General features: G+C 67.7%; 201 protein-coding genes, 3 tRNA genes, 3 rRNA genes and 1 pseudogene (2 of these 208 only partly in view). 107 read left to right on the top strand and 101 right to left on the bottom strand.

Features of this window, described 5'->3' with window-relative positions; all coding sequences use genetic code 11:
* Positions 1-802 carry the 3' portion of an inner membrane protein YhjD gene (gene yhjD, locus ACWZHB_RS33505; RefSeq protein WP_427905681.1) on the top strand. Its footprint begins 221 nt before the window's first position, so only the last 802 of its 1,023 coding nucleotides appear in the window; its start codon lies beyond the left edge, outside the window; its stop codon occupies positions 800-802.
* 2 nt (positions 803-804) lie between these two features.
* Here yhjD and ACWZHB_RS33510 read toward each other — a convergent pair whose 3' ends face one another.
* Genes ACWZHB_RS33510 through ACWZHB_RS33535 form a run of 6 tightly spaced genes read right to left on the bottom strand, consistent with a single transcriptional unit; the run spans position 805 to position 5,834 of the window.
* Positions 805-1,461, bottom strand: coding sequence for a 4Fe-4S single cluster domain-containing protein (locus tag ACWZHB_RS33510; RefSeq protein WP_427905682.1), 657 nt, complete (start codon positions 1,459-1,461; stop codon positions 805-807).
* A complete protein-coding gene (locus ACWZHB_RS33515; RefSeq protein ID WP_427905683.1) occupies positions 1,458-2,249 on the bottom strand; it encodes a ComEA family DNA-binding protein in 792 nt (263 codons plus the stop codon). Before ACWZHB_RS33515 ends, ACWZHB_RS33510 begins: the two co-directional genes overlap by 4 nt.
* Positions 2,246-2,482 (bottom strand): DUF2997 domain-containing protein, encoded by a 237-nt coding sequence (locus ACWZHB_RS33520; protein WP_427905684.1) that lies wholly within the window; start codon positions 2,480-2,482, stop codon positions 2,246-2,248. The genes ACWZHB_RS33515 and ACWZHB_RS33520 overlap by 4 nt, the downstream gene beginning before the upstream one ends.
* Positions 2,479-2,919, bottom strand: a complete 441-nt coding sequence (locus ACWZHB_RS33525) for a hypothetical protein (protein ID WP_427905685.1) — start codon at positions 2,917-2,919, stop codon at positions 2,479-2,481. Before ACWZHB_RS33525 ends, ACWZHB_RS33520 begins: the two co-directional genes overlap by 4 nt.
* Before the next feature lie 34 nt (positions 2,920-2,953).
* The gene (locus ACWZHB_RS33530; RefSeq protein WP_427905686.1) at positions 2,954-4,501 is read right to left on the bottom strand and encodes an AAA family ATPase; all 1,548 of its coding nucleotides are present in this window, start codon (positions 4,499-4,501) and stop codon (positions 2,954-2,956) included.
* Between the two features lie 25 nt (positions 4,502-4,526).
* On the bottom strand, positions 4,527-5,834 hold the full coding sequence (locus ACWZHB_RS33535; RefSeq protein ID WP_427905687.1) for a D-alanyl-D-alanine carboxypeptidase family protein: 1,308 nt from the start codon (positions 5,832-5,834) through the stop codon (positions 4,527-4,529).
* A gap of 176 nt (positions 5,835-6,010) precedes the next feature.
* Between ACWZHB_RS33535 and ACWZHB_RS33540 the strand changes: the two genes are divergently transcribed.
* Both ACWZHB_RS33540 and ACWZHB_RS33545 read left to right on the top strand, forming a co-directional pair.
* Complete coding sequence (locus ACWZHB_RS33540; protein ID WP_427905688.1) at positions 6,011-7,522, top strand: MFS transporter; 1,512 nt, start codon at positions 6,011-6,013, stop codon at positions 7,520-7,522.
* On the top strand, positions 7,512-8,096 hold the full coding sequence (locus ACWZHB_RS33545; protein ID WP_427905689.1) for a TetR family transcriptional regulator: 585 nt from the start codon (positions 7,512-7,514) through the stop codon (positions 8,094-8,096). The genes ACWZHB_RS33540 and ACWZHB_RS33545 overlap by 11 nt, the downstream gene beginning before the upstream one ends.
* On the opposite strand, the gene ACWZHB_RS33550 is transcribed toward ACWZHB_RS33545, so the two are convergent.
* Positions 8,097-8,780 (bottom strand): SnoaL-like polyketide cyclase, encoded by a 684-nt coding sequence (locus ACWZHB_RS33550; RefSeq protein WP_427905690.1) that lies wholly within the window; start codon positions 8,778-8,780, stop codon positions 8,097-8,099.
* Between the two features lie 153 nt (positions 8,781-8,933).
* Entirely contained in the window at positions 8,934-9,830 is an 897-nt protein-coding gene (locus ACWZHB_RS33555; protein ID WP_427905691.1) for a phenylalanine 4-monooxygenase, read from the bottom strand.
* A 246-nt stretch (positions 9,831-10,076) separates the two neighbouring features.
* On the opposite strand from ACWZHB_RS33555, the gene ACWZHB_RS33560 reads away from it, so the two are divergent.
* The gene (locus ACWZHB_RS33560) at positions 10,077-10,331 is read left to right on the top strand and encodes a type II toxin-antitoxin system VapB family antitoxin (protein ID WP_427905692.1); all 255 of its coding nucleotides are present in this window, start codon (positions 10,077-10,079) and stop codon (positions 10,329-10,331) included.
* Positions 10,332-10,445: 114 nt separating this feature from the next.
* A complete protein-coding gene (locus ACWZHB_RS33565) occupies positions 10,446-11,117 on the top strand; it encodes a JAB domain-containing protein (RefSeq protein ID WP_427905693.1) in 672 nt (223 codons plus the stop codon).
* A 37-nt stretch (positions 11,118-11,154) separates the two neighbouring features.
* Here the strand turns inward: ACWZHB_RS33565 and ACWZHB_RS33570 are convergent, their stop codons facing one another.
* Together ACWZHB_RS33570 and ACWZHB_RS33575 are read right to left on the bottom strand one after the other, a co-directional pair.
* Positions 11,155-11,871, bottom strand: coding sequence for a TetR/AcrR family transcriptional regulator (locus ACWZHB_RS33570; protein WP_427905694.1), 717 nt, complete (start codon positions 11,869-11,871; stop codon positions 11,155-11,157).
* Between the two features lie 28 nt (positions 11,872-11,899).
* Positions 11,900-13,129, bottom strand: a complete 1,230-nt coding sequence (locus tag ACWZHB_RS33575; protein ID WP_427905695.1) for a cytochrome P450 — start codon at positions 13,127-13,129, stop codon at positions 11,900-11,902.
* A gap of 219 nt (positions 13,130-13,348) precedes the next feature.
* On the opposite strand from ACWZHB_RS33575, the gene ACWZHB_RS33580 reads away from it, so the two are divergent.
* A complete protein-coding gene (locus ACWZHB_RS33580; RefSeq protein ID WP_427905696.1) occupies positions 13,349-14,239 on the top strand; it encodes a fructosamine kinase family protein in 891 nt (296 codons plus the stop codon).
* A gap of 22 nt (positions 14,240-14,261) precedes the next feature.
* Here ACWZHB_RS33580 and ACWZHB_RS33585 read toward each other — a convergent pair whose 3' ends face one another.
* The 7 genes from ACWZHB_RS33585 to sdhC all read right to left on the bottom strand — a co-directional run bounded on the left by ACWZHB_RS33585 (position 14,262) and on the right by sdhC (position 19,433).
* On the bottom strand, positions 14,262-14,747 hold the full coding sequence (locus tag ACWZHB_RS33585) for a hypothetical protein (RefSeq protein WP_427905697.1): 486 nt from the start codon (positions 14,745-14,747) through the stop codon (positions 14,262-14,264).
* 70 nt (positions 14,748-14,817) lie between these two features.
* Positions 14,818-15,327, bottom strand: a complete 510-nt coding sequence (locus ACWZHB_RS33590; protein WP_427905698.1) for a DoxX family protein — start codon at positions 15,325-15,327, stop codon at positions 14,818-14,820.
* 138 nt (positions 15,328-15,465) lie between these two features.
* The gene (locus ACWZHB_RS33595) at positions 15,466-15,954 is read right to left on the bottom strand and encodes a hypothetical protein (protein WP_427905699.1); all 489 of its coding nucleotides are present in this window, start codon (positions 15,952-15,954) and stop codon (positions 15,466-15,468) included.
* 82 nt (positions 15,955-16,036) lie between these two features.
* Positions 16,037-16,807 carry a succinate dehydrogenase iron-sulfur subunit gene (locus ACWZHB_RS33600; RefSeq protein WP_378635503.1) on the bottom strand — a complete coding sequence of 257 codons (771 nt, stop codon included), beginning with the start codon at positions 16,805-16,807 and terminating at the stop codon, positions 16,037-16,039.
* Entirely contained in the window at positions 16,807-18,558 is a 1,752-nt protein-coding gene (sdhA, locus tag ACWZHB_RS33605; protein ID WP_427909381.1) for a succinate dehydrogenase flavoprotein subunit, read from the bottom strand. The genes ACWZHB_RS33600 and sdhA overlap by 1 nt, the downstream gene beginning before the upstream one ends.
* Positions 18,559-18,592: 34 nt before the next feature.
* Positions 18,593-19,027 (bottom strand): succinate dehydrogenase hydrophobic membrane anchor subunit, encoded by a 435-nt coding sequence (locus ACWZHB_RS33610; protein ID WP_427905700.1) that lies wholly within the window; start codon positions 19,025-19,027, stop codon positions 18,593-18,595.
* 1 nt (position 19,028) lies between these two features.
* Positions 19,029-19,433: a succinate dehydrogenase, cytochrome b556 subunit gene (sdhC, locus tag ACWZHB_RS33615; RefSeq protein WP_427905701.1), complete on the bottom strand. Its 405-nt coding sequence runs from the start codon at positions 19,431-19,433 to the stop codon at positions 19,029-19,031.
* Positions 19,434-19,723: 290 nt separating this feature from the next.
* Here sdhC and ACWZHB_RS33620 point away from each other — a divergent pair, with 290 nt between their 5' ends.
* The 4 genes from ACWZHB_RS33620 (at position 19,724) to ACWZHB_RS33635 (ending at position 23,959) form a co-directional block, all read left to right on the top strand.
* Positions 19,724-20,125, top strand: a complete 402-nt coding sequence (locus ACWZHB_RS33620; RefSeq protein WP_427905702.1) for a cytidine deaminase — start codon at positions 19,724-19,726, stop codon at positions 20,123-20,125.
* Positions 20,126-20,151: 26 nt separating this feature from the next.
* Complete coding sequence (locus tag ACWZHB_RS33625; protein WP_427905703.1) at positions 20,152-21,438, top strand: thymidine phosphorylase; 1,287 nt, start codon at positions 20,152-20,154, stop codon at positions 21,436-21,438.
* Between the two features lie 339 nt (positions 21,439-21,777).
* Positions 21,778-22,770, top strand: coding sequence for an IS481 family transposase (locus ACWZHB_RS33630; RefSeq protein ID WP_427905704.1), 993 nt, complete (start codon positions 21,778-21,780; stop codon positions 22,768-22,770).
* A gap of 91 nt (positions 22,771-22,861) precedes the next feature.
* On the top strand, positions 22,862-23,959 hold the full coding sequence (locus ACWZHB_RS33635; RefSeq protein WP_427905705.1) for an adenosine deaminase: 1,098 nt from the start codon (positions 22,862-22,864) through the stop codon (positions 23,957-23,959).
* A 44-nt stretch (positions 23,960-24,003) separates the two neighbouring features.
* On the opposite strand, the gene ACWZHB_RS33640 is transcribed toward ACWZHB_RS33635, so the two are convergent.
* Genes ACWZHB_RS33640 through ACWZHB_RS33660 form a run of 5 tightly spaced genes read right to left on the bottom strand, consistent with a single transcriptional unit; the run spans position 24,004 to position 27,434 of the window.
* Positions 24,004-25,242 carry a primosomal protein gene (locus ACWZHB_RS33640; protein WP_427905706.1) on the bottom strand — a complete coding sequence of 413 codons (1,239 nt, stop codon included), beginning with the start codon at positions 25,240-25,242 and terminating at the stop codon, positions 24,004-24,006.
* Between the two features lie 14 nt (positions 25,243-25,256).
* Positions 25,257-25,616 carry a YbaB/EbfC family nucleoid-associated protein gene (locus ACWZHB_RS33645; protein ID WP_427905707.1) on the bottom strand — a complete coding sequence of 120 codons (360 nt, stop codon included), beginning with the start codon at positions 25,614-25,616 and terminating at the stop codon, positions 25,257-25,259.
* Positions 25,613-25,966 (bottom strand): hypothetical protein, encoded by a 354-nt coding sequence (locus ACWZHB_RS33650; protein WP_101464284.1) that lies wholly within the window; start codon positions 25,964-25,966, stop codon positions 25,613-25,615. Before ACWZHB_RS33650 ends, ACWZHB_RS33645 begins: the two co-directional genes overlap by 4 nt.
* Positions 25,963-27,105 carry an NlpC/P60 family protein gene (locus ACWZHB_RS33655; protein ID WP_427905708.1) on the bottom strand — a complete coding sequence of 381 codons (1,143 nt, stop codon included), beginning with the start codon at positions 27,103-27,105 and terminating at the stop codon, positions 25,963-25,965. The genes ACWZHB_RS33650 and ACWZHB_RS33655 overlap by 4 nt, the downstream gene beginning before the upstream one ends.
* Positions 27,102-27,434 carry a hypothetical protein gene (locus ACWZHB_RS33660; protein WP_427905709.1) on the bottom strand — a complete coding sequence of 111 codons (333 nt, stop codon included), beginning with the start codon at positions 27,432-27,434 and terminating at the stop codon, positions 27,102-27,104. The genes ACWZHB_RS33655 and ACWZHB_RS33660 overlap by 4 nt, the downstream gene beginning before the upstream one ends.
* Positions 27,435-27,580: 146 nt before the next feature.
* On the opposite strand from ACWZHB_RS33660, the gene upp reads away from it, so the two are divergent.
* Entirely contained in the window at positions 27,581-28,204 is a 624-nt protein-coding gene (gene upp, locus ACWZHB_RS33665; protein WP_427905710.1) for a uracil phosphoribosyltransferase, read from the top strand.
* A gap of 1 nt (position 28,205) precedes the next feature.
* Here the strand turns inward: upp and ACWZHB_RS33670 are convergent, their stop codons facing one another.
* Together ACWZHB_RS33670 and ACWZHB_RS33675 are read right to left on the bottom strand one after the other, a co-directional pair.
* On the bottom strand, positions 28,206-29,708 hold the full coding sequence (locus tag ACWZHB_RS33670; protein WP_427905711.1) for a phospho-sugar mutase: 1,503 nt from the start codon (positions 29,706-29,708) through the stop codon (positions 28,206-28,208).
* Positions 29,709-30,488: a purine-nucleoside phosphorylase gene (locus ACWZHB_RS33675; protein ID WP_427905712.1), complete on the bottom strand. Its 780-nt coding sequence runs from the start codon at positions 30,486-30,488 to the stop codon at positions 29,709-29,711.
* Between the two features lie 138 nt (positions 30,489-30,626).
* Here ACWZHB_RS33675 and ACWZHB_RS33680 point away from each other — a divergent pair, with 138 nt between their 5' ends.
* The 3 genes from ACWZHB_RS33680 (at position 30,627) to ACWZHB_RS33690 (ending at position 33,870) form a co-directional block, all read left to right on the top strand.
* A complete protein-coding gene (locus ACWZHB_RS33680) occupies positions 30,627-31,328 on the top strand; it encodes an enoyl-CoA hydratase-related protein (RefSeq protein WP_427905713.1) in 702 nt (233 codons plus the stop codon).
* Between the two features lie 50 nt (positions 31,329-31,378).
* Positions 31,379-32,581 (top strand): M20 family metallopeptidase, encoded by a 1,203-nt coding sequence (locus ACWZHB_RS33685; protein WP_427905714.1) that lies wholly within the window; start codon positions 31,379-31,381, stop codon positions 32,579-32,581.
* A 125-nt stretch (positions 32,582-32,706) separates the two neighbouring features.
* Positions 32,707-33,870, top strand: a complete 1,164-nt coding sequence (locus ACWZHB_RS33690) for a M20 family metallopeptidase (protein WP_427909382.1) — start codon at positions 32,707-32,709, stop codon at positions 33,868-33,870.
* A 164-nt stretch (positions 33,871-34,034) separates the two neighbouring features.
* Here the strand turns inward: ACWZHB_RS33690 and ACWZHB_RS33695 are convergent, their stop codons facing one another.
* A complete protein-coding gene (locus ACWZHB_RS33695) occupies positions 34,035-34,496 on the bottom strand; it encodes a gamma-glutamylcyclotransferase (RefSeq protein WP_056819179.1) in 462 nt (153 codons plus the stop codon).
* A 288-nt stretch (positions 34,497-34,784) separates the two neighbouring features.
* On the opposite strand from ACWZHB_RS33695, the gene ACWZHB_RS33700 reads away from it, so the two are divergent.
* From ACWZHB_RS33700 to ACWZHB_RS33720, 5 genes are all read left to right on the top strand, one after another.
* Positions 34,785-36,185 carry an NAD(P)H-quinone dehydrogenase gene (locus ACWZHB_RS33700; protein WP_427905715.1) on the top strand — a complete coding sequence of 467 codons (1,401 nt, stop codon included), beginning with the start codon at positions 34,785-34,787 and terminating at the stop codon, positions 36,183-36,185.
* 289 nt (positions 36,186-36,474) lie between these two features.
* Positions 36,475-37,488, top strand: coding sequence for a hypothetical protein (locus ACWZHB_RS33705; RefSeq protein ID WP_427905716.1), 1,014 nt, complete (start codon positions 36,475-36,477; stop codon positions 37,486-37,488).
* Between the two features lie 70 nt (positions 37,489-37,558).
* Positions 37,559-38,977 carry a hypothetical protein gene (locus ACWZHB_RS33710; protein ID WP_427905717.1) on the top strand — a complete coding sequence of 473 codons (1,419 nt, stop codon included), beginning with the start codon at positions 37,559-37,561 and terminating at the stop codon, positions 38,975-38,977.
* Positions 38,978-39,068: 91 nt separating this feature from the next.
* Positions 39,069-40,247, top strand: coding sequence for an aminotransferase-like domain-containing protein (locus ACWZHB_RS33715; RefSeq protein ID WP_427905718.1), 1,179 nt, complete (start codon positions 39,069-39,071; stop codon positions 40,245-40,247).
* Positions 40,248-40,444: 197 nt separating this feature from the next.
* Positions 40,445-41,365, top strand: coding sequence for an alpha/beta hydrolase (locus tag ACWZHB_RS33720; RefSeq protein WP_427905719.1), 921 nt, complete (start codon positions 40,445-40,447; stop codon positions 41,363-41,365).
* Here the strand turns inward: ACWZHB_RS33720 and ACWZHB_RS33725 are convergent.
* Positions 41,324-41,896 carry a TetR/AcrR family transcriptional regulator gene (locus tag ACWZHB_RS33725; RefSeq protein WP_427905720.1) on the bottom strand — a complete coding sequence of 191 codons (573 nt, stop codon included), beginning with the start codon at positions 41,894-41,896 and terminating at the stop codon, positions 41,324-41,326. The two genes, ACWZHB_RS33720 and ACWZHB_RS33725, sit on opposite strands and share 42 nt — an antisense overlap.
* 44 nt (positions 41,897-41,940) lie before the next feature.
* Positions 41,941-43,437: a glycerol kinase GlpK gene (gene glpK / locus ACWZHB_RS33730; RefSeq protein ID WP_427905721.1), complete on the bottom strand. Its 1,497-nt coding sequence runs from the start codon at positions 43,435-43,437 to the stop codon at positions 41,941-41,943.
* Positions 43,438-43,636: 199 nt separating this feature from the next.
* Between glpK and glpD the strand changes: the two genes are divergently transcribed.
* Positions 43,637-45,427, top strand: a complete 1,791-nt coding sequence (glpD, locus tag ACWZHB_RS33735) for a glycerol-3-phosphate dehydrogenase (RefSeq protein ID WP_427905722.1) — start codon at positions 43,637-43,639, stop codon at positions 45,425-45,427.
* A 3-nt stretch (positions 45,428-45,430) separates the two neighbouring features.
* Here glpD and ACWZHB_RS33740 read toward each other — a convergent pair whose 3' ends face one another.
* From ACWZHB_RS33740 to ACWZHB_RS33750, 3 genes are all read right to left on the bottom strand, one after another.
* Positions 45,431-45,811, bottom strand: coding sequence for a VOC family protein (locus tag ACWZHB_RS33740; protein WP_427905723.1), 381 nt, complete (start codon positions 45,809-45,811; stop codon positions 45,431-45,433).
* 121 nt (positions 45,812-45,932) lie between these two features.
* On the bottom strand, positions 45,933-46,706 hold the full coding sequence (locus tag ACWZHB_RS33745; RefSeq protein WP_427905724.1) for an Fpg/Nei family DNA glycosylase: 774 nt from the start codon (positions 46,704-46,706) through the stop codon (positions 45,933-45,935).
* Between the two features lie 4 nt (positions 46,707-46,710).
* Positions 46,711-51,633 carry an Lhr family ATP-dependent helicase gene (locus tag ACWZHB_RS33750; RefSeq protein WP_427905725.1) on the bottom strand — a complete coding sequence of 1,641 codons (4,923 nt, stop codon included), beginning with the start codon at positions 51,631-51,633 and terminating at the stop codon, positions 46,711-46,713.
* Between the two features lie 136 nt (positions 51,634-51,769).
* Here ACWZHB_RS33750 and ACWZHB_RS33755 point away from each other — a divergent pair, with 136 nt between their 5' ends.
* Complete coding sequence (locus ACWZHB_RS33755) at positions 51,770-52,318, top strand: histidine phosphatase family protein (protein WP_427905726.1); 549 nt, start codon at positions 51,770-51,772, stop codon at positions 52,316-52,318.
* A gap of 60 nt (positions 52,319-52,378) precedes the next feature.
* Here ACWZHB_RS33755 and ACWZHB_RS33760 read toward each other — a convergent pair.
* Positions 52,379-52,452: transfer RNA gene (locus ACWZHB_RS33760), tRNA-Met, on the bottom strand.
* A gap of 73 nt (positions 52,453-52,525) precedes the next feature.
* Positions 52,526-54,043: an L-piperidine-6-carboxylate dehydrogenase gene (gene amaB / locus ACWZHB_RS33765; RefSeq protein ID WP_427905727.1), complete on the bottom strand. Its 1,518-nt coding sequence runs from the start codon at positions 54,041-54,043 to the stop codon at positions 52,526-52,528.
* 118 nt (positions 54,044-54,161) lie between these two features.
* Between amaB and ACWZHB_RS33770 the strand changes: the two genes are divergently transcribed.
* Together ACWZHB_RS33770 and lat are read left to right on the top strand one after the other, a co-directional pair.
* Positions 54,162-54,614 (top strand): Lrp/AsnC family transcriptional regulator, encoded by a 453-nt coding sequence (locus tag ACWZHB_RS33770; protein ID WP_427905728.1) that lies wholly within the window; start codon positions 54,162-54,164, stop codon positions 54,612-54,614.
* Positions 54,615-54,680: 66 nt separating this feature from the next.
* Entirely contained in the window at positions 54,681-56,021 is a 1,341-nt protein-coding gene (gene lat / locus ACWZHB_RS33775) for an L-lysine 6-transaminase (protein WP_427905729.1), read from the top strand.
* 109 nt (positions 56,022-56,130) lie between these two features.
* Here the strand turns inward: lat and ACWZHB_RS33780 are convergent, their stop codons facing one another.
* The 4 genes from ACWZHB_RS33780 to ACWZHB_RS33795 all read right to left on the bottom strand — a co-directional run bounded on the left by ACWZHB_RS33780 (position 56,131) and on the right by ACWZHB_RS33795 (position 60,701).
* Positions 56,131-56,475 carry a hypothetical protein gene (locus ACWZHB_RS33780; RefSeq protein ID WP_379236715.1) on the bottom strand — a complete coding sequence of 115 codons (345 nt, stop codon included), beginning with the start codon at positions 56,473-56,475 and terminating at the stop codon, positions 56,131-56,133.
* Between the two features lie 179 nt (positions 56,476-56,654).
* The gene (locus tag ACWZHB_RS33785) at positions 56,655-57,626 is read right to left on the bottom strand and encodes a patatin-like phospholipase family protein (protein WP_427905730.1); all 972 of its coding nucleotides are present in this window, start codon (positions 57,624-57,626) and stop codon (positions 56,655-56,657) included.
* A 196-nt stretch (positions 57,627-57,822) separates the two neighbouring features.
* A complete protein-coding gene (locus tag ACWZHB_RS33790; protein WP_427905731.1) occupies positions 57,823-59,622 on the bottom strand; it encodes an acetyl/propionyl/methylcrotonyl-CoA carboxylase subunit alpha in 1,800 nt (599 codons plus the stop codon).
* Between the two features lie 188 nt (positions 59,623-59,810).
* On the bottom strand, positions 59,811-60,701 hold the full coding sequence (locus tag ACWZHB_RS33795) for a sulfurtransferase (RefSeq protein WP_427905732.1): 891 nt from the start codon (positions 60,699-60,701) through the stop codon (positions 59,811-59,813).
* A 148-nt stretch (positions 60,702-60,849) separates the two neighbouring features.
* Between ACWZHB_RS33795 and ACWZHB_RS33800 the strand changes: the two genes are divergently transcribed.
* Complete coding sequence (locus ACWZHB_RS33800; protein WP_427905733.1) at positions 60,850-61,614, top strand: helix-turn-helix transcriptional regulator; 765 nt, start codon at positions 60,850-60,852, stop codon at positions 61,612-61,614.
* Here ACWZHB_RS33800 and ACWZHB_RS33805 read toward each other — a convergent pair.
* The 3 genes from ACWZHB_RS33805 to ACWZHB_RS33815 all read right to left on the bottom strand — a co-directional run bounded on the left by ACWZHB_RS33805 (position 61,540) and on the right by ACWZHB_RS33815 (position 64,317).
* Positions 61,540-62,175, bottom strand: a complete 636-nt coding sequence (locus ACWZHB_RS33805; protein ID WP_427905734.1) for a nucleoside triphosphate pyrophosphatase — start codon at positions 62,173-62,175, stop codon at positions 61,540-61,542. The two genes, ACWZHB_RS33800 and ACWZHB_RS33805, sit on opposite strands and share 75 nt — an antisense overlap.
* Before the next feature lie 42 nt (positions 62,176-62,217).
* Positions 62,218-62,547: an acyl-CoA carboxylase epsilon subunit gene (locus tag ACWZHB_RS33810; RefSeq protein ID WP_427905735.1), complete on the bottom strand. Its 330-nt coding sequence runs from the start codon at positions 62,545-62,547 to the stop codon at positions 62,218-62,220.
* 129 nt (positions 62,548-62,676) lie between these two features.
* Entirely contained in the window at positions 62,677-64,317 is a 1,641-nt protein-coding gene (locus ACWZHB_RS33815) for an acyl-CoA carboxylase subunit beta (protein WP_427905736.1), read from the bottom strand.
* Positions 64,318-64,440: 123 nt separating this feature from the next.
* On the opposite strand from ACWZHB_RS33815, the gene ACWZHB_RS33820 reads away from it, so the two are divergent.
* The gene (locus ACWZHB_RS33820; RefSeq protein WP_427905737.1) at positions 64,441-65,229 is read left to right on the top strand and encodes a biotin--[acetyl-CoA-carboxylase] ligase; all 789 of its coding nucleotides are present in this window, start codon (positions 64,441-64,443) and stop codon (positions 65,227-65,229) included.
* 35 nt (positions 65,230-65,264) lie between these two features.
* Here ACWZHB_RS33820 and ACWZHB_RS33825 read toward each other — a convergent pair whose 3' ends face one another.
* Positions 65,265-66,233, bottom strand: a complete 969-nt coding sequence (locus ACWZHB_RS33825; RefSeq protein ID WP_427905738.1) for an acyl-ACP desaturase — start codon at positions 66,231-66,233, stop codon at positions 65,265-65,267.
* A gap of 127 nt (positions 66,234-66,360) precedes the next feature.
* Here ACWZHB_RS33825 and ACWZHB_RS33830 point away from each other — a divergent pair, with 127 nt between their 5' ends.
* From ACWZHB_RS33830 to ACWZHB_RS33840, 3 genes are read left to right on the top strand one after another with little or no spacing between them, the layout of a single operon-like run.
* Positions 66,361-66,894, top strand: a complete 534-nt coding sequence (locus ACWZHB_RS33830; RefSeq protein ID WP_427905739.1) for a PH domain-containing protein — start codon at positions 66,361-66,363, stop codon at positions 66,892-66,894.
* A 41-nt stretch (positions 66,895-66,935) separates the two neighbouring features.
* Complete coding sequence (locus ACWZHB_RS33835) at positions 66,936-67,634, top strand: response regulator transcription factor (protein ID WP_056818039.1); 699 nt, start codon at positions 66,936-66,938, stop codon at positions 67,632-67,634.
* A 3-nt stretch (positions 67,635-67,637) separates the two neighbouring features.
* Complete coding sequence (locus tag ACWZHB_RS33840; protein WP_427905740.1) at positions 67,638-68,945, top strand: sensor histidine kinase; 1,308 nt, start codon at positions 67,638-67,640, stop codon at positions 68,943-68,945.
* A 22-nt stretch (positions 68,946-68,967) separates the two neighbouring features.
* On the opposite strand, the gene ACWZHB_RS33845 is transcribed toward ACWZHB_RS33840, so the two are convergent.
* Positions 68,968-69,510, bottom strand: a complete 543-nt coding sequence (locus tag ACWZHB_RS33845; RefSeq protein WP_266296331.1) for a GtrA family protein — start codon at positions 69,508-69,510, stop codon at positions 68,968-68,970.
* A gap of 39 nt (positions 69,511-69,549) precedes the next feature.
* Here ACWZHB_RS33845 and ACWZHB_RS33850 point away from each other — a divergent pair, with 39 nt between their 5' ends.
* The 7 genes from ACWZHB_RS33850 to ACWZHB_RS33880 all read left to right on the top strand — a co-directional run bounded on the left by ACWZHB_RS33850 (position 69,550) and on the right by ACWZHB_RS33880 (position 89,500).
* Entirely contained in the window at positions 69,550-70,773 is a 1,224-nt protein-coding gene (locus ACWZHB_RS33850) for a 5-(carboxyamino)imidazole ribonucleotide synthase (protein ID WP_427905741.1), read from the top strand.
* A gap of 43 nt (positions 70,774-70,816) precedes the next feature.
* Positions 70,817-71,323, top strand: coding sequence for a 5-(carboxyamino)imidazole ribonucleotide mutase (gene purE, locus ACWZHB_RS33855; RefSeq protein ID WP_427905742.1), 507 nt, complete (start codon positions 70,817-70,819; stop codon positions 71,321-71,323).
* Positions 71,324-71,430: 107 nt separating this feature from the next.
* Positions 71,431-72,312, top strand: a complete 882-nt coding sequence (locus ACWZHB_RS33860) for a hypothetical protein (protein ID WP_427905743.1) — start codon at positions 71,431-71,433, stop codon at positions 72,310-72,312.
* Positions 72,313-72,389: 77 nt separating this feature from the next.
* Positions 72,390-73,049, top strand: coding sequence for a TetR family transcriptional regulator (locus ACWZHB_RS33865; RefSeq protein ID WP_427905744.1), 660 nt, complete (start codon positions 72,390-72,392; stop codon positions 73,047-73,049).
* 171 nt (positions 73,050-73,220) lie between these two features.
* On the top strand, positions 73,221-74,378 hold the full coding sequence (locus ACWZHB_RS33870; protein ID WP_427905745.1) for an acyl-CoA dehydrogenase: 1,158 nt from the start codon (positions 73,221-73,223) through the stop codon (positions 74,376-74,378).
* A 531-nt stretch (positions 74,379-74,909) separates the two neighbouring features.
* Positions 74,910-75,599 (top strand): DUF6875 domain-containing protein, encoded by a 690-nt coding sequence (locus tag ACWZHB_RS33875; protein WP_427905746.1) that lies wholly within the window; start codon positions 74,910-74,912, stop codon positions 75,597-75,599.
* Complete coding sequence (locus ACWZHB_RS33880) at positions 75,596-89,500, top strand: amino acid adenylation domain-containing protein (RefSeq protein WP_427905747.1); 13,905 nt, start codon at positions 75,596-75,598, stop codon at positions 89,498-89,500. The genes ACWZHB_RS33875 and ACWZHB_RS33880 overlap by 4 nt, the downstream gene beginning before the upstream one ends.
* 25 nt (positions 89,501-89,525) lie before the next feature.
* On the opposite strand, the gene ACWZHB_RS33885 is transcribed toward ACWZHB_RS33880, so the two are convergent.
* Entirely contained in the window at positions 89,526-89,810 is a 285-nt protein-coding gene (locus ACWZHB_RS33885) for a GNAT family N-acetyltransferase (protein WP_427905748.1), read from the bottom strand.
* A 19-nt stretch (positions 89,811-89,829) separates the two neighbouring features.
* Positions 89,830-91,203 carry an FAD-binding oxidoreductase gene (locus tag ACWZHB_RS33890; protein WP_427905749.1) on the bottom strand — a complete coding sequence of 458 codons (1,374 nt, stop codon included), beginning with the start codon at positions 91,201-91,203 and terminating at the stop codon, positions 89,830-89,832.
* Between the two features lie 320 nt (positions 91,204-91,523).
* Between ACWZHB_RS33890 and ACWZHB_RS33895 the strand changes: the two genes are divergently transcribed.
* Both ACWZHB_RS33895 and ACWZHB_RS33900 read left to right on the top strand, forming a co-directional pair.
* A complete protein-coding gene (locus tag ACWZHB_RS33895; protein WP_427905750.1) occupies positions 91,524-91,835 on the top strand; it encodes a hypothetical protein in 312 nt (103 codons plus the stop codon).
* 97 nt (positions 91,836-91,932) lie between these two features.
* Positions 91,933-92,424, top strand: a complete 492-nt coding sequence (locus ACWZHB_RS33900; RefSeq protein ID WP_427905751.1) for a GtrA family protein — start codon at positions 91,933-91,935, stop codon at positions 92,422-92,424.
* A 5-nt stretch (positions 92,425-92,429) separates the two neighbouring features.
* Here the strand turns inward: ACWZHB_RS33900 and ACWZHB_RS33905 are convergent, their stop codons facing one another.
* The 3 genes and pseudogenes from ACWZHB_RS33905 to ACWZHB_RS33915 all read right to left on the bottom strand — a co-directional run.
* Positions 92,430-93,071: a Type 1 glutamine amidotransferase-like domain-containing protein gene (locus ACWZHB_RS33905; RefSeq protein ID WP_427905752.1), complete on the bottom strand. Its 642-nt coding sequence runs from the start codon at positions 93,069-93,071 to the stop codon at positions 92,430-92,432.
* Positions 93,071-93,910 carry a maleylpyruvate isomerase family mycothiol-dependent enzyme gene (locus tag ACWZHB_RS33910; RefSeq protein WP_427905753.1) on the bottom strand — a complete coding sequence of 280 codons (840 nt, stop codon included), beginning with the start codon at positions 93,908-93,910 and terminating at the stop codon, positions 93,071-93,073. Before ACWZHB_RS33910 ends, ACWZHB_RS33905 begins: the two co-directional genes overlap by 1 nt.
* Positions 93,907-94,368 (bottom strand): annotated as a pseudogene (locus tag ACWZHB_RS33915) (HIT family protein); the annotation flags it as partial. The gene ACWZHB_RS33910 and the pseudogene ACWZHB_RS33915, both read right to left, overlap by 4 nt.
* 386 nt (positions 94,369-94,754) lie before the next feature.
* On the opposite strand from ACWZHB_RS33915, the gene ACWZHB_RS33920 reads away from it, so the two are divergent.
* From ACWZHB_RS33920 to ACWZHB_RS33935, 4 genes are all read left to right on the top strand, one after another.
* A complete protein-coding gene (locus tag ACWZHB_RS33920) occupies positions 94,755-95,873 on the top strand; it encodes a Re/Si-specific NAD(P)(+) transhydrogenase subunit alpha (protein ID WP_427905754.1) in 1,119 nt (372 codons plus the stop codon).
* Positions 95,873-96,175: an NAD(P) transhydrogenase subunit alpha gene (locus tag ACWZHB_RS33925; protein ID WP_056818017.1), complete on the top strand. Its 303-nt coding sequence runs from the start codon at positions 95,873-95,875 to the stop codon at positions 96,173-96,175. Before ACWZHB_RS33920 ends, ACWZHB_RS33925 begins: the two co-directional genes overlap by 1 nt.
* Before the next feature lie 17 nt (positions 96,176-96,192).
* Positions 96,193-97,611, top strand: a complete 1,419-nt coding sequence (locus tag ACWZHB_RS33930) for an NAD(P)(+) transhydrogenase (Re/Si-specific) subunit beta (protein ID WP_427909383.1) — start codon at positions 96,193-96,195, stop codon at positions 97,609-97,611.
* Between the two features lie 165 nt (positions 97,612-97,776).
* The gene (locus tag ACWZHB_RS33935; RefSeq protein WP_427905755.1) at positions 97,777-98,868 is read left to right on the top strand and encodes a mechanosensitive ion channel family protein; all 1,092 of its coding nucleotides are present in this window, start codon (positions 97,777-97,779) and stop codon (positions 98,866-98,868) included.
* A 40-nt stretch (positions 98,869-98,908) separates the two neighbouring features.
* Here the strand turns inward: ACWZHB_RS33935 and ACWZHB_RS33940 are convergent, their stop codons facing one another.
* From ACWZHB_RS33940 to ACWZHB_RS33955, 4 genes are all read right to left on the bottom strand, one after another.
* Entirely contained in the window at positions 98,909-99,907 is a 999-nt protein-coding gene (locus tag ACWZHB_RS33940; protein ID WP_427905756.1) for an ABC transporter substrate-binding protein, read from the bottom strand.
* Between the two features lie 137 nt (positions 99,908-100,044).
* The gene (locus ACWZHB_RS33945) at positions 100,045-100,713 is read right to left on the bottom strand and encodes an isochorismatase family protein (RefSeq protein WP_427905757.1); all 669 of its coding nucleotides are present in this window, start codon (positions 100,711-100,713) and stop codon (positions 100,045-100,047) included.
* Between the two features lie 39 nt (positions 100,714-100,752).
* The gene (locus tag ACWZHB_RS33950) at positions 100,753-101,952 is read right to left on the bottom strand and encodes an isochorismate synthase (protein WP_427905758.1); all 1,200 of its coding nucleotides are present in this window, start codon (positions 101,950-101,952) and stop codon (positions 100,753-100,755) included.
* A gap of 9 nt (positions 101,953-101,961) precedes the next feature.
* Positions 101,962-102,846 (bottom strand): SDR family oxidoreductase, encoded by an 885-nt coding sequence (locus ACWZHB_RS33955; RefSeq protein WP_427905759.1) that lies wholly within the window; start codon positions 102,844-102,846, stop codon positions 101,962-101,964.
* Between the two features lie 87 nt (positions 102,847-102,933).
* Here ACWZHB_RS33955 and ACWZHB_RS33960 point away from each other — a divergent pair, with 87 nt between their 5' ends.
* Positions 102,934-104,583 carry a (2,3-dihydroxybenzoyl)adenylate synthase gene (locus ACWZHB_RS33960; RefSeq protein WP_427909384.1) on the top strand — a complete coding sequence of 550 codons (1,650 nt, stop codon included), beginning with the start codon at positions 102,934-102,936 and terminating at the stop codon, positions 104,581-104,583.
* A gap of 97 nt (positions 104,584-104,680) precedes the next feature.
* Here ACWZHB_RS33960 and ACWZHB_RS33965 read toward each other — a convergent pair whose 3' ends face one another.
* The 8 genes from ACWZHB_RS33965 to ACWZHB_RS34000 form a co-directional block, all read right to left on the bottom strand.
* Positions 104,681-104,896, bottom strand: a complete 216-nt coding sequence (locus ACWZHB_RS33965) for a phosphopantetheine-binding protein (protein ID WP_358061797.1) — start codon at positions 104,894-104,896, stop codon at positions 104,681-104,683.
* Between the two features lie 3 nt (positions 104,897-104,899).
* The gene (locus tag ACWZHB_RS33970) at positions 104,900-105,739 is read right to left on the bottom strand and encodes a siderophore-interacting protein (protein WP_427905760.1); all 840 of its coding nucleotides are present in this window, start codon (positions 105,737-105,739) and stop codon (positions 104,900-104,902) included.
* Positions 105,736-106,965, bottom strand: coding sequence for an enterobactin transporter EntS (gene entS, locus ACWZHB_RS33975; protein ID WP_427905761.1), 1,230 nt, complete (start codon positions 106,963-106,965; stop codon positions 105,736-105,738). The genes ACWZHB_RS33970 and entS overlap by 4 nt, the downstream gene beginning before the upstream one ends.
* The gene (locus tag ACWZHB_RS33980) at positions 106,962-107,960 is read right to left on the bottom strand and encodes an ABC transporter substrate-binding protein (RefSeq protein ID WP_427905762.1); all 999 of its coding nucleotides are present in this window, start codon (positions 107,958-107,960) and stop codon (positions 106,962-106,964) included. Before ACWZHB_RS33980 ends, entS begins: the two co-directional genes overlap by 4 nt.
* A 56-nt stretch (positions 107,961-108,016) precedes the next feature.
* A complete protein-coding gene (locus ACWZHB_RS33985) occupies positions 108,017-115,576 on the bottom strand; it encodes an amino acid adenylation domain-containing protein (protein ID WP_427905763.1) in 7,560 nt (2,519 codons plus the stop codon).
* Between the two features lie 96 nt (positions 115,577-115,672).
* Positions 115,673-116,479, bottom strand: a complete 807-nt coding sequence (locus ACWZHB_RS33990) for an ABC transporter ATP-binding protein (RefSeq protein WP_427905764.1) — start codon at positions 116,477-116,479, stop codon at positions 115,673-115,675.
* Between the two features lie 12 nt (positions 116,480-116,491).
* Complete coding sequence (locus ACWZHB_RS33995) at positions 116,492-117,538, bottom strand: FecCD family ABC transporter permease (RefSeq protein ID WP_427905765.1); 1,047 nt, start codon at positions 117,536-117,538, stop codon at positions 116,492-116,494.
* Positions 117,535-118,533, bottom strand: a complete 999-nt coding sequence (locus tag ACWZHB_RS34000; RefSeq protein WP_427905766.1) for an iron chelate uptake ABC transporter family permease subunit — start codon at positions 118,531-118,533, stop codon at positions 117,535-117,537. Before ACWZHB_RS34000 ends, ACWZHB_RS33995 begins: the two co-directional genes overlap by 4 nt.
* 155 nt (positions 118,534-118,688) lie before the next feature.
* Here ACWZHB_RS34000 and ACWZHB_RS34005 point away from each other — a divergent pair, with 155 nt between their 5' ends.
* Entirely contained in the window at positions 118,689-119,405 is a 717-nt protein-coding gene (locus tag ACWZHB_RS34005) for a hypothetical protein (protein WP_427905767.1), read from the top strand.
* Between the two features lie 110 nt (positions 119,406-119,515).
* Here the strand turns inward: ACWZHB_RS34005 and ACWZHB_RS34010 are convergent, their stop codons facing one another.
* Positions 119,516-121,075 (bottom strand): MFS transporter, encoded by a 1,560-nt coding sequence (locus tag ACWZHB_RS34010; protein ID WP_427905768.1) that lies wholly within the window; start codon positions 121,073-121,075, stop codon positions 119,516-119,518.
* A gap of 97 nt (positions 121,076-121,172) precedes the next feature.
* Between ACWZHB_RS34010 and ACWZHB_RS34015 the strand changes: the two genes are divergently transcribed.
* Positions 121,173-122,330 (top strand): DUF5925 domain-containing protein, encoded by a 1,158-nt coding sequence (locus ACWZHB_RS34015; RefSeq protein WP_427905769.1) that lies wholly within the window; start codon positions 121,173-121,175, stop codon positions 122,328-122,330.
* Between the two features lie 22 nt (positions 122,331-122,352).
* Here ACWZHB_RS34015 and ACWZHB_RS34020 read toward each other — a convergent pair whose 3' ends face one another.
* Complete coding sequence (locus tag ACWZHB_RS34020; RefSeq protein ID WP_427905770.1) at positions 122,353-122,928, bottom strand: TetR/AcrR family transcriptional regulator; 576 nt, start codon at positions 122,926-122,928, stop codon at positions 122,353-122,355.
* Positions 122,929-123,032: 104 nt separating this feature from the next.
* Here ACWZHB_RS34020 and ACWZHB_RS34025 point away from each other — a divergent pair, with 104 nt between their 5' ends.
* Positions 123,033-124,727: a nitroreductase family deazaflavin-dependent oxidoreductase gene (locus ACWZHB_RS34025; RefSeq protein WP_427905771.1), complete on the top strand. Its 1,695-nt coding sequence runs from the start codon at positions 123,033-123,035 to the stop codon at positions 124,725-124,727.
* Here the strand turns inward: ACWZHB_RS34025 and ACWZHB_RS34030 are convergent.
* Together ACWZHB_RS34030 and ACWZHB_RS34035 are read right to left on the bottom strand one after the other, a co-directional pair.
* Entirely contained in the window at positions 124,717-125,988 is a 1,272-nt protein-coding gene (locus ACWZHB_RS34030; protein WP_427905772.1) for an MFS transporter, read from the bottom strand. The genes ACWZHB_RS34025 and ACWZHB_RS34030 overlap by 11 nt on opposite strands.
* A gap of 113 nt (positions 125,989-126,101) precedes the next feature.
* Entirely contained in the window at positions 126,102-126,944 is an 843-nt protein-coding gene (locus ACWZHB_RS34035; protein WP_427905773.1) for an NAD(P)H-binding protein, read from the bottom strand.
* A 154-nt stretch (positions 126,945-127,098) separates the two neighbouring features.
* Between ACWZHB_RS34035 and ACWZHB_RS34040 the strand changes: the two genes are divergently transcribed.
* Together ACWZHB_RS34040 and ACWZHB_RS34045 are read left to right on the top strand one after the other, a co-directional pair.
* Positions 127,099-128,031 carry an AraC family transcriptional regulator gene (locus ACWZHB_RS34040; protein WP_427905774.1) on the top strand — a complete coding sequence of 311 codons (933 nt, stop codon included), beginning with the start codon at positions 127,099-127,101 and terminating at the stop codon, positions 128,029-128,031.
* Between the two features lie 7 nt (positions 128,032-128,038).
* The gene (locus ACWZHB_RS34045) at positions 128,039-128,455 is read left to right on the top strand and encodes an acyl-CoA thioesterase (protein WP_427905775.1); all 417 of its coding nucleotides are present in this window, start codon (positions 128,039-128,041) and stop codon (positions 128,453-128,455) included.
* A gap of 16 nt (positions 128,456-128,471) precedes the next feature.
* Here the strand turns inward: ACWZHB_RS34045 and ACWZHB_RS34050 are convergent, their stop codons facing one another.
* The 6 genes from ACWZHB_RS34050 to pdhA all read right to left on the bottom strand — a co-directional run bounded on the left by ACWZHB_RS34050 (position 128,472) and on the right by pdhA (position 134,820).
* A complete protein-coding gene (locus ACWZHB_RS34050; RefSeq protein ID WP_427905776.1) occupies positions 128,472-128,690 on the bottom strand; it encodes a hypothetical protein in 219 nt (72 codons plus the stop codon).
* A 127-nt stretch (positions 128,691-128,817) separates the two neighbouring features.
* Positions 128,818-129,621 (bottom strand): SDR family oxidoreductase, encoded by an 804-nt coding sequence (locus tag ACWZHB_RS34055; protein ID WP_427905777.1) that lies wholly within the window; start codon positions 129,619-129,621, stop codon positions 128,818-128,820.
* A 319-nt stretch (positions 129,622-129,940) separates the two neighbouring features.
* On the bottom strand, positions 129,941-131,344 hold the full coding sequence (locus ACWZHB_RS34060) for a uracil-xanthine permease family protein (RefSeq protein WP_427905778.1): 1,404 nt from the start codon (positions 131,342-131,344) through the stop codon (positions 129,941-129,943).
* 88 nt (positions 131,345-131,432) lie between these two features.
* Complete coding sequence (locus tag ACWZHB_RS34065; RefSeq protein WP_427909385.1) at positions 131,433-132,767, bottom strand: dihydrolipoamide acetyltransferase family protein; 1,335 nt, start codon at positions 132,765-132,767, stop codon at positions 131,433-131,435.
* On the bottom strand, positions 132,767-133,741 hold the full coding sequence (locus tag ACWZHB_RS34070) for an alpha-ketoacid dehydrogenase subunit beta (RefSeq protein WP_427905779.1): 975 nt from the start codon (positions 133,739-133,741) through the stop codon (positions 132,767-132,769). Before ACWZHB_RS34070 ends, ACWZHB_RS34065 begins: the two co-directional genes overlap by 1 nt.
* The gene (pdhA, locus tag ACWZHB_RS34075) at positions 133,738-134,820 is read right to left on the bottom strand and encodes a pyruvate dehydrogenase (acetyl-transferring) E1 component subunit alpha (RefSeq protein ID WP_427905780.1); all 1,083 of its coding nucleotides are present in this window, start codon (positions 134,818-134,820) and stop codon (positions 133,738-133,740) included. Before pdhA ends, ACWZHB_RS34070 begins: the two co-directional genes overlap by 4 nt.
* Before the next feature lie 171 nt (positions 134,821-134,991).
* Between pdhA and ACWZHB_RS34080 the strand changes: the two genes are divergently transcribed.
* Positions 134,992-135,486: an Lrp/AsnC family transcriptional regulator gene (locus ACWZHB_RS34080; protein ID WP_427905781.1), complete on the top strand. Its 495-nt coding sequence runs from the start codon at positions 134,992-134,994 to the stop codon at positions 135,484-135,486.
* Between the two features lie 120 nt (positions 135,487-135,606).
* Here the strand turns inward: ACWZHB_RS34080 and ACWZHB_RS34085 are convergent, their stop codons facing one another.
* On the bottom strand, positions 135,607-136,809 hold the full coding sequence (locus ACWZHB_RS34085; RefSeq protein WP_427905782.1) for a benzoate/H(+) symporter BenE family transporter: 1,203 nt from the start codon (positions 136,807-136,809) through the stop codon (positions 135,607-135,609).
* 155 nt (positions 136,810-136,964) lie between these two features.
* Positions 136,965-138,200: an MFS transporter gene (locus tag ACWZHB_RS34090; RefSeq protein WP_427905783.1), complete on the bottom strand. Its 1,236-nt coding sequence runs from the start codon at positions 138,198-138,200 to the stop codon at positions 136,965-136,967.
* A gap of 121 nt (positions 138,201-138,321) precedes the next feature.
* On the opposite strand from ACWZHB_RS34090, the gene ACWZHB_RS34095 reads away from it, so the two are divergent.
* Both ACWZHB_RS34095 and ACWZHB_RS34100 read left to right on the top strand, forming a co-directional pair.
* Entirely contained in the window at positions 138,322-139,158 is an 837-nt protein-coding gene (locus ACWZHB_RS34095) for a helix-turn-helix transcriptional regulator (protein WP_427905784.1), read from the top strand.
* 87 nt (positions 139,159-139,245) lie between these two features.
* Positions 139,246-140,076 carry a sulfurtransferase gene (locus ACWZHB_RS34100; protein WP_427905785.1) on the top strand — a complete coding sequence of 277 codons (831 nt, stop codon included), beginning with the start codon at positions 139,246-139,248 and terminating at the stop codon, positions 140,074-140,076.
* A 78-nt stretch (positions 140,077-140,154) separates the two neighbouring features.
* Here the strand turns inward: ACWZHB_RS34100 and ACWZHB_RS34105 are convergent, their stop codons facing one another.
* Positions 140,155-140,841 carry an HNH endonuclease family protein gene (locus ACWZHB_RS34105; protein WP_427905786.1) on the bottom strand — a complete coding sequence of 229 codons (687 nt, stop codon included), beginning with the start codon at positions 140,839-140,841 and terminating at the stop codon, positions 140,155-140,157.
* A 78-nt stretch (positions 140,842-140,919) separates the two neighbouring features.
* Complete coding sequence (locus ACWZHB_RS34110) at positions 140,920-141,282, bottom strand: hypothetical protein (RefSeq protein ID WP_266296226.1); 363 nt, start codon at positions 141,280-141,282, stop codon at positions 140,920-140,922.
* A 199-nt stretch (positions 141,283-141,481) separates the two neighbouring features.
* Between ACWZHB_RS34110 and ACWZHB_RS34115 the strand changes: the two genes are divergently transcribed.
* Both ACWZHB_RS34115 and ACWZHB_RS34120 read left to right on the top strand, forming a co-directional pair.
* Complete coding sequence (locus ACWZHB_RS34115; protein ID WP_427905787.1) at positions 141,482-144,286, top strand: DEAD/DEAH box helicase; 2,805 nt, start codon at positions 141,482-141,484, stop codon at positions 144,284-144,286.
* Positions 144,286-145,035: an SWIM zinc finger family protein gene (locus tag ACWZHB_RS34120; RefSeq protein WP_427905788.1), complete on the top strand. Its 750-nt coding sequence runs from the start codon at positions 144,286-144,288 to the stop codon at positions 145,033-145,035. Before ACWZHB_RS34115 ends, ACWZHB_RS34120 begins: the two co-directional genes overlap by 1 nt.
* Positions 145,036-145,128: 93 nt before the next feature.
* Here ACWZHB_RS34120 and ACWZHB_RS34125 read toward each other — a convergent pair whose 3' ends face one another.
* Together ACWZHB_RS34125 and icmF are read right to left on the bottom strand one after the other, a co-directional pair.
* Positions 145,129-146,196 carry an amidohydrolase family protein gene (locus tag ACWZHB_RS34125; RefSeq protein ID WP_427905789.1) on the bottom strand — a complete coding sequence of 356 codons (1,068 nt, stop codon included), beginning with the start codon at positions 146,194-146,196 and terminating at the stop codon, positions 145,129-145,131.
* 81 nt (positions 146,197-146,277) lie between these two features.
* Positions 146,278-149,487 carry a fused isobutyryl-CoA mutase/GTPase IcmF gene (gene icmF / locus ACWZHB_RS34130; protein ID WP_427905790.1) on the bottom strand — a complete coding sequence of 1,070 codons (3,210 nt, stop codon included), beginning with the start codon at positions 149,485-149,487 and terminating at the stop codon, positions 146,278-146,280.
* A 136-nt stretch (positions 149,488-149,623) separates the two neighbouring features.
* Between icmF and ACWZHB_RS34135 the strand changes: the two genes are divergently transcribed.
* Positions 149,624-150,583 (top strand): DUF2157 domain-containing protein, encoded by a 960-nt coding sequence (locus ACWZHB_RS34135; RefSeq protein WP_427905791.1) that lies wholly within the window; start codon positions 149,624-149,626, stop codon positions 150,581-150,583.
* Between the two features lies 1 nt (position 150,584).
* On the opposite strand, the gene ACWZHB_RS34140 is transcribed toward ACWZHB_RS34135, so the two are convergent.
* The gene (locus tag ACWZHB_RS34140) at positions 150,585-151,136 is read right to left on the bottom strand and encodes a hypothetical protein (protein ID WP_427905792.1); all 552 of its coding nucleotides are present in this window, start codon (positions 151,134-151,136) and stop codon (positions 150,585-150,587) included.
* A gap of 165 nt (positions 151,137-151,301) precedes the next feature.
* On the opposite strand from ACWZHB_RS34140, the gene ACWZHB_RS34145 reads away from it, so the two are divergent.
* Entirely contained in the window at positions 151,302-152,096 is a 795-nt protein-coding gene (locus ACWZHB_RS34145) for an enoyl-CoA hydratase (protein ID WP_427905793.1), read from the top strand.
* A gap of 11 nt (positions 152,097-152,107) precedes the next feature.
* Here ACWZHB_RS34145 and ACWZHB_RS34150 read toward each other — a convergent pair whose 3' ends face one another.
* The 8 genes from ACWZHB_RS34150 to ACWZHB_RS34185 form a co-directional block, all read right to left on the bottom strand.
* Positions 152,108-153,160, bottom strand: a complete 1,053-nt coding sequence (locus tag ACWZHB_RS34150; RefSeq protein ID WP_427905794.1) for a hypothetical protein — start codon at positions 153,158-153,160, stop codon at positions 152,108-152,110.
* 25 nt (positions 153,161-153,185) lie between these two features.
* Positions 153,186-153,773 carry a MarR family winged helix-turn-helix transcriptional regulator gene (locus tag ACWZHB_RS34155; protein WP_427905795.1) on the bottom strand — a complete coding sequence of 196 codons (588 nt, stop codon included), beginning with the start codon at positions 153,771-153,773 and terminating at the stop codon, positions 153,186-153,188.
* Positions 153,774-153,811: 38 nt separating this feature from the next.
* A tRNA-Cys gene (locus tag ACWZHB_RS34160) sits at positions 153,812-153,883 on the bottom strand.
* Between the two features lie 85 nt (positions 153,884-153,968).
* Complete coding sequence (locus ACWZHB_RS34165) at positions 153,969-155,327, bottom strand: metallophosphoesterase (protein ID WP_427905796.1); 1,359 nt, start codon at positions 155,325-155,327, stop codon at positions 153,969-153,971.
* Positions 155,328-155,384: 57 nt separating this feature from the next.
* Complete coding sequence (locus tag ACWZHB_RS34170; RefSeq protein WP_427905797.1) at positions 155,385-155,978, bottom strand: Rv0361 family membrane protein; 594 nt, start codon at positions 155,976-155,978, stop codon at positions 155,385-155,387.
* 179 nt (positions 155,979-156,157) lie between these two features.
* Positions 156,158-156,230 (bottom strand) — tRNA-Arg (locus tag ACWZHB_RS34175).
* A 111-nt stretch (positions 156,231-156,341) separates the two neighbouring features.
* Positions 156,342-157,052, bottom strand: a complete 711-nt coding sequence (locus tag ACWZHB_RS34180; protein WP_427905798.1) for a DUF305 domain-containing protein — start codon at positions 157,050-157,052, stop codon at positions 156,342-156,344.
* Positions 157,052-157,939: a DUF3105 domain-containing protein gene (locus ACWZHB_RS34185; protein WP_427905799.1), complete on the bottom strand. Its 888-nt coding sequence runs from the start codon at positions 157,937-157,939 to the stop codon at positions 157,052-157,054. The genes ACWZHB_RS34180 and ACWZHB_RS34185 overlap by 1 nt, the downstream gene beginning before the upstream one ends.
* A gap of 89 nt (positions 157,940-158,028) precedes the next feature.
* Between ACWZHB_RS34185 and argS the strand changes: the two genes are divergently transcribed.
* The 28 genes from argS to ACWZHB_RS34325 all read left to right on the top strand — a co-directional run bounded on the left by argS (position 158,029) and on the right by ACWZHB_RS34325 (position 188,925).
* Positions 158,029-159,690 (top strand): arginine--tRNA ligase, encoded by a 1,662-nt coding sequence (argS, locus tag ACWZHB_RS34190; RefSeq protein WP_427905800.1) that lies wholly within the window; start codon positions 158,029-158,031, stop codon positions 159,688-159,690.
* A gap of 34 nt (positions 159,691-159,724) precedes the next feature.
* On the top strand, positions 159,725-161,149 hold the full coding sequence (gene lysA / locus ACWZHB_RS34195) for a diaminopimelate decarboxylase (RefSeq protein ID WP_427905801.1): 1,425 nt from the start codon (positions 159,725-159,727) through the stop codon (positions 161,147-161,149).
* Positions 161,146-162,486 carry a homoserine dehydrogenase gene (locus ACWZHB_RS34200; protein WP_427905802.1) on the top strand — a complete coding sequence of 447 codons (1,341 nt, stop codon included), beginning with the start codon at positions 161,146-161,148 and terminating at the stop codon, positions 162,484-162,486. Before lysA ends, ACWZHB_RS34200 begins: the two co-directional genes overlap by 4 nt.
* Positions 162,483-163,574, top strand: coding sequence for a threonine synthase (thrC, locus tag ACWZHB_RS34205; RefSeq protein WP_427905803.1), 1,092 nt, complete (start codon positions 162,483-162,485; stop codon positions 163,572-163,574). Before ACWZHB_RS34200 ends, thrC begins: the two co-directional genes overlap by 4 nt.
* Positions 163,575-163,599: 25 nt before the next feature.
* On the top strand, positions 163,600-164,526 hold the full coding sequence (gene thrB / locus ACWZHB_RS34210) for a homoserine kinase (RefSeq protein WP_427905804.1): 927 nt from the start codon (positions 163,600-163,602) through the stop codon (positions 164,524-164,526).
* Positions 164,527-164,794: 268 nt separating this feature from the next.
* Positions 164,795-166,909, top strand: a complete 2,115-nt coding sequence (gene rho, locus ACWZHB_RS34215) for a transcription termination factor Rho (protein WP_427905805.1) — start codon at positions 164,795-164,797, stop codon at positions 166,907-166,909.
* A gap of 220 nt (positions 166,910-167,129) precedes the next feature.
* Positions 167,130-167,366, top strand: a complete 237-nt coding sequence (gene rpmE / locus ACWZHB_RS34220) for a 50S ribosomal protein L31 (protein ID WP_067447685.1) — start codon at positions 167,130-167,132, stop codon at positions 167,364-167,366.
* Between the two features lie 215 nt (positions 167,367-167,581).
* A complete protein-coding gene (prfA, locus tag ACWZHB_RS34225; protein ID WP_427905806.1) occupies positions 167,582-168,661 on the top strand; it encodes a peptide chain release factor 1 in 1,080 nt (359 codons plus the stop codon).
* A gap of 4 nt (positions 168,662-168,665) precedes the next feature.
* Positions 168,666-169,547, top strand: a complete 882-nt coding sequence (prmC, locus tag ACWZHB_RS34230; protein ID WP_427905807.1) for a peptide chain release factor N(5)-glutamine methyltransferase — start codon at positions 168,666-168,668, stop codon at positions 169,545-169,547.
* 283 nt (positions 169,548-169,830) lie between these two features.
* The gene (locus ACWZHB_RS34235; RefSeq protein ID WP_379220583.1) at positions 169,831-170,496 is read left to right on the top strand and encodes an L-threonylcarbamoyladenylate synthase; all 666 of its coding nucleotides are present in this window, start codon (positions 169,831-169,833) and stop codon (positions 170,494-170,496) included.
* A gap of 13 nt (positions 170,497-170,509) precedes the next feature.
* Positions 170,510-171,640 (top strand): MraY family glycosyltransferase, encoded by a 1,131-nt coding sequence (locus tag ACWZHB_RS34240; RefSeq protein WP_410873453.1) that lies wholly within the window; start codon positions 170,510-170,512, stop codon positions 171,638-171,640.
* Positions 171,641-171,668: 28 nt separating this feature from the next.
* Positions 171,669-172,127 (top strand): hypothetical protein, encoded by a 459-nt coding sequence (locus tag ACWZHB_RS34245; RefSeq protein ID WP_427905808.1) that lies wholly within the window; start codon positions 171,669-171,671, stop codon positions 172,125-172,127.
* Positions 172,128-172,413: 286 nt separating this feature from the next.
* On the top strand, positions 172,414-173,268 hold the full coding sequence (gene atpB / locus ACWZHB_RS34250; protein WP_427905809.1) for a F0F1 ATP synthase subunit A: 855 nt from the start codon (positions 172,414-172,416) through the stop codon (positions 173,266-173,268).
* 72 nt (positions 173,269-173,340) lie between these two features.
* Complete coding sequence (locus tag ACWZHB_RS34255; protein WP_056817903.1) at positions 173,341-173,589, top strand: ATP synthase F0 subunit C; 249 nt, start codon at positions 173,341-173,343, stop codon at positions 173,587-173,589.
* A gap of 5 nt (positions 173,590-173,594) precedes the next feature.
* Positions 173,595-174,152 carry a F0F1 ATP synthase subunit B gene (locus ACWZHB_RS34260; RefSeq protein ID WP_427905810.1) on the top strand — a complete coding sequence of 186 codons (558 nt, stop codon included), beginning with the start codon at positions 173,595-173,597 and terminating at the stop codon, positions 174,150-174,152.
* Between the two features lie 19 nt (positions 174,153-174,171).
* Entirely contained in the window at positions 174,172-174,984 is an 813-nt protein-coding gene (locus ACWZHB_RS34265; protein ID WP_427905811.1) for a F0F1 ATP synthase subunit delta, read from the top strand.
* Positions 174,985-175,051: 67 nt separating this feature from the next.
* Positions 175,052-176,692 carry a F0F1 ATP synthase subunit alpha gene (atpA, locus tag ACWZHB_RS34270; protein WP_101464193.1) on the top strand — a complete coding sequence of 547 codons (1,641 nt, stop codon included), beginning with the start codon at positions 175,052-175,054 and terminating at the stop codon, positions 176,690-176,692.
* Between the two features lie 58 nt (positions 176,693-176,750).
* Positions 176,751-177,722: a F0F1 ATP synthase subunit gamma gene (locus tag ACWZHB_RS34275; RefSeq protein WP_427905812.1), complete on the top strand. Its 972-nt coding sequence runs from the start codon at positions 176,751-176,753 to the stop codon at positions 177,720-177,722.
* 25 nt (positions 177,723-177,747) lie between these two features.
* Positions 177,748-179,196, top strand: a complete 1,449-nt coding sequence (gene atpD / locus ACWZHB_RS34280; protein WP_056817894.1) for a F0F1 ATP synthase subunit beta — start codon at positions 177,748-177,750, stop codon at positions 179,194-179,196.
* Between the two features lie 6 nt (positions 179,197-179,202).
* Positions 179,203-179,580 (top strand): F0F1 ATP synthase subunit epsilon, encoded by a 378-nt coding sequence (locus ACWZHB_RS34285; RefSeq protein WP_427905813.1) that lies wholly within the window; start codon positions 179,203-179,205, stop codon positions 179,578-179,580.
* Positions 179,581-179,766: 186 nt separating this feature from the next.
* The gene (locus ACWZHB_RS34290) at positions 179,767-180,195 is read left to right on the top strand and encodes a DUF2550 domain-containing protein (protein ID WP_266296152.1); all 429 of its coding nucleotides are present in this window, start codon (positions 179,767-179,769) and stop codon (positions 180,193-180,195) included.
* Positions 180,192-180,770: a cob(I)yrinic acid a,c-diamide adenosyltransferase gene (locus ACWZHB_RS34295; protein WP_427905814.1), complete on the top strand. Its 579-nt coding sequence runs from the start codon at positions 180,192-180,194 to the stop codon at positions 180,768-180,770. Before ACWZHB_RS34290 ends, ACWZHB_RS34295 begins: the two co-directional genes overlap by 4 nt.
* A gap of 91 nt (positions 180,771-180,861) precedes the next feature.
* Positions 180,862-182,142 carry a UDP-N-acetylglucosamine 1-carboxyvinyltransferase gene (gene murA / locus ACWZHB_RS34300; RefSeq protein WP_427905815.1) on the top strand — a complete coding sequence of 427 codons (1,281 nt, stop codon included), beginning with the start codon at positions 180,862-180,864 and terminating at the stop codon, positions 182,140-182,142.
* A gap of 444 nt (positions 182,143-182,586) precedes the next feature.
* Positions 182,587-184,103: ribosomal RNA gene (locus ACWZHB_RS34305) — 16S ribosomal RNA — on the top strand.
* Positions 184,104-184,441: 338 nt separating this feature from the next.
* Positions 184,442-187,576 (top strand): 23S ribosomal RNA (locus ACWZHB_RS34310).
* Between the two features lie 111 nt (positions 187,577-187,687).
* Positions 187,688-187,804, top strand: a 5S ribosomal RNA gene (rrf, locus tag ACWZHB_RS34315).
* The 16S, 23S and 5S rRNA genes sit together here, the layout of an rRNA operon.
* A gap of 75 nt (positions 187,805-187,879) precedes the next feature.
* A complete protein-coding gene (gene nucS / locus ACWZHB_RS34320) occupies positions 187,880-188,623 on the top strand; it encodes an endonuclease NucS (RefSeq protein ID WP_427905816.1) in 744 nt (247 codons plus the stop codon).
* Between the two features lie 11 nt (positions 188,624-188,634).
* Entirely contained in the window at positions 188,635-188,925 is a 291-nt protein-coding gene (locus tag ACWZHB_RS34325; RefSeq protein WP_427905817.1) for an ATP/GTP-binding protein, read from the top strand.
* Between the two features lie 89 nt (positions 188,926-189,014).
* On the opposite strand, the gene ACWZHB_RS34330 is transcribed toward ACWZHB_RS34325, so the two are convergent.
* The gene (locus ACWZHB_RS34330; RefSeq protein ID WP_084473310.1) at positions 189,015-190,010 is read right to left on the bottom strand and encodes a coiled-coil domain-containing protein; all 996 of its coding nucleotides are present in this window, start codon (positions 190,008-190,010) and stop codon (positions 189,015-189,017) included.
* Between the two features lie 86 nt (positions 190,011-190,096).
* Positions 190,097-190,558 (bottom strand): methylmalonyl-CoA epimerase, encoded by a 462-nt coding sequence (gene mce, locus ACWZHB_RS34335; RefSeq protein ID WP_427905818.1) that lies wholly within the window; start codon positions 190,556-190,558, stop codon positions 190,097-190,099.
* A gap of 125 nt (positions 190,559-190,683) precedes the next feature.
* On the opposite strand from mce, the gene ACWZHB_RS34340 reads away from it, so the two are divergent.
* Positions 190,684-191,865 carry an acetyl-CoA C-acetyltransferase gene (locus tag ACWZHB_RS34340; protein WP_427905819.1) on the top strand — a complete coding sequence of 394 codons (1,182 nt, stop codon included), beginning with the start codon at positions 190,684-190,686 and terminating at the stop codon, positions 191,863-191,865.
* Positions 191,866-192,053: 188 nt separating this feature from the next.
* Here the strand turns inward: ACWZHB_RS34340 and ACWZHB_RS34345 are convergent, their stop codons facing one another.
* Positions 192,054-193,046 carry an IS481 family transposase gene (locus tag ACWZHB_RS34345; protein WP_427905704.1) on the bottom strand — a complete coding sequence of 331 codons (993 nt, stop codon included), beginning with the start codon at positions 193,044-193,046 and terminating at the stop codon, positions 192,054-192,056.
* A gap of 197 nt (positions 193,047-193,243) precedes the next feature.
* Between ACWZHB_RS34345 and ACWZHB_RS34350 the strand changes: the two genes are divergently transcribed.
* The 3 genes from ACWZHB_RS34350 to ACWZHB_RS34360 all read left to right on the top strand — a co-directional run bounded on the left by ACWZHB_RS34350 (position 193,244) and on the right by ACWZHB_RS34360 (position 195,726).
* Entirely contained in the window at positions 193,244-193,612 is a 369-nt protein-coding gene (locus ACWZHB_RS34350; protein ID WP_427905820.1) for a DUF3817 domain-containing protein, read from the top strand.
* Positions 193,613-193,673: 61 nt separating this feature from the next.
* Positions 193,674-194,540 carry a tetratricopeptide repeat protein gene (locus ACWZHB_RS34355; RefSeq protein WP_427909386.1) on the top strand — a complete coding sequence of 289 codons (867 nt, stop codon included), beginning with the start codon at positions 193,674-193,676 and terminating at the stop codon, positions 194,538-194,540.
* Between the two features lie 100 nt (positions 194,541-194,640).
* Positions 194,641-195,726 (top strand): class I SAM-dependent methyltransferase, encoded by a 1,086-nt coding sequence (locus ACWZHB_RS34360; protein ID WP_427905821.1) that lies wholly within the window; start codon positions 194,641-194,643, stop codon positions 195,724-195,726.
* Here the strand turns inward: ACWZHB_RS34360 and glgB are convergent.
* The 4 genes from glgB to ACWZHB_RS34380 all read right to left on the bottom strand — a co-directional run bounded on the left by glgB (position 195,723) and on the right by ACWZHB_RS34380 (position 201,227).
* Positions 195,723-197,879 (bottom strand): 1,4-alpha-glucan branching protein GlgB, encoded by a 2,157-nt coding sequence (gene glgB, locus ACWZHB_RS34365; protein WP_427905822.1) that lies wholly within the window; start codon positions 197,877-197,879, stop codon positions 195,723-195,725. The two genes, ACWZHB_RS34360 and glgB, sit on opposite strands and share 4 nt — an antisense overlap.
* Complete coding sequence (locus tag ACWZHB_RS34370) at positions 197,876-199,879, bottom strand: maltotransferase domain-containing protein (protein WP_427905823.1); 2,004 nt, start codon at positions 199,877-199,879, stop codon at positions 197,876-197,878. The genes glgB and ACWZHB_RS34370 overlap by 4 nt, the downstream gene beginning before the upstream one ends.
* Positions 199,880-199,942: 63 nt before the next feature.
* Positions 199,943-200,587 carry a LysE family translocator gene (locus ACWZHB_RS34375; RefSeq protein WP_427905824.1) on the bottom strand — a complete coding sequence of 215 codons (645 nt, stop codon included), beginning with the start codon at positions 200,585-200,587 and terminating at the stop codon, positions 199,943-199,945.
* Between the two features lie 49 nt (positions 200,588-200,636).
* Entirely contained in the window at positions 200,637-201,227 is a 591-nt protein-coding gene (locus ACWZHB_RS34380; protein WP_427905825.1) for a TetR/AcrR family transcriptional regulator, read from the bottom strand.
* A 79-nt stretch (positions 201,228-201,306) separates the two neighbouring features.
* On the opposite strand from ACWZHB_RS34380, the gene ACWZHB_RS34385 reads away from it, so the two are divergent.
* From ACWZHB_RS34385 to ACWZHB_RS34410, 6 genes are all read left to right on the top strand, one after another.
* On the top strand, positions 201,307-201,726 hold the full coding sequence (locus tag ACWZHB_RS34385) for a VOC family protein (RefSeq protein WP_427905826.1): 420 nt from the start codon (positions 201,307-201,309) through the stop codon (positions 201,724-201,726).
* Positions 201,727-201,762: 36 nt separating this feature from the next.
* The gene (gene glgP / locus ACWZHB_RS34390; RefSeq protein WP_427905827.1) at positions 201,763-204,333 is read left to right on the top strand and encodes an alpha-glucan family phosphorylase; all 2,571 of its coding nucleotides are present in this window, start codon (positions 201,763-201,765) and stop codon (positions 204,331-204,333) included.
* A gap of 98 nt (positions 204,334-204,431) precedes the next feature.
* The gene (locus ACWZHB_RS34395) at positions 204,432-205,793 is read left to right on the top strand and encodes an NCS2 family permease (RefSeq protein WP_427905828.1); all 1,362 of its coding nucleotides are present in this window, start codon (positions 204,432-204,434) and stop codon (positions 205,791-205,793) included.
* Positions 205,794-205,861: 68 nt separating this feature from the next.
* Positions 205,862-206,275 (top strand): hypothetical protein, encoded by a 414-nt coding sequence (locus tag ACWZHB_RS34400; RefSeq protein WP_427905829.1) that lies wholly within the window; start codon positions 205,862-205,864, stop codon positions 206,273-206,275.
* 182 nt (positions 206,276-206,457) lie between these two features.
* On the top strand, positions 206,458-207,012 hold the full coding sequence (locus tag ACWZHB_RS34405) for a DoxX family protein (RefSeq protein ID WP_427905830.1): 555 nt from the start codon (positions 206,458-206,460) through the stop codon (positions 207,010-207,012).
* A gap of 212 nt (positions 207,013-207,224) precedes the next feature.
* Positions 207,225-208,034, top strand: a complete 810-nt coding sequence (locus ACWZHB_RS34410; RefSeq protein WP_427905831.1) for a hypothetical protein — start codon at positions 207,225-207,227, stop codon at positions 208,032-208,034.
* 1 nt (position 208,035) lies between these two features.
* Here ACWZHB_RS34410 and ACWZHB_RS34415 read toward each other — a convergent pair whose 3' ends face one another.
* From ACWZHB_RS34415 to ACWZHB_RS34440, 6 genes are all read right to left on the bottom strand, one after another.
* Entirely contained in the window at positions 208,036-209,337 is a 1,302-nt protein-coding gene (locus tag ACWZHB_RS34415) for a glycosyltransferase 87 family protein (protein WP_427905832.1), read from the bottom strand.
* Positions 209,338-209,569: 232 nt separating this feature from the next.
* Positions 209,570-210,274 (bottom strand): malonyl-ACP O-methyltransferase BioC, encoded by a 705-nt coding sequence (locus tag ACWZHB_RS34420; RefSeq protein ID WP_427905833.1) that lies wholly within the window; start codon positions 210,272-210,274, stop codon positions 209,570-209,572.
* A gap of 85 nt (positions 210,275-210,359) precedes the next feature.
* Positions 210,360-212,405, bottom strand: coding sequence for an ATP-dependent DNA helicase (locus ACWZHB_RS34425; protein ID WP_427905834.1), 2,046 nt, complete (start codon positions 212,403-212,405; stop codon positions 210,360-210,362).
* A 478-nt stretch (positions 212,406-212,883) separates the two neighbouring features.
* Positions 212,884-213,420, bottom strand: a complete 537-nt coding sequence (locus ACWZHB_RS34430; RefSeq protein ID WP_427905835.1) for a DMP19 family protein — start codon at positions 213,418-213,420, stop codon at positions 212,884-212,886.
* Positions 213,421-213,431: 11 nt separating this feature from the next.
* Positions 213,432-213,986, bottom strand: a complete 555-nt coding sequence (locus ACWZHB_RS34435) for an isochorismatase family protein (RefSeq protein WP_427905836.1) — start codon at positions 213,984-213,986, stop codon at positions 213,432-213,434.
* Between the two features lie 116 nt (positions 213,987-214,102).
* Complete coding sequence (locus ACWZHB_RS34440) at positions 214,103-215,416, bottom strand: nicotinate phosphoribosyltransferase (protein WP_427905837.1); 1,314 nt, start codon at positions 215,414-215,416, stop codon at positions 214,103-214,105.
* A gap of 61 nt (positions 215,417-215,477) precedes the next feature.
* Between ACWZHB_RS34440 and clpS the strand changes: the two genes are divergently transcribed.
* The 10 genes from clpS (at position 215,478) to rdgB (ending at position 222,568) form a co-directional block, all read left to right on the top strand.
* Complete coding sequence (gene clpS / locus ACWZHB_RS34445) at positions 215,478-215,825, top strand: ATP-dependent Clp protease adapter ClpS (RefSeq protein ID WP_266296122.1); 348 nt, start codon at positions 215,478-215,480, stop codon at positions 215,823-215,825.
* A gap of 22 nt (positions 215,826-215,847) precedes the next feature.
* On the top strand, positions 215,848-216,417 hold the full coding sequence (aosR, locus tag ACWZHB_RS34450; RefSeq protein WP_427905838.1) for an oxidative stress transcriptional regulator AosR: 570 nt from the start codon (positions 215,848-215,850) through the stop codon (positions 216,415-216,417).
* 69 nt (positions 216,418-216,486) lie between these two features.
* Positions 216,487-217,545 carry a P1 family peptidase gene (locus ACWZHB_RS34455; protein WP_427905839.1) on the top strand — a complete coding sequence of 353 codons (1,059 nt, stop codon included), beginning with the start codon at positions 216,487-216,489 and terminating at the stop codon, positions 217,543-217,545.
* A 160-nt stretch (positions 217,546-217,705) separates the two neighbouring features.
* A complete protein-coding gene (locus ACWZHB_RS34460) occupies positions 217,706-218,119 on the top strand; it encodes a Mov34/MPN/PAD-1 family protein (protein WP_427909387.1) in 414 nt (137 codons plus the stop codon).
* Positions 218,120-218,172: 53 nt separating this feature from the next.
* A complete protein-coding gene (locus tag ACWZHB_RS34465) occupies positions 218,173-218,448 on the top strand; it encodes a MoaD/ThiS family protein (protein WP_101464168.1) in 276 nt (91 codons plus the stop codon).
* Positions 218,449-218,453: 5 nt separating this feature from the next.
* The gene (locus ACWZHB_RS34470; RefSeq protein ID WP_427905840.1) at positions 218,454-219,416 is read left to right on the top strand and encodes a PLP-dependent cysteine synthase family protein; all 963 of its coding nucleotides are present in this window, start codon (positions 218,454-218,456) and stop codon (positions 219,414-219,416) included.
* Between the two features lie 71 nt (positions 219,417-219,487).
* Positions 219,488-220,201, top strand: a complete 714-nt coding sequence (locus ACWZHB_RS34475; protein WP_427905841.1) for a rhomboid family intramembrane serine protease — start codon at positions 219,488-219,490, stop codon at positions 220,199-220,201.
* A 69-nt stretch (positions 220,202-220,270) separates the two neighbouring features.
* Positions 220,271-221,035 (top strand): cyclic nucleotide-degrading phosphodiesterase, encoded by a 765-nt coding sequence (locus tag ACWZHB_RS34480; RefSeq protein ID WP_427905842.1) that lies wholly within the window; start codon positions 220,271-220,273, stop codon positions 221,033-221,035.
* A gap of 160 nt (positions 221,036-221,195) precedes the next feature.
* Positions 221,196-221,960 (top strand): ribonuclease PH, encoded by a 765-nt coding sequence (rph, locus tag ACWZHB_RS34485; RefSeq protein ID WP_427905843.1) that lies wholly within the window; start codon positions 221,196-221,198, stop codon positions 221,958-221,960.
* Between the two features lie 2 nt (positions 221,961-221,962).
* On the top strand, positions 221,963-222,568 hold the full coding sequence (rdgB, locus tag ACWZHB_RS34490; RefSeq protein ID WP_427905844.1) for an RdgB/HAM1 family non-canonical purine NTP pyrophosphatase: 606 nt from the start codon (positions 221,963-221,965) through the stop codon (positions 222,566-222,568).
* 151 nt (positions 222,569-222,719) lie between these two features.
* Here the strand turns inward: rdgB and ACWZHB_RS34495 are convergent, their stop codons facing one another.
* Together ACWZHB_RS34495 and ACWZHB_RS34500 are read right to left on the bottom strand one after the other, a co-directional pair.
* Positions 222,720-223,097 (bottom strand): DUF3817 domain-containing protein, encoded by a 378-nt coding sequence (locus tag ACWZHB_RS34495; RefSeq protein ID WP_427905845.1) that lies wholly within the window; start codon positions 223,095-223,097, stop codon positions 222,720-222,722.
* Positions 223,094-223,522, bottom strand: a complete 429-nt coding sequence (locus ACWZHB_RS34500; RefSeq protein WP_427905846.1) for a transcriptional regulator — start codon at positions 223,520-223,522, stop codon at positions 223,094-223,096. The genes ACWZHB_RS34495 and ACWZHB_RS34500 overlap by 4 nt, the downstream gene beginning before the upstream one ends.
* 298 nt (positions 223,523-223,820) lie before the next feature.
* Between ACWZHB_RS34500 and ACWZHB_RS34505 the strand changes: the two genes are divergently transcribed.
* On the top strand, positions 223,821-224,192 hold the full coding sequence (locus ACWZHB_RS34505) for a zinc-binding dehydrogenase (protein ID WP_427905847.1): 372 nt from the start codon (positions 223,821-223,823) through the stop codon (positions 224,190-224,192).
* A gap of 6 nt (positions 224,193-224,198) precedes the next feature.
* Here the strand turns inward: ACWZHB_RS34505 and ACWZHB_RS34510 are convergent, their stop codons facing one another.
* The 3 genes from ACWZHB_RS34510 to ACWZHB_RS34520 form a co-directional block, all read right to left on the bottom strand.
* Entirely contained in the window at positions 224,199-225,074 is an 876-nt protein-coding gene (locus ACWZHB_RS34510) for an oxidoreductase (protein WP_427905848.1), read from the bottom strand.
* Positions 225,075-225,111: 37 nt separating this feature from the next.
* On the bottom strand, positions 225,112-226,023 hold the full coding sequence (locus tag ACWZHB_RS34515) for a sigma-70 family RNA polymerase sigma factor (protein ID WP_427905849.1): 912 nt from the start codon (positions 226,021-226,023) through the stop codon (positions 225,112-225,114).
* 73 nt (positions 226,024-226,096) lie between these two features.
* Positions 226,097-226,384, bottom strand: coding sequence for a hypothetical protein (locus ACWZHB_RS34520; protein ID WP_427905850.1), 288 nt, complete (start codon positions 226,382-226,384; stop codon positions 226,097-226,099).
* A gap of 107 nt (positions 226,385-226,491) precedes the next feature.
* Between ACWZHB_RS34520 and ACWZHB_RS34525 the strand changes: the two genes are divergently transcribed.
* The 4 genes from ACWZHB_RS34525 to ACWZHB_RS34540 form a co-directional block, all read left to right on the top strand.
* The gene (locus tag ACWZHB_RS34525) at positions 226,492-227,121 is read left to right on the top strand and encodes a TetR/AcrR family transcriptional regulator (RefSeq protein WP_427905851.1); all 630 of its coding nucleotides are present in this window, start codon (positions 226,492-226,494) and stop codon (positions 227,119-227,121) included.
* A 56-nt stretch (positions 227,122-227,177) separates the two neighbouring features.
* A complete protein-coding gene (locus ACWZHB_RS34530) occupies positions 227,178-229,208 on the top strand; it encodes an MDR family MFS transporter (protein WP_427905852.1) in 2,031 nt (676 codons plus the stop codon).
* Positions 229,209-229,261: 53 nt separating this feature from the next.
* Positions 229,262-229,897 carry a PadR family transcriptional regulator gene (locus ACWZHB_RS34535; protein WP_427905853.1) on the top strand — a complete coding sequence of 212 codons (636 nt, stop codon included), beginning with the start codon at positions 229,262-229,264 and terminating at the stop codon, positions 229,895-229,897.
* Between the two features lie 146 nt (positions 229,898-230,043).
* On the top strand, positions 230,044-230,686 hold the 5' portion of the coding sequence (locus ACWZHB_RS34540; protein ID WP_427905854.1) for an FAD-dependent oxidoreductase. It continues 569 nt past the right edge of the window; only the first 643 of its 1,212 coding nucleotides appear in the window; it begins with the start codon at positions 230,044-230,046; its stop codon lies beyond the right edge, outside the window.

Consider the following 230,686-nt stretch of genomic DNA (forward strand, 5'->3'; position numbering starts at 1 on the left):
CGATCTGCAAGCCAAGGTCATCGAGAACATCCCGGGTTCGTTCGGCACCCAGATCAATGACCTCATCGACCAGGCCTTGAAGTCGCGCGGCACGGTCGGCGTCATCGGCCTGCTCGTCGGCTTCTACACCGGGCTCGGCTGGATCGCGAACCTGCGCGCGGCGCTGACCGAGCAGTGGGAGAGTCAGAGTCCCGAAAAGCCCTGGTGGCTAGCCAAACTGTCGGATATCGGTGCGTTGTTCGGCCTCGGTCTGGCCTTCGTCGTGTCGCTGGGGTTGTCGGCGATCGCCGCGAGCGGGCTGGGCAAGCGGGTGCTCGAACTGCTCGGGGCAGATCATCTGCTCGGGGCGTCGCTGGTCCTGCGGCTGGTGTCGATCGCGCTCGGGTTGCTCGCGTCGTGGGCGGTGTTCGCGTGGATGATCGCGCGCTTGCCACGCGAGCCGGTGTCCTTGCGCAGCGCGGCGCGGGCGGCGGTGCTCGGGGCGATCGCCTTCGAGATCTTCAAGATCATCGGTGCGATCTATCTGCGTGCGGTGCTGTCGAGCCCGGCTGGTGCGACGTTCGGGTCGATCATCGGTCTGATGGTGTTCACCTATATGACCTACCGAATCCTGCTGTTCGCGACGGCGTGGGCGGCGACGTCGTCGGACAACGAACGTGCTGCCACCGTCGCGCCGCCGGACGCTGTGGTCATCCGGCCGAGGGTGGTCGACCACGGGATGTCGACCGGGGCCGGCGCCGCCTACTTCGGGGCAGGAGCGGTCGCGGCGATCGCGTTGCTGGTGGTCGGCAAACGCAGGTAGCGCTAACGCTTAGGCGGCCGGTCGGCACGGCGGCCGAGATCGCTCAGCAAGGTGTCGAGGGAATCGATATCGTCCCAGCCGTTGACCGAGATCATGCCGTCCGCGCCGACCCGAACCTCGACCCGGTCTGGGAGAGTAGTGAATTCGAGTTCGCGGTAGCGGTCGGTGAGCGCGCGCAGCCCTTGGTTCGTCGAGCCGATCCAGGGACGTTGGTGGTCGATGAGGTCGGCGCGGTACGGACCGTCGGCGAGCAGGTCGGTGTGGGCGAGCAGTTCCGCGATATCGGGGCGCTCCAGGGCCCACTCCCGCAGGTCGGCGTAGTCGTAGCCGGTGAAGGTCATCACCGAGAGGTTGCGTGCCCGCGCCGCGGCCGCGACAACGGCCAGCGGTGCCGCCTGCTCGAACGGTTCCCCGCCGAGGAGAGTGATCCCCTGCACTCCCGCGTTCACCGCGTCGTCGAGCAATGCCCGCGACCAATCACGCACCGCGACAACGGAACCGCCCGCAGCGGCCCACAGGTGTGGATTGAAACAGCCGGGACAGCGAATGGCGCAGCCCTGCACCCAGATCGCCGTGCGGCGGCCCGGACCCTCCGCTTCGGTGACCGTGAGCACGCGCGCCAACCGCAGCGTCTCCGGCGACGTGGCCGCGGGGATCACAGGTCCAGCCTTCGGCCCATGCTCGGCGTGGCACGAGTCGGCGCCGCGTCGGCGAAGTCGAGGCGGTCGGTAATACGCACCAGCTCATGGGGTTTCAGCCCGGCGGCGGCCGCGAAATCGCGGACGTCGCGGAACCCGCCGCTGCGCTCCCTGGCCGCCAGGACCGCCGTCGCCGCGCCCGTGGACAGGCCCAACGTCGCCAGTTCAGGTGCTCCCGCGTTGTTGACGGCGACCCGTGTCGACGTCTTCGCCAGGACGGGCGGTGCCGACACCGGCGTCGGACGGGCGCTCGGTGGCACCGACACCGGCGGTTGCGGGGTACTCGTGGGTGGACCCCAGAACTGCCGTGGATCCACGCCGACCCAGTCCGGAGCGGCAGATCGGTCGGTCGCGCCGGGGTAGACAGGCACCAACGGCTGCCGTTGTTCGGTCTGCGCCAGCTTGTGCAGGTAGTGCGGGCGCGCGAGCAGCGCATGGGTGATTCCGGCGAGCCACACCGCGATCAGCAGTCCCGCGCCCCAATCGGAGTAGGCCTGCTGGGTGGCGGTCGGCGGCGTCGCTCCCGCGGCTACTTCGGACTCGGTCGGACCGGACATGCCCATCAGCACGATGGCGCCGACTATGCCGATCAGATAGACGACCGCGCTGATCGTCCAGATACGGGTCTTGGTCCGCGCCCCGATGAAGAGAAAACTCGTCCAGGTGAGCAGGCCGCAGGCGAAGGCAGGCAGCACCCACAGGCTGTGGGTGATCCGCCAATTCCGGGTGCCGGGTAGGGGGCCGGTCACCAGTGGCCGTCCAGGCGATCCGGCTGTGGCTCGACGGCCTGGGGCCGCACGGTCGCGGATTCCGAGCGCCACCAATCCTGGGTGTAGTCGCTGTCGACGGTCATGGCGTCGAGCATGTCCTCCAGCGCGTGCACATACGGGAGGCATTCCTGGCCGAGGGCGTCGTGGGTAACGGCGGCGACCGTGCCGTCCGGCCCGACGGTCAGCGTGATGCGAACAGGGTTGGCGCTCATCGGTTCACCTCCAGCACGACCGTCACGGACGCGTCGTTGTTCGCCGTTTCCGAGACCAAGGTCATCCCGGCCCGTGGCGCACGCTCGCGCACCTTGTGCAGGACCTCGGCCTGCACGCGGCGCCCATAGGCCGCGTCGACGGTCATGATCGAGGCGATACACCGCTGCTCGTCGGCGGTACCGGTGAAGTGGGCCTGCCAGATGCCGTCGCCGTCGCGGCTCAGCTGTGCTGCCAGCTCCGCCCATTCGACATCGATCGAGTCGGGGCCGGTGGCGGTGACCCGGCCGCCGGTGTCGCCGAGGGCGAGCACGAGCAGTCGTGGGTCGCGAAGCCGAGTCGATACCGTGCAGGTGGTGGCAGCCGGCGAGCTGTGCGTAGCTGCCGCCTTCGCGACAGCGCCGATCGCGATCGGCAACAGGATCAGGGATACGCTCATGCCCGCAGTATCGCGCAGCCCCCTTGTAATCGGCTTACCAATCCTGTTGCGGGATCTCGAGTCCGGAGGCTGATACCGCACGCAGCTTCGCCCACTCGCGCAGTGCGGTGATCTGGGTGCCGTGCAGCGACGACAGCGGCACCGTGTTCTCCATCGCGTGGAACAGGTCCGCCGCGTCCAGCGGGCGGCGGCCCGAGTAGGCGTCGAACAGTGCGGTCACCACGGCCTGCTCGATCTCGGCGCCGGAGAATCCCTCCGACGCGGTGGCCAGATCATGGGTCAGCGTGGGGGTCAACGCCATCCCGGCCGCCGGGCCGCGCAGTCGCCGGGTCAGGTGCAGCTGCCAAATCGCTTGGCGTTCACCGGGGCTGGGCAGGTCGACGAAGAAGATCTCGTCGAAGCGCCCCTTGCGCAGGAACTCCGGTGGCAGATTCTCGATGGAGTTCGCGGTCGCGACGACGAAAACCGGGCGGGTCTTCTCCTGCATCCACGTGAGAAAGGTGCCGAAAACCCGTGCGCTGGTGCCGGTGTCGCCTGCTGATCCGGCACCGGCGAAGCCCTTGTCGATCTCGTCGACCCACAGCACGCACGGCGCGCAAGCCTCGGCGGTCGCCAGGGCGGTGCGCACGTTGTGCTCACTCGCCCCGACCAGGCCGGCGAACATGCGCCCGATATCCATCCGGATCAGTGGAATTCCCCAGGCGGCGGCAACGGCCTTGGCGGTCAACGACTTTCCACAACCGGGGACGCCGGTGATGAGGACGCCCTTCGGTGCGGGCAGCCCGTAGGCGACGGCTTCGGCCAGCCAGGAATCAGCCCGCTTGCCCAGCCAGGCTTTCAGCACATCGAGCCCACCCACGTCATCGAGCCGCACGTCGGTACCGACCAATTCGAGCAGTCCGGACTTGCGGATCGTCTGCGCCTTCTCGGCGAGCACCACCTCGACATCGGATTCGTCGAGGGTGTTCCCGTTGACCATGGCGAGGGAGAAGGCATTCTCGGCTTCGGCGAGCGTGAGCCCCAGCGCGGCCTTGGTGAGCCGGTCATGACCGGACTTGCCGAGCGCGATGGTGACGGTGTCACTGTTGTGCGAGATCATCGAATCGAGCAGCTCGCGCATCGTCAGTTCATCGGGCAGCGCGAAATCCACTACGGTGACATCTTTTTCGAGTTCGGACGGGATGCGCAACAGGGGCGCGACGATGATCGCGGTCCGGGCGGATTCGCCGGCCCGGAAATCGCGCACCAGATCGCGCAGTGCGCGCACCACGTGCGGGTCCGCCGGGCGGGTGCCGTCGCCGAGGAACGCGTGCAGGTCACTGAGGACGAACACCGAGCGTTCCCGCACCCGTGCCACCCCGCCGAGCATGGCGGCGGGTTCGGTGGTGTTGCGTTCGGGCTGCCCGTCTTCGCGGGAAAGGCCCTGGGTGGCCGACCACTGCCAGACCGCGCGTGGCACGGTCAAACCCGTTGCCGCCGCTGCTATCTCGGCGACAACCCGCTGCTCTTCGAACGTTTCGATGTAGAGCAGCGGGAATCGGGCCTGCAGGAGCGAGACGAGGGATCGGCGGAACTGGTGCACAGCTGCCGATGGTAATGGGGACGACTCACCGTCGGCGGCGATAGATCCGACGTGCCCACAGCAGCAGCCCGAGGACTACGACGGGGCCGCCGATGAGAGTCGCGATGCGGGCACCCTGATGCGCTGGGCGGTCCTGCTCGACTTCCGAGCCGTCGGCGCGTGGTGGCGGCGAGGCCAGGGGAACACTGGGTTGCACTGCCTCACTGCCTGATTCGGGCAGCTTGCCGATTCTGGCGTCGGTGTCGAGGGCGAAACCGTAGTCCAGCAGGCGCGCGGCCTGCTCCCACGGGCGGATCGGGCGCACGTCGGCCTTGAGCAGGGTGACGACCAGGCGGTGTCCATCGCGTTCGGCGGCGGCGACGAAGGTCTGGCGGGCGTCGTCGGTGAAGCCGGTCTTGCCGCCGATCGCGCCCGCGTAGTTGTAGAGCAGCTGGTTGTCGTTGGCGATCGGGAAGCCTGGGTGGTCCTTGTCACCGGGGATCGCGGGGTCGGCGGGGAAGCCGGGGAAGTCGACCTGTTCGGTGTGGATGAGCTCGGCGAACAGCGGGATGCTCATCGCCTCGCGGAACAGCACCGACAGGTCGTAGGCCGAGGTGCTCATGCCTGGCCCGTCGAGGCCGGACGGGGTCGCGGCGCGAGTGTCCATCGCGCGCAACGTCTTCGCCACCTCGTTCATCTTCGCCACGGCCCGCTTGTCGCCGCCGAGCTGAGTGGCGATCGCGTGCGCGGCGTCGTTGCCCGAACACATGATCAGTGCCTGCATGAGCTGGCGGTTGGTATAGCGCCCGCCGGGGCCGATGCCGACCCGGGTGCCGTCGACATCGGCGTCGGCCTGCGTGCCGATCACTACTTCGTCCAGATCCAGGCTGCGCAGCGCGACGATCGCCAGGGCGACCTTGATGGTGCTGGCGGGACGGTAGCGACCGTGCGGATCCTTGGCCGCGAGCACGCGGCCGGTGTCGAGGTCGGAGACCATCCACGAGGTGGCCGAGATCTCGGCGGGGACCGGAGGTGCGCCGTCGGGCAGGACCACGCCGCAGTCGCCCATCCGCTGACCGCCGATGGCGGGCGAGGGGACAGGCAGCGGACTCGGCGTCGGGTCGCCCGGTGCGGGGACCTCCGAAGTGTCGACCGGGGCGGGCGGTTGCGTCTTCTGCGGGCAGTCGTCGGTGTTCGGAGTGGTGAACGGGGGCGTGGTGGTCGTGCTCGGACCACTGGACGGCGGTGCGTCGGTGGCGGGCACCGCGACGGCGGGGGTACCCGCGAGAGCGGCGACGGTAAGGGCGGCGCCGAGACAGCATGCGGCGCGCACGCCGACTTCACGAATCCTCATCACTGGGCAGCCTAACGGGCGCCGTCGCGGCGGGATTCTCGGTCTTTCGCCCTCGCTCGCGGGGGCGCCCAGCGGGGTCGACACGCGGGTCTGTCGTCCCCGCGGGCAACACAGTTGACATGAACACGCAAATGAGAGTTACTATCAAAAAGTAGTAGCTGTCATTTGGAGGAGAAATGCGTACGGAAGATTCCCGCCGCTGGCTCGCGCTCGGTGCGCTCGCCCTGGCGATGCTCACCATCGGACTCGACGTCACCGTGCTCACCGTTGCCATCCCGACGCTCGCGGTCGATCTGGACGCGAATACCGCTGCGCTGCAATGGTTCAGCAGCGCGTACACCCTGGCGCTCGCCGCGCTGATGCTGCCCGCCGGCGCGCTCGGCGACCGGTACGGACGCAAGAAGATCCTGCTCGCCGCGCTCGTGCTGTTCGGTGTGGCCTCGGTGGCCTGCGCGATCGCCGGGTCCGCCGGCCAGCTCATCGCGGCACGGGTGGTGCTCGGCATCGCCGCCGCCGCACTCGTTCCGCTGTCGATGTCGGTGCTGCCGGTGTTGTTCACCGACCCCGCGCAGCGGCAACGCGCGCTGACGATCTGGGTCACCTCGACCGCTATCGGCTTGCCGCTGGGGCCGATCCTCGGCGGCTGGCTACTGCGGCACTTCTGGTGGGGTTCGGTGTTCCTGATCAATGTTCCGCTGGTCGTCATCGGCGCGCTGGCCGTCGCCACCCTGGTCCCGGAATCGCGGAGCGACACCATTTTTCGGGTCGATCTTCTCGGTGCGCTGCTCTCGGCGGTAGGCATGCTCGGGCTGACCTACGGCTTCATCCGGATCGGTGAACGCGGCTGGGACGACCTGGTCGGGTGGCTCGTCGTCGCGGCCGGGGCGGCGACCCTCGCCGTGTTCCTGTGGTGGCAGCGACGTGCCGAGTACCCGCTGATCGACCTGGCGCTGTTCGCCGCGCCCGGCTTCCGGTGGGGCACCGCGATCTCGATCCTGGTCAGCTTCGCGATGTTCGGCATGTTCTTCACCGTCCCGCAGTACTTCCAGGCGGTGCTCGGCGTCGACGCGCTCGGCAGCGGGCTGCGGCTGCTGCCGTTGATCGGTGGCATCGTGCTCGGCAGCAGACTGGTCGACCTGCTGCTGCCCCGGCTCGGCGTGCGGGTGGTGATCACCGCCGGGCTGCTCGTGCTCGCCGGTGGCCTCGGACTCGGCGCGTTCACCACTGTCGAGAGCGGGTACTGGCTGACCGCGCTGTGGACGACGGTGCTCGGCGCCGGTATGGGTCTGGTCATGCCCGCCGCGGTCGGTCTGGCGATGGGTGAACTGAGCACCGAACGTTCGGGCTCGGGTTCGGCACTGCTGCAAGCACTTCGGCAGGCGGGCGGCACCATCGGCGTCGCTGTGCTCGGCACCGTGCTGGTCACCAGGTACCGGGCCGACCTCGGCGCCTTCGACCGGGCGCCGATCTCCGACGGTGTCAACGCGGGCGTGGCCGTCGCGGGCGAGACCGGTGATCCGGCGATGCTGGCGCAGGTGCAGCAGGCCTTCGTCGCGGGCATGGACACCATGCTCGGGCTGTGCGCGGCGGTGTGTCTTGCCGCAGGCCTCGTGGCCGCGCTGTGGCTGCGGCGGCCGACGGCACGGGTTACCGACGTGGATGCGGCAGAATCGATACATGTCGGTTGAGATGTCGCTACGCGAGCGGAAGAAGGAGCGGACCCGCCGAACCATCAGGGTCGAGGCGTTCCGGCTGTTCCGGGAACAGGGCTACACCGAAACGACGGTGGAGCAGATCGCGGCGGCGGCCGAGGTATCCCCGAGCACCTTCTTCCGCTACTTCCCGACCAAGGAACAGCTGGTAGTCGCCGACGACCAGGACGCGGTGATGATCGAGGAACTGGCCACGCTGCCGCGCGGCCTGAATCCGATCACCGCCATCCGCACCGCGACCGCGGCGGTGTTCGGGCGGATGTCGCCCGCCGAGCTCGCCTTCGAGCAGGAACGGCAGGAGCTGCTGTTCCACGTTCCGGAACTACGCTCGGTGATCGGTCTGGAATTTCTGCGCAGTATCGAACTCGCCGCCCAGATGCTGGCCGACTACACGGGCCGGTCCGCCGACGATTTCGATGTGCGGGTGGCCGCGGGCGCGATGATCGGCTCCATGCTCGCCATCGCGCCCGCCACCCCGATGAACGTCACCAATGTCGGTGACGCCCTGTCATTCCTGCAGGCAGGCCTGCCGTTCGACGATCAGGCCTGATCACTCCGGCTTGCTGCGCTGCACGGGGCAGCCGTGCGCCAGCGGGCCCAGCAGCTTGTTGTTGTCGTAGAAGTGCTCCAGCTCCAGGATGCGCAGATCCTCGCTCACCCGGGCGATGGTCACACCGAACATCTCGATGTGCTCGCCGGTGGGCTGGTGGCCCTTGTACTCACCCTCGAACTTGCCCCAGTGCCGCCACCGGAAGCTCACGGCCGGCGGGCCCGACAGCACCTCGAGAACCTCCCAGAAGAACCCGCCGGGGAAGGCGGTGTGGAAGATCTTGTGCGAGGAGTCGAAGGTCTCGTTCTCGGCGTCGTAGAACGGGTTGTCGCCGATCAGGATGTTGTAGCTGCCGATCCGGGCGAACTCCTCGGCGTCCTGCCACACCCCACCGTTGACCCGGCCGCGATACTGATCGGCCACCACCGACAGCCACGTCGCGGGGTCGGCCTTGTGCGAGACCTCCATCTCGAAGACCTTCACCAGGTCCTCGACGATCGCCTCGAGCGAACCGGGCGCGTGCTCGACGCTGCGCTCGCGCGGGATCACCTCGTGGCTCAGTTCATAGTCGGGAACGTTGCCACGCCATTGTTCCGGCGCCGCGGCGGCGATCACGGCTTCCCTGCCCCGCAGCCACAGCGGGGCTTCCGGTTCCGGGTTCTGCTCGGCCTGCGTATCCGTCACGTCCACAGTCATTTTGGTCTACCCGACCCTTTCAAAAAGCTCGAAGAACGGGTCGAAAGTAACAGCAGCGCAGCGAATCTCGCGTGCCAGATCTCACCAAGTGAGAAACTGGAAGGATCGAACTGTGTTCTGTCACAACGTGTTCGGAGATAGCTATGGCACCGGCTGGCTGGGGTGGCCGAGTCTGGCCGGTGTCTCGTCGTCCATGGTCGCGAAGAATTCGCCGAGCACGCCCACGATCTGATCCACCGAATCCGCGCAGAACAGCACCGGCTGGTAATGGGTGATGTCGTAGGCGATCGTGCCCATCTCCGCGACATCGAGCGGACGTAGTCGCGCGTGCCGGAATTCGTCGATCTCGCCGTACGAAGAGAGCAGTCCGGCGCCGTAGCAACGGATTTCGTCGTCCTCGCGGACCACACCGAATTCGAGCGAGAACCAGAAGACGTCGGCGAGGAATTTCAGCGCGCTGTCGGTCTCCAGCCGGCCCACCGCCGCGCCGACCGTCTCGTACAGCGAGGCGAAACGCGGGCTCGCGATCTGGTTGGCGTGGCCGATGATCTCGTGGATCGCATCGGGCTCCGGGGTGTACAGCGGTGCCGAGTGATGGCGGATGTACTGGGTGGAATGGAAGGTGCGATCGGCGAAGGAGCCGAAGAACTCACGCAGCGGAACCAGGCCGGCGGCGGGCACGTACCGGAAGCCGGTGAGGGGGGTGAGCAGCCGCGATACCTCGTCGAGTTGCGGAATGTGATCGTGTGGCAGGGCGAGTTCGCGCGCGGCTTCGCGGACCTCGCGGCAGGCGTAGACCTCGTGCTTGCGGGCCAGCTCCGACGAGGCGATCCGCCACACCTGCTGCTCGTCGTCGGTGTAGTCGATGTGGGGTGCGGGGGCGCCGGGGGAGTAGTCGAGTGCGAGCGCGGCGATGGCATTGCGGCGGGCACGGTAGTCCTCGTCGTGCACGCCGGGGTGGTCGTCGCTCAGATGCACCGTCACGTCGCCGTCACGCTCGCGCGTCACCGGCGAGTAGAGCTGGGCCTCGGTGAACATGACTCCAGGCAAGCACCGCGGTGGCGTCGCGACAACAACCACGCTGCCAACTACGCAAACTGCACAGTTGCAGGGTTGGTCGCCGTCGAATTCCGGCGGTGAACTGTGTTTTCTGTGCGCTTGCTGACCGATGCCACCGGCTGCTGTGCGGACTTGCGAACGCGTGGGTTCGGTAACGACGCGGTGAATTAGCCGACGAGGCCGGTGACCATCACGCAAGATTGCGTTCGTAGATGAGGAGGATGTGTGCGCACCCTGCGAATAGATCTCGATCAGCGCCTGCTGGCCGCGGCCGCCGACATCATGGGCACCGCCGACAGCAACGCCACCGTCAACGAGGCATTGCGCCGCATCGTGGTGCACGAACGCCAATTACGCAATCTGGAACGGTTGATGGCCGATTCGGTATTCAGCACAGATCCGCCTGCCGATCGGGGCAGCGCCTCTGATCCCGATTCGGTATTCAGCACAGAGCCGATGCTCAGCGCGGAGTCCACCTAGCGGGGAGGGGTTCAGGTTCGGGTTGCGTCACCGAGGTGGTGGCCGAGGGGTAGCTCGAACTTGTCGGTCCCCCCTGCGATCATCGGAGTCAGTCACCGATCCGCAGGGGGAACGATGTCGGTACCGATCGCGAGTTTGCCTGTCGCTCAACGTCCGCGTGAGCGTCTGCTCATGCTCGGCCCGCACGCACTCAGCGACGGCGAGCTGCTGGCACTGCTGCTCGGCCAGGGCACCCGCGGTCAGTCCGCACTGGAAGTGGCGGCCCAGTTGATCGGCGACTACGGCGGATTGGCCGAACTCGCCGCCGCTCGCCCTGAGGAACTGGCCGCAAGGGCGGGGATCGGGCCTGCCAAAGCCGCCACGGTCGTCGCCGCCTTCCACCTCGGCACCCGCTCGCGCACCCCCACCGATGCGCTGTCCCAGCTCACCACCCCCGATGACATCGCGGCCGTGGCGTTGCCACTGTTCGCGGGTGCCCGCGTCGAACGCCTTCTCGTCCTCGTCTGTGACACCCAAAATCGGCTACGGCATCGCGCGTTCGTCGCCGAGGGCGCCATCGACCACGTAGCCGTCCCGGTGCGCGAAATCCTCAACACCGTTCTCCGTCACGACGGCCGAGCCTTCGCCGTCGTCCATAACCATCCCTCCGGCGACCCGGCTCCCAGCCCCGACGACCGCCGGGCCAGCACCCTGCTCCACCAAGCCGCCCGCACGGTAGGCCTGCGCTACCTGGACCATATCGTGGTCGCGGGCGAAACCTGGTCCACTGCACCGCCTTTCGCGTGATCGGCGGGTGCTGTGCGGGGTGGGGCGCGATGCGCGCTCAGCCGGCGAAACCGGTGGTGCGAGCCATGTCCGCCAGCATGGCGTCGAACATGATCTCCGGGTCGGCCAGCGGGATCGGGTAGTTTCCGAACACCTCGAGGGTGACGTGGCCGAACAGCCGGGCCCAGATCTGCACCATCAGGTAAGTCACGCCGAGGTCCAGCTTTTCGGCGGGGAACTTCTGCCCCGACTCCGAGAGCATCGCGAGCAGTTCGGTCTGGAAGCCGATCAGGTCCTCGCGCAACGCGGCCGGGATGGTCTCGCCCGGCGGGGTGGCGATCTCGAAGTTCGCCAGCAGCCTGCCCGCGGCAGCCAGGAAGATCCGGCCGAAGGGTTCGTCGAAGCGGCGCATCATCGACGGACCTGAGGTGGGCGAGGCGAACACCAGGGTGAATTCCCTCGGATTCGCCAGCGCCCAGTGCCGGAAACCCCGGCAGATGGCTAGGAACTGCACCGCGCCGTCGTCGGGCAGCGGCTCGATCTCGGTCGAGAGGAACTCGGCCAGATCGACGCAGAACTCCATCCGCATCCGCTCGATCAACTCGTCGCGCGACGAATAGTGCCGGTACAGCGCGGGCGCGGTGACGCCGAGTTCGCGGGCGATCGCCCGCAGGGTGACCGCCTCGGGACCTCGCTCGGCCAGCAGCGCCCGGGTGACCCGCCGGATATCGGCATCGGTCACGACCGGCGCACGGCCACGCGCCTTGCCCGTCAAGCGGCCACCCCTTCGATCTTGGTTCGGTTCAAGCGTATTCGACTTCCCACCGCTTGATGCCGTTGAGCCAACCGCTGCGCAGCCGCACCGGATCGGAGACCTGGCGCAGGTTCGGCATCGCGTCGGCAATGGCATTGAACATCAGGTCGATCTCGAGGCGGGCCAGATTCGCGCCGACGCAGTAGTGCGTTCCGGTGCCGCCGAACCCGACGTGCGGGTTGGGGTCGCGCAGGACGTCGAACCGGAACGGGTCGGCGAAGGCGTCCTCGTCGAAATTGGCCGAGCTGTAGAACAATCCGACCCGCTGGCCCTGCTTGATCTGCTGGCCACCCAGCTCCAGGTCGCGCGTCGCGGTGCGCTGGAACGCGGTCACCGGCGTTGCCCAGCGCACGATCTCGTCCGGCGCGGTGCGCGGGCGCTGCTGCTTGTACAGCTCCCACTGGTCCGGGTTGTCGACGAAGGCCTTCATGCCGTGGGTGATCGAATTGCGGGTGGTCTCGTTGCCCGCCACCGCGAGCAGGATGACGAAGAACGCGAACTCGTCCGAACCGAGGTGCTCGCCGTCGACGTCGGCGTTGACCAGCTGGGTGACGATGTCGGCGGCCGGGCAGCCGCGCCGCTGTTCGGCCATGTTCCAGGCATAGCCCATCACCTCGGCGGTCGCGGTGTGGTGGTTGCCCTCGAACTCCGGATCGTCGTAGGAGATCATCTGATTGGTCCAGTCGAAGATCTTGCGGCGGTCCTCCTGGGGGACTCCGAGCAGTTCGGCGATCGCCTGCAGCGGCAATTCGACGGCCACCTGCTCGACGAAGTCACCGCGACCGGACTTCTTGGCTTCCCACACGATCTTCTCGGCCCGCTCGGTGAGCGCGGCGCGCAGGTTCTCCACCGCGCGCGGGGTGAAGCCCTTCGACACGATGCGGCGAATCTTGGTGTGCTGCGGCGGATCCAGGTTCAGCATCAGCATGTTGCCGAGCATGTCGATCTGCTCGCGCGTGGTCTCCTCGTTGAACCGGATGATCGCCGTGTTCTCGTGCGAGGAGAAGTCCTCCGGATTCTTCGAGATCTCCTTGATGTCGGCCAGCTTGGACACGACCCAGTACCCGCCGTCGTCGAACCCGCTGGCGCGGTCGGGCTGCGCGCACCACCAGACCGGCGCGGTCCGCCGCAATTGCGCGAACTCCTCGATAGGCAATCGGCTGGCGAGTAGATCGGGATCGGTGAAATCGAATCCCGCGGGGATGTTTGTGCTGGTCACGGCTGCCTCCTTCGATCCGGTGCGCGAACGTCACACCGTGATGTGGAACACGTTCAACACGATGAAACCACGTCCGCACCCTTTATGAACAGTGTTTAGTAATACCTGTTCACAAACTGGGCTGATCGACGCCGGTCACCGCGCCGGATGTCGACCGGACTGGCTCCGGATCGACCGATTCGCCGACCGGCGTCGGCTGCGCATGGGCACAATGGCGGCGTGGACCTGCCGTTTCTGCGTGCGAACCCGCACCTGTTGCCGACGTTTCTCGCTCACCAGCGGCTGCGGACGACGCCTGTCGCCGGTGGGTCGATCAGTGTCGCCGAGCGAATCGCGCTCGACGACGGGACGCATCTGTTTCTGAAGACCTGGCCGGGCGGGCTGTCCGCCGCCCCGACCGCCGCGCCCGCGCCCGCTCCACCCGGGCTGTTCGCGGCGGAAGCGCAGGGGCTGCGCTGGCTGGGGGAGGCCGGTGGCGTCGCGGTGCCGGAGTTGTACGCGCAGACCGACGAGCTGCTGCTGATGCAGTGGGTCGACCATGCCGAGCCGACCGCGACCGCCGCCGAACGTTTCGGCGCGGGACTGGCACGCACTCACCGCGCGGGCGCTCCCGCTTTCGGCGGGCAGGAGGACGGCTTCCTCGCGGGCCTACCACTCGACAACACCCCCGGCGACGACTGGCCCACCTGGTACCGCGAGCGCCGAATCCTGCCGTATCTGAGACTCGCCGTAGACGCGGGCGCCCTCGACCCCGCCGACGCCACCTACCTCGAATCGATCCACATCGAAGCCCCCACCGAACCCCCCGCCCGACTACACGGCGACCTCTGGCCCGGCAACATCCTCTGGGGACCGTCCGACACCCCCTGGCTGATCGACCCCGCCGCCCACGGTGGCCACCGCGAAACCGACCTGGCCACCCTGTGTCTGTTCGGCGGCGCGCCACACTTGCCGCGAATCATCGCCGCCTACAACGAAATCCATCCCTTGGCGCCCGACTGGCGGAGCCGGATCCCCCTGCACCAACTCCACCTGTTGCTGGCCCACGCCGTCCTCTTCGGCCGCACCTACCGAACTGCCGTTCTGGAGGCCGCGGCCAACTATCACTAGCTCGTCGCGGAACAGTTCGGCCTCAGCTGTTCTGTTCGGCCGGTTCGGGTCGGTGGCCCTGAGATTTCGGCTGCTGCCATGAGCCGACAAGAGTGGCAGTGAGCCCGCCGATGAGGATCAGCAGACCTGGGTTGAACGTGATGGACGTGGAGGCCGGGTAGTCCAGGCTCGCGAAGGTGATCGTGAATCCGATGCTCAGTGCGACCAGGATGCCAAGGGTTTCGGCGACCGCCAGGCAGGACAGCCACGCTCTCGGTATGTGTCGGCGGTACCCGACGAAACCCGCAACGACCAGCAGTACCGCGCCGAAGACCAGAACCGGCAAGCCGGGGGCGCCGACCTCACGTAGGTCCCACAACGAGTACATTCGCTGGCCTCGTCGGCGATCGATCGCGAAGAGCGGAAACCAGAGCCCGATAAGGGTCGCTATGGACCCGCCGAGCAGCATGCCGCTCGCGGGGGCGACCTTGTTGTTGTAGCCGAATATCGGCATCCACGTCTGCGACACCGGGCAATCCTAGTGAACGGCGAAGGCCGCCTCCGTCATTCGATGAGGGGGCGGCCTTGCTGTGCGCTGATCAGACGGCAGCCGGTTCGCGTCGCCGTGCAACGGGCAGAACATGCGGCGCCGACCGGGTGGCCCACACGGCGAACCCGATGTAGAGCGCCTGCTCCGGGATTCGTTGCCACAGTGGCGAAGCCGGCTCTCCCGCGAAGGGGATGTCGTTGAGCGCGGCGTAGATGTTGGCGGGCAGAAGCAGCAGGAACAGTGGAACGAGAGCCCAGCCCGCGAGCCTGCGGGTGCGGGTGAGGACCAGTCCGACCGCGGCGAGCAGTTCCAGCACCCCGCTGGCCAGGACCATGAACCCGGGGAACGGGACGAACGGCGGAATCATGCCGACCATGTCGGCGTAGTTGGGCATCACGGTGACGCTCGCGGGCATGAAGTGCGCGGTTCCCGTCATCACCAGCATGACGGCCAGCGCGTGGGCCGCGCTGACGGACCACGAGGCGAATCGGGTCACGCCGAGTGCTCCGAGCGTGCGAAAGACAACCAGCGAGCCGATGAGGGTGATCAGGGTGATCATAGTTTCTCCCGGAATGGATACTTACACTATCTACTATGGATAGTAACACTATCCGCCTTGTTGTCATTCCCGCAAGTACCGACGAACGACAAAGGCCGCCCACACCTTTCGGTGCAGACGGCCTCAGGGCTCACCTGGCTAGCCGGAACTTCGAGCATCGGCAACCCATAGCTGCCAGGAGCCGACGACAGCGGCGGCAGGTCCTGCGACCAATACCAGCAGGCCGTAGTGGAAGGTGGCATGGCTCACCGAACTCGAGCTCATCGCGGAGTAGTTCGTGAGCGCTGTGGAGTATCCGATGGATATCGCGAGCAGGATCCCGATCCCCACCGCCACCGCGACACCCGCCAGCCAGCCTCGAACTCCGAGTGCTTCGAGGTGCGCAGGGATGAACGAGCCCATGATCAGGAGAACCGCACCCAGGACGAACAGCGGAAAGCCCGGCGTCCCACTCTGATGCAGGTCCCACATCGAACGGCTGGGGGCAGTCGGCCTCGCGCCGGCGGTAAGGGTGAACAGGGGCAGCCACAGGCCCGCGATGGTCGCGATCGCCCCGCCCAACATGGCCCCGCGGGCACCGGAGCGCTGGTCATCGGCGGAGAACACAGGGATGCGTGAGTCGGACATGTGCCGATCCTAGTGACGTACCAACGACGAAGGCCGCCTTCATCTTTCGATGAGGGCGGCCTCCGAAACCGAGCGGGGAAGATCAGCGGGTGAAGAGCAGGGCCCGCTTGACTTCCTGGATCGCCTTGGTGACCTCGATGCCACGGGGGCACGCGTCGGTGCAGTTGAAGGTGGTGCGGCAGCGCCAGACACCTTCGACGTCGTTGAGGATGTCGAGACGCTCGCGGGCACCTTCGTCACGGCTGTCGAAGATGAAGCGGTGCGCGTTCACGATCGCGGCGGGGCCGAAGTAGCTGCCGTCGGTCCAGTAGACGGGGCACGACGTGGTGCAGCAGGCGCACAGGATGCACTTGGTGGTGTCATCGAAGCGGGCGCGGTCGGCCTGGCTCTGGATCTGTTCGCGGGTGGGCTCGTTACCCGAGGTCATCAGGTAGGGCTTCACCGCGCGGAACGCGTCGAAGAACGGCTCCATGTCGACCACGAGGTCCTTCTCCACGGGCAGGCCGCGGATCGGCTCGACGGTCATGGTGAGGGTCTTGTCGCCCTTGGGCAGCATGTCCTTCATCAGCACCTTGCAGGCCAGCCGGTTCACACCGTTGATCCGCATGGCGTCGGAGCCACACACACCGTGGGCGCAGGAGCGCCGGAAGGTGAGGGTGCCGTCCAGGTAGGACTTGATGTAGATGAGCACGTTGAGGAAGCGGTCGGTCGGCAGGACCGGCACCTGGAAGGTATCCCAGTGCGCGCCCTTGTCGTCCTCGGTGCTGAACCGGGCGATCTTGACGGTGACCATGACCGAGCCCTCGGGGACCGGCGCCGGCTTCTGCTTGGTGGGTTCGATAACAGCAGTCATCAGTACTTACGCTCCATCGGCTCGTAGCGGGTCTGCACCACCGGCTTGAAGTCGAGGCGGATCTCGGAGATGAGCTCCGACCCCTCCTTGTACGCCATGGTGTGCCGCATGAAGTTCACGTCGTCGCGATCCGGGTAGTCCTCGCGGGCGTGACCGCCACGCGATTCCTTGCGGTTGAGCGCGCCGACGACGGTGACCTCGGCCAGCTCGAGCAGGAAGCCCAGCTCGACGGCCTCGAGCAGGTCGCTGTTGTAGCGCTTGCCCTTGTCCTGCACCGTGATCCGGGTGTAGCGCTCCTTGAGTGTGTGGATGTCGGTGAGGACCTTCTTGAGGGTTTCCTCGGTGCGGAACACGCCCGCGTTCGCATCCATGGTGGCCTGCAGCTCGGTGCGGATGTCGGCCACGCGCTCGTTGCCGTGATCGGACAGGATCAGCTCGAGCCAGTCCATCACCATCTGCGACGGGTTCTCCGGCATCTCGACGAACTCGGTGCGGTTGGCGTACTCGGCGGCCGCGATGCCGGCGCGACGGCCGAACACGTTGATGTCGAGCAGCGAGTTGGTGCCGAGACGGTTCGCGCCGTGCACCGAGACACACGCGCACTCACCGGCGGCGTAGAGGCCGGGGACCACGTCGGTGTTGTTGCGCAGCACCTCGCCACGGATGCGGGTGGGGATACCGCCCATCACGTAGTGGCAGGTCGGCATGACCGGCACGAGCTCCGAGACCGGGTCGACGCCCAGGTAGGTGCGCGCGAACTCGGTGATGTCGGGCAGCTTCTCCTCGAGCACGTCGGCGCCGAGGTGGGTCACGTCGATGTAGACGTAGTCCTTGTTCGGGCCCGCGCCACGGCCTTCGGCCACCTCGAGCACCATCGAGCGGGCGACGATGTCACGCGGCGCGAGGTCCTTGATGGTGGGGGCGTAGCGCTCCATGAAGCGCTCGCCGGAAGCGTTGCGCAGGATGCCGCCCTCACCGCGCACAGCCTCGGAGATGAGGATGCCGAGGCCGGCGAGGCCTGTCGGGTGGAACTGGTGGAACTCCATGTCCTCGAGCGGCAGGCCCTTGCGGAACACGATCGCCATGCCGTCACCGGTCAGTGTGTGCGCGTTCGAGGTGGTCTTGTACATGCGGCCCGAGCCGCCGGTGGCGAACACGATCGACTTCGCGTGGAAGATGTGGATCTCGCCGGTCGACAGCTCGTAGGCGACGACGCCGGTGGCGACGGGGCCACGATCGGACTCGGTCATCACCAGGTCGAGCACGTAGAACTCGTTGTAGAACTCGACGTCGTGCTTGACGCAGTTCTGGTAGAGCGTCTGCAGGATCATGTGACCGGTGCGGTCGGCGGCATAACACGCGCGACGCACGGGCGCCTTGCCGTGGTCACGGGTGTGGCCACCGAAACGACGCTGGTCGATCTTGCCCTCGGGCGTGCGGTTGAACGGCAGGCCCATCTTCTCAAGGTCCATGACGGCGTCGATGGCCTCTTTGGCCATGATCTCCGCGGCGTCCTGGTCGACGAGGTAGTCGCCACCCTTGACGGTGTCGAAGGTGTGCCATTCCCAGTTGTCTTCTTCGACGTTGGCCAGCGCGGCGCACATGCCACCCTGGGCCGCGCCGGTGTGGCTACGGGTCGGGTACAGCTTGGTCAGGACCGCGGTGCGAGCACGCGGGCCGGCCTCGATCGCCGCGCGCATGCCCGCGCCACCGGCGCCGACGATGACCACGTCGTAGCGATGCTCCTGAATCGGACGGGATTCACTCATGCGAGGTGGCCTGTTCCTAACCTGTGATGTTGGGGTCGAAGGTGAAGACGACGTACGTGCCGACGGCGACGACTAGGACCATCGAAACCGCGAGAATGGTCTTGAGCCAGAACCGCGTGGAGTCCTTGCGCGAGTAGTCGTCGATGATCACGCGCAGGCCGTTGCCACCGTGCAGCTGAGCCAGCCACAGCATCGACAGATCCCAGAACTGCCAGAACGGGCTGGCCCAGCGACCGGCCACGAACGCGAAGTTCAGCCGGTTCACGCCACCGTCGATCATCAACATGATGAACATGTGGCCGAGTACCAGGATGATCAGGAACAGGCCGGAGATGCGCATGAACAGCCATGCGTACTTCTCGAAGTTGCCGTTCGACTTGCCACGCGGCGAGCGGGGCAGGTCGAGGCTGGCCGGGCGATCGTAGGACTTGGCGAGGACAGGTGCGCTCATATCAGTGCTCCGTCAGCAGGTAGAAGAACTGGCGGCCGACGCCGGCGGCGGAGACCAGAACCCAGATGGCGAGCACAATCCACAGCATCTGCTTCTGGAATCGCGGACCCTGGGACCAGAAGTCGACGAGAATGACCCGGACGCCGTTGAGGGCGTGGAACAGGACGGCGACGACGAGGCCCATCTCCATGAGCGCGACCACAGGGTTCTTGTAGAGCGCGATGGAGTTGTCGTAAGTGTCCGGGTTGACCCGGACCAGTGCCGTGTCCAGCACGTGCACGAAGAGGAAGAAGAACAGCGTGACACCGGTGATCCGGTGCAGCGCCCAGGACCACATGCCGGGGTCGCCGCGGTACAGCGTCTTCCGCTTCGGCTGGGCCGGAGCCGGAGCTTCTATCGTGGTCATAGAGTGCGGTGCCTCCAACGTCGTTGATGGACCCGGTCACAGATCCGACGCCGGCATGCGTGGAGAGGCAAATGCCCAGGTGGCTGCGCTGTATTCTCGAGCGCTGGCCCGCCGCCGGGAACCTGAACCGATCTTCGGTGAACTCTAATCCCCTCTGTTTCTCGGAACTAATTCGGCGTGCCGTGCGTTGCGGGTAAAACTAGCGAGTTAGGTTTGCCTTTCTTGATGCCGGATACTGGTGATTCGGCTCCTGTTTCCCCGTGTTCGGCGGGATCTGCTGGAGGTTCTCGGTGCCCGAAATTGACTGGAATACGTTGCATGACATGGCAATTCGGGCAATGGGGTCGGCGTATGCGCCGTACTCGGGTTTCCCGGTCGGCGCCGCTGCTCTCAGTGCGGATGGCCGAATTGTGAGCGGATGCAATGTGGAAAATGTCTCATATGGGCTAACCCTGTGTGCCGAATGTGTACTCGTCGGTAACTTATTCGCGTCGGGTGGCGGGCGTCTCGTCGCGGTCTCGGTGACCGATTCCCGGGGCCAAATCCTGATGCCGTGTGGGCGCTGCCGTCAGCTGCTGTTCGAACACGGCGGGGGCGAACTCCTGGTGGATCACGCCGACGGCCCGAAGCCACTGTCGGAGCTGCTGCCCTACGCCTTCGGGCCGGATGATCTGGCGGCCGGACAGCAGTAGTCGGACCGCGGTGCCAGACTTGGGCCATGACGGCACTGGATGCGGTTTCGATCATTACTGGTAAGCGTGACGGCGGGGAGCTGTCCGATGCTCAGATCGACTGGGTGGTGGACGCCTTCACCCGGGGGATCGTGGCCGACGAGCAGATGTCGGCCTTGGCCATGGCGATCGTGTGGCGGGGGATGACCCGGCGCGAGACCGCGCGGTGGACGGCGGCGATGATCTCCTCGGGCAGCCGGATGAACTTCACCGACCTGCCTCGCCCGACTGTCGACAAGCATTCGACCGGTGGGGTCGGGGACAAGATCACTCTTCCGCTGGCGCCGCTGGTCGCCGCGTGTGGTGCGGCGGTGCCGCAGTTGTCCGGGCGCGGGCTCGGACATACCGGTGGGACGCTGGACAAGCTCGAGTCGATCCGTGGGTGGCAGGCCGATGTCACGGTGCCGCGGATGCGCGAGATTCTGGCGGATCCGGCGATCGGCGCGGTGATCTGCGCGGCGGGGGCTGATCTGGCGCCCGCTGACAAGCGGCTCTATGCGCTGCGGGATGTGACCGGGACTGTCGAGTCGATTCCGTTGATCGCTAGTTCGATCATGAGTAAGAAGATCGCCGAGGGGACGGCGGCGCTGGTGCTCGATGTGAAGGTGGGGTCGGGGGCTTTTCTGAAGACGCTCGACGGGGCTCGGGAACTCGCTACGGCGATGGTCGAACTCGGGCGGGATGCGGGTGTGAACACGGTCGCGTTGCTGACGGCGATGGATACTCCGCTCGGGCGGACTGCGGGTAATGCGATGGAAGTGGCTGAGTCGGTGGAGGTTCTTGCCGGCGGGGGGCCTGCTGATGTGGTCGAGCTGACTTTGACGCTCGCCCGGGAGATGGTTGCGCAGGCAGGGCTGCACATCGATCCTGCGGATGTGCTCGCGGATGGTCGGGCCATGGATCACTGGCGGGCGATGATTCAGGCGCAGGGTGGGGATCCGGATGCTGCGCTGCCTGTTGCTCGGCATACCGAGATCGTGCGGGCGGAATCGAGTGGGGTGCTGGTTCGGCTCGATGCGATGGGGGTGGGGGTTGCCGCGTGGCGGCTCGGCGCGGGGCGTGCGCGTCAGGGGGAGCAGGTGCAGGCGGGTGCCGGGATCGAAATGCACGCCAAACCGGGTGATTCGGTGGTGGCGGGGCAGCCGTTGTTGACGTTGCATACCGATACGCCGGATGCGTTCGCGGGAGCTTTGGCGGCGCTCACGGACGCGGTAGGCATTGAAACCGGCTCCGAGTGGAAGCCTGGCGAGCTGATTTTGGGGCGCATCGGCTGAGCTGAGGCGGTGGTCCGGGCGAGTGAGGGCTCGCCTGGGTGGTAAGTGATGTCCTGGGTTTGAGTAGTCCCAGGCAGGTTTGGGCTGTGTTTATTGGAGCGCTGGCGCGCTCGAGTCGCGGCCCCGAGGGGCCGCCGGTTAGGCGCCGTTGCTTGCTCCTTCGTCGCCTACGCAACGGCGCCTAACCGGCGACCCGGCCGCGACCGGCCACTTCGTGGCCGCTGCTCCCTAAGTGTGTTGACCATGCAGGTTGGTAACGGCGTGGCGAGCTGACATGGCGAAGACCTCCGAGTGAGATGCGAGCTGTCTAAGGAACGCGTCTCTCAACGGAGGTCTTCAATGACACACCGTAATGCACCCCTGACCGAACTCGGCCGTCTACGACTAGCCCGCTGTGTCATCGACGACGGCTGGCCACTACGACGGGCAGCCGAACGATTCCAAGTCTCACCCACCACCGCCGCCCGCTGGGCCAACCGCTACCGCCACCACGGTGCCGCCGCCATGTCAGATTTGTCGTCGCGCCCCCACCACAGCCCAACCAAAACTCCGACCCGCACCGAACGCCGGATCATCAAAATCCGAGTCCAACGCCGGTGGGGACCAGCACGGATCGCCTACCTACTCGGTTTGCATCCCTCGACAGTGCACCGAGTGTTGACACGCTACAAACTGGCCCGCCTGGCCTGGCTCGACCGCACCACCGGCACCCCGATCCGCCGCTACGAACACGATCACCCCGGCGACCTGGTCCATGTCGATATCAAAAAGCTGGGCAACATCCCCGACGGCGGCGGGGCCCGCGCGGTCGGGCAAAAACTCGGGCGCACCAACCGCACCCGGACCGCGGGCAAAACTCTCGACAGCCGTGGCCACAGCCATCTGGGCTACAGCTACCTCCACAACGCCATCGATGACCATTCCCGCCTCGCCTACACCGAGATCCTGCCCAACGAACGCAAGGAAACCGCTGCCGGGTTCTGGCAACGAGCCCAGAAGTTCTTCTCCACCAACGGGATCACCGTCAAACGAGTCCTGACCGACAACGGTCCCTGCTACCGGTCCCGGCTCTGGGCCCAGACGATGACCGCGGCCTCGATCACCCATAAACGGACCCGCCCTTACCGGCCACAAACCAACGGCAAGGTCGAACGGTTCAACCGCACCCTTGTCGATGAATGGGCCTATGCCCGCGCTTACCGGTCAGAGACCGAACGCCGAGCCGCGTTCACCGAGTGGCTCCATACCTACAATCACCACCGAGCCCACACCGCACTCGGAGGACGTCCGCCAGCTAGCCGCGTCCCTAACCTCTCAGGTCAACACACCTAAGGGTCGCAGGTGGTGGGTGGGAGTGCGGTCATGACGGAATCAGGGTGGACGATGTTCTGCCGGGATCGTCGCTGCCCGCTACCGTCTAAACATGACTGGACCGGCGCCCTTAGACCTTGCTTCGATCCGACGCGCACCGAAGGCATTGCTGCATGATCACCTCGATGGTGGTCTGCGGCCCTCGACGGTGCTAGAGCTGGCTGCTGACTGCGGCTATGACGAATTACCCGCTTCCGATGCCGAGAGTTTGGGGGGGTGGTTTCGTGACGCCGCCGACAGCGGATCGCTCGAGCGGTATCTGGAGACGTTCGCGCATACGGTCGCGGTGATGCAGACCCCGGAGGGGCTGCGCAGGGTGGCGCGGGAGTGTGCGATCGACCTCGCCGATGACGGGGTCGTGTACGCGGAGGTGCGGTTCGCGCCCGAGCAGCATCTCGAGAAGGGCCTCACGCTCGACGAGGTTGTCGAGCACACGCTTGCCGGGTTCCGGGAGGGGGAGACGATCGCGGCTGAGCAGGGCAATGTCATCCGGGTGACGTGTCTGCTCACGGCGATGCGGCATGCGGCGAGGTCGCGCGAGATCGCCGAGCTGACCGTGCGGTTCCGGGATGCCGGGGTGGGTGGGTTCGACATCGCGGGGGCCGAGGCGGGGTTCCCTCCCACTCGGCATCTCGACGCGTTCGAGTATCTGCGAGCCAACCACGCGCACTTCACGATTCACGCGGGTGAGGCGTTCGGGCTGCCGTCGATTCACGAGGCGCTCGCGTTCTGCGGTTGTGATCGGCTCGGCCATGGGGTGCGAATCACCGACGACATCAGCGTTCCGGGCGACATCGCGGACGCGCAGCTCGGGCTGGTCGCGAACTATGTGCGCGATATGCGGGTGCCGCTGGAGCTGTGTCCGTCGTCGAATGTGCAGACCGGCGCGGTGCCCTCGCTGGACAAGCATCCGTTCGACCTGCTCGCCCGCCTGCGCTTCCGGGTCACCGTCAACACCGACAACCGGCTGATGAGCGACACCTCGATGAGCAAGGAGATGTCCAAGCTGGTCGACACCTTCGGCTACGGCTGGAGCGATCTGGAACGCTTCACCATCAACGCCATGAAGTCGGCCTTCATCCCGTTCCCGGACCGGCTGAAGATCATCGACGAAGTGATCAAGCCGGGTTACGCGGTACTTCTCGGGTGAAAACCAGGGGGTGGCACCACGTCGGTGCCACCCCCTGGAACTTCCTATTCGCTGACGAGCCGCGCTTCGAACGCGCGCTGCAGATCGCGGAACTGCTGTGCCTCCGACGCGTACGGCGGGTTCGGGGCCATCCGGTTCGGATCGGGGTTGAGCAGGTACGAGACATACCAGCCGAGCGGATTCGACTGCGCGAGAGCAGTTTCCACGCTGTCGTCATCGGCGTAGTCGGCCGCGTCGCTGAACAGTTCGACCGCGAGATCGAGCTGTTCGATGTCGACCGCTTCCGGTCCCTCGGCCAGATCCTCGACCAGACCGGTGAGCACGTAGACGTTCTCGTCGGTCACCTCGACCTCGAGCGAACCGTCCACCGCCGCGGTCTGCACCTCGGCGAAGGTCGAGACCCGGGCCAGCTCGTGCTCGTGATCGTCGGCCAGGTAGCGGGCCAGTGCGCGCGCGGAGCTGAAGACGGTGATGGTGGTGCCGTTACCGAGGAATATCGGCTCGTCGTCGAGGTAGCAGCGCAGGGTGAACTGCTCGCCGTCGGAGGTGACGATCTTGACGGGGTCGATGCCGACCTCGTCCCAGAAGGACTCCTCTTCGTCCTCGTCGGCGGCAGTGAGGTCGACGTTCTCGAACTCCTCTTCCTCCTCGGCGACATCGTCGGCGTCGACTTCGTTCTCCTCGGCGGCCAGCAACTCCGCCTCGGCGACGGCCACCGCGGCCGCGTCGACCTCGGGCGTGCTCACGACGCTGTCGATCGCATCGAGCACGTCGTCCCAGCCCTTGACGATCGCGGCACCGACCTGGTCCCACAGCTCTTCGCCGTCGCGGCCGACGAACGTGCTCGCCCCGCTGGCCAGCGCGCCGAGCACGGGGTTGTTGCCGAAGAACTTGGTCACCACGTCGAGCTCGCACACCTCGGCGATATTGCGCACCATCGCCAGGGTGTCCTCGAGCTCGCCGACGACATCGACGTCGGGGTCGCCCGCCGCCAGTTCCGGCACGGAGACCAGATCGAAGCTGAAGTTCTCCTCCGGCTCCAGCTCAGCGGCCGAAAGGCCGGCGATGACCGCCCAGGACGGGTGGTCGACGAGGTCGTTGTCGGTGTTGGTGCGGATGAACCCGGCCAGCTCCGCAACGGACTCGAAACCGTAGAGGTCGTCCTCGTGACCGAGGAACGCCTCCCACTCGTCGTCACCGTCGCGCCAGCGCGGTGCCCACAGGGTGACGAGATCGCCATCGGTCAGACCGAGCTCGATCGGGACGATGTCTCCAGAAGCCATGACGCGAAGCCTAGCTAGCTCGAGCGCCGGGCACTATCCGGCCCGGGTGCTAATTGCCCGTCGGGCTGTGCACTCGGTCCGGTGAGCGATTCGTTCAGTGTCGCAATGATGTTGGAACGTGCCTCGCCCGCGGTCTCCGTGGCCTGTTTGCAGGCGGTCAGGATGAGCGCGGCGGCCTCGGTGGGCGCCAGCGCGGTGATGCCTTCGTCCAAGGTCAGACCGACGAGGGCGCCGTCGCTGTTCACCTCGGCGGTGACCAGGCCGTCTTCGGTGGTGAATCTCCCGTTGACCTGCTTCAACCCGTACAGCGCAGCCTCGAGCGCCTCGAGCTTTCCGGTGACACCCGCGACCAGGGCATCCATTTCCGCACTCACAGTGGCCTCATCCAACTCGTCTGACCGGTGTCGGCGTCGTCGATGCGGTCGAGCTCGTCGACCGCCTGACGCCGGGTGGGCAGGTTCATCTTGTCGAGCAGTTCGTCGGGGATCTGCGCCTGCTCGCTGTAGACCTCACGCAGGCGGGCGGCCGCGGCGATGGTCGAGCGCCTGGTCAGGCGCAGGATCTCATCGGCAAGCGCCTGGGCGCCGAACTGGTATTCGCTGCGCTCGAACTTGAGCGCGATCGGCAGACCCATGCTGGTCGCGCGGACCGAGATCGTGCCGGAGCGGTTGGTGCTGACCGCGGACTCCACGTTGGGAACCTCGGGGATCGGCGTGCCGCTCATTCGGTAGGCCTGTAGAAGCCGTAGAACTCCATGCCACTGTTCTCCGTTCGGATGGAACTGATCGAAACCGGATCGCCCGCCTCGACGAGCTGCCCGTTGCCGACGACCATGGCGACGTGGCCGTCCCACACGGCCAGGTCGCCGGGCTGTAGGTCACCGGGGGATACCTGGGGATTACCGATGTGCTGTTCCTGCGCGAGGCGCGGCAGTTCGACCCCGGCCTCGCCGTAGGCGTACTTGGTGAGCCCGCTGCAGTCGATGCCCGATTGCGGGTCGTTGCCGCCCCAGACGTACGGGGTGCCGACCGCGCCGATCGCCGAGCGAACCGCGGTGGCGGCCTTCTCGTTGGGCGCCTCGACCGTGCTGCCGTCGGGCAGGGTGATCTTGACACCGGTGCCGGAACCCGTCGACGAACCGGCGGAGGACCCCGTCGATCCGCCGGTCCCGCCGGAGGTTCCGCCGGTGGAGGTCTTCGAGCCGCTGCTGTTGCTGCCGCCCATCGCCGTCGACATCGCCGACCCCACGGAGCTGAGCACCGTGCTGCCCGCACTCGCCGCGGTCGACAGCAGGCCGGAACTCGACGCCGAGGACGCCAGGTTGGTCGCGCCGGACGCGACACTCGCCAGCGCCGTGCTCGACGGCGCGGGAGTGAGCTCCTGGATGGCGGCGGTCTGGGTGCCCAGTTCGTCCTGCACCCGGCCGACAACCCCCATGCCCTGCCCGATGTGGTCGATCGCCGAGCTCACCACGGCGGTGAGGCCGGCGGGGGTGCCGAGGGTGGGGCTGAGCGCGGACACCTGCGACAGGAACGAGTTGACGATCCCGTCGAGCTCCTTCTGCCCGGTCTGCACATAGGCCGCGGCCTGGTCGACGACGGTCGCCATCTCGGTGCCGTTGTCGGACAGGGTGGCCGAGGAGGTCTGCACGCGCAGCGCCTTGGCGGTGACGGCGTCGACGGCCTGGCCGTCCCACGCGGTGTTGACATTGTTGATGCTGCTGCGGCCCTGCTGATAGATCTGGTCGAGGTTGGTCGAGGTCGAGCGCAAGCCGTCGGACGCGCCGCCGGTGCCGAGCACACCGGTGCCGAAACTCGACAGCAGATCGAGGAGGGGCTGGGCAAGTCCGCTGAGGTCGATCATGCGTCGGTACCGAGATCGCCCGCGATGGCGGTGAGCGGGGCCGCGTTGTTCAGGTCGGTCTCGACCAGCGTGGTCGCGGCGCTGGCGGTGGCAAGGCCCATGCTGCCCATGACCGCCGACAGCTGGGCGATCGACGCCACGTGACCGGCGTGTGCGGCGGAGTAGGCAGCAGTGAAGTCACCGCCGATGAGTCCCATGATCGGGCCGAGCAGGGTGGGGTCCGAGGCAACCGAACCAGCCGCCGCCGTGGCCAGTTCCGTGGCCATCCCCTCGGCAGCCGCGCTGTAGGCGGTGATGCCCTCGGCATCGGCCGACATCCTTTTCGTCATCGAACTTCCCCCAATCCTCGAGTTCCCGGGCAGAGTACGTCACTCATCATCTTGGACGCACCGACTCCGCGTTCGGTTCCCTATTACCGCGAAAATTTCCCCAGCGGTCGTAGGCGCGAAGCGCCAAGCGACCCTATCGTCTTTTCATGCGCACCGACACCGTCGACCATCCGCTTGCCGCGACCCTGCTCAGCACCATGCGCGACGTCCGCACCGACAACGCGACCTTCCGCAATGCTCTGGCCGATCTCACCGGCATCCTCATGTACGAGGCGCTGCGCGACGCGCCGGTGGTGCGCGAGCCGATCGACACGCCGGTCGCGGTCACCGACGGCGTCCGCCTGGCGGCGCCCCCGCTGCTGGTTCCGGTCCTGCGGGCCGGGCTCGGCATGGTCTACGCCGCCGCCGAACTCGTCCCCGAAGCCCGCGTCGGCTTCGTCGGCATCGCCCGCGACGAGCAGACCCACCAGCCGGTGCCCTACCTCGAATCCCTGCCCGCCGACCTGACCGGCCTGCCGGTCTTCGTCCTCGACCCGATGCTGGCCACCGGCGGTTCGATGCGCCACACGATCGAACTCCTCGTCGCCCGCGGCGCCACCGACATCACCGCGATCTGCGTTGTCTCAGCCCCGGAAGGCGTTGCCGCTCTGGCAGATTCGGGCCTGCCGGTTCGGCTGATCACCGCCGCGATCGACGACCGGCTCAACGAGCACGCCTACATCGTCCCCGGCCTAGGCGACGCGGGCGACCGCCAGTTCGGCCCGCGCTGAACTACTCGTCGGCCAGCGCGCGACAGAAGAGAGCGAGCTGAGAGAGTCGCTTCGCGGCAGCCTCTCTCGCGTTCTTCAGGTCGTCGGGGGCGGCCACCGGGGCGAAAACCTCCAGGTAGCACTTGAGTTTGGGTTCGGTGCCCGAGGGGCGGACGACGATGCGGAAGTCGTCGGCGTCGAAGATCAGTGCGTCGGTGCGCAATCTGCCGCGCACCTGCGCCTGGTCGGTGAACTTCACGGGGGTGCCGGCGATGTCGCTGGGTGGGTTCGCGCGCAGGGCGGCGACCAGCACGCTCGCGGCGGCCTGGTCGGGCAGGCGCAGCGAGACCTGCCCACCCGCGTGCAGGCCGAATTCGACGGCGTAGGAGTCGAGCTCGTCCTGCAGCGTCCTGCCCTGAGCCTTCAACAGGGCGACGAGATCGGCGGCGGCCACCCCGGCGGAAATGCCGTCCTTGTCGCGGACCCTCGACGGATCGACGCAGTGGCCGATGGCCTCCTCGTAGGCGTACACCAGCCCCTCGCCCGCCCTGGCCAGCCATTTGAAGCCGGTCAGGGTCTCGGCGTACCGTGCCGAGCGCGCGGCCGCCAGCTTCGACAGCAGACGCGAGGAAACGATGGTTGTGGCGACCAGCGGATCGGTCGGCGAGGTTCGCAGCACGTAATCGGCCAGCAGCACGCCGGTCTCGTCACCGCGCACCATGTGCCAACCATCCGGACCGGGCACGCCGAGCGCGCAGCGATCGGCATCGGGATCGAGCGCGATCGCCACATCGGCACCGATCCGCTCGGCCAGCGCGAGCAGCAGATCGGCCGCGCCAGGCTCCTCCGGATTGGGAAAGGCGACGGTGGGGAAGTCGGGATCGGGTGCGAACTGCTCCTCGACCACGTGCACATCGGTGAACCCGGCCGCGGCCAGCGCGCGCACGGCGAGCTCACCGCCGACCCCGTGCAGCGCGGTGAGCGCGATCCGCACATCCGCCCGCTCGCCGGGCCCACCCAGCAGACCGGGCAACTCCGCCACGCGCGCGAGATACCGGTCGACCAGGTCAGCGCCGGAAACCGGAACAGCTTCCCGCGCAATCGGTTCGACAACCGCCTCGATGCGCTTCTCGATCTCGCTGTCGGCAGGGGCGATCAACTGCGACCCGCCGTCGAGATACACCTTGTAACCGTTGTCAGCGGGCGGATTGTGCGAGGCGGTGATCTGCACCCCCGCAACCGCGCCCAACTCGCGCACCGCGAACGCCACTACCGGAGTGGGTACCGGATCCGGCAGAACTGTCACGGGAAAGCCCGCGGCGGTGAAGATCTCAGCGGTCGCCGTGGCGAACTCCGCCGACCCGTGTCGCGCGTCCCGCCCGACCACAACGGCCCCGCCGCCGAGGCACCGGTCACGCAGCCAGTCGGCGAGCCCGGCCGTGGCCCGCGACACCGTGGTCACGTTCATCCCGTCCGGGCCATCGCGCAACGGTCCACGCAGGCCCGCGGTCCCGAAGCGCAGCATTTACACGCGCTCCAGAATGCCGCGCAGCAGCTTGCCGAGCCGGGGTGCGGCGGCCTGTCCTTCGGCCAGCACTTCCGCGTGCGAAAGGTGTTCGCCGGTAACGCCGGCGGCCATATTGGTGACCAGCGAAATGCCGAGTACCTTCGCGCCGAGCGAACGCGCCTCGATCGCCTCCAGCACCGTCGACATGCCGACCAGATCGGCGCCGATCGTCGACAGCATGCGGATCTCGGCGGGCGTCTCGTACTGCGGACCGGTGAGCCCGGCGTACACGCCCTCGGTCAGGCTCGGATCGATTTCCCTTGTCAGCGCACGCAATTCGGGATCCCAGGCATCGACCAGGTCGACGAACCGCGCACCGACCAGCGGGGTGCGCGCGGTGAGGTTGATGTGGTCGGCGATCAGCACCGGCTCACCCACGGCAAGCCCGGCCCTGAGCCCACCCGCGGCATTGGTGAGGAGCACGATCTCGGCGCCCGCCGCGATCGCCGCGGTCACCGGGTGCACCACCTGCTGGGGTGTGTAGCCCTCGTACAGGTGCTGGCGACCCATGAGCAGCAGCACGTTGTTGTCGTTCACGGTGACCGAATGCACCATGCCGCCATGCCCCTGCGCACTGGGTTTGCCGAAGCCGGGTAGCTCCGTCATGGGAATCGAGGCATGCGGCGCGCCGATCTCGGCTGCTGCCTCCTGCCACCCCGATCCCAGCACCACGGCCACGCGATGACGCGGCACTCCCGTACGTTCGGCGATCGCCACAGCGGCCTGTTCGGCTGTCATGAGCTGAGTTTATTGGAGCGCTGGCGCGCTCGAGGTTCGCGACCCCGCCGGACCCTCCTCTAGGTCGGGTCGTGCGGGGCTGGGAAGGTCCCTACCCGCGAGTAGGGCAGGGTTCAGGCGCGGACTATTCTCCCCTGCATGCCGTATTTGGAGCGCTCTGGTGATGTTTTCGTCCTGTACCTCGGCAACGAGGGTGAGACCGACAACGAGAACCGTTTCTCGCCGGACTGGATCGACGCCTTCCACGCCGCACTCGACAAGGTCGAGGCGTCCGAGGGTGCCGCCGCGCTGGTCACCGTCGCGACCGGCAAGTTCTACAGCAACGGCCTCGACACCGACTACGTCTTCGGCAACCTCGACAAGATCCACGGCTACCTCGACCGGGTGCATTCCCTCTACACCCGCCTGCTGACCTTCCCGATGCCGACGGTCGCCGCGGTCAACGGCCACGCGTTCGGCGCGGGCGCCATGCTGGCCACCTCCCACGATTTCCGCGTGATGCGCGGCGACCGCGGCTTCTGGTCGCTGCCCGAGGTACACCTCGGCATGCCGTTCACGATCGGCATGAACGGCTTGCTGAAGGGTCGACTGAGCAACCAGGTGTGCGGCAAGGCGATGACCACCGGCCACCGTTTCGGTGCCGACGAGGCCATCGCCGCTGGCATCGCCGACGCCAAGGCCGACGCCGACGAGGTGCTGCCCACCGCGATCGCCCGCGCCGCCGCGCTGACCAGCCTGCGCAAGCCGATCACCCCGATCATCAAGGCCGACCTGCACGCCGAGACCCTGGCCGCGCTGGCCACCCCGGTCACCCCGGAGAACCTGCCTTTCGGCAACTGACCTCGCTCGCCGGTGCGCCGCTGTCGGGCACTGATGCAAGACTGGGGGGTATGGCACCCTCGCGCACCGGCGAACTCACAGCCACCGCCTCCGACGCCGCGATCGTGGCTGCCTCGGACGAGCTGATCGGGCTCTCGCACGCGATCCACGCCGAACCCGAGCTGGCCTTCGCCGAGACTCGTAGCGTCGCCAAGGTCCTCGCGCCGCTGGTAGAGCGCGGATTCGCCGTCACGACCGGCGTAGCGGGGCTGTCGACCGCCTTTCGCGCGGTGTATGGCAGTGGCCCGCTCACCGTCGGCATCTGCGCCGAATACGACGCGCTACCCGAGATCGGGCACGCCTGCGGGCACAACATCATCGCCGCGTCCGCCGTCGGCGCGGCCATCGGCCTGGCCGCCGTGGCCGACACGCTCGGCCTGACCGTCGTCGTGCTCGGCACGCCCGCGGAGGAGAGCGGCGGCGGCAAGGTGCTCATGCTGGAAGCGGGCGCCTTCGACGACATCGCGATGGCGATGATGGTCCACCCCGGCCCCGCCGATATCGTCGGCGCCCGCTCGCTGGCGCTGGCCGACCTCGCCATCGTCTTCCACGGCCGCGAGGCGCACGCCAGCGCCGCGCCCGAACTGGGCCGCAACGCGGGCGACGCGGTGACGCTGACCCAGGTTGCCGTCGGCTTGCTACGCCAGCATCTGCGACCCGGCCAGCAGCTGCACGGTATAGTGTCCGACGGCGGTGTAGCCCCCAATATCGTGCCCGGACGCGCGGAGTTGCTGTACTACCTCCGTGCTCCCGATTCCGGCTCACTCGACGACCTGATGCGCCGAGCGAAGGCGTGTTTCGAAGCGGGCGCACTGGCGACCGGCTGCACTCACGACATACGGACGCTCGCGCCCACCTATACCGAGCTCACCCCCGATCCGGTTCTTTCCGCTGCCTACCGCGCGCAGATCACCGGACTGGGACGGGTGCCGATCGCACCCGAGCTCGAGGTGCTGCGGCCGCTCGGGAGCACCGACATGGGCAACGTCACCAACGTCATCCCCGGTATCCATCCGGTGATCGGCATCGATGCCGGTGGCGCGGCGACCCATCAGCCGGAGTTCGCCGCCGCCGCCGTGAACGCCTCGGCGGACCGCGCGGTGCTCGACGGCGCGCTGGCGCTGGCGCGTACCGCTGTCGCGATAGCGGGCGATGAAGTACACAGGGACAGGTTGTTGCAACGGCTGATCGACCGACAGGAGGACATTCGGTGACCATTTCCGGCCATCCGGGCACCGCACGCGCAGGCTCCGAGGCGCTATCGGTGGGCATGGGTACCCACTCGATGGCACGGGAGAACGCAGCGTGTCCGACCACGCCGGACACCGAACCAACGCTGATGTCGGGAACCGAGATCGTCGACGCATGGCTGGCCGAACACACCGGTGACCTGGTGCAATGGCGCAGGCACATCCACGCCAACCCCGAGTTGTCGCGCTCGGAGTTCGCCACCACCGAGTTCGTGTCGGGCTGGCTGACCAAGGCCGGGCTGAGCTGGGAAGTACTGCCGGGCGGCACCGGGCTCCTCTGTGACTTCGGGCCCACCGATCGTCCACGCATCGCCTTGCGCGCCGATATGGACGCGCTGCCGATGCAGGAATTCACCGGCCTGACCTTCGCGTCGAATGTGCCAGGGGTGTCGCATGCCTGCGGGCACGACGCGCACACCACGGTGCTGCTCGGTACCGGGCTCGCGCTCGCCGAGGCGCAGCACACGTTGCCGGTGGGGGTGCGGTTGGTATTCCAGCCCGCCGAGGAAGTGATGCCGGGTGGGGCGCTCGATGTGGTCGCCGCCGGTGGGATGGCCGGGGTGGACCGGATCTTCGCGTTGCACTGCGATCCGCGTCTGGAGGTCGGCAAGGTCGGCGTGCGGACCGGTGCGATCACGTCGGCGGCCGACACCGTCGAGCTGGTACTCGATTCGCCCGGCGGGCATACCTCCCGACCACACCTGACCAGCGATCTGGTCTACGCGATCGGCACTGTCATCACGGGCTTACCCGGACTGCTCAGCCGCCGCGTCGATCCGCGGACCAGCACGGTCATGGTCTGGGGTGCGGTGAGTGCGGGCAAGGCGCCCAACGCGATTCCACAGACGGGCATGCTCACCGGCACGGTCCGCACCGGCGACCACGGCACCTGGCTGCTGCTGGAACCGCTGGTCCGCGAGATCATCGACGGATTGCTCGCGCCGACGGGTGTGCGGTATCAGCTCAACTACAAGCGTGGTGTGCCGCCGGTGGTCAACGATCCGACGTCTGCCTTGATGTTCGAGGACGCGATTCTGGGAATGGGTGAGGACGCGCTCGCCGATACTCCGCAGTCGGGTGGCGGTGAGGACTTCTCCTGGTATCTGGAGGAAGTGCCCGGTGCGATGGCTCGGCTCGGGGTGTGGTCGGGTGTTGGTGAGCAGTTGGATCTGCATCAGCCGACGTTCGATATCGATGAGCGTGCGCTGGCGGTTGGGGTGCGGACGTTGACGAATATTGTGCTGCGGGGGTAGGGACCCGGCCGCGACCGGCCACTTCGTGGCCGCCGCTCCCTATGCGTCGCGGGTGGGGGGCTGGGTTGGGTGGGTTGTGGAAGGCGGGGACAGGCTTTGTTCGCGGTGTGGTTGATAGGTCGGTAGGGCTGCCTGGCCTGGGGTGTGTGCTGTGGGCGGTGCAGCTATGCGCCGGGGCCTACGTTTTTGCTGTTGCGGGTGCGCAAGGCGTGGACGTAGTCCTCTGGGGCGCCTGCTTTTTCGGCGGCGTCGGCGATGACGCCGATGTAGCGGGCCGAGGGGAGGCCGCCTTCGTAGGCGTCGAGGACGTAGAGCCATGCCAGGCGGGACTCGCCCTGGGTGCCGGTGACCCGGATTCGGATCTTCTTGTGGATCCCGAAATCGGAGCCCTCCCAGCGGTCGAGGCTGTCCTCGTCCTCGGGGGAGACGTCGTAGAGCACGACGAACACCCGCGAGCCGGGGTCCTCGACGACCGTGGCCAACGGCCCTTCCCAGCCGATGTCGTCACCGGCGAAGGTCAGGCGCCAACCCTCCAGCCACCCGGTCCCGGACATGGGCGAATGCGGGCAGCGTTCCAGCATCTGCGTCGAGTCCATGTTGGACCCGTAGGCGGCATAGATCGGCACCATGGAACTGTAGCCAATAACCGCGGCGGAATTCCTGTCTCCCACCCAGATCGGCTGACGGTCACACTTGCCGGTGGTGCTGTGCACAACCGCCGACGTTCCTCGGAGCCCTGCGTGGCGACGCTTCCGGGCCGCCGGTCACGCCGGGAACGTGGCACACAACACGCGCGCCGTTGTTCACCGATCCGACCCGGCCGAGTCACATCGCACCTGAAATGATGGGGCGACAGCACGGGCGAGCCCTCACAAGGGGCAGGTCCGATCAGGCGAGCACAAGGAGCGTGACTGGTGGCACGGATTGCGATCATCGGCGGTGGACCGGCCGGATACGAGGCGGCACTGGTAGCCGCCCAGCACGGGGCCACGGTGACCCTGGTCGACGCCGACGGCATCGGTGGCGCCTGTGTGCTGTGGGATTGCGTGCCGTCGAAGACGTTCATCGCCTCGACGGGCCTGCGCACCGACCTGCGCCGCGCGCGCGATCTCGGCATCACCCTCGACGCCGACCAGGCCAAGGTGCATCTGCCCGAGGTGAACGCGCGCGTGAAGGCGCTCGCGCTGGCGCAGTCCTCCGATATCCGCGCCAAGTTGCAGGCCGCGGGCGTGCAACTACTTCCGGGCTACGGCGAACTGGTCGGGCCCGCACCGGGTTTGGCGCATCGCGTGCGCGCGAACCTGGCCGATGGCAGTTCCGAGGAGTTCGAAGCCGAGGTCGTGTTGATCGCGACCGGCGCGAGCCCGCGGGTGCTCCCCGGCGCCGAGCCCGACGGTGAGCGGATCCTGAACTGGCGTCAGCTCTACGACCTGCCGGAACTGCCCGAGACGCTGGTCGTCGTCGGATCCGGTGTCACCGGCGCCGAATTCGTCTCCGCCTACACCGAGATGGGTGTGCGGGTGAAGCTCGTGTCGAGCCGCGACCGGGTGCTGCCCGGCGAGGACGCCGACGCTGCCCTCGTGCTCGAGGAAGCCCTGGCCGAACGCGGCGTCGAATTGGTCAAGCACGCCCGGGCCGACGCCGTGGAGCGCACCGCCGACGGCATCGTGGTGAAGCTGTCCGACGGCCGCACCGTCACCGGCTCGCACGCGCTGATGACCGTCGGCTCCACCCCGAACACCCAGGACCTCGGCCTCGACCGGGTCGGCATCGAACTCGATCGCGGCGGATATCTTCGCGTCGACCGGGTTTCGCGCACGTCGGTGCCCGGCATCTACGCCGCGGGCGACTGCACCGGTCTGCTGCCGCTGGCCTCGGTGGCCGCGATGCAGGGCCGGATCGCGATGTACCACGCGCTCGGCGAGGGTGTGAGCCCGATTCGGTTGAAGACGGTGGCCTCCGCGGTGTTCACCCGCCCGGAGATCGCGACCGTCGGCGTCAGCCAGACCGCCATCGACAACGGTGAGGTCCCCGCGCGCACGGTGATGTTGCCGCTCAACACCAACCCGCGCGCGAAGATGTCGGGGCTGCGGCGCGGCTTCGTCAAGATCTTCTGCCGTCCGGCGACCGGTGTGGTGATCGGCGGTGTGGTGGTCGCGCCGATCGCCTCGGAACTGATCCTGCCGATCGCGCTGGCGGTGCAGAACAACCTGACGGTCACCGACCTGGCGCAGACCTTCTCGGTGTATCCCTCGCTCACCGGTTCGCTCACCGAAGCCGGACGTTTGCTGATGCGCCACGACGACCTGGACTGAGGCCCGCACGCGCCGAATGTGAAACGAATCACAGGGGTTTCGGGTTTCGAATTGTGTTGGTCGCCAACGCTGCTCGTCGATTCGAGGCGGCCGTCACACTGGGTGTTTGCGCAGGCGAAGCCAAGGGAATACGAATCCTGTTGCTGCGTTGCCTGTCCCGCGCTCATGTGGTTGACTCACCGCCGAGGCGTGATCAGATGTGATCACGTGGTGGAGCAGTGGGGGATTCCCTCCGGGAAAGGGATTACGAAAAGTGAAGCATCGTAAGCCGAGTCGGGCGCAGCGAACGATGGCAAGCACGTCGTTGCCTCTGGCCACCGCGGCCGTCGTGGCAACCCTCCTCGCGGCACCGGCCGGCGCGGTCCCCAGCGACCAGCCGACCACGCCCGCTACTCCGGCGCCTGCGCAGCCGGGCCAGCCTTCGGGTGAAGCGGAAGCTCCGGAAACCCCGGAGAGTGTCAAGCCGGGCGAGACCAAGCCGACCCCGGCCCAGCCGGGCGTCACCAGCCCCGCGCCGGGTCAGCCGGAACAGGCCACCCCGGTCAAGCCGACGCCGAGCCAGCCCGGTGTCACCAAGCCGCGTACCGCGCCGCTGCCGGTGCCGGGACAGGCCCAGCCCGCGGTTCAGCCGGAGCGCGCAGGCGTGACGCCTGACCAGCCGGGCACCACCACGCCCGAGACCGGCACCACGCCGAGTCAGCCGGGCACTACGCCGAGCCAGCCGGGCGCCACGCCGGGCCAGCAGCAGACGCAGCCCACCGTGCCGTCCGATCAGGGCACCGGCACCGGCACCGAGGCCGAGTCTCCGGAGACTCTCATCCAGGAGCCGGAGGAGCCGACCTGGCAGGCACCGCGCCTGGCCAACGCGCCGGCCGCACCCGTCGTCGAGATGGAAGGCCCGCACCAGGAAATCGGCGCCACCATCGACGGTGCGGGCATCCTGGCCAACACCCACCACTACAACAACGCCTCGGGCTACGTCGGCACCGTCGGCTACCGGGCGCCGGGTGGCGGTTTCGGTGACGCCGGTGTCTCGGTCGAGTACATCGGCGCGAACGAGGTCAAGGTCACCACCTTCACCGGTGGCGACGGCCGGGCCGACAACACCACGGTGACCGTGCTCGACACCACGCAGGCCAACCTGGCCAAGGCCGCGGTGGAGAACTGGATCAAGGCGCAGCCGGGCGGCACCGCCGCGCTCGATGCGGCCGCGAAGGCTACACTGCCCGTGCCGGGGGAGCTGCTTCAGACGTTGAACGTCGCGGGTGTGAACACCCAGTGGGGTGGCTCGCTCCAGTACTGACACGCAGTACGTCGTGTGGGGCGGTCGCCTTCGACCGCCCCACACGTGTGTCCTGGGGAAAGGATTGGACTTGGGCACCGAGGGCGACGACAACGAACGCGGCGAGCAACGACCTGCCGCGGAATTCGGTCCTCCCGTAAGCGATTTCGGGCCGCCGGTCGATGACGCTGGTTTCGGTGGGCCCGTTCCCGCCACGCCGCCGCCCGCGCCGTCCGGGGTTCCGGAACGGGGTTGGCGCCCGGCCGATGTGCCCGCGCCCGGCCCGTTCGGTCCGCCTGCCGGTGCGCCCGCGCCGGGTCCGTTCGGTGGGCCCGTTGCCGGTCAGCCGCCTGTCGCTCCGCCTCCCGGCGGTCCGTTCGCCGGATCGGTGCCGCCCGGCCCGCCTGCGCGGCCGTCGACTCCGCCCGCGGGCTCCGTGCCTGCCCAGGGTCCGGGTAGCGGTCAAGCGCCGCCTCGGCTGCCCGACGGTCGTCGGTCCGCACCCACCTCGGTCTTCGGTGACGCCGTAGCGACCCCGCCGCCCATCACCCGTCCCGGTACTCCCGCGCCCTTCGGCGGTCCAACGCCGGGTGGTCCGCCCGCTGCCGACCCGACTGTGCGTTTCGGTGCCGAGCCGCCGCGTAGTGAGGGCTCGGTGTTCGGTGATTCCGTGCCGGTGACGTCCGGTCGTGAGCTCACCGAGGTGATCCGTCGCGGTCGCCCCGGGGCGAAAGACCCTGCGTCGCAGGCGAAGTCACCTGAATCCAAGCCCATGTCGGAGCAGGAACGGCCCCCCGAGGGCTCGCGCACCCCGCTTCGCCCCGATCCGCCGCGGCCCGCGGGAGACAAATGGTGGGACGCCCCGGACGACGACGGCGCGATTCCGAAGCCGCCCTCGGAGCCCGGCCTTTCCTGGGCCGACGACCCGATCGCGCGCCGTCTCGCGCCGAAGAACCCCATCGCCCCCGCGCCCGTCGAGAAGGAACCCGACAGCAAGCGGCTGCGCTGGATCATCGGCGGTGTGGCCGCGGCCGTGCTGCTCGTGGTGGCGCTGGTCCTGACGATCGGCCTGGTCAAGCGCGGCGGCGGTGCCGACCCCGGCGTCACGGCCGCGCCCGTCCCGTCGGTCGCGTCGGGCACCGAATGTCAGTCGGTCGCAGAACAATCCGTGACCGTCGGTAACGGTCCCGGCGACACCACCACCGGTGCCAGGGCCATCCTCGGTTTCCAGTACGCCTTCTACACCGACCGCTCCGGCGCGAAGGTGCGCGAATTCGTGGCGCCCGACGCCGAGAACATCTCGCCCGCCGAGACGATCCAGCAGGCGATCGACGGCCAGATCCCCGCGGGTACCACGCACTGCGTGAAAATGCGCGAGACCAGCGTGGGCCGCTACGACGTCGAACTGCGCGAAATGCACCCCGACGGCTCGGCAGTGGTCTACAAGCAGGAGATCATCACCACGAACACCGATGGAAAGTGGCAGGTCAAGTCCATCACTGCCCGATAGATTCTCACAATCTGAGACCATAATTTCACATTCTGGTGGACGATATGCAATCGTAGGATGATTGCTTCCCTTGGCGTCCCCGGAGGTTCCCATGTCGCTGACCATTCCAGCATTGGCGGGCAAGCTCGCCGGCTTGCAGAGCTCGGCGATCAGGGACCTGCTCAAACTCACCGCCCGCGACGACATCATCAGCCTCGCGGGCGGCCTCCCTGACGCCGCCCTGATGCCGCGCGAACGCATCGCCCTCGCCGCCGACACGGCCTTGCGTGAGCCCGCCGTCCTGCAATACACCGAGTCGTCCGGCTGGCCGGCCCTGCGCGAGGTGATCGCGGCCCGCGAATCCGCCAAGATCGGCCGCACGATCCCGGTCGCGGAAGTCTTCATCACCCACGGCTCCCAGCAAGCCCTCTCGCTCCTGGCCGAAGTCCTCCTCGACCCCGGCGCCCTGGTGATCGTCGAAGATCCCGCGTATGTCGGTGCCCTGCAAGTGTTTCGGGCCGCAGGTGCTCGAATCGTCGCCGTCCCCTTGGATTCCGACGGCATGCGTCTCGACGTCCTCGAAGATCTCCTGGCCGCGGGCGAACGCCCCGCGCTCGTCCATACCGTCTCCACCTTCCACAACCCCGGCGGCGTTACCCTCGCCCCGGAGCGTCGCCGCCGTCTGGCGGAACTCGCTGAGGCCCACGGCTTCTGGGTCATCGAAGACGACCCCTACGGCGAACTCTGGTTCGACCAGCCCGCCCCCGCCCCGGTCGCCTCGTACTCACCACAGGTGATCCGTCTCTCCAGCGTCTCCAAAATCCTGTCCCCCGCGTTGCGCGTCGGCTGGATGATCGCCCCCGAAAGAGTCAGCCGCGCAGTCGAACTCCTCAAACAAGGCGCCGACCTCTGTGGCTCGGCCCTCACCCAGCAGATCACCACCGATCTGCTCTCGGACGCTGATTGGCTCGCCGCCCACATAGCTTCGATCCGCACTACTTACGGCAATCGAGCCCGAGCCCTGGTCACCGCGGTCCGCTCCACCTTCGCCGACAGAATCCGCTGCACAGCCCCCACCGGCGGCATGTTCATCTGGGCCGAATTCCTCGACGACACAAACACCTCCGCCCTCCTCCCCACCGCCCTCGAATCCGGCGTCGCCTACGTCCCCGGCGCGGCGTTCGCCGTCTCCGACACCGCCGACAATTCCCTCCGCCTCTGCTTCACCACGTCCGACGAACAGACCTTGACCGAAGCGGTCACCCGCTTGGCGAAGGCGTCGTCAGCCTGAGCAGGGCCGAAGCAGTGCCTCCTGCAGGCAGTTCTTGCAGGACAAACGTACTGCTCAGCGGTGTTCCCCGAATGCGAGCAGTGGGGGGCATCGGCTGATCCGGCCCGGATTGCTGCTGGTCAGAGTTGGTCTTTCGCGACCGCCGAACCCGATGAATGCGAGTTGGCGGCGGGTTCGGTGGCGCTGATGCTGGACGTATGGAATATGCGGAGTATGTGCGGTTTCTGCCTCAGCGGTATCGCGACGAGGTGATGTTCGAACCGGAGTCGAGCTGGTTCGCGTGGCACGGGAATCGGGTTCATGTCGCGCGTGCCGGTGCCGAGGACGCACCCGTGCGGGTGTTGGCGCTGCACGGGGCCGGTGGGCATGCGGGGTTGGTGTGGCCACTGCTCGGTATCGGTGCGGCCGAGGGGGTTTCGGTGATGGCGATGGATCTGCCGTTGTATGGCGACACCGCCGTCGCGGACCCCGGCGCGGTGCGGTATCGCGAATGGGTCGAGATCGTCGGTGATTTCGTGGTGTCCGAGACGGACTCCGATGATCGGCCACTGGTGGTTTTCGGGGCGAGTGTGGGTGGGATGCTCGCCTATGAGGTGGCCGCGCGGACGGGGCGGATCGCGCATGTGGTGGCGACCTGTTTGCCCGACCCCGCCGATCCGGCGATGCGGCGGGCGATGGTGCGCTGGGCACCTGCCGGGGCGGTGCCACCGGTGTTGCTTTCCGGCATCGCCGCGGTCCTCGGCCGGGTGCGGGTGCCGATCCGCTGGCTGGTCGACATGGCGAATATGAGTTCGGACCCGGCGTTGTCGCGGCTGTGTGCCACCGATCCGCGCGGTGGCGGCGTGCGAGTTCCGCTCGGATTTCTCGTGGACTTCCTACGGTTCCGGCACACCCCGCCGGAGGAGTTCGTCGCGGCGCCGGTGACATTGGTCCACCCGGCCGCGGATCGCTGGACGCCACCGGAACTGAGCGTGCGATTCCTCGATCGCATCAGCGCGCCGACCACTGTCACGCTGCTAGATGGCTGCGGGCATTTTCCGGTGGAGGAACCGGGCGTCACGCAGCTCGCCGACGCGCTACGGACGTTGCTGGCCGAGGTCGGTGGTAGTCGGCGGTGACGGGGTGAGGGCCGACACAAGTGCCGTCAGGCTGTCGGCGCTCACGGTGTGGCGGGTGAGGACGCGATGTACCTGTGCGTCTACCGCGTGCACAAGCGTCCGTGCGGTGAGCAAGGGATCCGGTCCGCCACGGTCGCAGCGTCGCAGCTGGTGTTCCACCTCGGCGACGAGGTAGTCCTCGAATGCCCGGACCGCCGCGAGCTCGATCGGCAGGCTCAATGCCACCCGGTGCAGCAGCGCGTGCAGGGCGGGTCGATCGCGGTGCAGGTCGGCGACCACTTCCATAATCGCGCGCATGCTCTCGTCGAACGGCGGCTCCTCGGCACGCAAACGCGCGAACACCTCGCTCAGCCGCTGGCCGCCGTCGAGGAAGTGACGCTCGGCCAATGCGTGCAGCATGGCCTCCTTGTTCGGAAAGTATTGGTACAGCGTGCCGATCGACAAACCCGCTCGTTCCGCGATGCGATTGGTGGTCGCGGTCGCGCCCTCGCGGGAGAACACCTGGGCAGCCGCCTCGAGCAGCGTGTCCACGGTGTTCCGTGAGCGCTGTTGCCGGGGCAGCTTGCGCGGTCGGTTCATACCCAGTTGTAGGTGCGCTCGACGGCTTTGTTCCAGTCGGCGTAGCGGTGGGTGCGTTCCTGTTCTGACATCGCGGGCGTCCAGGTTTCGTCGGCTATCCAGTTGGCCCGGAGGTCTTCGAGGTCGGACCAGTATCCGACGGCCAGGCCGGCGGCGTAGGCGGCGCCGAGGGCGGTGGTTTCGCGGACTACCGGGCGGACTACGGGAACGTCGAGGATGTCGGCCTGGAATTGCATGAGGAGGTTGTTGCCGGTCATGCCGCCGTCGACCTTGAGAGTGGTGAGTTCCAGATCGAGGTGTTGGGCGGTGGCGTCGGCTCGCATGGCGTCGACGACTTCGCGGGTTTGGAAGGCGGTGGATTCCAGTGCGGCCCTTGCCAAGTGGGCCTTGGTGACGAAGCGGGTGAGGCCCGCGATCACGCCGCGGGCATCGGGGCGCCAGCGGGGGGCGAACAGGCCGGAGAAGGCGGGGACGAAGTGAGCGCCGCCGTTGTCCTCGACGGTGCGGGCCAGGGGTTCCACTTCCTCGGCGGAGGTGATGATGCCGAGGTTGTCGCGCAGCCACTGGACCAGGGAGCCGGTGACGGCGATGGAGCCTTCGAGGGCGTAAACCGCTGGGGCGTCGCCGAGTTGGTAGCAGGCGGTGGTGAGCAGGCCGTGCTTGCTGAACACCGGCGTAGTGCCGGTGTTGAGGAGCATGAAATTGCCTGTGCCGTAGGTGTTCTTGGCTTCGCCGGGGGACAGGCACGCCTGGCCGAACGTGGCGGCTTGCTGGTCGCCGAGAATTCCCGCGACGGGGACGCCTTCGAATGGGCCGGAAGCGATATCGGCGTACACCTCTGACGAGCTGCGGATCTGCGGGAGCAGAGACATCGGGATGTCGAAATCGGCACAGATCTCCGAATCCCATCGCAGGGTGCGCAGATCCATCAGCATGGTGCGTGAGGCGTTGGTGACGTCGGTGAGGTGTTCACCGGTCAGCTTCCACAGCACCCAGCTGTCCATGGTGCCGAAACACAGGTCGCCTGCCTCGGCGCGTTCCCTGACGCCGTCGACGTTGTCGAGGATCCAGCGCAACTTCGGACCGGCGAAGTAGGTCGACAGCGGCAGGCCGGTGCGGCCCGCATAGCGTTGCGGCCCTTGATCACCCGCAAGTTCGGTGCACAGCTGGTCGGTGCGCGTGTCCTGCCAGACGATCGCGTTGTACACGGGCTCGCCGGTCGCTCGATCCCACACGACCGTGGTCTCGCGCTGATTGGTGATGCCGACCGCGGCCAGATCCCCGGCCGAACACCGGCTGGTGCCCAGCGCCGCACCGAGCACCGACTCGGTATTGCGCCACACCTCCGCGGGATCGTGCTCCACCCAGCCGGGCTTCGGGAAGATCTGCCGGTGCTCCCGCTGCGCGGTCCCGACGATCCGGCCCTGCCGATCGAAGATGATGCACCGACTCGAAGTCGTGCCCTGATCGATGGCAGCCACATAGCGACGCATTGCTGCAGGTTACCGAAACACGGGCCCGCGTCCGCAACCTTTGTCGTCGGCGACGAATTTCGCTCCCACGCCTCGCCGGGTACGTCCCGAGCGCGGAGCGGGCACTAGGTTTAGCGTGTACGCAGCGGCGCCGGGAACGCGGCGCACGCCCCACTGTCGACTGGGACCGGCCGGAATCGGTCGGCGGCGAGGAGTCGAGATGTCGCAGACACCGGAGTTTCCGTTCCTGCACCCGGGTGAGTTGGTCGCGGGCGGGAAAAGGGACCGGCTCGGGCCTGGTGATCTGGGCCCCGAACATCGGCGGACCGCCTGGGAGCGGCTGGGTAAGGATCAGTTCGATGTCCTGGTCGTCGGCGGCGGTGTGGTCGGCGCGGGCATCGCGCTCGACGCGGCGACCCGCGGGCTTTCGGTCGCGCTCGTCGAGGCCCGCGATCTCGCGTCGGGCACGTCGAGCCGGTCGTCGAAGATGTTCCACGGCGGCCTGCGCTACCTCGAGCAACTCGAATTCGGCCTGGTCAGGGAAGCGCTGAAGGAACGCGAGCTGGCACTGTCGACGCTCGCGCCGCATCTGGTGAAGCCGCTGCGGTTCCTCTACCCGCTGACGCATCGGGTGTGGGAGCGGCCCTACGTTGCGGCGGGCCTGACCCTCTACGACACCATGGGTGGCGCGAAATCCGTGCCAGGACAGCATCATCTGACCAGGCACGGCGCGATGCGGCTGGCACCCGGCCTGCGCCGGGATTCGATGATCGGCGGCGTCACCTACTACGACACCGTGGTCGACGACGCCCGCCACACCATGACCGTCGCCCGCACCGCCGCGCACTACGGCGCCGTCATTCGCACCTCGACGCAGGTCGTCGGATTCCTGCGCGAAGCCGACCGGGTCGTCGGCGTGAAACTGCGCGATACCGAGGACGGGCGCACCGGCGAGGCGCGCGCGAGTGTGGTGATCAACGCGACGGGCGTGTGGACCGATGAGGTGCAGAGTCTGTCGCGTCAGCGCGGCCGATTCCATGTGCGAGCATCCAAAGGGGTGCACATCGTGGTGCCGCGCGATCGGATCATCAGCGATGCCGCGATCATCCTGCGCACGACCACCTCGGTGCTGTTTCTCATCCCGTGGGGCGCGCACTGGATCGTCGGCACCACCGACACCGACTGGAACCTCGACCTCGCCCACCCCGCGGCGACCAAGGCCGATATCGACTACCTGCTCGACCGGGTCAACGAGGTGCTGGTCACCCCGCTCACCCACGCCGATATCGACGGTGTCTACGCGGGCCTGCGTCCACTGCTGGCGGGGGAGAACGACGAGACGTCCAAGCTCTCGCGCGAACACGCGGTGGCCAGGGTCGCGCCCGGACTGGTGAGCATCGCGGGCGGCAAGTACACCACCTACCGGGTGATGGCCGCCGACGCGATGGACGAAGCGGCACAGGATATTCCGGCCCGTGTCTCCCCGTCGATCACCGAGAAGGTGGCGCTGCTCGGCGCCGACGGGTACTTCGCGTTGGTCAATCAGACCGTGCAGCTCGCCGAGCACTACGGCATCCATCCGTACCGGATGACGCACCTGCTCGACCGCTACGGCTCCCTGGTCGACGAGGTGCTCGCCATGGCCGCGGGCAAACCCGAACTGCTGCAACCGATTACCGACGCACCGGCGTACCTGCAGATCGAGGCGGTCTACGCGGCCGCCGCCGAGGGCGCGCTGCACCTCGACGACATCCTGGCCCGGCGCACCCGCATCTCGATCGAATACGCCGATCGCGGCGCGAACAGCGCCGAGCAGATCGCCCACCTGATCGCGCCCGTACTCGGCTGGGACGCCGACGATATCGACCGTGAGGTGTCGACGTACCAGGCGCGCGTGCGGGCCGAAATCGAATCGCAGACCCAACCCGACGACGAGTCGGCCGACGCGTTGCGGGCCGCTGCTCCCGAGCCGCGGCCGCAGCTGCTGGAACCGGTGCCGCAGGAGCGCTGACGCTCAGACCGGGTCGATGCGTGCCTTCAACAGGCAGAATTCATTGCCTTCCGGGTCGGCGAGGACATGCCACGACTCCTGCCCCGTCTGGCCGATATCGGCCGGGCGCGCGCCGAGCTCGAGCAGGCGTTCGAGCTCGGCGTCCTGATCGCGGTCGGTGGGGTTGACGTCGAGATGCAGGCGGGATTTGCCGTGCTCGGGTTCTTCCCTGCTGCTGAGGATGATCGTGGCCTGCGGGCCGCCGAACCCTTCGCGCGGGCCGATCTCCACCGTGCCGTCGTCTTCGCGATCGAGCACGACGAAGTCCAGTACCTCGCACCAGAATTGGGCAAGGGCCTCGGGGTCACGGCAACCGAGCACGAGCTCACTGATCCGACATGCCATCACGAAACCTGCTTTCGACCTGGGGAACCGTCCGGCAGCCCACCTGCGAACCTCGTGGGCCGTCAGCGGTGAAAACGATCCCGAGATCGTATCGGACAACTGGTGCACGGGCGAGGCGATTTCACGGGCGTGGCTGGCAGCGTGGACAGAAGTAGATGCCGCGTTCGCGCTGGGTGATGCGGTCGGCGGGGTCGTCTTCGCCGAGAAGCTGGGAGGCGATGGCGGTGCCGCAGCGAGGGCAGGGGCGCCGTGTCCGGCCGTAGACCATGGGACGCCATGGTGGTTCGTGCGCGGCCTTGCCGAGGACGCGGTGGGATTCGTCGACGAGCGCTGCCAGGTCGGTGATCTCGCCGACGGGGGTGGTGGGGTGGACTCTGCGGAGGAAGCAGATCTCGCTGCGATAGATATTGCCGATGCCCGCCAGATTGCGCTGGTCGAGCAGGGCGAGGCCGATGGCGCGGCGCGGGTATTCGGTGAGCCTGCGCAAGGCCTCGGCCGGATCCCAGTTCGGTCCGAGCAGATCGGGACCGAGGTGGTCGATGACGGTGTGTTCGTCGGCGCGCGGCAGCACCTGCACCTTGCCGAGCGAGAAGCCGACGGCCTCGACCTCGTCGTTGCCGAGCACGAGCCGTGCGGTGACCCGTGGTTTGGTCCAGCGCTGGCCGCAGTGGAACACCCGCCACTCGCCTTCCATTTTCAGGTGGGTGTGGATGCTCAGGCGGTCGGTGCGGATGAACAGGTGCTTGCCGTAGCTGGCGACCTCCTCGATCAGATCACCGACCAGATCGACGGTGGCGTAGCGCGGAACCCGGAAGTCGCTGCGGGTCAAGGTCTTACCGGCCAGCGCCGTGCGCAGGCGTTCGGCGGTGCGGAAGACGGTGTCGCCCTCGGGCATTCGGCTACACCTGCCTGCGCAGCCGCAGACCACTGGGAGTCATCGAGAAACCGGCCTCGACGAGGACATCGACGAAGAGGTTGCCGTGCACGCTTTCGCCGTTGATCTTGTCGATCACCAAGCTGTCGACTCTGCGGTCGCGCACCAGCCCGGCCAGCGCCATCGCCGCCGCCCGGCGCAGGCCGATGTCCTCGGTGAAGCTGAGCAGCGTTTTGCCGCCGCGTTCGGAGTAGAGCACCAGTTCGCCGCCGACCAGCACCACCAACGCGCCGGCTTTGCGCCCCGGCCGATGACCGCCTTCCGCATCGCCCTTCGGCCACGGCAGGGCCGCGCCGTACGGGTTGGCCGGGTCGCAGGCCGCGAGCGCGAGCGCGACACCCGCTCTGGTGCTGTCGCGGTCGGTGTCGAACGAACGCAGCCGGTCGACGGTGTCGGTGGTGGAGAACTGGGCGCCGCCGAGCGTGTCGACGAAATAGCCGCGCCTGCACCGGCCGCGATCCTCGAACTCGGTGAGCACCCGGTACATCAACTGGAAACCGCCTGCTATCCCTTCGTTCTGCACCGAACCGCGAGTCAGCACGCCGTAGCGCTCGATGAGCTGATCGGCGGTGGCGTGGGCGCGCACGGTGTTGTCCTGCACGCGTTCGGGCAGGATCGACCAGCGTCCCGCCAGGGTCGGCGGGCCGGACCGGGTCGGCATCGATGGTCGCGGCAGGTACGCGCGGCCGCGGGGAGCGCGGCGTGGGGTGCGGTGCGCGGTGGTGCTGCGGGCGGTGCCGGACAGCAGCGCGCGCACCGGGGCGAAGGTGTCACCGGAGACGTAGCCGGCCCAGACCAGCTGCCACAGCGCGTCCCCGGCTGCCTTGTCGTCGAGCAGGCCCGCGGTATCGGAGAGCTGGCGGAAGAAGTAGGCGCCGCCGCCGCTCAACGTAATCGGCAATCGGGTGCCACCACCGGCATCGGCGGGTGCGGTGTGTTCTGGGCCGGGTCGTCGGTCAGCAGCGGGAGGTTGTGCCGACGCGGCGTCGAGGTCGACGACCTTGTCGGCGGCCACCTTGCCCCGAGCGGCTTTCGGGCGGGTAGCGGGTGCGTCCGAGTCGGTCGGCGACGTGGAGGCGGTTCGCGCGGGTCCAGGCTCCAGGTTCGCGCCGAGGGCGGCCAGGAGGCCGAGTTGGATGTCGGTCGGTTCGATCTCATCCGCCGGAGGCAGGGTGAACGGAGCCTGGTCGGCCAGGTGCAGGGCGATCCAGCCGTCGCGGGCGGTGATGGCGCCGTGTCCCGACCACACCACCTCGCCGGTCGCCATCAGCTCGTCCAGCATCGCGGGGGAGTAGTCGCGGACTCGGGTGGGCAGGATCAGCGACTCCCAGGCCGAAGCCGGAATCGGGACGCCCGCGAGCTGTTCCACCACGGTGGCCACGCCGTCGACGCCGCGCAGTTCGCCGGAACCGACGTGTTGCCACGCGGGCAGGAAACGGGCGAAGGCCGCGGTGGTGACCGGTTCGACCTCGTGCCGAGCGGCAGCCAGGGATCGGCGGCGCAATCGGCGCAGAACCTGGGCGTCACACCACTCGCCGCCGGCGGTACCTGGCGTGAATTCGCCTTCCACAACGCGCTTCTCGGCAAGCAGACGGTGCAGCGAAGTCGCGGCCACCGCGGTACCCAAGCCGAACCGCTCGGCGACCGCGGCCGTCGTGAACGGTGCGTGCGTGCGCGCGTAGCGGCCGACCAGATCACCGAGCGGATCGGGCACCGGTTCGATGAACGCCGCGGGCACCCCGATCGGCAGTGGCACGCCAAGTGCGTCCCGCAGGCGAGCGGCATCCTCGACTGCCACCCACCAGGTCCGTCCCGCGAACGAAACCTCCAGCGCCCGTCGCGAATCCCGCAACTCCGCGAACCACGCCGTGGCATCGGAATCGGCGAGCGGCACATCGGTGCCGCGAGCGGACTCGCGTCCCTCGTCCGGCGTGCTGTGTGATGGTTCGTCGGGTGGGTGGGCTCCGGTGTCCATCGCTTCGGTGTGGCGAGCCGCGGACGCGGTGCCGGGGCGGGGGACGCAGCGGGCCGCGGCCTCGGCGGGAGTGAGGGGGCCGAGGAGGCGCAGCAGGTCGGCCAGACCTTCGGAGTCGCGGGCTCGGCGTTCGGGGGTGCGGCGCTGGAGTTCTTGTTCGGTCAGGGTGATGACGGCGGGGTCGAGGAGTTCGCGGAGCTCGACGCGGCCAAGGAGTTCGGCGAGCAGGCTGGAATCCAAAGCCAGTGCGGCGGCTCGGCGTTCGGCCAGCGGGCTGTCGCCGTCGTAGAGAAATTGGCCGATGTAGGAGAACAGCAGGGCGCCGGCGAAGGGGGACGGGCTCGCGGTTTCGACTTCGATCAGGCGGATCTCGCGGCGGGCGACCTTGGTGAGCAGGTCGCGCAGGGCGGGCAGGTCGTATACGTCGCGCAGACATTCGCGGACGGTTTCCAGCAGGATCGGAAACTGCGGGAATTTGCGTGCCACGTCCAGCAATTGGGCCGAGCGCTGCCGCTGCTGCCACAGCGGGGCGCGCTTGCCGGGGTCGCGACGGGGCAGCAGCAGTGCCCTGGCGGCGCATTCGCGGAAGCGCGAGGCGAAAAGGGCTGAGCCGCCGACCTGTTCGGTGACGATGTCGTCGATCTCGTCGGGCTCGAAGGCGAACAGTTCGGCGCCGGGTGGCTGGTCGGTGGTGTCGGGTAGACGCACCACGATGCCGTCGTCGGACGCCGTCGGAGCGGCATCGATGCCGAACTGTTCCTGCAGGCGCGCGCCCACCGCCAGCGCCCACGGTGCGTGGACCGGGGTGCCGTAGGGGGAGTGCAGGACCAGCCGCCAGTCGCCGAGTTCGTCACGGAACCGCTCCACGACCAGTGTGCGATCGGTCGGCAATTGACCGGTGGCGCTGCGCTGTTCCTCGAGCAGACTCACCAGATTCGCTGTCGCGTTCTGATCGAGCCCGGCAGTTCGCACCAACTGTTGGAGCCGTGCCGCCGGCTTGCCCTGCTCGACGACCGCGCCCGTCTCGACACCCATGTTCGCCACGATCCGGCTCAGCCCATCGGCGGGAACCTGACCCGCCGTCCGCACGAATTCGCCCAGCGCGGAGCCCAATTCGGCCGGGCGGCCAAGGCCGTCACCATGCCAGAACGGCAACCTGCCAGGCAGCCCGAACGCCGGTGAGACCAGCACCCGGTCGAAGGTGATCTCCTCGATCCGCCAACTGGTCGCACCGAGCGCGAACACATCACCGACGCGCGATTCGTAGACCATCTCCTCATCGAGTTCGCCCACCCGGGAAGCCTTTTCGCCCACCATGAACACCGCGAACATCCCGCGGTCGGGGATCGCGCCACCGGAGGTCACCGCCAGGCGCTGCGCACCGGGACGCCCGGTGATCGTGCCCGCGTCGCGATCCCACACCACGCGGGGACGCAGTTCGGCGAACTCGTCGGACGGATAGCGCCCGGCCAGCAGGTCGAGCACCGATTCGTAGGCCGAGCGAGGCAGATTCGCATAGCTGCCGGTGGAGCGGACGAGATCGAACCAGGCGTCGACGTCGATGGACTCGAGCGCGCAGGCCGCGACCGTCTGCTGGGCGAGGATGTCGAGCGGGTGCGCGGGAATCTGGAGCTTCTCGATCTCCCCCGTGAGCATGCGCTGGGCGGCGACGGTGCAGTGGATGACGTCGGTGCGGTGTTTGGGGAACAGCACGCCACGCGAGATCTCACCCACCTGGTGCCCGGCGCGCCCGACCCGCTGCAGCCCGCTGGCCACCGACGGCGGTGCCTCCACCTGCACCACCAGGTCCACCGCACCCATGTCGATGCCGAGTTCGAGGCTGCTGGTGGCCACCACGCAGCGCAGGCGACCGGTCTTGAGGTCGTCCTCGATGATGGCCCGCTGTTCCTTGCTGACCGACCCGTGATGTGCCCGTGCCAACAGCTGGTCGGCTCCGTGGATCACCTCGGTGGACGGTCCGAGCTGGGCGGGCGGCTTGTGCTCGGTCGCCACCGGTTCGCCGAGCCGGGCGGCGTAGGTCTCGTTGAGTCGCGCCGTCAGCCGCTCGGAGAGCCGCCGGGAGTTGGCGAACACGATCGAGGACCGGTGCTCGAGCACCAGGTCGACGATGGCCTCGTCGACATGCGGCCAGATCGAACCCGGCTGATCGGAATCGCCCCCGGGATCGGTCATATCGGCTACCGGCACCCGCACCGACAGGTCGAAGGTCTTCGGCGCGGGCGGGCGCACAATGGTGATCGGGGCGTGCCCGACCAGAAACCGCCCGACCTCCTCGGGCGGCCGCACGGTTGCCGACAGCCCGATCCGTTGCGCCGGCTTGTCGGTGAGCTGATCCAGCCGGGCCAGCGAGAGCGCCAGATGCGCCCCGCGCTTGGACCCGGCGATGGCGTGCACTTCGTCGACGATCACGGTGTTGACCTGGGCGAGCGTCTCGCGAGCCGCGGAGGTCAGCAGCAAGAACAACGACTCAGGAGTCGTGATGAGAATGTCGGGCGGCGTGCGCAACATGGCCCGTCGCTGGGCTGGTGGCGTGTCACCGGAGCGCACCCCCACCGAGATATCCGGCGGGTCGAGCCCCAATCGTTTCGCCGTCTGCGTCACGCCGACCAGCGGCGCCCGCAGATTGCGCTCCACGTCCACGGCCAGCGCCTTCAAGGGCGAGACGTAGAGCACCGACGTGCCCTGCGGCGCCCCCTGCTCTGGCGGCTCGCGCTGCGCCAGCTGGTCGATCGCCCACAGGAACGCCGACAACGTCTTGCCCGACCCCGTCGGCGCGATCACCAGCGTGTGCTCGCCGGCGGCGATCGCGTCCCACGCGCCGAGCTGGGCCGACGTCGCGCCGGGGAAGGCGCCGTCGAACCACTGGGCAGTAGCGGGGGAGAACCGATCCATAGCACCAAGTGTGCACCGACCCACTGACACCTTCGCCGGCGTCACGCACCCCGACCTGCGTCGACGTGTCGCTGACCGGGCCCGCGTGTAGCCCGGGGTGTGGCGTGGATCGCACTCGTCGCTACCCTCGACTCTCGTGCAAACGGTGCTGAGAGTCGACCTTGTCGGCCATGGCCTTACCGAGGCGGTACGTAAGGCGCGTTTTCCTGTCGATGAACCCCTGGACGAGTCGGGGCGGGCTGCTGTGCGGGCCTGTGCGCCGCTCGACGACGCGCTGGTGCGCACGGGGCCGGAGCGGCGGGCTCGCGAGACCGCGGAGGAATTGGGCCTCGTCGGCGAACAAGACGTGCGATTACGGGATCTCGATGCGGGGTCGTGGCGGGGTAGTGAGATGAGCCAGCTCGCTCAGGGCCAGTTGTTCGCCTGGCTGACCGATCCCGAATTCCGTGGGCACGGTGGCGAATCGGTCACCGAACTGGTCGATCGGGTGCGGTTCTGGTTGGCCGAGATCGCGTCGTCGGGGCGCGACACCGTGGCGGTGACGCATCCGGCTGTGGTGCGGGCGGCGCTGCTCGTGGTGCTCGACGCACCGGCGAAGTCGTTCTGGCGCATGGATGTTCCGCCCGCGAGCGTCACTCGCCTGCACTATCGGGGGAACTGGACGCTGCGACTCGGCAACGCGTAGCGCCCGGCGACAGAGAACGAAGAAGGCCCCGGATTCGAAAATCCGGGGCCTTCTTCGTAGTAGCGGGAACAGGATTTGAACCTGCGACCTCTGGGTTATGAGCCCAGCGAGCTACCGAGCTGCTCCATCCCGCGTTGCAAATACCACTTTACACGGGATGGGGTGGAAGACGAAATCGCCTGGTGGGCGCAGTCGCGCGGTGCGTGATCAGCCGAAATGGATGCCCTGTGCGAGCGGGAGTTCGGTGGAGTAGTTGACCGTGTTGGTGGCGCGGCGCATGTAGGCCTTCCATGAGTCCGAGCCCGATTCGCGACCGCCGCCGGTGTGCTTCTCCCCGCCGAACGCGCCGCCGATCTCCGCGCCCGACGTCCCGATGTTGACATTGGCGATGCCGCAGTCGGAACCGGCGAGGAACCGTTCGGCCTCGCGCTGGTCGAGGGTGAAGATGGACGAGGAAAGTCCCTGGGTCACACCGTTGTTCAGGGCGATGGCCTCGTCGAGTTCGTCGTAGGTCAGCACGTACAGGATCGGCGCGAAGGTTTCCTCGCGCACGAGTTCGGTCTGCGCGGGCATGCGAACGAGGGCCGGTCGCACGTAGTAGGCGTCCGGCCCGAGCAACTCGACCCGCTCACCGCCACAGACGATCTCGCCGCCTTCGGACACCGCCCCGACCAGCGCCTTCTGCATCGCCGCGAAGGCGTGCTCGTTGATCAGCGGCCCGACCAGCACCCCGTCGTCGAGTGGATTCCCCACGGGCAGTTGGCGGTACGCCGCGGCGAGTCGTTCGACCAGCTGATCGGCGATCGAACGATGCACGATCAACCGCCGCAGACTCGTACACCGCTGCCCCGCCGTCCCCGCCGCCGAGAAGACGATGCCGCGCACCGCCAGCTCCAGATCGGCGCTCGACGCCACGATCGCGGCATTGTTGCCACCCAGCTCGAGCAGGCACCGCCCGAACCGCGCGGCCACCCGCGGGGCGACGGTGGCGCCCATCCGCACCGAACCGGTCGCGCTCACCAGGGCGACCCGGGAATCGTCGACCAGTGCTGAGCCGACGGTAGCGTCACCTCGAATCAGCTGGTGTACTTCGGGATCCGCACCGACATCGATCGCCGCGCGCCGCAGCAGCGTATGACACGCCAACGCGGTCAACGGTGTGGTCTCCGAGCTCTTCCACACCACCGTGTCACCGCACACCAGCGCGATCGCCGTATTCCAGGCCCACACCGCGACAGGGAAATTGAACGCCGAGATCACCCCGACCACACCGAGCGGATGCCACGTCTCCATGAGCCGATGGCCGGGCCGCTCCGAAGGCATTGTGGCGCCGTAGAGTTGGCGTGAGAGCCCGATCGCGAATTCGCAGACGTCGATCATCTCCTGGACTTCGCCCAGTGCCTCGGGGCCGATCTTGCCCGCCTCCAGGGTCACCAGCTCGGCCAGCTCGCCCTGATGGGTTACCAGCAACTGGGCCAGCCTGCGCACCAACGCTGCTCGCACGGGTGCGGGGACCGTGCGCCACGCCTCGAAGGCGGTCGCGGCGCGGCCGATCGCGGCGTCGACGTCGGCGGGAGTGTCGATGGTCAGTGGCAGCAGCACGCCGCCGGCGATCGGTGTGCGCGCGAGCAGCGGGCCGGGTTCCGGCACAGCGGCGCCGAGGCCGTGCAGGAGCGCCCTGGCTCGCAGGGAAAGCTGCTCGGAGAAGTTCACGGTCTGCGTCATCGGTACTCTGCTCACCTTCTGCTGTTTGGTACGACTCACGGAAATGTTCGGGAGAATTCGGTGGGGAACGGAAAGAAGTTTTCCCCGCGCGAGCCCCACGCTGCGTTAGCCTTCGCTGATGGCGGAAACACCGGTTCGACCCCAGCTCGACGATATCGATCGACTATTGATCAAAGAACTGATGGCCGACGGTCGCGCCACCTTGTCGAATCTGGCGGAGAAGGCCAGCCTCTCGGTCTCCGCGGTGCAATCGCGGGTGCGCAGGCTCGAAGCGCGCGGCGTGATCCGTGGGTACGCGGCGCAGGTGGACCCCGAGGCACTCGGGCACTTGTTGTCGGCGTTCGTCGCGATCACTCCTCTCGACCCGTCTCAGCCCGATGACGCGCCCGCATTGTTGCAGCACATCCCCGGCATCGAGGGGTGCCACTCGGTGGCGGGCGAGGAGAGCTACGTGCTGCTCGTGCGGGTGGCCTCGCCCCGGCATCTGGAACATCTGCTGCAGGAGATCAGGGCCACGGCCAACGTGCACACCCGCAGCACGATCATCCTGCAGACATTCTATGACAGGTAGCTATCCTTCGTAATTTGATTCGTCATTCCGTAGAACTTCCGTAAATATTTGCGTATCGTCGGTTTCGTGACCATCGAACTGGAGCGCCCCGGCGCGGCGGTCATCCCCGCCAACCGGGTCAACGAAATCCTGTCCTCGCACATCCTCGCGGACGGCTTCGAGCTGGTGCTCGACCTCCACAAGTCGCACGGCCGCATGCTTGTCGACGAACGTAACGGCACCAGCTATCTCGACATGTTCGGCTTCTTCGCCTCCAACGCGCTCGGGATGAACCATCCCGACCTGGCAGGCGACGAACGTTTCCTCGCCGAACTGACCACCGCCGCACTGAACAAGCCGAGCAATTCCGACATCTACACCGTCGAGATGGCCCGCTTCGTCGATACTTTCGCCCGCGTTCTCGGCGACCCCCACCTACCGCACCTGTTCTTCGTCGACGGTGGCGCGCTCGCGGTGGAGAACGCGCTGAAAGTCGCTTTCGACTGGAAGAGCAGACACAACGAATTGCACGGCCGCGCACCGGAACTCGGTACCAAGGTGCTGCACCTGACCGGCGCCTTCCATGGGCGGAGCGGCTATACGATGTCGCTCACCAATACCGACCCGGTCAAGACCGCGCGTTTCCCGAAATTCGATTGGCCGCGCATCGACACACCGCACACCGGTGCCGGGCCCGATATCGAGGCTCTCGAAGCACACGCGCTGGCCCAGGCCGAACAGGCCTTCGCCGAAAACCCGCACGACATCGCCTGTTTCATCGCCGAACCGATCCAGGGTGAAGGTGGCGACCGCCATCTGCGGCCGCAATTCCTCGCGGCCATGCAGCGGCTCTGCCATGCCAACGACGCGCTCTTCGTTCTCGACGAGGTGCAGACCGGCGTCGGCCTGACCGGAACCACCTGGGCCTACCAGCAATTGGGTGTTGCGCCCGATGTGGTGGCCTTCGGTAAGAAGACTCAAGTCTGCGGGATCATGGCAGGCGGGCGGGTCGACGAGGTGGCCGACAATGTCTTCCATGTGAGTTCGCGACTCAACTCCACCTGGGGCGGCAACCTCACCGACATGGTCAGAAGCCGGCGCGTTCTCGAAGTGCTGGAACGGGATCGGCTGATCGAGGGCGCGGTGCCGCTCGGCGCCTTCCTGCTCGACCGGCTCGGCGAGCTCGCCGCCGCGCATCCGGACATGGTCAGCCAGGCGCGTGGGCGTGGGCTGATGTGCGCGGTGACGCTGGCGACGCCGGAGTTGCGCGATCGGGTGGTGACGCAGCTGCGCGAACGTGAGCATGTGCTGCTGCTCGGTACGGGGGAGCGCGGCGTCCGTTTCCGTCCGCCGCTGACCGTCACCGAGAACGAGCTGCGTCAGGCCGTCGACGCACTCGACGCGGTGCTCACGCGAGAACGCCGGTAACTCACCGGATTCCGGACTGGGCCGACGGCGTGATCGCCGTCGGCCCAGTTCCTTCTTCGCTCGGATGTCCGCGCCGACCTCGGACGGTTCAGCGCAGCGCGACAAATGATCAGGCGGGCACGGGCGTCAATCCGAGTGCGCCGGCGACGAATCGGTGGACCGAGGCCAGACCTGCGGCCAGTGCCTCGTCTTCACCGGGACGGGCCCACCCCGTGACGGTCGCGGTGTCGTCCGCGCCCGGCGTCACGCCGATCTCGGCGACCATCTCGGCCGTCGTCGGAACGCAGACCGCCCAGGAGAAGTGCGACTCGTCCGCCCACTGCGCCGACCGGGTGGCCACATACTCGGGATCGGTGATGCCGCCGGCGGCCAGCGCGGGTCGATCGTCGATCCGCTCGTCGGCGCGAAGGGCGCGCAGATACCAGGACCCTGCGTTGATCTCGATCGGTTCCACGCCTCGCAGCCTATAGGCGGTGGTTCAGGTCGGCCTCCCGGCCTGAACACGGTCACGGTCTTTGTCGCGGCCCGCCCGATTCTGGACTGACCAGAGGGTGCGACGAAGGAGTGCCCGCCGGGAGGGAAGAATCGGGGCCCGAAGGGCCGCGACCCGCGGCGCCAGCCGCCAAGGATCAGTCAGGCCGTGCGGAGGGTCCCGCCGCCGAGCAGCGAGTGCACCGCCGTGCGGCCGATGTCTAGGGCGCGGGTGAGCAGGTCGGTGTCGCGGGCCGCGCTGTCGATGGCGGGCGAACCGGCGGGCGGGTGGACCTGGAGGACCTGATCGCCGAGGCCGTCGAGGTAGCTGTCCTCCATCGCCTGCTGGCCGGGCCGCTTGCTCCACGCCCGGAACGCACCGGGCGCGATGGCCCGCATGTAGCCGCCGCCGACCACCCGATGCAGCAGGGGAGCGGGCGGGCGGAGTTCGTCGGTTCGTCGGGTCCGCAGGACCAAGGCGTGGGTGGTGCCCGCGGCCACGGCGGTGCGGATCGGCACGGTTTCGGTGAGCCCGCCGTCGAAGTAGCTGCCACCCGCGAGGGTGACCGGTGGTCCCGCCAGCAACGGAAGGCCCGCAGAGGCCCGCAGCGCCGTCATGAGGGTCTGTTTATCGGTGATGTAGGGACCGAGGTCCACCGACTCCCCGGTGCGGATATCGGTCGCGATCGGGTGGAAGGTGGTGGGGTTGGCCAGGATCGCGGGGAAGTCCATCGGCTCGATGCCGTCGTACACGCGGTGCACGAGATAGTGCAGATCGAAGACCGGGCGGCCGCGGAAGATGCGGACCGGGTCGACCACGCGGCGCATGATCGCCGGATCGGTCCACGAGCGCATCCCCGTCGCCGCGCGCCCGCACAGCAACCAGGCGCCGTTGATCGCCCCGGCCGACGTGCCGTAGACGGCGTCGAACACCCTCGCCAGGCCCAATTCCTCCAGCGCCTGCACCATGCCGCTGGAGTACACACCGCGGCTGCCGCCCCCCTCGATCACCAGCGCGAGGCGGTTACCGTCGGTGCGATGCCCGGTTTCCCGGCGGCTCTGGATGACCTCGGCCACCGTTGCCGAACCCGGCGTCGAGAGCGGGTCCAGATCGGTGTGCGCAGTACTGGTCACCCGACCCACGATACGACAGAACCCGGCCGCTCGGCCTGCGGAGATGGGTGATCTTCGCCGTTCGTTCAGCTGGCCGTCCCCGCGACTTCCGCCGGTCGCGAGGAGACGGGCTCGGACGCGTCCGAAGGCCGGTGTTTCCCGCGAGAACGACAACGGGCGCCGGTCGGGAAGACCGGCGCCCGTTGGTGAAGAGCTTCTACTTGATCTCCGCCAGGACGGTGCCCTGGGTGATCGCCGCGCCCGCCGCGACAGCGAGCCCGGTGACGACACCGGCCTTGTGCGCGTTGACCGGGTTCTCCATCTTCATGGCCTCGAGCACGACGATCAGGTCGCCCGCCTCGACGGTCTGGCCCTCTTCGACCGCGACCTTCACGACGGTGCCCTGCATGGGCGCGGTCACCGCGTCACCGGAGGCGGCACCGGCACCGGCGCCACCACGCTTGCGCGCCTTCGGCTTCTTGCGGACCACACCGTTGCCCGCCGAACCGGCCGCACCGCCACCGAGGGTGAACTGACCGGGCAGCGACACCTCCACGCGACGGCCACCGACCTCGACGACAACCTTCTGCCGGGGCAGATCGTCGTCGTCATCGTCGGCCGCGCCACCGGCGGTGTACGGCTCGACGGTGTTCTTCCACTCGTTCTCGATCCACTTGGTGTAGACGTCGAAGGTCTGGCCGTCACCGATGAAGGCCGGATCCTCGATGACCGCGCGGTGGAACGGGATCACCGTCGCCAGGCCCTCGACCTCGAACTCGGCCAGCGCGCGACGGGCACGCTGCAGCGCCTGCTCGCGGTTCTCGCCGGTGACGATCAGCTTGGCCAGCATCGAGTCGAACTGACCACCGATGACGCTGCCCTGGACCACACCGGAGTCGACGCGCACACCGGGACCCGAGGGCTCGCGGTAGACGTTCACCGGGCCGGGAGCGGGCAGGAAGCCGCGACCGGCGTCCTCACCGTTGATCCGGAACTCGAACGAGTGGCCACGCGGGGTGGGGTCCTCGGTGATGGTCAGTTCCTCGCCGTTGGCGATGCGGAACTGCTGGCGCACCAGGTCGATGCCCGCGGTCTCCTCGGTGACCGGGTGCTCCACCTGCAGACGGGTGTTCACCTCGAGGAACGACACGGTCTCGCCCTGCACCAGGTACTCCACGGTGCCCGCACCGTAGTAGCCCGCCTCGCGGCAGATGCGCTTGGCCGACTCGTGGATGGCGGCGCGCACCTCGTCGGACAGGAACGGCGCGGGCGCCTCCTCGACGAGCTTCTGGAACCGGCGCTGCAGCGAGCAGTCGCGGGTACCGGCGACGACCACGTTGCCGTGCTGGTCGGCGATGACCTGGGCTTCGACGTGGCGGGCCTTGTCGAGGTACTGCTCGACGAAGCACTCGCCGCGACCGAACGCGGCGGTCGCCTCACGCACCGCGGAGTCGAACAGCTCGGGGATCTCCTCGATGGTGTGGGCGACCTTCATGCCGCGGCCACCGCCACCGAAAGCGGCCTTGATGGCCACCGGGACGCCGTACTCCTTGGCGAACGCGACGACCTCGTCGGCGTTCTTGACCGGGTCCTTGGTGCCCGCGGCCATCGGCGCCTTCGCCTTCTCGGCGATGTGACGCGCGGTGACCTTGTCACCCAGGTCGCGGATGGACTGCGGCGACGGGCCGATCCAGATCAGCCCGGCGTCGATCACGGCCTGGGCGAAGTCGGCGTTCTCGGAGAGGAAACCGTAGCCGGGGTGGATCGCGTCGGCGCCGGACTTGGCCGCGGCGTCGAGGATCTTGTCGAACACGAGGTACGACTCGGCAGAGGTCTGACCGCCGAGGGCGAACGCCTCGTCGGCGAGCTTCACGAAGGGAGCGTCGGCATCGGGCTCGGCGTACACCGCGACGCTGGTGATTCCCGCGTCCTTGGCAGCCCGGATCACGCGAACCGCGATCTCGCCGCGGTTAGCTACGAGTACCTTTGTGATCCGTGCGCTGGCATGGCTGGGCACTGAGCCTCCTGTGTGCAATCTTTGGTCGCGTCGGGGTACGGGTCGCCGGTTAGGCCCCGTGCCCGGTATCGACAACTTTCGTCTCGGGCGAGTGTAGGCAGTGTGCCAACCCTGCTCGAACTCGGCTAGCCCTACTGTCCAGTAGGTCGCAGGTCACACTACGCGGCGCCCGAGGATGTGAACATGTTTCAAATGATCTGATTCGCGACACCGGGCTCGGTGCCGGTGACGATCGGTACGCGCACCGAATTGCCCCATTCGATCCACGAACCGTCGTAATTACGTACCGACCTGCGGCCGAGCAGGAACGTCAGGACGAACCAGGTGTGGCTGGACCGCTCGCCGACCCGGCTGTACACGACCAGATCGTCGGCGGGCAGCGCGCCGTAGACCTCGTCCAGATCGGCGCGCGAGCGGAAACGGCCGTCGTTCGTGGCCGCCTCGGTCCACGGGATGTTCACCGCGGTCGGCACGTGCCCGCCACGCAGGGCGGCGTACTCCTGGTTGAGTGGTTTGTCCTCGAGTTCGCCCGAGTACTCCTGCGCCGAGCGCACGTCGACCAGGGGCTTGCCGAGCCTGCCGAGCACCTCCTCGCGGAACGCGCGCGCGGTCGAGTCGTCGCGGACCACCTCGGGGTAGTCGCTCGGCACCGGATAGGGCTGGTCGAAGGTGGTGTCGCGTTCCTCGGAGATCCAGGCGTCGCGGCCGCCGTCGAGCAGGCGCACGTCCTCGTGGCCGAACAGCGTGAAGATCCACGCGGTGTGCGCGGCCTGGGCATTGCCGCGATCGCCGTAGATCACGATGGTGTCGTCGCGCTCGATACCTTTGGCGCGCATCAGCTCGGTGAAGCGCTTGCCGTCGACATAATCGCGGGTCACCGGGTCGCTCAGGTCGCCGCGCCAATCGATTTTGACCGCGCCCGGGACATGGCCGATGTCGTAGAGCAGGATGTCATCGTTGGACTCGATGATTCGTAAACCACGCACGCCGATGTTTGCGGACAGCCATTCTGTGGTTACCAATCGATGCGGGACTGCGTAGGAACCGAAGGCGGGGTGCGGATCCGGGGCGACAGGCACAGTGTGGTCCTTCACGCGAGTTGGGTGGGTGCGACCACTGTGTGGTCGCAGCCGATGGTAAGTGTGTGGTGGCACATCACGAATCGACACAATGGGCGAATAAAGCGCACGGATGTCCGATAAAGTCTCTGGAGAGGAGGGGTGAGCTATGTCCGATTCTTGGCCGCGACGGCGACTGCTCGCGATCCTACGTGGCGCCACCGAGCCCCTCGATGCCCAGGAACTTGCCCGCATCACCGGACAGCACGTCACCACCGTCCGATTCCACCTCGATGTCCTCACCCGTGAATCGCTGGTTCGCCAGTTCCAGCAGCCGCCACGCGGGCGCGGACGCCCACGCATCGGCTATCGCGCGGTGCAGCGCTCGGTGGGATATCAGGAGCTCGCGCAGGTACTGGCCGACCATCTCGGCCCCGATCCGGTCGCCCGGTCCGCCGCCGCCGTGGCCGCGGGCCGCGCCTGGGGCGCGCGGATGGATATCGGCACGCAGCCGGTGGAAACCCTGGCCGACGCCAGGGACATCACCATGTCGCTGATGTCGGAACTCGGGTTCGCGCCCGAGAAGGACCCGGCCGGCGAGACACCGGAACACGTCCAGATCAACCTCACCGCCTGCCCGCTGCGGGAACTGGCCCGCTCGCACGCCGAGGTGGTGTGCGGTGTGCACATGGGCCTCATGCGGGAGGTGCTCGAACGCAACGGCGCCCGTGGCCGGGTGGACGTGCAGCTGCACCCGTTCATCGAGCCAGAGCTGTGTACGGCCCGGCTCGACCTGACGATGACCGCGCCCGATCGCACCCCGGCCAAGGAGCCGGGCGATCAGCACGTGATCGCGCCGTCAGTCCCGCGGATCCCGCCACAGCTGCGTGACACCGATACCGACGTCTTCGAGCAGTCGGCGCAACAGCGGTAGACCGAGCCCGATCACACTGGACGGGTCGCCGTCGATCCGGTCGACGAACCAGCCGCCCCGGCCGTCCAACGTGAACGCGCCCGCGACCTTGAGTGGTTCGCCGGAGGCGATGTAGGTATCGAGTTCCTCCGGCGTCGGCTTCGCGAAATGCACCGTGGTGCTGCTGCATTCGGCCGAGTCCGCGACGATCTCGCCATCGCGCAGTCGCAGGACGCAGTGTCCGGTGATCAGGTCCGCGCTGCGCCCGGCCATCGTGGCCCAGCGCTCGCGCGCCACCTCCGGGGTGTGCGGTTTACCTTGGAGCTCCCCGTCGACGAGCAGCATCGAATCGCAGCCGACCACGACACAGTCCGCGCTGAGATCGGGAATCGACGCGGCGACGTCGACCGCCTTGGCGCGAGCCAGGGCAACGACGACATCGTGCGACGAGGTGCCCGCGGGCAGCGCCGCCGCGACCGCGTCCTCGTCTACGCCCGAGACCCGCACGACGGGGTCGATGCCCGCGTTGCGCAGGATCCCGAGCCTGCCGACGGAGGCCGACGCGAGAACCAGCCTGGTCACCGCAGCACCAGCTCGTTCACCGCAGCACCCAGCTCGTTCACCTCAGCGCAGATGCGACAGCATCGGGTACACGTACGGCGAGAACGGGTTCGTGCCCCGATGCATGATCGTCGCTGTGCCCCAGGCGTCGGCCGGTCCGTTCGATCCAGCAGCGGGCGCGCTGGCGGCCGCCACGCTCAGGACGGCGACCAGAGCCGCGATGTCCTGATCGGTGGGCGAGCCCTTGAGAATGCGGAACAGCGGCTCGCCCGCGGCGTCGACGGGGGCCTGCGCCACCGCGTCCACTGTCAGTTGAGCCTCTTCGACGAGTGGTTCGACGGCGAGCTCGAGCTCGGCGACTGTCAGCACGTCTTCTTCTGCCACAGTTGTCACAGTGCCAGATCCTTCCTGCACTTACTTCGCTTCACAGCGCGGTTGCCGCGATCATTCCCGGTAGAACCGCGCTGATCAATAGTTGCTTCCCACAATCAGTGTGCGCGGCTCTTCGGGAATATCGCGTTTTCAGAGCGGAATGTTGCCGTGTTTCTTCGGCGGCATGGTCACCATTTTGCGTTCGAGGAGCCTCAGCGCCGACACGATCTGGCCACGGGTGTGCGAGGGCGGGATGACCGCGTCGACGTAGCCACGCTCGGCGGCCACATACGGGTTCACCAGAGTGTCCTCGTACTCGTTCTGCAGCTCGAGGCGCAGTGCGTCGACGTCGTCGCCGTTCTTGGCGGCTTCGAGCAGCTGCTTGCGGTAGACGAAGCCGACGGCGCCCGAGGCACCCATCACGGCGATCTGCGCGGTCGGCCACGCCAGGTTCACATCGGCGCCCATGTGCTTGGAACCCATGACGTCGTAGGCGCCGCCGTAGGCCTTGCGAGTGATGATCGTGATCTTTCCCACAGTGGCTTCGCCGTAGGCGTAGAGCAGCTTCGCGCCACGGCGGATGATGCCGTTGTATTCCTGGCCGGTGCCGGGCAGGAAGCCGGGCACGTCCACCAGGGTGATGATCGGGATGTTGAAGGCGTCGCAGGTGCGCACGAAGCGCGCGGCCTTCTCCGAGGCGTCGATGTCGAGGCAGCCGGCGAACTGGGTCGGCTGGTTGGCGACGATGCCGACGCTGCGCCCGTCCACCCGGCCGAAGCCGCAGATGATGTTCATCGCGCGCTCGGCCTGGACCTCGAGGAACTCGTCGTCGTCGAGCAGACGGCGGATGACCTCGTGCATGTCGTAGGGCTGGTTCGGCGAGTCCGGGATGATCGTGTCGAGCTCGATGTCCTCGTCGGTGAGGGCGTCTTCGATCGCACCGTTGATCGGGTCGGTCGGCGCGTGGCGCGGGGCCTCGGCGCGGTTGTTGCTCGGCAGGTAGCCCAGCAGGTCCTTGACGTAGTCGAGGGCGTCCTGCTCGCCGGAGGCGACGTAGTGGGCCACACCGGACTTCACCATGTGGGTGTGTGCGCCACCGAGGTCCTCCATGGAGACCTCTTCACCGGTGACGGTCTTGATCACGTCGGGGCCGGTGACGAACATCTGGGAGGTCTGATCGACCATCACCACGAAGTCGGTGAGCGCGGGGGAGTACACGTGACCACCGGCGGCGGCACCCATGATCAGCGAGATCTGCGGGATCACGCCGGAGGCCTGCACGTTGCGGTGGAAGATCTCGCCGTAGAGCCCGAGGGAGACGACGCCCTCCTGGATCCGCGCGCCCGCGCCTTCGTTGATGCCGACCAGCGGGCGGCCGGTCTTGATCGCCAGGTCCATCACCTTGACGATCTTCTCGCCGTAGACCTCGCCGAGGGAGCCACCGAACACGGTGACGTCCTGGGAGAAGATGCACACGTCGCGGCCGTCGATGGTGCCGTAGCCGGTGACGACACCGTCACCGAGCGGGCGGTTGTGCTCGAGGCCGAAATTCACGCTGCGGTGCTTGGCCAGGGCATCGAGTTCGACGAAGGAGCCTTCGTCGACGAGGGCGAGGATGCGCTCGCGCGCTGTCATCTTGCCCTTGGCGTGCACCTTGTCGACCGCGGCCTCACCCATCGGGTGTTGCGCTTCTTCCAGCCGATTCCGCAGATCAGCCAGCTTCCCGGCGGTGGTGTGGATATCGGGGGTGCCCGCCGATTCCGATGCGGGCTGCTGCTGGACACTCGTCATGGGTTGCGAGTGTAACGAGTGACACCGTCACGCACTACGGCAGTCTCGCCTACCGGTCAGTAGAGAAACCCCAGCTAGGTATGGTCATGACCCTTCACAGTGAACTCCAGTAACGTGCCGAGAATGAACAGGGCACCCATCGATGTACCGCGTCTGCGCAGCTCGCAGGGACTGTCGTTCTACGACCGGGTCGATGTAGTCGAATCGACCGGATCGACCAACGCCGACTTGGTCGCCCGTGCCGCCGACCCGTCCGTCGACCGCCAGGCTCTGCTCGCCGAGGAACAGGTGAGCGGTCGCGGTCGGCATGCCCGCGCCTGGGTGAGTCCGCCGCGCGCGCAGATCTCGCTGTCGATCCTGGTGCGCCTGCCCGGCATCGACCCCGGCGCGCTCGGCTGGTTGCCGTTACTCACCGGGATCGCCGTGGTCGACGCGCTGCGCGGCGCGGCGGGCGTCGCACCGGATCTGAAGTGGCCGAACGATGTGCTGCTCGACGGCCGCAAGCTCGCGGGCATCCTGGCCGAGGTCGCCGCGACCGGCATCGCGCCCGCGGTGGTGGTCGGTATCGGGATGAACGTCGACCTCGACGAGTCGGAACTGCCTGTCGCCCACGCGACTTCGCTGTCGCTGGCCGGTGCGCGGAGTATCGACCGCACCGCCCTTGTCGCGGCGATCCTGGCCGAATTCGCGCGCCGCTTCACCGCATGGGAGCGGTCGGGCTGGGACAGCGCCGAACTGGCGACCGCCTATCGCGAACGCTGCGCCACCATCGGCGTCGACGTGCGCGCCGAACTTCCCGGCGGCAAGGTGATCACCGGTGTCGCGACCGGCATCGACGACACCGGTCGACTGCTCATCGGCGGCGAAGCGGTGTCCGCGGGCGACGTCTCCCACCTGCGCGGACAATACTGAGGACGGGCCCGAAGCGGGCCCGTCCCCGGCACGGATCAGCGTGCGGCCGCACCCGCGGTCGCACGCTCGGCCACCTCGCGCTCGCGCGCCAGCAGCCGGTCGCGCTGTTCCTCGAACCGCAGCACGTCCTTCTCCAGCTTGTCGATGAACAGCGCGAGCTCGTCGCGGGCCGCCTCGCCTCGCGCACCGAAGTCGTTGCGTTCGAAGACATCCCACTGCTTGAGTACCGGACGCACCACCTCGTCGAGGTGCTGGCGCAGGTCGTAGATGCCGTGCTTGGCCATCAGCACGCCGTTGCGCCGCCAGTTGGGCATGCCCGCGCCCGGCATCTGGAAATTGGTGAGCACCTTGGTGATCGCGGGCATCGCCTGGTCGGGGGCGAGGTCGAGGGCCGCCGCGCAGAGGTTGCGGTAGAAGATCATGTGCAGGTTCTCGTCGGTGGCGACGCGGGCCAGCATCTTGTCGGCGACCGGGTCGTCGCAGACGCGACCGGTGTTGCGGTGGCTCACCCGAGTGGCCAGCTCCTGGAACGTCACATACGCGACGTTCACCAGGAACCCACCCCAGTTCGCCGGTGCGTGCGCGCCCTGGGTCATGTGGACCATCCGCGCTTCTTCCAGCGCCACCGGGTCGACGCCGCGGGTCACCACGAGGTAGTCGCGGATCACGATGCCGTGGCGGTTCTCCTCGGCGGTCCAGCGGCCCACCCAGGTGCCCCACGCGCCGTCGAGGGAGAAGTTCTCGGCGATCTCGCGGTGGTAGGAGGGCAGATTGTCCTCGGTGAGCAGATTGGTGATCATCGCCGCCTTGGCGACATCGGTGAGCCTCGATTGCGAAGGCTCCCAGTCGGTTCCGCCCATCGCGGCGAAATTGCGGCCTTCCTCCCACGGCACGTAGTCGTGCGGATTCCAGTCCTTGGCGATGGAAAGGTGCCGGTTGAGGTTCTGTTCGGCCACAGGTTCGAGGGCCGTGAGGATTTCGAGCTGAGTCAGATCTTCGGTCACGCGTGCCTCCACTGTCGGTGTCGAGCAAGCAGATATGGGCAAAACCTGGCATCTAGCGTGTAATCCACAGTATCGCCTCAGCCGTGGCATCGAGAAATGCGGTGTGTCATCGCGGTACTGTTCGAGCATGGGTTACCCGGAGGATGTCCTCGCGCCCGACGAGCAGCTGATCCTGCACCGCCACCCGCATTGGAAAATGCTGGTCTGGCCCATCGTCTTTCTCATCGCCGCCACCGCGCTCGCCGGATTCCTCGGCGGGCTGGCCTACCGCAACACCACCGGCCACGCGCGCACGGTGCTGCTGATCCTGATCGGTCTGGTCTGGGCCGGGCTGATCGCGTGGCGGGTCGTCGCCCGGGTGATCGCCTGGAAGTCCACGCATTTCATCGTCACCGGGCGACGGGTGCTGGTGCGCCAGGGCGTGCTCACCCACACCGGCATCGACATCCCGCTCAGCCGCATCTCCAGTGTGCAGTTCCGGCACGGTCTCTGGGACCGGGTGCTCGGCACCGGCACGTTGATCATCGGGTCCTCGTCGGAGGAGCCGCTCGAATACGACGACGTGCCCCAGGTGCAGCAGGTCCACTCGCTGCTCTACCACCAGGTGTTCGAGGCGGGTCGTTCCGCCAACGAGCAGCACTGGGGTGGCGGCTACCGGTGAGCTGCCCGTCCTCGCTGATCAGAAACATTTAACCTGTGCACATGACCGCAGTCCTGCTGGCCGAAGACGATGAGGCGATCGCCGCACCCCTGTCGCGCGCACTGGGGCGTGAGGGCTACACCGTCACCGTCGAACGCTTCGGCCCCGCGGTGTTGCGCCGTGCCCTCGAGGGCAATCACGACCTGCTGATCCTCGATCTCGGCTTGCCCGGCATGGACGGGCTGGAGGTGTGCAGGCAGGTGCGCGCGAGCGGCGCCGATCTGGCTGTGTTGATGCTCACCGCCCGGACCGACGAGGTCGACTTCGTGGTCGGTCTCGACGCGGGTGCCGACGACTATGTCGGCAAACCGTTCCGGCTGGCCGAACTCCTCGCCCGCGTGCGAGCGCTGTTGCGGCGCAGCGGTATCGGTGACGACGCGGTGGAAGTCGGCGCGATCCGGCTCGAACCAGCGGCCCGCCGGGTGCTGGTGAACGGGGCCGAGGTGAACCTGGCCAACAAGGAGTACGAGCTGCTCAAGGTTCTCATCGACCGGGCCGGTCAGGTGGTGGCGCGCGAGACCATCCTGCGCGAGGTATGGGGCGACGCCGACCTGCGTGGCTCCAAGACCCTCGACATGCACATGTCCTGGTTGCGTCGCAAGATCGGCGACGAGGGCCCGATGGCGGAGCGCCGGATCGTCACCGTGCGCGGTGTCGGGTTCCGGCTCAATACCGACGGACCCACCTCGCACCGAGGCTGACGGGTGCGCCGCCGCATCCTGCGTTCGATCCTGACCGTGTTGACCATCACCACGGTGGTGCTCGGCGTGCCGCTGATCTACACGGCCTGGCTGTGGGTCGAAGACATCACCCGCAACGATCTGCAGAGCCGCCTCGAACGGATCTCGACCGAGGTGATCGCCCAGGAACGTATCGACGGGACCGTCCACGACGGCCTCGACGTACGAGCCATGAGCGCGCTGGTCCCTGAGGGCGGCAAGCTCACGATCGTCTACCCGACCCCGCAGGACAATGCCGCGCGTACCGATATCGGGGTCGCGGAGGTCGGCGATCCGCTGGTCGAGTCGCTGTCGATGGGTACGTCCGGTTCGCTGCGCCTCGAGGTGCCCGCCGGGCCGATGCACTCCCGGCAGGAGCAGGCGGTGGCCGCGGTGGCGCTGGCCGTGCTCGCCTCGCTCGGTGCGGCGTTCTCGGTCGCGGTGGTGACCGCGCGCCGCGTCGCCGACCCGCTACGCGACGTGGCCGCCAGGGCCGCGCGGCTGGCGATGGGCGACTTCCGGCCCGATCCGCGCCGCCACGGCATCGCCGAACTCGACCGGGTCTCGGACGTGCTCGATTCGGCGACCGTCGAGATCGCGGGCCGACTGCAACGCGAGCACGCGCTGGTAGCCGACGTTTCCCACCAGCTGCGCAGCCGCCTGACCGCCGTTCGCCTGCGCCTCGACGAGTTGTCCACCCATGCCGATCCCGAGGTGGTACACGAGGCAGAGGAGGCGATGGCGCAGGTCGACCGGCTCACCGAGGCCATCGACGACTTGGTCCGCGCCTCCCGCGACGAAGACGCCACCGACCGCGACCCGGTCCCGGTGGTGGCGGAACTGCGCGGCGTCGTCACCGAGTGGACCCACCCGTTCCACGAGGCCGGGCGCGAACTGCTGCTGCTCGGCGACGAATCCCTGCAGGCCCCGATCAGCGGTTCACGGCTGCGTGAGGCCGTCGCGGTGCTGGTCGACAACGCCCTGATGCACGGTGGCGGCACCTGCACGGTCTCGGTGCGCACGGTCCCGACGATGAGCTCGCGCGACCCGCTGATCTGTGTGGAGGTGTCCGACGAGGGCGAGGGTGTGCGCGATGAGCTCGCACCGCACATCTTCGATCGTGGTTTCTCCGCGGGCGGGTCGACCGGTGTCGGTCTCGCGCTTGCCCGCGCGCTGGTCGAGGCCGACGGTGGCAGGCTCGAGCTGCAGCGCCGCCGTCCGGCCCTGTTCGCGGTGTTCCTCGGCTCCAAGCTCAATCGCCCGCAGAACGCGACGCTGACCGAGCCGCGCTGACTTAATTGTCGGTGGACCGGGCTCAGCTGTGGCCGAGGTGCTCTTCCTCGACCAGGTCCTCGAACTCGGCGACGAGCTCGTCGATCTCGTCGGGGAACACCCAGCGCCGCATCGCCCAGAACCGGAACGCCATCTGCAGCAGATTGCCGATGATGAACGCGCTGAAGAAGTCGGCGATGTTCGCGACGGCGAAGCTCACATGCGGTTCGCGCAGATCGAGCACATAGATCGAGATCCACAGCGGGATATTGGCCAGGACCACGCCGATCCCGCTCACCCCGAAGAACAGCAGCGCCTCGTGATGCTTCTCCCGGCCGCCCCGATTCTTGAACGACCATTCCCGGTTGAGGATGTAGGAGGCGATCACCGCCACCACGCCCGAGATGATCTTGGCGGTGAGCGGTTTATCCGCGAGAACCGTCCATTTCAGGAGGTAGTACAGGCCGCTGTCGATCACGAACGTCGTGGCGCCGACGAGGGCGAACTTGATCAGCTCTTTATGCCTGATCGCGATTTCGCGCAGGCGCGGGGGAAGGACGCTGACCACGTCGTCGACGATTGACACGAGTTCTGAGTGTACCGGTCGCAAACATTCGCATTCGACATGACAACATTGCACGACGTGAGTGCACGTTCATTCGATCCGTCAGCCATGCCCACCGTCACGATGGTCGGTGGGGGCCAGCTCGCGCGCATGACGCACCAGGCCGCGGTCGCCCTCGGCCAGCGTCTACGGGTGCTCGCCGAGCGGCCCGACGACCCGGCCGCCCAGGTCACCCCCGACGTGGTGCTCGGCAGCCACGACGACCTGTCCGCGCTGCGCGAAGCCGCCCGCGGTTCGCACGCGCTGACCTTCGACCACGAGCACGTGCCGACCGAGCACCTCGACGTGCTGGTCGCCGAGGGCGTGAACGTTTCCCCGCCGCCACAGGCGCTGATCTTCGCCCAGGACAAGCTGGCGATGCGCAACAAACTCTCCGCGCTCGGTCTGCCGGTGCCCGCGTTCGTCGAGGTCACCGCGCCCGCCGACGCTGTCGCCTTCGGTGACGAGCACGGCTGGCCCTTCGTGCTGAAGGCCGTGCGTGGTGGCTACGACGGTCGCGGGGTGTGGATGCCCGCCGATGCGGCCGAGGCCACCCGGCTGGTCACCGACCAGCTCGCGCGCGGTGTGCAGTTGCTGGCTGAGTCGAAGGTCTCACTGAAGCGTGAGCTGTCGGCGATGGTCGCGCGTTCGCCGTTCGGGCAGGCCGCGACCTGGCCGGTCGTGGAGACGGTCCAGCGCAACGGTCAGTGCGCCGTCGTGATCGCCCCCGCCCAGGACCTGGACGAGGACCTCGGCGCGCGCGCCGAGACCATGGCGCTCGAGCTCGCCGCGGGCCTCGGTGTGGTGGGAGTCATGGCCGTGGAGCTGTTCGAGACCCACGACGGCGAACTCCTGGTGAACGAGCTGGCCATGCGCCCGCACAACTCCGGCCACTGGGGCATGGACGGCGCCCGCACCGGGCAGTTCGAGCAGCACCTGCGCGCGGTCCTCGACTACCCGCTCGGCGACACCAGCCCCCTCGCGCCGGTGACCGTGATGTCGAACATCCTCGGTGCCGCCGTGGCTCCCGAGATGTCGATGGACGAACGCCTGCATCACCTGTTCGCCCGCCTCCCCGAGGCCAAGGTGCACCTCTACGGCAAGGGCGAGCGCCCCGACCGCAAGATCGGCCACATCAACATCCTCGGCGACGACGTCACCGAGGTCCGCGAGCAGGCCGAACGGGCGGCGCACTGGATGTCGCACGCCGTCTGGACCGACGGCTGGGATCCGCACGGCGCGTGAAACTGATTCGACCACACTGCTTTTCGACCATTAAGGAACTCACGTGAGCACCAACGGACCCCAGGTCGGCCTCATCATGGGCAGCGACTCCGACTGGCCGACAATGGAAGCCGCCGCGGAGGCACTCGCCGAATTCGGCATCCGCTTCGAGGTCGGCGTGGTCTCCGCCCACCGCACCCCCCAGCGCATGCTCGACTACGCCCGCGAAGCCGCGGGCCGCGGGATCCAGGTGATCATCGCGGGCGCGGGCGGCGCGGCGCACCTGCCCGGCATGGTCGCCTCGGCCACGCCACTGCCGGTCATCGGCGTCCCCGTGCCGCTGAAGTACCTCGACGGCATGGACTCGCTGCTGTCGATCGTCCAAATGCCCGCAGGCGTCCCGGTAGCCACCGTCTCCATCGGCGGCGCCCGCAACGCGGGCCTGCTGGCCGCCCGCATCCTCGGCGCCTCCGACGAGTCCCTGCGCACCCGCATGGAACAGTTCCAGGCCGGCCTCGAACAGATGGTCCTGGAGAAGGATGAAGCGCTCCGCAACAAACTCCTGGGCTGACCCGATGGGGCGAAACCTCGCCCCATCGACGCGGAATCCGAATTGCCGAATTCCGGGGAATCGCCGCCGCTTTCGTGCTGATGTTCGATCAGACGTACCGTCGCCGCATGGTGACCTCATCGCACGAAGCGATGCATCGGATCTTCCAGCATGATGCGGCGGCGATTGCCCACGCCTTCGCCGTATTGAAGCTGCCATTCTCCAAACCGACTGCGGTAGAGCAAGTTTCGGTAGATCTCACGGAGACGAATCCGGTCGAGCGGCGTGCTGACACGATCTTGGACATCACGACTGTCGACGACAGGTTTCTGATGGTGGTCGAGGCTCATTCCTCTGTCGACGATTCCCGACCGGATTCCTGGTCGTATTACGTGACCTTCCTGCGCAACAAGTACAAGCTGCCCGTCATCCTCGTCGTCATCTGTCATGACCACGTCACCGCGCGGTGGGCGACAGCTCCGATGAAACTGGGGCACGCGTTCTGGACGACGATCACATTGCATCCGTTGGTGCTCGGCCCGAGCAATGTGCCAGCGGTCACCGACCCGGCCGTGGTCGTCCAAGATCTGCCCTTGGCGGCATTGTCGGCCGTCACCCATGCCCGTGAGGCGGAGATCGGTGCGATACTGAGAGCGATCGTTGCGGGCATCCGCCGACTCGGCGGGAACGAGACGACCGAGTTCTACGTCGAGTTGATCGAGCAAGGCATCTCCAATACCGAAGCCGCTGAGACCTGGAGGAAGTACATGGCAGTCGATCTCTCGTTCTTCCGATCGGAATCCGCGCAGAAGCTCCGGGCGCAAGGGCGCGCGCAAGGGCGCGCGGAGCGGTGCGTCGAGGATGTGCTGATGATTCTGCGGCACCGGGGCGTTGTCGTCACCGACGAGGTGGCGGACCGGATCCAGGATTGTGATGACGAAGATCAGTTGGCCGCGTGGCTCCGTCGGTCCCTGGACGTGTCCTCGGTGGCTGAACTGTTCGCCGAATGACAAGCACGCCGCTCGGGTGGTGTCGTTGTACGACGTCGTGTGAGGCACTTGCCGGGCGATGACTACGGTTGACCCCCGTGGCACACGATGATGCGGCGCAGTTTCGGCTCACGGTGGTTGATCAGGCGTTGCGGTTGTTCGCCGAGCGAGGGTACGAGGCGACGACGGTGGACGAGATCGCGGTGGCCGCGGGGATTTCGCGGCGGACGTTCTTTCGCCAGTTCCGGTCGAAAGAGGATGTGATCTTCGCTGATCACGAGTTCCAGCTGGCCTCGGCGCAGGAGTTCCTCGAAGGGGGCGAGGGTGATCCGTGGGATGCGGTGTGCGAGGCCGTGATCGGGGTGTTCGAGCGGTTCACGCAGTGGCGCGATATCGCGGCGCGGCGGTATCAGGTAGTGCGGCGGGTGCCCGCGTTGCGGGAGCGCGAGATCGTGACGGTGTTCCGGTACGAGCGGCTGTTCACCGAGTTCCTGCGCGGACGGTTGCCGGAGGTACCCGATCTCGCGCGGGTGCAGTACACGGCCGCTGTCACCGCCACGCACAACTACCTGCTGCGCCGGATGGTGCGCGGCGAATCGGGAGCGACGGTGGCCGATCTGCGCACCGAGTTGGACATGATCCCGCGTGGCAGGCGGGCTCAGGCCGAGCCCGAGGAGATGGTGCTCGCTGTGTTCCCCCGCGACATGCCGCCACGCAAGGTGGCCGATCTACTCACCGCCCGCCTCGGTAACCTGTGAGCGCCACTCACGCCGATGCGTGAGACGGTGACACTGAGTGCCACCCATATATCCCCATGTAGCGATAGAGTGCCGCGCGTATAATCCTCGGTAGATTGGCACTGCGTGCCGACGCACCACGCGCTGTGAGACCGCGCAGCGATCACGACCACGACCAGGAGTGTGCCCCCGATGGCCGGTAACCCCGATTTCGACCTGTTCAAGCTCGAGGACTTCCACGACGAGCTGCGCGGTGCCATCCGTGGCCTCGCGGAGAAGGAAATCGCTCCGTTCGCCAAGGACGTCGACGGCAACGCCCGCTTCCCGGAGGAGGCGCTCACCGCGCTCAACGCCGCCGGCTTCAACGCCGTGCACGTGCCAGAGGCCTACGGCGGCCAGGGTGCCGACTCGGTCGCCACTTGTATCGTGATCGAGGAAGTGGCCCGGATCTGTGGCTCCTCCTCGCTGATCCCCGCCGTGAACAAGCTCGGCACCATGGGCCTGATCCTCAACGGCTCCGAAGAGCTCAAGACCAAGGTCCTGGCCGACATCGTCAACGGTGAGATGGCCTCCTACGCGCTGTCCGAGCGTGAGGCCGGTTCCGACGCCGCCGCCATGCGCACCCGCGCCAAGGCCGACGGCGACGACTGGGTCCTCAACGGCTCCAAGTGCTGGATCACCAACGGCGGCAAGTCTTCCTGGTACACCGTGATGGCCGTGACCGACGCCGACAAGGGCGCCAACGGCATCTCCTCGTTCATGGTCCACAAAGACGACGAGGGCTTCGTGGTCGGCCCGCTCGAGCACAAGCTGGGCATCAAGGGTTCGCCTACCGCCGAGCTCTACTTCGAGAACTGCCGCATCCCCGGCGACCGCATCGTTGGTGAGCCCGGCACCGGTTTCAAGACCGCCCTGCAGACCCTCGACCACACCCGCCCGACCATCGGCGCGCAGGCCGTCGGCCTGGCCCAGGGTGCGCTCGACGCCGCGATCGCCTACACCAAGGATCGCAAGCAGTTCGGCAAGACCATCGCCAGCTTCCAGAACACCGAGTTCATGCTGGCCGACATGGCCATGAAGATCGAGGCCGCCCGCCTGATGGTCTACACCTCGGCCGCCCGCGCCGAGCGCGGCGAGAAGAACCTCGGCTTCATCTCCGCCGCCGCCAAGTGCTTCGCCTCCGACGTGGCCATGGAGGTCACCACCAACGCCGTCCAGCTCTTCGGCGGCGCGGGCTACACCACCGACTTCCCGGTCGAGCGCATGATGCGCGACGCGAAGATCACCCAGATCTACGAGGGCACCAACCAGATCCAGCGTCTGGTGATGGCCCGCAACATCCTGCGCTGATACCCAGCACGCCAGCGCTTCCGCGGCCCCCCGACGGACCCCCGTCGGGGGGCCGCGTCTGTTTCTGATGCCCACGGCGACGGACACCTGATTCCGGCCGATTCCGCGGCGTTACCTCGATCTCGGCCGCTGACCGGGTAATGGCGACCGAATTGTGGCTGCAGTTAGAACGGATAATGTATCGGGAAATTCAACCGATATCGGAGGGTTATTCATTTGCCGCTCGGCGGCGATTCGTTTCGCGCCTTCCGTGCCATATACCAAGACAGGTGGGATCAACCTGAGCCGGTCGGGGTGCAGGTATGTGGCCGATGTCGATCCTCCTGACTGGATAGTCGCTGTGAGCTGGCCATCAGCCCACTGATCGCAGGAATCGGCAACAGGATGCAGAGCGCTGAAATATTGAGTGTGCGTGACTCCACCGAAATTCGAGTGGCCATGTACTCGCGTGCCCGGTCCCGCCGCGATTCTCTCGCTCGTTATCTAGCGGGGTGAATTATGACCGAGGTAATTTCTGGAACACGTTCGGGAATGAGTTGGCTTCCGCTGTCCAGTTCGGGGGACGGGTCGCGATTCATGCAGGACCTTCTCGACCGGGTCCGCACGTGGGCGCAGGACCATCTCACCCAGCCGCTGGACATGATCGGCCGTGAGGGACCGGTCTGCCCGTATGTCGGCCCATCGATGCACCGGGACCTGACCTGGGTCGGCCGGGTCGCGGGCGCGCAGCCGTGGTCGCCGTATGTTCGATTGGTCCTCTCCGACGCGCTGGAGCTGTTCCCGACCCTGCCGCCGGACACGGGCGGGTCCACGGTGCTGCGCTGTTTGGTGACCGCCCTGCCCGATCTGCACGACTACTCGCTGATCGACGACCTGCACGCCGAGCTCAAGTCGGAGTTCGTCGAACAGGGCCTGATGCTCGGGCAGTTCTATCCGGGGTGCACCGAGCCCGGCCTGTGGAACAAGGACTATCACCCGCTCGACGCGCCGATCCCGATGCTGGTGGTGCGCACGATGATGGCCACCGACTTCCCGTTCCTGCTCTCGCGCCCGGAGTGGATGTCGGCCTACGTCCGGAAGTTCGCGCCCGGCCTGCCCGCGCATGTCCGCAGTGTCGTGGTGGCCAGACTCATCGCGAGCAACGGCGCCGAAGTACCCGCGTACCACGTCGACGAGCCCCAGTTGCCGCAGCCGATCGGTGCCGGAGGGCGACGGCGATGACCCGCGAATTGTCGACCGCGCCGCACACCGAGTCGGCAGCGGTCGAGGAGTTTCCGCTCTCCCCGGCCCAGCTCGGCATGTGGTACGCCCAGCAGCTCGATCCGGCGGTGCCGCTGTACGAGGCGCAATACATCGATATGCGCGGCCCGCTCTATATCGACACCCTCGTCGCGGTGGCACAGCAGACGGGACGGGAGTTCGAATCGGGCCTGTTGCGGCTGGTCGACACCGACGACGGGCCGCACCAGACGGTCGACCGGCGGATCGAACCGACGCTGTCGCGCCTGGACTTCAGCGATGCGGCCGACCCCGAGGGCGAGGCGCTGCGCTGGATGCGTGCCGACGTGGCGGCGCCGACCGATCTGCTCGGTGATCGGCTGTGGGTGTCGGTGTTGATCCGGATCGGACCGCGGCGGGTGCTGTGGTATTCGCGTGCGCACCACCTCGTGATCGACGGGTTCGCCTCCGCGACAGCGCTGTACCGGGTGGCCGAGCTCTACAACGCCGCGCTGGCCGGACGGGATCCGCCGCCCTGCACGGCCGCGAGCCTGCACACCGTGCACGACGCGGAGCTGCGTTATCGCGAGAGCACACGCCACACCGCCGACGCCGACTATTGGGCAGGACGGATCGCGCAGATGCCGCAGCGGTGCAGTCTGGTCGACGCCGCCGCACCCGCGCACGCGCTCGGCCGCCAGCACCGCGCGCAACTGCCGGCCGCGACGAAAGCGCGCCTCGACGCGGCGGCCGCGCGCTTCGGGGCGGGGACGCCGGGGCTGGCGATGGCGGCGCTGGCGGTGTACTACGCGCAGGCGACCGGCACCGAGGACGTCGTATTGAGCTTGCCGGTGTCCGGCCGCACCACCGCGGTGCTGCGCCGGTCCGGCGGCATGCTGGCCAACGTGGTGCCCTTGCGGGTGCGCGTCGGCGCGGACAGCACCGTCGCCGAACTGGTCGACGCGATCCGGGTGGAGGTCTCGGGCGCGCTGCGGCATCAGCAGTACCGGCACGAGGAGATCCGGCACGGGGAGGCCGACGGCGACCCGGCGGGCGGGCGTGGCTTCGTCGGTCCGGTGGTCAACATCATGCTGTTCCCGGCCGAGGTCGACTTCACGGGTGTCGAGACGAGCTTGCACGTGCTGACCTCGGGCCCGATCGAGGACCTGTTCGTCAACTTCTACCAGCATGGCGCGAACAGCCCGATCCACGTCGACTTCACCGCGAACCCCGACCTCTACGACGAGCAGACCCTCGCCCGGCATCATCGGCGATTCCTCGCGCTGCTCGAGGCGATGATCGACGCCGAGCCGGACACCGCGGTGCGTACCCTCGAGTACTTCCTCCCGGATGAACTACCGCTGCGCGCGGGTCTGCGCGGTACCCCCGCACCCGCACCGCGGCTGCTCGCCGACGTACTCGATGCGGGGCTGCGGGCGGCGGGTCACGCGGCGACCGCGGTGGTGTCCGGCGAGCGAGAACTCACCTATGGTGCGCTGGAAAAGGTTTCGGCACGGCTGGCGCGCCGGCTCGTCGCGGCGGGGGCGGGGCCGGAGCGCGCCGTGCTGGTCGCGCTGCCGCGGTCGGTGGAATCGGTGGTGGCGTTCTGGGGCGTCGTCCGCTCGGGTGCGGCCTATGTGCCGGTCGGCGTATCGAATCCGGCGCCTCGCTTGGTGGCGATGGCGGCGGAATGTGGTGCGCTACTCGGCATCACGACAGCGGACCGGCGACCCGAGCTGCCCGATTCGGTGACGTGGATCGTGCTGGACGACCTCGGCGATGACGACGCCGCGGTGCGGCTGCCACGGCCACGGATCGAGAATCCCGCCTACATCGTGTTCACCTCGGGCTCCACCGGCACTCCCAAAGGCGTCGTGGTCACCCACGCGGGGATCGCCACGCTGGCCTCGGCGGTGCGCGATGCCTACGGAGCGGATCGGCAGTCACGCGTATTGCACTGTCTCAACCCGAGTTTCGACGCGTCCCTACTCGAACTGCTGGTCGCCTTCAGTGCGGGCGCGACGCTGGTGATCGCCGAGGCCGTAGCGGGAGCGGACCTGGCCACGGTGATCCGCGAGTCGTCGATCACCCATCTGTGCTCGACGCCCGCCGTGCTCACGACGCTGCGGCCCGGCGCGCTCGACGGCGTGCGCGTGGTGTCCACCGGCGGCGAGGCCTGCCCGCCGGAGGTGGTGGCGTGCTTCGGTTCCGGTCGCGCCCTGGTGAATTCGTACGGCCCGTCGGAAACGACCGTGGCCGCCACGTTCACGGCGCCGCTGGCCTCCGGTCGCTGTGCGGGGATCGGATCGCCCGTACCCGGCGTGACCCTGCATGTCCTGGATCGCCGAATGCGGCCGGTGCCGGTCGGAACTCCCGGTGAGCTCTACATCGCGGGTCCCGGTCTGGCCCGCGGGTACGCGAGCAGGCCCGGTGCCACCGCGCAGCGCATGATCGCCGATCCGTTCGGGGCGCCGGGCAGTCGGCTGTATCGCACCGGCGACCTGGTCCGCTGGCGCGCGGACGAGCAGGCCGGGTCCGGCGAAACCCTGGACCCGTTCGCCCGCAACGGGATTCGTGGCACCGCAGATCCGAACAGCACGGAGGGCGCGGAGGTAGATAAGGCCGCACCGGCGAGTGTCGAGGTGCCGTTCGTTCTGGAGTACTCGGGCCGCAGTGACTTCCAGGTGAAACTGCGCGGTATGCGGGTGGAGCCGGGCGAGGTCGATGCGGTGCTGGCCACCTGTCCCGGTGTGGAATTCGCGGTGACGGTGGTGCGGACGGGGCGAACGGGCCGTGCTGTGCTCGCCTCGTATGTGGTGCCGACGCACGAGGCGGGCACGCTCGACGGCGCCGCGCTTCGGGAGTACTGCCTGCACCGGTTGCCCGGGCACCTGGTGCCGGGCGCCGTCACGGTGCTCGAGGCGCTGCCGCTCACCGGTAACGGCAAGGTCGACCGGCAGGCCTTGCCCGAGCCGGACACCACGCCCACGATGCCGAGCGCGGCCGCGTCGGCGGTCGAACAGCGGCTGTGCGGACTGTTCGCCGAGGTACTCGGCGTGCCGGAGGTCGGCGCCGAGTCCTCGTTCTTCGCGCTCGGCGGCGACTCGATCCTGTCGATCCAGCTGGTGACCAGGGGCCGGGCCGCCGAACTGGTCTTCTCGGCGCGAGACGTGTTCGAGCACCCGACCCCGGCCGGCCTCGCCGCGGTTGTCGAGGCGCCGGGTGAGCGGGCCGTTCTGCGTGAAATACCCGGCGGCGGTGTGGGTTCGATGCCTCGGACGCCGATTGTGGACTGGCTGCTGTCCCAGCCACGCTGGCAGCGATTCGCGCAGACGATAGTGCTGGCACTGCCGGACAGCGTCGACTACACCCGGTTGGTGCGCACGCTCCAAGCGGTCATCGACCACCACGACATGCTCCGTGTCCGCGTTGTCGACGGCACGCGAATCGAGGTCACCCCGCCCGCGACCATCGATGTCACCACGGGTTTCGATCACGTCCTGTGCACCCGGATCGATTCCGCCGCAGCAGGTTCGGCGGTCCCGGCGCGGGTTGGTGACCACGGTGCGGATGCGCGAATCGATTCCGCCGCAGTAGGTTCGGCGGTCGCGGCGCGGGTTGGTGACCACGGTGCGGAGGTGCAAATCGATTCCGCCGCAGCAGATTCAGCGGTCGCGGCGCGGGTTGGTGACCATGGTGCGGATGCGCGGATGGCTTCCGCCGCAGCAGGTTCGGTCGTTGCGGCGGGGGTTGGTGACCACGGACTGCGGATCGATTCCGCCACCATCGGCAGGGCGACAGCGGCGGCGGTGGGCCGGCTCGACCCGGAAGCGGGGGTCGTCCTCGCCGCTACCTGGCTGGACCCAGGTGGTCCCGGCGGACGACTCGTGCTCGCCGTGCATCACCTGGCCGTCGACGCGGTGTCCTGGCGGATCCTGATTGCCGATCTGATGGCCGCGTGGGCGGCGGTATCCGAGGGCACAGTGCCACAGCTCCTCCCTGTGGGCACCTCGATGCGGACCTGGGCGCACGCGCTCGGTGTGGTCGCGGCGGCCCCGGAATGGGCCGAAGAGCTGGACTATTGGTGCGGTGTGCTCGACACGGCGCGGCCGCGGCTTGGTGCGCGCGCACTCGACCCCGCGCGCGATGCCGGTGCGGGCGTCGACCGTATCGAGGTGCGGATTCCCGCCGCGGCGAGCAGCCAGCTCCTGCGGTATCTGCCGATCGCCCTGCGCTGCGGGGTCGAGGAGGCGCTGCTCGCCGCGCTGGTGTCGGCGCTGACCGAGCACCGGGGAACCGCGGCGGCCGACGGCGGTCACCGAGGGCCCACGCTGCTCATGGTGGAGCGGCACGGCCGGGACGAGACCGTGGTCCCCGGCGCTGACCTGTCACGCACCGTCGGCTGGTTCACCAGTCAGTTCCCGATCGCGCTCGACATCGACTCCGCGCCCGATCCGGTGTCCGCGGTCGCCGCGGTGAAGGAACAGTTGCGTGCGGTGCCGCACGGCGGCTTCGGCTTCGGCCTGCTGCGACACCTGGGCGCGGATCCGGTGGCAGCGGTGAGCGATCAGCTGGGCGCCGGTCAGGTGGCAGTGGTGAGCGATCAGCTGGGCGCCGGTCAGGTGGCAGCGGTGAACGAGCAGACGGGCGCGGTGGCGGACGGCGGCGTCGGTCTGTCGCGCCATCGCGGTGGCGCCGACCGGCTGCGTGCCGCGGGCACGCCGCAGGTGGGGTTCAACTATCTCGGCCAGATCGCGGGCACTGACGCGGGTATCCCGTGGCTGCCGGTCGGCGTGGCCGACCAACTGGGTGGGGCGGGCGCTGCAGAGCTGCCCGCATCGGCGGTCATCGCCCTCGACGCGGTCACCATAGACGAGCCCGACGGACCCGTAGTCCGGGCCGTATGGCGGTTCCCGGCCGAAGTCATCGGCCGTGCGGAAGTGGAACGGATTGCCCAGCACTGGGTTTCGATGGTGACCGCGATCGCGGACGCGGTGGGCGAGCCGGGTGCGGGCGGATTGACACCGTCGGATATCGCGATGGTGCCGGTGACCGCGACCCAGCTCGCCGACTGGCAGCACCGCTATCCCGACCTCGCGGACGTCTGGCCGCTGGCACCGTTGCAGCAGGGCTTGCTGTTCCACACCAGGCTCACCGCCGGGCACGCCGACAAGTACGCCGTGCAGACGGTTTTCGAGCTGGCGGGCGAGGTCGATCTCGATCGCCTCGAGACGGCCGCCACCACGCTCGTGCGCAGGCATCCCGCGCTGCGCACCGCCTTCGTGACCACCCCGGACTCGGCGGCCCAGCTGGTACTCGCTGAGGTCGCCGTGCCGTGGCAGGTGCTCGAGGCGAGCCCGGCCGACTGTGCCGCGATCGCCGCGCGCGAACTCGCCCGGCCGTTCGACCCGCAACAGCCGCCGCTGCTGCGCTTCCTGTGTGTGCGCTGCGGACCGCGCGATGTCCGCCTGATCGTCACCAATCATCATCTGGTGCTCGACGGCTGGTCGATGCCGTTGCTGCTCGGCGAGCTCCTCGCGCTGTACGACAGCGCGGACGGCGGGCTCGGCGAGCCGGTGTCGTATCTGCGGTACCTGGAATGGGTCGACCGCCAGGATGCCGCGCTCGCGCGCGTGGCCTGGTCCGAAGCGCTGGCGGAACTGGCCGGACCAACCCTGATCACGGCGGTCCGCCCCCCGCTCGGCCACGACGGCGACCCCGGCGAGCTGCGTCGCGAGGTGCCGCTGGCGCACGACGCTGTCGCCGCGCTCGCCCACTATCGCACCGAACGCGGCATCACCGTGAACACGCTCGTGCAGACCGCGTGGGCGCTGCTGCTGGCCGAGCTGACCGGGCACACCGACGTCGTCTTCGGCACCACCGTGTCCGGTCGTCCACCGGACCTGGCCGGCGCCGAGCGGATCGTCGGCATGCTGGTCAACACCGTCCCGGTGCGGATCGGGCTGGTCCCGGACGAGCCGGTCGGCGAGCTGCTGGCTCGGGTGCAGCGCGAACAGGGCGCCCTTGTCGATCAGAACTTCTTGGGGCTCAACGAGATCCAGGCGCTGGCCGGCGTCGGCCCGTTGTTCGACACCAGCATGGTCTTCGAGTCGTATCCGATGGACGTCGAGGGGCTGCGGGCGGCTTCCGAGCAGGCGAGTCTGCGGATCCGCGACTTCCGCGCCCACGACGGCACCCACTATCCGCTGTGCCTGGCCGCGCAGGCGCGCGACGGATTACAGCTCCACCTGACCTGCTCAGACCGGTTCTTCGACGACGCCGAGGCCACCGCGCTGGCGACTCGGCTGGCCCGGATCGTCGGCCTGCTCGCGGATCCAGTGCTGCCGGTCGCGGCGGTGCGCGGTGTCGACGGGGCCGCGATCGTCCGGGCCAGGCCGCGGCCGATGCGCTTGCTGCCCGAACTGCTCACCGCCGGGGTACGGCCCGGTGCGATCGCTGTCGTAGGGAATCACGCGGAGCTCGGGTACACCGAACTCGACGAGCGGTCGAATCGGTTGGCGCGCACTCTGATCGCGGTGGGCGCGGGACCGGAGGGCGCCGTGTTGATCGCGATGCCGCGCTCGCCGGAATGGTTGCTCGCCGCGTGGGCGATCGCCAAGTCCGGGGCGGCGTTCGTCCCCGTGGATATCGACCACCCCGTCGAGCGTATCGGCGCTGTCGCGCACGATTGCGCTGCCCGACTGGGCATTACACTCGCGGTCCACCGGAAAGCCTTGCCCGACACGGTGTCCTGGATAGTAGTCGACGACGAGCCGGCCGCCACCTGTACCGCGGCCCGCCCCTCGGGACCGGTGATCGACGCCGAACGGGTTCGTCCGGTGCATGCCGGACACCCCGCCTATCTGATCTACACGTCCGGATCGACCGGCGTCCCCAAGGGCGTGATGGTGACCCACGCAGGTCTCAGCGGACTGGTCGACGGCGTCCTCGCGCGCCTGCGCGCCGGTCCTGGCGATCGCCTCCTGTGGTGCATGAATCCCGCCTTCGATGCCTCGATTCTGGTGTGGCTGACCGGTTGTCATGCTGGCGCCACGCTCGTGGTCGCGCCGCCGCGAGCGATGGCGGGCGAAGCGCTCGCCCAGGTCATCGCCGCAGGCGCGGTGACCCACTTGGTCGCACCGCCCGCGGTCCTCACCACACTGCCCACCGTCACCGGGGTGCGCACGATCGTCACCGGTGGCGAAGCCTGCCCGCCCGAGCTGGTCGCGCGGCTGGGTCAGGGGCGGACGATCCTCAACTCGTACGGTCCGGCCGAGTCGACCGTAGCCGTGACGGTCAGCGCCCCGCTGACCGGAGACGCCACGACCGATCTCGGTGCGCCACTACCGGGTTGCGGCCTCGCGGTCCTGGACCGGTGGCTGCGGCCCGTCCCCGTCGGTGCGGTCGGCGAGCTGTATCTGATGGGACCCGGCGTGGCTCGGGGGTATGTGGGCGCGGTCGCGCGCACCGCGGAACGTTTCGTGGCCGACCCGTTCGGCGCGCCCGGCGAACGCATGTACCGCACCGGCGATCTGGTGCGCCGGACGTCGACGAACCGGCTGGGCTACGTGGGGCGCAACGATTCCCAGATCAAGCTGCACGGAATCCGGGTGGAGCCGGGCGAGGTGGACGCGGCGCTGCTCGCGGCGCCCGGCGTCGCGCTGACCGTCACCGTGCCGCGGCGCGGACCGAAGGGCGAGCAGACCCTGGCGTCGTATGTCGCCCCGATCGCCGGCGCCGAGCTGACCCCGACCGCGCTGCGCGAGTTCCTGGTGCGGCGGCTGCCCCGGCACCTGGTGCCCGCGACGGTCACGGTGCTGGACGCCCTGCCGGTCACCGGCAACGGCAAGGTCGACGTGCGCGCGCTGCCCGAACCTCGGTACACCGTCGCGCCCTACGTCGCGCCGGTCGGCACCGAACGGGTGGTGGCGCAGGCCTACGCGGCGGTCCTCGCGCATCCCGACGTCGGCGCCGACGACGACTTCTTCGCGCTCGGCGGCGACTCCCTGTCGGCGACTCGGGTGGCCGCCCGGCTCGGCGCCGAACTGGGCGTCGAGGTGCCCGTGCGGCTGCTGTTCGAAGCGCCGACCGTGCACGGCCTCGCTGCCCGGATCGCCCGCGACACCGTGGGCTCCGCGGGTGCGCTCGGTGGCCCGTGCGCGGGTCCGCGCCCCGAACGGATTCCACTCGCACCCGCCCAGCGGCGCATGTGGTTCGTCAACCGGTACGACCCGTCCTCCGGCGCCTACAACATCCCGGTCGTCCTGCGACTGACGGGACATCTCGACGTCGTCGCGTTGCGGACGGCGCTGATCGATGTGGTCGGCAGGCACGAGGCACTGCGCACGATGTATCCCGATCACGATGGAATCGGCTACCAGGTCGTCGTCGAACCGACGGAGCTCGACCACGACATCGACGTGCTCGATATCGCCCCCGACAATTTGCCGGGAGCCGTACTGTCCTGTATAGCAACGGGTTTCGATGTAGCGACCGCTGTCCCGGTGCGGGTGCGACTGTTCCGGCCCGGTCCCGGGGAACACGTGCTGGCCGTGGTGGTGCACCACATCAGTGCCGACGGCTACTCGATGGGAACGCTGGCGCGCGATGTGATGTCCGCCTACACCGCACGTACCGCCGGTGCCGCACCGCAGTGGCCCGCACCCACCGTGCAGTTCGCGGATTACACACTCTGGCAACGAGATCGGCTGGGCAGTGCCGACGATCCCGATTCGATGTCGGCCCGGCAGCTGACCTACTGGACCGAAACCCTTGCCGGACTGCCGGATCGGCTCGAACTACCGGCCGACCGTCCCCGGCCCGCCGTCGCGTCACTGCGTGCGGGCACCATCGCACGCACGGTGGAGACCGATCTCCGAACCGCGCTGGAACAGCTCGCCGCGCGTCACCACAGCACGCTGTTCATGGTGCTGCACAGCGCGCTCGCGGTGCTGTTCGCCCGGCTCGGCGGCACCGCCGATGTCGCCGTCGGTACTCCGGTTGCCGGGCGTGGCGCCGCCGAACTCGACGACGTGGTCGGGATGTTCGTCAACACCGTGGTGCTGCGCACCGAAGTACCTGCCGCACTGCCTTTCTCGCAGCTCCTCGACCGGGTGCGTGGCACCGATCTGGACGCCTTCGCGCACGCCGAGGTTCCCTTCGAACAACTCGTCGACCTGCTCGAACCCGCACGTTCGGCGGCGCGACATCCGCTGATCCAGGCCATGCTGGTGTTCCAGAACCTCGGCCGCACCGAGATCTCGCTGCCCGGACTCCGCGTCGAGGCGATGGACCTGGACCAGCAGAGCCTGCGATTCGACCTGAGCGTCACGGTCGGCGACGACGCCGCGGGCGGTCTCGCCGTCCGGTTCGGCTATGCCACAGATCTTTTCGACGCGAGCACCGCGGCGAGCTTCGCCGACCGCTGGCTCCGCCTCCTGCGCGCCGTGGTGGCGAATCCCGAGGTGCCGGTGGGCGATATCGACCTGCTCGACGTTCGCGAGCACGCTCAGCTGCCCGGCGACGCATCACCCGCTGTGGCGGCACCGGCCGTCCTCCCCGAAATACTCGCTACCGCCGTCACCGAGAACCCGGACGGCATCGCCATCGTCGACGGGCCGACCCGGCTCACCTACCGCGAGCTCGACCAGCGCTCGAACCGACTGGCCCGCATGCTGATCCAGGCCGGGGCGGGTCCGGAGAAGCTCGTGGTCATCGCCGTCCGCCGCAGCGCCGAGTCGGTCCTCGCGGTCTGGGCGGTAGCCAAAACCGGCGCCGCCTTCGTCCCCGTCGATCCCGCCTACCCTGCCGAACGCATCGCCCAGATCCTCGCCGACTCCGGCGCATCGCTCGGCATCACCACCTCAGACACCGAATCGATCCGCCCGCGTGCCGACGGCTCGGTGGGCTCTGCGCCGCACAGCGATGGCGCGCACCCGGACTTCCGGTCTGTGCGCTGGTTGCTGCTGGATGATCCCGCCGTCACCTCGGACGCGCCCATCGATCCGGGCGAGCGCCACGCGACACCGCGATGCGCGCACCCGGCGTACGTGATCTTCACATCCGGGTCGACCGGCCGCCCCAAGGGTGTGGTCGTCACCCATGCGGGTCTGGCGAACCTGGTTGTCGCACAACGGGAACGGCTGCGCACTACCAGCGAATCGCGGGTGCTGCACGTCGCCTCACCCAGCTTCGACGCCGCCGTACTGGAACTGCTGCTGGCCGCTGGAGCATCGGCGACCCTGGTGGTCGCGGGGCCGACCGCGTTCGGTGGTGTGGAACTCGGCGCGCTGCTGACTCGGGAACGGGTCACCCACATCGCGCTCACCCCCTCGGCGCTGTCATCGGTGGACAAGGTGGCCTACGAACACCTGCGGGCGATCATCACCGGCGGCGAACCGTGCCCGCCGGAACTGGTACAGCGGTGGGCGGCGCCGGATCGCGTGCACTTCAACGACTACGGCCCGACCGAGGCGACGATCTGGGCGACCGGCGCAGGCCCGCTCGTCGCCGGCGCCGAGATCACCATCGGCACACCGGTTCCCGGCCTTGCCGCGCTGGTTCTCGACGAGCGGCTCTATCCCGTTCCCGACGGTGTGGCGGGCGAGCTGTATCTGGCGGGGCAGGCGCTGGCCCGTGGCTATCACGGCCGCACCGATCTCACCACCGCGCGTTTCGTCGCCGACCCGTACGGCGCGCCGGGTGAGCGGATGTATCGCACCGGCGATCTCGTGCGCAGGCGCGTTCATGGCCTCGAGTACCTCGGCCGCTCCGATTTGCAGGTGAAGCTGCGCGGCCTGCGGATCGAACCGGGCGAGATCGAAGCGGCCTGCACCGCCGACCCGACGGTGCACCAGGCCGTGGTCACCGTCCACACCGACGCGGCACTCGGTGAACTGCTCGTCGCCTACCTGGTGCCGGAGTCTTCGGCGCGGTTCGACCTCGATGCAGTGAAAGAAGCGCTGGCGCTGCGTCTTCCGTCGTTCATGGTGCCGACGGCGTTCGTCGTCATCGATGCCTTGCCGCGCACCGGAAACGGCAAACTGGACCGCGGCGCGCTGCCGACCCCCGACATCAGGTCGGGCCGGTTCCGCGCGCCCGTCACCGCCACCGAACGAGCGGTGGCCGACACCTTCGCCGAACTGCTCGGCGTCCCCACGGTCGGGCTGGACGACAACTTCTTCGCCCTCGGCGGCAACTCCCTGATCGCCACCCGGATCGCGGCCCGTCTCGGCGCCGCGCTCGACGTCCGCATTCCCCTGCGCGTGGTCTTCGACTCGCCGACCGTGGCCGAACTCGCCGTCGCGGTGCGCACCGCGGCCACCCCGCCCGGCCCGCGCCCCGGCCCCCGCCACCGCCCCGACCGGGTCCCGCTCTCGGCGGCGCAGCGGCGCATGTGGTTTCTCAACCGGTACGACCCCACCTCGCCCGCCCACAATGTCCCGATCGTGCTGACGATCGAAGGCGACTTCGAGCCGGACGTACTGCGAGCCGCGCTGATGGACGTGGTGGCCCGTCACGAATCGCTGCGCACGGTATATCCGGTGGACGCCGAGGGCGAGCCGTATCAGCAGGTGCGTGCCGTCGGCGATGCGTCGGTGCCGATTCAGCTCGACACCATCGAGCCGGATCAGATCCAGGAACGAGTCGCCGCCGAGATCGGTCATGGCTTCGACCTGACCACCGACCTGCCGGTGCGGCTGCGCCTGCTCCGGATCGAGGACGACCGGTCGGTGCTGGTGGTGACGCTGCACCACATCGCCTCCGACGGATGGTCACTGGCACCGCTGACCCGCGACGTGCTGGTGGCCTACGCGGCCAGGCGGGCGGGCGCCGTGCCGACCTGGACGCCATTGCCGTTGCAATACCCCGACTTCGCGCTGTGGCAGCACGAACTGCTCGGCGCCGAGCGCGATCCCACCAGTGTGTCGCACCAGCAGCTGGAGTACTGGCACACCGTGCTGGATGGGCTGCCCGAGGTATCGGCGCTGCCCAGCGACCATCCGCGCCCGGCGGTGCTCACCCACCGCGCGGGCTTGGTGGAATTCGACATCGACACCACGATCCAGGTGCGGTTGCGTGAGCTGGCCCGCTGGCACGGTGTCAGCGTGTTCATGGTTGCCCACGCGGCACTGGCGGTACTGCTGGCCAGGCTGTCCGACACCACCGATATCGCGATCGGCTCGGTCGTCGCGGGCCGCGGCGACGGCGAACTAGACGACCTCGTCGGCATGTTCGTCAACACGCTGGTGCTGCGCAGCCACCTCGACCCCGAGGCCACTTTCGACACGCTGCTCGCCGCGACGAAGGACGGTGACCTGGACGCGTTCGGCAACGCCGATGTCCCCTTCGAGCGGCTGGTCGAGGTGATGGCACCCGCCCGGTCCACTGCGCACCACCCGCTGTTCCAGGTGCTGCTCGTCTTCCAGAACTTCGATCGGGAGCCGGTGGAACTGCCCGGGCTGCGGATCAGCCCACGCGAGATGCCGCCCGTCGGCGCGAAATTCGATCTCGAATGGATGCTGGCCGAGAACTTCGGTCCCGACGGTGCGCCCGCGGGCATGTCGGCCACGCTCACCTTCGCTCGCGACCTGTTCGAGGCGCCCACCGCGCGGACGCTGGCAGACCGGTTCGTCGACGTGCTCGACGCGCTCACCGCCGACCCGGGCCGGGTGCTCGGCGAGATCGACGTCACCGCACCGCCCGGAACCGTCGTCTATCCGGTGGTACGCGCACCCGAGCGCCGGGCCGACCTGCCCTACCGGCCGCCGGTGACACCTGTCGAGGAGGCCGTCGTCGCCGTGTTCGAGGAGGTTCTCGGTGTCGAACGAGTCGGCTTGGACGACAACTTCTTCGAACTCGGCGGTACCTCCATGATCGCCGTCCGGCTGGTCTCCCAGATCCGTGACCGGCTCGATGTCGCGATGCCGGTGCAGTGGATGTTCGGCGACCCGACGCCCGGCGCGCTCGCCCAGCGCATCGCCGGGGCCGGCGATCAGATCGACCCCGCCCTGCGAACCCTGTTGCCCTTGCGCTCGGGCGGAAGCGGTCCCGCGTTGTTCTGCGTGCACCCGGCGATCGGGGTGGCCTGGTGCTACACCGGTCTGGTCGGTCACCTCGACCCAGGCTTCCCGGTCTACGGTCTGCAGTCGCCCGGGATCGCGGCCGACCAACCCGACCGCCCGCTCCGGGACAGGGTCGCCCGCTACGCCGACGAGATCCAGACGATCCAGCCCGACGGACCGTATCGGCTGCTCGGCTACTCCGCGGGTGGGCCGATCGCGCACGCTGTCGCTGTCGAACTCCAGCGCCGTGGCGCGCGGGTCGACGCCCTGACCATCCTCGACGGTCGCGCGGACGTAGACCCGGCCAGCGCGGCCGAGTTGCCGCCGCCGGAGGTGCTGCTCGCCGAGTTCGGCGGCGTGGACGTGGCGTTGCTCGACGGCGACCGCCCGCAGGCCGAACAGGCCGCTGAACTTCTCCGTGCCGGCGCTGCCGTCGACGCTCCCGATCGAATCGTGCCGCCAGCGTCGCCGGCCGATTCCGCGACGGTGGGCTACACCGCCGCACCGCTGACTGGCGCCGACAACGAGGTCGGCGCCGGTAACCGAGCCCACGGGCTCCTCGGCGCGCTCACCGCGGCGGACCTGCGGCGGCTCTACGCCGACTACCAGCAGATAGTGCGCGAGGCCGCGGCGTACGAACCCGGGATGTTCGACGGCGACCTGCTGTTCTTCAGCAGCACCGGCGCCCGTCCTGGCTACCTGCCCAACGCCGATACCTGGCGGCCCTACGTCCGTGGCGAGATCATCGACCATCAGACCGGCCACGAGCACAACCGGCTCACCGGCCCGGCTGCCCTTGCCGTGATCGGCCCGATTCTGGCCCGGTATCTGCGCGATTAGGCCGACCTTTCGCTCCGGGCGCCGATCAGGCAACCAGGTCGGCGTATTCCCGGTGTTCGGCGATGTATTTTTCGACGTACCAGCAGGTGGGGATGATCTGGAAGCCGTGTTCGCGGGAGTCGTCGAGGCCGTATTTCACGACTTCGGCCGCTACTCCTCTGCCCCGGAATTCGGGGAAGGTCATGGTGTGGTGGAAGTCGCGGACCTTGGTGTCTTCCCGTTCGGCGTAGTCGGCGTAGCCCGCGAGGACGTCGTCGTGGTAGATCTCGTAGCGGGTGTCGGCGACGTTGTGTTCGAGCCTGGTGGTCATGGTTCGGATGCTAGTCGCGCTACAGGACCGCGCCGGGGTTGAGGATGCCTTCGGGGTCGAGGGCGTCTTTGATACGCCGGGTCAGAGCCATGACCTCGGGGCCGACCTGGTTGGGTAGCCAGGCCTTTTTCAGACGGCCGACGCCGTGTTCGCCGGTGATGGTGCCGCCGAGGGCGATGGCCAGGTCCATGATCTCGCCGAAGGCGCGATGGGCGCGGGCGGTGTTGTCGGGATCGGTGGGGTCGTGCACGATCAGCGGGTGGGTGTTGCCGTCGCCCGCGTGCGCGATCACCGACACGAGCACATCGTGACGTTCGCCGATGGCGGTGACGCCGGCGATCAGGTCGCCGAGGCGGGGCAGCGGCACCCCGACGTCTTCGAGCAGCAGCGGCCCGATCTTCTCCACCGCGGGAATCGCGAATCGTCGTGCGGCGGTGAAGGCTTCACCTTCGGTGGCATCGGCGGTGTGAAAAACCTCGGTCGCCCCGGCTTTCTCGCACAGGTCGACCATCAGCTGGGCCTCGTGCCCGGCGAATTCGCCAGGGGCGTCGGAGCGGGCGACGAGCAGCGCGGCGGCGGTGCGGTCCAATCCCATGCGCATCTCGTCCTCGACCGCGTTGATCGCGACGGTGTCCATGAATTCGAGCATGGCGGGGCGCAGCGTCGAGGTGATGGCCAGGATCGCGTCGGTCGCCGCGGTGAGCGAACCGAAACTCGCCACGACGGTCGACTGCGGTGGCTGCGCGGGCAGCAGCCGCAGGGTGAGTTCGGTGATCACCCCGAGCGTGCCCTCGCTCCCGACGAACAGTTTCGTCAGCGACAACCCAGCCGAGTCCTTGAGCCGGGGCCCACCCAGCCGCACCACGGTCCCGTCGGCCAGCACCACTTCCATACCGAGCACATAGTCGGTCGTCACGCCGTACTTCACGCAGCACAGCCCGCCCGCGTTGGTCGCCGCGTTGCCACCGATCGAACAGATCTCGAACGACGAGGGATCGGGCGGATACCAGAGCCCCTCGGCGGCGACGGCCCGCTTCACCTCGGCATTGAGCAACCCCGGTTGCACCACCGCGATCCGGGTGAGCGCGTCGACGCTGATCTCGCGCATCAACTCGGTGCTGAGCACGATCCCGCCGTCCACCGCGGTCGCCCCGCCCGACAACCCCGAACCGGCACCACGCGGCACCACCGCCACCTTGTTCGCCTGTGCCCAGCGCAGCGTGGCGGCCACATCCGCGGTCCCGCGCGCCCGCACCACGGCCATCGGCGTCCCCGCGTCGGGATCACGTGCCCAATCCTGGCGATACCCCGCCAGCAGATCGGGGTCGATGACGACAGCCCCGTCCGACAAGCCGGAAATCAACGAACCGAGGTCAACGCTGCGCTCGTCCACGCACCCACGCTAACCCGCGCACCCGGTCTCTCGCGGGCAGTTCGTCCTGGTCGCCCGAGAAGGGAAATCCACCGCGGCCTGGTGATCATGCGACCAGATGCGCAGTGTTGCCGAACAAGTGAGTTTCCGCATGACTGTGATTTGGCGCGCCCCGTTGGTGTATACGCCGTCCAATGCTTCACAATGCCCATACCGGGTGTGTTCGACGGTGAATTGCCTCGCCGCCCAGCGTGTTTCGAGTTCCGCTCCACGGTGCGCCGCCCGCGTGCCGATCACGCGACGCTGTTGCGCCGCACCGTTTTTCGCAGGGAGGACTGGCGATGATGAAGGAACCGCAGAACCGCGCTGAGCTGGTCGGTGCGCTGTTGGCCGCCGAGTTCGCCGACGCGGGCATCGACACCGATGCGATGCACCGCGTCTACACCGGCGCACACGCCGAATGGTTGCGGGCGCTGGAAGCGACCGGGATGTTCGGTGTCCGCGCGCTGGCCGAGATCGCCGAAGGCTGGGCCGCGGATCCGCGCCTGCTGCGCGATGCGCTCCTCACCGAGTCCGATGAGCTCACCCGTCGCCGCTGCCTCACCACATGGACCACCTACGACACCCGCCCGATCGCCGCGGTCGGTCGCTGACGCTCCGCGTCGCGTCGGCCGCACCCCGGGGCGCTGACGCCCGGCCCGTTTGCCGGTTGCTCACCCTGGCTTCACCTGCCGCTGGCAGGCTGGCGGCGTGGAGCATCAGGCGAGTGTCACCGAGTCGGTGGCCGACCGATTCACCCGTTGGTGCGAGGCGGTCGTCGCGCGGCTGCCGTGGGGGCTCGACCGCTATGTGCCCGCCACCTTCCTCGGCTTCGCGCTGATCAACAGCTTCACCTTCGGTGTCGACCTGCTGTTGCTCACGCTCCTGCGCAGCGGCCTCGGCCTGGCGGTCTGGTTGTCGATCACCCTCGCCTACATCGTCGCGTTCGGGCTGGCCTTCCTGCTCAACCGCACCTTCAATTTCCACTCGCACGCCCCGATGGGCAAGCAGGCCGCGGTCTATGTGGTGGTGGTGCTGGTGAACTATCTGGCGTTCATCCTCGGCGTCGGCTCGGGTCTCGCCGCGCTCGGCGTGCAATATCACGTGGCCAGGCTGCTCGCGGGCGCGTGTGAGGCCGTGTACATGTACAGCGCGATGCGCTGGATCGTGTTCCGCCGCAAACCGGCGCTGACCACTGCCTGATCGGGTCAGCCCCGGAGCACCTCGGTGCGATCGCCGTCGACCAGGACGACGTCGCTGTCGGTGAGCGCCCAGTGCGGGATCTCCTCGGCCACACAGTTGGCCAGCATCGCCGCGGATTCTCCGTCCGGGTCAGTGGGGGAGTCCAGATGAACGACCAGCCGACGACCCACCAAACCCAGTCCGTCCCAGCGTGGTTCGATCCCGGTGGCGGGCAGCACCTCGGCTGGGTCGTCCATGGTTTCCAGCCCGTGCAGATCGGGTCCGAGCAGACACGCACCCGCGCTGTAGCCCGCGTACACCAGCGCATCCGCGCGCAACAAGGCGGTAAGCACGGAATCGGCACCGCTGCGGGCGAATTGGGCCCGCAGGACGAACGTATTGCCGCCACGCACCCAGACCATCGCAAACCCGCGAAGATGCCGTTCCAGCCGGTCCGGCTGCCCGACGTACGCACGCAGATCGAGAACCTCCGGCGAATAACCCTGCTGCTCCAGTGGTTTCACATCACTCATCACGGCCGACGCCCAGGCATCGGGCCACGCGTCACACGCGTTCGGAATCACCGCGACCCGCCCCGGTGCGCCGACGAGCCCGGCGAGCCGATCCGCGAAACCACCGAACCGGTACGAGGCCAGGAACAGTCGCATCAGATGGTGAACGCCAGGTTCCGTACGAGCCGCTCGCCCAGCGCGGTATCACCCTCGACGGCGACCTCGCCGGGGTGCCGGTCCGCGGTGGTGCGCCCGCCGCGCAAGCGAGCGAAGAGTCCGGAGTCCAGCCGGATCACGGTTGTCGGCTCACCGGGAGCCTCGTCGAGCACCGACCCGCGCCCACCGGCCACCGACACGTGTACCTGCCTGGTCACCGGCCCGGTCAGCTCGACGGTGATCAGCGAACCTTCCGGCGCCTTGGCACCTTTCACCACCGCACGGCCGAGCCCGATGGTCAGTTCGGCGAACGCCGCCTCGGCCCGCGCACCCCCTTCGGACACACTGCGCCCGATCCCGTCGGCCAGGTCGAGTTCGTGCATCCAGCAGTCGAACAGCCGCACCCGCATGAACCGCCCGTAGGGCACCTGCCCGACCGGCGAGACGGTCGAGGCCTGCCAGGCTTCGTCGTCCATGGCGGCCAGTGCGGCCCGGCGACGCTCGGTGGTCTCGTCGAACATCGCGAGCAGGCGCTTGCCGGAGAGCGGGCGCAACCGGTCGACCCAGATCTCGTTGAGCACCGCCACTTCGTTGCGCACATGCGGCAACGTGCGCACGTCGGTCTTGGGACGCAACGGGTCATGCGGCGGCGGTGAATCGCCGAGCAGCCACGATTCGGTGCCGACCACGTGCGCGACCACGTCGAACAGGGTCCAGCCGGGCAGCGGAGATGTTCGGCGCCAAGCCTTCTCGTCCAGGTCGGCGACCAGCAGGCCGATGGTTTCCCACTGCTCGGCGAGCAGATCGGTGAGCTGCTCGCGCCCGGGGGTCTCGATCATCCCTGTGCTCCTTCTGCTTCGCTCTGGTCGAGCGCGGACAGGCCCGCGCGGATCGCCGCTGCGGTCGAATTCGGTTCGTGCGGACGACGCAAAAGGAAGCCCTTGGCGAAGGTGAGTCTGTCACCGTGTTTGCGCGGGACCACGTGCAGATGGACGTGACCGACGGTCTGGAAGGCGGCGGTGCCGTCGTTGAGGATGAGATTGGCTCCGTCGCTGGCGAGCCCGCTCACGCGCAGGGCGCGAGCGAGACGGTGCCCGGTACGGAAGATGCGGGCCCCGAGTTCGGGATCGAGATCGTCGAGCTCGGTCGCGTGGACCTTGGGAACGATCAGCGTATGGCCACGGGTGATGGGACGGATGTCGAGGAACGCGCACACCGCGTCGTCGGAGTAGATCACGGTCGCCGGTGCGGCACCCGCCACGATCAGACAGAAGGCGCAGTCGTTCACGGCCTCGACCCTACGGTGTGACCTGGGTCGCGCAACAGCCCGAACCGCGCACCGGCATGATGCGCGTCACGTCTGGCCGAATGTGGGGGTATCCGGCCAGGAGCCGGACGTCGAGGTAAGTAACCGACCCGGATGTGCGGTCTTGTACGCCCCACCTGCGGCGACGAATCTGGGTGCGGGCACCGGCCGGTGCCCGCCGGGTTGTTACAGCTGATCAGGGCCCAGGTGTCCGTTTTGTGGTCGTCAGTCCAGTTCTCCGTTGTGACGGGCATCTCCGCTAGGCTCACCGCGAGCCGAGTACAGTTGCCAGGATTTCAGTCGAACTTACTCACAGGTAACTTCGGCTGCCCCGTTGTTCCCAGGCTCGAAGCCAGCACGAAAAGGAAGTCTGACTAGTGGAGACAACGCAAAACGTGGGCGAGGGTTCGCCGCGCGGAGCGCGTGTCGGAGTCGTTCGCGAGTCCGGCCCGGGTGAGCGGCGGGTCGCATTGGTGCCCAAGATCATCCCCGCCCTGTCCAAGCAGGGTGTCGAGGTGATCGTGGAAGCCGGTGCCGGCCTCGGCGCCCTCATCCCCGACGCTGCCTATGTAGCGGCAGGCGCGACCATCGGTGACCCATGGTCGGCCGAGGTCGTCGTCAAGGTCGCCCCGCCCAGCGATGCCGAGGTGGCCAAGCTGTCCTCCGGGCAGACCATGATCGGTTTCCTGGCCCCGCGCAATGCCGAGAATCAGATCGGCGCGCTGAAGTCGGCCGGTGTGCAGGCTTTCGCCGTCGAGGCGATTCCGCGTATCTCGCGCGCGCAGGTGATGGACGCGCTGTCCTCGCAGGCGAACGTGGCCGGTTACAAGGCCGTGCTGCTCGCCGCGTCGGAGTCGACCCGGTTCTTCCCGATGCTCACCACCGCCGCGGGCACCGTGAAGCCGGCCACCGTACTGGTACTCGGTGTCGGTGTCGCCGGTCTGCAGGCCCTCGCAACGGCCAAGCGCCTCGGTGGGCGGACCACCGGTTACGACGTGCGTCCCGAGGTCGCCGATCAGGTGCGCTCGGTCGGTGCGCAGTGGCTCGACCTGGGTATCGACGCCGCCGGTGAGGGTGGGTACGCCCGCGAACTCACCGACGAGGAGAAAGCCCAGCAGCAGAAGGCCCTCGAAGACGCCATCAAGGGCTTCGACGTCGTGATCACCACCGCGCTGGTGCCGGGTCGCCCCGCACCGCGCCTGGTCACCACGGCCGCTGTCGAGGGCATGAAGCCCGGCAGCGTGATCGTCGACCTGGCCGGGGAGACCGGTGGCAACTGCGAACTCACCGAACCCGGCGAGACCGTCGTCAAGCACGAGGTGACCATCGCCTCGCCGCTGAACCTGCCCGCCACGATGCCCGAGCACGCTTCCGAGCTGTACTCGAAGAACATCTCGGCGCTGCTGGAACTGATGCTGGTCGACGGCAAGCTCGCCCCTGATTTCGATGATCAGGTGCTGGCGGATTCCTGCGTCACCCGTGAGGTGGAAGCCTGATGTACACCGAACTGCTCGCCAATATCGCGATCCTCGTGCTTTCCGGCTTCGTCGGCTTCGCGGTGATCTCCAAGGTCCCCAACACCCTGCACACCCCGCTGATGTCGGGTACCAACGCCATTCACGGCATCGTCGTGCTCGGCGCGCTGGTGACCCTGGGCAATGTGAAAGACCCCTCGCTGCTGGTGCAGGTGATCCTGTTCGTCGCCGTGGTGTTCGGAACATTGAACGTCATCGGTGGTTTCGTGGTCACCGACCGCATGCTCGGCATGTTCAAGGGTAAGAAGAAGGCGGCCGAGTGATGCACGCAGTCGACAACATGACCTACCTGGTCAACGGCCTCTACATCGTGGCCTTCTCCATGTTCATCTACGGCCTGATGGGCCTGACCGGTCCGAAGACCGCGGTCCGTGGTAACCAGATCGCCGCTGTCGGTATGGCTTTGGCCGTCGTCGCCACCTTGATCTCGGTGCGCCACGCCGCCATGCTCAACTGGATTCTCATCGCCGCCGGCCTGATCGTCGGTGTGGCACTGGGTGTTCCGCCCGCCATCCGCACCAAGATGACCGAGATGCCGCAGTTGGTCGCCGCGTTCAACGGTGTCGGTGGTGGCACCGTCGCGTTGATCGCCTGGGCCGAATTCGTCGACAGCGCGGGCTTTTCCGACCTGCACGAAGAACCGACCATCCACATCATCATCGGTTCGCTGTTCGCCGCGGTGATCGGCTCGATCTCCTTCTGGGGCTCGATCATCGCCTTCGCGAAGCTGCAGGAGATCCTGTCCGGCAAGCCGATCGGCATCGGCCGCCTGCAGCAGCCGCTGAACCTGCTGCTGCTCGTCGGCGCGATCGTGTGCGCCGTGGTGATCGGCCTCGGCGCCGACAACGGTGGCGTCTCGCAGCTGTGGATGATCGCGCTGCTCCTGCTCGCCGGTGTGCTCGGCCTGATGGTCGTGCTCCCCATCGGTGGCGCGGACATGCCGGTCGTCATCTCGCTGCTCAACGCCCTGACCGGTCTGTCGGCCGCGGCCGCGGGTCTGGCGCTGAACAACACCGCGATGATCGTCGCGGGCATGATCGTCGGCGCCTCGGGCACCATCCTCACCAACCTGATGGCCAAGGCCATGAACCGCTCCATCCCCGCGATCGTGGCCGGTGGCTTCGGTGGCGGCGGCGCGGTCGCCGGTGCGGGCGACGGTGAGGCCAAGACGGCGAAGGCCACCTCTGCCGCCGACGCCGCGATCCAGATGGCCTACGCCAATCAGGTGATCGTGGTCCCCGGCTACGGCATGGCCGTGGCGCAGGCCCAGCACGCGGTCAAGGAGATGGCGCTGCTGCTCGAGGGCAAGGGCGTCGAGGTCAAGTACGCGATCCACCCGGTCGCCGGTCGCATGCCCGGTCACATGAACGTGCTGCTGGCCGAGGCCGAGGTGTCCTACGACGCGATGAAGGAAATGGACGACATCAACGGTGAGTTCAATCGCACCGATGTGGTCCTGGTCATCGGCGCCAACGACGTCACCAACCCGGCCGCCCGCGACGACAAGTCCAGCCCGATCTACGGCATGCCGGTGCTCAACGTCGACCAGGCCAAGAGCGTCATCGTGCTCAAGCGCTCGATGAACTCCGGCTTCGCCGGTATCGACAACCCGCTGTTCTACGCCGACCACACCTCGATGCTGTTCGGTGATGCGAAGAAGTCCGTCGGTGCGGTCACCGAGGAACTGAAAGCGCTGTAAGACAGCCGAATACAACCGCAAGAGGCTCCGCTGTTCGCGTCGGACAGCGGAGCCTCTTGTCGTTGTGCCGACCCCACGACTCGCAATCAGACGGTCATGTCTGTGGTCGGTGGGTGCGGGTATGCCCCACCTGAGGTGAGCCGACAACGAGAGGAGTTCGATCTCGTGGAGGAGATATTGCGGCCGATCATCGTGCTGCTCGGTACGGTGGCGATCACGGTTTCGGTGGGTTTGCTGGTCGAGCGTCTGCTGCGCTACGCGGCGCGCCGCAGTCCCAGCGTCCACCTGCCGTCGCTGCGGCGACTGCAACTGCCGCTTCAGGTGCTGCTCGGCACGGTCACCCTGCACGGGGTCTACCCCTATGCTGAGCTCGACCTGCGCCAGGACGCGGTGATCCGGAACTTCCTGGCGACAGCGGCCATCATCGCCGCGGTGTGGTTGGTCATCCGGGCCACCGACGTGGCCGCCGATAGCCTGCTCGGCCGCTACGCCCAACGCGCCAGCGAGATTTCGCGCGTGCGTCAGCTGCGCACCCAGCTCGGACTGGTGCGCCGCATCGTCACCTCGGTACTGGTGGTCACCACCGCCGCGGTGGCCATCCTGTTGCTGTTCCCGAGCCTGCGCACCCTTGGCACTTCGATGCTGGCCTCGGCGGGCGTGATCGGCATCATCGTCGGCGTCGCCGCCCAGTCGACCCTGAGCAACCTCATGGCCGGGTTGCAGATCGCCTTCGGCGACTCGGTCAAGATCGGCGATACCGTTGTGGTGGAAGGGGAGTGGGGTGTCGTCGAGGAGATCACCCTGTCCTTCCTGACCGTGCGGATCTGGGACGACCGCAGGCTCACCATGCCGGTGTCCTATTTCAACAGCAAGCCCTACGAGAACTGGTCGCGCGGCGGCGCGCAGGTCACCGGCACGGTACTGCTGCACCTCGACCACAGCACCCCGGTGCAGGCACTGCGCGAGCATCTGCACGCGTATCTGCGCGACTGCGAGGAATGGGACGGTCGCAACTGGAATCTCCTGGTCACCGACAGCACGCCGACCGACATCGTCGTGCGTGCGACGATGTCGGCCGCCGATGCCGACGACGCGTGGACCCTGCGCTGCGCGGTCCGCGAGGAGCTACTGCACTGGATCGGGCGCCATCACGCCTATGCGCTGCCCAAGATCCCGACGTCGATCACGCACTCCGTCGAAGACGCACGTGCAGGTGATCGCGTCGACGATCAGAGCGCGCGGGCTACGGCGCGCTAGGCCCTGCCGGTCGGTGCGCTCGATCAGGCGGGCCGCAGTCTCACTTGAAGCGCTCGGCCAACAGGTCCAGCGTCGCCATGGCAACCCGATAGTCCGGGCGCTTGCTGTCCGCGGGCAGTTCGTAGACCTGGCCCTGCTGGAAGGACGGGAGCATGGCCAGTGCCGGATCTTGCTTCAGCTGGGCGATATCGCGGCCGTTGTCGACCGAGATCACGAACAGCACCGGAGCGTCGACGACGGTGCTCAGCAGTTCGGGGCTGAAGGTCACCCAGTCGCCTGCCGCGGGCCGGGTCGGGTTGCCCGCCTTCGCTTCGATCTTGTCGTCGATGGTGAAGCCGACGTCGGCGAGCAACGCGCCCAGCGGGGCATTGGGGACGAGCAGGATGGGCTTGCCGTCCGATTGGGACTGCATCACGGCAGTCGCGCCCTGCGGCAGCTTCACAGTCGATTTCACCTTCGCGACTTTGTCGTTGTAGGCGGTGATCATGGTGTCCACCTTGTCGACGCGGTTCACGATGTTGGCCACCGACTTCAACTGGTCCTGCCAGTTGGTGGCATCCGACGGCACTAGCGCGGTGGGCGCGACGGCCGTGAGCTTGTCGTAGTTCTTGATCGTCTGCTGGCCCGGATAGCCCGGTCCGCCGCCGATGATCAGGTCCGGCCGCTGGGCGGCGATGAACTCCAGGTTCAGGTCGTCTCCGGAAGGCACCGTCACGGCGCCCTGTTCCTTGGCGTCCGCGGCCCAGGACGGGGGGAACTCGCCGGGCTTCAGCGTGAGGCCGAGGATGCGCGGGTCCGCGGCTTTCACGTTGGCGTCGAGGTCGAAGAGGTAGCCGGCGAGCGCGCCGTTGAGGACCACGATGCGCTGCGGGTCGGCGGGCACGGTGACGAGGCCCTTGGCGGTTTCCACCTGGCGAGTGCCGGTGCCTGCCGCCTGTTCGGCGGTGGAGCCGCCGCAGCCCGCGGCTGTCGCGGCCACCGCGACGATCAGGAGCGCGACGGCGGCACGCATGCGCGCCGTCATTTGATGAACTGACATGAACGGTGTTCCTGTTCTCTATGGGATTGCCGCCCAACGGGATGCGGCGGCCAGAAGGGCCCTGCCGTCGCGCGCAACGGCAGGGCCCTTGGTCGTTCACGGAAGTGGCTGTGCCACAACCGCGCTCGAATCGAGGATCAGGCAGATCGGCGTTCGGTGGATTCCACCTGCGCGCTGCCGAGCTGATCGATCAGATTGTCGGTGCTGGTGACGGCGCCGCAGCGGCGGGCGACGTAATTCAGCGCCATGATGTGTTCGTCGCGACTGAAGTCGGCGGTGGCGTCGTGGACGAGGAAGGGGCGGACATCGCCCATGAAAGCCTCCGCGGCACTGAGCATGCAGCCCATGTGGGTGTAGACGCCGGTGATGAGAAGCTGATCGCGACCGTAGTAGCCCAGCAGTTCACGCAGGTCGGTGCGCTGGAAGGCGGAGTAGCGCCACTTGGTGACCTGGATGTCGCGTGGATCGGGGGCGATGGCGTTGATCACCTCGGTGTCGGCACCCTCGGACATGCCGGTACCCCAGAAGTCCGCGAGGATGCCGCGCCGGGACGGATGCTGGTCGCCGGGTTGCATCGTGTAGATGACCGGGATGTCGAGCTGGTGGCAGTGGTCGCGCAACTTGGCGATATTGGTGATGAGGGTGCGGGCGGGGTCGCGGTACAGGTCGTAGGCGTCGAGGAAGTACTGCTGCATGTCGTGGATCAGCAGCGCGCTGCGGCCGGGGTCGGCGGTCCAGTCGACCTGGGCGGCGGTGAATTCGTCCGCGCTCGGCATCGGGTACGGCGCGATCGGGGGGATGGGCATGCGGGATCTCCGTTGGCTCTTCGGTGGGGTCGGCGGGGGTCAGCCGACGCTGACGGGCAGGTCGGCGATACCGAGCGGCCCGAGGATGCGCTGGAATTTGCCGGTGGTCTCAGCCAATTCGGCGGCGGGGTCGGAGGCGGCGACGATCCCGCCGCCCGCGTGGGCGAGCAGGGTGGTGCCGTCGGCGGACAGTTCGGCGCAGCGGATGCTCACCATCCACTCACCGTTGCCGTCGGCATCACACCAGCCGACCGCGCCCGCGTAGAAGCCGCGTTCGCCCTCGAGTTCGGCGATGACGCGGGCCGCCGCCGCGGTGGGTGTGCCGCAGATCGCGGGCGTCGGATGCAGGGCTACGGCCAGCTCGAGCGCCGAGGGCCCGGCGAGCGGGACGGTGGCGGTGATCGGGGTGCCGATGTGCCACATGGCCGGAGTGGCCATGAGTTCCGGTGCGGGAGTGTGGACTTCGGCGCACCGGTCGCGAAGTACGGCCGAAACCTGATCGGTGACGAAGCGATGTTCGGCCAGGTCTTTGGTGGAGGCGAGCAGGGTGTCGGCGGCGCTCCGGTCGGCGCTGCTGTCGTCGAGCACGCGGCGAGCCGAACCTGCCAGCGGATGGCTTAGGACCTGGTTTCCGGTGCGGTGCACCAGGATCTCCGGGCTGGAGCCGACGAGGTGTCGACCGGGATATCGGCCACCCGCCGCGGACAGGTCGACCAGGAAGCCGTTCGACATCGGATCCGAGGCGATCATCATGTCGAGAATGTCCAGCGCGCGAACCGGATTCGCGGAGCGAGCACGAACGGCTCTGGCCAGCACCACCTTTCGCAGCGGATGGGCGGGGTCGGCGAGGAGTTCGACGGCGTTGGCGACGCGCTGCCGGTGCTCCTCCGGCGTGGGCAGCGCCGCGTCGAATTCGAACTGCGGGAGCGCACGCGAGCTGGGCTCACGGGGGGATCCCTGCGAGCTGGGCAGGGGAGCCGCCTGCGGATCGAGCACCCGCGCACCTGGCTGGTGCGGCGCCTCGGTGATCGTCACCGAATCCGGCGCCCAGAGTGCGGCCGGGGCACCGGGCGTGAACGGTAGCGCGCCGACGATGTGGCTGATCCGGCCACTGCGCAGCGCGGTGATCGCCTCGTGTGCCGAGCGGAAGACCGTCCCGCCCGCGGTGGCGGACACGGTCCGCCGCGGACGGGACAGCAGGAAAGCGGGGTCTGAGCTGTCGGTACTGATGGTGATCATTCCTCTCGGTCACATGTCGAGCGTTGCGCCACCGTCGACCCGCAGGTCGTGCATGGTGATGTGGCGGGCGTCCTCGGACGCCAGGAAGTGGACTGAGCCCGCGATATCGGCGGGAGTGGCGATGCGCCGCAAGGGGATTCCGAGGCGATAGACACTCGGATCGCCGTCGAGCAGCGCGTTCTCGGCCGCGTCGTCGACGGTGCCGCCGAACATGTCGCGCAGCATCGGGGTATCGGTGGAGCCCGGCGAAACCAGGTTCACCCGCACGCCCAGCGGCGCGACCTGCAGGGCGAGGGAGCGGGTGAACGCGGTCGCGGCGGCCTTGGCGGCGCCGTAGGCGGCCATCCCGACGCGTGGCGTGGCGGCCGCGTTCGAGGAGACGACCACGATCGCCCCGCGACCGGCGGACACCATCTCGGCGGCCGCGCGCTGGGTGACCAGCATCGTGCCGGTGGCATTGACGGTCAGGCAACGCGCCCAGTCCTGGGGGTCGAGCTCCAGCGCGGAGCCACCGACCATTAGTCCGGCCGCGTGCACGACGACATCGGGCGGCCCGTATTCGGTGACGAGACGGTCGAAGGCCGCGCGCACGGAACCGGCATCGCTGACATCGACCTCGACGCCGTGAACAGATTGTGTTGGCGCATAGGCTGTTCCACGCGCCCCGGTCGCGGCGCCCCGAGCGGCCGACGTCGACACGGCATCGGTGTCGCGCGAGAGGCGGCCCCCGGCCGACGCCGCCACTGCCGCGGCGGCCGTGTGTACGGCGGGGTCGCGGTCCCACAGGGAGAGGACCCGGGCTTCACCGGCGAAACGGGCGGCGATCGCGGCGCCGATGCCCCCCGCGGCGCCGGTGACGACAACGATCCGCCCTCTGGACTCACCACTATGCATGAGGTTAGCCTAACCTGATTTCATCGTCGGGTGGTTAGCTTCCCTCACAGCTTCCGGCGAGGAATTCCGAAGACCCGCTGGAAAGAGGTGCTCGACTTGACCGATCCCGTGCTCCCCGGCTTCACACCATGGCCCGCTGAGCTGGCACAACGCTATCGAGAGCAGAACTGTTGGACCGGTGAGACATTCGGCGATGTGCTCACCGCGCGCGCGGTCGCGGCGCCGGACCGGATCGCGGTCCTCGACGACGCGAACAGCTGGACCTACGCCGAACTCGACCACCGTTCGAGCTCGCTCGCGACCGGTTTCGTCCGCCTCGGCATCGCACCCGGCGACCGGGTGCTGGTGCAGCTGCCCAACCGCGCCGAGTTCGTCGAGGTGATCTTCGCGCTGTTCAAACTCGGCGCGCTGCCGGTGTTCTGTCTGCCCGCCCACCGCAAGGCCGAGCTGGTGCCGATCGCGCAGGCCGCCGCGGCGACGGCGATGATCACCTGTGGCACTCATCAGCGATTCGATTACGCGGCGCTGGCCGCCGAGGTGCGCGCCGAGGTCGAGAGTCTGCGCCACCTGCTGCTGATCGACTGCGAGTCGCTGCCCGATGGCGCGCACGGCATCGACGAATATCGGGACACCCCTGCCGAATTGGCGGGTCCGTCGGCCAGCGATGTGGCGTTCCTGCAGCTGTCGGGTGGCAGTACCGGCATCCCGAAGCTCATCGCCCGTACCCACGACGACTACCTCTACAGCGTGCGCCGCAGCGCCGAGATCTGCGCACTCGATCACGCGACCGTCTATCTCGCGACGCTGCCGATCGCGCACAACTTCCCGATGAGCTCGCCCGGCATCCTGGGCGCACTGTGGGCGGGCGGCGCGGTCGCGATGACGCCGGATCCGACTCCGGCGACGGCCTTTCCGCTGATCGAGCGGTTCGGCGTCACCATCACGGGCCTGGTGCCCCCGCTGGCGCGGCTGTGGACCGAGCGTGCCGAGGCGGGCGAGACCCCTGATCTGTCCAGTCTGCGAGTGCTCCAGGTAGGCGGGGCGCGGTGCCAGGACGAGCTCGCCCGCCGGATCGGTCCCGCGCTCGGGGTGACCTTGCAGCAGGTGTTCGGTATGGCCGAGGGCCTGGTCTGCTACACCCGGCTCGACGACCCGATCGACGTGGTGGTCAGCACCCAGGGGCGGCCGATGTCGGAGCACGATCAGCTCGCCGTCGTCGACGACAGCGGAACCGAGGTGGCGCCGGGCGGTACAGGCAACCTGATCACGCAGGGCCCCTACACAATTCGCGGCTACTACAACAACCCCGACGCTGACGCCCGCAGCTTCACCGCCGACGGCTGGTACCGCACCGGCGACATCGTGTCCGTGCGCCCCGACGGCAACCTCGTGGTCGCGGGCCGGGCAGGCGACTGGGTGAACCGGGGCGGCGAGAAGGTGTCGGCCGAGGAGCTCGAGGCGCACCTGCTCGAACATCCCGCGGTCCGCGACGCTGTCATCGTCGGAACACCGGATCCGGTGCTGGGTCAACGTATCTGTGCCTTCGTCCAGCCGATCGATCCCGCGCAGCGACCCACGCTGATCTCGGTGCGCAAGTTCGTCCGCTCGCGCGGCGTCGCGGCGTGGAAGATGCCCGACACGGTCGTGGTTGTCGACGAATTCCCGGAAACCGGCGTCGGCAAGACCAGTCGCAAGGATTTGCGGCAGGCCCTCGCCGACGGTGCGCACGGCAACTGACAGGGCGGCTCGCAGGTTCTCGCTGACGCGGCGCCCGGCATCCGAATGGGTCGGCGGTGGCACACTGTCACCGCCGACCCGCACCCGAACGGCGCGCTCAGGCCAGCAGTTCGATCCACGACCCGAGCACGGGATCACCGGCGAGCGTGGGGAAGTCGATGTCTGCATGTCCGGCCGACCGCCATTTCTCCACGAGCGACATGATGCGTACGGAGTCGAGCCCCGCGTCGAGCAGGTCGGTATCGGTGGCCAGTTCGGATCGGTCGACGCCGAGTGCCGTGGCCACATCGGTGATGACTTGTTCGTCGGTCATCGCTCATTCCTCTCGATCGAAGTCGGCGACGCCGCGCTTCCAGTAGCCGGCGATCAGTGAGTCCTTGGGGCCGATGCCGAGTTCGCCGCGCACGACCTTGCGAATGCCACGCAGGCATCCGGCCTCGCCCGCGACCCACGCGTAAACGCGCTGTCCAGCCGGAACTTCCACGCCGCGCACGGCCTTCTCCAGTGCGTCACCGGTGCCCGGCTCGAGGTCGCCACGGTGCAGCCAGCGCACCTGTATGCCCTCGGGCGCGTCGATCTCGATCTCTTCCTCGGGTCCGGTCACCTCGATGAACGCCCAGCCCTGCGCGGTCCGCCGCAACCGTTCCAGCCAGCGCGCGATGGCGGGCAGTGCGGTGATGTCACCGACGAAGAGGAACTTGTCGTAGGACTCGGGGACGACGACGCCGCCGGGCGGGCCCGCGATGTGGATCTTGGTGCCCGGGGTCGCCGCGCTCGCCCACTCCGAGGCCAAGCCGCCGGGGTGGATCGCGAAATCGATGTCGAGTTCGTTGTCGGCGATGCTGTGGCGGCGCACGGTGTATTCGCGCGACACCGGTCGCGGGTTGCCCCACTCGAGTGATTGACCGTCGCGCGCGGGCAGGCGAAGCACGCCGTCCTCGCACGGAAAGACCAGGCGCACATGTTCATCCGGCACGTAGCTGTGGAAGGACGCGATATCGGGACCGCCGAAGGTGATCCTGAGCAGCCCGGCCCCGACGGCGACCGTGCGGATCACCTCCACTTCCTGCAGTCCGATCGGATACGGGACCTTGGCGCCGTGCTCACTGGCGAGCACTTCGGCGATGCGCGCGGCATAGCCACTGCGATCTGTCACTGCTGTTCCTTTCCGTGCAGCGGCCCGGCGGCGAGTGCCACCACGCCGGTGAGTACCAGGACCGCGACGCCGTAGATCACGAGCGCGGAGCCAGGTGCGAAGAATTGGCCGACGAAACCGGCGACCATCGAGCCGATCGCGGTGCCGGTCACCGACTGCACCATGAGCAGCCCGGCCATCCGGCCGCGCAGTTCCTCAGGCGCCTGCTGTTGCAGCAGGGTGTAGCGCAGCACGATGTTCACCGCCCTGGCCAGGCCGAATCCGGCCAGCCCGAGGAAGACCAGCGCCGCGTGCGACCACAGTCCGGCGGCGATCACCCCCAGTGGCATGAGTGCCAGCGAGATCAGCAGGGCCAAACCGTTGTAGCGGGTGCGGCTCATCCAGCCGCTGGTGAGCGAGCCGATGACAGCACCGGCGCCCGGCGCGGCGTAGAGCAGGCCGAGGGTGCCGGGGCCCGCGCCGAGTTCGACATCGGCGTAGGCGGGCAGCAGCACCAGTGGCCCGCTGACCAGCATGGCGATCATGCCGGTCAGCAAGATGATTCGAATAGTCTTGTGCTGCACGGCGAATCGAATGCCGATCGCCAATTCGCGCAGCGGGTTCTGCAGCTCGCGGGCCGGCGGTGGGGCAGGACCGATCGCGGTGATCAGTCCGACCGTGGCGGCGGTGGCGCCCGCGCACAGGAAGAACGCGACCGACACCCCCGCCTGCGCGACGAGCACACCGGCGATCGCGGGCGTGATCATCGTGCCCACGTCGGTGGTGAGCGCGGTCAAAGCGCCTGCCGCCGCGATCTTGTCGCGCCCGACGAGCATCGGGACCAGTGCCATCAGGGCCGAGCCGCTCACCCCGCCCGCGAGCCCGTCGATGACGGCGGCCAGATAGATCACCGACAGCATCGGATCCGGCAGCACGGCATTGATGCCGAGCATCAGAAAGCCGAAACCTGCTGCACTGCGCGACCATTGGATCACGGTGCGCCGGTCGTAGCGGTCGGCGATCACCCCGCCGGCGAGGCTGCCTGCGAACAGTGCAGCCGCGGTGGTTGTCGCGATGCCGGCGACCTGCAGGGTCGAGCCGGTCAGTTGATAGACCTGCAACGGCAGGGCCACCATGAGCAGCCCGAGCCCGAGCACCGACACCAGCCGCGCCGCGAACGCGCACCGGAACGGACGCGAGGTCCGTAGCGGGCTGATGTCGATGAGCAGGCCGCCGACCGCTGTCACTTGAAGCGTTCCACGAGCAGATCGAGCGTGGTCATGACCGTGCGGTAGTCCGGACGCGAGCTGGTGGCGGGCAGCTCGAAGACCGTGTTCGCCTTGAACGAGGGCAGCGACGCGTACATCGGGTCGGCCCGCAGCTCAGCCAGGCTCCGCCCGCCGTTGAGCGGGATCATGAACAGCACGGGCGCGTCGACGGCGGTGTTCAGCAGCTCCGGGCTGAAGCTGATGAAGTCGGCGCTGCCTTCGCGAGCGGGGTTGCCCGCCTTGGCTTCGAGCTGCTGATCCAGGGTGAACCCGACCTCCGACAGCAGCGTGGGCAGTGCGGCGGTCGGCACGAACGCGGTCGGCTTCTGGCTCTTGAGCGACTGCATGATCACGGTGTTGCCCGCGGGCGCCTTGATGGCGGCCTTGGCCTTGGCCAGCTTGTCCTTGTAGTTGGTGATCAGCTGGTCGACCTTGGACGGCTTGCCGACCACATCGGCGATCACCCGCAGCTGGTCCTGCCAGTAGGTGGTCTCGGTCGGCACCAGCACGGTCGGGGCGATCGCGCTGAGCTGGTCGTAGGCGTTCACCGACTGCTGGGCCGGGTAGCCCTGGCCGCCGCCGATGATCAGGTCGGGGCGCTGGGCGGCGATGAACTCCAGGTTGATGTTCTCGCCGGTCGGCAGGGCCTTCGTGCCCTGCTTCGCCGCGTCCTCGGCCCAGCCGGTCGGGAACTCGCCGGGCTTGCTTGCCACGCCGAGCAGGCGCGGGTCGGCGGCGACGACGGGCGCCTCGAGGTCGTAGAGGTAGCCGGCCAGGGTGCCGTTGAGCACGACGATCCGCTGCGGATCGGCGGGCACGGAGACGGTGCCCTTCGGCGTCTGGACCTCGCGCGGACCGGTGGGTGCGGCGGTGTCGCCCGAGGAGCTACTGCAGCCGGTGAGCGCTGCGATCAGCGCGAGAACCAGCAGGGCGAGGGTGGCGCGGAGCCTGCCCGATGATCGTGTGGTGAACATGGAAGGGGTTGTCCTCATCTTTCTTTTCGAACGGTGAAAAGCGGTGTGCTGCATGCTCAGCCGCTGATCACCGGGTCTGTGTCGAGAAGTGCCGCGATCTCGGCCCAGCCGGCGGGCGACACGATCTCGAAGTGGGAGTAGGGCAGTCGGCGCACCACGAGCCGGGCCTGTGCGGACTGCCAGCCCGCCAGTTGCGCCTCGGTGCGGCCGGGTGTGGTTCCGGTGTCGGCGGCGTAGAGCGCCATCGGGCCGTCGTACGCGGCCGCGGTGGACGCGGAGACGAGGCCGAGCAGGGTGGTCGCGGCTTCGCGTAGCTTCGTCACCAGTTCCGGTGCGTCCTCGGGGATTTCGGGGAGCAGCTGGTCCAGGTCGGCGGGGTCGGCAAGGGCGCGGGACGCCTGTTCGGTGAGATCGGACAGGGCGAACGCGTCGACCAGGCCGATGAAGTCGACCTGTTCGCCCGCCGCGGTCAGTGCGGCGGCCATGGCGTGGGCGATGGTGCCGCCGAGGGAGTAGCCGAGCAGGTGGTAGGGGCCGTGCGGTTGGATTCGGCGGATGGTCGACATGTAGTGCGCGGCCAGGTCGTCGATGGTCTCGGCACGGAAAGTGTTGTCGCTCAGGGTGGGTAGTTGCAGGCCGATGATCGGGCGCTCGGCGCGCAGGAGTGTCGCGAGGGGGCCGAATTGCCAGGCGGTGCCGCCGACCGGGTGAACGCAGAACAGCGGATCCCGCGAACCGGTGGGGCGCAGTTCGAGGACATGGTCGAGTCGGGAGCCCCAGGCATTCTCGAGGTCCGTGCTTTCCGCCGTTCGAGAGCTGTTGTCGCTCTGCGTGATCCGGTCGGCGAGGGCTTGTGGTGTCGGCGCTTCGAACACATCGTCGAGCACGACCGCGAGCCCTGCCCGCCGCAGCCTGCCCATCACCCGCACAGCCGTGAGGGAGTGCCCACCTGCCTCGAAGAAGTCGGCGTCGGCACCGATGTCGGCGGTGGAGAGCACCGCGGCCATTGCCGTGCGGATGGTGCTGACCAGGTCGGTGTCGTGGTTGCGGCCGGTACTGGTCGCGGTGGTGTCGCCGACGGCAATCAGATCGCGGGCGCTCGGCGTATTCCGCGGCCTGTGCCGGGTATCCGCGGGCATTTCGGGCGATGGCCCAGCGTTACTCGGTGCGGCCGTGAGGTTCTCGGCACCGTAGACCGCGTAGGTCGGGACGGGCAGGGCTTTGCGGTCGATCTTCTCGCTCGTCGTGCGGGGGATGTGGTCGAGGACGACGAACGCGGCGGGGACCATGTAGGCGGGCACCCGTGCTTGTAGGCCGGACCGGACGGTGGCGATGTCGATCTCGGTGTCCGCCTTGGCGACCAGGTAGGCGACGAGGCGTTGATCGCCGGGGGTGTCCTCGCGCAGGATCACCGCGGAGTGGGCGACGCCGGGGCAATGCAGCAGGGCCGCTTCGATTTCGCCGAGTTCGATGCGTTGACCGCGCAGCTTCACCTGGCTGTCGGCGCGGCCCACGTAGTCGAGTTCGCCGTGCGGGCCCCAGCTCGCGAGATCGCCGGTGCGGTACATCCGTTCGCCGTTACCCAGCGGGTCGGCGACGAACGAACCCGCGGTTCGGCCCGGACGCGCTAGGTAGCCGCGCGCCAATTGTGTTCCGGTGAGGTACAACTCGCCGATCACCCCGGCCGGAACCGGGTGGAGTTCGGTGTCGAGGACGCGTACGTCGGCACCCGAGGCCGGTAGGCCGATCGGGACATTGCCGCTGTCGGCGTCGGAGGTCTCGTGGTGGGTGATGCAGACCGCGGCTTCGGTGGGCCCGTAGAGGTTGTGCACTCGGGCGCCGGTGAGCGTCCTGATCCGCTGTGCGGTCGGCGGGGGCAGTGGTTCGCCACCGGTGATCACGCAGCGCAGCGCGGTGCAGCCGCTCAGGTCGGCTTCCTCGGCGAGCACGGTGAGCATCGACGATGTCAGCTGCACCATGCCGACCCGCTCGGTCGCCATCAGGTCGGCGAGATAGTGCGGGTCGCGGTCGAGTCGCCCGGAGACCGGTGCGGCGACGACGCGTGCGCCGACCAGCAAGGGCCAGAACAGTTCGAGCAGGGAGGCATCGAAAGTCGCCGCGGTGCGGTACAAGACGGTGTCGCCCGCGCCGAACCGGTGCCGTCGCTGCATCCACTCGAAGGTGTTGACGATCGCCTCGTGCGAGACGCTCACGCCCTTCGGTTCGCCGGTGGAGCCCGAGGTGAACAGCAGGTACGCGGCATTGCGGGGGAGCAGTGGTGCGAGTCGGTCGAGGTCGGTGATCGAGGTATCGGCGAAACCGGACAGCTCCAGTGCTTCGACGTGCGTCACCGGCGCGCGATCGGTCCGGAAGCCGTCGACCGCGGTGGTGAGAACCAGTGCGGCGGCGGATGTTCCGAGGATTCGGTCGGCGCGTTGCGCGGGACTGTGCGGGTCGAGCGGCAGATAGACTCCGCCGGCTCGGCACACAGCGTGCGCGGCGACGATCGAATCGATCCCCCGAGTCATCGCCACCGCGACCACAGTTTCGGGCTGGACACCCTGGTCGACGAGCCATCGCGCGAGCCGATGGACCCGGCCGCCGAATTCACCGAACGTGATCGTCACGCCGTTCGCCGTGACGGCAGGCGCGTCGGCGGCGATCGGTGCTGCTGATGACCAGTCGGCCAGCGTGCTGCCGTGTGTTTCCGACGGCATCGCGGCGGTCATGGTCTGCCCGACGGTGCCGTTGAGATCGGCTGCCAGCGTGGACAATACGGCTGCGAGCCGATCGCTCAGCCGCGCGGCGACCTGACCCGCCACCTCGGCCGGGTCGTGGTGCAGCATCAGCGTGAACTCGGCCCCTGGCAGCGCGGTCACCGTGACCGGGAAGTCCGTCAACCCGTCCACATCGACGTCGAGGACCTGAACCCCACCCGGGTCCGGCTGTAACAGACCGGCTTTCGGGAAGTTCTGGAACACGACCAGCGAATCGAACAACCGCCCGATCCCCACTGCCCGCTCGATGGTGGCCAACCCGAGATATCCCCGAGCCTGGCCGTCGAACGACGTCTGCTGCAGGTCACCGAGTTGCTCGGCCACCGCGCGACCGGCCTCGAGCGAGACCCGCACCGGAACGGTATTGCTGAACAACCCGACCATCCCGCCGACCCCGGCCAGATCGGCGGGCCGCCCGGAAACCACGGTCCCGAACACCACATCGGTGCGCCCGAAGTGATCCGCCAGTACCATCGCCCACGCGCCCTGCAGCACCGTGTTCATGGTCAGCCCGTGCTGCCTGGCGTTCTCGGCCAATGCCGTCGCCACGTCAGCCGTGAGCGGAACCCGCAGTCCGACGGGGCGCTGTCGCGCTACGGCTGCCGGATCGGTGCGCGGCGCGTCGGTGCCGGTCGGTGCGAGCGAAGGGGACGCGGCCGGAGCGGGCGCGGAGGTAGCGGTGTCGGCGAGCAAGGTCGGCGCGCGCAGGCCCGTGAGGTTCTCGGTCCACCAGCGCAGGGTGGCGGTGATGTCGCGGGTGGCCAGCCAGGCGAGGTAGTCACCGAAGTAGGCAGGGGGCGCGAGGGTTTCGCCGGTGTAGCGGGCGAGGGTCTCGCGGACCATCGTCGGCACCGACCAGCCGTCGGCCAGGAGGTGGTGGGCGATGAGGACCAGCCAGTGCGAGGTGTCGGTGAGGCGGATCAGGAGGCCGCGGATCAGTGGCGGGTGGTCGATGTCGAACGGTTCGGCACCGGCTCGCTGTATCGAAAGCCGTGCTTGCGCTTCGGGATCGGTGCTGTCGCGTAGATCCTCGACCTGCCACGAGACGCCCGGTGTCCGCGGAACGATCTGCACCGGCTGGTCGAGCTGTTCGTAGCTGAACGCCGCGCCGAGGTTCGGATGCCGCCGCAGCATGTTCGCGAACGCCGCACCCATCCGCTCCGGATCGACCGCGCCCGCGAGCGTGAACCGCGCCGTCATCGTGTAGACGTCGTCGGCACCGTCACGCAACGCGTGGAACAGCAGTCCCTCTTGCAACGGGGATAGTGGCAGGACATCGGCGACCGGGCCGTAGGTGGCGCTGAACTCGTCGACGTCGGTCTGCGAGAGCGCTGGGATCAGGTGGCCGGGTGCCGCGGGCAGGGACGATGCGACCTGCGTGTTCGACGTGCCTGCCGCCCCGGAGCTGTTGTCGACCGATGCCACCGCCTGGGTTGCCGACTCGGGTGAGCCGTTGCCGGGCTCGGTAGCGCGTGACCTCGGCGCGGAGTTCGACGCCGGTGCCGATATCGATCCGGAACTCGGCGATAGGCCCTGGATGGCGCCGGGGAGAACTCCTTCGGCGGCTGGAATCTCGGCTGCGTCGGCGGCCAGCACCGCGAGGCTGTGGCGGGTCAGTAGCTGCTGGGGGAGGAGGGTCAGGCCCTTGGCGCGCAGGGTGCTGCTGACGGTGATGGCGGTGATGCTGTCGCCACCGACGGCGAAGAAGTCGTCGTCCATGCTGACGTTGTCGAGTCCGAGCGTGGCCGAAATCGCCTTGTGGACAGCATGTTCAGCTGTGGTTGCCGGCGCGCGCCCGGCCTCGCCGGTCGCCGGGTCCGGAAGCGCGGCGCGGTCGAGTTTGCCGTTGACCGTGGTCGGCAGTGCGTCGAGGACGACGAGCCGCGCGGGCACCATGTGCTCGGGAACCAGGTCGGCCAGACGGGTACGGGCGTCCGAGGTATCGAGGGTGCTGGTCGCGGCGACTACGTAGCCGATCAAGGTGGGGCGACCGGCGATCTCACGGATATCGGCTGCCGCGCTACGGATCTCGGGCAGACCTTCGAGCGCCGCCGCGACATCGCCGAGTTCGACTCGGTGGCCACGGATCTTCACCTGGTTGTCGACCCGGCCCAAGTATTCGTAACCGAGCCCGGGGACCCAGCGCGCCCGGTCGCCGGTGCGATACATCCGCGCTCCCGGCGGACCGTACGGATCGGCGACGAAGGACTGTGCGGTAGTGGCGAACCGGCCGAGGTAGCCCCGCGCGATCTGCGGACCGGCGAGATAGAGCTCGCCCACCTGCCCATCGGCGACGATCTGCAATCCGTTGTCCAGCAAGTGAACCCGCGAGCCCGCGACCGGCAACCCGATCCGCGGACCAGCGCCGTCGATCGGCGCGCCGAGCACATCCACCGTCGCCTCGGTCGGTCCGTACAGGTTCACCGCGGCGAACCCACCGCGCTCGATCGCGCCCCACAGCTCCGCCGAGCAGGCGTCGCCGCCGATCACCAGCGTCAGCGGTGCTGTCTCACCGATGCTGTCCGCACTCGCGAGATCCGTCGCCGTCGAGACCTGTTCGACGGCTTCGGGCTTCCGGGCGATGGCGCCCGACTGTGCGGGTGACCGCGATTCGCTGGTCAAGCCGTGTTCCAGCAGGGCCGCGATCAAGGACGGAGTGCCATCGACAACGTCGATGCCGTCCTTGGCGAAGGCGTCGACCAGGGCGGCCGGGTCGCGCCGCGTATCGCTGTCGTACACGTGGATTCGGTGTCCAGCGGTCATCCACAGCAACGGATCGAGCGACGCGTCGAACGCGAAGGACGTGGTGTGCGCGATGGTCAGCTGACGGTCGCCCGCACGGCTCGCGGCGGCGCGGTAGATCCCGGCGTGGTGGGCGGCGACGAGCGCCGCCAGCGAGCCGTGCTGAACGACAACACCTTTCGGCTGCCCGGTCGAACCCGAGGTGTAGATGACATACGCCGCGTGCGCCGGCCGCACTGCGATCCCGCCGGCCGTGAACTGACCGGTGCCGGGGTGGTGTGGGTCGCGGTCGGTGGACGCGTAATCGTCCAGCCTCGCGCGCAAGCCTGCATCGTCGATCGCGACGGCGTCAGCACCGAGCTGGGCCGCCAGCTCGCCCGTACTGAGCACCACAACGGGCGCCGCGTCCGCGATCGTCGCGCGCAGCCGGGCGACCGGATGCTCTGGATCAAGGGGCAGATAGGCACCACCGGCCCGCCACACGGCCAGCAGCGCGACGACGAATTCCACATCGCGGGGCAGCGCGAGACCGACGATCGCATCCGGTCCGACCCCGGCCTCGCACAGGAATCGCGCGAGCCGGTTCACCCGGAGCCGAAGTTCGGTGGCGGTGTACGCCGCCTGCGCCGAACTCAGCACCACGGTGTCGGGTTGCTCGGCGAGCACCCGTTCGAGAATGTCGGGCACCATCGAGACGGGCTGCTCGTCGTCAGACGCCGAATCAAGCAGCCGCATCGCCATGGAACGCGCATCGAGCAGTCGCGTGCGCTCGGCCGGGTCGAGCAGCTCGAGCGCACCGACCGCGATCTTGTCCGAGCCGGTGAAAGACTCGATCACCCGCACCAACCCGGCGACCCGCCCCCGCACCGTGTCCGCGTCATTGGTCCGCGCATCGGATTCGAAGCCGAGCAGCACCGTGCCGTCGGGCAGCGGGGTGACGGTCAGCCCGAGGTCCTCGGGTGGACCGCCCGCCACGTTGCGCAGGACACCACGCGCACCGTCGAAATCGAGCGTGAAGTCGAAAACCTTGAGGTTGATGCCGATTCCGTGCAGGAGTTCGCCCGCGCCGTGACCGTGGAAGTCGCGGGCGAGGTCGTCGCCGCTGTAGCGCTGGTGTGAGCGGGTCTCGCGCAGGGTGTCGGCGATGCGCGGGCCCAGCTCGCCGAGCCGGTCGCCGGAACGCACCGGCACCCGCAGGGGCAGCACGTTCACCGCCATGGCGGGGGTGCGCAGCGCGGCGCGGCCGACCCGGCCCATCAGCAGCATCGAGACCACGACATCGCCGGTGCCGAGCAGACGGTGCAGGAACGCGGCGTAGCAGGCGACGAGTGCGTCAGCCCAGGTGATGCCGTGCCGTTCGGCGCTGTCGCGCAGTGCCGCGAGCAGGTCGGAGGTGAGGATCGCTTCGGCGCGGATCGTCCGCTCGACCGCGCCACCCAGATGGCGACCACGACCGTCGAGATCGGGCCATGGGGTGAGCTGATCGCGCCAGTAGGCGCGGTCGGCCTCGAATTCGGGACCGGCCCGATAGGCCTGTTCCTCGGCGACCAGCTCGGCGATGGTCCCGAAAGTATTTTTCGGCGAAGGCTTTCCGCGTCGGAGGGCGGTGTAGTGGGCGGCGACCCGGCGCGAGAGCAGCGCCGCGCTGTACCCGTCGACGATGAGGTGGTGGTAGAGCTGCACGCACCAGACCACGCAGTCGGAGATCCGGATCAGCGTGTAGTTGTACAGCTGCCGGTCGACCATGCCGCGACACCGCTCGGCAGCTTGCGCACGCTCGAGCGCCACCGCCTCGTAGGCCAGCGCCATCGGTTCCGCCGCCGCGCGCAGATCGACGGTCGGGCGGAGCTGTGCCTCGGTCTGACTGACGAATTGCCGTGGTCCATCGGCGGTTTCGACGAATCGCAGCCGCATGTTCTCGGCCTCGGTGACGGTGCGGCGGATCGCCTCGCTCAGCAGCTCGACATCGATCGGCGCGTCGCCGGTGATCTCCAGTACCTCGCCGACCAGGTAGCGCCCGGACTCGGGATCGAAGCGCTGGGCGTTCCAGATGCCGAGCTGCGGTCCGGTCAGCGGTAACTCGAGACCATCAGTCACGGCAACTCCCTCCCTCGTCACATTCACAAACAGTTAGGTTAGCCTAACTTAACTAATTGTGGAATACCTATCTTCGCCGACGGCGTCACCGCAGGTCTAGCGCACCTTCGCGGCATCCTCGGCGAGCGGAATCACCAGTGGCGTACCGGTTTCCGGGTCGTCGACGATCCGGCACCGCAACGAGAACACCTCGTCCACGAGCTCGGCGGTCACGATGTCGGCCGGCGCACCCGTCGCCACCACCCGCCCGTCACGCATGGCGATCAGGTGGTCGGCGTAGCGGAAGGCGTGGTTGAGGTCGTGCAGTACGGCCACGACTGTCCGCCCGGATTCCCGGTTCAGCGACCGGCACAGGTCCAAAAGCTGGATCTGATAGGCGATGTCGAGGTAGGTCGTCGGCTCGTCGAGCAGGATCAGCGGGGTGTCCTGGGCGAGCACCATCGCGATCCACACCCGCTGGCGCTGACCGCCCGACAGCTCGTCGACCATCCGCGCCGACAACTCGGCGATACCGGTCGCCGCCATCGCCGACGCGACTGCCTCCTCATCGGCCTTCGACCACTGCCGCAGCAGCGTCTGATGCGGATAACGGCCGCGCGCGACGAGATCGGCGACGCGGATGCCGTCCGGCGCGGTCGAGGTCTGCGGCAACAGCCCGATCTGCCTGGCCACCTGCTTGGCCGGGTAGGAGCCGATCGGTTTGCCGTCGAGCAGCACGGTCCCCGACTCGGGGGGGAGCAGGCGGGCGAGTGCGCGCAGCAGTGTGGACTTGCCGCACGCGTTCGGGCCGATGATCACCGTGAACTTGCCGTCGGGGATGTCCACCGACAGCTGGTCGCTGATGGTGGTGCCCTTGTAGCCGAGGCGGACCGCGTCGGCGCGCAGGCGGGAAGTGTTGTTCATCTTGTCGCTTTCCTAGTTCCGTCGCGCCTCGGCGACCAGCAGATACGCCAGATACAGACCACCGATCGAGACGGTGACGAGGCCGACCGGCACGGTGGTCGGCGCGAACGCGTGCTGGGCGATCCAGTCGCAGGTGATCATCAGCGTCGCCCCCATCGCCGCCGACGGCCCGAGCGCGATCGACGGCGTGCGCGCCAGCCTGCGCGCCAGATGCGGTGCGGCGAGCGCGACGAACGCGATCGGACCGGCCACCGCCGTCGCCACCGCGGTGAACGCGACGCTGAGCACGATCAGCCACAGCGTCGCCCGGCTGACATTGAGCCCGAACGCGCGCGCGGTGTCGTCACCGAGTTCGAGGATCTGCAAGCGAGGGGCCGCCGGGATGAGCGCGATCGCGAGCACGCCGAGGATCACCATCGCGGGACCGACCTGCGGCCACGAGAGTCCGTTCAGCGTTCCGGCACCCCAGGCCGCCGCCGACATCGCCGCATCCAGATCAGCGCGCAGGATCAGCCAGGTGTTGACCGAGACCAGCATGGAGCTGACGCCGATGCCGACGATGATCAGCCGGAACCCGGTCACGTTGTGCCGGAAGGCGAGCAGGTGGATGACCACCGCGGCACCGAGCCCGCCGATCACCGCGCCCGTCGCGGTCTGCAGGTGGCCGCCGCCGAGGGTCAGGATCGCGATCAGCGCGCCGGTGTAGGCGCCGGTGTTGAACCCGACGATGTCGGGACTGCCGAGCGGATTCCTGGTCACCGACTGCAGGATGGCACCGCTCACGCCCAGCGCGGCGCCGAGGATCAGGGCGAGCAGAATGCGCGGCAGCCGCCAGTCCCACACCACCAGCCGGTCGAACCGCTCGTCGCCGATCACCAGCGCGCGCAGCACCCGCAGCGGCGGAATCAGGTAGTCGCCGCTGCCGAGCGCGAGGACCGCCGTCGCCAGCGAAATCGTCAGCAGGACAGCGCACACCACGAGGGTGCGCACACCGATCCGGGCGGAGAATCGTGATCCGGGCGGCCGGACCACCAGCATCGTGCGTCCGAAGTCGATCATGCGGCGGCACCTACTCTCGCGCGACGGGCCAGCCAGATCAGCACCGGCGCGCCGAGGAACGCGGTGACCAGGCCGGCGGGTACTTCATCGGGACGAATGACGAGGCGGCCCACGATGTCGGCCGACAGCACCAGAATCGGCGCGAGAATCAGCGAGTAGGCGAAGATCCAGCGCTGATCGGGTCCGATCAGCCACCGGGCCACATGCGGAACCGCGAGGCCGACGAACGCGATCGGGCCCACCGCGGCGGTCGCGGTACCGCACAGCAGCACCACCGCGAGCGCGGTGAACAGGCGGGTGCGACCCACGTGCACACCCAGCGAGTGGGCGAGGTCGTCGCCGAGCGCGACGGCGTTGAGCGAGCGCGCGCACAGCGCCGCGATGATCAGGCCGACCACGATGAACGGGGTCGCGCCGAGCAGGATGTCGAACCCGCGCCCGGTGAGGCCGCCGGAATCCCACTGGCGCATCTCGTCGAAGGCCTTGGGGTGCATCAGGATCAGGCCCCTGGTCAGACCGCCGAGAACCGCGGTGGCGGCGACACCTGCCAGCGTGAGTCGCACCGGATCGGTGCCGGATCGGCCCGCGGTGCCCACTCGGTAGACGACCACCGACACCAGCGCGGCACCGAGAAAACCGAACCAGACATACGAGGTGATCTCGCTCACACCGAATATCGCGACGGCGATGGTGATGGCGAAGGCGGCGCCCGCATTGACGCCCAGCAGCCCTGGATCGGCCAGTGGATTGCGGGTCAGGCCCTGCATCAGGCAGCCCGCGACGCCCAGCGCCAGTCCGACGACCAGGCCGATCAGCGTGCGTGGCACCCGGTATTCGGTGATGGTGACGTGGTCGGGGGTAGTGCTCGCGCCGAAGAGCGCCTGCCAGACATCGCCGATCGCAATAGCTTTCGTGCCGACCAGCAGGCTGAGCGCACAGGCTGCGACCAGCACGAATACGGCAAGAAGCCACCCGCACCAACGCGGATTTCTCATCAGGGTTCTCTCTCACGGCGAAACTGGGTCGTCTTGGAGGTTAGCCTAAGCAAGGTCTTGATAGGTGAGGCTTACCTCGCTATTGTCACATCTCGTTCGGACCGCAGCTTGCGCGCCGCGCATCTCATGATGAGGAAACGAAAGGTTCACCCCCCGTGAAAATCACCAAGTTCGCTCTGCTGGCATCCACCGTCAGCGTTGCCATGGGCATCGCCGCCGGAGCCAGCCACGCAGCACCCGCGGCGGATGAGCCGATCAACTACACCGGCACGGCCACCGAGACCGCGGCGATCATCAGCACCGACGCGGGTTCGATGGTGGTCGAGGACGGCGTGTTCAAGATCAAGGCCGCCAACGGCACCACTGTCGCAGGCACCGAATTGTCCTTCCGGGTAGACGAATTCGAATTCCCGATCGCTGCCGATATCTCGGGCCGCACCGCCACGCTGACCCCGCAGTTCGATCTGGCGCACGCCACCTACAAGCCGGTCGCGCTGCCTTACGAGAACGTGGCTCCGTGGAAGAGCGAGTACGACCGTGAGCAGGCCGCCTGGAGCCGCATGACCGGCACCATCTCCCTCGGCGCCAGCATCGCCACCCTGGTCGGCGGCATCGGTGGCGCGGCCATCGGTTGTGTCGCGGGCGCGGCCAGTGGCGCCGTTGCCGGCGGTATCCTCGGCTTCCTGGTCGGCACGGTCCCCGGCGGCATCGGCGGCTGCCTCGTCGGCGCCACCGCACTCGGTGCGCTCGGCACCATCGCGGGCCAGATCTTCATCACCGCGCCGGTCGCGATCATGGCCGCGCTGCAGTACATCACCACCATCAACTCCCCGATGCCGAACAACCCGGCCCCGGCCCCGGCTGCCAAGTAAGCCGCAAGATCTCGGCTGAACCGGCCGAACCGAGCTCGCGGAGGGGACAACTCAGCGAGAAAAGAATCCCGCCCGAATCAGCATCGGGCGGGATTCGCTGTATCCGGACGTCAGTCGGTTGCCTTCGCGTTCGGCGCGGGGATGTGGCGCAACAGGGTCATGACCAGCACGGCGGCGACCGCGGTCAGCCCGATGCCGACCACCGAATTCACCTGCAGCGCATGGGTATAGGCCTCACGAGCGATCGTGGTCAGCTGCGCGCCGAACGGTTCGGGTAGCGCTGACGCGACGTACAGGGCGCCCGCGAGCGTGTCCTCGGCGGTGTCGGTGATCTCCGCTGGAAGTCCGGCGGGCAGCTGTTCTGCCATCTGCCCGCGGTAGACGGCCGTACCGATGCTGCCGATCACCGCGACGCCGAGCGCGGCCGAGAGTTCCTGTCCCGTTTCGGAGATGGCGGAGGCGGCACCGGCGCGTTCCGGGTCCACCGCGCCGACGATCAGATCGAGGCCGAGCACAAACATCGGGCTCAGACCGAGCGAGAACACCACCATGCCGGTGACGATCAGCGCGAGGTCATCGCTGCCCGAGAGCTGGGTGAAGATCGCGTACCCGGCCATCGCGATCACCAGACCGCCCGCCATCAGGTACGCGGGCCGGATCTTGGGAGCGAGCGCGCTCACCACGCCCGCCGCCACGACCATCGCCACCGCCTGCGGCACGGTCCACAGCCCGGCCTCGAACGCCGAGAGGCCGAGTACCAGTTGCAGATACTGCGAGAGCAACAGGAACAGTCCGCCCATCGCCAGCATGGCGACCATCAACGCGACCAGCGAGCCACTGAATCGGACATTGCCGAACAGATGCAGGTCGATCAGCGGATTGGTCAGTCGCTGTTGACGCAGGACGAACACCGCGCCGAGCACCAGACCGGTCACCAGCACGCTGACCGCCTCGATCGACCAGCCGTCCTTGGCCAGCTCCTTGATCCCGTAGATGACAGCCATCACCGACAGCAGCGACAGCAACGCGCTGAGAATGTCGAGTTTGCCCGGGTTCGGGTCCTTGTATTCGGGCAGCAGGAACGGGCCGGTCGCCAGCAACAGCACCATCGCGGGCACCGCGACGAGGAACACCGAACCCCACCAGAAGTTCTCCAGCATCGCGCCACCGACCAGCGGGCCGATCACCATGCCGACCATGAAACTGGTCATCCACACGCTGATCGCGGCGGTGCGCTGACGGTCGTCGTGGAACATATTGCGGATCAGCGCCAGGGTGGACGGCATCAGCGTCGCGCCCGCGATACCGAGCAGTGCGCGGGTGCCGATCAGCGTGTTCGCGCTGGTGGAGTACGCGGCGATCACCGAGGCGATGCCGAAGGCGAGTGCGCCGATCATCAGGAGTTTGCGTCGGCCGATGCGGTCGCCGAGGGTGCCCATGGTGATGAGGAAGCCGGCGACGAGAAAGCCGTAGATGTCGAGGATCCACAGCAGCTGGGAGCTGCTGGGTTCGAGTGCTTCGCTGATGTGGGGGATCGCCAGGTAGAGCACGCTCATGTCCATCGAGATGAGCAGCGTCGGCAGGGCGAGGACTGCAAGCCCGATCCACTCCTTGAGTCCGGCCGTGGTGGCGGATTCCGGCGGGGACTGGTCGTGCTGAGTGGACGTCACACTACGACCGTACCGACGTGATCGCCTCCGATGCCAGCGAGTTTCCCTGCGGTGCCCGCCATAAGTCATTGGACATTCCGGCCAGGCGACCACGATCATGGGCTCGGTGTCCACACACAATGAACAGCTCAGGCTCGTCGATTCGCCGCGTCAGCCGCAGGATCAGGGTGAGCCGTTTCCGTGGTCGGCAACCATCGACTCCACTTATTCGACCCGCGACGCGATCGACGCGCTGGCCCTCGCCCCGTTCCTGCGTGGCGATCAGCCCTTCGCCCGGCAGGCCCACCTCGACCGGGTGCGCCCCGACGCGGCGCTGCGGCCCGCCGGCTCGCGGATCGTGCGCTCGGTCGCCGATGACGACAGCAGCGCGCTGCTCGCGGCCGGTGACGGCTGGGCACTGCGCGCGGTGCGATGGGCGAGTGGTTCGGCCACGATCGAAGTGACCGCGGTGAGCGACGAACTCGCCGTCGAGGTGCTGGCCGAGGCCACGGATGGGGCTTCGCTGTCACGTGACAGCGAGGCCACCGTCGAGATGGGTTTCTGGCACATGGACGTCCGGCGGCCCGCGCGTCGCCGTCGTCAGATCGCGGCACCCGCGTGGGCGGAGATTCGTGGGAATTACACGGTCTCGGTGGCGGCGGGCATGGAGCGGTTGATGGGGCTCGGTGTCGCCGACATCAAGGGTCGGCTGGTGCTGTTGCACGGTGAGCCCGGGACCGGCAAGACCACTGCGTTGCGGGCACTGGCGCGGTCATGGGCGCCGTGGTGTCAGGTCGATTGTGTCGTCGATCCGGAGGAATTGTTCAGCAATCCCGGCTATCTGATGGAAGTCGCGGCGGGTGCCGACGGTGACGACGAGGACGGCCGCTGGCGATTGCTGGTGCTGGAGGACTGTGACGAGCTGATCCGCGGTGAGGCGAAAGAAGCCGCGGGCCAGAAGCTTTCGCGCCTGCTCAATCTCACCGACGGCATGCTCGGTCAGGGCCGCAATGTGTTGATCGCGATCACCACGAACGAGGATCTCTCCCGGCTGCACCCCGCCGTCGTCCGGCCCGGCCGCTGCCTGGCCCAACTCGAGGTCGGCCGGTTGTCGGCGCGGGAAGCCGACGACTGGCTGGCCCGCCAAGACGGTGAGTCCGTCGCGTCGAGTTTTCCGGACGGGGCGACCCTCGCCGAACTGGTCGCCCACCGCGACGGCGGGATCCAGATCCAATCGACGATCGACCACTCGGCAGACGTCGGCATGTACCTGTAGCGCTCTTGTGTCCGACGGCTGGTCAAGACATACCGACCGGGCGGATGTGCGCCCTGACCAGCTCGGTGAGGTGACGGCCGACGCGGTCGAGCGGCTCGGTGCTGTGCTTGGCGAGCGACATCACCACCGCACCCTCGATCGTGGCGATCACGGTCGTCGCCAAAGAGCTCGCGGTGTCGGCGTCGATGTTCTCCGCGCGTAGCCGGGTCGCCAGTGCCCGTTCCCAGTCGTCGAACGCCTCGCCTGCCGCGTCGGCCGCCGAAGGCGACTCCGAGCGTCCGAGTGCCGCGGCCACGATCGGGCAGCCGGCCAGGAAGTCGCTGGACTCGACGACCTGTTTCCACGCGTCGGCGAACGACGCGATGGTCTGCTCCGGCTCGGTGTCCTTGCTGAAGGTCTCGATCAGCGTCGTCATCGCGCGGCCCGCGACCCGGGTGGCCTCGGTGATCAACTCGGACTTGCCGCCGGGGAAGTTCAGGTAGATCGTCCGGCGGGAGAACCCGCTGTGGGCGAGCAGGTTCGCGACACCGGTCCCGGCCACGCCGTTGCGGCGCACCAGGTCGATCGTGCTCTGGACGAGTCCGTCGCGTGCTGCCATCGACATCCTTTCGGTCGGTCCGATTGTAGTATACCGATCGGTGTACTACCGTCGGGTAGGTACATCGATCGGTGTACTCGACGCTATCCGTGGAGGAGCCGACGATGACAGCCCTGACCGATCCGCTCGCCCTGCCCTGCGGCCAACTGCTGCCCAACCGGTTGATGAAGGCCGCGCTGAGCGAGGGTCTCGGCACCTCCGCCGGCGCGCCGGACGAACGGCTCGAGCGGCTCTACGGCCGGTGGGGCACCGGCGGCTTCGGTCTGGTGGTCACCGGCAACGTGATGGTCGACCACGACCATCTCGGTGAGCCGGGCAATGTCGTCATCGCCGACGAACGTCACCTCGACGACCTGCGCCGCTGGGCGCGCACCGCCAAAAACGGCGGCACCCGGCTCTGGATGCAGATCAATCACCCCGGCAGACAGGCGAATCCGCTCGCGACCCGGTCGCAGCCGGTGGCCCCGTCGGCGGTCGGTCTCGGCCTGCCCGGTATCCCGGCGCCGCGCGCGCTCACCGACGGCGAGATCGTCGACATCGTGCACCGTTTCGCCACCACCGCGCGGATCGCCGAGCGTGCGGGCTTCGACGGCGTGCAGATCCATGGGGCGCACGGGTATCTCGTCTCCCAGTTCCTCTCGCCACTGGCCAATCAGCGCGACGACCGCTGGGGTGGTGACCCGCAGCGGCGGGCGCGTTTCGTGCTGGAGGTGGTGCGCGCGATCAGGGCCGAGGTGTCGACGTCGTTCGCCGTCGCGATCAAGCTCAACTCCGCGGACTTTCAGCGCGGCGGCTTCACCGAGGACGAGTCGCGTGAGGTGGTGCGCCGCCTCGCCGGCGAGCGGCTGGATCTGATCGAGATCAGCGGCGGCAGCTACGAATCGCCCGCGATGATGGGCAGGCCGGTGGCGCGTTCGGCGAGCACCGTCGCGCGCGAGGCGTACTTCCTCGAGTACGCCGAATCGGTCCGGGCGGCCGCCGGGTCGGTGCCGCTGGCTGTCACCGGCGGATTCCGTTCCCGCGTGGCCATGGTCGACGCGGTCGAGTCGGGGGAGTGCGATGTCATCGGCCTCGGCCGGCCGAGCGCGGTGTCACCGAACGCCGCGGGTGACATCCTGCACGAGCGCACCGCGCGGCTGCATTCCCCGCAGATCTCGCTGCGCCTGCCCGCGCGGGTGTCCACACTGTCCAACGTCAAGAGCCTCGAAGGTGCCCTCGACCTGCAGTGGCACACCGATCAGCTGCATCTGCTCGGGGCGGGCGACGAGCCCGACCCCGGCCGTACACCGTGGCTCACGGTGGCGGCCATGCTGAAACATCACGGCGTCGACGCGTTTCGCAGTAGAAGGAGTTCGACAATGACCACCAAGGATCCGATGCGGCGCAAGTTCGAGGTCGAGCGGGCGGTGGGTCGCTATGTCGCGAACCCGGCGGTCCGCGCGCTGAGCCGGATCGGCATCCGCACCTCGTACGCGACCGAGCTGGAGACGATCGGACGCAAGTCCGGGCAGGCCAGGGTGGTGCCGGTCTCGGTCGCGTTCGACGACAGCGGCGCGTGGGTGATCAGCCAGCACGGGACCAGGTCGGGATGGGCCGCCAATATCGGCGCGGAACCGAAAGTGCGGGTCCGCCAAGGGAATCGGTGGCGAACCGGGACCGCCGAGCTGCGTCCGGCCGACGATGTCGTGGCGCGGGCGCGCACCTTCGCGCCCAATCCGGTCTTCGCCGGGCTGGCCGGGGCGGCCTTCCGCGCATTGCAGAGCACGCCGGTCTCGGTCCGGATCACCTTCACCGACTGACGACCTTCGCCGCGGCCGCGCAGGCCAGGGTGAGCGCCAGTGGCACGGTCAGCGCCGCGGTCAGTGGGATCACGGCGGTCAGCCAGCCGATCATCGCGGGGCCCGCGAGCAGGCCGAGGTAGCCGATGGTGAAGACGCGGGACATGTCGGTGGCAGCTGTGGTGCCGCCGAGATTGCCCGCGGTGGAGAAGATCTGGGGGACGCCGCCGGCGAGGCCGAGGCCGCACATCGCCCAGCCGAGGAGAGTGAGCGGCAGCCACGGGGAGGCGATGACCACGGCGAATCCGGTTGCGGCGAGCAAGCTTCCGTAGCGGACCATCGCGACGGGGCCGATGGCCGCGCTGATCCGGTCGGCGATGAATCGGCCGAAGGTCATGGTGGCGGAGAAGGCTCCGAACGCGAGGGCGGCACTCGCCTCGGACGTGTCGAGGTGCTCGCGTACCTGCAGCGCGCTCCAGTCGGCCGCTACGCCCTCCGCGAGCAGGAGTACGAACGCGATGCACCCGAGGGCCAGCACTTTTCGTGTGCGCTGACGATGCTCGCTGCGCTGATCGGCGCGGGGCGCGGCCGAGTCGACGGCGCCTGGTTCTGTCGAGTCGGCCACGCCGTGGTGGTCTCGTCGACCCGTGGTTGCCTTTTGGGGGCCGTCGTTGTCGTAATGCTCTGGATACGAAGGGGATTCGGTTCCCTCGCGGCCCAGCAGGCGTGGCACCAGCAACGCGGTGACACACAGTCCGCCGATGCCGGCGCAGAGCAGCGTCACCTGCGGCGCCAGGCCCGCGTGCTGGGCGGCCGCGCCCACCAGTGAACCGGCGAAGGCGCCCGCCGAGAACATCGCATGGAACGCGGACATGATCGGGCGGTGGTACCCACGTTCCACGTGCACCGCCTGCGTGTTCATCGACACGTCGAGGGCACCCATGCCGAATCCGAAGCAGGCCAAGGCGATAGCCAAGGTGACCGGGCCGGTCGCCAGTCCCGGACCGAGGACGGTCACGGAGATGGCCGATGCGGCCAGGGCGACCAGCGTGCGGCTGCCGAACCGGTCGGCGGCCGGACCCGCGAGCCGCATGCCGACGAGCGCGGCGCCCGACATCAGCAACACGAGCACGCTGAGCGTCGAGGGCGAGACCCCGGTCCGGTCGGTGATCGCCGGAATGTGGACCACCCACATGGCCAGCAGAATCCCGTTCAGCGTGAAAGCCGCGAACACCGCGGCCCTGGTCAGGCGAAGACTGTGGTCGATCGTCGCTGAACTCACTGCTTCGACGGTACCGGGCGGTGCCGGGACCTCGTCGCGGATCGCGGTGTGCCTGGTGGATCGAGATCACCAGGCCCTGGTGGGGGCCTGGTGATCAACTGTCCGGTTGCTGCTTACTGCGGAGTCCAGGCTCCGGTGGCGGCGGTCTCCTTGGCGTACTCGGTGAAATCGCGGGCTTCGCGGCCGAGGGCGCGGCGGACACCGTCGGCGGGCGCGGAATTGCGGCCGTCGAGGATGGTGCCGAAGAGGTAGTCGAGCAGGCTGATCGCGTCATCGGGGACCTGGTACTCACTCAGTGCCGCAACGAATTCCGGCCGGGAGACAGGGATGAAGGCGATCTCGCGACCGGTGGCCGCGGCGATCTCGCCGACCGCGTCGGCGAAGCTCAGGGCGCGCGGCCCGGTGAGCTCGTAGAGCTGACCCGCGTGACGTGAGTCGGTGAGCGCGGCCGCCGCCACCTCGGCGATGTCGTCGACGTGCACGAACGGTTCCGGCACATCGCCGTTGGGCAGTGCCACCGCGCCGGCGAGCACGTCGTCGACGAAGGCGCCTTCGCTGAAGTTGTGAGCGAAGAAGGCGCAGCGCACGATGGTCCAGCTCAGACCCGAATTCTGCACGATCTCTTCACATTCCAGCGCTTCGGGCTCGCCGCGCCCCGACAGCAACACCACCGAGCGCACCCCGGCGGACCGGGCGGCGGCGGTGAACGCGCGGATGACGTCCGGAGCGCCGGGCACGGCGAGGTCGGGCTGGAAGGCGAGGTAGACCGAATCGACACCGGCCAGCGCGGGTGCCCAGGTCTCGCGATCGGTCCAGTCGAAGGGGATCTCGGCGGTCCGCGAGCCGTGGCGCACCGGGTGGCCCGCGGCTTCGAGGAGCGCCGCCACCCGGCTGCCGGTCTTGCCGGTAGCGCCAGTGATGAGGGAAAGCTGCTGGTGAGAAGCGGTGTTTGTCATGAGATAAGTACACCGCCGCGCGGGCCGCGGCAACATCGTCGTGCCGCTCACGAACATGCGTAGTCGTCTATTGTGGATTCAGGGTGTGGCGGTGATCTTTTGCCGGGCGTGGCACGTGGTCTGGCCAAAAGACACGGAGAGGCGGAACAGCACAGTGGATGCGTTAGCCGGTCTGCTCGAAGGTCCACGCGCCCGCGGTGCGTTCCTCATGTGTTCGCTGCTGAACCCGCCGTGGTCGCTGCGCGTGCAGGATGAAGCTCCGCTCACGGTGCTCGCGATGATCCGCGGAAAGGCTTGGGTCAGTACGGATTCGATGCCGCCGCGGCAGCTCGCCGCGGGCGATGTCGCGGTTTTCCGTGGGCCGCAGCCGTATACGGTGGCCGACGATCCGGCGACCGAACCTCAGGTCGTCATTCAGCCGGGGCAGGTCACGACGACTCCCGATGGTGAGATCCTGTGTGAGACACTGAGTCTCGGCGTTCGGCAGTGGGGCACCGATCCCGACGGTGAGACGCTGATGGTCACCGGAACCTACGAATCGGCGGGGGCGGTGAGCCGGCGGTTGCTGCGCGCGCTGCCGCAGGTCGCGGTGCTGCCGCGCGGCGAGCTCGATACCCGGCTGCTCGACCTGCTCGTCGACGAGGCGACCAAGGATCTACCCGCGCAGACCGCCGTCCTGGACCGCCTGCTCGACCTGCTGCTCATCGCCTCGCTGCGCGCCTGGTTCGCCCGCGAGGACGCCCCCGCCTGGTACCACGCCTACAGCGACCCGCTGGTCGGCAAGGCTCTGCGCCTGCTCCAGCACAATCCGGCACACCCATGGACGGTGGTGGCCTTGGCCGAGGCAGTCGGAATGTCGCGGGCCGCGCTGGCCCGCCGGTTCACCGAGCTGGTCGGCGAGCCCCCGATGAGCTTCCTGACCGAATGGCGGCTCTCCCTGGCCGCCGACCTGCTCGCCGAATCGGACGCGACCGTGGAATCCATTGCCCACAAGGTCGGATACGGTAGCGCCTTCGCCCTCAGCACCGCCTTCAAACGGCACTTCGGGGTGAGCCCGCGCGACCATCGGCAGGGGAGCGCGGCATGATGGCCGGATGAGCTATCCCGTCCTATGGCCGATGCCGACCCGGTGGGCCGACAACGACCAGTACGGCCACGTGAACAACGTGACCTACTACTCCTACTTCGACACCGCCGTGAACGCCTGGCTGATGCGCGCCACCGGCACCGACATCACCGCGCTGCCCGCGCTCGGCGTCGTCGCGACGACCTCGTGCAAGTTCCACGGGTCGGTCAGCTTCCCCGATCAGTTGCAGGTGGGGTTGCGGATCGCCCGCCTCGGCAACTCGAGCATCACCTACGATCTGGCGATCTTCCGTGAGGGCGAGGCTGGTCTCGAGCTCGCCGCGACCGGCGAGTTCGTGCACGTCTATGTCGACGCCGACACCCGCAAACCGGTGGCGATCCCCGCGGTGGTGCGCGAGGCGGCCGCGGAGCTCGTCACCGAGTAGCGCTCGGGCCGGGAGCTCAGGAGGCGATTACGCCGACCTCGGGCCACTCGCTGCCGCGACGGGCGCGCAGGATGATCTGGCCCGCGGGCGAGTAGCCCGGTGGTCCGGGGAGGGCGGCGAAGGTGGTTTTGTCGATCACCAGGGACGAGTCCAGTTGTTCCCGGCTCGGTCCCCAGCGGTACTCGACCTCGGTGAGCTCGTCGCGAACCTTCTTGAAATACATCAGTTGTGCCATCGCCGGATCTCCGCGTAGACCTCCGCCGGTCAGCGGATCGTGACCGGCGGCTTGGAGACCATGGTGGCAGGAATCGAGCGATCTCGCCGCTACCTCGCCGAAAATTTCGGGCGCGGTCGGTGCGTGTTCACGCCCGAAGCATGGACTGGAAGCGGCGCATGCCGGAAATCCACCGGTCGTAGTCCGACCCCTTGTTGCGGTACATCTGCAGTACCTCGGGGTGCGGCAGGATCAGGAAATGTTCGGCGGCCATCGCCTCGACCACGGTGTCGGCGACTTCCTCGGGGGAGAGCACCGCGCCCGCGGTCTTCACGGCTTTGATCGCCAGTTCGCCGGCTTCCGGGTTGTCGGGAATGAGCGCGCCGGTGAGCAATTGGGTGTCCACACCCATCGGGCACAGGCAGCTCACGCGAATGCCCTTGTCGCCGTAGGTGACCGAGAGCCATTCGGCGAAGCCGACCGCCGCGTGTTTGGTCACCGAGTAGGGGGCGGAGCCGATTTGGGTGAGCAGGCCCGCCGCGGACGCGGTGGAGACGAAATAGCCGCTGCCGCGCTCCAGCCAGCCGGGGACGAGCAGTTTCGCGGCCCGGACATGGGCCATCACGTTCACGTCGATGGTGGCGGCCCACTGCGCTTCGGTGCTGTCGAGGCCGGGACCGCCGCCGATGCCGGCATTCGCGAAATACAGGTCCACCGGGCCGAATTCGCGTTCGGCGGTCGCGATCAAGTCCGCCACGACCTGCTCGTCGGCCACATCGCCACCGACCGCGACCGCCTTGTCGCCGAGGTCGGCCACGACCTTCGCCGCGCTGTCCGCGTCGAGATCGGCGACGACGACCCGTGCGTCGCCGGCGACGAGACGATAAGCGAGTGCGGCACCGATACCCGCGCCCGCACCGGTGACGATCGCGACCTTGCCTGCTATCTCCATCCCCGCAGCTTATATTTTTGGAGCGCTGGCGCGCTCGAGTTCGCGCCCCCGGCGGTCCCGTCGATCAGGTGCCGTTGCTTGCTCCTTCGTCGCCTACGCAACGGCACCTGATCGACGGGACGGGCGCGAACCGCCGACTTCGTCGGCGATCCCTCCTCGGGGTCGGGATGTGCGGGGCTGGGGATGTGGTGGAGGCCGCGGTTACGGGCGGTACTGGTTGTGTCGGCTTGCGGTCGGTGTGTGCTCGGTCGGCAGGACGAGGCCGGCGCCACGCATTACCCAGTGCTGTGCCGCCGCGATGGGCCGGGGGCGATCGAGATCAGATCGCGGCGGCGGGTTTCGGGGTGGTGGTGGTGGTCGTCGGTGCGTCGTCGGTCGCGCTTGGTTCCGTCGCGGGCGGTTTGACGATCGCGGCGCGGGCCATGGCGCCGAGCGGGGTGTGGTTGAAGGCCAGGTTCAGCAGGAACGCGGTGGCCGCGCCGAGGGTGACGCCGGAGTCGAGCAGGATCTGCGCGGAGGTGGGGAACTTGTCGAACATGTCCTTGGTGAAGACCGGCAGCAGGCCGATACCGATCGCGGTGGCGGCGACGGTCGCGTTGACCCGGTCCGTCAGATCAGCTTTCAGCAGCGTGGTGACGCCGACGACCGCGACCGTCGCGAACAGCACCAGCCCCACACCGCCGACCACCGGCTTCGGAATCACCGCGACCACCTCACCGATGCGTGGCACCAGCCCGAGCACCACCAGGATCGCCCCGCTCACCGCGGTCACATACCGGCTGTAGACCCTGGTCGTGGCGACCGCGCCGACATTCTGATTGAAGATCGTGTCGACGAACGCGGTGAAGACGCCGCCGAGCACGCCCGACAGACCGTCGCCGACCAGACCGCGCGCGAGATCGCCCTTGCCGAGCGGTTTGCCGGTGATCTCGCTGATCGCCAGCATGCTCGCGGTCGACTCGGCGAACACCACGGCCATCACGATGCTCATCGCCACCACCGCGGTCACCGGGAACTGCGGCGACCCGAAGTGGAACGGTTGCGGAATGCCGATCCAGTCGGCGGTGCCGACGCCCGCCGTCGTGATCAGGCCCATCGGCAGCGCGATCACGATGCCCGCGATCAGCGCGATCAGCACACCGAGCTGCGACCACACCCCGCGCCCGATGCAGACGAACGCGACCGCGATCAGCACCACCACGGCAGCCAGTCCGATATTCGACGGCGCGGCGAAACTCGGCGACTTCGGATCGGTCCCGATGATCAGGCCCCCGGCGACCCCGATCAGCGATACCCCCACCACGGTCAGCACGGTCCCGGTGACCAGCGGCGGGAAGAACCGCACCACCCGCGCGAACGGCCACGCCAGCGCGACACCGACCACACCACCGATCAGCATCGACCCGTACACAGCCTCGAGGCCGTACTCCTTGGCGATCAGGATCATCGGGTTGAGCCCGACGAACGTGGCACCACACACGATCGGCAACCGCGCACCGGCCAGCTTGCCCACACCGAGACTCTGTACCAGCGTGATGATGCCCGCGACCAGCAGATCAGCACTGATCAACAGCCCGATCGTGGCCCGGTCCAGCCCCGCGGCCGCACCGAAGACCAACGGCACGGTGATGCAACCGGTGTACATGATCAGGACGTGCTGAACGCCGAACGCCAGTTGCCGCGCGAACGGCAGCCGGGTGTCGACGGGATGTGCCTCACTCATACAACAGGTTGTAGCCCCCGTTTTTTACCGCGAGTGCGCGTTGTGTTTCGTCGGCGTTGCGGGTCGGATATATCGGTCGGAACGCCGCTCAGATGCGGCTGAGCAGCGTCAATGGATCTTCGAGGAAGCCGGCGGTGGTGGCGAGGAAGCGGGCGCCGAGTTCGCCGTCGATCATGCGGTGGTCGAAGCTGAGGCCGAGGGTGGTGACCCAGCGGACGGCCAGCTCGTCGCGGAACACCCAGGGGCGCTTGCGGATCGAGCCGATGCACAGGATGGCCGCCTCGCCCGGATTCACCAGCGGGACACCGGAATCCACGCCGAAGACACCGACGTTGGTGAGGGTGAAGGTGCCACCACGCAGGTCGTTGGGGGTGGCATTGCCGGACCGGGCCGTATCGGCCGCCCAGCTGATCTCGCGGCACAGTTCACGCAGGCTCAGTGACTGCGCCTCCTTGAGATTGGGCACCATCAGCCCACGATCCGAGGCCACCGCGATGCCCAGATTCACATAGTGCTTGGTGACGATCTCCTGATTCTGCTCATCCCAGGAGGTGTTGATGCCCGGATATTCCGCGATCGCCGCCAGTGTCGCTTTGGCGACCAGCGCCAGCGGGGTGAGCGTGAGGCCCTCGAAAGACTTGGTGGTGCGCAGATGGTCGAGCAGTTCCATCGAAGCGGTGCAGTCGACGGTGACGAAGGTGCTGGCCTGCGGAATCGTGCGTGAGCTGGCCTGCATCGCGGCGGCGGTGCGTTTGCGGATGCCCGCGATGGGGGTGCGTTCTTCGCGGGCGGTCGGCTCGATCAGGCCGTCGGCGTCGGTGGCATGGCCGTTCGACGGCGTCGGCGCGATGGCACCGAGGCGGGCGGGGGTGCGTGGCTGCGTCACCGGCACGGCCGAGCGCACGTCTTCGACGGTGACCGCGCCCTCCGGCCCCGAACCCGCGACGAACCACAGATCGATGCCGAGTTCCTTGGCCAACTTACGGGCCGCCGGGGTCGCGGCGGCACGATGCGTGCTCGGTGTGTTCGAAGCCATCGACGGTGTCGATTTCTTTCGCCGCGAGGTGGATTCGGCCTCGGGGCCGTAGCCGACCAGCACATTCGTGCGCGGCTCGGCGGCAGGCGGTGCACTCACCTCGAGATCGTTGCGCACCCGGATCAGCGGCGCGCCGACCGGTACGGTGTCGCCGGGCTGTGCCAGCAATTCGACCACCACCCCCGAGAACGGCGACGGCAGCGCCACCACCGCCTTCGCGGTCTCCACCTCGGCGATGGTCTGGTTCAGTTCCACCGTGTCGCCGACCGCGACGGCCCAGGACACCAGGTCGCCGTCGGCCAGGCCCTCACCCAGGTCGGGCAGGCGGAATTCGAGAACATGACCGTCGTCGCTGGCGGCTGGTTCCGGCACGAGGGCACCTTTCATCACGCGGCTAGACAGCGGTCGACCGCCGCCAGAATGCGGTCGGGGTCGGGCAGGTGGTGCTTTTCGAGCTTAGCCGGGGGGTAGGGGATGTCGTAGCCACCGACGCGCAGCACCGGCGCCTCGAGGTGATAGAAGCAGCGTTCGGTGACCCGGGCGGCGATCTCGGCGCCCAGCCCGGCGAACACGGGCGCCTCGTGCACGATGACCAGCCTGCCGGTCTTTTCCACCGATTCCGCGATCGTGTCGACGTCGATCGGCGAGAGACTGCGCAGGTCGATCACCTCGATCGAATGTCCTTCCTCGGCAGCGATCTTCGCCGCGGTGAGCGCGGTGGCGACGGTGCCGCCGTAGGCGACCACGGTGGCATCGGCGCCGCGGGTGCAGACCCTGGCCTTGTGCAGTGGCAGATCCGGTTCGCCTTCGAAATCTACGTCGGCCTTGTCCCAATAGCGACGTTTCGGTTCGAAGAAGATCACCGGGTCGTCCAGTGCGATGGCCTGGCGAATCATCGAATACGCGTCGGCGGGCGTGCTCGGTGCGACAACGCGAAGGCCCGCGGTGTGCGCGAAATACACCTCCGGTGATTCGGAATGGTGCTCGACCGCGCCGATGCCACCGCCGAACGGAATGCGGATTGTCAACGGGGCCTTCACTTTTCCGCCGGTACGGTTGTGGATCTTGGCGACCTGGGAGACGATCTGGTCGAACGCCGGATACACGAAACCGTCGAACTGGATCTCCACCACCGGTCGGTAGCCACGCAGCGCCATCCCGAAAGCCGTTCCGACGATGCCGGATTCGGCCAGTGGTGTGTCGATGACGCGGTTGTCGCCGAAATCCTTCTGCAGCGTGTCGGTCACGCGGAACACACCACCGAGCCGACCGATGTCCTCGCCGAGCAAGACGACCTTGGTGTCGTCTTCCATCGCGTTGCGCAGGCCGGTGTTGAGGGCGGCGGCGAAGGTGGTGATCATGACTGCGCTCCTTCGGCGAGGTAGGCCGAGAACTGTTGGCGCTCTTCGGTCATCAATGGGTGCTCGGTCGCGTAGACGTTGTCGAACATCCGCTCCGGGTCGGGGTCGGGCATGTCGATCGTCGCGGTGCGTAGGCGGCGGGCGACGTCGTCGGCGGCGTCGGTGACCTGCTGGGTGAACTCGGCGGAGAGATCGCCTTCGCGTTCGAGGAGCAGGCGCACGCGTTCGATGGGGTCACGTTGCGCCCAGTACTCGGTGTCGGCGGCGGTGCGGTAGCGGGTCGGGTCGTCGGCGGTGGTGTGCGGGCCCATCCGGTAGGTCATCGCCTCGATGAAGGAGGGGCCGCCGCCGGTGCGGGCGCGTTCGACGGCCTGGCGGGTGACGGCAAGGACGGCGAGCACATCGTTGCCGTCGACCTGCACGCCCGGAATCCCGTAGCCGTCGGCCCGGCGCACCAGTGGGGTATGACTCTGCACGGCGACCGGTTCGCTGATCGCCCACTGATTGTTCTGGCAGAAGAACACGACTGGCGCGCTCCACGCCGCGGCGAATCCGAGTGCCTCGGCGATATCGCCCTGACTCGTCGCGCCGTCCCCGAAATAGGCGATGGTGGCGATATCGGCGCCGTCGAGGTGGGCGGCGTAGGCGTAGCCGGTGGCGTGCAGGCCCTGGGAGCCGACGACGATATTGGCATTGGTCATCTTGACCTCGTCCGGGTCCCAGCAGTGGTGGGCGACGCCGCGCCACAGGGCGGTGAGCTGCTCGGGCGGGACGCCGCGGCAGTAGGCGACGGCGGTTTCGCGGTAGGAGCCGAAGACGTAGTCATCGGGGTGCAGCGCGTGCGCAGAGCCGACCTGCGCGGCTTCCTGTCCGAGTAGCGGCGGCCACAATCCGAGCTGGCCCTGGCGCTGCAACGCGGTGGCTTCGACGTCGATCCGGCGGGTGATCACCATGTCCCGATAGAGCTGCCGCAATCGCTCGGCATCGACATCGGCGACCAGTGCGCCGTGCTCTTTGTCGAACACCCGACGGCCGTCGGGCTGCACCAGCTGGACCGGGTAGGTCTGCTTCTGCGACATCGTGACCGCCTCCTCGCCACCGGGCCTTGTGGGCCGATGAAGGTACGCCACTCCGCTGAGTGCGATGTGTATCACTCAGCATCCACGATTACGCGGGGTGCGCAAGCGAGGCACGCGCATCTGAGCAGAATGCATGATCTGCGGGGGGTCGACGCTGCCATACTGCGTTGTATGACAAGTCGCGAACCCGACGCTGTGACGCTCGATGCCACCGACGCGCGGCTACTGCGCGAGTTGATCGCCACCCCGCGCGCCACCGGCGTGGAACTCGCGGCGCGCCTCGGCCTGTCGCGCAACACCGTGCAGGCGCGCCTGGCCCGCTGGGACAGCGGTGGCGTACTCGGCAGCTTCGAACGCAGAGTGGAACCTCGCGCCCTCGGCTACCCGCTGGCAGCGTTCGTCGCGGTCGTCGTCGACCAGCACCGACTCGACGCCGTCGTCGAGGACCTGGCCGACGTCCCCGAGGTCACCGAGGTCTGCGGCATGACCGGCGCCACCGACCTCACCGTCCGCATCGTCGCCCGCGACGCCGACGACCTCTACCGCATCGCGGGCCGAATCCTGAAGATCCCCGGCGTCGAACGCACCAACATGGCCCTGGTCATGCGCGAACTCGTCGGTCCGCGCACGGGCCCTCTCCTCGACCGACTGGCCGGCCCGAGCTGAAGTCGCGCCAACGATGAATCCAGTCGGCGGTTCGAGTCGGGTCGGACCGACCGGACTGCGCCAGGCGATAGCGGTGCACCGGGCCGGTGAGACCGCTGACCGCGTACCGAAAGCGGCCGGTCAGGTGCCGGTCGGGAGGAACCGGCGAACGACGAGCCCGGCGACCAGCGCCCAGAAGGCGCCGCCGATGCCGAACAGGGTGGTGCCGGAGGCCGCTACGAGGAAAGTGACGAGGGCTGCCATGCGGTGGGCTGGGTCGCTGAGGGCGCCGGTCAGGGCGGCGGCGAGGGTGGCGAGCAGTGCCAGGCCCGCGACGGTTTCGATGGTGCCCGCCGGGGCCGCGGCGATGAGGGTGACCAGGGCGGCGGAGGCGAGGCCGAGGATGAGGTAGCTCGCGCCAGCGGTGGCTGCGGCGATCCAGCGGCGTTTGGGGTCGGGGCTGGCGGCCGGCGCTGCGGCGAGGGCCGCGCTGATGGCGGCGAGATTGATCGCGTGGCCGCCCGCTGCCGCGCCGAGGATGGTGCCGATGCCGGTGACGAGCATGGCCGGGCGCCAGGGGACCTGGAAGTCGAACGAGCGCATCACCGCGACGCCGGGGATGTTCTGGGAGGCCATGGTGACGATGTAGAGCGGGATCGCGATGCCGATGATGGCCTGCCAATGCCACTGGGGCGCAGTCCATTCCACCGTCGGTACCATGGCGGACAGGTCGAGGTGCCGGTCGTTGACGGCGATGTCGATGCCGGTGCCGACGGCTGCCGTCGCGAAGGCGACGAGCACTGCCCACTTGGGTGCGAACCGTTGCAGCACCAGCCACACCACGATGACCGGCACCACCACGGCGGGTGAGGTGCGCAGTGCCTGCACCGGGGCCAGACACAGCGGCACGAGCACACCGGCCAGCATCGCCTGCGCGATCGGCACGGGGATCGCGGCGACCAGCGAGCCGAGCCGTTGCCACAGCCCGGTGATCACGATCAGCACGCCGGTCACCACGAAGGCCGCGACCGCGCCCGGCCAGCCACCGGCCACCAACCCGGTGCTCGCGAGCAGCGCAGCGCCGGGCGTGGACCAGGCCAGGGTGATCGGTATCCGGTACCGGAAACTCAGCAACAGAATGCCGATGCCCTGCGTGAAGCACAGGATCAGCAACCCCGACGCGGCCTGCGCCGGGCTCGCCCCTACCGCGCGCAAACCACTCAGCACCACCGCGAACGAACTCGTGAAGCCGACCAGTGCGGTGATCGCTCCCGCCCCGAGCGGCTGCGCGATACCCGCCGGTTTCTCGGCGGCATCGGCGGAAGTGGTGGAGACCTGCGACATTGTGCAGATATTGCCCGACCGATCCGAAGCCGTCGCCTGCCAGTCTTGCGAAACTGGACTGATTCGTGCGATCCGCAGGCCAGTCCAGTTGCGCGACCGGCCCGTGAATGTCGCCACTCTCCCGGTCGGCGATGCCTCGCAACACTGCCGGATGATCAGTGGCTGGGCGAGGAGGCGCGTTCCGGTGTCGAGGGGGTGCCCTCGGCCTCGGGGCCGTCCGCCGGTCGCACCGTGCCCCGGCCTGCCACCAGCGCCACGGCCGTCTGGGCCGCCGCAGCGACGCACATCAGCGTGAGCGGCGCCTTCCAGTCCGAACCGACGGTGTGCAGCAGCCCGAAGACCACCGGCCCGACGGCGGCCAGCAGATAGCCGACCGACTGGGCCATCGCCGACAGCGCGCCCGCCGAGGTGGCGTCCTTGGCCCGCATGCTCATGAAGGCCAGCGCGAGCACCAGACAGGCTCCGCCGCCCAGGCCGAGGACCACGCTCCACAGCAGGGCCAAGCCCGGTGCGAAGAACAGTCCGATATAGCCGAGGAGCATGATCGCGGAGCACCCCGTCGCCAGCGCCCGCTGGTCGCGCGCCCACCGCAGCGCACCGGGCACCGCCAGGCTGGTCAGCACCGCGATCGCCTGGAACAGGAACAGCAGCCAGCCCGCCGCCGCGGCGCTGAGGCCGTTGTCCTGGAACACCTGCGGCAGCCAGGTCACGACGACGTAGAAGCCCAGCGACTGCAGCCCCATGAACGCCGTGACCGCCCACGCCAGCCCCGAGTGCCAGGGCAGCCGGTGCCCGCGAACCGCCTGCGGGGAGGTCTGCCCGGTCCGTATCTGGGGCAGCCACACCAGGAAGGCCACCACCGCGATCAGCCCCCACCAGCCAAGGGCGGTGTGCCAGCCGCCAGGGGCGACCTCGCTGATCGGCACCGCAACGCCGGAAGCGATGGCGGCGACACCGCCCATCACGGTGGCGTAGGCGCTGGTCAGCAGACCCACCTTGGTGGGGAAGTCGCGCTTGATGAGACTCGGCAGCAGCACGTTGCCCACGGCGATGCCCGCACCGATCAGTGCGGTTCCCGCGAACAGCCCGACGGCCGTCGGCAGCCAGCGCACCGCGATTCCCACGGTCAGTACCACCAACGCACCCCCGAGGAGCCGTTCGGCTCCCCACCGCGTGGCCATGCGCGGCACCATCGGGGACAGCGCCGCGAACGCCAGCAACGGCAGTGTGTTCAGCAGGCCCGCCGCGCTCGGTGCCAGTCCGAGGTCCGCCTGCACCTGGTCCAGCAACGGCCCGACGCCGGTCAGACTCGCCCGCAGATTGGCCGCCACTACGAGCAGCCCGAACGCCAGCAACGCCTGACCGGAGCGCCGCGTCGACATGTTCTCCATGCCGAACATCATCGAGCGACAGCCGGCGAACAACGAGGCCGTATCTTGGCTAGCCCCCGGAGGGTCACCCTCCGCAAGGTCTTCCCCGCCTGGCCGTCAACTCGCCCGGTACCTTGGCCTCATGGGGACTCCGTTGGGGAATTTCATCCGGGCCAAGCGGGACAGCATCCAGCCGGAATCCCTCGGGCTTCCGGAACGGGGCCGGCGGCGGTCACCCGGTCTGCGCCGGCTGGAGCTCGCCACCGGGGCGGGCATCAGCGTCGAGTATCTGACTCGCATCGAGCAGGGGCGCGACCGCAATCCCTCACCGACGGTCGTCAACTCGCTCGCCGAGGCCCTCGGCCTCGACCCCTCCGAGCGCAACCACCTGCGCTACCTCGCGAAGATCACCGGCGGTGAGTGCGCCGTGCAGATCCGGCCCGTACCGCCGTCCCGGCAGGTACGGCCTTCCGTGCTGCGGACGCTGCGCCTCCTCGAACCCGGTGTCGCCATCGTGACCAATCGGCTGGGCGACATCCTGGCCCGTACCAGTGGCTTCCAGTCGGTCACCAGGGGAACGGGGCTGCTCGACGTCGCCCAGCCGAACCTCAACCGCTATCTGTTCACCGACCCCCGTGCCCGGTCGTTCTTCGTCGACTGGGACGACGTCGCGGACGAGCAGGCCTTCGACCTGTGGCAGGCGCCGTCGCTGGAGAACCTGGAGTGGCTCACCGCCGAGCTCGCCCCCATCGCCGGACCGGAGTTCACCGGCCGCCTGTACAGCCGGGTGATTCCGCGCCGCGGCACGCTCCGGCTCAGCCACCCGGACGGACACCAGCTCCGGCTGGTGCGTGAGACGCTCGAACTGGCCTCGGACACCCAGCAGTTGGTCGTCTTCCTCCCGGCGGACGACCAGACGACCGAAGCCATCGCCGAGCTCCAGCACGAGTCCCACGACCCGCTCAGGTCCTTTTCGTAGCCGCGCTGCCCCGCCGTTCCGCCCTCGGGCCTCGTCCCTTGTGCCTCGAGTACAGTGTCGGCAACGGTTTCGCAGGCGGGGGCTTCGATGGGAGTGGGTTTGGGCGCGGTGTTGATCTCCTCGGCTGTGCTTCGGAAAGAGCTGGCGGACAAGAAGATCCATCTGCTCGATGTGCGGTGGGCGCTCGGTGATCCGAACGGACCGCAGCACTATCTCGACGGGCATATCCCGGGCGCGGTCTTCGTCGACCTGGAGACCGAACTCGCCGCGGCTCCCTCACCCGCGCGTGGCCGCCACCCGCTCCCCGATCCGGGAACCTTCGAGAAGTGCGCGCGCAGTTGGGGATTGAGTGCAGGCGAACCCGTGGTGGTCTACGACGCGACCGGCGGCACGGCGGCCGCGAGGGCGTGGTGGCTGCTGCGCTGGGCAGGTGTGGACGACGTGCGCATCCTCGACGGCGGGCTGCCCGCTTGGCTCGCGGCCGGTGGGGATCTAGCGACCGGCGCCGAACCGGATCCGGTCGGCGGCGACCTGGTGGTGCGACCCGGCGGGCTGCCGGTGATCGACGCCGACGCCACGGCGAAATGGTCTGGTGTGCTGCTCGATGCGCGCGCTGGTGAGCGGTACCGCGGCGAGGTCGAACCGATCGATCCACGCCCCGGACATATCCCTGGTGCCGTCAGCGCGCCGACTGCCGAAAATCTGGATGGCACAGGGCATTTCCGAAGTGTCGATGACCTTCGCGCGCGCTTCGCGGGATTCGGTGCGGGCCCGGTCGCCGTGTACTGCGGATCCGGCGTCACCGCCGCCCACCAGATCGCGGCCCTCGCCGTCGCGGGCATCGACGCCGCGCTCTACCCGGGTTCGTACTCGCAGTGGTCGAACGACCCGAAGCGGGCTGTGGCGACCGGAGAGTAGGCGCTGCTGGGAGTTCGCCAACGACCGCGTCAGTGGTGTGGCGGCACCGGCTCGGACCAGCTGCGGGCACACCCGGGCTCACGGGCACCCGCGGGCGACGTCGTGGAGGGTGGCGTTGTCGGCGGCGGTGATCGGGAGGTCGTAGTCGACGGCGACGGTGAGGTACTTGGCTGCGTAGAAGCAGTGGTTGGCGCGGGCCGGGGGTAGCCAGGCGGCGGGGGTGTCGTCGCCCTTGGCTTGGTTGGTGGCGGCGCCGGTCGCGAGGAGATTCACCGCGAGGTCGTTGGCGAAGCGGCGGCGTTTGTCCGGGGTCCACGAAGCGGCGCCCATGTCCCAGGCGGCGGCCAGCGGGTAGACGTGGTCGATCTGGATGCGGCCGCCGTCCGACTTGGTGAAGTCGATGTCGGTTCCCGTGTAGGGGTCGGTGAGGATCCCCGCGACGACCACGCAGCGGCCGCGATGCACTACCTCGCGCAATTGCATCGCCAGGACGTTGTTGCGGGTGTCGCAGCCGTCGTGGCTGCCGGGGGCATCGGAGTCGTCGGTCCAGGCCGGTCCGAACACGCAGGCCTGGCCCGCCTTGCAGCCACGTTCGTAACCGCCGGGGTGGGGTCGCGACGCGATGACACGCACCTTGTCGAGCAGGGCCGTCACCTGCGCGCGCGTCGGACTTCCCGGTGCGGGAGCGACCGGCTCATCCAGCCCGATCACCCCGCACCCGGCAGTCGCGAGCGCCACGACGAGCAACCACGCCAGTTTCCGCATACCTGCAGGTTGTAGCCGCAGGCACCGACAACAATGGCCGCAGGCAGGAACAAGGCCCGCCTGCGCCGGCGCGGCGGCCTATAACCAGGCGCGGGCCAGCAGGTCGTCGGCTTCCAGGTCCGCGGTGCGGGGTGGGAAGCGGGTCGCGGCGATCGAGGAGATGTGGGCGCCGTCGTGGCCGACCAGCCAGGAGCCGCCGCGCTCTTCGCATTCGGCGATCTTGGCGAAGACGGTGAGTAGGAAGGTGATGGATTCCCGCGGGTCGATGGTGTGGGCCAGGCGCTGGGATTCGCCCGGTCGCGACAGATCGAGCCAGACGCCTGCTTGACCGTCCAGGCGCATGCCGAGGATTTTCGTAGTGTCGATGAAGGTGAACTTGCGCCGTTCCCATGGGGTGTTGGGGGTGTAGCTCTGCTCGAGTACCTGGAGCAGAATCGTCATCGTTTCCCTCCGCACGAATTACAAGGGGGTCATCGGCCGAACCGGATCGAGCCGGTTCGCCTGGGTGTGTATGGAGTTGTCGCCGGTGGGTGTTCCGGCCCGTGACCAGGGGTTATTTCAGTATGTTCTCGTTGCGGCGAGAAATCCAGGGGTATGGCGGCCGCGATCGATGTCGGTGCCGCCTGCTTGGATGGGACCCATGCTGCACGGTCTGTGGTCCCCCGAATCGGGCCTACTGCTGTGGCACGACGCGGACCCGGTCGCCGTGGGGTCGGTACTTGGCGACATCTTGGACCGCGCCAGGTTCCGGCATCGCGCCCAGGTGCTTGTCGTCGATGCCGCGGGTCAGCCGGCGACCGCCGAGGTTCGCGCGCACGCGCTCGCGCCACCGACGGCGGCCGTTGTGCTGCGCAGCAGGCTCCCGCGCGAGCACATCTCCGGCGATCTGCGGTTCCTCGCGCACGTCGCGCGCGGTATCGAACGGTGGGTACGGGCCGGCCGGGTCGTGCCGCAGATCGAGCGGGCCGACGGCCAGTGGTGGGTGCGCTGGCGGCTGGTCGGCGGCCAACGTCAACGAGCGTGGCTGGCCGAGCTGGCCGCCGCGATGCCACCGGCGCTGCGGGTCGCCGGTCCGCCCGCCGCCGTGCTCGAGGATCTGTGCAACCACCTCACCGATCCGATCGCTCGCGAATACCTCACCCATCGCACGATGACGCACCCGCTGCTTGCCGCGTTGATCGCCGATACTCCGTTGGACGTCGGCTCCTACCGCCTGTCCGAAACGCTGTCGCAGTGGCGGGAAGGCTATGCCGCCGACGAACCGGAACTCGTGCTTCGCCTGTGTGAACCCGACGGTGAGTTCGGCACCGCCGACGAATCGGTGGCGCTGTGGCGGCTGCAGGTCTGTCTGCGCCCGGTCGACGACGCGCCGAAACCGGTTGTCTTCGAAGATGATCCAGTGCTCGTACGCACGGCGGCGGAGAAGCTCGGCCAAGCGCGTAAGGCCTACCCGCGCCTACGCGACCTGCCCACCGATCCGCGCGGTCTCGACCTGCTGCTACCCACCGAGGTCGTCGCCGATCTGGTGGCCCACGGCGCACATGCCTTGCAGGAAGCCGGAATCCGGCTGCTGCTGCCGCGTGCCTGGAACATCGCCGAACCGAGCATGCGGTTGCGCGTGAGCAGCCCCGCCGCCGCCGAATCCACGGTCGGGCTGAGCGGATTGCTCTCCTACCGTTGGGAATTGGCGCTCGGTGACCTGGTACTCACACCGGCCGAGATGGAACGGCTGATCAGCAGCAAGTCGGATCTGGTCCAGTTGCGCGGCGAGTGGGTGCAGGCCGACCATCGAGCGCTGGCCGCCGCCGCCCGCTACGTCGCCCAGCACGCCGACGACAGCCCGATCACCCTGGCCGACATGATCGGCGAACTCGCCACCGAGCGGGTCGACAACGTCCCGGTCACCGAGGTCACCGCCGACGGGTGGGCGGCCGAATTGTTCGCCAGGGAAGGCGAACCCGAGCCGGTCGCGATACCGGTCGGCCTGAAAGCCCAGCTCCGCCCCTATCAGGAACGCGGCCTGAGCTGGCTGGCCACGATGAGCAGGCTGAACTGCGGCGCGATCCTGGCCGACGACATGGGCTTGGGCAAGACCGTGCAGGTGCTGGCGCTCCTGGCCCACGAACGCGAAGCCGCGGAGGCTGGGGCCGGTGTCGGGCCGACATTGCTGGTGTGTCCGATGTCGGTGGTGGGCAACTGGCAGCGGGAAGCGCAGCGGTTCACGCCGGATCTGCGGGTGCTGGTCCACCATGGCCCGAGCCGGCTGACCGGCGCGGAATTCGCTGCCGCGGTGCGGGATTGCGACCTGGTCGTCACGACCTACGCCCTGCTGGCACGCGACGTCACCCTGCTGAGCGAACAGCAGTGGGAGCGGATCGTGCTCGACGAAGCCCAGCACATCAAGAACGCGGTGACCAGGCAGGCGCGCGCGGCCAGGGCCCTCACTGCTCGACATCGGTTGGCGCTCACCGGAACTCCGGTCGAGAACCGCCTGGAGGAATTGCGCGCCCTGTTCGACTTCGCCATGCCGAAACTGCTCGGCAGCCCGCAATCGTTCCGCGCCAAGTTCGCGGTGCCGATCGAACGCGAACGCGACCAGCAAGCCATCGACAGGCTGCGCTTGATCACCGACCCGTTCGTGCTGCGCAGGCTCAAAACCGATCCGACGGTGATCAGCGACCTGCCGGAGAAGCTGGAGATGACGGTGCGGGCCAACCTCACCGTCGAACAGGCCGCCCTCTATCAGGCCGTCGTCGACGACATGCTGGAGAAGCTCGAAGACGCGAAAGGCATGGCGCGCAAGGGTGCTGTGCTCGGCGCGCTGACCAGGCTCAAACAGGTCTGCAACCACCCCGCGCACTACCTGGGCGACGGCTCGCCGATCCTGCGCCGCGGCGGTCACCGCTCCGGCAAGCTGGCGCTGGTGGAGGACGTGCTCGACGCGGTCCAGGCCGACGGCGAGAAAGCCCTGCTCTTCACCCAGTTCCGCGAATTCGGCGACCTGATCCTGCCCTACCTCACCGAACGCTTCGGCGCCCCGATCCCGTTCCTGCACGGCGGCGTGACCAAGCAGCGCCGCGACGACATGGTGACCAGCTTCCAGGGCGAGAACGGCCCGCCGCTGATGCTGCTCTCACTCAAGGCGGGCGGCACCGGCCTCAACCTCACCGCCGCCAATCACGTGATCCATCTCGATCGCTGGTGGAATCCGGCCGTCGAGAACCAGGCCACCGACCGCGCGTTCCGGATCGGCCAGCAGCGCGCGGTGCAGGTCCGCAAGCTGGTGTGCGTCGACACCATCGAGGAGCGGATCGGCGAAATGATCAACGGGAAAAAGCAATTGGCCGATCTGGCGGTCGGCGCGGGGGAGAACTGGATCACCGAGATGAGCACCGACGAGCTGCGTGAGCTGTTCACCCTCGGTGCCGAGGCGGTGGGTGACTGATGACCGACTTCAGTCAGTTCGGTCCGCGTAAGCCGGTCCGCGGCGGCGCCAAGGCGCGCGGCGGGTTCGGGCGAACCTGGTGGGGCAAGGCGCTGCTCGACGCGGTGGAGAAGGTGGCCGACGCGGGCAGGCTCTCGCGTGGTCGCACCTACGCCAGGGCCGGGCAGGTGGTGAACTACCGGATCGAACGCGGCGCGGTGACCGCGGAGGTGCAGGGCAGCCAGCCGAGCCCGTTCACCTCGGTGCTGTCGATCCGCCCGCTGCGCGACGAAGAGGTCGAACTGCTGCTGGCCGAGATCAGACAGGCGCCCGGCATGCTCGCCGAGATCGCCTCGGGCGCGCTCCCACCCGCGCTCGGGCCGCACCTGCTGCCGACCACCGCCTCGGAACTGGACTTCACCTGCAGCTGTCCGGACATGGGCTGGCCGTGCAAGCACGTCGCCGCGGTCTGCTACTTGCTCGCCGAACGTCTGGACGAACAGCCCAGCGAAATCCTCACCCTGCGCGGCCTCGACCTCGAGACTCTCATCGGCGGCGTCGAGAAGTCCACGCGCACCGCCGATTCCGACGACCCCTACGGTGACGACCTGGCCCTGCCCGAGCTGCCACGGATCGAATTCCACGCCGTCATCGACGACCTCGACGCGATCCCGCTGCGCCGCGCGCTGCGGATGTCCGCCGAGGACGAACCGACCGCGGCAACCGGACTGCGCGAATTACGTTCGCTCTATGCCGAATTCGACAGCTGAGTCTCGCTGGCTGCCGCGGCGGACGATGTGGAAGAACTCGTCGGTCCGGTCGGTGCCGCCCGTCCACCGACACCGGCGCGGGTGCGCGGCGATTCAGGTGGTCGGCTCGATCCGGTAGAACCGGACGGCGTTGCCGCCGAACGCCTTCCGCAGGTCATCGGTGCTCGCCCCCGCGTCGCTCAGCCCGGTGGCCACCGCCTCGACGGCCCCGACGATGCTGGTGATCGGCTTGTCGACCGGAAAGTTCGACCCCCAGATCAGCCGGTCGGCGCCGAACACCGTCAGCGCGTGCGCCAGCAGCGGACCCACCCGCCCGAGCAGTGTCGGCACGGGCGTCGAGGTGCCACGTGGTGGTACCGGATGCCCGAGTACCGGCATCATCAGTCCGCTCACTTTGGCGAGCACGTTCGGTTGCGCGGCCAGATCGGTGACATCGTCGCGCCACCGATCGAACAGCACCTGCCGCTGCCTGGCGGTGTGCCCGGTGTCTTTGCCGACCGGCCCGAAGATCCCCGCGGGCGTGCCGAGATGGTCGAGCACGATCGGCACCTCGGGGAACCGTTCGGCCAGCGCCGTCACATCGGGCAGCTGCCCCGAATACACCCACGCCTCGAACGAGAGCCCACGCTCGGCGAGCTGCCCGAAGCCGTCGACGAACGCCGGGGCCGTGAGCGCGCCGTCGTGCGCGGTGAAGGACTTCACGGCTGGATCGGGGTGGTAGGCGACCATCGCCCGGATACCGTGGAACAGCGGCGACGCGGACTGATGCGCATCGAGCACCGCACCGAAATCGGCCGCGGCGGGGTCGGCCGCGCCGATGATGGTGGCCAAGGTGGGTGTGTCCACGCCGAACGGCAGGCTCGCCACCCACCGCGTCTCGTCGGGCTTCCAGCCCGTCCACTCCGCTTCGATTTCCACCACCGATTCGACCGGCGTGTTTCCCAGGTCCGCGCGATAGTCGGCGGGCAGATAAGGCTGAAGGTAGGCAGTGGGGTCGCCGACGAATTCACGGTCGCGGCGCGGCGCCAGCTTCGCCGCGATATCGACCGGCACTGGCAGATAGCGCATCAGTTTCGCCATCCTGCTGAACTCGCGTGGCGTGGCGTGCGGATCCCACTGGTGAATATGGGCATCGATGATGTCGAAGTCGGTCAGATCCATGCTGTGCGTCCCATCGCCGCCGCCGACAAAGCTCTCGGCGATTGTCACACGCCAGCGGCGGCGAGCGACGGATTACGCTGCTCAAACAGTGCGCCGATATTGCCCACCCACGGCGAAGAAAGTATCGGTGACCTGCTGCAATGTGCAGACGCGCGCCGCGTCCATGAGCACATCGAAAATATTGCCGTCGGTATGCGCCACCTCGGTGAGCCGGGCCAGCGCGCGATGCGATTGTTCGGCGTGCCCGGCCTGGAAACTGTGCAGCCGGTCCAGCTGGGAACGGCGTTCGGTTTCGGTGCCGCGGGCCAATTCCAGCGGGGCGTGCTCGGCACCGTCGTCGCGGCCGCGGAAGGTGTTCACCCCGACGATCGGCAGCGATCCATCGTGTTTGCGCTGCTCGTAGCGCATGGACTCGTCCTGGATGCGGCCACGCTGGTAGCCGGTCTCCATGGCGCCGAGTACTCCGCCGCGTTCGCTGATCCGCTCGAATTCCAGCAGTACGGCCTCCTCGACGAGATCGGTGAGCTCGTCGACGATGAAACTGCCCTGCAGCGGATTCTCGTTGACGGCCAGCCCCCATTCCTTGGCGATGATGAGCTGAATCGCCAGTGCGCGGCGCACCGAATCCTCGGTGGGGGTGGTCACCGCCTCGTCGAAAGCATTGGTGTGCAGGCTGTTGCAATTGTCGTAGACGGCGATCAGCGCCTGCAGGGTGGTGCGAATGTCGTTGAACTGCATTTCCTGTGCGTGCAGCGAGCGCCCAGAGGTCTGCACGTGGTACTTGAGTTTCTGGGCGCGTTCACCCGCGCCGTACCGCTCGCGCATCGCGATCGCCCAGATCCGGCGGGCGACCCGGCCGATCACCGTGTATTCGGGGTCCATGCCATTGGAGAAGAAGAACGACAGATTCGGCGCGAAGTCGTCGATCGCCAGCCCACGCGCGAGATAGGTCTCCACATAGGTGAAGCCGTTGGCGAGGGTGAAGGCGAGCTGGCTGATGGGGTTCGCGCCGGCCTCGGCGATGTGATATCCCGAAATCGACACCGAATAGAAATTGCGGACATCGTTGCGCACGAACCATTCCTGCACATCGGCCATCATGCGCAGACTGAATTCGGTGGAGAACAGGCAGGTGTTCTGGCCCTGGTCTTCCTTGAGGATGTCGGCCTGGACGGTGCCGCGCACGGTCGACAGCGTGTGCGCCCGGATCCCGGCGGCTTCCCCGGCGGTCGGCTCGCGACCTTCGGCATCGCAAAACCGTTGCAGTGCTTGATCTATCGCGGTGTTGAGGAAGAACGCGAGGATCGTCGGCGCCGGGCCGTTGATGGTCATCGAGACCGAGGTGGTCGGCGCCAGCAGGTCGAAACCGTCGAACAGGGTGCGCATGTCCTCGACGGTGGCCACCGAGACCCCCGAGGTGCCCACCTTGCCGTAGATGTCGGGGCGATCGGCCGGATCGTGGCCGTAGAGGGTTACCGAGTCGAACGCGGTGGACAGCCGGGTGGCTTCGGCGTGGGCGCTGAGTACCTTGAAGCGGCGATTGGTGCGGGCCGGGTCACCCTCGCCCGCGAACATTCTGGCCGGGTCCTCGTTGTCCCGTTTGAAGAGGAAAACACCCGCGGTGAACGGGAATCGGCCGGGGAGGTTCTCGGCGCGCAGGAACCGCAGCAGTTCGCCGTCGTCGGTGAATCGGGGCAGGGCGACGCGGGGAATGCTGGTGCCGGACAGTGATTCGCGACGCAGGGGCGTGCGCAGTTCGCGATCGCGAATGCGGACCACTTGTTCCTCGCCACGGTAGCTCTCGGCGACCGTGGGCCATTCGGCCAATGCGGCGGTCGAGGCAGCGGAGAGGGTGGGGCGGGCTCGATCGAGCAGATCGGTGACGGCCGCGTCGTCGGGCAGCTCTTCGTGAACCAGTGCGAGCCGTTGAATACGTTGGGCGGCAGCGACTTCGCGGTGGGTATCGGCGTGGTAGCCGCGCACCGTGTCGGCGATGTCGGCCAGGTACCGAACCCTCGACGGAGGGACCAGCTGTGCGAATCGGGTGGAGATTTTGGTGTCGACGCGGGGCAGTGCACCTGCTTCGAGGGTCAGGCCGTGCTCGGTGAGCAGGCCGGTGAGGTGCTGGTACAGCGCGGTGACGCCATCGTCGTCGAACGTCGCCGCGCTGGTGCCGAAGACCGGCATGTCCCCGGGGCTCGCGCCGAATTCCGCCCGGTTGCGGATCAATTGGCGCGCCACATCGCGGACCGCGTCGGCCGCGCCACGGCGCTCGTACTTGTTGATCGCGACGACGTCGGCGTAGTCGAGCATGTCGATCTTCTCGAGCTGGGAGGCGGCGCCGAACTCCGGCGTCATCACATACAGCGCCACATCCACGTGATCGACGATGCCCGCGTCGCCCTGGCCGATGCCGGGAGTCTCGAGGATGATCAGGTCGTGCCCGGCGGCCCGGCAGGCGGCGATCATGGTGTCGACATCGTCGGGCAGTTCGTGATTGCCCCGGGTGGCCAGCGAACGGAAGTACACGTGATCGCCGTCGAGGGCGTTCATCCGGATGCGATCACCCAGCAGGGCGCCGCCCGCTCGCCTGCGGGTCGGGTCGACCGCGAGGACGGCGATGCGCAGCTTGTCCTGCTGGTCGGTGCGCAGTCGGCGCACCAATTCGTCGGTGAGGGAGGACTTTCCGGAGCCGCCGGTGCCGGTGATGCCGAGAACGGGCACCCGCCGCGTGTTCGCCGCCGCTACGATCGCGGCTCGATCCGTCTCCGTCAGCGCACCCTGCTGCAGGCAGGTGATGGTGCGCGCCAAGGCATTCCGGTCGCCGGTGTAGAGGGCGTCGAGGTCGGGAGCATTGCGCGCGGGGTCCACATCGCACAGCTCGATCAGTTCGTTGATCATCCCGGGCAGACCGAGTCGCTGGCCGTCCTCGGGGGAGAAGATCCGCACGCCGCAGGCCGCGAGCCGCTCGATCTCCTCGGCGACGATCACCCCGCCGCCGCCACCGAAGATCCGCACCTCACCCGCGCCTGCCTCGCGCAGCGCCTCGGCCAGGTATTCGAAGAACTCGATGTGCCCGCCCTGATACGAGCTCACCGCCACGCCCTGCACGTCCTCCTCGATCACCGCGTCGACGATCTCGCGTACCGACCGGTTGTGCCCGAGATGGATCACCTCGGCGCCTTGGGCCTGCAGAATCCGCCGCATGATGTTGATCGCCGCGTCGTGCCCGTCGAACAGGGCCGCCGAGGTCACGAACCGCACCGGATTCGTAGGAACGTGCAGGCTCATGACTGCCTCCGCCATGTGGTAGATCGCCCAATATTAGGACATCAAAGTAATTCTACTGTGAACGTCGTCACCTCGCCGCGAAACGCCCCGTCCGGGTATCGGCGGAATCGTCGCCGCAGGTCGACATACTCGACGGATGGTTCGCGAGCATCGGGTGGCGGTGGCGTTGGAGCGACTGGTGGCGTCCGGGGTGATCAGCGGGGCGCAGCGGACAGCGGTGCTGTGGGCGGTCGACGAGCAGGAGCGGGCCGGGCGCGCGTGCCGGGGCAGGGTAGCCGCCGAGATCGTGGCCTATCTCGGGGCCGGACTGGTGGCGGCGGGCCTCGGGCTGTTCGTCGACAAGGCGTGGGCGCAGGTCGCGCAGTCGGGGCGGGTGGTGTTGCTGGCGGTGGTGGCCGGGTGCGCGATGTGGGGTGCGGTGGTGTTGGCCGATGGGTGTGCCGGGGTGTTCCGCCGGGTGCCGATCGTCTCGGCGGGTCGGGTCAGGTTGGCCGCGGTGCTGGCGGTGCTGGCGGCGGTCGCGGTGACCGCAGCGGTGGCGACGGTGTTCGGCCGGTACGGCGAGGAAGCGTCGGTCGCCGGATTGGTCGTCGCGACGCTCGGATATCTGCTGGTGCCGAGCGTGCTCGGGATGGTCGCCGTGGCGGGGTTCGGGGTCGCGAGCATTCTGGGCGTGACCTCGGCACTGTTCGACGTCCGTTCGCCCTGGCAGGGGATCGCGCTGATGGGGTTCGGCGCGGTGTGGTTCGGGCTGGCGTCGGCCCGGTTGCTCGTGGCCGAATGGGCCGGATACGTCCTCGGTGGGGTGATCGCGGTGGTCGGCGCGCAGTCGGTGACGTTCGGCGAATCGCTGTGGCGGCCCGGGCTGACCGCGCTGATCGGGGTGCTCTGCTTCGTGCTGTACGCGATCCGCCGCGATGCCGTCCTGGTGCTCGGTGGTGCGGCGGGGATCGCGGTCGCGGTGGTGCAGGTGGTGGCCGACCACACCAGCGGGGGTCCGGCCGTCGCGAGCGTGGTGCTGGCGGTCGGCGCGCTGGTACTCACGGTCGGCCTGGTCGTCCTGCTCGCTCGGCAAGGGCCGGGCCGGGCAGGGTGAATCAGCGGATCAGGGTGGTTTCCTGGGCGCGGATCGTGCGGAAGAATCGCGGGCCGACGTCGGCGCCGTCGTGGTTGTAGCTGTCGATGATCTCGGCTAGCTCGTCGGCGAGTCGGCGCAGGTCCTCGGTGGCGATGATGCGGTCGAATTCGTCGGGTTCCCAGCCCCAGGCGGGCGGGATGTCGGTGATGGTGACGACGATCTGGTCGGCGAACGGGGTGGTGACGGCGACGGTGAGTTCGGCGGGGGCCGCGGCGAGGGGGCTGTGCACGGTGACCTCGCCGGGACCGCCCTTGGCGACGAAAGTGCGGGCGAAGGCGATGTCCTCGCGGACCGATTCGACGATCGACGCGGTGCTCGCGTGCCGGCCCGCGCGGTGGTGCCGCGAGCCGTAGACGCGGTCCGCGCCGGCACCGGAAGGGTTGTGGTCCACTGCTTTTCGCAGTAGCCGCTCCAGCATTCGTTCGGCCGTGGCGCGCTCGCCCGCGCCGGTGTTCTCGTGGTCGATCAGTGCGCGCAGGCGGGTGATCCGCACGAAGTGGTCGCTGCCCATGCCCTGATTGTGCCGCAAATCGGGCGCGGTGGAATGCGTCACATCCGGCGTGCCGCAGGTGGACGCCTACTTCGTCGGCTCGCCGCGGACACGCGTCACCGGAGCGAGGCGCGGCTCGGTATGGTCTGCGTCATCCGTAACCGTTGATCGACAAGAGGGTGGCCCGTGACCGATTTCGAGACGATTCTGCTGGAGCGCAAGGGCGGTACCGACGGTAAAGGCGGGGTCGGCTGGATCACCCTGAACCGGCCGAAGGCCCTCAACGCCCTCAATGCCCAGGTCCTCGACGACGTCATCGCCGCGCTCGACGAGCTCGACGGCGACGACTCCATCGGCGCCGTCGTGATCACCGGCTCGGCGAAGGCCTTCGCGGCGGGAGCCGACATCAAGGAGATGGCGCCGAAGTCGTACATGGACATGTTCCTGGCCGACTACTTCGCCCGCTGGGACCGGCTGGCCAACTTCCGCAAGCCCACCGTCGCCGCCGTCTCCGGCTACGCGCTCGGCGGCGGCTGTGAGCTGGCGATGCTGTGCGACATCCTGATCGCCGCCGACACCGCCAAGTTCGGCCAGCCCGAGATCACCCTTGGCGTGATCCCCGGCATCGGCGGCTCGCAGCGGCTCACCCGCGCGATCGGCAAGGCCAAGGCGATGGATCTGATCCTGACCGGCCGGATGATCGGCGCCGAGGAAGCCGAGCGCTCCGGGCTCGTCTCGCGGGTGGTGCCCGCCGACGAACTGCTCGACACCGCGCTGGAGGCCGCGCAGACCATCGCGTCGATGTCGCTGCCGGTCGCGATGATCGCCAAGGAGGCGGTGAACCGCTCGTTCGAGAGCACGCTCGCCGAGGGGCTGCTGTTCGAGCGACGGGTGTTCCATTCGCTGTTCGCGACCGAGGATCAGAAGGAAGGCATGGCCGCCTTCGTCGAGAAGCGTCCGCCGAACTTCACCAACCGCTGATTGTCGTCGCGCTAGTTCGGTTTCCACTGTGGCGCGCCGTCGATGAAGTGCGCGGTACTCGGCGCGGTGCCCTGTTCGGGGGACCGCGCCGGGGAATTGTCGTTGCTGAGCAGGCCGACGACCGTGCCACCGAGGGTGGCCGTCACCGCGACCGCGGCCAGAAGTTTTCGGCGGCCGACGCGTGGTTCCCCGCCGACGACGCTCGCGCCCCGGCGCGGCATCCGTAACCGCGCCGAGGGGCGGCGGGCGCACAGCAGCACCGCGCCGCGCGCCGAAACATATTCCGGCTCAGGGTCGTACACGATCGGCAAGCCGATCAGCTGGGCCAGATCGGCACGCAGATTCGGGTTGCGGGCGCAGCCGCCGAGCAGTGCCATGGCGCCCGGTTCCACCCCGGTCTCTTCGATCAGCAGTCGCACGAACGAGGCCGAATGATGCAGTCCCGCTTCGCATAGCGCGGCCAGATCGCTGCGCGTGAGTACCGTGCGGCCGCCGGTGTCGGCGTCGGTGGCGGTGACAACTCTGGTGCGGCTCAACGATTCTCGGTGTTCGCGGCTGGCGTGTGTGTCGGCGCAGACGCCACTGCGCGCGAGTTGCCAGCGCAGGAGTGCGTCGTAGCCGTTGCCGCTGAGGACGGTGCTGCGTTTGCCCGCGAGGATCGTTTCGGTGCGGCAATCGGCGTGGGTGATGGTCAAGCCGGAACTGCCGAGGTCGTAGAGCATCACCGAGTCGGTGGCGGGCAGCAGGCCGGTGAAACGCAGATAGCGCAACTGGGCCAGCGGTTCGTCGACGATCGCGAAATCGGCCTGGCCCGCGGCAGCCCTGATCGCGTCGGCTTGCAGTTCGCTGCGACAGGTGACGGCGGTGCCGGAGATGTACTCGTCGCGGTCGGCCGCCGCCGCGCGCATGCGATGGATCGCGGTGAGGACCGATTCCTCGATCGAGCCGCCCGCCCGCCGCGGCACCTGGATCCGGTCGATGGGCGGCATGTGCGGCTGATCGGAATGGGTCAGCACGGCACGGGCTCCACCCGCGCCCGCCGATACCCCGAGGATCAGCACCATGGGCTACATCGTGGACCTTTTTGCGCTAGCTGCCAAGGGTATCGGCCGAAGATTCCCCCGTCGATTGCCAGGTCGCGTGGAATGCGAGGTTTTCCGGATCGTCGGTCTCGAAATCGCCCGCGTCGTGCCGGAACTGTGCCAGCAGGCGCAACAGGTCGCGGCCCTGGTCGGCGGGCAGACCGGGCTCGGCGAACACCTCGGCGTTGAGCGCCGCCGTGGCTTCGGCCACGGATTTCCTTCCGGCACTGGTGATTTCGATGAGTGTTGCCCGCCGGTCGCTGGGGTGTGGTACGCGAACCACCAGCCCGGCCGCTTCGAGCCGATCGACGGTGTTGGTCACGCTCGTCGGATGCACCTGTAGCCGCGCACTCGCCTTGGCCATCGGCAGGGCGCCGGTCTTGCTGAAACTGAGCAGCTGCAAGAGCTCGTAGCGAGAGAAGGTCAGCCCGGACGGCTTGAGCGCCTCGTCGACCCGCGCCATCACGATCTGCTGCGCCCGAACCAGCGAGGTCACCAGCGCCATGCCGTCGGCGACCGGCTCCCAGCCATGCGCCACCCACTGCCGGTAGGCCTCGGCGATGGGGTCTTGGGGGAGCGGTCTGGGCCGTGACATGAAAACGATCATTCCACGACCCAGCCGCTTTCCCACAGAGCGAGCGGCGGGAATTGAACCCGCGTAGACGGCTTTGCAGACCGTTGCCTCAACCTCTCAGCCACGCCCGCCTCGCCTTTGATAGTGCCGTGCGTCGGTGTTCGCGGCGAGGGTTCGGATCAGCGTGATCCCAATGATCAGGAGGCGGCGGGTGAATCAAAGTCCGGAGAAATCCCGCGCGACGACGTGATTGCGGTCGTCGAGCGTGCCGAGCAGGTAGTCCGGGGCGGTGCCGAAGTACTGGCCGCGGGTCAGCGAGCTCCAGCGGCGGGCGTCATCGGTGCGGGTCTTGTGGAAATTGATCCGGTAGCCGCCCTCGTAGACGGTCAACAGGCAGTAGCCGCCCGGGTACTCCTTCACCGCGCCGACTTCCAGGAATTCGACCGCGCACGGTAGGTCCGCGCGGGTGCGTCTGGTTCGGTGGGTGTGGCCGCTGTGGTGCAGGAAGACGCCCGGTGCCCGCTGGTAGAGGGTTTGCAGTTCGAGGGCGGCGGTGCGGTCGAGGACGAAGGCGGGGCCGCCGATGTTGGTGAAGCCCGATTCCGCGGTGACGGGGTGGTGGCCGAACACGATGGTCGGGCGGTCCGGGTCGGCGCGCAGGGTTTCGGCGAGGGCGTCGAGTTGCGGGCGGTCCATGGTGCCGCCCGCCGCGTCCGGGGCGCTGGTGTCGAGGCCGAGGATGCGTAGGTCGCCGAGGTGGTGTTCGGTCAGTTGCTGGCGGGGGAGGAAGTGCTCGCCCCAGCAGTCGGTGCAATCCGGGTAACCGGGGTGGGGGCGGTCGTGGTTGCCGCGGGCTACCAGGTAGTCGGTGCCGAGGGTGCCCCAGCTGTCCAGATGCGCACGGATGGAACGGGATTCGTCGGCGGTGGCCTCGTTGGTGAGGTCGCCCGCCAGCAGGAGCAGGGCGGCGTCGTGGGCGCTGACATCGGCGAGCAGCGCATCGAGCATGAACTGTGGATACGGTGGATCGCTCTGGTATCCAGGGGGGAAACCCGCGATCACGATGCCGCTCACTGTTTCGCCGTAGTGCACGTCATTGGCCAGGGCGATGGTGTGCAGCACCCGGCCGGGAGGCGGTGTGAGCGTGGTGAATTCGCCGCGAGCTTCGGGTGCGCCGGGTGTCGAGGTGGTCAGGGTCGGGCCCGGCAGGGCGCGAATTCCGTCGGACAGCGCCAGGAATCGGTAGGGCCGACCCGGCTCGAGGTTGTCGAGTTCGGCGTAGTGGTAGGGGGTTCGGGTGTCGTCGTGGTAGACGGTGACCGGCTCGCGGGGTGAATCTGCCGGGGCCAGGCGCACTTCGGTGTCGGCGGGGACCGGGACCGGCCGACCTGCTCGATCGAGACCGAACGTGGTCCAGGTCAGCACCACGCCACGTTCGGTCACGGTGACGATCTCCAGATCGAGCGCGATCAGCGGATCGAATTGCGCGGCAACAGGACTCGGGAGCAAGGTGGCGAAGGCCGCGCCCGCCGCCGCGGCGAGCACTGTCCGGCGCGACGCTCCGCAGCAGCCCATGTCACCGAGAGTAACGACGGTTCCGGGCGAAACCGGGAGGCGTCACCGGGTGTTCGGTCAGTGTTTGCTGGCCGGCGCCGAGCAGATCTTCCAGGTGCCGTCTTCCTTGGTGAGGTGCTCCTCGGTGCTGGACTCGGTATCGGGCTCCTCGCCCTCCACCGACAGCGTCAGCTGACCGACCACGGTCGCCTTGGCATTGTCACCGGTGATCTCGATGTCTTTGACCTCGTCGATCGTCACCTGCACCGTCGCCCGCTCGAACTGCGCCCGCTGCTCGGTGGTGAGATTGTCGATCTCGGTGCGATCCGCCTGACAGGCCAGCTGCGCGGCCGCGATGAACCCGTCGGAATCGAGCGTGTCGTAGAAATCCCGCACCGCGACATCGATCTGCGACTCGTCCGACGACAACGGCGTACGCCCCTGCAACGTGAGCACCACCCCCGTCACCAGCACGCCGACGATCACCAACGCGACCACCCCCAGCGCGATGAACAACCCGGTCCGCTTCTTCTTCGGCGCGGGCGGCGGCACGAAAACATCGGGCCCATCCGGATACTCGGGCCCCTGCGGCCCACCGCCCCCGGCATGCGGATACCCCGGTGGCCCGCCCGGCATCCCCGGCTCGACCGGCGGCTCTTGTGGATTCGTCATGGCAACGCTCCTGATGTCATCGGGGGCGTCGACCCCCAAAACGTGTGGAACCGTGCGAGATCAAACCTGACTACCGAACAAACGAGGCGAACCATAACCCCCGCGTGCGCTCCGGTCGCATCCGGGGGTTGGCGAAAGAGAAAGCCCCCGACCAGCTGGTCGGGGGCCTTCTTCGTGTGTGCCCTCGGCAGGAATCGAACCTGCGGCCTTCTGCTCCGGAGGCAGACGCTCTATCCCCTGAGCTACGAGGGCGGGATAGATGCCGGTCGCGGTGAGGCGATCGGGCGACGACAGCGTATCGCATGCGGGGCGGTGTGCCAAAAACTGTGCCGGACCGGGGGGATGCGCCGGTCCGGCCGTGGGTCAGCTCAGTGGGAGGGGGGTGGCGCCGCGGGTGGCGAGCATGCTGGTCATCAGCTGGGACTCGCTCTCCTGGGTTTTGGACATGGTGGCCGCCAGGGTGCGGACCGCGGTGGTGTCGGCGTGCTCGGCGGCGTAGTCGAGCATCGGGACACCGCCCTGGTGGTGGCGCAGCATCAGTTGCAGGAACATCGTGTCCAACGTGGGGCCGGTGGACTGGCGCAGCGCGGTCATTTCCTCCTGGCTCGCCATGCCTGGCATCGACTGCATCGGCCCCGACATCGCGGATTCGCCGGTGGCACCGCCGTGGTGGCCCGTGCTGCCGTGGTCGTCGGTCATCCAGCCCATGTAGCCGTCGACATTCTGGTTGGACTCACCCCACAGCTGCAGCCAGGCCTGCATGCGGCCGATCTGGTTCTGCTGGGTGGTCAGGATGTCGTAGGCGAGGCGGCGCACATCGTTGTCGGTCGAGGCGATCAGCGCCACCCCGGCCATGTCGACGGCCTGGGCGTGATGGGCCGTCATGTCCTGGCTGAAACCGATGTCGACCGCACTCGGTTCGGGCTCGGCCTTCTGCTCCAACGGCATCCGCAACAGCACCCCCGCCACCGCGCCGAGCAGCAGCAGACCGATCGCGCCGAGGACGAGCACCGCTCCGGTCGGGCGCCGCGCGCTCGACTCGGACGCGGTCTCGTCGGGTTCGACCGTGCTCACTACTGGCCCGAGGGCAGGCCGCCCGGCACCGGGATGTTCGGCAGGCCGGGGATGCCGGAGCCGGTGCCACCGCCGCCGAGTTCGGTCGCGTCCGGGGTCAGGCCCTTACCGTCCATCGGCACCGCTTCCGGACCGTACGGCGAGGAGTCGAACGGCGGCGGGTTGTTCGCGTCGAAGATCGGGTTCGAGCAGCTCGCGCCGACCTCGGGGTAGGCGTAGGGGTTCTCGCGCAGGGCGGAGATGAACTGCTTGATCCGCGCGTCGTCGGCGGAATCCAGCTTGAGCTGGTGGCCCCACGACTGCAGCGAGATCGCCGAGTCGAGACCCGGGTACGGCGACATCAGCGAGAACTGACGGCCCTTGACGAAGTTCGACAGCGTCTCGACACCGGCCGCGTCGACCTTGTCCGGGTTGTAGGCGATCCACACCGCGCCGTGCTCGAGCGAGTGCACCGCGTTCTCCATCCGGATCGGCTTGGCGTACACGGTGCCCGTGCAGTTCGCCCACGCGCCGTCGTGCGGCCCACCGAAGGCGGGTGCCTTGTCGTAGGCGACGCGCTGCTCGGGGGTCACGTGCAGGCCGGCCGGGTACTCCGCCTTCACGACGCCCTCGATCTTCGTCGACGGGTCCTGGTTCTCCTTGGAGGGCACCCATTCCTTGAGATCGGTCTGGGCCTCGCGGATCGCGGCCTGGTCCATGTACTTGGGCACCAGGCTGTAGGCGAGCAGGCCGATCAGCGCGACGATGGCAACGCCGGCGCCGAGCAGGGCCCATGGGGTGTCACGCTTCTTGCCCGGAAGGTTGCCCTTGCCGGTTTTGCGGGACGGAGACGACTTCCCCGCGGCCTTCACGGCCTTGGCTGATGTGGCGCTGGTCCTACTCGGCATCGCTGCTTGTGCTCTTTCGACGTGTGGATCGGTGGGTTCGTGGCGGGCGGTCGTGGTTGCAAGGGGCCCAGCCAATAGGATAGAGACTCGTGACTCCAGCTGACCTTGCAGATCTCCTTCGTACCACCGCGGCGAAGGTGCTTGTCGAACGCGGACTGGACTCGTCGGTCCTGCCCGAGCAGGTCACAGTGGAGCGTCCGCGCAACCCCGAACACGGCGACTATGCCACGAATGTGGCCATGCAGGTGGCCAAGCGGGTCGGAACCAACCCTCGCGAGCTGGCCGGTTGGCTGGCCGAGGCGCTGTCGGCCACCGCGGGAATCGATGTGGCCGAGATCGCGGGCCCCGGCTTCCTCAACATCCGTCTCGCCGCCTCGGCGCAGGGCGCGATCGTCAGCCAGATCCTGGCCGCGGGGGAGATCTACGGCACCGGCTTCGCGCTGGCGGGGACGAAGATCAACCTCGAATTCGTCTCGGCGAACCCGACCGGTCCGGTGCACCTCGGTGGCACCCGCTGGGCCGCGGTCGGTGACGCGCTCGGTCGCATCCTGGCCGCTCAGGGCGCCGAGGTGACCCGCGAGTACTACTTCAACGACCACGGCGCGCAGATCGACCGCTTCGCGAAGTCGCTGGTCGCGTCCGCGCTGGGCGAGCCGACCCCCGAGGACGGCTACGCGGGCGAGTACATCGCCGAGATCAGCGCGAGCATCGTCGCCGCGCACCCCGACGTGCTCACCCTGCCCGCCGACGAGCGGCACGAGGTGTTCCGCAGCGAGGGCGTGCAGCAGATGTTCGCCCAGATCCGCGCGGATCTGCACGAGTTCGGCACCGACTTCGACGTGTACTTCAACGAGAGCGAACTGTTCGCCTCCGGCGCCGTCGAACGGGCCGTCGAGCAGCTGAAGAACTCCGGCAACCTGTACGAGAAGGACGGTGCGTGGTGGATCGCCAGCACCGAATACGGCGACGACAAGGACCGCGTGGTCCTCAAGAGCGACGGCAACGCCGCCTACATCGCCGGTGACATCGCCTACTTCCAGAACAAGCGTGGCCGCGGCTTCGACCTGGCCATCTACATGCTCGGCGCAGACCACCACGGCTACATCGGCCGGTTGAAGGCCGCCGCGGCCGCGTTCGGTGACAACCCCGACACCGTCGAGGTGCTGATCGGGCAGATGGTGAACCTGGTGCGCGACGGCGTCGCCGTGAAGATGAGCAAGCGCGCGGGCACCGTGGTGACCCTCAACGACCTGGTCGAGCAGATCGGTGTCGACGCCTCGCGCTACTCACTGGTGCGTTCCTCGGTGAACTCGAGCATCGACATCGACCTGGACCTGTGGACCAAGGCGAGCAGCGAGAACCCGGTCTACTACGTCCAGTACGCGCACTCGCGGACCAACAGCATCATCGGCAACGCCGCGAAATACCCCGAATTCGCTTCTGTCGAACCGGATTTCGCGCTGATGACCTCGGGTCGCGAAGGTGATCTCATCCGCACCCTGGGCGACTTCCCGCGCGTCGTCGCGACCGCCGCCGATACCCGCGAACCGCACCGCATCGCCCGCTACCTCGAAGAACTGGCCGGTGTCTACCACCCGTTCCAGTCCGACGACGACATGCGCGTGCTCCCCAAGGGCGACGACGCTGTCACCCCGCTCAATGCCGCCCGGCTCGAACTGGTCAAGGCGACCCGCCAGGTGCTGGCCAACGGCCTCGCCCTGCTCGGCGTGAGCGCACCGGAGCGCATGTGAGCTCCCACATACTTTCCAGGAAGGACGCACAACGATGAGTGGTGCACACCCGGCCGGTCCCCGGCACGCAGAGATCCCGCACGCCCCGAGTCTGGCCGAGCGCCCGACCGAGCCGAGGGAGATGATCGACCTCCCCGCCAACGTGTGGCCGCGCAACGCCTCGCGCGGTGACGACGGTGTGGTCCGGCTGGCGGGCGTGTCCGTCACCGAGCTCGCCGAGCAGTACGGCACGCCGCTGTTCGTGATCGACGAGGACGACTTCCGCTCGCGCTGCCGCGACATGGTCGCCGCGTTCGGGCCGAACGCCCGCGTGCACTACGCGTCCAAGGCGTTCCTGTGTGGCGAGATCGCGCGCTGGATCCGTGACGAGGGTCTTTCGCTCGATGTGTGCTCCGGCGGTGAGCTCGCGGTCGCTTTGCACGCGGGATTCCCGGCCGAGCGAATTGCGTTGCACGGCAACAACAAAGCCGTCGCCGAGCTCGAAGCGGCCGTCGCGGCCGGTGTCGGGCACGTGGTGGTCGACTCGCTCTACGAGATCGAGCGGCTCGAAGCCGTCGCCGGTGCGGCGGGTGTGGTCCAGGACGTGCTGGTCCGCGTGACCGTCGGCGTCGAGGCGCACACTCACGAGTACATCTCCACCGCGCACGAGGACCAGAAGTTCGGCTTCTCGATCGCCGGTGGCAACGCCATGGAAGCCCTGGCGCGCGTCTTCGAGGCCGACAACCTGCGTCTGGTCGGCCTGCACAGCCACATCGGCTCGCAGATCTTCGAACTCGACGGCTTCGAGATCGCCGCGCGCCGCATGCTCGGCCTGCTGCGCGAGGCCATCGACAAGTTCGGGATCGACCGCACCGCGCAGATCTCGACGCTGGATCTCGGTGGTGGCCTCGGTATCTCGTACCTGCCGGCCGACAACCCGCCGCCGCTCGGTGAGTTCGCCGCCAACCTGCGCGCCCTGGTCGCCGCCGAAGCCGCCCGCGCCGGGCTGCCCGAGCCGACCATCGCGGTCGAGCCGGGTCGCGCCATCGCGGGCCCCGGCACCGTGACTCTGTACGAGGTCGGCACCATCAAGGATGTCGAACTCGACGGTGGCGCGCGCCGTCGATACGTCAGCGTGGACGGCGGGATGAGCGACAATATCCGCCCCGCGCTGTACCAGGCCGACTACGATTGCCGTCTGGTCTCGCGCTCGTCGGACGCCCATGCGGTCGTCGCGCGCGTGGTCGGAAAGCATTGCGAGAGTGGCGATATCGTCATTCGTGACACCTGGATGCCCGCCGACGCGGCCCCCGGTGACCTGGTGGCCGTCGCGGCGACCGGTGCGTACTGCTATTCGATGTCGAGCCGCTACAACCTGCTCACCCGGCCCGCCGTGGTCGCGGTGCGTGACGGTGCGTCTCGACTGATTCTGCGCCGGGAAACGGTGGCGGACCTGCTCAGCCTGGAGGTGGAAGAATGAACGGCACCAAAGACGCGGGGCGCCCGCTGGGTGTAGCCGTACTCGGGATGGGCACTGTCGGTACCGAGGTGGTTCGCGTGCTGCGTGAGCACGCCGATGACCTGCGCTCGCGGATCGGCGCGCCGCTCGTGCTGCGCGGTGTCGCGGTGCGCGACCTCAGCAAGGACCGCGGCCTGCCCGCCGAGCTGCTCACCACCGACGCCGAGGCGCTGCTCGCCCGCGAGGATGTCGACCTGGTGGTCGAGGTCATGGGCGGTATCGACCCGGCCCGCAAGCTGATCGGCGAGGCGCTCGCCGCGGGCAAGTCGGTGGTCACCGCCAACAAGGCGCTGCTGGCCGACTACACCGGCGAACTCGCCGCCGCCGCCGAGGGCAGCCGTGCCGACCTCTACTTCGAGGCCGCCGTCGCCGGTGCGATCCCGGTGGTCCGCCCGCTGATCCAATCGCTCTCGGGTGACCGGGTGAACAAGGTCGTCGGCATCGTCAACGGCACCACCAACTTCATCCTCTCCGCGATGGACGAGACCGGCGCCGCCTACGACGACGTGCTCGCCGAAGCCACCGCGCTCGGCTACGCCGAAGCCGACCCCACCGCCGATGTGGAGGGCTACGACGCCGCCGCCAAGGCCGCGATCCTGGCCTCGCTGGCGTTCCACACCCGCGTGACCGCGGCGGATGTCTACCGCGAGGGCATCTCCAAGATCACCGCCGAAGACCTGGAGACCGCGTCGGCCGTCGGCTGCACGGTGAAGCTGCTCGCCATCTGCGAGCGTGTCTCGGCCGGTCCGGGCGAGCCTACGCTGGAACAGGGCGGCAAGGATCGCGTCTCGGTGCGTGTCTACCCGGCGCTCATCCCGCGCAAGCACCCACTCGCCTCGGTCAACGGCGCGTTCAACGCCGTCGTCGTCGAAGCCGACAACGCCGGTCGCCTGATGTTCTACGGGCAGGGTGCCGGTGGCGCCCCCACCGCGTCGGCCGTGCTCGGCGACCTGGTGATGGCCGCCCGCAACAAGTTCTACGGTGGGCGTGCCCCCGGCGAATCGGTTTATGCTGAGCTGCCGATCGCGCCGATCGGCGACACCCCCACCCGCTACCACGTGAACCTGCAGGTGGAGGACCGTCCCGGCGTCCTCGCCGCGGTGGCGGACACCTTCGCCCAGCACGGGGTGAGCATCTCCACCGTGCGTCAGCAGGGCCACGGCGACGGCGCCCGGCTCGTGGTCGTCACCCACCATGCGGTGGAGTCGTCGCTGGCAGATACTGTCGCAGTACTGGCTGAGATGGAATCCGTAACAGCTGTGACCAGCGTTTTGAGATTGGAAGGCACCGAAGAATGACGAACGGCATCGCCCCCCAGACGGGCGTGCACTCGCGCTGGCCCGGTCTGATCGCTGCCTACCGCGACCGCTTGGCCGGTGCGGCCGACTGGGAGCCGGTGACCCTGTTCGAGGGCGGTACCCCGCTGGTCCCCGCGCCGTACCTGTCCGAGCTGACGGGGTGCGAGGTGTACCTCAAGGTCGAGGGTGCCAACCCGACGGGTTCGTTCAAGGACCGCGGCATGACCATGGCGATGACCGACGCGAAGTACCGCGGTCAGCAGGCCGTGCTGTGCGCGTCGACCGGCAACACCTCGGCCTCGGCCGCGGCGTACGCCACCCGCGCGGGCATGGAATGCGCGGTGCTGATCCCGCAGGGCAAGATCGCGATGGGCAAGCTGGCCCAGGCCGTGATGCTCGGCGCCAAGATCATCCAGGTCGAGGGCAACTTCGACGACTGTCTCGAGCTGGCGCGCAAGGTGACCGCGGAGTTCCCGCAGGTCGGCCTCGTGAACTCGGTGAACCCGGCGCGTATCGAAGGCCAGAAGACCGCCTCGTTCGAGATCTGCGACGTCCTCGGCAAGGCACCCGATGTGCACGTGCTGCCGGTCGGTAACGCGGGCAACATCACCGCCTACTGGCGCGGATACCGCGAATACCACGCCGACGGCATCACCAAGGTGCTGCCGCGCATGCTCGGCGTGCAGGCCGCCGGTGCCGCGCCGCTGGTCAACGGCGCACCGGTGAAGGACCCGGAGACCATCGCGACCGCCATCCGGATCGGCGCCCCCGCGTCGTGGAACGGTGCGATGGAGGCCAAGGAGCAGTCCGGTGGCGCCTTCCGCGCGGCCACCGACGATGAAATCCTGGCCGCCTACCGCCTCGTCGCCGCGAGGGAGGGCGTCTTCGTGGAGCCCGCGTCGGCCGCGAGCGTCGCCGGTTTGCTGGCCGCGCGCAAGGAAGGCTGGCTGGATTCGGGCCTGACCGTCGTGTGCACCGTCACCGGCAACGGTCTCAAGGACCCCGACAACGCGCTGGCCGGGATGCCGGAGGTCAAGCCGATCGCCGTGGACCCGATTGCCATCGCCCGTGAACTCGAGCTGGCCTGAGTTGGCCGCACCCGAGCCCACGCTGATGACAGCGACCCTGCCCGCCGGTCTCGAAGTGACCGTGCGTGTTCCCGCCTCCACGGCGAACCTCGGCCCCGGATTCGATTGTCTGGGAATGGCATTGGGCATCTACGACGAAATCGTGGTGCGCACTACCGAATCGGGCCTCGAAATCCGGGTCGAGGGTGAAGGCGCCGACGACGTGCCTTGGGGCCCAACGCATCTGGTGGTCCGCGCGATCGAGCGTGGACTGGAATCGCTGGGTGTGTGGGCCGACGGCCTCGACGTGGTGTGCCGCAACGTGATCCCACACTCGCGCGGGCTCGGCTCCAGCGCGTCGGCCGTGGTCGGTGGGCTCGCCGCCGGTGCCGGGCTGGCCGCGAAGTTCGACCCCGCGCTGCGCATGGACGACGACCGCCTCGTGCAGCTCGCCTCGGAATTCGAGGGCCACCCCGACAATGCCGCGGCCAGCGTGCTCGGCGCAATCGTGGTGTCGTGGACCGAAACCGATGCCACGCCGGCGCGCGACTACCGGGCCGTGCGGCTCACCCCGGCACCCGCGCTGCGCCCGGTGGTGCTGATCCCGCAGGAACGTTCCTCCACGGCGCACACCCGCGGGTTGCTGCCCGAGCAGGTGCCCCACGGTGACGCGGCGTTCAACGTGAGCCGGGCGGCGCTGGCCGTCGTCGCGCTGACCGAACGTCCCGATCTGCTGATGTCGGCCACCGAAGACCGGTTGCACCAGACCCAGCGTGCCCCCGCGCTACCGCTGACAACCCAGTGGATCGCCCGGCTGCGTGCGGCGGGTATCGCGGCGACGGTCTCGGGCGCAGGCCCGACAATTCTCGCCATGACCACCGAAGAATTCCCCGATGACCTGCGCAAACAGGCTGAATCGGACGGTCTGCGCGTGGTCGAGCCGGGCATTGCCGGCGGGGTATCGGTCGACTGACGGCGTGCCTGCCTTGCCGTTGTTCGCAATAGGCAGCTATTCTGGGCAAGTCCGTACATCGTGCGCATCAGACGCCGGTGCATCATCAGGGCAATCGCTCCCCTCACCACTGTCTTCTGGTGGCGAAGGCCTCCGGTCCTCCCGCGGCGGGTAGTACGGCACAGGCGTCGAACATGGACGCATAATCCGAGCTCGGCATATGTTGCCGGGTCTACGGAACGGAACCCTCGAATCAGCACACGGCATTCGAGGGAAGGAAAGGACTTCCGTGACAGAAACGGACCTGCTCGCGACACCCGGGGTGGATTCCAACCCTACGAACTCGGGCAGCCGCGAAAGTGAATCCGGACAGATTTCGAAAATGAGCGAACAAACCGACGTCGCACGATCGGGGCTGACTGGAATGCTGTTGCCGCAGTTGCGCGCACTGGCGGGGGAGCTCGGTATCCGAGGTACCTCCGGAATGCGTAAGGGCGATCTCATCGCCGCTATCAAGGAAAATCAATCCGGGGCGCCCGCCAAGAACGACGCGCCCGCCAAGGGCGACAAGCCCGCCGCCGCGCCTGTCGCGAACGAGGCGCCCGCGAAGAACGAGGCGCCCGTCAAGAACGACGCGCCCGCGAAGGTGGACAAGTCCGCCAAGGCCGAGAAGCAGGCCGCGCCCGCCGAGAAGCAGGCGCCCGCCGAGGTCAAGGCCCCCGAGGCCAAGACCGTCGAGGCACCGGCCGCACCGGCCGCGACCGAGCAGGTCAAGACCGATGCCCCCGCCGACGCAGGCGAGGATGCCGGTCGCGACGGCGGTCAGCGCGGTCGTGGCAGGCAGCGTCGTGGTCGTGACCAGGCCCGTTCCGGTGGCGGCGACAACGCCCCCGCCGAGAACCGCGCGCCCGCCGAGGAGACCAAGCAGGCCGACAAGGCCGAGGGCGGCGACTCCGGCGATCGCCGACGCGATCGCAACGATCGCAACGGTTCCGAGCGCAACGACCGCAACGGCAACGACCGTGGCGAGCGCACCGGTGGCGACCGTAATCAGAACGAGCGCAACCAGAATCAGAGCCAGAACGGCAACAGCGGCGGCAATCGCGGTCCCCGCGACGACCGCGGTGGTGACGACGAGGAAGGCGGCCGCGGTCGCCGGGGTCGTCGATTCCGCGAGCGTCGTCGTGGTCGTGACCGCGATGGTGGTCCCGCCGGCGGTGGCCAGTCCGAGGCTCGCGATTACGACATTCGCGAAGACGACGTCCTCCAGCCGGTCGCGGGCATCCTCGATGTCCTCGACAACTACGCGTTCGTGCGGACCTCCGGCTACCTCGCCGGCCCCAACGACGTGTACGTGTCGATGAACCTGGTGCGCAAGAACGGCCTGCGTCGTGGTGACGCGATCACCGGTGCGGTGCGCGCCCCGCGCGACGGCGAGCAGAACAACCAGCGTCAGAAGTTCGACCCGCTGGTTCGCCTTGACACCGTCAACGGTGGCGAGCTGGAAGCGGCGCGTCGTCGTCCGGACTTCCAGAAGCTCACGCCGCTGTACCCGAACGAGCGGCTGCGCCTGGAAACCACGCAGAACAAGCTCACCACGCGCGTGATCGACCTGATCATGCCGATCGGTAAGGGTCAGCGTGCGCTGATCGTGTCCCCGCCCAAGGCGGGTAAGACCACGATCATGCAGGACATCGCCAACGCGATCGCGATCAACAACCCCGAGTGCTACCTCATGGTTGTCCTGGTCGACGAACGTCCCGAAGAGGTCACCGATATGCAGCGTTCGGTGAAGGGTGAGGTCATCGCCTCCACCTTCGACCGCCCGCCGGGTGACCACACCTCCGTCGCCGAGCTCGCCATCGAGCGTGCCAAGCGTCTGGTGGAAATGGGCAAAGACGTTGTGGTGCTGCTCGATTCGATCACCCGATTGGGTCGTGCGTACAACAACTCCTCGCCTGCCTCCGGTCGTATCCTCTCCGGTGGTGTCGACTCGACCGCGCTGTACCCGCCGAAGCGTTTCCTCGGCGCGGCCCGCAACATCGAGAACGGTGGCTCGCTCACCATCATCGCCACGGCGATGGTGGAGACCGGTTCCACCGGCGACACAGTGATCTTCGAAGAGTTCAAGGGCACCGGCAACGCCGAGCTCAAGCTCGACCGCAAGATCGCCGAGCGGCGCGTGTTCCCCGCGGTGGACATCAACCCGTCGAGCACCCGCCACGACGAGCTGCTGCTCTCGCCCGACGAGATGGCTGTGGTGCACAAGCTGCGGCGCGTGCTGTCGGGTCTGGACTCGCACCAGGCGATCGATCTGCTGATGGATCGGCTGCGCAAGTCGAAGAACAACCTCGAGTTCTTGATGACGGTCTCCAAGACCGCACCGAGCGCTCTCGACGAGTGATCGTCTAGAAACCGGCAAGGGCCTCGCTTCCGCGGGGCCCTTGTTGTTTTTCGGAGGAACAAACGCGTGGTGGGGGGTGTTCAGTAGGGGTGCGGTCTGCTCTGGCATACTGGACAACTGTGTGTCTTGCGAGTTCGCAGACATCCCGCCTAGTCGGTTCCGGTTCACGTACTCCACTCCATGGAGCTACGACCCGGCGACCATTATCGAGAGGACGCCCATGAAGGCAGGAATCCACCCCACGTATGTCGAGACCACCGTTGTGTGTGGTTGCGGCAACACCTTCCAGACTCGCTCCACCAAGGAGTCCGGCCAGATCTCGGTCGAGGTCTGCTCGCAGTGCCACCCGTTCTACACGGGCAAGCAGAAGATCCTCGACACCGGCGGCCGCGTGGCTCGCTTCGAGGCTCGCTACGGCAAGCGCGCAGGTGCCAAGAAGGCCGAAGACGCCTCCTAGTTACCTCATCCGACGCCCGGTACTGCGCTAGCAGGCCGGGCGTTGTTGGTTGGCGGCGCGGGCGCCGCGGGTTCTCGGCCCTGTGGGCCTCGATCTTCCCTCCCTCCGGGCACTCCTTCGTCGCACCCTCCGCTCAGTCCAGATCGAGGCGGCCGAGAAACGGCCTTCGGCCTGAAGACATCCCAGCCGGGACCATTCCCATAGGAGCTCAACGCATGGCCGATCAGACGGCCCCGTCCGCTATCGACGACATCTTGGCCGAGTACGCGGGCTTGGAGATGCAGCTCGCCGATCCGTCGTTGCACAACGACGCGGGTGCGGCGCGACGGGTGGGCAAGCGGTTCGCCGAGCTGGCGCCGGTGATGAGCACCTATCGCAAGCTCGAGGCCGTGCGCGACGATCTCGAGGCCGCCCGTGAGCTGGCCTCCGACGACGCGTCGTTCGCTGCCGAGGTGCCCGGGCTGGAGACGCAGCTGGTCGAGCTCGAGCAGGCGCTCGCCGACCTGCTCGCCCCGCGCGACCCGCACGACGGCGACGACGTGGTCCTCGAGGTGAAGTCCGGCGAAGGCGGCGAGGAATCCGCGCTGTTCGCCGCGGATCTGGCGCGCATGTACATCCGCTACGCCGAGCGGCACGGGTGGAAGGTGGAGACGCTCGATGTCACCTATTCCGACCTGGGCGGGTACAAGGACGCGACGCTGTCGATCAAGAGCAAGGACGCCGCGCGCGACGGGGTGTGGTCGCGATTCAAGTTCGAGGGCGGGGTACACCGGGTGCAGCGCGTGCCGGTGACCGAATCGCAGGGCCGTATTCACACCTCCGCCGCGGGCGTGCTGATCTACCCCGAGCCCGACGAGGTCGAGCAGGTGCAGATCGACGAGACCGAACTGCGCATCGACGTCTACCGGTCCTCCGGCAAGGGCGGCCAGGGTGTCAACACCACCGACTCCGCGGTCCGCATCACCCACCTGCCCTCTGGCATCGTGGTGACCTGCCAGAACGAACGCTCCCAGCTGCAGAACAAGGCGCGTGCCATGCAGGTGCTCGCCGCCCGGCTGCAGGCACTCGCCGAGGAACAGGCCGATCAGGAAGCCGCCGCCGGTCGCGCCAGCCAGATCCGCACGGTCGACCGCTCCGAACGGATCCGCACCTACAACTTCCCCGAGAACCGGATCGCCGACCATCGCATCGGGTTCAAATCACACAACCTCGACGCTGTCCTCGACGGTGACCTCGACCCGCTGCTCGACGCGCTCGGCAAGGCCGACCGCGAGGCGCGAATGGCTGCCGAGTAATTCCGTGACCGAGCGGCTGCGGTTACGACCGCTGATCGTCGAAGCCGCCGCGCGGCTGGCCGAGGCGGGTGTCGGTTCGCCGATGCCCGACGCGGAGAGTCTGGCCGCCCATGTGCTCGGCACCGAGCGCATGCGGCTGGCGTTGATCCCGATGATCGAGCCCGGGATCGCCGACCGGTACCGCGCGCTGATCGAACAGCGAGCCGCGCGAATTCCCTTGCAGCACTTGACCGGAACGGCCGCGATGGGCGAGATCGACCTCGCTGTCGGCCCCGGTGTGTTCGTTCCGCGCCCGGAGACCGAACTGCTGTTCGCGTGGGCGCTGGCCTACCTCGAGACCCTCCCGCACGACCACCCGCCGATCGTCGTCGACCTGTGCACAGGCTCAGGCGCACTGGCGCTGGCCATCGCGCACGCCCGCCCCGACGCCGAGGTCCACGCCGTCGAACTCGATGCGGATGCGCTCACCTGGGCCCGCCGCAACGCCGGCACCCGCATCGCCGAGGGCGATACCCCGATCACCCTGCACGCCGACGACGTCACCGACCAGACCGTGCTCACCCCGCTGACCGGCCGCGTCGACCTGGTCATCGCCAACCCGCCCTACATCCCCGACGCCGCGATCCTCGACCCCGAGGTAGCCGACCACGACCCTCACCGCGCCCTCTTCGGCGGCCCCGACGGCCTCGATGTCATTCGAGCGATGGTCCCCACTATCGCCCGCCTGCTCCGCCCCGCAGGCGCGACCGCCATCGAACACGACGACACCAACGGCGGGGGAGTAGCGGCCTTGCTCACGGCAGCCGAGTTCGTCGACGTGGCCGAACACACCGACCTCGCCGACAAGCCCCGGTTCGTCGTCGCCCGCCGCTCCGGCAATCCCTGACCGCGACCGAATCCGACGGTGGGGCGAGTGGACTGACACAACGCTCACCAACCTCGCGGCCAAGCCTGCATCGTCGCGACCTCCACACCCCGGCAAACTCTGGTCAACCAACATATTGCAGGTAGATACCCATACCTGGGCCGCGTGCGGTCTATCAGCACACTCTGAGCACCGCCAGGCGCGCGTAGTCCCAAAAGTCCCCCGACACTCCGCCCTCATGCTGGGAGTTAGACTCTTGCGCGCACCAACGACCGGAAACTTTTCGCGGAGAGGCGGAGACGCTGTGAGTACCGTCTATGACTGTGCCGAGAGCGACTCGCGTGCCGCGGGGATCACGGCGGCTACCAGCGCTTTGAAGTCCGGTCGACTGGTCGTCATGCCGACGGACACGCTGTACGGCCTCGCCGCCGACGCGTTCGATTCCGCCGCGGTGAGCGATCTGCTGGCCGCCAAGCGCCGTGGACGCGATATGCCGGTGCCGGTCCTCGTCGGTTCGTGGCACACCATCGACGGGCTGGTCTTCTCGGTGCGGCCGCAGGCGCGGGAGCTGATTCGCGCGTTCTGGCCCGGCGCGCTGAGTCTTGTCGTGCAGGCGGCGCCTTCGCTCGCGTGGGATCTCGGTGATACCCGTGGCACGGTGATGCTGCGGATGCCGCTGCATCCGGTAGCGCTGGAATTGTTGCGTGAAGTCGGCCCGCTGGCGGTGTCGAGCGCCAATGTGTCAGGGCAGCCGCCCGCGACCACCGCCGAGCAGGCGCGTGAGCAGCTGGGGTCGCTGGCGAGTGTGTATCTCGACGGCGGTCCGGCCGAGCACGCCGTGGCTTCGACGATCGTCGATCTCACCGCGGATCAGCCGCGGGTGTTGCGGGAGGGTGCTGTGTCGGTGGCCGATATCGCGGAGGTGCTCGGGATGGTGCCGGAAGCCCTGATCAGCTCCGCGCAGCGGTGATCGCACGCCGCTGATGAGCTCAGTCGTTCCCCTGCGCGAGCTACTGCTCGTGCTGCTCGTCTCCGCCACGGTGACCTTCCTGGCCACCGGTGGTGTGCGGGTGCTCGCCATCGCGTTCGGCGCGGTGGCGGTGCCACGTGAGCGTGATGTGCACGTGAAGCCGGTGCCGCGAATGGGTGGTGTCGGCATGTATGTCGGCGTCGTCGCCGCGGTGTTGTTCGCGCACCAATTGCCCGCGCTGCGAAGAGGTTTCGACTACGCCCCGGATATTCCGGCGGTGCTGGTCGCCGCGACGATCATCGTGCTGGTCGGCATCGTCGACGACCGGTGGGGCTTGGACGCCCTCACCAAATTCGTCGGCCAGATCACCGCGGCCGGTGTCATGGCCGTGATGGGCCTGAGCTGGTATGTGATCTACAACCCGTTCAACGACACCACCGTCGTACTCGATGCCCTACAGGGCGGCCTGGTCACCGTCGGTATCACCGTCACCCTCGTGAATGCGATGAACTTCGTCGACGGTTTGGACGGTCTGGCCGCCGGTCTCGGTTTGATCTGCGCGACCGCTGTTTTCGTGTTCTCCATCGGTTTGCTCTATGACCAGGGCGGTTCGGTCGATACCTATCCGCCCGCGTTGCTGGCCGCCGCGCTGGCGGGCGCCTGCCTCGGATTTCTGCCGCATAATTTCTCCCCGGCCAGAATATTTATGGGCGACACCGGCTCGATGATGATCGGTTTGATCTTGGCCGCGGTATCCACCGGCGCCTCCGGCCGAATTCCGCTGCAGGGTTACGGCCCGCGCGACATTGTCGGTTTGCTCTCGCCGCTGTTGCTGGTCGGCGCGGTGATGTTCATTCCGGTGCTCGATCTGTTGCTCGCGATCGTGCGCCGGGTGCGCGCGGGCGTGAGTTTCTCCACACCGGACAAAATGCATCTGCACCACCGATTGCTCCAGATCGGGCATTCGCACCGGCGCGTGGTCCTGTTGATCTATTTGTGGGTCGGCGTACTCGCCTTCGGCGCGGTGGGAACTTCGCTGATGGATAGACGCCTTGTTGTTCTGCTGGTGGCAGGCGGATTGGTGTTCGCGCTGGTAGTGACCGCGATCCCGTCGGTGCGCAGGTCGGAGTCGACGCAGCACTGAGTTCGGCGCGCAAGGTAAAGTTCGGGCCGTGAGCTTTACACCCGAAACCGTGCCAGGCCCTGATGCCCCTCTGCGCGCCGCGCTGCGCTACGGCCTGATCGGCCTCGGCGTGCTCGTCGTCGTCTCGGTGGCGATCGCCGCCGCGGTGGCCGGAATGCCCGGGGTGTGGGGCGCGCTGCTCGGCGCCGCGATCGGTGGTGGGTTCATCCTCACCACGGTCGTCGCGGTGCTGCTGGGCGCGAAGCTGCCGCCGACCATGGCCGGCGCGGTGATGCTGGTCAGCTGGGTCGGCAAGATGCTGGTGGCGCTGCTGGTGATCGTGGTGCTCAACCAATTCGACTTCTACAGCAGGCCCGCGCTGTTCTTTACGGTGGTAGGAGCCCTGCTGATCGTTCTCGGTGCGGAGACGTACGGCGTTGTGAGCCAGAAGGTTCCGTACGTCACGACACGCGCGGGAGACGGCGAAACGGCTTCCGAGCAGGAATAATCCCACCCAGCTACGCACTGTCGTAGATAGCTTGGTAAAGTGTTGGTAAGCAAGCACCCAAGCTAGAGGCTCGGCCCGACAAACTCGGGGCTATGCCTCGAGTTACCAGGGGGGATCATCGAGATCCCACCCGGTGCCGCTATGCTTACTGCCGATCCGGGTGGAATGTGCCCGGTTGAAGCATGTCGACGATGTCGCCGACGCCCGAACAGAAGCCGATACGGGTTACACCGTACGAGCGGCTGTCGAATTTCGAGCCGACCAGAGTCGACCCCATTGATCGTCAATGTCCGATCGAACCGCGGGAATGACAGTCGTACCTGCGGCCCGAACACGGGAGAGAACGCTGAGCGTCATCACTTTGGCGGCGGGCGAGTTTCACGCGCCATCGCTGTCCGACTTCTACCCTCCAGCAGTGCTGTTCGCGGGGACGCCGTTCGAACTCGATCGCCTGATGCTGGTCCGACTGCTGATGACCGCCGTATTGGTGGCCGTCTTCGTGCTGGCTTTCCGCTCGCCGAAGATCGTGCCGCGCGGCCTGCAGAACGTGATGGAAGCCGGTGTGGTTTTCGTCAAGGAGCAGATCGCCGACGAGGTTCTCGGTAAGGAAACCGGCAAGAAGTTCCTCCCGCTGCTCGCGACGATCTTCTTCACGGTTCTGTTCCTGAACTTCTCCGGTGTGATTCCCGGGTTGAACATCTCGTCCAATGCGCGCATCGGCATGCCGCTGGTCCTGGCCGCGATCGTCTATATCGCCTACAACTACGTCGGCATTCGGAAGTACGGGTTCTTCTCCTACATCCGCCACAGCATCGTCGTGCCCGACGTGCCGGTCGCGCTGCACCTGCTGCTGATCCCGATCGAGTTCATCTCGACCTTCATCCTGCGCCCGTTCACGCTCACCGTGCGTTTGTTGGCCAACATGCTGGCCGGCCACATCATGCTGGTGCTGTTCTTCAGCGCGACCTGGTACTTCCTGTTCGACGCCGCCGCGTGGATGAAGGTCTTCTCGCCGTTCTCGCTGCTGGCCGGCATCGGCTTCACGCTCTTCGAGCTGCTGGTGATCTTCCTGCAGGCCTACGTTTTCGCGCTGCTGACCGCCGTGTACATCGGCCAGTCGCAGCACGCTGCCGACCACTGACCTGACCGACCAACGACCGGAAACCTGCTACACACGCCGACCGGCGGGTGAGCAACAGAAAGGGAAAGATTCATGAGCCTCGCTTACCTGGCCCAGGAAGCCGCGACCACCGAGAGCACCTTCAAGGGCTTCGGCGCCATCGGCTACGGTCTGGCCGCGATCGGCCCCGGCATCGGCGTGGGTATCGTCGTCGGTAAGGCCATCGAGGGCATCGCTCGTCAGCCCGAGCTGTCCGGCCAGATCCGTACCACCATGTTCCTCGGTATCGCGTTCACCGAGGCCCTGGCGCTGATCGGCCTCGTCGCCGGCTTCATCTTCTGATTCCGATGCGCGAACTCATCACGCTCGCAGCTGAGGGTGGAGAGGATGTGAATCCTCTCGTTCCCGCAACGTACGACATCGTCTGGTCGATCGTCTGCGTCGTCATCATCGGCGTGCTCTTCTGGAAATACGTGATCCCGCGTGTGACCAAGACACTCGAAGAGCGCACAGACAAGATCGAAGGCGGTATCGCCAGGGCCGAAGCAGCCCAGGCCGAGGCACAGCAGACGCTGGAGCAGTACCAGCAGCAGCTCGCCGACGCCCGGCTCGAGGCCGCGCGCATCCGTGAGGAAGCACGCACCCAGGGTCAGCAGATCCTCGCGCAGATGCGCACGGATGCCCAGGCCGAAAGCGACCGTATCGTCGCCGCCGGTCACTCCCAGCTGGAAGCCCAGCGCCAGCAGATCCTGACGGAGCTGCGTTCCGAGGTCGGCCGTACGGCCGTCGACCTGGCCGAGAAGATCATCGGTCAGTCTGTTTCGGACGAAGCCAAGCAGGCGGCGTCGATCGACAAGTTCCTCAGCGAACTCGACGACACCGACGCCATCGGGGTCGGAAGGTAGCGACGCGAAAGTGAGAAGCATGTACGCAGCGAGCCGCGAGGCCAGTACCCGGTCTCGCGAGGCGCTTCGGGTCGCTCTGACCGGAAGCGAAACTGTTGCGGCCACAACGGGGTCGGAACTGTTCGCCGTTGTCGCCGTGCTGGACGACCAGCGTTCGCTGCGTGTGGCGCTCGCGGACGCCTCGGTGCCGGGTTCGGCGCGCGCTGAACTCAGTGAGCGGGTCTTCGGCGGCAAGGTCAGCGCTGCCACGCAGGCAGTGCTGACCACCGCGGTGGCGCAGGACTGGTCACGCACCCGCGACCTGGTCGACACCCTGGTGCTGCTCGGGCAGGAGGCTCTGCTGGAGTCTGCCGCCGTCGGTGGCCGACAGGACGCGGTGGAGGACGAGCTGTTCCGGCTCGGACGCATCATCGCCGACAACCCGAAGCTGGAGCAGGCACTGTCCGATCAGGGAAAGCCCGCCTCGGCGCGGCGCGAACTGATCGAGCGGCTGCTCAACGGCAAGGTCGAGCCGGTCACCCTGGCGCTGGCCGAGCAGGCGGTCACCCGCCTGCGGACCAACAACATCGGCGTCGCCTTCGACGCCCTGTCCGATCTGGCGGCGGCCCGTCGTGACCAGATCGTCGCCCACGTGAACTCGGCGGTCGAGCTGAACGATCAGCAGAAGGAGAAGCTGTCGGCTTCCCTGCGGCGGATCTACGGCAAGGCGGTCACCGTGCACGTGCAGGTCGACCCGACGCTGCTGAGCGGCGTCGTCGTGCGCGTCGGAGACGACGTGATCGACGGCAGCGCCACCGGCCGACTGGAGAAGCTGCGCCGGGCACTGTCCTGAAAAGGGCGCTCAACGCAGTACTTTTCCGACCCCCGACATTCGAGACCACAGCGAGAGCAGGAACAACATGGCGGAGCTGACGATCTCCTCCGACGAGATCCGTAGCGCGATCGAGAGCTACACCCAGAGCTACACCCCGGAAACCTCCATCGAAGAAGTCGGCGTCGTGACCGATACCGGCGACGGTATCGCCCACGTCAGTGGCCTGCCTTCGGCGATGGCCAACGAGCTGCTCGAGTTCCCCGGCGGGGTTCTCGGCGTCGCGCTGAACCTCGAGGACACCAACATCGGTGCCGTCATTCTCGGCGAGTACGCCTCGCTGGAAGAGGGCCAGCAGGTCCGTCGCACCGGCGACGTGCTCTCCGTTCCCGTGGGTGACAAGTTCCTCGGTCGCGTCGTCAACCCGCTCGGCCAGCCGATCGACGGCCTGGGCGAGATCGAGTCCGACGAGCGCCGCGTGCTGGAGCTGCAGGCCGCGTCCGTGCTGGAGCGTCAGCCGGTCGAAGAGCCGCTGGCCACCGGTATCACCGCGATCGACGCGCTGACGGCCATCGGCCGCGGCCAGCGTCAGCTGATCATCGGCGACCGTAAGACGGGCAAGACTGCCGTCGCGATCGACGCGATCCTGAACCAGAAGGCGAACTGGGAGACCGGCGACGCCGACAAGCAGGTTCGCTGCATCTACGTCGCGATCGGCCAGAAGGGCTCCACCATCGCGGGCGTCAAGACCGCGCTCGAGGAGCACGGCGCGATGGAGTACACCACGATCGTGGCGGCCCCCGCGTCGGATTCCGCCGGCTTCAAGTGGCTGGCTCCGTACACCGGTTCGGCCATCGGCCAGCACTGGATGTACCAGGGCAAGCACGTCCTCATCGTGTTCGACGACCTGACCAAGCAGGCCGAGGCGTACCGCGCCATCTCGCTGCTGCTGCGTCGTCCGCCGGGCCGCGAGGCGTACCCCGGTGACGTCTTCTACCTGCACTCCCGTCTGCTGGAGCGTTGCGCGAAGCTGTCCGACGAGATGGGCGCGGGCTCGATGACCGGTCTGCCGATCATCGAGACCAAGGCCAACGACGTCTCGGCGTTCATCCCGACCAACGTCATCTCCATCACCGACGGCCAGGTCTTCCTCGAGTCCGACCTGTTCAACAAGGGCGTCCGACCGGCGATCAACGTCGGTACCTCGGTCTCCCGTGTCGGTGGCGCCGCCCAGACCAAGGCCATGAAGAAGGTCGCCGGTTCGCTGCGTCTGGAAATGGCGCAGTACCGCGAGCTGGAGGCGTTCTCCGCCTTCGCCTCCGACCTCGACGCCGCGTCGCTGGCGCAGCTCGAGCGTGGCGCCCGCTGGGTCGAGCTGCTCAAGCAGGACCAGTACTCCCCGGTCTCGGTCGAGGATCAGGTCGTCTCGATCTTCCTGGTCGACGCCGGTTACTACGAGTCGGTGCCCGTCGAAGACGTGCGTCGCTTCACCGCCGAGCTGCTCGAGTACCTGCACGGCGCGACCCAGAGCTCGTTCGACGCGCTCGAGGGTGGCAAGAAGCCGCTGGCCGGCGAAGCCGCCGACGCGATCAAGGCCGAGACCGACAAGTTCAAGCAGGGCTTCCTCGATTCGAACGGCAATCGCATCGTGAACGAGGCCGCCGCGGGCGAGCTGGACCACGAAGAGGTCGAGTCGCTGTCGGTCACCCGCAAGCACGTCGACAAGTAAGCCGGGTCATGATGTCGGCAATTTCCGATCTGGCGAATGAAGGGAGTGTGAACCGCTAGTGGCAAGTTTGCGCGAATTGCGCTCCCGCATTCGTGGTGTGAATTCGATCAAGAAGATCACCAAGGCTCAGGAACTGATCGCGACCTCGCGAATTTCCAAGGCCCAGGCCAGGGTTGCGGCCGCCAAGCCGTACGCCGAGGAGATCACCAAGGTCCTCGGCGAACTGGCGAGCGCTTCGAAGAACCTGTCGCACCCGCTGCTGACCGAGCGTCCCAACGCTCGTCGGGCCGCTGTCCTGGTGATCACCAGTGACAGCGGTATGTGCGGTGGCTACAACTCGAACGTGCTCAAGCGCGCCGAAGAGCTCATGACCACGCTGCGTGGCGACGGCAAGGAACCCGTTCTGTACGTGATGGGCAGTAAGGGCATCACGTACTACAAGTTCCGCAACCGTCCGTTCCAGGCGTCGTGGTTCGGCTTCTCCCAGCAGCCCAAGTACACCGATGCGTCGGCCGCGTGCCAGCACCTGGTCGAGGCCTTCATGGCCGGCTCCGACGGCGAGGTCTCCTCGCTCGACGGCACCGGAACCATCGAGGGTGTCGACGAGCTGCACATCGTGTACACCAAGTTCGTGTCGATGCTGACCCAGAACCCGGAGGTGCGCCGCCTGGCGCCGATCCAGGTCAGCTACGTCGACGAGAACTACGAGCTCGGCGACGACATCATGTCGGACTCGCCGAACGTGGTGGCCACGGCACAGTACGAGTTCGAGCCGGACGCCGATGTGCTACTCGGGGCGCTGCTGCCCAAGTACATCAACACGCGTATCTACGCATCGTTGCTCGAGGCAGCGGCATCCGAGTCCGCGGCTCGGCGCACCGCAATGAAGGCGGCGACCGATAACGCCAACGAGCTGGCCAATGTGCTCCAGCGCGAGGCGAACTCGGTGCGTCAGGCCCAGATCACGCAGGAAATCAGCGAAATCGTCGGCGGCGTCAACGCGCTGGCGTCGAGCTCGGACCGCGACTAAGAAGCGCAGGAAGAGAACCAATCTAATGACCGCAGCTGTCACTCAGGACAACGCGAAGAAGGCGGGCGAAACCGCTGGACGCGTCGTCCGTGTCATCGGCCCCGTCGTGGACGTCGAGTTCCCGCGTGGCGCCATCCCCGAGCTGTTCAACGCTCTGAACTCCGACATCGAGCTCCCGTCGGTGGCCAAGACCCTCACCCTCGAGGTCGCTCAGCACCTCGGCGACAACATCGTGCGCACCATCTCGATGCAGCCGACCGACGGCCTGGTCCGTGGCGCGACTGTCACCGACACCGGCAAGCCGATCTCGGTGCCCGTCGGCGACATCGTCAAGGGCCACGTGTTCAACGCCCTCGGTGACTGCCTCGACACACCCGGCCTCGGCCGGGACGGCGAGCAGTGGGGCATCCACCGTCAGCCGCCGAGCTTCGACCAGCTCGAGGGCAAGACCGAGATCCTCGAGACCGGCGTCAAGGTCATCGACCTGCTGACCCCGTACGTCAAGGGCGGCAAGATCGGTCTGTTCGGTGGTGCCGGTGTCGGCAAGACCGTGCTGATCCAGGAGATGATCACCCGTATCGCTCGCGAGTTCTCGGGCACCTCGGTGTTCGCGGGCGTCGGTGAGCGTACTCGTGAGGGCACCGACCTCCGTCTGGAAATGGAAGAGATGGGCGTCCTTCCGGACACCGCCCTCGTCTTCGGCCAGATGGACGAGCCGCCGGGCACGCGTATGCGCGTGGCCCTGTCGGCGCTGACCATGGCGGAGTACTTCCGCGATGTCCAGCACCAGGACGTGCTGCTCTTCATCGACAACATCTTCCGTTTCACCCAGGCCGGTTCCGAGGTCTCGACCCTGCTGGGTCGTATGCCTTCGGCCGTGGGTTACCAGCCGACGCTGGCGGACGAGATGGGTCAGCTCCAGGAGCGCATCACCTCGACCAAGGGTCGCTCGATCACCTCGCTGCAGGCGATCTACGTCCCCGCCGACGACTACACCGACCCGGCGCCGGCGACCACCTTCGCCCACCTGGATGCGACGACCGAGCTTTCGCGCCCGATCTCGCAGAAGGGCATCTACCCGGCCGTCGACCCGCTGACCTCGACCTCTCGTATCCTCGAGGCTTCGATCGTCGGCGAGCGCCACTTCCGGGTCGCCAACGAGGTCAAGCGGATCCTGCAGAAGTACAAGGAACTGCAGGACATCATCGCCATCCTCGGCATGGACGAGCTCTCCGAAGAGGACAAGGTCCTCGTCGGTCGCGCCCGTCGCCTGGAGAAGTTCCTCGGTCAGAACTTCATCGTCGCCGAGAAGTTCACCGGCCAGGTCGGCTCGGTCGTTCCGCTGGAACAGACCATCGACGACTTCGACCGTGTCTGCAAGGGCGAGTTCGACCACTACCCGGAGCAGGCGTTCAACTCCTGCGGTGGTCTCGACGACGTCGAGGCAGCCGCGAAGAAGATCCTCGGGAAGTAGTCCACTATGGCGGAGATGACAGTTGATCTCGTAGCTGTCGAGCGCAAGATCTGGTCCGGCCAGGCTTCGTTCGTCAGCGCGCAGACCACCGAGGGTCAGATCGGCATCATGGCAGGCCACGAGCCGCTGCTCGGTCAGCTCGTCGAGGGCGGCACGGTTTCCATCGTGTCGACCGACGGCGAGCGGATCGTCGCCGCGGTGCACGGCGGCTTCTTCTCGGTTACCGCCGACACCGTGCGGGTGCTGGCCGAGTCCGCGGATCTCGCGGGCGAGGTCGACGTCGACGCGGCGCGCAAGGTGCTGAGCGACGCGAGCGCCACCGAGGTGGAGCTGCGTGCGGCCAAGGGCCAGGTGCGTGCGGTCGAAGCGACCGTCACCGACTGACAGCAGTTGTACGGCTCTCTGCCGGCGAGGAACTTCGGTTCCTCGCCGGCAGAGTTGTTTACCGGGCCTTTTCAAGGGGAAAAGCGGTCCGCCCGGTTTGTGCCTGAGCGAGCGTGATTGAATGGGGGAGCAGGGGTGTCTTGGACACCGGCAAGAGCGAAAGGGCGTACGGCATTGCAAACCGGGATGGTTCTCCTGATCATTCTGGTGCTGACGCTCGTGTTCGTAGCCGGAGCCTCGACCTATCGCCTGGTGATGCTGCGTCGAGGGGGCACAGCCGCGCTCCTACGCGCACTGCCCGCGCGCGGCGGCCAAGGCTGGCGGCACGGGCTCATTCGCTACGACGAGGATCGCCTCGTATTCTTCAAACTGACCAGCCTGAAATTCGGTCCCGATTCCACGGTGCATCGGCAAGGCCTCGAAATAGTCGAGCGCCGAGCGCCGCAGGGCGACGAATTCGACATCATGACCGATGACATCGTGGTGGTAGCCGTCACCGATCCGCACAGCAGTTTCGAGCTCGCGCTCGACCGCGGTTCGATGGCGGCTTTTCTGTCCTGGGTGGAGTCGCGACCATCGGATCGCGCCCGCCGTACTCGTGGAGGCCCGTCGTGAGCGTGCACCTGACCCGGATCTACACCCGTACGGGTGACGACGGAACCACCGGCCTCAGCGATTTCTCCCGCGTGGCCAAGAACGATCCACGGCTGATCGCCTACGCCGACTGCGACGAGGCGAACGCGGCCCTCGGTGTCGCCGTTGCCCTCGGTGCGCCCGAACCCGATGTGCTGGCGGTGTTGCGCCAGATCCAGAACGATCTGTTCGACGCGGGCGCCGATCTGTCCACCCCGGTTGTCGCCGAGCCGAAGTACCCGCCGCTGCGCATCACCGAGCCCTATATCGACCGGCTCGAGAAGTGGTGTGACGAGTTCAACGACGGTCTGGCACCGCTGAATTCGTTCATTCTGCCCGGCGGCACGCCGTTGGCTGCGTTGTTGCACACAGCGCGAACCGTGGTGCGCCGAGCCGAGCGATCCGCGTGGGCGGCCGTCGATTCGCACCCCGACGACACCAGCGTGCTGCCCGCGAAATACCTGAATCGACTGTCGGACCTGCTGTTCATCCTCAGCCGGGCGACCAATCCCGCCGGCGATGTGCTGTGGCAGCCCGGCGGCGGCCTCCCACGCTGAAACCGGCTCTCCGGCGCGGAGAATCGGCCGGTTTCCTGTTCTTTCGTGCCAGGGGGGCGTGTCACCGCGCGACGGTCGATAAGCTGACCTCGTGAGCGAACGGTTTCTGGTCTCCGGCGGCAATCGACTCGTCGGCGAGGTCGCGGTCGGCGGCGCGAAGAACAGCGTGCTGAAGCTGATGGCTGCCTCGTTGCTGGCCGAGGGCACGACCACCATCACCAACTGCCCCGACATCCTCGATGTCCCCCTGATGGCGGAGGTGCTGCGCGGCCTCGGCTGCGATGTGACGATCTCCGACGACGTCAGCGGCGACAACTCGGTGGTGACGATCGATACCCCGGCCGAGCCCAAGTACCACGCGGATTTCCCCGCGGTGACCCAGTTCCGCGCCTCGGTGTGTGTGCTCGGTCCGCTGATGGCGCGCTGCAAACGTGCCGTGGTGGCGCTGCCTGGTGGTGACGCGATCGGATCGCGTCCGCTGGATATGCACCAGGCGGGCCTTCGCCTGCTCGGTGCGACCAGCGCGATCGAGCACGGTTGCGTCGTGGCGTCGGCCGAACAGCTGCAGGGCGCGCGGATCCGCCTCGACTTCCCGTCGGTGGGCGCGACCGAGAACATCCTGATGGCCGCGGTCCTGGCCGAGGGGGAGACGGTCATCGACAATGCGGCGCGCGAGCCCGACATCGTCGACCTGTGCACCATGCTCGTGCAAATGGGTGCGCAGATCGACGGTGCCGGTTCCTCCGTGCTCACCGTGCAGGGCGTCAAGAGCCTCTCGCCCACCACCCACCGGGTGATCGGCGACCGCATCGTCGCCGCCACCTGGGGAATCGCCGCGGCGATGACCACCGGCGACGTCCGGGTCACCGGTGTCAACCCGAAGCACCTGGCCCTGGTGCTGGACAAGTTGCGTTCGGCCGGCGCGCGAATCTCCTACGAGCCCAACGGTTTCCGGGTCGTGCAGGCCGAGCGTCCGCGCGCGGTGAACTTCGCGACGCTGCCGTTCCCCGGTTTCCCGACCGACCTGCAGCCGATGGCCATCGGCCTGGCCGCGATCGCGGATGGCACGTCGATGATCACCGAGAACGTCTTCGAAGCACGGTTCCGTTTCGTCGAGGAGATGATCCGGCTCGGCTCCGACGCCCGGACCGATGGTCACCATGCGGTGGTCCGTGGCATCCCGCGGTTGTCGAGTGCGCCGGTCTGGTCGTCCGACATCCGCGCGGGTGCGGGCCTGGTGCTGGCCGGCCTGGTCGCCGATGGCGTCACCGAAGTGCACGACGTCTATCACATCGACCGTGGCTACCCCCGGTTCGTCGAGCAGATGCAGGCGCTCGGGGGACAGGTCGAACGGGTCGATACGCCGAAATAGGGTGCTGACCAGCCGATTTGACTTCGTGTTGGTCGGTGCGTAACTTTATTCGAGTCAGAGCGACACGGACGCCGACTGAGCCACTGGCTCGGACACGAGGTAGGACGTTGAGCGCCTGACTGATCATGTGTTCAGGGTTACCTCTTCGGGACTTGCTTCCGATGAGCCTTCTGAGCTAAAGTACGAACCCTTGCCTCACCGAAACCCCTCCGAGAAGTCGTGGGTAGAAGTGTGTGCGTGTGTTCTTTGAGAACTCAATAGTGTGTCGATGAATGTCAGTGCCAATAATTATTATTGGTGCCAACTTCTCATGTACCCCCCGGTCATGAGAGTTGGACATTGAAAACAACAGCGAATCTTTTTTGCTGGTGTTTGGCTTTGCTAGGTTTTCGGACTCTAGTTAGATAATTTTGATTGCGCCCTTCGGGGTGTTTTCGAGAGTCTTCAACGGAGAGTTTGATCCTGGCTCAGGACGAACGCTGGCGGCGTGCTTAACACATGCAAGTCGAGCGGTAAGGCCCTTCGGGGTACACGAGCGGCGAACGGGTGAGTAACACGTGGGTGATCTGCCCTGTACTTCGGGATAAGCCTGGGAAACTGGGTCTAATACCGGATATGACCACCGATCGCATGGTCGGTGGTGGAAAGATTTATCGGTACAGGATGGGCCCGCGGCCTATCAGCTTGTTGGTGGGGTAACGGCCTACCAAGGCGACGACGGGTAGCCGACCTGAGAGGGTGACCGGCCACACTGGGACTGAGACACGGCCCAGACTCCTACGGGAGGCAGCAGTGGGGAATATTGCACAATGGGCGAAAGCCTGATGCAGCGACGCCGCGTGGGGGATGACGGCCTTCGGGTTGTAAACCCCTTTCGACAGGGACGAAGCGCAAGTGACGGTACCTGTAGAAGAAGCACCGGCCAACTACGTGCCAGCAGCCGCGGTAATACGTAGGGTGCGAGCGTTGTCCGGAATTACTGGGCGTAAAGAGCTTGTAGGCGGTCTGTCGCGTCTTCTGTGAAAACTTGGGGCTCAACCTTAAGCTTGCAGGGGATACGGGCAGACTAGAGTACTTCAGGGGAGACTGGAATTCCTGGTGTAGCGGTGAAATGCGCAGATATCAGGAGGAACACCGGTGGCGAAGGCGGGTCTCTGGGAAGTAACTGACGCTGAGAAGCGAAAGCATGGGTAGCAAACAGGATTAGATACCCTGGTAGTCCATGCCGTAAACGGTGGGTACTAGGTGTGGGTTTCCTTCCACGGGATCCGTGCCGTAGCTAACGCATTAAGTACCCCGCCTGGGGAGTACGGCCGCAAGGCTAAAACTCAAAGGAATTGACGGGGGCCCGCACAAGCGGCGGAGCATGTGGATTAATTCGATGCAACGCGAAGAACCTTACCTGGGTTTGACATACACCGGAAACCTGCAGAGATGTAGGCCCCCTTGTGGTCGGTGTACAGGTGGTGCATGGCTGTCGTCAGCTCGTGTCGTGAGATGTTGGGTTAAGTCCCGCAACGAGCGCAACCCTTATCTTATGTTGCCAGCGCGTAATGGCGGGGACTCGTGAGAGACTGCCGGGGTCAACTCGGAGGAAGGTGGGGACGACGTCAAGTCATCATGCCCCTTATGTCCAGGGCTTCACACATGCTACAATGGCCGGTACAGAGGGCTGCGATACCGCGAGGTGGAGCGAATCCCTTAAAGCCGGTCTCAGTTCGGATCGGGGTCTGCAACTCGACCCCGTGAAGTTGGAGTCGCTAGTAATCGCAGATCAGCAACGCTGCGGTGAATACGTTCCCGGGCCTTGTACACACCGCCCGTCACGTCATGAAAGTCGGTAACACCCGAAGCCGGTGGCCTAACCCTTGTGGAGGGAGCCGTCGAAGGTGGGATCGGCGATTGGGACGAAGTCGTAACAAGGTAGCCGTACCGGAAGGTGCGGCTGGATCACCTCCTTTCTAAGGAGCACTTCTCCAGTGAGCGTCTCGAAGAGTCGAGATCGCTGCTGGCAGAGACAGTTTCGGACCCATTCGTGGTCCGGCTGGAGCTCATGGGTGGAACACTGACAACTTTCATCGCATTCGGTCGAAGCAATGTCTTCGACCGCGATGGGTATACCGACACACTATTGGGTCCTGAAAGAACACGCGAAAGTGTTTTTTCAAGGCAAAACAAACGATCCGCTCGGATCTCCTTCGAAACCGCTGGCAACCTTCGGGTTGGTGAGTAGGTCAGGAAATCAATCCGGTGCGGGTGTGTTGTTTGAGAACTGCACAGTGGACGCGAGCATCTTTGTTAGTAAGTGTTTAAGAGCGTACGGTGGATGCCTTGGCACCAGGAGCCGATGAAGGACGTAGGAGGCTGCGATAAGCCTCGGGGAGCTGTCAACCGAGCTGAGATCCGAGGATTTCCGAATGGGGAAACCCAGCACGAGTGATGTCGTGTTACCCGCATCTGAATATATAGGGTGTGTGGAGGGAACGTGGGGAAGTGAAACATCTCAGTACCCACAGGAAGAGAAAACAACAGTGATTCCGTGAGTAGTGGCGAGCGAAAGCGGATGAGGCTAAACCAATCAGATGTGATAGACGGCAGTCGTTGTCTGGTTGGGGTAGTGGGAACATTCTTCTCGACTCTGCCGAGTCGAGCAACAGTAAGAAACCAAGTGGTTAGTTGAAGTGGTCTGGAACGGCCTGCCATAGACGGTGATAGTCCGGTAAACGAAAACTTCTTGGCTGTTGTGGATGTCTCCCGAGTAGCAGCGGGCCCGTGAAATCTGCTGTGAATCTGCCGGGACCACCCGGTAAGCCTGAATACTCCCTGGTGACCGATAGCGGACTAGTACCGTGAGGGAAAGGTGAAAAGTACCCCGGGAGGGGAGTGAAATAGTACCTGAAACCGTGCGCTTACAATCCGTCAAAGCCCTCCACTTTCGAGTGTGTGGGGTGATGGCGTGCCTTTTGAAGAATGAGCCTGCGAGTCATCGGTGTGTGGCGAGGTTAACCCGTTGAGGGGTAGCCGTAGCGAAAGCGAGTCTGAATAGGGCGAAATTCAGTCGCACATTATGGACCCGAAGCGGAGTGATCTACCCATGGCCAGGGTGAAGCGACGGTAAGACGTCGTGGAGGCCCGAACCCACTTAGGTTGAAAACTGAGGGGATGAGCTGTGGGTAGGGGTGAAAGGCCAATCAAACTCCGTGATAGCTGGTTCTCCCCGAAATGCATTTAGGTGCAGCGTCACGTGTTTCACATCGGAGGTAGAGCTACTGGATGGCCTAGGGGGCCTACAAGCTTACCGAAGTCAGCCAAACTCCGAATGCCGGTGTGTGAGAGCGTGGCAGTGAGACTGCGGGGGATAAGCTTCGTAGTCGAGAGGGAAACAGCCCAGATCGCCGGCTAAGGCCCCTAAGCGTGTACTAAGTGGAAAAGGATGTGGGGTCGCTTAGACAACCAGGAGGTTGGCTTAGAAGCAGCCACCCTTGAAAGAGTGCGTAATAGCTCACTGGTCAAGTGATCCTGCGCCGACAATGTAGCGGGGCTCAAGTACACCGCCGAAGCCGCGGCATTCACACAATAACCCGTCCTGCATTCGTGCAGGGCCAGGTGTGTGGATGGGTAGGGGAGCGTCCTGTGGCCGTGGAAGCAGCAGTGTGAACTAGCTGTGGAGGCCACGGGAGTGAGAATGCAGGCATGAGTAGCGAAAGACGAGTGAGAAACTCGTCCGCCGAATGACCAAGGGTTCCTGGGCCAGGTTAATCCGCCCAGGGTGAGTCGGGACCTAAGGCGAGGCCGACAGGCGTAGTCGATGGACAACGGGTTGATATTCCCGTACCCGTGTATCCGCGCCCAATGCTGAATCAGTTGTGCTAACTGTCCAAATGTTGTCTTATCGAGCCTTCGGGTGAGAGGGATGATTGCTGCACAGGACCCCGGTTGTAGTAGGTAAGCGATGGGGTGACGCAGGAAGGTAGCTGGGCCAGGTGATGGAATACCTGGTGTAAGCGTGTAGGGAGTGTGATAGGCAAATCCGTCACACACATATCCTGAGACGTGATGCGTACCCGTTGAGGGGAATTCAGTGATCCTATGCTGCCGAGAAAAGCCTCTAGCGAGCTGGTACACGGCCCGTACCCCAAACCGACACAGGTGGTCAGGTAGAGAATACTAAGGCGATCGAGAGAACTGTGGTTAAGGAACTCGGCAAAATGCCCCCGTAACTTCGGGAGAAGGGGGACCTGCCCTGGTGACGAGTCTTGCACTCAGAGCTGGGGAAGGTCGCAGAGACCAGAGAGAAGCGACTGTTTACTAAAAACACAGGTCCGTGCGAAGTCGTAAGACGATGTATACGGACTGACGCCTGCCCGGTGCCGGAAGGTTAAGAGGACCGGTTAGCGGACTTTGTCCGCGAAGCTGAGAATTTAAGCCCCGGTAAACGGCGGTGGTAACTATAACCATCCTAAGGTAGCGAAATTCCTTGTCGGGTAAGTTCCGACCTGCACGAATGGCGTAACGACTTCTCTGCTGTCTCAACCACAGACTCGGCGAAATTGCATTACGAGTAAAGATGCTCGTTACGCGCGGCAGGACGAAAAGACCCCGGGACCTTCACTATAGCTTGGTATTGGTGTTCGGTACGGTTTGTGTAGGATAGGTGGGAGACTGTGAAAGCGGCACGCTAGTGTTGTGGGAGTCGTCGTTGAAATACCACTCTGATCGTATTGGACTTCTAACCTCGGACCATGATCTGGTTCAGGGACAGTGCCTGGTGGGTAGTTTAACTGGGGCGGTTGCCTCCCAAAATGTAACGGAGGCGCCCAAAGGTTCCCTCAGCCTGGTTGGCAATCAGGTGTTGAGTGCAAGTGCACAAGGGAGCTTGACTGTGAGACTGACAGGTCGAGCAGGGACGAAAGTCGGGACTAGTGATCCGGCACCGGCAAGTGGAAGCGGTGTCGCTCAACGGATAAAAGGTACCCCGGGGATAACAGGCTGATCTTCCCCAAGAGTCCATATCGACGGGATGGTTTGGCACCTCGATGTCGGCTCGTCGCATCCTGGGGCTGGAGTAGGTCCCAAGGGTTGGGCTGTTCGCCCATTAAAGCGGCACGCGAGCTGGGTTTAGAACGTCGTGAGACAGTTCGGTCTCTATCCGCCGCGCGCGTAAGAAACTTGAGGAAGGCTGTCCCTAGTACGAGAGGACCGGGACGGACGAACCTCTGGTGTGCCAGTTGTTCCGCCAGGAGCACTGCTGGTTGGCTACGTTCGGAAGGGATAACCGCTGAAAGCATCTAAGCGGGAAGCCTGTTCCAAGATGAGGTTTCTCTCCCACTTGATGGGTTAAGGCCCCCTACAGACCATGGGGTTGATAGGCCAGAATTGGAAGCCAGGTAACTGGTGTAGGTGACTGGTACTAATAGGCCGAGGGCTTACTACAAAGGTGTTACGCGTCCACTGTGCGGTTTCTGAAACAACAGACACTGCAGCACACTCACACAGACCTTTTTTGGGGTTGTTGTGTGGGGAGCGCTGTCTAGTTTCATAGAGTTACGGTAGTTATAGCGGTGGGGAAACGCCCGGTCCCATTCCGAACCCGGAAGCTAAGGCCACCTGCGCCGATGGTACTGCACTCGACAGGGTGTGGGAGAGTAGGACACTGCCGGAACATCATTGCGAAAGGCCCTCAACCATTGGTTGGGGGCCTTTTTGCGTTCCCGGAACCGTCGCCTACAGTGCTTGGGTGCGCCTCGTCATTGCTCGTTGCCAGGTCGACTATGTCGGTCGACTGACCGCCCACCTCCCGATGGCTCGACGGCTGTTGCTGATCAAGGCCGACGGGTCGGTGCTCGTGCACTCCGACGGCGGCTCGTACAAGCCGCTGAACTGGATGAGCCCGCCGTGCTGGCTGGTGGAGCAGGACGTGCCCGACGCGATGCCCGCCGAGTTGCCTGCCGGTGTGCGGCCCCTACGCGAGGAGCAGACAGCGGAGCCGGTGACGGCCAAGGCGCTGTGGGTGGTGACCAACAAAGCCGGCGAGGAATTGCGGATCACCATCGAGGAGATCGAGCACGATTCCTCGCATGAGCTCGGCGTCGATCCCGGTCTGGTGAAAGACGGTGTCGAAGCGCATCTGCAGGAGCTGCTCGCCGAGCACGTGACGAAGCTCGGGGAGGGGTACACCCTGGTGCGGCGCGAGTACATGACCGCGATCGGCCCGGTGGACCTGCTGTGCCGCGATGCCGACGGCGCCACGGTGGCGGTGGAGATCAAGCGACGCGGTGACATCGACGGTGTCGAGCAGCTCACCCGCTACCTCGAACTGCTCAACCGTGACCCGCTGCTCGCCCCGGTGGCCGGGGTGTTCGCGGCGCAGCAGATCAAGCCGCAGGCGAAGACGCTGGCCGAGTACCGTGGAATTCGCTGCCTCACGCTCGATTACGACGAGCTACGTGGCACGGAGAGCAACGTTTTCCGCCTGTTCTAGGAGGAGTGGGCATGGCGCGACGTAGACCGCGCAGCGGCCGTTCTACGGGGCCGAGGCCGATCGGTGATGTGTACGGCCGCACCGAGGACGGACCGGGCGACGAAACCTATATCGTGCGAACGGTTCCCGGCGCCCGTGCGGTGAAGACCTATCGGTGTCCCGGTTGCGACCACGAGATCGCGGCCGGTGTCGCCCATATCGTCGCCTGGGCCGCCGAGGGTGGCGAGGACGACCGCAGACACTGGCACCAGGGTTGCTGGAACGGCAGACGCACCCGCGGCATCACCCGCCGCTGGTCCTGACTCCACAGCACCGAAAACCGAAGGCCGCCTCGATGATTCGAGGCGGCCTTCGGTTTCCAGGTGAATGTCGTTACGAGTCCGACAGTCGGTTAGTTGACGTCAGCGCTCTCGCGGTCCTCATCGACGATGTCCTCGTCGGCGACCTCCGGGATGGCCTTGTTCTGGCGCGAGCTCGAGACCGACTTGTTGCCGTTGTTGCTGATCGACTTGCGCTCAGGCGTGCCGTCGAGCAGTTCGCTCTCGCGGTTGACGGCGGCGAGCATGGCGGGCACCGAATCGAGCTGACCGCGGATACCGAGCAGCTGGGCGAGCACCCGGCCGCGCAGCACGCGCATCTCCTCGGCCAGTTCCTTCGCGTGCGCGATCTTGCGCTCGGAGGTCTGGGTGGCGGAGCTGATGAGACGGTTCGACTCATCGGTCGCGTCCTTGATCCGCTGGGCGGCCTCGGCGCGACTGGTGGCCTCGAGCTCCTCCATGGCACGAGTCAGCTTGGTGCGCCGATCGTTCATGGTGGCCTCGAAGTCCTGCTGGGTGGCCTTGCGCTTGGCTTCGGCCTCCTTGCCAAGACGTTCGACATCGGCTTGGGCGGCTTCGATGATCTTGGCCGACTCGGTGCGCGCGTTCGCGAGGGTCTGCTCGAACTCGATCTCGAGCGCCTCGCGCTTCTCCTTGGTCTCCGCGAGCAGCGACTCGTACTTGCCACGCATCTCGGTGGCCTGCTGCTCGGCGATCGACACCATCTCTGCGGCCTCGGCCTGCGCGAGCGCGCGGACCTCGGACGCTTCGTCCGAGGCGAGGCGCAGCATGCGCGAGATGCGGTCGGACATGCCTTCGGCGGTGGTCGGCGGCACGGAAAGCCGGTCGACCTCCTTGCGGAGCTCGTCGATCTCGTCACGTGCATCTTCCAGCTGGCTGGCGAGATTGCGGGCCTGCGCGGCGGCAGCATCCCGGTCGGTGGCGGTGACGCGGAGCTCAGCGTCGAAGCGGTCGAAGTAGTTGCGCACCTCGTCTTGCGCATAACCCTTGCGCACAACGGTGAAGGGCAGTGCAACGAAGCGATTGCGATCGGACTCAGGTGACGACATGGCACACAAAATACAGCCTCGAGCGAGCCAATGGAGACTCGACTGCGAATGTGATCCCGCCGAGATAAACCGACCGTACCGCTGTACTAGTGCGTAACATCGGGGTTCGGCTCGACGAGCTCGACCAGCACACCGCCAGCATCCTTCGGATGGATGAAATTGATGCGGGAATCGGCGGTTCCGTGACGTGGGGCTTCGTACAGCAAACGCACGCCGCGCCCGCGCAGGAAGCCCGAAACCGCCTCGATATCGGTGACCCGGTAGGCCAGCTGCTGCAGTCCGGGGCCGCTGCGGTCGATGAATTTGGCGATGGTCGACTCGGGGGTGAGCGGGGCCAGCAACTGCAGGGCGGTCGCACGGTCGGCGGCGGCGGGGCACGACAGCATCGCCTCGACGACGCCCTGGGCCTCGTTCACCTCGCGGTGGGTCTCGACCATGCCGAGATTGTCGGTGTACCACGCCACGGCGATGTCGAGGTCGGGCACCGCGATGCCCACGTGGTCGATGGCGATGACGTAATCGGCTGGGATGAAGTTCTCGTTGGTCACCCCACGAAGCTAACCTGCGTGCCGCCTGCGCGCTGATACCGGTTACCGTGGAGGTCAACTCCTGAACCCGTGCGGCGATGCCGCCTGCGTCCGGCGAGGTTCGACTCAATGAATGCGAGGCTTTCGTGACCACTTCTGTCATCGTGTCCGGTGCGCGTACCCCGGTCGGTCGGCTGCTCGGCGGTTTGAAGGGCTTCAAGGCCTCGGATCTGGCCGGGGTGGCGATCAAGGCCGCGCTCGAGAAGGGCGGCGTCGCGCCCGAACAGGTCGAGTACGTGATCCTGGGTCAGGTGCTGCAGGCAGGCGGTGGGCAGCTGCCCGCGCGTCAGGCCGCCATCGCCGCGGGCATTCCGATGGACGTGCCGTCGGTCCTGATCAACAAGGTCTGCCTGTCGGGCATCAACGCGATCGCCCTGGCCGATCAGCTGATTCGCGCCGGCGAGCACGAGATCGTGGTCGCCGGTGGCATGGAATCGATGAGCCAGACCCCGCACCTGCTGCCCAAGAGCCGCGAGGGTTTCAAGTACGGCGACACCACCCTCGTCGACCACATGGCCTACGACGGCCTGCACGACGTGATCACCGACCAGGCCATGGGCCTGCTCACCGAGGATCGCAACGACCTGGACAAGGTGAGCCGCGAGGAGCAGGACGCGCTGGCCGCGGCCTCGCACCAGCGCGCCGCCGCCGCGTGGAAGAACGGGCTATTCGACGACGAGGTCGTGCCGGTCGCCGTGCCGCAGCGCAAGGGTGACCCGGTGTACGTGACCGAGGACGAGGGCATTCGCGCCGATACCACCGTCGAGTCGCTGGGCAAGCTGCGGCCGGCGTTCCGCAAGGACGGCACCGTCACCGCGGGCACCGCCTCGCAGATCTCCGACGGCGCGGCCGCGGTGATCGTGATGAGCAAGGCCAAGGCCGAAGAGCTGGGTCTGGAGTGGATCGCCGAGATCGGTGCCTCGGGTCAGGTCGCCGGGCCGGATTCGACCCTGCAGGATCAGCCTGCCAACGCCATCCTCGCCGCGTGCGCGAAGGAGGGCATCACGCCCGCCGATCTGGACCTGATCGAGATCAACGAGGCGTTCGCGGCTGTGGGTGTGTCTTCCACTCGCAAGCTCGGCTACGACCCGGAGAAGGTCAATGTCAACGGTGGCGCGATCGCCATCGGGCACCCGCTCGGCATGTCCGGCGCGCGCATCCTGCTGCACCTGGCGCTGGAGCTGAAGCGTCGCGGTGGTGGGGTGGGTGCTGCCGCGCTGTGTGGCGGTGGCGGTCAGGGTGACGCGCTGATCATTCGGGTTCCGTAGTTCGGTTCTGATCTGGGGTCTAGTAGTCCCAGGCAGGTTTGACGCTGTGTTTATTGGAGCGCTGGCGCGCTCGAGTCGCGGCCCCAAGGGGCCGCCGGTTAGCCACCGGGGCTTGCTCCTTCGTCGCCTACGCCCCGGCGGCTAACCGGCGACCCGGCCGCGACCGGCCACTGCGTGGCCGCCGCTCCCTAGGTGTGTTGACCTGAGAGGTTAGGGACGCGGCTAGCTGGCGGACGTCCTCCGAGTGCGGTGTGGGCTCGGTGGTGATTGTAGGTATGGAGCCACTCGGTGAACGCGGCTCGGCGTTCGGTCTCTGACCGGTAAGCGCGGGCATAGGCCCATTCATCGACAAGGGTGCGGTTGAACCGTTCGACCTTGCCGTTGGTTTGTGGCCGGTAAGGGCGGGTCCGTTTATGGGTGATCGAGGCCGCGGTCATCGTCTGGGCCCAGAGCCGGGACCGGTAGCAGGGACCGTTGTCGGTCAGGACTCGTTTGACGGTGATCCCGTTGGTGGAGAAGAACTTCTGGGCTCGTTGCCAGAACCCGGCAGCGGTTTCCTTGCGTTCGTTGGGCAGGATCTCGGTGTAGGCGAGGCGGGAATGGTCATCGATGGCGTTGTGGAGGTAGCTGTAGCCCAGATGGCTGTGGCCACGGCTGTCGAGAGTTTTGCCCGCGGTCCGGGTGCGGTTGGTGCGCCCGAGTTTTTGCCCGACCGCGCGGGCCCCGCCGCCGTCGGGGATGTTGCCCAGCTTTTTGATATCGACATGGACCAGGTCGCCGGGGTGATCGTGTTCGTAGCGGCGGATCGGGGTGCCGGTGGTGCGGTCGAGCCAGGCCAGGCGGGCCAGTTTGTAGCGTGTCAACACTCGGTGCACTGTCGAGGGATGCAAACCGAGTAGGTAGGCGATCCGTGCTGGTCCCCACCGGCGTTGGACTCGGATTTTGATGATCCGGCGTTCGGTGCGGGTCGGAGTTTTGGTTGGGCTGTGGTGGGGGCGCGACGACAAATCTGACATGGCGGCGGCACCGTGGTGGCGGTAGCGGTTGGCCCAGCGGGCGGCGGTGGTGGGTGAGACTTGGAATCGTTCGGCTGCCCGTCGTAGTGGCCAGCCGTCGTCGATGACACAGCGGGCTAGTCGTAGACGGCCGAGTTCGGTCAGGGGTGCATTACGGTGTGTCATTGAAGACCTCCGTTGAGAGACGCGTTCCTTAGACAGCTCGCATCTCACTCGGAGGTCTTCGCCATGTCAGCTCGCCACGCCGTTACCAACCTGCATGGTCAACACACCTAGGGGTCGCGGGTGGGGGTTGGGAGTGCGGTCATGGCGGCTTCGGGGTCCACTACGCGGTGTCGTAATCGGTCCGGCACAATGGGGGCATGGGTTTCTTCGATTTGCGGTCTACGGCCAGTCGGTTTCGGTTCTTCGCGGTGCTCGAGGCGCTGTCCTGGATCGGTCTGCTGACCGGTATGGCGTTCAAGTACCTGCCCGCGGAGGGCAACGAGATCGGCGTGAAGATCTTCGGGCCGGTGCACGGGGCGATCTTCGTGCTGTTCGTGATCTCGGCGCTGTTGGCCGCGCGGGAGCTGAAGTGGAACTGGTTGACCACGGTGCTGGCGCTGGCGTCGAGCATTCCGCCGCTGTTCACCGTGATCTTCGAGGTCTGGGCGGTGCGCACCGGTCAGCTCGGCGAGCTGAGCGCGGACGCGAGCAAGGGCTCCGCGGCTGCCGCCCCGACGGCTTCGTGACAAACTGGAAAGCGTGACTCGACCCGCTGCCCGCCGTCCTTCGCCCGTCGCCGCTGCCGCCATGTCCGGTGCGGTGGATCTGTCCGCGCTGAAGCAGCCGCCCGCCGCACCCGGCGGCGCCGCTGCTCCGGCCGCGGGGAACCACACGGTCACCGAGGCGGACTTCGAAGCCAAGGTGATCCGGCGCTCGACACAGGTGCCCGTGGTGGTCGCGCTGTTCTCGCAGCGCAGCGCGGGCAGCGTCGAGCTGGTTCGCACGCTGGAACGGTTCAACGCCGAAGACGGCGGTTCCTGGGACCTGGCCGTGATCGAGGCCGAAGCCAATATGAACATCGTCCAGGCGCTGCGCGTGCAGGGCATCCCGACGGTGATCGCGGTGGCGGGCGGGCAGCCGCTGGCCGACTTCGAGGGCGCCCAGCCCGACCCGCAGGTGCGCCAGTGGCTCGACGCGGTCATGGACGCGACCGCGGGCAAGCTCGAGGGTGACCCCGGTGCCGCCCCCGCCGAACCCGAGGTCGAGGACCCGCGCTTCGTCGACGCCGAGGACAAGCTGTCCGAAGGTGACTTCGCCGGCGCCGAAGCGGCCTACGAGGCGATCATCGCCGAGGAGCCCGGCAACGAGGAGGCCAAGGCGGCGCTGCGCCAGCTGCGCTTCCTGACCAGGGCCCAGCAGCTCGACCCGGCGGTGGTCGCCACCGCCGACGCCGACCCGGCGAATCTGGACGCCGCGCTCGACGCCGCCGACATCGAAATGTTCGAACAGCGCCCCGAGGCCGCTTTCGAGCGGATCATCGCCGTCATCAAGCGCACCGCGGGCGACGACCGCACCAAGGCCCGCACCCGCCTGCTCGAACTGTTCGAGCTGTTCGACCCCGCCGAGCCCTTCGTGATCGCCGCCCGGCGCAAGCTCGCCGCCGCCCTGTACTGAAACCGCTTCGTGGCCGTCCCGGCTGAACTGCCGGGGCGGCCTCCGCGTATTTCCTGATAGACCCGCGGCGCCCGTCGCGAGCTGATTCGAGGAGTACGTCATGACTTCACTCGACCACTCGGCGGCGGTGGACCGGGCCGACGTGGAAGCCTTCGCTGGGAAGATGATCGGGGTGCTCGATCAGGCGAGTACCGCGCTGATGCTCAGCATGGGCCACCAGGTCGGCCTGTTCGACACGATGGTCGCCCACCCCGGCGCGACCAGTGCAGAGCTCGCCGAAGCGGCCGGGCTGGACGAGCGGTACGTGCGCGAATGGCTCGGCGCCGTCACCACCGCCGCCATCGTGGACTACGACCCGGCCACCGCGACCTACACCCTGCCGCCCGCGCACGCGGCGAGCCTGACCAGAGCCGCCGGACCGGACAACCTGGCCCGCGTCATGCAGTTCATCGCCCAGCTCGGCGAGGTGGAGCCGAAGATCGTCGAACGGTTCCGCGTGGGTGGCGGCCTGTCGTACCAGGACTACGGACGGTTCCACGCGCTGATGGCGGAGGAGAGCGCGGAGGTGTTCGACGCCGCGTTGGTCGAGGTGATCCTGCCGATGGCGCCCGGCCTGCCCGAGCGACTGCGGACCGGCATCGACGTAGCCGATATCGCCTGCGGCAGTGGACATGCCGTGAACCTGATGGCGCGGGCCTATCCGGCGAGCAGGTTCACCGGATACGACTTCTCCGCGGACGCGGTCGAGGTGGGCGTGGCCGAAGCGGCCGCCATGGGACTGACCAATGTCGAGTTCGCCGTGCGTGATGTCGCGGACCTGCATGTGCCCGAATCCTGTGATCTGATCACCGTTTTCGATGCCATCCACGATCAGGCGCACCCCGCGCTCGTACTCGGCAATATCGCGGAAGCCCTCCGCCCCGGCGGAGTCTTCCTGATGGTGGACATCCACGCCTCGAGCATGCTCGAGGAGAATCTCGACCTACCGCTCGGCCCGTTCCTCTACACCGTGTCGACGATGCACTGCATGTCGGTCTCGCTCGGGCAGGGTGGCGACGGGCTCGGCACGGTCTGGGGCGAGCAGCGCGCGCTGTCGATGCTGGCCGATGCCGGTTTCACCGAGGTGCTGACCCGCCATGTGGACGGCGACCCGCTCAACACCTATTACATCGCGCACAAGAGCTAGGCCGGTGAGCTGAGCCAGAGGGCACTGTTCGGCGCCAGCGTGACTGTCGCCGAACAGGGTTGACCGTGCCACGGGGTGTCGCCGGCGGTGACGGCGCCGAGGTTGCCGATGCCGGAGCCCGCGTACTCGGCGGCATCGGTGTTGAGGATCTCCTGCCAGGAACCGATGCGGGGTAATCCGATTCGGTAGTTCTCGCGGGTGGAGCCGGAGAAGTTGAAGACGGCGGCCACCGCGCTGCCGTCGGTGCCCCAGCGGAGGAAGGCGAAGACGTTGGCCGCGCTGTCGTCGGCTTCGATCCAGGAGTGCCCGCCCGGGGTGGCATCTTGGGTCCACAGCGCGGGGTGGGCGGCGTAGGTACGGTTCAGGTCGGCGACCATCGTTGAAATGCCCTGGTGGAGTGGGTTTTCCAGTTCCTGCCAGTCGAGGCCGCGGTCGTTGTCCCATTCGCGGAACTGGCCGAATTCCTGGCCCATGAACAGCAGTTGCTTGCCGGGGTGGGACCACATGTAGGCGAGCAGGGCGCGCACGCCGCTCGCCTTGGCGAAGTCGTCGCCGGGCATGCGCGTCCACAGGGTGCCTTTGCCGTGCACGACCTCGTCGTGGCTGACCGGCAGCACATAGTTCTCGCTCCACGCGTAGACCAGCGAGAACGTCATCTCGTTGTGATGCCAGGAGCGGTGGATCGGGTCGCGGCCCAGGTAGCCGAGGGTGTCGTGCATCCAGCCCATGTTCCACTTCATGGTGAAACCGAGACCGCCGACATCGGTGCCGCGGGTGACGCCGGGCCAGGTGGTCGACTCCTCGGCGATGGTGACCACGCCGGGGTGGGCGCTGTGCACGGTGTCGTTGAGTTCCTGCAGGAATTCGACCGCTTCCAGATTCTCCCGGCCGCCATAGATATTCGGCTCCCAACCGCCCTCGGGGCGGGAGTAGTCCAGGTACAGCATCGAGGCGACGGCGTCGACACGCAGGCCGTCGATGTGGAATTCGGAGATCCAGAAGGCGGCGTTGGCGACCAGGAAGTTGCGGACCTCGTTGCGCCCGAAGTCGAAAATATAAGTGCCCCAGTCGAGTTGCTCGCCGCGGCGGGGGTCAGGGTGTTCATACAGCGGGGTGCCGTCGAAACGGGCCAGTGCCCATTCGTCGCGGGGGAAGTGCGCGGGGACCCAGTCGAGTAGCACGCCGATACCCGCGTTGTGCAGGTGGTCGACGAAGTAGCGGAAGTCGTCCGGGCTGCCGAATCGCGAGGTCGGGGCGTAGTACGAGGTGACCTGGTAGCCCCATGACCCGCCGAACGGGTGCTCGGCGACGGGCAGCAGTTCGACGTGGGTGAATCCGGTGGACTGGATGTAATCGGCCAGCTGATGGGCCAATTCGCGATAGTCGAGGCCGGGGCGCCAGGAACCGAGGTGGATCTCGTAGGCGCTCATCGGAGAGCGAACCGCGTCGGTTTTCGCGCGGCGGTCGAGCCAGTCGCTGTCGGTCCACACGTGGTCGGCGCGGGTCACCACCGAGGCGGTCGCGGGCGGTACCTCGGTCGAAAAGGCAAGGGGGTCGGCATGATCCATGACCCGGCCGTCGGCGCCGTGGATCCGGTACTTGTAGCGCGTGCCAGGCCCGACGCCCGGCACGAACACCTCCCACACTCCGGAGCTGCCCAGTGCGCGCATCGGGGCGGAGGTGCCGCTCCAGTGGTCGAAATCGCCGAAGACGGTGACGCCGCGGGCATTCGGCGCCCATACCGCGAAGGAGGTACCGTCGACCTCGCCGTCGAGGGTGGTGTAGTGGCGGGGGTGGGCGCCGAGTACCTCCCAGAGGCGGGTGTGGCGGCCCTCGCCGATGAGGTGCAGGTCGAATTCGCCGACAGTGGGCAGGAAGCGGTAGCCGTCGGCGGAGAGCACGGTCTGGCCGCCGGGGTATTCGCTGCGGACACGGTAGTCGTCGATCCGCGGATATGGCAGGACCGCGTCGAAAATGCCGTGGCCCAATGACTTCAGCCGATGTTCGGCCTCGCCGACGAGCACGGTGACGGTGTCGGCGTGTGGGCGCAAGACCCGGACCGCGGTGCCGTCGGCATGGGCGTGCGCGCCGAGGACGGTGTGCGGGTCGGGGTGGGTGCCCGCGGCGAGCAGCAGGAGATCGCGGCGCTTCATCGCAGGGTCTCGCGGTAGGCCAGCGGTGCGCGCGCGGCGGCCGGGACGGCAGGCAGCGCCAGGATGTGCGCGACCGCCCGCGCGGGGTCGAGGCGCACGAAATTGCGCTGGCCCCAGTGGTATTCCTCGCCGCTGACCTCGTCGAAGACCACCGGGTGGTCGTGCCATTCTCGGCCGATCGCGGGGAGATCGAGCGAAATATGGCCCTGCTCAGCGGTGTACGGGTTCAGGTTGACGATGATCAGGACGGCGTCGCCGGTGTCCGGGTCGATCTTGGAGTAGGCGATCAGCGCGTCGTTGTCGACGTGGTGGAAGTGGATGCAGCGCAACTGTTGCAGCGCGGGGTGATTGCGGCGGATCTCGTTGAGGCGGGTGAGCCACGGTTCCAGCGATTCACCGCGTTCCAGGGCGCCGGCGAAATCGCGGGGACGTAGTTCGTACTTCTCCGAATCGAGGTATTCCTCGCTGCCCTCGCGGACCGCCTCGTGTTCGAACAGTTCGAAACCGGAGTAGACACCCCAGGTGGGCGCGAGGGTGGCGGCGAGGGCGGCGCGGATGGCGAACATGCCGGGACCGCCGTGCTGCAGACTTTCGTGCAGGATGTCCGGTGTGTTCACGAACAGATTCGGCCTGGCCTCGTCGGCCTTGGCGGCGATCTCGTGGCCGAACTCGGTGAGTTCCCACTTGTGTACGCGCCAGGTGAAATACGTGTACGACTGGCTGAAGCCGCGGCGCGCCAGGCCGTAGAGCCGGGCGGGGCGGGTGAACGCTTCGGACAGGAAGATCACGTCGGGGTCGGTGCGGCGCAGCTCGGTGATCAGCCACTCCCAGAAGTCGGCGGGCTTGGTGTGTGGATTGTCGACGCGGAAGATGGTGACGCCCAAGGAGATCCAGTGCCGTACCACGCGCAGGATCTCGGCGTAGAGACCGTCGGGGTCGTTGTCGAAGTTGACCGGGTAGATGTCCTGGTACTTCTTCGGTGGGTTCTCGGCGTAGGCGATTGTGCCGTCGGGCAGGGTGGTGAACCATTCCGGGTGGGCGGCGACCCACGGGTGGTCGGGGGCGCATTGCAGGGCCAGGTCGATGGCGACATCGAGGCCGAGAGCCGTTGCCTCGGTCACGAATTCGGTGAAGTCCCGCTCGGTGCCCAGCAGCGGGTTCACGGCATCGTGTCCGCCGTCTGCCGAGCCGATGGCCCAGGGGGAGCCCACGTCGCCGGGCTCGGTGGTGAGAGTGTTGTTGCGGCCCTTGCGGTTTACCGCGCCGACCGGATGGATCGGCGGGAGGTAGACGACGTCGAACCCCATGCCCGCGATGCGGGGGAGTTCCCTGGCCGCCGTGGCGAAGGTGCCGTGGATCGGGTTGCCGTCGGCGTCGCGGCCGCCGGTGGAGCGCGGGAAGAACTCGTACCAGGAGCCGACCAGGGCACGGCGACGTTCGACCAGGACCGAGAACTGGGTGCCGCGGGTGACCATCTCGCGCAACGGAGTGGCACGCAGGATCTCGGCGACCTCCGCGGAGAACGCGGGGGCTACCCGGGCCGGTAGCTGTTCGTCGCCGCGCAAGGCGGTGGCGGCGGCGCGGAGGCGTTCGAACTGTTTCTTCGGGACGGCCTGGGCGGCGCGTTCGAACAGGATGGCGCCGGTCTCGAGGTCGTTGGCGAGGTCGGCGGCGGATTGGCCGACCGACAGCTTCGCCTCGACCGCGCTGCGCCAGGTGGCGAGCGGGTCGCTCCAGCCTTCGATGCGGTAGGTCCACACGCCGGGGAGGTGCGGGGTGAAGACGGCGTTGAAGACGTCGGGCTGGTAGTCCGGCGACATCCGGATGCGGGTGATCCGGGAGGAGCCGGGCGCTCGGACCGCCAGGGTCGCAGCTACCGCGTCGTGGCCCTCGCGCCAGACGACGGCGCGGACGGGGAACACCTCGCCGACTGCGGCTTTGGCCGGGCGGCCGCCGGGGATGGACGGGGCGATGTCATCGATGGCTATCCGGCCGGTCACTCGGCTAACTTACTGCATTTTCGCTGGGTGGGGAGCTTCGGCGGCTGGGGGTGGACGGGGTGTTCAGCGGGTATCCGCGGCCAGGCCGAGGCCGAGGGCTACCAGGATGGCGGCGAGGGTTCGTTCCATCCGCTGACGGATTGTCGCGCGGCGCAGCCATGCGCCCGCCCGGTCCGCCGCCAGGACCACACCGACGCACCAGGCGCCGTCGACGATGACCTGGATGGTGGCGAGGATGAGCAGGGTGGGCAGGACGGAGCCTTCGTCCGGGAGGAACTGCGGCAGGATCGTCATGCCGAAGACGGCGGCCTTCGGGTTGGCGGCGATCGAGATCAGTGAGGCGCGGAAGGCGGCCGCTGGGGTGTTGCCGCCGGGGAGTTTCGCGGTGAGGGCGGCGCCGAAGTCGTCGTGATGGCCGCGGGCGTGGCGCCAGGACTGCACACCCAGCCAGATCAGGACGGCGGCGCCGACGATGTGCATGGTGGTGTTGAGCCAGCGGTTGGCAGCCAGCAGGATCGACAGCCCGGTGCCGCCCGCGAGCGTCCAGCCGAGAATGCCGATCTCGTTGCCGACCACGGCGGCCAGACCGGCGGTTCGCCCGTCGCGTACCGATCGCTGCAGAAACAGCGCCGTGGCTGGTCCAGGAAGCGCGGCCAAGATGATGGCGGCGACCAAGAATTCGGGGAGGACATCGACCCAGTGCGGCATCGGTGCATGGTGGCACGGAGTGCCGGGCTGTGGCGAACGGTTTCGTGGGTCAGGTGGTACGCAGGCCCGCGAGGAGTCGGTCGAGAGCGGCGATGGTGTCGGTCAGCGCGTCGGGGTCGGTGGTGGTTGCCAGCCACAGGGCGGCTTCGTTCATCGCGCCGGACAGCAGCTGGGTCAGTGGGGCGACCGGCTGTGGAGGGAGAACACCGGCGTCGACGAGGGATCGCAGTGCCTCGTGGAGGTGGCGGGCCGAATTGGCCTCGTCCATGGCACGCCATTCGTGCCAGCCGAGGACGGCGGGACCGTCGATCAGCAGGATCCGCTGGACGAGGGGATCGGCGCAGGCGCGCAGGAACGCGGCGCAGCCGGCGGTGAGCTGCGTCCAGGGGTCGGGCTCGGCGTCCGCGGCGGCGGCCACCTGCGCGCCGACCTCCTCCTGTAGCTCAGTGAGTACCGCGCGGAACAGGTCGGCCTTGCTGTCGAAGTGGTGGTAGAGCGCGCCCTTGGTGACTCCGGCCGCCGTCACGATCTCCGACAAGCCAACGGCGGCATAGCCTTTCGCGGCGAACAGCGCCCTGGTCTCGTGCAGCAGGATGCGCCGCGTCTGTTCGCGTTGCCGCGTCCGTGCCGTCGACGTCATCGACCGTCCTCCCATTGACCTACCGGTGGTATGTGAACTATCGTACGATACATACCAACGGTATGTGAAAGGTGAACTCATGAAACTCAGCAGCTACTACCCCGTGCTCGCCACCAGCCGGATCGCGGACTCGCGCGACTTCTACACGACCTGGTTCGGCTTCGAGATCGTCTTCGAGGCGGACTGGTACGTCAGCCTGCGGCGGCCCGGCGCTGCCGGCGAACCGTCCTACGAACTGGCACTGCTCGACCCCACCCACCCCACGATCCCGGCCGGCTTCGGCAAACCGGTCCAGGGCCTGCTGCTCAACTTCGAGGTCGACGACGTCGACGCCGAGTGGGACCGGCTCGTGCGAACCGGCGGCCTGCGCCCCGAACTCGAGCTGCGCACCGAAGACTTCGGCCAACGTCACTTCATCGTCGCCGATCCCGTCGGTGTCCTGATCGACGTGATCACCGAGATCCCGCCGAGTCCCGAGTTCGCCGCCCAGTTCACCTAGACCCCCCGCGCTCGCGCGATCGTTTATTCTTCCGGGGTGAAGGCACTCCGTCGGTTCACTGTCCGTGCTCATCTGCCGGAGCGGCTTGCCGCGCTGGGTGAGTTGTCCACCAACCTGCGGTGGTCGTGGCACGGCCCGACGCAGGATCTGTTCGCCGAGCTCGATCCGGAGCTGTGGCGGACCGTCGGGCAGGACCCGGTGCGGATGCTGGGGGAGGTGCCCGCCGAGCGGCTCGATGAGCTCGCCGCCGATCCCGGGTATATCGCGCGGGTCGACGCGGCCGCCGCGGGCCTGCGGGACTACCTGACTCGGCCGCGCTGGTTCCAGGAGCAGACCGGGACCGATGTCGCGGGGATCGCGTACTTCTCGATGGAGTTCGGTGTCACCGAGGTGCTGCCGAACTACTCCGGCGGGCTCGGGATTCTCGCAGGCGATCACCTCAAGGCGGCCTCGGATCTCGGACTGCCGCTGATCGGCGTCGGGTTGCTGTACCGCTCGGGGTATTTCCGGCAGTCGCTGTCGGCCGACGGCTGGCAGATGGAGCACTACCCGGCGCTCGACCCGCAGGGTCTGCCGCTGCGGCTGCTCACCAGTGACGGTTCGCCGGTGCTCATCCACGTCGGTATGCCCGAAGGCCGGGTGTTGCGGGCCAGGGTATGGATCGCGCAGGTGGGCCGAATCCCATTGCTGCTGCTCGATTCCGATATCGCCGACAACGATCCCGAGCTGCGCGCCGTCACCGACCGGCTCTACGGCGGCGATCAGGATCACCGGATCAAACAGGAGATCCTCGCGGGGATCGGCGGTGTTCGCGCGGTGCGCGCCTACACCCGCGCCACCGGGCTCCCTGATCCCGATGTCTTTCACATGAACGAGGGCCACGCGGGTTTCCTCGGGGTCGAGCGCATGCGTGAATTCATCGCGGGCGGACTGGATTTCGAGACCGCGCTCGCCGCGGTGCGGGCGGGCACCGTCTTCACCACACACACCCCCGTCCCCGCGGGCATCGACCGTTTCCCGATGCCGTTGGTGCGCAGGTACTTCGGTGGCTCGCACGGCGAGTCCGAATCCGCCTTGCTGCCAGGGCTTTCCGTCGACCGGATCCTTTCGTTCGGCCGCGAGGGCGATCCCTCGGTGTTCAATATGGCGCACATGGGTCTGCGAATGGCCCAGCGCGCCAACGGCGTATCGAAACTGCACGGTGAGGTCAGCCGGGAGATGTTCGCGGCGCTGTGGCCGGGATTCGACGCGGCCGAGGTGCCGATCGGCTCGGTCACCAATGGCGTGCACGCCCCGACCTGGGCCGCGCGCGAATGGATCGACAAGGCACGCGAACTCGTCGGCCCGGAACTGGTCGAGGAGGCGCGGGGCTGGGAGAAGCTCAGCGATGTCGACCTCGGACAGCTGTGGTCGACGCGAAACACGTTGCGCGGCGTGCTGATCGACGAAGTGCGGCGCAGGCTGCGCGATTCCTGGCGACAGCGCGGCGCCGCCGACGCCGAACTCGGCTGGATCGACGACGTCTTCGATCCGAACGTGCTCACCATCGGTTTCGCCCGCCGCGTTCCCACCTACAAGCGGCTCACCCTCATGCTGCGCGACCCCGAACGCCTGCGCGCGCTGCTGCTCGACCCCGAACGTCCGGTGCAGCTGGTGGTGGCGGGCAAGAGCCACCCCGCCGACGACGGCGGCAAGGCACTCATCCAGCAGGTGGTGCGGTTCGCCGACGATCCGCAGGTGCGTCATCGCATCGTCTTCCTGCCCGACTACGACATGTCGATGGCCCGCTACCTGTACTGGGGTTGTGATGTGTGGCTGAACAATCCGCTGCGCCCGCTCGAGGCGTGCGGTACCTCGGGGATGAAGTCCGCGCTCAACGGCGGCCTCAACCTGTCCATCCGCGACGGCTGGTGGGACGAGATGTTCGACGGCGAGAACGGCTGGGCCATCCCCACCGCCGACGGCATCCGCGACGAATCCCGCCGCGACGACCTCGAGGCCTCGGCGCTCTACGAACTCGTCGAACGCACTGTCGCGCCGCGCTTCTACGACCGCGACGCCAACGATGTGCCGGTCCGCTGGACCGAGATGGTGCGCCACACCCTGCAAACCACCAGCCCGAAGGTCCTGGCCTCGCGGATGGTGCGCGACTACGCCGAGCAGTACTACGGCCCCGCGGCCGCCGCGTTCGGCCGCGCCGCCGCCGACAAATTCGCGGCCGCCGCGCAGGTCGCGGAGTACCGCAGGCGCGTCGACGCCGCGTGGCCGTCGGTGCGGATCGCGCAGGTGGACAGCTCCGGCCTGCCCGACACCCCGGTGATCGGCGCGGAACTGTCGCTGCACGCGCGCATCGACCTCGGCGGGCTCGCGCCCTCTGACGTGGTGGTGCAGGCGGTACTCGGCCGGGTCTCGCCGACCGACGACCTGTCCGACACCACCACGATGGCAATGCGACACACCGGCACCGACGACGGCAGCGAGCTGTACTCGATCCAGGCGCCGGTGCCGTTGTCCGGCGCGGTCGGCTACACGGTCCGGGTGCTCCCGCACAACGAGCTGCTCGCCTCGGACGCCGAACTGGGCTTGGTGGCGGTCGCGGGCGGGTAACCGTGCCTGGTGACACGGGTGCCGGGTTATTCGATTCAGTGAACATTCCGCTACCGTTCCGGGGCAATCTTTCTTCTTGAATCCCGGACTGGAGAGTCATGGCCAGCGATGTCGCAACCCGCGCCCGAGGGCGCATCGACGGATATTTCGGTATCACGTCGAGTGGGTCCACCTTCAAGCGCGAGGCGATGGCAGGCACGGTCACGTTCCTGGCGATGTCCTATGTGCTCGCGGTGAACCCGTCGATCCTCGGTGACGAGGGCGCCCTCGGCGACAAGGGCATCCCGATGCAGGCGGTGTTCACGGCCACCGCCGTCGCCGCGGTGTTCGGCACGCTCGTCATGGGCATCTGGGCCAAGTACCCGATCGCGCTCGCGCCGGGCATGGGTCTCAACGCGTTCTTCGCCTACACGGTGGTGCTGAGCATGGGCATCCCGTGGCAGGTGGCGCTGTCGGGGACCTTGCTGTCGGGCATCATCTTCTTCATCCTGGCGATCACGAAGGTCCGGGAACGGATTCTCAACGCGATCCCGTTGCAGATGAAGTTCGCGGTGGGCGCTGGTATCGGTCTGTTCGTGGCGTTCCTGGGTTTGAAGAACGCGGGCATTGTCGTCAACAGTGACGCGACGCTGGTCGCCCTCGGCGATTTCACCAAGGGCACCACGCTGCTGGCGCTGTTCGGCCTGGTGCTGACCGTGATCTTCCTGGTGATCGGCTGGCACGGCGCCGTGCTCTACGGCATCGTCGCGACCACGATCCTGGGCATGGTGACCGGTCTGGTCGGCTTGCCGGACGGGATCGCCGAGATGCCGAAGGGGCTGGACCAGACCTTCGGGCAGGCGATCATCCACCTGCCGGACGCGTTCACCGGACAGATGATCGTCGTGGTGCTGACCATGCTGTTCGTCGATTTCTTCGATGCCTCGGGCACACTGATCGGCGTCGCCAACCAGGCCGGTCTGCTGAACAAGGACGGCACGCTGCCCCGCGCGGCCAGTGCGATGGCCGCCGACTCGGTGGGCACGACCGCGGGCGCGATCATCGGTACCTCGACCACCACGGCCTATGTCGAGTCGACGGCGGGTGTGTCGGCGGGTGGCCGAACGGGATTGACGGCGGTGACCACGGCAGGCTGGTTCCTGATCGCGATGTTCTGCTATCCGATCTTCGCGGTGGTCGCGGGATCGGCGGAGATCACCTCGGCCGCGCTGATCGTGGTCGGCATCCTGATGGCGCGTTCGCTGGGGGATATCGACTGGCAGAAGTTCGAGTACTCGGTGCCCGCGTTCATCACCGTCATCATGATGCCGCTGACGTATTCGATCGCCAACGGTCTGGCCATGGGCATGATCTTCTACCCGATCGTGATGGTTGCCAGGGGTCGCATCAAGGAGGTGCACCCGGCCATGTGGGCGCTGATGGTGCTGTTCCTCGCGTACTTCTTCTTCCTGGTCGAGTAGACGTTCCGGCCATAGGTGTGTCTATACTCAGGCTAGCCTAGGCTTGCCTAACTAGAGGAGATCCACCCATGAAGCGTTCGCTTGTTGCCGCGTCGATGGCGTTTGCCACCATCTTCGCGCCGGTCACCGCGGCTGTCGTCGCCACCGCTCCCGCCGCGATCGCCGCCCCGGCCACGCCGTCGGTCGGCGAGCTGTACGGCAAGCTGCAGGCCGCCATGAACGGTTCGGCGTCCGAGCTCGAGTCGGGCAATGCCGGTGGCCTCGCGGTCGTGCGCGACACCGTCAACCGGATCCCCGGCTACAGCTGGGATGTCTCCGGCCCGGTCACCGTGGACGGCGACGTGCTGTCGGCGACGCTGAACAGCCGCCTCGGCGACTACGCCTTCCCGATCCCGGTGACCTGGAAGAACATCGACGGCACCTGGAAGCTGTCGCAGGAATCCGAGCAGACGCTGGTCGGTTACGCCACCATGGCGTGGTGAGCTGACAAGATTTCGAGCAGGGCCGTCCCGATGGGGCGGCCCTTTCGTATTTTCGTGACTGGGATCACAGAATTGCCGGGAACGGCGTGAAATAGTGGCAGTGGACCCAGGGTTGTGACCGAGGAAGGCAATCGGACCGCGGTCCGGTTGCGGGCATGTTTCGAATCGCAGATGAGGACACGATGACCGACACCGCTACCCGCATCACCCCTACCGCCACCACCGCCGACGACACCACCACCGCCGCAGGTATCGGCCTGCTGGTGCTGCGCATCGGCTTCGGTGGCCTGATGGCCGCCTATGGAACCCAGAAACTCTTCGGCTGGTTGAACGGACCCGGCTGGCGCGCGAATGCCGACGGCTTCACCGCCATGGGCTACAACCCCGGCGAAGTCTTCGGCACGCTGGCCGGGCTCGCCGAGCTGGTCGGTGGGCTGCTGCTGGTGTTCGGCCTGTTCACGCCCCTGGCCGCCGCCATCGTGCTCGGGACGATGATCAATGCCATCAACGCGCTGTGGAGCGGTGGGCTCTTCCCCGCCGATCCGTCGGTGATGGGGTTCTCGACGCCGCTGCTGTTCGCGTTGGTCGCCGCCGCGCTGGCGTTCACCGGGCCGGGGCGGTTCTCGCTCGACGCCGGGCGGCCGTGGCAGCGGGAGGGTGTGGTGTGGGGCGGTGGCGCCGTGGTGCTCGCCGTTGTCGCCGCGGTGATCACGCTGATCTTCAAGGCTGTGCTCTGATCTGATCGTTTCCTCGTGCGGGCGGCGCGGTGACCGGGATCCGGTTGCCGCGCCGCCCTTTTCGTTCGGAGCCGCGCTCGTTTCGTCATCGGCCGTATGCCTGTGGTTCCACGGAGTGCGCGCACCTGTCGGTAGCAGCGATTAACCTCGTGGCGGCGCCTGTTGCAGGCGGTGTGCCACGCATTGTCCGCGGATGGAAGAGGAGAGCTGCGATGAAGGCTTACGACCTGGGTTTCGGAGACTCGGCGGACAAACTGGCCGAGACGCCCGACGGTGAACCGCTGGCTCTCGACGCGCCGGTGCGGTCGGGCTGGATCGGCAGCGAGGGCCCGGACATCGACCCCGCGACCTGGCCGCGCGGACCCGTCACCGGCCTGCCGATGATGCACGCGCTCACCCTGCGCCTGCCCACCGATTTCCAGCGCCGTGGGCCCGGATTCCCCGCCATCGCGCTCTTTCAGGGTGAGGGGCAGTTCGCCGGTACCGACGCGGTCGAGGCCGACGCGTCCTCGGACGACCCACTGGCCCGCGACCTGGTGGCCACCCGCCTGCACCCGAAATTGCAGATCATGCACGACGAGATCGGCGGCGCGTTCGCCCTGATCTGGCTCACGGACTCCGAGTTCGCCGGCGGCCCCGTGGCCCCACCCGCCGATGTTCGTCAGCCCGGCTCGCCGACCGCGAGCGACGAAGGCTGCAACGCCTGGGACGACGTCCATCCCACCGTCGGCGTCTGGCTCGCCGAGCGCACCGCCGACCCCAATGTCGGTATCCCGCCGGTCGAATACGAGCCGAACACCAAATACCAGGACCCGCTCACCGAGGATTCCGGCTGGACCACCTGGGCCGAGCCTCTTTTCGGCCGCTCCCACCTCGGCGGTACGGCCTTCCCTGTCCAGGCGCTGCCCGAGGGGCTGACCCCCTATTACCTGGAGATCGAAGAGGTCTCCGGCATGAACTTCGGCGGCGGCAACGCCCAACTCGACTTGGAGTCGGGCGTTTTCGATTGGTCCTGCGGGTAATTCAGTTCATCATCGCCGGGCGGTCGTCGTCGGGGTGCGGGGCGGCGACCTTCCGGCTGTCGGGTGAAAGCTGTTCGGGGGCACGGAGATCGATGATCGGCTCGACCGGCGCGGGCGGTAGCTTGCGCGAACGGACGTGCAGGGCGATGCCTGCCAGAGTGATCAGGTAGATGATCACGTAGATGTTCATCATGACCTGGGGCAGTGGCCACCACGGCGGGAGCAGGAAGGTGCCGACGCTGACCCAGGTGGGGGTGTAGGTGTAGGTCCAGGCGGCGATCGACAGGTAGACGGCGGCCGCGGCGAGCCACCAGGGCGCCCGGGTCTGGGCGCGGTGGATCAAGTAGACGAGCAACGGTACGAACCAGACCCAGTGGTGGCCCCAGGAATACGGGGAGACGGCGCAGGCGGTGAGGCCGCCGAGGGTCACCGAGAGCAAGGGTTCGCCGCGGCGGACCAGGACCGCGGCCAGCCACAGCGCGACCAGCGCGACCGGCACGGCGATCAGCAGCCACAGCCACACCGGCGCGGGACCGTGCGTGAGGTGGGCGATCGCGCCGCGGATGGACTGGTTGGCGGGGTGGACATCCGGGGCGATGCGGCCGGAGTGGAAGAACGTCGACGTCCAGTACTGGTAGGAGTCGCTGGGCAGGATCAGGGCGGTGAGGCCGATCGAAGCGATGAACGTGAGCGCGCCGGTCGCGGCGGCACGCCACTGGCGTTGCGCGAGATACTGGGCGATGAAGTACAGCGGGGTCAGCTTGATGCCCGCGGCGATGCCGACGCCGATGCCGCGCAACTTGCTGTTCTCGGCGCGGGAGAAGTCCCACAGCACCACCAGCATCAGCACCAGATTGATCTGCCCGTAGTAGAGGGTGGTGCGCACCGGTTCAGCGAAGGTGCAGGCCAGCGCGAGCAGTGCGCTGACGGCGGCCAGCTTCGGGGTGGCGCGGTACCCGAGCATCCGAAAGCTCTGCAGCACAACACCGAACAGCACCAGCAGATTGAGCACCAGCCAGGTCGTGGTGACGAAATCCCACGGGACCAGCAGCAACGGCAGGAACACCAGCGCCGAGAACGGGGTGTAGGTGTAGAGCAGGCCGTAGTGCGTCGGCTCGATGTAGAGCGCCCGTTCGTGCAGCACCCGCCAACCGCCGTCGCGGTAGATGTGGACGTCGAGACCACCGACGAGAATGCCGCCGCTGTTCATCCACGGATCCATGGTGGTGAACAGCAGCGTCACGCCTAAGACGGCGGTGACGAGAAGTAGAAGCAGCGTCAGGGTCGTGCGCGGCAGTGCCACGCCTCGCGATCTCTCCGCCACGGTCGTACTACCGGCCGGCCCACATCGTATGCACGACTAAGAACCTACCGCGCCGGGTCGACGGGGCTCGCCGCCGGTTCGACATTGGTAGGAAACCGACATGAACGCAGTCCGGGCGGCCGCGAACGGGCTGAGGGCGGCGGTGCGGGCCGGTCCGACGACGCTGTCGCCGTACGCGAAGGACCGAGGCCCGCTCCGCGCCCGCGCGTCATCAGGCGGCCGGGCGCAGCGTCAACATGGTGTCGGCACCGTGGTGGAACTCATAGCCGGTCTTGTCGAGAGAGGTGGCGATGCCTTTGTCGTGGAGTTCGGTGCGCAGGTGGTCGATGAGGTCGTCCAGCGGCGCGCCGGTGTAGTCGAGCAGGGGGTAGACGCGGGTTTCGGTGCTGGCGACGCGGGCCAATTCGAGCAGGGCGGCCAGATGGAAGTCGGCATCGAGCCGGTCGGCGTAGCTGAACAGCAGGTGCGAGCTCAGGGCCAGATCGAACGCGTCGTCGGGGCAGGGGAGCGAGGGCAGGGCTCCCGCCAGGTAGCGGTGGGGTGCCACACGCACATCGTCGGCGAAGCGGGCGGCGGCGCCGCGGCGGATCGCGGCGTGCTCGGCCGTTGAGCCGTACCAGTCCCAGCAGTAGCGGTCGGCATGGGCGTGGGCCCAGGCCACGGCGCGTTCGGTTTCGGGGGTCGCACGGGCGGCCAGTTCGAGCGGTGGCGTGGCGTAGATGGGATCGATCGCGGTGACCTCGGCACCCAGTGCGCTCGCCTCGGCCGCGAAACTCGCTGCGCCACCTGGACAATCGAGGACACGGCGACCGGAGAGATCATCGTCGGAGAGATGGAACATCGCGCGGTACTCGGCCAAAGATCTTGCGCTGACCAGAAATTCGCCGAGTACCTCGCCATCGGCGTGGTGCATCATCACCACACGTTCTCACGAGTTGCGTTCGCACGCTCGCTGATTAACGAGTGTGGTCACGCGGATTGCGCGACTCGATCTGGCGCGTTCACGCGGTGTCGGTGAGCCGGCGCAGTGCCTTCGCGACCACCTCGGGATCGCTGGTCTCCCAGTACGGGGGCAGCGAAGCCCGCAGGTAGCTGCCGTAACGGGCGGTGGCAAGGCGGGAGTCGAGGATCGCGACCACGCCGCGGTCGTCGACGCTGCGCAGTAGTCGGCCGGTGCCCTGGGCCAGCAGCAGCGCCGCGTGATTGGCGGCCACGGTCATGAAACCGTTACCGCCGCGTGACTCCACGGCGCGCTGCCGGGCGGTGAGAAGCGGATCGTCGGGGCGCGGGAACGGAATGCGGTCCAGGATAACGAGACTCAGCGACGGGCCCGGTACGTCGACGCCCTGCCAGAGGGTGAGGGTGCCGAACAGGGAGGTGGCCGGGTCGTCGGCGAATTTGCGCACCAGCGCGCCCATCGAATCGTCGCCCTGGCACAGCACCGGGGTGTCGAGCCGTTCGCGCAGTGCCTCGGTGGCGGCCTTGGCGGCGCGCATGGAGGAGAACAGGCCGAGCGTGCGGCCGCCGGCGGCGGTGATGAGCTGTTCGATCTCGTCGAGGTAGGCGGGGGAGAGGCCGTCGCGTCCCGGCGCGGGCAGGTGTTTGGCGACGTAGAGGATGCCGGACTTGGCGTGGTCGAACGGGGAACCGACGTCGAGGGCGTTCCAGCGCACCGATTCCAGGTCGGCGGGCGCGGTGGCGCCGTTCGCCATCGCCGGATCGACCTTGCCGCCCGACTGCGAGGGCAGACCCCAGGTGATCGCGAGCCCGTCGAACGAGCCGCCGATCTGCAGGGTGGCCGAGGTGAGCACGACCGTCGCGGTGCCGAACAGCCTGCTGCGCAGGAGGCCGCCGACCGAGAGCGGTGCCATCCGCAGGGTGCGGCGGGCGACGCCGCGCATCTCGTCGGCCGACAGCCAGATCACATCGCGCCGGGCGGCCGGATCGGCTTCCTCGAACGCGGTGAGCGCGCGGACCGCGGCGTCGTGCACGTCGTCGATGGCGGCCACCGCCATCGTGCGGGCGGCGGCGTTGTCTGGGTCGTCCTGGGTTTTGACGGTGCCCTGCGGCGCGATCGCGGTGCGCGCGTTCCAGGCGGCGTCGCGGACCAGCGCCAGCACGGGGGCGACGCCGTCGGGCATGGTGTCCCAGCGGCCGGGCTGGAGGTCTTCGAGTGCCTGGTGGAAGGCTTCCGCGGCGCCCTCGAGCCGGTCGACCTCGCGTTCGTCGATCAGTTTGGTGCAGCGGCGGGCGGCGGCGCTGATCGCGGTCGCGGCCAGTTCGGCGGTGGCAACGCCGGTGACACGGTCGACCAGTTCGTGTGCCTCGTCGATCACCACCACGTCGTGTTCGGGCAGGACCTGGATGCCGCTGATGGCGTCGATGGCCAGCAGGGCGTGATTGGTCACCACCACGTCGGCCTGGGCCGATTCCGCGCGGGCCTTCTCGGCGAAACAGTCCTGGCCGAACTGGCAGCGAGACTTGCCGAGGCATTCGCGCGAGCCGACGCTCACCTGACGCCAGGCGCGGTCGGTGACGCCGGGGGCGAGTTCGTCGCGGTCGCCGGTTTCGGTGTCGGAGGCCCATTCGTTGAGGCGCTGGACTTCGCGGCCGAGGCGGGAGATGGCGAAGGCGTCGAACAGTTCGGCCTCGCCGCCGGTATCTTCCGGAATGACGCTGTTGATCTTGTTCAGGCAGAGATAGTTGTTGCGGCCCTTGAGAATCGCGAACTGAGGTGCCCGGCCGAGTGGTTTGGTGAGCGCCTCGGCGAGGCGCGGGAGATCGCGGTCGACGAGCTGGCGTTGCAGCGCGATCGTCGCGGTGGAGACCACCACGGTGCGCCCAGTCCGGACCGCGTGGCGCAGGCTCGGGATGAGGTAGGCCAGTGACTTGCCGGTGCCGGTGCCCGCCTGGACCGCTAGGTGTTCTTTGGTGTCGATCGCGTGGTCGACTGCGGTGGCCATGGTGGTCTGCCCGGTGCGTTCCTTGCCGCCGAGGGCGTGCACGGCGGTGACGAGCAGGTCGGCTACGGGAGGGAGTTCGGGCACGCTGGCAGCTTATCCGTCGGGTCGGACAGGTTTGGTTGGTGTGGCAGTGCTCTGGGGTTTGAGTAGTCCTAGAGGCGCTGGCTGTGTTTATTGGAGCGCTGGCGCGCTCGAGTCGCGGCCCTGAGGGGCCGCCGGTTAGGCGCCGGTGCTTGCTCCTTCGTCGCCTACGCACCGGCGCCTAACCGGCGACCCGGCCGCGACCGGCCACTTCGTGGCCGTCCCTCCCTAAGGGTCGGGAGTGCGGTGGTTGGGTTGGGTGGGTTGTGGAAGACGGGGACAGGCTTTGTGCACGGTGTGGTTGAAAGTGCGGGTATGTGGAAGGCGGGACAGGCCGCGGTTCGCGGTGTGGTCTGGAGTGCGGGGGTGTGGAAGGCGGGCACAGGCCGGAGTGCGCGGTGTGGTTTGGGGTGCGGGGGTGCGTGGAATACGGGGGCTGGCTGGGGTGGGCGGTGTGGTTGGGAGTGCGGTAGGGGTCGGGTCAGGAATCTTGGACGAAGTCGTCGATGTGGTCGCGGACGTAGTCGAGGACTCGTTGTTCGAAGTCTTCGGGTTCGTTGATGTCGTAGATCTCGTCGGGGTCTTCGGCGCGGTCGCCGATGGGGCGGCGGATCTGGTCGGGGGCGGCCAGGGTTCGGTGTTCGTCTTCCCAGAAGCGGTCGAGGTCGTCGTCGGGGGAGCTGAGGGAGGCGTCGCGGGCGGCGATGATAGCCGCGGCGGCCAGTTGGGGCATGCCTGCTGCCCGCAAACCCCTTGTCGCCCACGGGAGTTCGCTGCGGCGAGCTTTCAGATAGCTCGAGAAGCCCGCGTCGAGGACGCTGGTGTGCAGGCTCGACAGCGCCAGCAGGTGGGAAAAGGCCGGGGGGAGTTTGCCGAAGGCGCCGATGCCGAGGCGCTGGAGGTCGTCGGTGGCGGGGTTCGACCAGAAGACGGTGTCGGCGGCGTCGTGGATGCTGTCGGTCTCGGCGAGTGCCTTCGTCAGGGCGGATCGGGTGTGCGCCGGGAATCGATAGTCCATGGGGCAAGTATTCAGGGGCGCAGGTGGACGCCCGCGTCGCGGAGGGTGGTCAGGGCGGTTTCGGTGGTTTCCGGGGCGACGCCCGCGGTGAGGTCGAGCAGGACGGTGGTGTCGAATCCGGCTTCGGCGGCGTCGAGGGCGGTGGCTCGAACACAGTGGTCGGTGGCGATGCCGACTACGTCCACCGCGTCGATGTCGCGTGCTCGGAGCCAATTCGTGAGCGAGGTGCCGTCCGCGGCCGCGCCCTCGAAACCCGAATAGGCGGCGGTGTATTCACCCTTGGAGAAGGTTTCCTGGATGGGCGAAGTGTCGAGGGCCGGGTGGAAATCGGCGCCGGGGGTGCCTACTCGGCAGTGGGGCGGCCAGGAGTCGACGTAGTCGGGCTCGGTGGAGAAGTGCGGGCCGGGGTCGATGTGCCAGTCCCGGGTGGCGACGACCGCGTCGTACTGCTCGGCTGCGACGAAGTCGGTGATCGCGGCCGCGACCGCCGCGCCGCCGACTACCGCGAGGGAGCCACCCTCGCAGAAGTCGTTCTGCACATCCACGATGATCAGACCGCGTCCCATGTCATCCTCCAGCTCGTTTCGACCGCACCATTCTCCGCCGCGCAGCGCCGAGCGGTCACCCGGTCCGGCGAGGCGGCCGATTCGAGCCGTCGGCACTTCGGCGCACCGCACCGCGCTCAGCCGAGGAACGTTGTCGGCACCGCGGGTTCGCCCGCGGAGAGCTTCAACCCTTCCCACGGCAGGCTGACCAACCCGCGCGCGACCAGCTCACGACTCTGCGCCAGCGTCGCCACACCGTCGACCACCTTGCCCTCGCGAATCAGAGGTACCTGCAGCTCCCGAACCTGAAAACCGTTGGTAGCCGGTACTTCTCCGCCTTCGGGATAGACGATCTCCTCGACGATCGTGCCGGTGGCACGGGCCAATCGCACCGCCTTCTTGGTCCCGCCGCGCGACTGCTTGTGACTGGACCGCTTGGCGACCGGAATGCCGTCGACCTCGACCAGCTTGTAGACCATGCCCGCCGTCGGGGCGCCCGAACCGACGACCACCGATGTGCCGACGCCGTACACGTCGACCGGTTCGGCACGCAGCGCCGCGATCGCGTACTCGTCCAGATCGCCGGAGACCACGATGCGAGTGCCGGTGGCGCCGAGCCCGTCGAGCTGGTCGCGGACCTGCCTGGCCAGCACACCGAGATCGCCGGAGTCGATGCGCACCCCGCCCAGTTCGGGCCCGGCCACCTCGATGGCGGTGGCGACGCCCCTGGTGATGTCGAAGGTGTCGACCAGCAGGGTGGTGCCGATGCCGAGCGCGTCGATCTGGCTGCGGAAGGCCGCGGCCTCGTGTTCGCCGTCGGCGCCGCTGTGCAGCAGGGTGAACGCGTGTGCGCTGGTACCGGCACCGGGCACGCCGAAGCTGCGCACGGACTCGAGATTGGAGGTGGCGTCGAAGCCGGCCAGGTAGGCGGCGCGCGAGCTCGACGGCGCGGCGAGTTCGTGGGTGCGCCGCGATCCCATTTCGATCATCCGCCGACCCGCTGCCGCGCTCACCATGCGCGCGGCCGACGAGGCGATCGCGCTGTCGTGATTGAAGATCGACAGCGCGAGGGTCTCGAGCAGCACACACTCGGCGAAGCTGCCGCGCACGGTCAGGATCGGCGAACCCGGGAAGTACAGCTCACCTTCGGCATAGCCGTCGATATCGCCGGTGAAGCGATATTCGCGCAACCACTCGACGGTGGCGGGCTCGAGGAACTTCGCGACCACGGCGAGCTCGTCGGGACCGAAGCGGAAATGGGCCAGCGCGTCGAGCAGGCGGCCGGTACCCGCGACGACACCGTAACGGCGCCCGTGCGGCAATCGCCGGGCGAACACCTCGAAGGTGCACTGCCGGTGGGCCGAGCCGTCGGCCAGCGCCGCGGCCAGCATGGTCAACTCGTACTGGTCGGTCAGCAGCGCGGTGCTGGCGAACTCGTCACGGATCTGCACACCAGAAACTCTAGTCACCGCGGGTGTTGTTTCCTGGGGGCCTCGTCGTACCCTGGTTTTTATGGCCGTGTGCAATACCGTTCGGGCCGGCGCCGTCACCGACGCTGTGAACGCCGCACTGTCGGCACCGCAGGCGACGCCGGAGACCACGGAATTTACCGAGATCCTGGAGGCCGAGGACAGGCCCTGGGTCACCGTCGTCTGGGACGATCCGGTGAACCTGATGCACTACGTCACCTACATCTTCCAGAAGCTTTTCGGCTACAGCAAAGCCAAGGCGACCGAGTTGATGATGCAGGTGCACAACGAGGGCAAGGCGGTGGTGTCCTCGGGATCGCGCGACAAGATGGAGCAGGACGTGCGCCGGCTGCACGCCGCGGGCCTCTGGGCAACCATGCAGCGCGACTGACAACCTGAGTAACCTGGGCCCTGTGCGTAAGTGGAGCAGGAAGAACTCACTGAGTGGCCTCAAGCTTCGATCCGAAATGGACGAGCACGAGGCCACCGTCCTGCGCTCGCTGATCGGCGCGGTGTCGGGCCTGCTCAGCGGCCGCGCCGCCGACGCCCCCGAAGACGAGCTCGCCGCGCTCACCGGCCTGCGCACCGGCAACTCCGCCCCGCCCGACGACCCGCAACTGCTGCGATTGCTGCCCGATTTCCACCGCGCCGAACCCGGTTCCCCCGATGCCAAGCGCGCCGACCTCAACAGCGCGCTGCGCAGCCTGCACGAGCCCGAGATCATCGACGCGAAACTGGCCGCCGGGCAGGCGGTACTCGACAGTTGCCCGGAGGCGGGCGGCAAGATCGCGCTCACTCCCGAGCAGGCCGACGCGTGGCTGGCAGCGCTCACCGACGTCCGTCTCGCGCTGGGCACACTGCTCGACATCGACGACGACACGCCCGACCATTTCGATCCGGAAGACCCGCGCGCCCCGCATCTGGACGTCTACCACTGGCTCACCTGGATGCAGGATTCGCTGCTTCAGGCGCTGGCTCCCTGACTTGCCGTCGCGAGTCGCGGCCGCCGGTGTGCCGGCCGGATTTCGCTGATCACCTGAAGGACGAAAACGATGCGAAGCAGTCCAGGGGTACGCAACTCGATCACTGATGTCGCCGGTGTGCTGGTCGGCCACCACCAGGTGATCGACGACGAAGTCACGCTCGGCACCGGCGCCGCGACGGGCTGCACGGTCGTGCGCGTTCCCGGCGGCGCGACAGCCTCGGTCGACGTCCGCGGCGGTGGCCCCGGCACCAGGGAAACCGACCTGCTCGACCCCGCCAACACCGTTCGCCAGCTCAACTCCGTGCTCCTCACCGGCGGCAGCGCGTACGGTCTCGCCGCCGCCGACGGCGTGATGCGCTGGTCGGAGGAGAACGGCGAGGGCATTCCGATGGACCCGGCCGATCCGAGCCGTGTGGTGCCGATCGTGCCGGGCGCGGTGATCTTCGATCTGCCGGTCGGTGACTGGGGCATCCGGCCCGACGCCGATTTCGGATATCGCGCGGCCGCGGCGGCGTCGACCGAGTTCGCCAGGGGTACCGCGGGTGCCGGTGTGGGTGCGCGCGCGGGTGCGCTCAAGGGCGGAATCGGTTCGGCGAGTGTCGTTCTCACGGATGGTCCCGGCGCCGGCGTGACCGTCGGTGCGGTGATCGTCGCGAATCCTGTCGGTTCCGTCGTCGATCCGCGCACCGGGTTGCCGTGGGGTGCCGGTACCGACGGACCCGACTTCTTCGGGCTGCGGCCGGGCACCCCTGAGGAGATCGCGGCGCTGGTCGCCCTGCCCGTGAAGAGCATGGTCCTCAACACCACGATCGGTGTGGTGGCGACCGACGCCGCCCTCGATCCGGCGGGTTGCCGACGGATGGCGGCGACCGCGCACGACGGGCTCGCTCGCGCGATCCGGCCCGTGCATTCCCCGCTCGACGGCGACACGATCTTCGCCCTGTCGACCGGGGCAGTAGACGTCGCGCCGATCGAGTTGCCCGCCGCTTTCCCCGCCGACCTGTTGCTGCTCGATCAGTTGTGTACCGCCGCCGCCGTGGTTGTCGAACGTGCCATCGTCGACGCGGTACTCAGCGCCACCTCGATCGCCGCGATCCCCGCCTACCGCGACCTGTTTCCGCGCTGATCGCTGCCGTGCCGCTCAGGCCGCTGACCAGCCGCGCGGCGGTCGCGCACCGCTGCGCGTGGACCGGAGTGTGTGCCCTGCGGAATACCCGAATAGGGTGAGTCGTTGTCGAGGAAGGTGCTCGACAGCACGCAGACAGGTTGTGGAAAGGGTCGATGAAGTGCTGGTGATCAGGGCCGATCTCGTTGACGCGATGGTGGCACACGCCCGCGCCGACCACCCGGACGAGGCCTGCGGCATCATCGCCGGGCCCGAGGGCAGTGACCGGCCCGAACGCTTCGTGGCGATGGTCAACGCCGAACGTTCGCCCACCTTCTACAGCTTCGAGTCGAGCGAGTACCTCCGGGTATGGCGCGCGATGGACGATGCTGACGAAGAGGCCGTTGTCATCTATCACTCCCATACCGCGACCGAGGCTTACCCGAGTCGCACCGATATCTCCTACGCCTCGTGGCCGGACACGCACTACGTGCTGGTGTCCACCCGCGACCCACAGGCCCACGAGCTGCGCAGCTACCGCATCGTCGACGGCGAGGTCACCGAAGAACCGGTGCGCATCGTCGATTCCTACTGAACCTGTCCGCGCTGAACCCGTCCGTGATAAGTCACCACCCTTCAGGAGCTCCCATGCCGGTAACCGTGTCCATTCCGACCATCATGCGTGGCATCACCGGAGGTGAGAAGCGAGTGCAGGGCGAGGGCTCGACGCTGTCCGCGCTCATCGCCGATCTCGACGCGAATCACCCCGGCCTTGCCGAGAAGCTGCTCTCCGACGGCAAGCTCAACCGCTACGTCAACATCTACGTCGACGACGAGGACGTGCGCTTCTCCGGTGGGCTCGAAGCCGAGGTGCCCGCGGGCGCGTCGGTCACCATTCTTCCCGCCGTGGCCGGCGGGGCCTGACTCCCGTGGCTCGCTATGACTCGCTGATCGCGACGCTCGGTAATACGCCGCTCGTCGGATTACAGAACCTGTCGCCGCACTGGGACGGCGACGATCATGTGCGGCTGTGGGCCAAGCTGGAGGACCGCAATCCCACCGGGTCGATCAAGGACCGGCCCGCGCTGCGGATGATCGAACAGGCCGAGGCCGACGGGCTGCTCACGCCCGGGTGCACGATTCTGGAGCCGACCAGCGGCAATACCGGGATCTCGCTGGCCATGGCGGCCAAGCTCAAGGGTTACCGGATCGTGTGTGTGATGCCGGAGAACACGTCGGTGGAGCGTCGGCAATTGCTGACGATGTTCGGCGCCGAGATCATCGATTCGCCCGCGGCGGGTGGGTCCAACCAAGCGGTCGCGATGGCCAAGCAGATCGCGGCGGAGAACCCGGATTGGGTGATGCTGTACCAGTACGGCAATCCGGCGAACGCGCTCGCGCACTACGAGAACACCGGGCCGGAACTGCTGGCCGATCTGCCGGAGATCACGCATTTCGTCGCGGGGCTCGGCACGACCGGCACCCTGATGGGCACCGGCCGGTACCTGCGTGAGAACGTGCCCGATATCGAGATCGTCGCCGCCGAGCCGCGCTACGGCGAGCTGGTGTACGGCCTGCGCAATATCGACGAGGGCTTCATTCCGGAGCTCTACGACGAGAAGGTGCTCACCACCCGGTTCTCGGTGGGCCCGTACGACGCGGTGAAGCGGACTCGTGAGCTGGTCGGCGAGGAGGGCATCTTCGCCGGAATCTCCACCGGGGCGATCCTGCACGCCGCGCTCGGTATCGCCAAGAAGGCGCGCAAGGCCGGGAAACGGGCCGATATCGCGTTCGTGGTCGCCGATGGTGGCTGGAAGTATCTGTCTACCGGGGCATACGACGGCACGCTGGACGAAGCCGAGGAGAAGCTGGACGGGCAACTCTGGGCCTGAGCTGATGTCACCCCACTTCGGTACGCTCTGGTTAACGGGCTGTTCGACGGTCCCTTGCCGGAGTGGAGGCGATGTCGGTGAGCGGTGGGGTGGGTGCCTCGTTCGATCCTGATCGGATCTCGGGGCTGCGTGGCAACGCGAGTTCGGGCACCGGCGCGTCGCGCGGCGGTTCGTGGATTCGGGCCGCGGTCGGGATCCTCGGCTTCGTGGGGGCGCTGTATGTGATCGAGGGCGTCGATATGGTGCTCTCCCATGATTCGCCACCCGGCGCCGCGGGCGAACTCGACGCGGCCGGAATCGAGCCGCGCGAGGTATCCGGACTCGACGGCATTCTGTGGGCGCCCCTGCTGCACGGCGGGTGGGACCATCTGTTCGCCAACACGCTGCCGTTGCTGGTGCTCGGTTTCCTCGTGTTGCTGTCCGGGATCGGGCGGGGTATCGCGGCGACGGCGATCATCTGGGTGATCGCGGGCGTCGGGACCTGGCTCACCGGGTCGACGGGGAGCGTGCACGTCGGAGCGTCGTCGATCGTGTTCGGCTGGCTCACCTACCTGATCTGTCGCGGGTGGTTCGCGCGCAATGTGGGCCAGATCGCGGTGGGGCTGGTGATCCTGGTGTTCTACGGCTCGATGCTGTGGGGTGTGCTGCCGAGCGACCCTCGAATTTCTTGGCAGGGGCATCTTTTCGGGGCGGTGGGTGGAGTGCTCGCGGGCTGGGTACTCTCGTCAGATGAACGTCGACGCCGCCGTGGAGTATCGGTCGGCCGCGCAGTACCAACGCGGTAGCCGGGGATCCGGTCTGGAAAATGGGGGGATCCTGCATTGAGTACCAGCACGTCGTGGCAGCATGGGGGCATGCGCCTTACCGTCCTCGGGTGCTCGGGCAGCGTGTCCGGCCCGGACTCCCCAGCGTCGGGTTACCTGCTGACGGCTCCTGATATGCGGCCGACGGTCATCGACTTCGGTCCCGGGATTTTCGGTGCGCTGCAGAAGCACATGAACCCCGCTGATGTCGATATCTTCCTCACTCATCTGCACGCCGATCACTGCTTGGATCTGCCCGCGCTGCTGGTGTGGCGTCGTTATCACCCGAATCCGCCGACCGGTAAGGCCCTGGTCCGTGGGCCCTCCGATGCGCCGCTGCGGATCGGGAACGCGTCGGCGGAGATCGGTGGCGAGACCGACGACTGGTCCGATGTGATCGACTCGCAGGCGTGGGTCGAGAACACGCCGATTCCGTTCGGGCCCGGGCATACGGTGGAGGCTCGGCGGATGTTCCACCCGCCGGAGTCGTACGGGCTGCGGATCACCGCGGCCGACGGCCGGGTGTTCGTCTACACCGGGGATACCGCGATGTGCGATGCGGTGGTGGAGTTGTCGCAGGGTGCTGATGTGCTGATGGCTGAGGCTTCGTGGACTCATGATCCGGCGAATCGTCCTCCGGGGATTCATCTTTCGGGGACCGAGGCGGGGGAGATCGCTACTCGGGCTGGGGCCAAGGAGTTGTTGCTTACTCATATTCCGCCGTGGACTTCGCGTGAAGATGTGATCGCTGAAGCGAAGGCGGCGTTTTCGGGGCCAGTTCATGCGGTGTCGCCGGGGGAGACCTTCGACCTTTAGGTGGGATCCGTTGTTCGGTGCGACCCGGCCGCGACCGGCCACTTCGTGGCCGCCGCTCCCTAGAGGTCGCGGGTGCGAGGTTGGGAGTGCTGTCATGGCGGACCTGGGGTGAACGGTGTGGCTGGGTGTGATGTGGGGGGTACCGGCTAGTGTGTCGGCTGTGTCTAGACGAGCTGATGGTAGGGCGGATGACGAACTCCGCGACGTGAAGATCACTCGGGGTTTCACCACGCACCCGGCGGGGTCGGTGCTGGTGGAATTCGGGCAGACGCGGGTGATGTGTACCGCGAGCGTCACCGAGGGGGTGCCGCCGTGGCGCCGGGATTCGGGGTTGGGGTGGTTGACCGCGGAGTACGCGATGCTGCCCGCGGCCACGCATACGCGCAGTGGGCGGGAATCGGTGAAGGGCAAGGTCGGGGGGCGCACGCAGGAGATCAGCAGGCTGATCGGGCGGTCGTTGCGGGCCTGCATCGATTTGGCCGCGCTGGGCGAGAACACGATCGCGCTCGACTGCGATGTGCTGCAGGCCGACGGTGGCACGCGCACGGCCGCGATCACCGGCGCGTATGTGGCGCTCTGCGATGCGGTGACCTATCTCGCCGCCGCGGGCAAACTGGCTGACCCGCAGCCGATTTCGTGCATGATCGCCGCGGTCAGTGTGGGTGTGGTCGATGGGCGCGTTCGCCTCGATCTGCCCTACGAGGAAGACTCGCGCGCCGAGGTCGACATGAACGTGGTGGCCACCGACACCGGCACTCTGGTCGAGATCCAGGGCACCGGCGAGGGTGCCACGTTCCCGCGCTCGACCCTGGACAAGATGCTGGACTCGGCCTTCATCGGCGCCGAGCAGCTGTTCGCCATCCAGAAGGAGGCACTGGCACTGCCGTACCCGGGCACCCTGCCCGAGCCGTCGGCGAAGAAGTAGTCATGACTGTTCGCGTGCTGGTGGCCAGCCGAAATGCCAAGAAACTGAAGGAACTTCGCCGGATCCTCGACGAAGCCGGGGTGGCCGGAGTCGAACTGGTGAGCCTGAACGAGGTGCCGCCCTACGAAGAGGCGCCCGAGACCGGCGCCACCTTCGAGGAGAACGCGATCGCGAAAGCGCGCGACGGCGCCGTCGCAACCGGATTACCTTGTGTGGCAGACGATTCCGGCATCGAGGTGGACGCGCTCAACGGTATGCCCGGTGTGCTGTCGGCCCGTTGGGCCGGCACCCACGGTGACGATGCCGCGAACAACACCCTGCTGCTGGCCCAACTCGGCGACGTCCCCGACGACCGTCGCGGCGGCCGCTTCGTCTCCACCTGCGCGCTGGTACTGCCCGACGGCACGACCACGGTGGTGCGCGGTGAATGGCCGGGCACCATCGCCCGGAAAACCCACGGCGACGGCGGTTTCGGCTATGACCCGCTGTTCCTCCCCGATGGCGAGGCAGGCAGCGCCGCCGAACTCACCCCCGCCGAAAAGGACGCGGTCTCGCACCGAGGCCGCGCCCTCACCCAGCTCATCCCCGCTCTGTCCGCCCTGGCCTGAGGTCTCGAACCGAGATCAACAGGCGCTGGTACGGAATCGCGCTCGGTCGTTGCTCGCGCGCGGGCCTGGTGATCGCTCGTCCAGGTAGTTGACCGTGCAACGACAGCGCCGCCGCTCCGGATTTACCGGGCGGCGGCGCTTTTCGTGGAAGTCAGAGGTTGTACTGCTGCTTCACGTCCTTGGCGTTGCGGTGTTCGACGAAGAAGGACAGCAGCGGGATGGTGCCTGCGATGAGGGTGCCGACGGTGCGGCCGATGGGCCAGCGGACCTTCACCGCGAGGTCGGCGGTGACCAGCAGATAGGCGAAGTACACCCAGCCGTGCACGACCGCGATCCAGCTGGGGGTGTCGACACCGAAGCCGTATTTGGCGATCATCTCGATGGTGAGCAGCAGCAGCCACAGGCCGGTGACCCAGGCGAGGACGCGGTAGCGCTGCAGGGCCGGGGCGATCTTCGCGGTGGGCGCGCTGCCCGCGGGGGCGGCGGTTTCAGTGTCCAGCGATGGTGCGGTGGTGTTGTTGTCGGTCACCCGGCATTCCTCTCGGCGGAGTGCAAGCCGGCGGTGCGGACCTGCGCATCGATGTCGTTGGCGTGCAGTTGCGCCAGGTACTGGTTGTAGGCGGCCGTTTCCGGGTCGTCGGACGGGGCGGCCTTCGGCCGTTCGGGCAGGATGCCAGCGGGGATCTCGCGCGGCTCCTCGGCCTTACCCGGACGCGACCGCGCGGGCTCCTCGGCCTCGCGTTCCAGCCGCACGAACCGCACATAGGCGAACACCGCGAACCCGGCGAACAAGGGCCACTGCAGCGCGTACCCGAGATTCTGCCCGGTCCCCGTCGCCGAATCGAACCGCTCCCACTGCCACCAGGCCAACGCCAGACAGCCCAGAGCGGCGACACAGACCAGCGCGATCAGAGCCGGTCGATTGTGCGCCGGGCGAGGAGGTGGAACGGACACGAGCTCCACGGTACCTGCCTACTACAGAGCACGTAGGAGCAGGTCGCGGCCGGAGTGAACCGCGGAGTCAGACGTCACAGCACGATAGTCCGGGTGGCGCGCCGGTCTTTGTCGCCGCGCTCAGTGCTCGCGGGCATGTGCTCATGCCCCGCGATCGATGCGACACACCATCGCCGGTCGATGGTGTTGGTCAGCGCCGACTCGGGAATTCTGTCGACCAGCCCACACCCGGACGCAAGTGGGTCATCGCCCAGGCGCGGGTGGCGGCGGTCGTGGCGGTGCTGGGTTCGGGGATCGGATGGTGCTGATCCGCGTGCATGCGGCCGGGGTGAACCCGACCGATTCCTGGCACCGCGGCACGGGCGGGCTGGTCGGCGAATACGGCCCGCGCTCGCTGCGAACCCTTCGCCCCGGCGGCATCATCGTCTCGCTGGCCTCCCCGGCCGAAGCCGCCCTGGTGGAGGTGGCCCGTCCGCTCGGCCTTCGTGCCGGGTTCATGATCGTCGAGGCCGACGCCGCGGGCATGCGCGCGGTCGCCGACCTGGTCGAAGCGGGTGCGCTACGACCCCACGTGGAGACGGTGCTGCCGCTGGAGCTGGTGAGCAAGGCCCACGAGATCATCGACAATCAGCGCACCCGCGGCAAGATCGTGCTCTCGGTCGCGGAGTGAGGATTGTCAGAGCTTGTAGCTGATCCCGGTCATCCGCTCGGATTCCTCCCACAGCCGACGGAGCAGCTCCGGATCGCGCGAGATCTTGCTCGACGGGCACGCCTCGACCGGTCCCTGCGACTGCATCAGCCGGTTGGGGCCCCAGTACACGGTGGGGTCGGCATCCGGCTCGGTGGCCGCGAAGAGGGTGGAGTGGGCGGCCTTGTGCGGCGGGTGGCCGATGAGCTTGATGAACGGCTTGCTGACCTTGTCGAGGGGAGTCTCGGTGCGGGCGAACAGATCCGTCGCCGAGACTCCGGGGTGCACGGCATAGGACTTCTTCGCCGACCCGGCCTCGGTGAGCCTGCGCTGCAGTTCGCGGCCGAACATCAGATTGGCGAGCTTGGCCTGGGCATAGGCGAGATTGCGCTGGTAGCGACGGTTCTCGTAGTTGAGATCGTCGATCCACAGCTTCGGCGTCTGCTTGTGAGCGATGCTGGCGATCGACACCACCCGGTCACGGACGCGGTCGAGCAGCAGCCCGGTGAGCGCGAAATGGCCGAGGTGGTTGACGCCGAACTGCGTCTCGAACCCGTCGGCGGTGCGCGAGAACGGGATGTTCATCAGGCCCGCGTTGTTGATCAGCACATCGAATTCGCCCTGCTGATCGGCGAATTCGCGCACGGAGGCCAGGTCGGCCAGATCGAGCGCGGCGACCCGCACATCGCCGGGGATGGCGTCGGCGATCGGCTGCGCCTTGCTCGCGTTGCGGCAGGCCATGATCACCGTGGCGCCTTTGCCTGCCAGCACCTTGGTGGTTTCGGCACCGAGGCCGCCGTTGGCCCCGGTGATCACGAACGTGCGCCCGGACTGGTCCGCGATGTCAGTTGGTTTCCATGCCATGCGCCTATCTTACTCCGGAGTAAGATAGGAGGGAAGCTCAGCCCAGCAATCCGGTCAGCGTACGGGCGCAGGCGGGTTTGCGCAGTTTGGTCATGGCTTTCGCCTCGATCTGACGTGCCCGTTCGCGGGAGAAGCCGAGCGCCGAACCCACCTCCTCCAGTGTGCGTCCCTCGCCGCGATCGAGGCCGAAACGCAGTCGGATGACGGCGGACTCGCGTTCGGTGAGAACTTTCAGCGCCTCCTCGACGTATCCGCCGAGCATCTGATCGGCGACCACGTCGGCCGGTGCGGGCGCGGTGTCGGGCAGCAGCGAGCCCAGGTCGGTGTCCTCGCCGATGGGCGCGTGCAGTGATACCGGCTCGGCTTCGTGCCGCAGCACCGCCTCGACCTGGGCGACGGTGAGGTCGGCACCGGCGGCCAGTTCCTCGATGGTGGCCGTGCGCCCGAGCTGATGGGCCAGTTCGCGCCGCACCCGGATCACCCGGTGCAGGACATCGGCCACGTTCGAGGGCAGCCGGATCGTGCGCCCCTGATCGGTGAGCGCGCGACCGATCGACTGCCGGATCCAGTACGTCGCGTACGTGGAGAGCTTGAGCCCGCGCTCGTGGTCGAACTTCTCCACCGCCCGCATCAATCCGAGCGTGCCCTCCTGGATCAGATCGAGCAGCGACATCCCCGTGTTGGTCGGAAAGCGGCGCGCGATGGAGACGACCAGGCGCAGATTCGCCCGCACCATCTGATCTTTCGCGCGCAGGCCGTCGAGTTCGGTGCGGCGCAACAGTTCTCGTTGGGTATCGGTGAGTCCGGGACCGGCCGAGTCGATCTCGGCACGCGCCGCGGCGCCGGCGGCGATCCGCGCGCCGAGGGCGTATTCCTGTTCGGCGGTCAGTAGGGGAGTGCGGCCGATGGCGGTCAGGTAGTCGCGAATGGGGACGGCGGTGACGGTCAAGAGAACTCCCGTTCGATGTGCGGCCAGATGTGTGGGCCGGTGGGGCGAGGGCGCGCCCCACCGGTCGGGGTGACTACTTGCCGGGAATTCGGATCGGGCGGCGCACGGCCGTCGACCGGGTCTGCGCACCGCGAATAGCCGAGCCGGCTCCACGTCGCCGTTGCGCCGGGAAAGGCGCTTCGGTGCGGCGCGCGGCGCGGGACCGGCCGGGCAGGGGGCGGGGTTCCGGCGTGCTCATCATGTCGCGGACCGCGTCGTCGAGTGTGCTTCGCATGGTCGTGAATCGGGCCATATCGGCTGCTCCTTCATGGGTGGAACGGGTGCTGAGGGGCTGGGCGGCGATATCGGTTCCGTGCGGCATGCGCTGTCTCCTTCGATCGTGTCGCTCGCGGCGACGAACACAAACTTAGAACCAACCTAAAAATATGTCAAGAACAATTTTGGGTCGAGTTCAGATATGCTGATGCCATGACGCAACAGGGGCTTCGAGCCAGAAAGAAGCAGCAGACCAGGGAGCAGATCTCCGACCGGGCGACCGAGCTGTTCCTGGCGCGGGGATTCGACCGGGTGACCATCGCCGAGGTGGCGGCAGCCGCTGATGTCGCCAAGATGACCGTCACCAACTACTTCCCCCGGAAGGAAGACCTCGCCCTCGACTTGGGGGAGATCTACATCGACCAGCTCGCCGCGGTCGTGCGGGAACGTGCACCGGGTCAATCGGCGCTCGCCGCGCTGCGCCACGCCTACCTGACGGGGGTAGCGGCGCACAGCCAACTCATCGGCTTCAGCGGAGAGCCGTTCGCGCGAATGATCGCCGACAGCCCCGCGCTGACTGCGCGCGTGCGCGAGTTCCACGACGACCGCCAGGCGGCGTTGGCGACAACACTCGCCGCGGAGACGGGCGCCGAGCCGGGCGATATCAGCGCGCGCGTCGCCGCTGCCCAACTCGCCGGCGTTCAGCGGGTGTTGTTCGACGAGGTCACCCGCCGCACTCTCGACGGTGAATCCAACGACGAGATCGCCGCCGCGGTACTCCGCGATGCCGAGATCGCCTTCGACGCACTCGAGCGGGGACTGGGCACCTACGCCGTGCGCTGAGATTGCTGCCGTGTCACTGGGGCCGGGTCACTGACCGGAAAGCCCATACTGGGCCAATGCCGGATGGTGTTGCTGTGGACAAGCCCGTCGAGCCGATGAGCAAGGCGAAGATCAACATTGTCTTCGCGACCGTGGTGCTCGGCATGCTCATGGCCGCACTCGACCAGACCATCGTGTCGGCGGCACTGCCCTCGATCGTGGCCGATCTCGGCAGCGCGGGGCACATGGCCTGGGTGGTGACCGCGTATCTGCTCGCCGAGGCCGTCGCGACCGTGCTCGCGGGCAAACTCGGTGACCTGTTCGGCCGCAAACTGCTGTTCCAGATCAGCGGCATCATCTTCATCGCGGGCTCGGCGCTGGCCGGTGTCGCGGGCGGCATGGTCATGCTGATCGTGGCGCGCGGGATCCAGGGTGTCGGCGCGGGCGGGTTGATGGTCACCTCGATGGCCTTGATCGCCGACACCATTCCGCTGCGCGAACGCGGCAAATACCAGGGCGCGCTCGGCGCGGTGTTCGGCGTGACCACTGTTGTCGGGCCCACCCTCGGCGGCCTGTTCACCGACCACGCGAGCTGGCGCTGGTGCTTCTACGTGAATGTGCCGATCGCGATCATCATGGTGGTGATGGCGGCGCGGACGCTGCCGCGGCTGCGCGCGGTCACCCGGCCGGTGATCGACTACCTCGGCATCGGCCTGATCGCGCTCGGTGTCTCGTCGCTGATCCTCGGGCTCGAGTTCGGCGGCAACGAATACCCGTGGGGCTCTTGGCAGATCATCGGTCTTTTCGTGCTCGCCGCGGTGCTGATCACCGGGTTCGTGCTGGTCGAGAACCGGGCCAAGGCGCCGATGCTGCCCATGCGGTTGTTCGGCAGCCGGGTGTTCACGGTGTCGTCGGTGCTCAGTTTCATCGTCGGTTTCGCGATGCTCGGTTCGATGACCTACCTGCCCGCCTATCTGCAGTATGTCGACGGCGCGACGGCCACGATCTCCGGCGTGCGAACCCTGCCGCTGGTGGTCGGCCTGTTCATCACCTCGATCTTCTCCGGGCAGGTCGTCGGCAAGACCGGGCAGTACCGGTACTTCCCGATCGTCGGCATGGCGGTGATGGCGATCGGCCTCGCCCTGATGTCGACGATGGGCCGCAGCACCAGTATCTGGCTGGAATCGCTGTACATGCTGATCCTGGGTGCCGGGCTCGGCCTTTCGATGCAGGTGCTCACGATCGTCGTGCAGAACACCGTGCCCTACGCCGATCTGGGCACCGCCACCTCGGGTGTCACCTTCTTCCGCACCCTCGGCAGTGCGTTCGGCACCGCGGTCTTCGGGACGCTGTACAACAACGAGAGCAAGCCCGCGCTGGCAGGCGCGTTGCAGCAGGTGCCCGGCGTCTCGCCCGAGGTGGTGGCGAATCCGAAGCTGCTGCGCGAACTTCCGCTCGAACAGTCGGCACCGATCATCGACGCCTACGCGAATTCGATCGACCACGTGTTCCGCTGGGTCGTTCCGGTGGCGCTGGCCGGTTTCGTCGTCGCCTGGTTACTGCCGCAGGTGCGCCTGCGTGACAGTGCCCGCCACGGCGCGGCCGATGTCGGCGAGGGCTTCTCGGTGCCCGATTCGGATGACCGGGTGGTGCAGCTGGAACGGGCGGTCGCCACGACGGTGCGCAAGGCCAGGGCGGAGAAGCCGCTCATCCCCGAACTCATCGCGGCCTCGGGCAGCACGCTCACGCCGGACAAGGCGTGGGCGCTGGGGCAGGTGTACCTCTATGGCAAGGAGGGCGTACCCGCCACCGTGTACGCCATCGCCTACCGGCACCGGCTGCCCGTGGAGGTGCTCTCGCCGGTCTTCCGTCAGGCTGCCGACGCGGGCCTGCTGCGGGGCGACGGCGGCACGCTCGCGCTGACCGAGGCCGGTAATGCCGAGGTCGACAAGCTGCGGGTCGGCTGGCGCCGCTGGCTCGGCGACCGCCTCGACGACTGGAATTCCGAGGACCCGGCCGATCGCGCACTGCTTGACGAGGCGCTGTCGAAGATCGCGGCCAAACTGCTGGATCAGGGCGCTGATAGCGGTGAGGTATCGAAAGTCTGACTTGCCGCCGATTACTCGTAGACGTATATTCGTAGACGAGTAAGGAGGTAGTCATGGCTACCAAGCGCGCAGTGAACAATCTGCTGGCGCTCGCCGTCCTCTCGGTGATCGTGCAACGCCCGATGCACCGCTACGAGATCGCCGCCACCCTGCGCGCCCACGGCAAAGACCGCGACATGGACATCAAGTGGGGCTCGCTCTACACCGTCGTGCAGAACATGGAGAAGGCCGGCTTCCTCGAGATCATCGGCAGTGAACGTGACGGTGCGCGCCCCGAGCGGGTGATCTACCGGATCACCGACGCGGGCCGCGCCGAGATGGCGGACTGGACCCGCGAACTGCTCGCCGCACCCGAGCCCGAACACCACCGCTTCACCGCGGGCCTGTCGATTCTGGCGGTGTTGCCGCCGGACGAGGTGATCGAGTTGCTCGGCGTGCGCGTCGCGGCGCTGGAGCGGACCATCGCGACGACGAGGGCGGAACTGGCCGCACTGGTCTTGCCCCGGCTGTTCCTTGTCGAAACCGAATACGGCCTGGCGATGCTGGAAGCCGAGGCTCGATGGGCGCGGTCCCTGCGTGACGAACTCGCCGCGGGCACCTTCGAAGGACTCGAGTCCTGGCGGCAGTGGCATGTCGACGGCATGCTCGCCGAACAGATTCCCGCACTCGGTGAGAGGGGGGACAACTAGCTCAGCGCCGAAGACCCCGGACCCGGTGGCGTGCGGCAACACCCCACCGGACCCGAGAAACCGTCCCGAAACCAGGCGCACCCGGCCACGAGGCTGGCTACCACAGGATAGCTGGGTGCCGTCGACATCAGATCTGGAGATCACCCATGTCCACCACCCGTTCCGCATTGATCATCGGCGGCGGCATCGCCGGACCCGTCGCCGCCACCGCCCTGCGCAAGGCAGGCATCGACGCCCACGTCTACGAGGCCTATTCCGGTCCATCCGAGGGCATCGGCTCCGGGCTCGCGCTCGCGCCCAACGGCATCGCCGCGCTCGACATCATCGGCGCCGGTGACGCGGTCCGCGAGATCGCGCTGCCGGTCGCGCAGATGCGGCTGCGCGTCGGCGGTCGCGAACACGTCATGCCGGTGCTGGCCGATCAGCCGCCGCTGCAGGCGGTCGACCGCGGCGAACTGCACCGCGTTCTGCACGATCACGCGGTCGCCGCGGGCGTGCCGTTCAGCTACGACAAGCGGCTGACGCGGGTCGACGAGCATTCCGACGGCGTCACCGCGCACTTCACCGACGGCTCCACCGCCACCGCCGATGTCCTCGTCGGCGCCGACGGAATCCGTTCCACCGTCCGACGTTCGATCGATCCGGCCGCGCCGGGACCCGGCTACACCGGCATGCTCGGTTTCGGTGCCATGGTCGACTGCGACCTCGACCTGCCCGACGACACGATGGTGTTCGCGTTCGGTGCGAAGGCCTACTACCTGTACTGGAAACTCGCCGACGGGCGCGCGA

The organism is Nocardia sp. FBN12 (assembly GCF_054031145.1).

Excerpts from the sequence above, each read along its gene's own strand:
- ACWZHB_RS33945 (WP_427905757.1), bottom strand. The coding sequence starts at position 100,713 with ATGCCCATCCCCCCGATCGCGCCGTACCCGATGCCGAGCGCGGACGAA.
- glgB (WP_427905822.1), bottom strand. The coding sequence starts at position 197,879 with ATGAAGCGCCGCGATCTCCTGCTGCTCGCCGCGGGCACCCACCCCGAC.
- ACWZHB_RS33685 (WP_427905714.1), top strand. The coding sequence starts at position 31,379 with ATGGCACCCTCGCGCACCGGCGAACTCACAGCCACCGCCTCCGACGCC.
- ACWZHB_RS34065 (WP_427909385.1), bottom strand. The coding sequence starts at position 132,767 with ATGAAAGGTGCCCTCGTGCCGGAACCAGCCGCCAGCGACGACGGTCAT.
- ACWZHB_RS33545 (WP_427905689.1), top strand. The coding sequence starts at position 7,512 with ATGTCGGTTGAGATGTCGCTACGCGAGCGGAAGAAGGAGCGGACCCGC.
- ACWZHB_RS33770 (WP_427905728.1), top strand. The coding sequence starts at position 54,162 with ATGGCGGAAACACCGGTTCGACCCCAGCTCGACGATATCGATCGACTA.
- ACWZHB_RS34165 (WP_427905796.1), bottom strand. The coding sequence starts at position 155,327 with ATGGGCTGCTGCGGAGCGTCGCGCCGGACAGTGCTCGCCGCGGCGGCG.
- ACWZHB_RS33635 (WP_427905705.1), top strand. The coding sequence starts at position 22,862 with ATGACTGGACCGGCGCCCTTAGACCTTGCTTCGATCCGACGCGCACCG.
- ACWZHB_RS33850 (WP_427905741.1), top strand. The coding sequence starts at position 69,550 with ATGACAACATTGCACGACGTGAGTGCACGTTCATTCGATCCGTCAGCC.
- ACWZHB_RS34255 (WP_056817903.1), top strand. The coding sequence starts at position 173,341 with ATGAGCCTCGCTTACCTGGCCCAGGAAGCCGCGACCACCGAGAGCACC.
- prfA (WP_427905806.1), top strand. The coding sequence starts at position 167,582 with ATGGCCGATCAGACGGCCCCGTCCGCTATCGACGACATCTTGGCCGAG.
- rpmE (WP_067447685.1), top strand. The coding sequence starts at position 167,130 with ATGAAGGCAGGAATCCACCCCACGTATGTCGAGACCACCGTTGTGTGT.
- ACWZHB_RS34170 (WP_427905797.1), bottom strand. The coding sequence starts at position 155,978 with ATGACGAATCCACAAGAGCCGCCGGTCGAGCCGGGGATGCCGGGCGGG.
- pdhA (WP_427905780.1), bottom strand. The coding sequence starts at position 134,820 with ATGTCGCAGAAGCAGACCTACCCGGTCCAGCTGGTGCAGCCCGACGGC.
- ACWZHB_RS33555 (WP_427905691.1), bottom strand. The coding sequence starts at position 9,830 with ATGTTCACCGAGGCCCAGCTCTACTCGCCGGTGACGCGCGAGCGTGAC.
- glpK (WP_427905721.1), bottom strand. The coding sequence starts at position 43,437 with ATGCGTCGCTATGTGGCTGCCATCGATCAGGGCACGACTTCGAGTCGG.
- upp (WP_427905710.1), top strand. The coding sequence starts at position 27,581 with ATGCGCACCGACACCGTCGACCATCCGCTTGCCGCGACCCTGCTCAGC.
- ACWZHB_RS34080 (WP_427905781.1), top strand. The coding sequence starts at position 134,992 with ATGACAAGTCGCGAACCCGACGCTGTGACGCTCGATGCCACCGACGCG.
- ACWZHB_RS34475 (WP_427905841.1), top strand. The coding sequence starts at position 219,488 with ATGTCGGTGAGCGGTGGGGTGGGTGCCTCGTTCGATCCTGATCGGATC.
- ACWZHB_RS33830 (WP_427905739.1), top strand. The coding sequence starts at position 66,361 with ATGGGTTACCCGGAGGATGTCCTCGCGCCCGACGAGCAGCTGATCCTG.
- ACWZHB_RS33565 (WP_427905693.1), top strand. The coding sequence starts at position 10,446 with ATGTCGGTACCGATCGCGAGTTTGCCTGTCGCTCAACGTCCGCGTGAG.
- ACWZHB_RS33860 (WP_427905743.1), top strand. The coding sequence starts at position 71,431 with ATGGTGACCTCATCGCACGAAGCGATGCATCGGATCTTCCAGCATGAT.
- rdgB (WP_427905844.1), top strand. The coding sequence starts at position 221,963 with ATGACTGTTCGCGTGCTGGTGGCCAGCCGAAATGCCAAGAAACTGAAG.
- ACWZHB_RS34455 (WP_427905839.1), top strand. The coding sequence starts at position 216,487 with ATGCGAAGCAGTCCAGGGGTACGCAACTCGATCACTGATGTCGCCGGT.
- ACWZHB_RS33715 (WP_427905718.1), top strand. The coding sequence starts at position 39,069 with ATGTCGCTGACCATTCCAGCATTGGCGGGCAAGCTCGCCGGCTTGCAG.
- ACWZHB_RS34240 (WP_410873453.1), top strand. The coding sequence starts at position 170,510 with ATGAGCTCAGTCGTTCCCCTGCGCGAGCTACTGCTCGTGCTGCTCGTC.
- ACWZHB_RS34155 (WP_427905795.1), bottom strand. The coding sequence starts at position 153,773 with ATGTCACGGCCCAGACCGCTCCCCCAAGACCCCATCGCCGAGGCCTAC.
- ACWZHB_RS33870 (WP_427905745.1), top strand. The coding sequence starts at position 73,221 with ATGGCCGGTAACCCCGATTTCGACCTGTTCAAGCTCGAGGACTTCCAC.
- ACWZHB_RS34090 (WP_427905783.1), bottom strand. The coding sequence starts at position 138,200 with ATGGAGAACATGTCGACGCGGCGCTCCGGTCAGGCGTTGCTGGCGTTC.
- ACWZHB_RS34400 (WP_427905829.1), top strand. The coding sequence starts at position 205,862 with ATGAAGCGTTCGCTTGTTGCCGCGTCGATGGCGTTTGCCACCATCTTC.
- ACWZHB_RS34055 (WP_427905777.1), bottom strand. The coding sequence starts at position 129,621 with ATGGAGATAGCAGGCAAGGTCGCGATCGTCACCGGTGCGGGCGCGGGT.
- ACWZHB_RS33875 (WP_427905746.1), top strand. The coding sequence starts at position 74,910 with ATGAGTTGGCTTCCGCTGTCCAGTTCGGGGGACGGGTCGCGATTCATG.
- ACWZHB_RS34060 (WP_427905778.1), bottom strand. The coding sequence starts at position 131,344 with ATGAGTGAGGCACATCCCGTCGACACCCGGCTGCCGTTCGCGCGGCAA.
- ACWZHB_RS33705 (WP_427905716.1), top strand. The coding sequence starts at position 36,475 with ATGGCAAGCACGTCGTTGCCTCTGGCCACCGCGGCCGTCGTGGCAACC.
- ACWZHB_RS34530 (WP_427905852.1), top strand. The coding sequence starts at position 227,178 with ATGCCGGATGGTGTTGCTGTGGACAAGCCCGTCGAGCCGATGAGCAAG.
- ACWZHB_RS34100 (WP_427905785.1), top strand. The coding sequence starts at position 139,246 with ATGGGAGTGGGTTTGGGCGCGGTGTTGATCTCCTCGGCTGTGCTTCGG.
- ACWZHB_RS33800 (WP_427905733.1), top strand. The coding sequence starts at position 60,850 with ATGTCCGATTCTTGGCCGCGACGGCGACTGCTCGCGATCCTACGTGGC.
- ACWZHB_RS34420 (WP_427905833.1), bottom strand. The coding sequence starts at position 210,274 with ATGATGCACCACGCCGATGGCGAGGTACTCGGCGAATTTCTGGTCAGC.
- ACWZHB_RS34350 (WP_427905820.1), top strand. The coding sequence starts at position 193,244 with ATGGGTTTCTTCGATTTGCGGTCTACGGCCAGTCGGTTTCGGTTCTTC.
- ACWZHB_RS34430 (WP_427905835.1), bottom strand. The coding sequence starts at position 213,420 with ATGGACTATCGATTCCCGGCGCACACCCGATCCGCCCTGACGAAGGCA.
- ACWZHB_RS34115 (WP_427905787.1), top strand. The coding sequence starts at position 141,482 with ATGCTGCACGGTCTGTGGTCCCCCGAATCGGGCCTACTGCTGTGGCAC.
- ACWZHB_RS34330 (WP_084473310.1), bottom strand. The coding sequence starts at position 190,010 with ATGTCGTCACCTGAGTCCGATCGCAATCGCTTCGTTGCACTGCCCTTC.
- ACWZHB_RS33670 (WP_427905711.1), bottom strand. The coding sequence starts at position 29,708 with ATGCTGCGCTTCGGGACCGCGGGCCTGCGTGGACCGTTGCGCGATGGC.
- ACWZHB_RS34260 (WP_427905810.1), top strand. The coding sequence starts at position 173,595 with ATGCGCGAACTCATCACGCTCGCAGCTGAGGGTGGAGAGGATGTGAAT.
- ACWZHB_RS33980 (WP_427905762.1), bottom strand. The coding sequence starts at position 107,960 with ATGTTCACCACACGATCATCGGGCAGGCTCCGCGCCACCCTCGCCCTG.
- ACWZHB_RS34105 (WP_427905786.1), bottom strand. The coding sequence starts at position 140,841 with ATGCGGAAACTGGCGTGGTTGCTCGTCGTGGCGCTCGCGACTGCCGGG.
- ACWZHB_RS34325 (WP_427905817.1), top strand. The coding sequence starts at position 188,635 with ATGGCGCGACGTAGACCGCGCAGCGGCCGTTCTACGGGGCCGAGGCCG.
- ACWZHB_RS33910 (WP_427905753.1), bottom strand. The coding sequence starts at position 93,910 with ATGATCGAGACCCCCGGGCGCGAGCAGCTCACCGATCTGCTCGCCGAG.
- ACWZHB_RS33895 (WP_427905750.1), top strand. The coding sequence starts at position 91,524 with ATGATGAAGGAACCGCAGAACCGCGCTGAGCTGGTCGGTGCGCTGTTG.
- ACWZHB_RS34045 (WP_427905775.1), top strand. The coding sequence starts at position 128,039 with ATGAGCTATCCCGTCCTATGGCCGATGCCGACCCGGTGGGCCGACAAC.
- ACWZHB_RS34050 (WP_427905776.1), bottom strand. The coding sequence starts at position 128,690 with ATGGCACAACTGATGTATTTCAAGAAGGTTCGCGACGAGCTCACCGAG.
- ACWZHB_RS33600 (WP_378635503.1), bottom strand. The coding sequence starts at position 16,807 with ATGACTGCTGTTATCGAACCCACCAAGCAGAAGCCGGCGCCGGTCCCC.
- ACWZHB_RS33690 (WP_427909382.1), top strand. The coding sequence starts at position 32,707 with ATGTCGGGAACCGAGATCGTCGACGCATGGCTGGCCGAACACACCGGT.
- ACWZHB_RS34035 (WP_427905773.1), bottom strand. The coding sequence starts at position 126,944 with ATGACAAACACCGCTTCTCACCAGCAGCTTTCCCTCATCACTGGCGCT.
- ACWZHB_RS34110 (WP_266296226.1), bottom strand. The coding sequence starts at position 141,282 with ATGACGATTCTGCTCCAGGTACTCGAGCAGAGCTACACCCCCAACACC.
- ACWZHB_RS34095 (WP_427905784.1), top strand. The coding sequence starts at position 138,322 with ATGGGGACTCCGTTGGGGAATTTCATCCGGGCCAAGCGGGACAGCATC.
- ACWZHB_RS34380 (WP_427905825.1), bottom strand. The coding sequence starts at position 201,227 with ATGACGTCGACGGCACGGACGCGGCAACGCGAACAGACGCGGCGCATC.
- ACWZHB_RS34405 (WP_427905830.1), top strand. The coding sequence starts at position 206,458 with ATGACCGACACCGCTACCCGCATCACCCCTACCGCCACCACCGCCGAC.
- ACWZHB_RS33745 (WP_427905724.1), bottom strand. The coding sequence starts at position 46,706 with ATGCCCGAGGGCGACACCGTCTTCCGCACCGCCGAACGCCTGCGCACG.
- atpB (WP_427905809.1), top strand. The coding sequence starts at position 172,414 with ATGTCCGATCGAACCGCGGGAATGACAGTCGTACCTGCGGCCCGAACA.
- ACWZHB_RS34395 (WP_427905828.1), top strand. The coding sequence starts at position 204,432 with ATGGCCAGCGATGTCGCAACCCGCGCCCGAGGGCGCATCGACGGATAT.
- ACWZHB_RS33535 (WP_427905687.1), bottom strand. The coding sequence starts at position 5,834 with ATGAGGATTCGTGAAGTCGGCGTGCGCGCCGCATGCTGTCTCGGCGCC.
- ACWZHB_RS33950 (WP_427905758.1), bottom strand. The coding sequence starts at position 101,952 with ATGATCACCATCAGTACCGACAGCTCAGACCCCGCTTTCCTGCTGTCC.
- ACWZHB_RS33965 (WP_358061797.1), bottom strand. The coding sequence starts at position 104,896 with ATGACCGACGAACAAGTCATCACCGATGTGGCCACGGCACTCGGCGTC.
- ACWZHB_RS34000 (WP_427905766.1), bottom strand. The coding sequence starts at position 118,533 with ATGAGAAATCCGCGTTGGTGCGGGTGGCTTCTTGCCGTATTCGTGCTG.
- ACWZHB_RS34505 (WP_427905847.1), top strand. The coding sequence starts at position 223,821 with ATGGTGCTGATCCGCGTGCATGCGGCCGGGGTGAACCCGACCGATTCC.
- ACWZHB_RS33930 (WP_427909383.1), top strand. The coding sequence starts at position 96,193 with ATGACCTACCTGGTCAACGGCCTCTACATCGTGGCCTTCTCCATGTTC.
- ACWZHB_RS33660 (WP_427905709.1), bottom strand. The coding sequence starts at position 27,434 with ATGACGAAAAGGATGTCGGCCGATGCCGAGGGCATCACCGCCTACAGC.
- ACWZHB_RS33820 (WP_427905737.1), top strand. The coding sequence starts at position 64,441 with ATGAACAGGGCACCCATCGATGTACCGCGTCTGCGCAGCTCGCAGGGA.
- ACWZHB_RS33525 (WP_427905685.1), bottom strand. The coding sequence starts at position 2,919 with ATGAGCGTATCCCTGATCCTGTTGCCGATCGCGATCGGCGCTGTCGCG.
- ACWZHB_RS33750 (WP_427905725.1), bottom strand. The coding sequence starts at position 51,633 with ATGGATCGGTTCTCCCCCGCTACTGCCCAGTGGTTCGACGGCGCCTTC.
- ACWZHB_RS33880 (WP_427905747.1), top strand. The coding sequence starts at position 75,596 with ATGACCCGCGAATTGTCGACCGCGCCGCACACCGAGTCGGCAGCGGTC.
- ACWZHB_RS33955 (WP_427905759.1), bottom strand. The coding sequence starts at position 102,846 with ATGCATAGTGGTGAGTCCAGAGGGCGGATCGTTGTCGTCACCGGCGCC.
- ACWZHB_RS34410 (WP_427905831.1), top strand. The coding sequence starts at position 207,225 with ATGAAGGCTTACGACCTGGGTTTCGGAGACTCGGCGGACAAACTGGCC.
- thrB (WP_427905804.1), top strand. The coding sequence starts at position 163,600 with ATGACAGCGACCCTGCCCGCCGGTCTCGAAGTGACCGTGCGTGTTCCC.
- amaB (WP_427905727.1), bottom strand. The coding sequence starts at position 54,043 with ATGACGCAGACCGTGAACTTCTCCGAGCAGCTTTCCCTGCGAGCCAGG.
- ACWZHB_RS34070 (WP_427905779.1), bottom strand. The coding sequence starts at position 133,741 with ATGATCACCACCTTCGCCGCCGCCCTCAACACCGGCCTGCGCAACGCG.
- ACWZHB_RS33905 (WP_427905752.1), bottom strand. The coding sequence starts at position 93,071 with ATGCGACTGTTCCTGGCCTCGTACCGGTTCGGTGGTTTCGCGGATCGG.
- ACWZHB_RS33655 (WP_427905708.1), bottom strand. The coding sequence starts at position 27,105 with ATGATCGACCTCAGCGGACTTGCCCAGCCCCTCCTCGATCTGCTGTCG.
- atpD (WP_056817894.1), top strand. The coding sequence starts at position 177,748 with ATGACCGCAGCTGTCACTCAGGACAACGCGAAGAAGGCGGGCGAAACC.
- ACWZHB_RS33610 (WP_427905700.1), bottom strand. The coding sequence starts at position 19,027 with ATGAGCGCACCTGTCCTCGCCAAGTCCTACGATCGCCCGGCCAGCCTC.
- ACWZHB_RS33520 (WP_427905684.1), bottom strand. The coding sequence starts at position 2,482 with ATGAGCGCCAACCCTGTTCGCATCACGCTGACCGTCGGGCCGGACGGC.
- ACWZHB_RS34025 (WP_427905771.1), top strand. The coding sequence starts at position 123,033 with ATGACAGCCCTGACCGATCCGCTCGCCCTGCCCTGCGGCCAACTGCTG.
- glpD (WP_427905722.1), top strand. The coding sequence starts at position 43,637 with ATGTCGCAGACACCGGAGTTTCCGTTCCTGCACCCGGGTGAGTTGGTC.
- ACWZHB_RS34360 (WP_427905821.1), top strand. The coding sequence starts at position 194,641 with ATGACTTCACTCGACCACTCGGCGGCGGTGGACCGGGCCGACGTGGAA.
- thrC (WP_427905803.1), top strand. The coding sequence starts at position 162,483 with ATGACGAACGGCATCGCCCCCCAGACGGGCGTGCACTCGCGCTGGCCC.
- icmF (WP_427905790.1), bottom strand. The coding sequence starts at position 149,487 with ATGAGCCTGCACGTTCCTACGAATCCGGTGCGGTTCGTGACCTCGGCG.
- ACWZHB_RS34020 (WP_427905770.1), bottom strand. The coding sequence starts at position 122,928 with ATGGCAGCACGCGACGGACTCGTCCAGAGCACGATCGACCTGGTGCGC.
- ACWZHB_RS34290 (WP_266296152.1), top strand. The coding sequence starts at position 179,767 with ATGGTTCTCCTGATCATTCTGGTGCTGACGCTCGTGTTCGTAGCCGGA.
- ACWZHB_RS34355 (WP_427909386.1), top strand. The coding sequence starts at position 193,674 with ATGTCCGGTGCGGTGGATCTGTCCGCGCTGAAGCAGCCGCCCGCCGCA.
- ACWZHB_RS33630 (WP_427905704.1), top strand. The coding sequence starts at position 21,778 with ATGACACACCGTAATGCACCCCTGACCGAACTCGGCCGTCTACGACTA.
- ACWZHB_RS33625 (WP_427905703.1), top strand. The coding sequence starts at position 20,152 with ATGACGGCACTGGATGCGGTTTCGATCATTACTGGTAAGCGTGACGGC.
- ACWZHB_RS33995 (WP_427905765.1), bottom strand. The coding sequence starts at position 117,538 with ATGATCGACTTCGGACGCACGATGCTGGTGGTCCGGCCGCCCGGATCA.
- ACWZHB_RS34435 (WP_427905836.1), bottom strand. The coding sequence starts at position 213,986 with ATGGGACGCGGTCTGATCATCGTGGATGTGCAGAACGACTTCTGCGAG.
- ACWZHB_RS34285 (WP_427905813.1), top strand. The coding sequence starts at position 179,203 with ATGGCGGAGATGACAGTTGATCTCGTAGCTGTCGAGCGCAAGATCTGG.
- ACWZHB_RS34125 (WP_427905789.1), bottom strand. The coding sequence starts at position 146,196 with ATGGATCTGACCGACTTCGACATCATCGATGCCCATATTCACCAGTGG.
- ACWZHB_RS34085 (WP_427905782.1), bottom strand. The coding sequence starts at position 136,809 with ATGTCGCAGGTCTCCACCACTTCCGCCGATGCCGCCGAGAAACCGGCG.
- ACWZHB_RS33990 (WP_427905764.1), bottom strand. The coding sequence starts at position 116,479 with ATGAACAACACTTCCCGCCTGCGCGCCGACGCGGTCCGCCTCGGCTAC.
- ACWZHB_RS34015 (WP_427905769.1), top strand. The coding sequence starts at position 121,173 with ATGGGCTCGGTGTCCACACACAATGAACAGCTCAGGCTCGTCGATTCG.
- ACWZHB_RS33815 (WP_427905736.1), bottom strand. The coding sequence starts at position 64,317 with ATGACGAGTGTCCAGCAGCAGCCCGCATCGGAATCGGCGGGCACCCCC.
- ACWZHB_RS34520 (WP_427905850.1), bottom strand. The coding sequence starts at position 226,384 with ATGCCGCACGGAACCGATATCGCCGCCCAGCCCCTCAGCACCCGTTCC.
- ACWZHB_RS33675 (WP_427905712.1), bottom strand. The coding sequence starts at position 30,488 with ATGACAGCCGAACAGGCCGCTGTGGCGATCGCCGAACGTACGGGAGTG.
- ACWZHB_RS33740 (WP_427905723.1), bottom strand. The coding sequence starts at position 45,811 with ATGGCATGTCGGATCAGTGAGCTCGTGCTCGGTTGCCGTGACCCCGAG.
- ACWZHB_RS34120 (WP_427905788.1), top strand. The coding sequence starts at position 144,286 with ATGACCGACTTCAGTCAGTTCGGTCCGCGTAAGCCGGTCCGCGGCGGC.
- ACWZHB_RS33885 (WP_427905748.1), bottom strand. The coding sequence starts at position 89,810 with ATGACCACCAGGCTCGAACACAACGTCGCCGACACCCGCTACGAGATC.
- ACWZHB_RS33640 (WP_427905706.1), bottom strand. The coding sequence starts at position 25,242 with ATGGCTTCTGGAGACATCGTCCCGATCGAGCTCGGTCTGACCGATGGC.
- ACWZHB_RS33680 (WP_427905713.1), top strand. The coding sequence starts at position 30,627 with ATGCCGTATTTGGAGCGCTCTGGTGATGTTTTCGTCCTGTACCTCGGC.
- clpS (WP_266296122.1), top strand. The coding sequence starts at position 215,478 with ATGGCCGTGTGCAATACCGTTCGGGCCGGCGCCGTCACCGACGCTGTG.
- ACWZHB_RS34200 (WP_427905802.1), top strand. The coding sequence starts at position 161,146 with ATGAACGGCACCAAAGACGCGGGGCGCCCGCTGGGTGTAGCCGTACTC.
- ACWZHB_RS33595 (WP_427905699.1), bottom strand. The coding sequence starts at position 15,954 with ATGTCCGACTCACGCATCCCTGTGTTCTCCGCCGATGACCAGCGCTCC.
- ACWZHB_RS33940 (WP_427905756.1), bottom strand. The coding sequence starts at position 99,907 with ATGTCAGTTCATCAAATGACGGCGCGCATGCGTGCCGCCGTCGCGCTC.
- ACWZHB_RS34510 (WP_427905848.1), bottom strand. The coding sequence starts at position 225,074 with ATGGCATGGAAACCAACTGACATCGCGGACCAGTCCGGGCGCACGTTC.
- lysA (WP_427905801.1), top strand. The coding sequence starts at position 159,725 with ATGAGTGGTGCACACCCGGCCGGTCCCCGGCACGCAGAGATCCCGCAC.
- ACWZHB_RS34135 (WP_427905791.1), top strand. The coding sequence starts at position 149,624 with ATGGTTCGCGAGCATCGGGTGGCGGTGGCGTTGGAGCGACTGGTGGCG.
- ACWZHB_RS34525 (WP_427905851.1), top strand. The coding sequence starts at position 226,492 with ATGACGCAACAGGGGCTTCGAGCCAGAAAGAAGCAGCAGACCAGGGAG.
- ACWZHB_RS33540 (WP_427905688.1), top strand. The coding sequence starts at position 6,011 with ATGCGTACGGAAGATTCCCGCCGCTGGCTCGCGCTCGGTGCGCTCGCC.
- ACWZHB_RS34345 (WP_427905704.1), bottom strand. The coding sequence starts at position 193,046 with ATGACACACCGTAATGCACCCCTGACCGAACTCGGCCGTCTACGACTA.
- ACWZHB_RS34375 (WP_427905824.1), bottom strand. The coding sequence starts at position 200,587 with ATGCCGCACTGGGTCGATGTCCTCCCCGAATTCTTGGTCGCCGCCATC.
- ACWZHB_RS34265 (WP_427905811.1), top strand. The coding sequence starts at position 174,172 with ATGTACGCAGCGAGCCGCGAGGCCAGTACCCGGTCTCGCGAGGCGCTT.
- ACWZHB_RS34385 (WP_427905826.1), top strand. The coding sequence starts at position 201,307 with ATGAAACTCAGCAGCTACTACCCCGTGCTCGCCACCAGCCGGATCGCG.
- ACWZHB_RS34465 (WP_101464168.1), top strand. The coding sequence starts at position 218,173 with ATGCCGGTAACCGTGTCCATTCCGACCATCATGCGTGGCATCACCGGA.
- ACWZHB_RS33720 (WP_427905719.1), top strand. The coding sequence starts at position 40,445 with ATGGAATATGCGGAGTATGTGCGGTTTCTGCCTCAGCGGTATCGCGAC.
- ACWZHB_RS34480 (WP_427905842.1), top strand. The coding sequence starts at position 220,271 with ATGCGCCTTACCGTCCTCGGGTGCTCGGGCAGCGTGTCCGGCCCGGAC.
- ACWZHB_RS34140 (WP_427905792.1), bottom strand. The coding sequence starts at position 151,136 with ATGGGCAGCGACCACTTCGTGCGGATCACCCGCCTGCGCGCACTGATC.
- atpA (WP_101464193.1), top strand. The coding sequence starts at position 175,052 with ATGGCGGAGCTGACGATCTCCTCCGACGAGATCCGTAGCGCGATCGAG.
- ACWZHB_RS33590 (WP_427905698.1), bottom strand. The coding sequence starts at position 15,327 with ATGATCACCCTGATCACCCTCATCGGCTCGCTGGTTGTCTTTCGCACG.
- ACWZHB_RS33925 (WP_056818017.1), top strand. The coding sequence starts at position 95,873 with ATGTACACCGAACTGCTCGCCAATATCGCGATCCTCGTGCTTTCCGGC.
- ACWZHB_RS33835 (WP_056818039.1), top strand. The coding sequence starts at position 66,936 with ATGACCGCAGTCCTGCTGGCCGAAGACGATGAGGCGATCGCCGCACCC.
- ACWZHB_RS34535 (WP_427905853.1), top strand. The coding sequence starts at position 229,262 with ATGGCTACCAAGCGCGCAGTGAACAATCTGCTGGCGCTCGCCGTCCTC.
- ACWZHB_RS34150 (WP_427905794.1), bottom strand. The coding sequence starts at position 153,160 with ATGGTGCTGATCCTCGGGGTATCGGCGGGCGCGGGTGGAGCCCGTGCC.
- ACWZHB_RS34185 (WP_427905799.1), bottom strand. The coding sequence starts at position 157,939 with ATGCCGAGTAGGACCAGCGCCACATCAGCCAAGGCCGTGAAGGCCGCG.
- sdhC (WP_427905701.1), bottom strand. The coding sequence starts at position 19,433 with ATGACCACGATAGAAGCTCCGGCTCCGGCCCAGCCGAAGCGGAAGACG.
- ACWZHB_RS33650 (WP_101464284.1), bottom strand. The coding sequence starts at position 25,966 with ATGAGCGGCACGCCGATCCCCGAGGTTCCCAACGTGGAGTCCGCGGTC.